The sequence below is a fragment of the Pseudonocardia lutea genome, assembly GCF_042658055.1.
Classification (GTDB): domain Bacteria; phylum Actinomycetota; class Actinomycetes; order Mycobacteriales; family Pseudonocardiaceae; genus Pseudonocardia; species Pseudonocardia lutea.
In genome coordinates this window covers 1-182,643 of sequence record NZ_JBHSQK010000010.1, presented here as the reverse complement: position 1 = coordinate 182,643, position 182,643 = coordinate 1, and the positions used below count along the sequence as shown (strand labels likewise).

General features: G+C 74.1%; 164 protein-coding genes, 2 tRNA genes, 1 other RNA gene and 1 pseudogene. 86 read left to right on the top strand and 82 right to left on the bottom strand.

Going from position 1 to position 182,643, the window contains the following annotated elements:
- The coding region (locus ACFQH9_RS06320) for a class F sortase (RefSeq protein ID WP_379564944.1) at nt 1-399 on the top strand (399 nt) is incomplete at its 5' end.
- Nucleotides 400-618: 219 nt separating this feature from the next.
- Nucleotides 619-1,869, top strand: coding sequence for an aldehyde dehydrogenase family protein (locus ACFQH9_RS06315; RefSeq protein WP_379564943.1), 1,251 nt, complete (start codon nt 619-621; stop codon nt 1,867-1,869).
- A gap of 262 nt (nt 1,870-2,131) precedes the next feature.
- Here ACFQH9_RS06315 and ACFQH9_RS06310 read toward each other — a convergent pair whose 3' ends face one another.
- Nucleotides 2,132-2,515 (bottom strand): hypothetical protein, encoded by a 384-nt coding sequence (locus ACFQH9_RS06310; protein ID WP_379564942.1) that lies wholly within the window; start codon nt 2,513-2,515, stop codon nt 2,132-2,134.
- 253 nt (nt 2,516-2,768) lie between these two features.
- Between ACFQH9_RS06310 and ACFQH9_RS06305 the strand changes: the two genes are divergently transcribed.
- From ACFQH9_RS06305 to nudC, 3 genes are read left to right on the top strand one after another with little or no spacing between them, the layout of a single operon-like run.
- Entirely contained in the window at nt 2,769-4,115 is a 1,347-nt protein-coding gene (locus ACFQH9_RS06305) for a M16 family metallopeptidase (protein WP_379564941.1), read from the top strand.
- Entirely contained in the window at nt 4,112-5,491 is a 1,380-nt protein-coding gene (locus tag ACFQH9_RS06300; protein WP_379564940.1) for a M16 family metallopeptidase, read from the top strand. Before ACFQH9_RS06305 ends, ACFQH9_RS06300 begins: the two co-directional genes overlap by 4 nt.
- Nucleotides 5,488-6,483: an NAD(+) diphosphatase gene (gene nudC, locus ACFQH9_RS06295; protein ID WP_379564939.1), complete on the top strand. Its 996-nt coding sequence runs from the start codon at nt 5,488-5,490 to the stop codon at nt 6,481-6,483. The genes ACFQH9_RS06300 and nudC overlap by 4 nt, the downstream gene beginning before the upstream one ends.
- Before the next feature lie 106 nt (nt 6,484-6,589).
- On the opposite strand, the gene ACFQH9_RS06290 is transcribed toward nudC, so the two are convergent.
- Nucleotides 6,590-6,832, bottom strand: coding sequence for a mycoredoxin (locus ACFQH9_RS06290; protein WP_379564938.1), 243 nt, complete (start codon nt 6,830-6,832; stop codon nt 6,590-6,592).
- A gap of 108 nt (nt 6,833-6,940) precedes the next feature.
- Here ACFQH9_RS06290 and ACFQH9_RS06285 point away from each other — a divergent pair, with 108 nt between their 5' ends.
- From ACFQH9_RS06285 to ACFQH9_RS06275, 3 genes are all read left to right on the top strand, one after another.
- Nucleotides 6,941-9,016, top strand: coding sequence for an ATP-dependent DNA helicase UvrD2 (locus ACFQH9_RS06285; RefSeq protein WP_379564937.1), 2,076 nt, complete (start codon nt 6,941-6,943; stop codon nt 9,014-9,016).
- 597 nt (nt 9,017-9,613) lie between these two features.
- Nucleotides 9,614-10,042 (top strand): WhiB family transcriptional regulator, encoded by a 429-nt coding sequence (locus ACFQH9_RS06280; RefSeq protein WP_379564936.1) that lies wholly within the window; start codon nt 9,614-9,616, stop codon nt 10,040-10,042.
- Nucleotides 10,043-10,125: 83 nt separating this feature from the next.
- Entirely contained in the window at nt 10,126-10,365 is a 240-nt protein-coding gene (locus ACFQH9_RS06275) for a hypothetical protein (protein WP_379564935.1), read from the top strand.
- A gap of 245 nt (nt 10,366-10,610) precedes the next feature.
- On the opposite strand, the gene ACFQH9_RS06270 is transcribed toward ACFQH9_RS06275, so the two are convergent.
- Both ACFQH9_RS06270 and ACFQH9_RS06265 read right to left on the bottom strand, forming a co-directional pair.
- Nucleotides 10,611-11,927 (bottom strand): ABC1 kinase family protein, encoded by a 1,317-nt coding sequence (locus ACFQH9_RS06270; protein WP_379564934.1) that lies wholly within the window; start codon nt 11,925-11,927, stop codon nt 10,611-10,613.
- Entirely contained in the window at nt 11,924-12,994 is a 1,071-nt protein-coding gene (locus tag ACFQH9_RS06265) for a ThiF family adenylyltransferase (RefSeq protein ID WP_379564933.1), read from the bottom strand. Before ACFQH9_RS06265 ends, ACFQH9_RS06270 begins: the two co-directional genes overlap by 4 nt.
- Before the next feature lie 128 nt (nt 12,995-13,122).
- Here ACFQH9_RS06265 and ACFQH9_RS06260 point away from each other — a divergent pair, with 128 nt between their 5' ends.
- Complete coding sequence (locus tag ACFQH9_RS06260) at nt 13,123-13,722, top strand: M48 metallopeptidase family protein (RefSeq protein ID WP_379564932.1); 600 nt, start codon at nt 13,123-13,125, stop codon at nt 13,720-13,722.
- A 68-nt stretch (nt 13,723-13,790) separates the two neighbouring features.
- Here ACFQH9_RS06260 and ACFQH9_RS06255 read toward each other — a convergent pair whose 3' ends face one another.
- Nucleotides 13,791-15,314 carry a zinc-dependent metalloprotease gene (locus tag ACFQH9_RS06255; RefSeq protein WP_379564931.1) on the bottom strand — a complete coding sequence of 508 codons (1,524 nt, stop codon included), beginning with the start codon at nt 15,312-15,314 and terminating at the stop codon, nt 13,791-13,793.
- Nucleotides 15,315-15,364: 50 nt separating this feature from the next.
- On the opposite strand from ACFQH9_RS06255, the gene ACFQH9_RS06250 reads away from it, so the two are divergent.
- The 3 genes from ACFQH9_RS06250 to ACFQH9_RS06240 all read left to right on the top strand — a co-directional run bounded on the left by ACFQH9_RS06250 (nt 15,365) and on the right by ACFQH9_RS06240 (nt 19,884).
- A complete protein-coding gene (locus ACFQH9_RS06250; RefSeq protein WP_379564930.1) occupies nt 15,365-16,387 on the top strand; it encodes a YlbL family protein in 1,023 nt (340 codons plus the stop codon).
- Nucleotides 16,388-16,590: 203 nt separating this feature from the next.
- The gene (locus ACFQH9_RS06245) at nt 16,591-19,527 is read left to right on the top strand and encodes a UPF0182 family protein (RefSeq protein WP_379564929.1); all 2,937 of its coding nucleotides are present in this window, start codon (nt 16,591-16,593) and stop codon (nt 19,525-19,527) included.
- 280 nt (nt 19,528-19,807) lie between these two features.
- Nucleotides 19,808-19,884: transfer RNA gene (locus ACFQH9_RS06240), tRNA-Met, on the top strand.
- A gap of 73 nt (nt 19,885-19,957) precedes the next feature.
- On the opposite strand, the gene ACFQH9_RS06235 is transcribed toward ACFQH9_RS06240, so the two are convergent.
- Nucleotides 19,958-21,028, bottom strand: a complete 1,071-nt coding sequence (locus ACFQH9_RS06235) for a helix-turn-helix transcriptional regulator (RefSeq protein ID WP_379564928.1) — start codon at nt 21,026-21,028, stop codon at nt 19,958-19,960.
- Nucleotides 21,029-21,441: 413 nt separating this feature from the next.
- On the opposite strand from ACFQH9_RS06235, the gene ACFQH9_RS06230 reads away from it, so the two are divergent.
- From ACFQH9_RS06230 to ACFQH9_RS06200, 7 genes are all read left to right on the top strand, one after another.
- Nucleotides 21,442-22,602, top strand: coding sequence for a glutathione-independent formaldehyde dehydrogenase (locus tag ACFQH9_RS06230; protein WP_379564927.1), 1,161 nt, complete (start codon nt 21,442-21,444; stop codon nt 22,600-22,602).
- A 1-nt stretch (nt 22,603) separates the two neighbouring features.
- Entirely contained in the window at nt 22,604-23,179 is a 576-nt protein-coding gene (locus ACFQH9_RS06225; protein ID WP_379564926.1) for a type 1 glutamine amidotransferase domain-containing protein, read from the top strand.
- A complete protein-coding gene (locus tag ACFQH9_RS06220; protein ID WP_379564925.1) occupies nt 23,176-23,661 on the top strand; it encodes a hypothetical protein in 486 nt (161 codons plus the stop codon). Before ACFQH9_RS06225 ends, ACFQH9_RS06220 begins: the two co-directional genes overlap by 4 nt.
- Entirely contained in the window at nt 23,658-24,833 is a 1,176-nt protein-coding gene (locus tag ACFQH9_RS06215) for a zinc-dependent alcohol dehydrogenase (RefSeq protein ID WP_379564924.1), read from the top strand. Before ACFQH9_RS06220 ends, ACFQH9_RS06215 begins: the two co-directional genes overlap by 4 nt.
- 125 nt (nt 24,834-24,958) lie before the next feature.
- Nucleotides 24,959-25,501 (top strand): SRPBCC family protein, encoded by a 543-nt coding sequence (locus ACFQH9_RS06210; RefSeq protein WP_379564923.1) that lies wholly within the window; start codon nt 24,959-24,961, stop codon nt 25,499-25,501.
- The gene (locus tag ACFQH9_RS06205; RefSeq protein WP_379564922.1) at nt 25,498-26,673 is read left to right on the top strand and encodes a zinc-dependent alcohol dehydrogenase; all 1,176 of its coding nucleotides are present in this window, start codon (nt 25,498-25,500) and stop codon (nt 26,671-26,673) included. The genes ACFQH9_RS06210 and ACFQH9_RS06205 overlap by 4 nt, the downstream gene beginning before the upstream one ends.
- Before the next feature lie 139 nt (nt 26,674-26,812).
- Nucleotides 26,813-27,970 carry a hypothetical protein gene (locus tag ACFQH9_RS06200; protein WP_379564921.1) on the top strand — a complete coding sequence of 386 codons (1,158 nt, stop codon included), beginning with the start codon at nt 26,813-26,815 and terminating at the stop codon, nt 27,968-27,970.
- A gap of 83 nt (nt 27,971-28,053) precedes the next feature.
- Here the strand turns inward: ACFQH9_RS06200 and ACFQH9_RS06195 are convergent, their stop codons facing one another.
- From ACFQH9_RS06195 to katG, 11 genes are all read right to left on the bottom strand, one after another.
- Entirely contained in the window at nt 28,054-28,446 is a 393-nt protein-coding gene (locus tag ACFQH9_RS06195) for a hypothetical protein (protein ID WP_379564920.1), read from the bottom strand.
- Entirely contained in the window at nt 28,443-29,528 is a 1,086-nt protein-coding gene (gene pqqE, locus ACFQH9_RS06190) for a pyrroloquinoline quinone biosynthesis protein PqqE (RefSeq protein ID WP_379564919.1), read from the bottom strand. The genes ACFQH9_RS06195 and pqqE overlap by 4 nt, the downstream gene beginning before the upstream one ends.
- Nucleotides 29,521-29,856, bottom strand: coding sequence for a pyrroloquinoline quinone biosynthesis peptide chaperone PqqD (gene pqqD / locus ACFQH9_RS06185; protein ID WP_379564918.1), 336 nt, complete (start codon nt 29,854-29,856; stop codon nt 29,521-29,523). Before pqqD ends, pqqE begins: the two co-directional genes overlap by 8 nt.
- 5 nt (nt 29,857-29,861) lie before the next feature.
- The gene (gene pqqC / locus ACFQH9_RS06180; protein ID WP_379564917.1) at nt 29,862-30,584 is read right to left on the bottom strand and encodes a pyrroloquinoline-quinone synthase PqqC; all 723 of its coding nucleotides are present in this window, start codon (nt 30,582-30,584) and stop codon (nt 29,862-29,864) included.
- Nucleotides 30,585-30,594: 10 nt separating this feature from the next.
- Nucleotides 30,595-31,485, bottom strand: a complete 891-nt coding sequence (gene pqqB / locus ACFQH9_RS06175) for a pyrroloquinoline quinone biosynthesis protein PqqB (RefSeq protein ID WP_379564916.1) — start codon at nt 31,483-31,485, stop codon at nt 30,595-30,597.
- 68 nt (nt 31,486-31,553) lie between these two features.
- On the bottom strand, nt 31,554-31,652 hold the full coding sequence (pqqA, locus tag ACFQH9_RS06170; protein ID WP_379564915.1) for a pyrroloquinoline quinone precursor peptide PqqA: 99 nt from the start codon (nt 31,650-31,652) through the stop codon (nt 31,554-31,556).
- Between the two features lie 76 nt (nt 31,653-31,728).
- On the bottom strand, nt 31,729-33,426 hold the full coding sequence (locus ACFQH9_RS06165) for a PQQ-dependent dehydrogenase, methanol/ethanol family (RefSeq protein ID WP_379564914.1): 1,698 nt from the start codon (nt 33,424-33,426) through the stop codon (nt 31,729-31,731).
- Nucleotides 33,427-33,439: 13 nt separating this feature from the next.
- Nucleotides 33,440-33,907, bottom strand: a complete 468-nt coding sequence (locus ACFQH9_RS06160) for an MSMEG_3727 family PQQ-associated protein (RefSeq protein WP_379564913.1) — start codon at nt 33,905-33,907, stop codon at nt 33,440-33,442.
- A gap of 376 nt (nt 33,908-34,283) precedes the next feature.
- The gene (locus tag ACFQH9_RS06155; RefSeq protein WP_379564912.1) at nt 34,284-35,678 is read right to left on the bottom strand and encodes a DNA-binding protein; all 1,395 of its coding nucleotides are present in this window, start codon (nt 35,676-35,678) and stop codon (nt 34,284-34,286) included.
- 64 nt (nt 35,679-35,742) lie between these two features.
- Nucleotides 35,743-36,219 carry a nuclear transport factor 2 family protein gene (locus tag ACFQH9_RS06150; RefSeq protein WP_379564911.1) on the bottom strand — a complete coding sequence of 159 codons (477 nt, stop codon included), beginning with the start codon at nt 36,217-36,219 and terminating at the stop codon, nt 35,743-35,745.
- Between the two features lie 169 nt (nt 36,220-36,388).
- Nucleotides 36,389-38,572, bottom strand: a complete 2,184-nt coding sequence (katG, locus tag ACFQH9_RS06145; protein WP_379564952.1) for a catalase/peroxidase HPI — start codon at nt 38,570-38,572, stop codon at nt 36,389-36,391.
- Between the two features lie 178 nt (nt 38,573-38,750).
- Between katG and ACFQH9_RS06140 the strand changes: the two genes are divergently transcribed.
- Nucleotides 38,751-39,230 (top strand): nuclear transport factor 2 family protein, encoded by a 480-nt coding sequence (locus tag ACFQH9_RS06140; RefSeq protein ID WP_379564910.1) that lies wholly within the window; start codon nt 38,751-38,753, stop codon nt 39,228-39,230.
- A 12-nt stretch (nt 39,231-39,242) separates the two neighbouring features.
- On the opposite strand, the gene ACFQH9_RS06135 is transcribed toward ACFQH9_RS06140, so the two are convergent.
- The 6 genes from ACFQH9_RS06135 to ACFQH9_RS06110 form a co-directional block, all read right to left on the bottom strand.
- The gene (locus ACFQH9_RS06135) at nt 39,243-40,478 is read right to left on the bottom strand and encodes an acyl-CoA dehydrogenase family protein (protein ID WP_379564909.1); all 1,236 of its coding nucleotides are present in this window, start codon (nt 40,476-40,478) and stop codon (nt 39,243-39,245) included.
- 76 nt (nt 40,479-40,554) lie between these two features.
- Entirely contained in the window at nt 40,555-41,496 is a 942-nt protein-coding gene (locus ACFQH9_RS06130) for a helix-turn-helix transcriptional regulator (RefSeq protein WP_379564908.1), read from the bottom strand.
- A gap of 88 nt (nt 41,497-41,584) precedes the next feature.
- Complete coding sequence (locus ACFQH9_RS06125; RefSeq protein WP_379564907.1) at nt 41,585-41,785, bottom strand: ferredoxin; 201 nt, start codon at nt 41,783-41,785, stop codon at nt 41,585-41,587.
- The gene (locus ACFQH9_RS06120; protein WP_379564906.1) at nt 41,782-42,444 is read right to left on the bottom strand and encodes a TetR/AcrR family transcriptional regulator; all 663 of its coding nucleotides are present in this window, start codon (nt 42,442-42,444) and stop codon (nt 41,782-41,784) included. Before ACFQH9_RS06120 ends, ACFQH9_RS06125 begins: the two co-directional genes overlap by 4 nt.
- A gap of 16 nt (nt 42,445-42,460) precedes the next feature.
- A complete protein-coding gene (locus ACFQH9_RS06115; RefSeq protein WP_379564905.1) occupies nt 42,461-43,669 on the bottom strand; it encodes a cytochrome P450 in 1,209 nt (402 codons plus the stop codon).
- A 146-nt stretch (nt 43,670-43,815) separates the two neighbouring features.
- Nucleotides 43,816-44,655: a class II aldolase/adducin family protein gene (locus ACFQH9_RS06110; RefSeq protein ID WP_379564904.1), complete on the bottom strand. Its 840-nt coding sequence runs from the start codon at nt 44,653-44,655 to the stop codon at nt 43,816-43,818.
- A 161-nt stretch (nt 44,656-44,816) separates the two neighbouring features.
- Between ACFQH9_RS06110 and ACFQH9_RS06105 the strand changes: the two genes are divergently transcribed.
- The 4 genes from ACFQH9_RS06105 (at nt 44,817) to ACFQH9_RS06090 (ending at nt 48,009) form a co-directional block, all read left to right on the top strand.
- On the top strand, nt 44,817-46,232 hold the full coding sequence (locus ACFQH9_RS06105; RefSeq protein ID WP_379564903.1) for a phytoene desaturase family protein: 1,416 nt from the start codon (nt 44,817-44,819) through the stop codon (nt 46,230-46,232).
- 131 nt (nt 46,233-46,363) lie between these two features.
- Nucleotides 46,364-46,687 carry a hypothetical protein gene (locus ACFQH9_RS06100; protein ID WP_379564902.1) on the top strand — a complete coding sequence of 108 codons (324 nt, stop codon included), beginning with the start codon at nt 46,364-46,366 and terminating at the stop codon, nt 46,685-46,687.
- Nucleotides 46,684-47,496, top strand: a complete 813-nt coding sequence (locus ACFQH9_RS06095; RefSeq protein WP_379564951.1) for an HTTM domain-containing protein — start codon at nt 46,684-46,686, stop codon at nt 47,494-47,496. The genes ACFQH9_RS06100 and ACFQH9_RS06095 overlap by 4 nt, the downstream gene beginning before the upstream one ends.
- 39 nt (nt 47,497-47,535) lie before the next feature.
- Nucleotides 47,536-48,009 (top strand): DUF3592 domain-containing protein, encoded by a 474-nt coding sequence (locus tag ACFQH9_RS06090; protein WP_379564901.1) that lies wholly within the window; start codon nt 47,536-47,538, stop codon nt 48,007-48,009.
- A gap of 13 nt (nt 48,010-48,022) precedes the next feature.
- Here the strand turns inward: ACFQH9_RS06090 and ACFQH9_RS06085 are convergent, their stop codons facing one another.
- On the bottom strand, nt 48,023-48,964 hold the full coding sequence (locus ACFQH9_RS06085; protein WP_379564900.1) for an NAD(P)H-dependent flavin oxidoreductase: 942 nt from the start codon (nt 48,962-48,964) through the stop codon (nt 48,023-48,025).
- A 74-nt stretch (nt 48,965-49,038) separates the two neighbouring features.
- Here ACFQH9_RS06085 and ACFQH9_RS06080 point away from each other — a divergent pair, with 74 nt between their 5' ends.
- The gene (locus ACFQH9_RS06080; protein WP_379564899.1) at nt 49,039-49,263 is read left to right on the top strand and encodes an RNA-binding S4 domain-containing protein; all 225 of its coding nucleotides are present in this window, start codon (nt 49,039-49,041) and stop codon (nt 49,261-49,263) included.
- Nucleotides 49,264-49,268: 5 nt separating this feature from the next.
- Here ACFQH9_RS06080 and ACFQH9_RS06075 read toward each other — a convergent pair whose 3' ends face one another.
- Together ACFQH9_RS06075 and ACFQH9_RS06070 are read right to left on the bottom strand one after the other, a co-directional pair.
- Nucleotides 49,269-51,365 (bottom strand): acyltransferase family protein, encoded by a 2,097-nt coding sequence (locus ACFQH9_RS06075; protein ID WP_379564898.1) that lies wholly within the window; start codon nt 51,363-51,365, stop codon nt 49,269-49,271.
- 230 nt (nt 51,366-51,595) lie between these two features.
- A complete protein-coding gene (locus tag ACFQH9_RS06070; protein ID WP_379564897.1) occupies nt 51,596-52,453 on the bottom strand; it encodes a transglycosylase SLT domain-containing protein in 858 nt (285 codons plus the stop codon).
- 322 nt (nt 52,454-52,775) lie between these two features.
- Here ACFQH9_RS06070 and soxR point away from each other — a divergent pair, with 322 nt between their 5' ends.
- Nucleotides 52,776-53,240, top strand: coding sequence for a redox-sensitive transcriptional activator SoxR (gene soxR, locus ACFQH9_RS06065; protein ID WP_379564896.1), 465 nt, complete (start codon nt 52,776-52,778; stop codon nt 53,238-53,240).
- A gap of 171 nt (nt 53,241-53,411) precedes the next feature.
- Here the strand turns inward: soxR and ACFQH9_RS06060 are convergent, their stop codons facing one another.
- Entirely contained in the window at nt 53,412-54,866 is a 1,455-nt protein-coding gene (locus tag ACFQH9_RS06060) for an AMP-binding protein (protein ID WP_379564895.1), read from the bottom strand.
- Between the two features lie 104 nt (nt 54,867-54,970).
- Between ACFQH9_RS06060 and ACFQH9_RS06055 the strand changes: the two genes are divergently transcribed.
- Complete coding sequence (locus ACFQH9_RS06055) at nt 54,971-55,726, top strand: hypothetical protein (protein WP_379564894.1); 756 nt, start codon at nt 54,971-54,973, stop codon at nt 55,724-55,726.
- Between the two features lie 47 nt (nt 55,727-55,773).
- Nucleotides 55,774-56,529: a tyrosine-protein phosphatase gene (locus ACFQH9_RS06050; protein WP_379564893.1), complete on the top strand. Its 756-nt coding sequence runs from the start codon at nt 55,774-55,776 to the stop codon at nt 56,527-56,529.
- Between the two features lie 195 nt (nt 56,530-56,724).
- Here the strand turns inward: ACFQH9_RS06050 and ACFQH9_RS06045 are convergent, their stop codons facing one another.
- Both ACFQH9_RS06045 and ACFQH9_RS06040 read right to left on the bottom strand, forming a co-directional pair.
- Nucleotides 56,725-57,117: a hypothetical protein gene (locus ACFQH9_RS06045; RefSeq protein WP_379564892.1), complete on the bottom strand. Its 393-nt coding sequence runs from the start codon at nt 57,115-57,117 to the stop codon at nt 56,725-56,727.
- A gap of 11 nt (nt 57,118-57,128) precedes the next feature.
- On the bottom strand, nt 57,129-57,371 hold the full coding sequence (locus tag ACFQH9_RS06040; protein ID WP_232871335.1) for a ribbon-helix-helix domain-containing protein: 243 nt from the start codon (nt 57,369-57,371) through the stop codon (nt 57,129-57,131).
- A 174-nt stretch (nt 57,372-57,545) separates the two neighbouring features.
- On the opposite strand from ACFQH9_RS06040, the gene ACFQH9_RS06035 reads away from it, so the two are divergent.
- The 11 genes from ACFQH9_RS06035 to ssrA all read left to right on the top strand — a co-directional run bounded on the left by ACFQH9_RS06035 (nt 57,546) and on the right by ssrA (nt 67,769).
- A complete protein-coding gene (locus ACFQH9_RS06035) occupies nt 57,546-58,715 on the top strand; it encodes an acyl-CoA dehydrogenase family protein (RefSeq protein WP_379564891.1) in 1,170 nt (389 codons plus the stop codon).
- A gap of 9 nt (nt 58,716-58,724) precedes the next feature.
- Nucleotides 58,725-59,741: an acyl-CoA dehydrogenase family protein gene (locus ACFQH9_RS06030; RefSeq protein WP_379564890.1), complete on the top strand. Its 1,017-nt coding sequence runs from the start codon at nt 58,725-58,727 to the stop codon at nt 59,739-59,741.
- Nucleotides 59,742-59,875: 134 nt separating this feature from the next.
- Nucleotides 59,876-60,112: a hypothetical protein gene (locus ACFQH9_RS06025; protein WP_379564889.1), complete on the top strand. Its 237-nt coding sequence runs from the start codon at nt 59,876-59,878 to the stop codon at nt 60,110-60,112.
- Nucleotides 60,113-60,170: 58 nt separating this feature from the next.
- Nucleotides 60,171-61,004, top strand: a complete 834-nt coding sequence (locus ACFQH9_RS06020; RefSeq protein ID WP_379564888.1) for a leishmanolysin-related zinc metalloendopeptidase — start codon at nt 60,171-60,173, stop codon at nt 61,002-61,004.
- 1,101 nt (nt 61,005-62,105) lie between these two features.
- Nucleotides 62,106-62,615 carry a PadR family transcriptional regulator gene (locus tag ACFQH9_RS06015; protein ID WP_379564887.1) on the top strand — a complete coding sequence of 170 codons (510 nt, stop codon included), beginning with the start codon at nt 62,106-62,108 and terminating at the stop codon, nt 62,613-62,615.
- An 84-nt stretch (nt 62,616-62,699) separates the two neighbouring features.
- Nucleotides 62,700-63,812: a peptide chain release factor 2 gene (prfB, locus tag ACFQH9_RS06010; protein WP_379564886.1), complete on the top strand. Its 1,113-nt coding sequence runs from the start codon at nt 62,700-62,702 to the stop codon at nt 63,810-63,812.
- Between the two features lie 129 nt (nt 63,813-63,941).
- Nucleotides 63,942-64,631, top strand: coding sequence for a cell division ATP-binding protein FtsE (ftsE, locus tag ACFQH9_RS06005; RefSeq protein ID WP_379564885.1), 690 nt, complete (start codon nt 63,942-63,944; stop codon nt 64,629-64,631).
- 37 nt (nt 64,632-64,668) lie between these two features.
- Nucleotides 64,669-65,583, top strand: coding sequence for a permease-like cell division protein FtsX (ftsX, locus tag ACFQH9_RS06000; protein ID WP_379564884.1), 915 nt, complete (start codon nt 64,669-64,671; stop codon nt 65,581-65,583).
- A gap of 28 nt (nt 65,584-65,611) precedes the next feature.
- Entirely contained in the window at nt 65,612-66,097 is a 486-nt protein-coding gene (gene smpB, locus ACFQH9_RS05995) for an SsrA-binding protein SmpB (protein WP_379564883.1), read from the top strand.
- Nucleotides 66,094-67,008 carry an amidohydrolase family protein gene (locus tag ACFQH9_RS05990; RefSeq protein WP_379564882.1) on the top strand — a complete coding sequence of 305 codons (915 nt, stop codon included), beginning with the start codon at nt 66,094-66,096 and terminating at the stop codon, nt 67,006-67,008. Before smpB ends, ACFQH9_RS05990 begins: the two co-directional genes overlap by 4 nt.
- Nucleotides 67,009-67,382: 374 nt before the next feature.
- Nucleotides 67,383-67,769: a transfer-messenger RNA gene (gene ssrA, locus ACFQH9_RS05985) on the top strand.
- Between the two features lie 56 nt (nt 67,770-67,825).
- Here ssrA and ACFQH9_RS05980 read toward each other — a convergent pair.
- Entirely contained in the window at nt 67,826-68,989 is a 1,164-nt protein-coding gene (locus ACFQH9_RS05980; RefSeq protein WP_379564881.1) for a class I SAM-dependent methyltransferase, read from the bottom strand.
- Nucleotides 68,990-69,114: 125 nt separating this feature from the next.
- Here ACFQH9_RS05980 and ACFQH9_RS05975 point away from each other — a divergent pair, with 125 nt between their 5' ends.
- Nucleotides 69,115-70,383 carry an MFS transporter gene (locus ACFQH9_RS05975; RefSeq protein WP_379564880.1) on the top strand — a complete coding sequence of 423 codons (1,269 nt, stop codon included), beginning with the start codon at nt 69,115-69,117 and terminating at the stop codon, nt 70,381-70,383.
- A 4-nt stretch (nt 70,384-70,387) separates the two neighbouring features.
- Here ACFQH9_RS05975 and ACFQH9_RS05970 read toward each other — a convergent pair whose 3' ends face one another.
- Nucleotides 70,388-71,116, bottom strand: coding sequence for a VIT1/CCC1 transporter family protein (locus tag ACFQH9_RS05970; RefSeq protein ID WP_379564879.1), 729 nt, complete (start codon nt 71,114-71,116; stop codon nt 70,388-70,390).
- 57 nt (nt 71,117-71,173) lie between these two features.
- Between ACFQH9_RS05970 and ACFQH9_RS05965 the strand changes: the two genes are divergently transcribed.
- The 5 genes from ACFQH9_RS05965 (at nt 71,174) to ACFQH9_RS05945 (ending at nt 74,910) form a co-directional block, all read left to right on the top strand.
- Nucleotides 71,174-72,655 (top strand): cryptochrome/photolyase family protein, encoded by a 1,482-nt coding sequence (locus ACFQH9_RS05965; RefSeq protein ID WP_379564878.1) that lies wholly within the window; start codon nt 71,174-71,176, stop codon nt 72,653-72,655.
- 45 nt (nt 72,656-72,700) lie between these two features.
- Nucleotides 72,701-73,201: a MauE/DoxX family redox-associated membrane protein gene (locus ACFQH9_RS05960; RefSeq protein WP_379564877.1), complete on the top strand. Its 501-nt coding sequence runs from the start codon at nt 72,701-72,703 to the stop codon at nt 73,199-73,201.
- 1 nt (nt 73,202) lies between these two features.
- Nucleotides 73,203-73,976, top strand: a complete 774-nt coding sequence (locus ACFQH9_RS05955; protein WP_379564876.1) for a DsbA family protein — start codon at nt 73,203-73,205, stop codon at nt 73,974-73,976.
- Nucleotides 73,977-74,046: 70 nt separating this feature from the next.
- Nucleotides 74,047-74,119 (top strand) — tRNA-Ala (locus ACFQH9_RS05950).
- Nucleotides 74,120-74,301: 182 nt separating this feature from the next.
- On the top strand, nt 74,302-74,910 hold the full coding sequence (locus ACFQH9_RS05945; protein WP_379564875.1) for a hypothetical protein: 609 nt from the start codon (nt 74,302-74,304) through the stop codon (nt 74,908-74,910).
- Nucleotides 74,911-75,340: 430 nt separating this feature from the next.
- On the opposite strand, the gene ACFQH9_RS05940 is transcribed toward ACFQH9_RS05945, so the two are convergent.
- From ACFQH9_RS05940 to ACFQH9_RS05925, 4 genes are all read right to left on the bottom strand, one after another.
- Nucleotides 75,341-76,234, bottom strand: a complete 894-nt coding sequence (locus ACFQH9_RS05940; RefSeq protein ID WP_379564874.1) for a Rossmann-like and DUF2520 domain-containing protein — start codon at nt 76,232-76,234, stop codon at nt 75,341-75,343.
- Nucleotide 76,235: 1 nt separating this feature from the next.
- A complete protein-coding gene (locus ACFQH9_RS05935) occupies nt 76,236-77,546 on the bottom strand; it encodes an MFS transporter (RefSeq protein WP_379564873.1) in 1,311 nt (436 codons plus the stop codon).
- A 178-nt stretch (nt 77,547-77,724) separates the two neighbouring features.
- The gene (locus ACFQH9_RS05930) at nt 77,725-78,495 is read right to left on the bottom strand and encodes an SDR family NAD(P)-dependent oxidoreductase (RefSeq protein WP_379564872.1); all 771 of its coding nucleotides are present in this window, start codon (nt 78,493-78,495) and stop codon (nt 77,725-77,727) included.
- Between the two features lie 11 nt (nt 78,496-78,506).
- Complete coding sequence (locus ACFQH9_RS05925) at nt 78,507-79,970, bottom strand: aldehyde dehydrogenase family protein (RefSeq protein WP_379564871.1); 1,464 nt, start codon at nt 79,968-79,970, stop codon at nt 78,507-78,509.
- 475 nt (nt 79,971-80,445) lie between these two features.
- Here ACFQH9_RS05925 and ACFQH9_RS05920 point away from each other — a divergent pair, with 475 nt between their 5' ends.
- A complete protein-coding gene (locus ACFQH9_RS05920; RefSeq protein WP_379564870.1) occupies nt 80,446-81,570 on the top strand; it encodes an alpha-hydroxy acid oxidase in 1,125 nt (374 codons plus the stop codon).
- A gap of 27 nt (nt 81,571-81,597) precedes the next feature.
- Here ACFQH9_RS05920 and ACFQH9_RS05915 read toward each other — a convergent pair whose 3' ends face one another.
- From ACFQH9_RS05915 to ACFQH9_RS05900, 4 genes are all read right to left on the bottom strand, one after another.
- Nucleotides 81,598-82,362, bottom strand: a complete 765-nt coding sequence (locus ACFQH9_RS05915; RefSeq protein WP_379564869.1) for a FadR/GntR family transcriptional regulator — start codon at nt 82,360-82,362, stop codon at nt 81,598-81,600.
- Nucleotides 82,363-82,481: 119 nt separating this feature from the next.
- On the bottom strand, nt 82,482-84,653 hold the full coding sequence (locus tag ACFQH9_RS05910) for a hydantoinase B/oxoprolinase family protein (protein WP_379564868.1): 2,172 nt from the start codon (nt 84,651-84,653) through the stop codon (nt 82,482-82,484).
- 16 nt (nt 84,654-84,669) lie between these two features.
- Nucleotides 84,670-86,769 carry a hydantoinase/oxoprolinase family protein gene (locus tag ACFQH9_RS05905; RefSeq protein WP_379564867.1) on the bottom strand — a complete coding sequence of 700 codons (2,100 nt, stop codon included), beginning with the start codon at nt 86,767-86,769 and terminating at the stop codon, nt 84,670-84,672.
- 49 nt (nt 86,770-86,818) lie between these two features.
- The gene (locus ACFQH9_RS05900; RefSeq protein WP_379564866.1) at nt 86,819-87,517 is read right to left on the bottom strand and encodes a GntR family transcriptional regulator; all 699 of its coding nucleotides are present in this window, start codon (nt 87,515-87,517) and stop codon (nt 86,819-86,821) included.
- A gap of 473 nt (nt 87,518-87,990) precedes the next feature.
- On the opposite strand from ACFQH9_RS05900, the gene ACFQH9_RS05895 reads away from it, so the two are divergent.
- The 10 genes from ACFQH9_RS05895 to ACFQH9_RS05850 all read left to right on the top strand — a co-directional run bounded on the left by ACFQH9_RS05895 (nt 87,991) and on the right by ACFQH9_RS05850 (nt 98,256).
- Nucleotides 87,991-88,599, top strand: coding sequence for a hypothetical protein (locus ACFQH9_RS05895; RefSeq protein WP_379564865.1), 609 nt, complete (start codon nt 87,991-87,993; stop codon nt 88,597-88,599).
- Nucleotides 88,600-89,119: 520 nt separating this feature from the next.
- Nucleotides 89,120-90,052 carry a ketopantoate reductase family protein gene (locus tag ACFQH9_RS05890; protein ID WP_379564864.1) on the top strand — a complete coding sequence of 311 codons (933 nt, stop codon included), beginning with the start codon at nt 89,120-89,122 and terminating at the stop codon, nt 90,050-90,052.
- A gap of 18 nt (nt 90,053-90,070) precedes the next feature.
- Entirely contained in the window at nt 90,071-91,279 is a 1,209-nt protein-coding gene (locus tag ACFQH9_RS05885; RefSeq protein WP_379564863.1) for a CaiB/BaiF CoA transferase family protein, read from the top strand.
- Nucleotide 91,280: 1 nt separating this feature from the next.
- The gene (locus ACFQH9_RS05880; RefSeq protein ID WP_379564862.1) at nt 91,281-92,282 is read left to right on the top strand and encodes an HpcH/HpaI aldolase/citrate lyase family protein; all 1,002 of its coding nucleotides are present in this window, start codon (nt 91,281-91,283) and stop codon (nt 92,280-92,282) included.
- A gap of 25 nt (nt 92,283-92,307) precedes the next feature.
- Nucleotides 92,308-93,159 (top strand): 3-hydroxybutyryl-CoA dehydrogenase, encoded by an 852-nt coding sequence (locus tag ACFQH9_RS05875; RefSeq protein ID WP_379564861.1) that lies wholly within the window; start codon nt 92,308-92,310, stop codon nt 93,157-93,159.
- A gap of 40 nt (nt 93,160-93,199) precedes the next feature.
- Nucleotides 93,200-94,387 (top strand): 3-isopropylmalate dehydrogenase, encoded by a 1,188-nt coding sequence (locus ACFQH9_RS05870; protein WP_379564860.1) that lies wholly within the window; start codon nt 93,200-93,202, stop codon nt 94,385-94,387.
- A gap of 426 nt (nt 94,388-94,813) precedes the next feature.
- A complete protein-coding gene (locus tag ACFQH9_RS05865) occupies nt 94,814-95,722 on the top strand; it encodes a methylenetetrahydrofolate reductase (protein WP_379564859.1) in 909 nt (302 codons plus the stop codon).
- Nucleotides 95,722-96,495: a class I SAM-dependent methyltransferase gene (locus ACFQH9_RS05860; protein ID WP_379564858.1), complete on the top strand. Its 774-nt coding sequence runs from the start codon at nt 95,722-95,724 to the stop codon at nt 96,493-96,495. The genes ACFQH9_RS05865 and ACFQH9_RS05860 overlap by 1 nt, the downstream gene beginning before the upstream one ends.
- Nucleotides 96,496-96,634: 139 nt before the next feature.
- On the top strand, nt 96,635-97,852 hold the full coding sequence (locus ACFQH9_RS05855; RefSeq protein ID WP_379564857.1) for a PP2C family protein-serine/threonine phosphatase: 1,218 nt from the start codon (nt 96,635-96,637) through the stop codon (nt 97,850-97,852).
- Nucleotides 97,843-98,256 carry an ATP-binding protein gene (locus tag ACFQH9_RS05850; protein WP_379564856.1) on the top strand — a complete coding sequence of 138 codons (414 nt, stop codon included), beginning with the start codon at nt 97,843-97,845 and terminating at the stop codon, nt 98,254-98,256. Before ACFQH9_RS05855 ends, ACFQH9_RS05850 begins: the two co-directional genes overlap by 10 nt.
- Before the next feature lie 22 nt (nt 98,257-98,278).
- Here the strand turns inward: ACFQH9_RS05850 and ACFQH9_RS05845 are convergent, their stop codons facing one another.
- Together ACFQH9_RS05845 and ACFQH9_RS05840 are read right to left on the bottom strand one after the other, a co-directional pair.
- Nucleotides 98,279-98,611, bottom strand: coding sequence for an STAS domain-containing protein (locus ACFQH9_RS05845; protein ID WP_379564855.1), 333 nt, complete (start codon nt 98,609-98,611; stop codon nt 98,279-98,281).
- Nucleotides 98,608-100,641 carry a glycosyltransferase family 2 protein gene (locus ACFQH9_RS05840; RefSeq protein WP_379564854.1) on the bottom strand — a complete coding sequence of 678 codons (2,034 nt, stop codon included), beginning with the start codon at nt 100,639-100,641 and terminating at the stop codon, nt 98,608-98,610. The genes ACFQH9_RS05845 and ACFQH9_RS05840 overlap by 4 nt, the downstream gene beginning before the upstream one ends.
- Before the next feature lie 63 nt (nt 100,642-100,704).
- Here ACFQH9_RS05840 and ACFQH9_RS05835 point away from each other — a divergent pair, with 63 nt between their 5' ends.
- The gene (locus ACFQH9_RS05835; protein WP_379564853.1) at nt 100,705-101,697 is read left to right on the top strand and encodes a glycoside hydrolase family 26 protein; all 993 of its coding nucleotides are present in this window, start codon (nt 100,705-100,707) and stop codon (nt 101,695-101,697) included.
- Nucleotides 101,698-101,727: 30 nt separating this feature from the next.
- Here the strand turns inward: ACFQH9_RS05835 and ACFQH9_RS05830 are convergent, their stop codons facing one another.
- From ACFQH9_RS05830 to ACFQH9_RS05820, 3 genes are read right to left on the bottom strand one after another with little or no spacing between them, the layout of a single operon-like run.
- Nucleotides 101,728-101,904, bottom strand: a complete 177-nt coding sequence (locus ACFQH9_RS05830) for a hypothetical protein (protein ID WP_379564852.1) — start codon at nt 101,902-101,904, stop codon at nt 101,728-101,730.
- 33 nt (nt 101,905-101,937) lie between these two features.
- Nucleotides 101,938-102,579 (bottom strand): maleylpyruvate isomerase family mycothiol-dependent enzyme, encoded by a 642-nt coding sequence (locus ACFQH9_RS05825; protein WP_379564851.1) that lies wholly within the window; start codon nt 102,577-102,579, stop codon nt 101,938-101,940.
- 14 nt (nt 102,580-102,593) lie between these two features.
- Nucleotides 102,594-103,409: an ArsR/SmtB family transcription factor gene (locus tag ACFQH9_RS05820; RefSeq protein WP_379564850.1), complete on the bottom strand. Its 816-nt coding sequence runs from the start codon at nt 103,407-103,409 to the stop codon at nt 102,594-102,596.
- A gap of 159 nt (nt 103,410-103,568) precedes the next feature.
- Between ACFQH9_RS05820 and ACFQH9_RS05815 the strand changes: the two genes are divergently transcribed.
- From ACFQH9_RS05815 to ACFQH9_RS05805, 3 genes are read left to right on the top strand one after another with little or no spacing between them, the layout of a single operon-like run.
- Nucleotides 103,569-104,486, top strand: a complete 918-nt coding sequence (locus tag ACFQH9_RS05815) for a hypothetical protein (RefSeq protein WP_379564849.1) — start codon at nt 103,569-103,571, stop codon at nt 104,484-104,486.
- 51 nt (nt 104,487-104,537) lie between these two features.
- Nucleotides 104,538-105,065 carry a GNAT family N-acetyltransferase gene (locus ACFQH9_RS05810; protein ID WP_379564848.1) on the top strand — a complete coding sequence of 176 codons (528 nt, stop codon included), beginning with the start codon at nt 104,538-104,540 and terminating at the stop codon, nt 105,063-105,065.
- 32 nt (nt 105,066-105,097) lie between these two features.
- Nucleotides 105,098-105,382, top strand: a complete 285-nt coding sequence (locus tag ACFQH9_RS05805) for a hypothetical protein (protein WP_379564847.1) — start codon at nt 105,098-105,100, stop codon at nt 105,380-105,382.
- 40 nt (nt 105,383-105,422) lie between these two features.
- Here ACFQH9_RS05805 and ligD read toward each other — a convergent pair whose 3' ends face one another.
- Entirely contained in the window at nt 105,423-108,041 is a 2,619-nt protein-coding gene (gene ligD / locus ACFQH9_RS05800; protein ID WP_379564846.1) for a non-homologous end-joining DNA ligase, read from the bottom strand.
- Between the two features lie 196 nt (nt 108,042-108,237).
- Here ligD and ACFQH9_RS05795 point away from each other — a divergent pair, with 196 nt between their 5' ends.
- Together ACFQH9_RS05795 and ACFQH9_RS05790 are read left to right on the top strand one after the other, a co-directional pair.
- The gene (locus ACFQH9_RS05795; RefSeq protein WP_379564845.1) at nt 108,238-109,260 is read left to right on the top strand and encodes a zinc-dependent alcohol dehydrogenase family protein; all 1,023 of its coding nucleotides are present in this window, start codon (nt 108,238-108,240) and stop codon (nt 109,258-109,260) included.
- Between the two features lie 329 nt (nt 109,261-109,589).
- Nucleotides 109,590-110,966 carry an MFS transporter gene (locus tag ACFQH9_RS05790; RefSeq protein ID WP_379564844.1) on the top strand — a complete coding sequence of 459 codons (1,377 nt, stop codon included), beginning with the start codon at nt 109,590-109,592 and terminating at the stop codon, nt 110,964-110,966.
- Between the two features lie 103 nt (nt 110,967-111,069).
- On the opposite strand, the gene ACFQH9_RS05785 is transcribed toward ACFQH9_RS05790, so the two are convergent.
- The gene (locus tag ACFQH9_RS05785) at nt 111,070-111,723 is read right to left on the bottom strand and encodes a TetR/AcrR family transcriptional regulator (protein ID WP_379564843.1); all 654 of its coding nucleotides are present in this window, start codon (nt 111,721-111,723) and stop codon (nt 111,070-111,072) included.
- Between the two features lie 140 nt (nt 111,724-111,863).
- On the opposite strand from ACFQH9_RS05785, the gene ACFQH9_RS05780 reads away from it, so the two are divergent.
- Nucleotides 111,864-112,280, top strand: a complete 417-nt coding sequence (locus ACFQH9_RS05780; RefSeq protein ID WP_379564842.1) for a cupin domain-containing protein — start codon at nt 111,864-111,866, stop codon at nt 112,278-112,280.
- Complete coding sequence (locus tag ACFQH9_RS05775) at nt 112,277-113,785, top strand: MFS transporter (protein ID WP_379564841.1); 1,509 nt, start codon at nt 112,277-112,279, stop codon at nt 113,783-113,785. The genes ACFQH9_RS05780 and ACFQH9_RS05775 overlap by 4 nt, the downstream gene beginning before the upstream one ends.
- A 401-nt stretch (nt 113,786-114,186) precedes the next feature.
- On the opposite strand, the gene ACFQH9_RS05770 is transcribed toward ACFQH9_RS05775, so the two are convergent.
- From ACFQH9_RS05770 to ACFQH9_RS05755, 4 genes are all read right to left on the bottom strand, one after another.
- Entirely contained in the window at nt 114,187-115,338 is a 1,152-nt protein-coding gene (locus tag ACFQH9_RS05770; RefSeq protein ID WP_379564840.1) for an acyl-CoA dehydrogenase family protein, read from the bottom strand.
- 25 nt (nt 115,339-115,363) lie between these two features.
- Entirely contained in the window at nt 115,364-116,566 is a 1,203-nt protein-coding gene (locus ACFQH9_RS05765) for an acyl-CoA dehydrogenase family protein (protein WP_379564839.1), read from the bottom strand.
- 4 nt (nt 116,567-116,570) lie between these two features.
- Nucleotides 116,571-117,314 (bottom strand): enoyl-CoA hydratase/isomerase family protein, encoded by a 744-nt coding sequence (locus ACFQH9_RS05760; protein WP_379564838.1) that lies wholly within the window; start codon nt 117,312-117,314, stop codon nt 116,571-116,573.
- 271 nt (nt 117,315-117,585) lie between these two features.
- Nucleotides 117,586-117,735, bottom strand: coding sequence for a hypothetical protein (locus ACFQH9_RS05755; RefSeq protein ID WP_379564837.1), 150 nt, complete (start codon nt 117,733-117,735; stop codon nt 117,586-117,588).
- A 6-nt stretch (nt 117,736-117,741) separates the two neighbouring features.
- Between ACFQH9_RS05755 and ACFQH9_RS05750 the strand changes: the two genes are divergently transcribed.
- The 3 genes from ACFQH9_RS05750 to ACFQH9_RS05740 all read left to right on the top strand — a co-directional run bounded on the left by ACFQH9_RS05750 (nt 117,742) and on the right by ACFQH9_RS05740 (nt 120,865).
- Entirely contained in the window at nt 117,742-118,278 is a 537-nt protein-coding gene (locus tag ACFQH9_RS05750) for an acyl-CoA dehydrogenase family protein (protein WP_379564836.1), read from the top strand.
- Nucleotides 118,279-118,288: 10 nt separating this feature from the next.
- Complete coding sequence (gene fabG / locus ACFQH9_RS05745) at nt 118,289-119,023, top strand: 3-oxoacyl-ACP reductase FabG (RefSeq protein WP_379564835.1); 735 nt, start codon at nt 118,289-118,291, stop codon at nt 119,021-119,023.
- Nucleotides 119,024-119,416: 393 nt separating this feature from the next.
- Nucleotides 119,417-120,865 (top strand): collagen-like domain-containing protein, encoded by a 1,449-nt coding sequence (locus ACFQH9_RS05740; protein ID WP_379564834.1) that lies wholly within the window; start codon nt 119,417-119,419, stop codon nt 120,863-120,865.
- 106 nt (nt 120,866-120,971) lie between these two features.
- Here ACFQH9_RS05740 and ACFQH9_RS05735 read toward each other — a convergent pair whose 3' ends face one another.
- On the bottom strand, nt 120,972-123,683 hold the full coding sequence (locus ACFQH9_RS05735; RefSeq protein ID WP_379564833.1) for an ATP-binding protein: 2,712 nt from the start codon (nt 123,681-123,683) through the stop codon (nt 120,972-120,974).
- A gap of 687 nt (nt 123,684-124,370) precedes the next feature.
- On the opposite strand from ACFQH9_RS05735, the gene sbnA reads away from it, so the two are divergent.
- On the top strand, nt 124,371-125,357 hold the full coding sequence (gene sbnA / locus ACFQH9_RS05730; protein WP_379564832.1) for a 2,3-diaminopropionate biosynthesis protein SbnA: 987 nt from the start codon (nt 124,371-124,373) through the stop codon (nt 125,355-125,357).
- Nucleotides 125,358-125,429: 72 nt separating this feature from the next.
- On the opposite strand, the gene ACFQH9_RS05725 is transcribed toward sbnA, so the two are convergent.
- Nucleotides 125,430-126,017 carry a TetR/AcrR family transcriptional regulator gene (locus ACFQH9_RS05725; RefSeq protein WP_379564831.1) on the bottom strand — a complete coding sequence of 196 codons (588 nt, stop codon included), beginning with the start codon at nt 126,015-126,017 and terminating at the stop codon, nt 125,430-125,432.
- 74 nt (nt 126,018-126,091) lie between these two features.
- Between ACFQH9_RS05725 and ACFQH9_RS05720 the strand changes: the two genes are divergently transcribed.
- The 3 genes from ACFQH9_RS05720 to couO all read left to right on the top strand — a co-directional run bounded on the left by ACFQH9_RS05720 (nt 126,092) and on the right by couO (nt 131,008).
- Complete coding sequence (locus ACFQH9_RS05720) at nt 126,092-126,832, top strand: SDR family oxidoreductase (RefSeq protein ID WP_379564830.1); 741 nt, start codon at nt 126,092-126,094, stop codon at nt 126,830-126,832.
- 206 nt (nt 126,833-127,038) lie between these two features.
- Nucleotides 127,039-129,639, top strand: a complete 2,601-nt coding sequence (locus ACFQH9_RS05715; protein WP_379564829.1) for an MFS transporter — start codon at nt 127,039-127,041, stop codon at nt 129,637-129,639.
- A gap of 505 nt (nt 129,640-130,144) precedes the next feature.
- On the top strand, nt 130,145-131,008 hold the full coding sequence (couO, locus tag ACFQH9_RS05710; protein WP_379564828.1) for a 4-hydroxyphenyl-beta-ketoacyl-CoA hydrolase: 864 nt from the start codon (nt 130,145-130,147) through the stop codon (nt 131,006-131,008).
- Nucleotides 131,009-131,206: 198 nt separating this feature from the next.
- Here couO and ACFQH9_RS05705 read toward each other — a convergent pair whose 3' ends face one another.
- A complete protein-coding gene (locus ACFQH9_RS05705) occupies nt 131,207-131,590 on the bottom strand; it encodes a cupin domain-containing protein (RefSeq protein WP_379564827.1) in 384 nt (127 codons plus the stop codon).
- 112 nt (nt 131,591-131,702) lie between these two features.
- Between ACFQH9_RS05705 and ACFQH9_RS05700 the strand changes: the two genes are divergently transcribed.
- Complete coding sequence (locus tag ACFQH9_RS05700; protein ID WP_379564826.1) at nt 131,703-132,416, top strand: winged helix-turn-helix transcriptional regulator; 714 nt, start codon at nt 131,703-131,705, stop codon at nt 132,414-132,416.
- A gap of 149 nt (nt 132,417-132,565) precedes the next feature.
- Here ACFQH9_RS05700 and ACFQH9_RS05695 read toward each other — a convergent pair whose 3' ends face one another.
- From ACFQH9_RS05695 to ACFQH9_RS05685, 3 genes are all read right to left on the bottom strand, one after another.
- Nucleotides 132,566-133,666, bottom strand: coding sequence for an amidohydrolase family protein (locus ACFQH9_RS05695; protein ID WP_379564825.1), 1,101 nt, complete (start codon nt 133,664-133,666; stop codon nt 132,566-132,568).
- Nucleotides 133,663-134,979 carry a type I glutamate--ammonia ligase gene (locus tag ACFQH9_RS05690; protein WP_379564950.1) on the bottom strand — a complete coding sequence of 439 codons (1,317 nt, stop codon included), beginning with the start codon at nt 134,977-134,979 and terminating at the stop codon, nt 133,663-133,665. Before ACFQH9_RS05690 ends, ACFQH9_RS05695 begins: the two co-directional genes overlap by 4 nt.
- A 306-nt stretch (nt 134,980-135,285) precedes the next feature.
- Entirely contained in the window at nt 135,286-136,332 is a 1,047-nt protein-coding gene (locus ACFQH9_RS05685; protein ID WP_379564824.1) for a methyltransferase domain-containing protein, read from the bottom strand.
- Nucleotides 136,333-136,483: 151 nt separating this feature from the next.
- Here ACFQH9_RS05685 and ACFQH9_RS05680 point away from each other — a divergent pair, with 151 nt between their 5' ends.
- A complete protein-coding gene (locus ACFQH9_RS05680) occupies nt 136,484-139,330 on the top strand; it encodes an AfsR/SARP family transcriptional regulator (protein ID WP_379564823.1) in 2,847 nt (948 codons plus the stop codon).
- On the opposite strand, the gene ACFQH9_RS05675 is transcribed toward ACFQH9_RS05680, so the two are convergent.
- The 7 genes and pseudogenes from ACFQH9_RS05675 to ACFQH9_RS05645 all read right to left on the bottom strand — a co-directional run bounded on the left by ACFQH9_RS05675 (nt 139,291) and on the right by ACFQH9_RS05645 (nt 145,255).
- Complete coding sequence (locus tag ACFQH9_RS05675; protein ID WP_379564822.1) at nt 139,291-140,034, bottom strand: PIG-L deacetylase family protein; 744 nt, start codon at nt 140,032-140,034, stop codon at nt 139,291-139,293. The two genes, ACFQH9_RS05680 and ACFQH9_RS05675, sit on opposite strands and share 40 nt — an antisense overlap.
- Nucleotides 140,031-140,492 (bottom strand): hypothetical protein, encoded by a 462-nt coding sequence (locus ACFQH9_RS05670; protein WP_379564821.1) that lies wholly within the window; start codon nt 140,490-140,492, stop codon nt 140,031-140,033. Before ACFQH9_RS05670 ends, ACFQH9_RS05675 begins: the two co-directional genes overlap by 4 nt.
- Complete coding sequence (locus tag ACFQH9_RS05665; protein WP_379564820.1) at nt 140,447-141,244, bottom strand: MFS transporter; 798 nt, start codon at nt 141,242-141,244, stop codon at nt 140,447-140,449. The genes ACFQH9_RS05670 and ACFQH9_RS05665 overlap by 46 nt, the downstream gene beginning before the upstream one ends.
- Nucleotides 141,245-141,425: 181 nt before the next feature.
- Entirely contained in the window at nt 141,426-141,812 is a 387-nt protein-coding gene (locus ACFQH9_RS05660; RefSeq protein ID WP_379564949.1) for an aminotransferase class IV, read from the bottom strand.
- A gap of 284 nt (nt 141,813-142,096) precedes the next feature.
- Nucleotides 142,097-143,047, bottom strand: a pseudogene (pabB, locus tag ACFQH9_RS05655) (aminodeoxychorismate synthase component I); the annotation flags it as partial.
- A gap of 237 nt (nt 143,048-143,284) precedes the next feature.
- Nucleotides 143,285-144,637 carry an FAD-dependent oxidoreductase gene (locus tag ACFQH9_RS05650; protein WP_379564819.1) on the bottom strand — a complete coding sequence of 451 codons (1,353 nt, stop codon included), beginning with the start codon at nt 144,635-144,637 and terminating at the stop codon, nt 143,285-143,287.
- 21 nt (nt 144,638-144,658) lie between these two features.
- The gene (locus tag ACFQH9_RS05645; protein ID WP_379564818.1) at nt 144,659-145,255 is read right to left on the bottom strand and encodes a PadR family transcriptional regulator; all 597 of its coding nucleotides are present in this window, start codon (nt 145,253-145,255) and stop codon (nt 144,659-144,661) included.
- A 95-nt stretch (nt 145,256-145,350) separates the two neighbouring features.
- On the opposite strand from ACFQH9_RS05645, the gene ACFQH9_RS05640 reads away from it, so the two are divergent.
- The gene (locus ACFQH9_RS05640) at nt 145,351-146,934 is read left to right on the top strand and encodes a phospholipase D family protein (protein ID WP_379564817.1); all 1,584 of its coding nucleotides are present in this window, start codon (nt 145,351-145,353) and stop codon (nt 146,932-146,934) included.
- A 128-nt stretch (nt 146,935-147,062) separates the two neighbouring features.
- Here the strand turns inward: ACFQH9_RS05640 and ACFQH9_RS05635 are convergent, their stop codons facing one another.
- The 4 genes from ACFQH9_RS05635 to ACFQH9_RS05620 form a co-directional block, all read right to left on the bottom strand.
- On the bottom strand, nt 147,063-148,607 hold the full coding sequence (locus ACFQH9_RS05635) for an amidase (protein WP_379564816.1): 1,545 nt from the start codon (nt 148,605-148,607) through the stop codon (nt 147,063-147,065).
- Nucleotides 148,608-148,696: 89 nt separating this feature from the next.
- Nucleotides 148,697-150,130 (bottom strand): substrate-binding protein, encoded by a 1,434-nt coding sequence (locus ACFQH9_RS05630; protein WP_379564815.1) that lies wholly within the window; start codon nt 150,128-150,130, stop codon nt 148,697-148,699.
- A gap of 25 nt (nt 150,131-150,155) precedes the next feature.
- Nucleotides 150,156-150,578: an ArsR/SmtB family transcription factor gene (locus ACFQH9_RS05625; protein ID WP_379564814.1), complete on the bottom strand. Its 423-nt coding sequence runs from the start codon at nt 150,576-150,578 to the stop codon at nt 150,156-150,158.
- An 839-nt stretch (nt 150,579-151,417) separates the two neighbouring features.
- Nucleotides 151,418-152,692 carry a bifunctional 3,4-dihydroxy-2-butanone-4-phosphate synthase/GTP cyclohydrolase II gene (locus ACFQH9_RS05620; RefSeq protein WP_379564813.1) on the bottom strand — a complete coding sequence of 425 codons (1,275 nt, stop codon included), beginning with the start codon at nt 152,690-152,692 and terminating at the stop codon, nt 151,418-151,420.
- Between the two features lie 219 nt (nt 152,693-152,911).
- Here ACFQH9_RS05620 and ACFQH9_RS05615 point away from each other — a divergent pair, with 219 nt between their 5' ends.
- Complete coding sequence (locus ACFQH9_RS05615; protein ID WP_379564812.1) at nt 152,912-153,415, top strand: flavin reductase family protein; 504 nt, start codon at nt 152,912-152,914, stop codon at nt 153,413-153,415.
- 54 nt (nt 153,416-153,469) lie between these two features.
- Here ACFQH9_RS05615 and ACFQH9_RS05610 read toward each other — a convergent pair whose 3' ends face one another.
- A complete protein-coding gene (locus ACFQH9_RS05610) occupies nt 153,470-154,708 on the bottom strand; it encodes a CaiB/BaiF CoA transferase family protein (protein ID WP_379564811.1) in 1,239 nt (412 codons plus the stop codon).
- 77 nt (nt 154,709-154,785) lie between these two features.
- Nucleotides 154,786-155,796 carry an AraC family transcriptional regulator gene (locus ACFQH9_RS05605; protein ID WP_379564810.1) on the bottom strand — a complete coding sequence of 337 codons (1,011 nt, stop codon included), beginning with the start codon at nt 155,794-155,796 and terminating at the stop codon, nt 154,786-154,788.
- A gap of 360 nt (nt 155,797-156,156) precedes the next feature.
- Between ACFQH9_RS05605 and ACFQH9_RS05600 the strand changes: the two genes are divergently transcribed.
- The 3 genes from ACFQH9_RS05600 (at nt 156,157) to ACFQH9_RS05590 (ending at nt 159,468) form a co-directional block, all read left to right on the top strand.
- Nucleotides 156,157-157,635 carry an aldehyde dehydrogenase gene (locus tag ACFQH9_RS05600; RefSeq protein ID WP_379564809.1) on the top strand — a complete coding sequence of 493 codons (1,479 nt, stop codon included), beginning with the start codon at nt 156,157-156,159 and terminating at the stop codon, nt 157,633-157,635.
- 104 nt (nt 157,636-157,739) lie between these two features.
- Nucleotides 157,740-158,918 (top strand): LLM class flavin-dependent oxidoreductase, encoded by a 1,179-nt coding sequence (locus ACFQH9_RS05595; RefSeq protein WP_379564808.1) that lies wholly within the window; start codon nt 157,740-157,742, stop codon nt 158,916-158,918.
- Between the two features lie 163 nt (nt 158,919-159,081).
- On the top strand, nt 159,082-159,468 hold the full coding sequence (locus ACFQH9_RS05590) for a DUF5313 family protein (RefSeq protein WP_379564807.1): 387 nt from the start codon (nt 159,082-159,084) through the stop codon (nt 159,466-159,468).
- 39 nt (nt 159,469-159,507) lie between these two features.
- Here ACFQH9_RS05590 and ACFQH9_RS05585 read toward each other — a convergent pair whose 3' ends face one another.
- From ACFQH9_RS05585 to ACFQH9_RS05565, 5 genes are all read right to left on the bottom strand, one after another.
- Nucleotides 159,508-159,789, bottom strand: a complete 282-nt coding sequence (locus ACFQH9_RS05585) for a hypothetical protein (protein ID WP_379564806.1) — start codon at nt 159,787-159,789, stop codon at nt 159,508-159,510.
- On the bottom strand, nt 159,789-161,201 hold the full coding sequence (locus ACFQH9_RS05580; RefSeq protein ID WP_379564805.1) for an O-antigen ligase family protein: 1,413 nt from the start codon (nt 161,199-161,201) through the stop codon (nt 159,789-159,791). The genes ACFQH9_RS05585 and ACFQH9_RS05580 overlap by 1 nt, the downstream gene beginning before the upstream one ends.
- Before the next feature lie 141 nt (nt 161,202-161,342).
- Nucleotides 161,343-161,546, bottom strand: coding sequence for a hypothetical protein (locus ACFQH9_RS05575; RefSeq protein WP_379564804.1), 204 nt, complete (start codon nt 161,544-161,546; stop codon nt 161,343-161,345).
- A gap of 29 nt (nt 161,547-161,575) precedes the next feature.
- Nucleotides 161,576-162,328, bottom strand: a complete 753-nt coding sequence (locus ACFQH9_RS05570) for a class I SAM-dependent methyltransferase (protein WP_379564803.1) — start codon at nt 162,326-162,328, stop codon at nt 161,576-161,578.
- A 59-nt stretch (nt 162,329-162,387) separates the two neighbouring features.
- Nucleotides 162,388-164,022, bottom strand: coding sequence for a glycoside hydrolase family 13 protein (locus ACFQH9_RS05565; protein WP_379564802.1), 1,635 nt, complete (start codon nt 164,020-164,022; stop codon nt 162,388-162,390).
- A 65-nt stretch (nt 164,023-164,087) separates the two neighbouring features.
- Here ACFQH9_RS05565 and ACFQH9_RS05560 point away from each other — a divergent pair, with 65 nt between their 5' ends.
- On the top strand, nt 164,088-165,095 hold the full coding sequence (locus ACFQH9_RS05560) for a LacI family DNA-binding transcriptional regulator (RefSeq protein WP_379564801.1): 1,008 nt from the start codon (nt 164,088-164,090) through the stop codon (nt 165,093-165,095).
- A gap of 264 nt (nt 165,096-165,359) precedes the next feature.
- On the opposite strand, the gene ACFQH9_RS05555 is transcribed toward ACFQH9_RS05560, so the two are convergent.
- Complete coding sequence (locus tag ACFQH9_RS05555) at nt 165,360-166,643, bottom strand: MFS transporter (protein WP_379564800.1); 1,284 nt, start codon at nt 166,641-166,643, stop codon at nt 165,360-165,362.
- 1,451 nt (nt 166,644-168,094) lie between these two features.
- Between ACFQH9_RS05555 and ACFQH9_RS05550 the strand changes: the two genes are divergently transcribed.
- Nucleotides 168,095-168,358, top strand: a complete 264-nt coding sequence (locus tag ACFQH9_RS05550; protein ID WP_379564799.1) for a hypothetical protein — start codon at nt 168,095-168,097, stop codon at nt 168,356-168,358.
- 478 nt (nt 168,359-168,836) lie between these two features.
- On the opposite strand, the gene ACFQH9_RS05545 is transcribed toward ACFQH9_RS05550, so the two are convergent.
- The gene (locus ACFQH9_RS05545; RefSeq protein WP_379564798.1) at nt 168,837-169,235 is read right to left on the bottom strand and encodes a DUF6401 family natural product biosynthesis protein; all 399 of its coding nucleotides are present in this window, start codon (nt 169,233-169,235) and stop codon (nt 168,837-168,839) included.
- A gap of 22 nt (nt 169,236-169,257) precedes the next feature.
- Complete coding sequence (locus tag ACFQH9_RS05540) at nt 169,258-170,187, bottom strand: helix-turn-helix transcriptional regulator (RefSeq protein WP_379564797.1); 930 nt, start codon at nt 170,185-170,187, stop codon at nt 169,258-169,260.
- Between the two features lie 100 nt (nt 170,188-170,287).
- On the opposite strand from ACFQH9_RS05540, the gene ACFQH9_RS05535 reads away from it, so the two are divergent.
- Together ACFQH9_RS05535 and ACFQH9_RS05530 are read left to right on the top strand one after the other, a co-directional pair.
- On the top strand, nt 170,288-170,998 hold the full coding sequence (locus ACFQH9_RS05535) for an SDR family oxidoreductase (protein WP_379564796.1): 711 nt from the start codon (nt 170,288-170,290) through the stop codon (nt 170,996-170,998).
- A 133-nt stretch (nt 170,999-171,131) separates the two neighbouring features.
- Nucleotides 171,132-172,292: a macrolide family glycosyltransferase gene (locus ACFQH9_RS05530; protein WP_379564795.1), complete on the top strand. Its 1,161-nt coding sequence runs from the start codon at nt 171,132-171,134 to the stop codon at nt 172,290-172,292.
- A 44-nt stretch (nt 172,293-172,336) separates the two neighbouring features.
- Here ACFQH9_RS05530 and ACFQH9_RS05525 read toward each other — a convergent pair whose 3' ends face one another.
- From ACFQH9_RS05525 to ACFQH9_RS05515, 3 genes are read right to left on the bottom strand one after another with little or no spacing between them, the layout of a single operon-like run.
- Entirely contained in the window at nt 172,337-172,894 is a 558-nt protein-coding gene (locus ACFQH9_RS05525; RefSeq protein ID WP_379564794.1) for a VOC family protein, read from the bottom strand.
- A complete protein-coding gene (locus ACFQH9_RS05520) occupies nt 172,891-173,454 on the bottom strand; it encodes an RNA polymerase sigma factor (protein WP_379564793.1) in 564 nt (187 codons plus the stop codon). The genes ACFQH9_RS05525 and ACFQH9_RS05520 overlap by 4 nt, the downstream gene beginning before the upstream one ends.
- 57 nt (nt 173,455-173,511) lie before the next feature.
- Nucleotides 173,512-174,561 carry an alpha/beta fold hydrolase gene (locus ACFQH9_RS05515; protein ID WP_379564792.1) on the bottom strand — a complete coding sequence of 350 codons (1,050 nt, stop codon included), beginning with the start codon at nt 174,559-174,561 and terminating at the stop codon, nt 173,512-173,514.
- A gap of 59 nt (nt 174,562-174,620) precedes the next feature.
- On the opposite strand from ACFQH9_RS05515, the gene ACFQH9_RS05510 reads away from it, so the two are divergent.
- A complete protein-coding gene (locus ACFQH9_RS05510) occupies nt 174,621-175,664 on the top strand; it encodes a D-2-hydroxyacid dehydrogenase (protein ID WP_379564791.1) in 1,044 nt (347 codons plus the stop codon).
- A 218-nt stretch (nt 175,665-175,882) separates the two neighbouring features.
- Here ACFQH9_RS05510 and ACFQH9_RS05505 read toward each other — a convergent pair whose 3' ends face one another.
- Nucleotides 175,883-177,451 carry a benzoate-CoA ligase family protein gene (locus tag ACFQH9_RS05505; protein ID WP_379564790.1) on the bottom strand — a complete coding sequence of 523 codons (1,569 nt, stop codon included), beginning with the start codon at nt 177,449-177,451 and terminating at the stop codon, nt 175,883-175,885.
- Between the two features lie 157 nt (nt 177,452-177,608).
- Between ACFQH9_RS05505 and ACFQH9_RS05500 the strand changes: the two genes are divergently transcribed.
- Nucleotides 177,609-179,450, top strand: coding sequence for an AAA family ATPase (locus tag ACFQH9_RS05500; RefSeq protein ID WP_379564789.1), 1,842 nt, complete (start codon nt 177,609-177,611; stop codon nt 179,448-179,450).
- A 138-nt stretch (nt 179,451-179,588) separates the two neighbouring features.
- On the top strand, nt 179,589-180,407 hold the full coding sequence (locus tag ACFQH9_RS05495) for a PIG-L family deacetylase (RefSeq protein WP_379564788.1): 819 nt from the start codon (nt 179,589-179,591) through the stop codon (nt 180,405-180,407).
- 785 nt (nt 180,408-181,192) lie between these two features.
- Here the strand turns inward: ACFQH9_RS05495 and ACFQH9_RS05490 are convergent.
- The gene (locus ACFQH9_RS05490; RefSeq protein WP_379564948.1) at nt 181,193-181,933 is read right to left on the bottom strand and encodes an ABC transporter permease; all 741 of its coding nucleotides are present in this window, start codon (nt 181,931-181,933) and stop codon (nt 181,193-181,195) included.
- A gap of 28 nt (nt 181,934-181,961) precedes the next feature.
- Here ACFQH9_RS05490 and ACFQH9_RS05485 point away from each other — a divergent pair, with 28 nt between their 5' ends.
- Complete coding sequence (locus tag ACFQH9_RS05485) at nt 181,962-182,273, top strand: DUF1905 domain-containing protein (RefSeq protein ID WP_379564787.1); 312 nt, start codon at nt 181,962-181,964, stop codon at nt 182,271-182,273.
- Nucleotides 182,274-182,643 lie beyond the last annotated feature (370 nt).

Below are 182,643 nucleotides of genomic sequence, written 5' to 3'. Positions count from 1 at the left end.
GCGCCGTTCGTCCCCGTCGGCACCGGGCCCGACGGCGCCCTCGTCGTCCCCGACCCGCCGCAGACGGTCGGCTGGTGGGCGCCCGGGGCGCTCGCCGGCTCCGGGACCGGAACCGTCGTCCTCGCGGGGCACGTGGATTCGCGAACCGCCGGGATCGGGGTCCTCGCCGTCCTGCCCGAGCTGGCCGTCGGCGAGCCGGTGGTCCTGACCGGTGACGACGGCCGCGCGGTCCGGTACCGCGTCGTCGCGCGGCGGGAGTTCGCCAAGACCGCCCTGCCCGCCGACACCTTCGCCCGCACCGGCCCGCCCCGGCTCGTGCTGGTGACCTGCGGCGGCCGGTTCGACCCGGGCACGCGCTCGTACGAGGACAACATCGTCGTCCACGCCGAGCCCGCCTGACGGCCGCGCCTCCCTCGTGCGCGAGCTCCTGATCACCGAACGCGGTGGATCGCGGCCGTGGGTGGCCGCCGGGTACCGCAGCCGGTGACCACCGGCGACCGCGTGGTGAGGCGTGGCTCCGCCGCCGGTCGTGGAGCCGGCTTCCGGAGCGCTCGGCCACGACCGGTCCCCGCCGGTGGAGCAGGAACATCCGGGGCGGGCGTGTCGTACGGTTGTCGCGTGAGCGCAGCCGCCGAAGCCCCCGAGTTCGCCGCCGTCCGGACCGCCGCCCAGCGTGCGGCCGCGGCCGCCCCGGGTGTGCGGGCGGCGGGTGGCGCCGCGGTCGACGCCGCGCTGCGCACGGCCGCCGGGCTGCTCCGCGAGGAGGCCTCCGAGCTGCTCGCGGCGAACGCGAAGGACGTCGAGGCGGCCACCGCCAACGGCATGGCCGGCGGCCTGCTCGACCGGCTCCGGCTCACTCCCGAGCGGCTCGCGGACATGGCGACCCAGCTCGAGGTGCTGGCGCAGACGCCCGAGCCGCCGGTGGAGCGGTTCGTCCGCACCCTGCCCTCGGGCGAGCGGGTCTTCGAGCGCAGCATCCCGGTCGGCGTGATCGGCGCGGTGTTCGAGGCCCGGCCGAACGTGACGATCGACGTCGCCACGCAGGTCCTCAAGGCCCGCAGCGCCGCCGTCCTGCGCACCGGCGCCGCCGCTCTCGGCAGCGCGACCGCGCTGCTCGAGCGGGTGATCGCGCCCGCGCTCGCCGCCCACGGCATCCCCGCGGACGCGGTGCAGCTGGTCCCGCTGCCCGGGCACGCCGGTGCCGAGGCGCTCGTCGGGCTGCCCGACCTCGTGCCGCTCGTCGTGGTGCGGGGCAGCGGCGAGGTCACCCGCAAGCTGTCGATGCTCGGTGCCGCCGCGGGCACCCGCGTGCTCGCCCACGCCGACGGCGGTGGGGTGCTGTACCTGGACTCCTCGGCCGAGGAGACCGTCGTCGAGCGGCTGGTGCACGACTCGACGGACCGGCTCGGCGTGTGCAACCGGCTGAACCTGCTGCTCATCGACCGGCCGGTGTACGAGACGCTGCTGCCGGTCGCGGAGAAGGTGCTGCGGGACCGCGGGATCACGCTGAGCCTCCCGCCGCACGCGCACGCCCTGGGTCACGAGTGGGCGCTCGACCCGGGCAACGAGGCGCACGTGACGGTCGCGCCCGTCGACGGCGCGGTCGAGGCCGCGCTCACCGCCGCCCGGGAGACCTCGGGCCTGGCCGCCTGCGTCTGCGCGGCGGACGAGGCGGTCGCGCACCGGTTCATCGACGCCTACACCGGCACCGGCGTGTTCTGGAACAGCCCGACCCGCCTGCTCGACGGGTACAAGCTGCTGGGCCTCCCCGAGACGGGCATCAACGTCGACCACACCCCGGGCCCCCGCGGCCCGGTCACCTACCCGGACCTCGCCCTCCGCCAGTTCGTGGTGCTCCCCCCGGCGTAACCACCCGCCACGCCACTTCTCCCGACTCACGGGCCCGGATCTCCCGACTCACACGCGCGGATCTCCCGACTCGCGAACAAGGCGCCGCGAGTCGGGATGTGCCGCACCGCGAGTCGGGACTTCCCGCACCGCGAGTCGCGCGATCCAGCGCCGCGAGTCGGGACGTGCTGCACCGCGAGACGGGGTCCGCGGCCCCGAGAACGCCGACCGCGCGGCACACCCCCCGAGGCGTGCCGCGCGGTGCGGGCCGGACGTGGCGGACTCAGTGCGCCCAGGCGTGCTCGTGCGAGCCGTGGTCGTTCCAGTCGTCGCACCCGTCGTGGTCCCGGTCGTGGTCCCCGTCGTGCTCCCAGTCGGTCTTGTCGTGGTCCCAGCCGCCGTCGTGGTTCCAGTCGCCGTCGTGGTTCCAGCCGCCGTCGTGGTGCTTGTCGTCCCAGTCGTGCTTGTCGTGGTCCCGGTCGTGATCCTTGTCGTGGTCCCGGTCCCAGTCCTTGTCGTGGTGCTTGTCGTCCCAGTCGTGCTTGTCGTGGTCCCGGTCGTGATCCTTGTCGTGGTCCCGGTCCCAGTCCTTGTCGTGGTGCTTGTCGTCCCAGTCCTTGTGGTGGTCGTTGTGGTGGTTGCCGTCGTGCTTGCTGTTCCAGCCCATCGGGAGCTCCTCGGGAAGTCGGGCGGCGGATCCGGGTGGTTCCTCCGATGCCGAGAACTCTGCCGGTCGACGGCCCGCGGAACGATCGTGTCGGCCCCCGCTCCGTCTGATCGCCACCCCCGTTCCCGCCGGGGGCCGACCCCACCCCGCGGCGGGGGTCGCTCCCCGCGTGCCGCGGCGGCCGCGTCCCGGGAGCGGGCCCACGCGGCGATCGTCCGGCGGACTGTCGGGGTGCGGGGATAGGGTCGATTTCGTGTCAGCTCCCGAACTCCACCGGGCCACGCTCCCCAACGGCCTGCGTGTGCTCCTCGCGCCCGACCCGGCCACCCCGGTCGTCGGTGTCGCGGTGCACGTCGACGTCGGCTTCCGGTCCGAGCCCGAGGGGCGCACCGGTTTCGCCCACCTGTTCGAGCACCTGATGTTCCAGGGCAGCGAGAGCCTGGCCAAGCTGGAGCACTTCCGGCTGGTCCAGGGCGCGGGCGGGGTGTTCAACGGCTCCACCCACCAGGACTACACGGACTACTTCGAGGTGCTGCCCGGCGCCGCCCTCGAGCGCGCGCTGTTCCTCGAGGCGGACCGGCTGCGGGCCCCGAAGCTCACCGAGGAGAACCTCCGCAACCAGGTGGACGTGGTCAAGGAGGAGATCCGGCTCAACGTCCTGAACCGGCCCTACGGCGGGTTCCCCTGGATCCTGTTGCCGCCGGTCCTCTACGACACCTTCCCCAACGCGCACAACGGCTACGGCGACTTCAGCGAGCTCGAGCAGGCCACGCTGGACGACGCCGCCTCCTTCTTCGACACCTACTACGCCCCGGGGAACGCGCAGGTCACCGTGCACGGCGACTTCGCCGCCGCCGGCGGGGTGGACGAGGTGCTGGCACTCGTCGAGAAGCACTTCGGTGACATCCCGGCCCGGCCCACGCCGCAGCGCCCGTCCTTCGGCGAGCCGATCCCGGGTTCCGAGCGGCGCGGCAGCGTGGCGGACGCGCACGCCCCCATGCCGGCCCTGGCCGTCGGCTACCGCGTGCCGGACCCGTCGACGGCGCTGGAGGAGTACCTGGGTCACGCGCTGCTCGCCTCGGTCCTGGGCGACGGCGAGGCGGCCCGGCTGCAGCGCCGCCTCGTCCACGCGGACGGCCTGGTCACGGACGTCGGCGCCAGCAACGGCCTGATGGGCGGCCCGCTCGACGCGCGGGACCCGGACACCTTCACGATCACCGCCGTGCACCCGGGCGCCGTGGACCCGGAGCGGGTGCTCGGGGCGATCGACGAGGAGCTGGACAAGCTGGCGGCCGAGGGCCCGAGCGCCGAGGAGCTGGCCCGGCAGTCCGCGCGCTGGGCCGCCTCCCTGCACCACGAGGACGACCGGGTGATGTACCGGATGCTCGGCCTCGGCGCCCGCGAGCTGCTCTACGGGCGCGCCGAGATCGCGCAGGAGCTGCCCGCGCGGATCGCCGCCGTCACGCCGGAGCAGGTGCGGTCCGCCGCCGAGTCCCTGCGCTCGGCCGGGCGGGCCGTGCTGCTGGTCGAGCCGACGAACGGCGGGGCGGGCAGCGAGGACCCCGCCGAGCCGGTCAACCGTGAGGAGGTCGGCGCATGAGCGCGCCCACCCTGCACCGCACCGCCGAGGAGATCGGCCGGACGCCGGCGGGCCCGCGGGCGCTGCCCGCGCTGGGCGCGACGCGCGAGGTCCCGCTGCCCGAGGTCGTCACCGAGACCTTGCCGTCCGGGCTGCGGGTGCTCGCCGTGCACCGGCCCGGCGTGCCGATGGTCGAGATGCGGCTGCGGGTGCCGTTCGCCGCACCCGGTGCGGTCGCGGACCCGGCCTACAGCGCGCGGGCCGAGCTGTTGTCGTCGGCCATGCTCACCGGCACCGCCACCCACGACCGGGTGGGGATCGACGACGAGCTGGCCGGCGTCGGCGCCGAGCTCGGCGTGGCCGTGGACCCGGAGCGGCTGCTGGTGCACGGCTCGGGCTTGGCCGACGGGCTGCCGACGGTCCTCGGCGTCCTCGCCGACGTGCTGACCGGCGCGACCTACCCGGAGGCGGAGCTGCTGCGCGAGCGCGAGCGGCTCGTCGAGCGGATCGCGGTGGCCCGCGCCCAGCCCCGGACGGTGGCGCGCGAGGCCCTGCAGCGCAAGCGCTTCGGCGACCACCCGATCGCGCTGGAGATGCCCTCGGGCGAGGCGGTCGCCGCCGTCGAGCCCGGCGAGGTGCGGGCGCTGCACGCGGAGGGCGTCGTGCCGCGCGGGTCCACGCTCGTGCTCGTCGGCGAGATCGACCCGGCCGAGGCGATCGCGTCGGTCGGTTCGGCGCTGGGCGGCTGGGAGGCCGCCGGCCGGGCCCGCGAGCTGGGCTCGCCGCCCGTCACCGGGGCCGGCCCGCTGGAGCTGGTGCACCGGCCGGGATCGGTGCAGTCGCAGCTGCGGCTCACCGCCCCTGCGCTGCGCCGGGACGAGGAGGGCTACGCGGCGTTCCAGCTCGCCAACCTCGTCTTCGGCGGCTACTTCTCCTCGCGCTGGATGGAGAACATCCGCGAGGACAAGGGCTACACGTACGGCGCCCACTCCGGGGCCGAGTTCGTGCCCGGCGCGGCGGTGCTGGGCGTGGAGACGGACGTCGCCAGCGAGGTCACCGCGGCCGCGCTGCTCGAGACCCGCTACGAGCTGGGCCGCATGGTCGCCGTCCCGCCCACCGCGGAGGAGATCGAGGCGGCCCGCCGCTACGCGATCGGCTCCCTGCTCATCTCGCTGGACAGCCAGGGCGGGCTCGCGTCCACCCTCGCCGCGCTCGACGCCGCGGGCCTGTCGATCGACTGGCTGCGGGAGCGCCCGGTGCGGCTCGAGGCGGTCACGCCCGAGCAGGTGGCCGAGACGGCGCTCGAGTACTTCGCCCCCGAGCGGTTCACCGGCGTCGTCGTGGGCGACGCCGAGGTGATCGGCCCGCGGCTGCACGCGCTGGGAGGCGTGGAATGACGTTCCGCCTGGTCACCCCGCCCGTCCTCTCCCGGGGGACCGTGCTGCGGGACGAGCCGCTGCGCCTCGATGCGGACCGGCAGAAGGCCACCTGGCCGACCGCCCGCGTGGTCGTCGTCGACGAGAAGGGGCGCACCCCGGTCTCCTGGGAGGCCGCGCCCGAGGCGCGGTTCCGGGAGGGCGACGCCGCGGCCTGGGACGCCGCCGCCGGCTCCGGTGCCGTGCTGCGCACCCGGCCGGCCGAGGAGGTCGCACCGGCCCCGCCGGGCGACGCCGTGCTGCTCGGCGAGGCGGAGGGCGTCGCCTACTGGGCCGTCCGCGGCCGGCCGGACCTCCTGGCGGGCGACGACCCGGCGGACTGGGCGGACCTGCGCGCCGTCGGGGCCGAGCTCGACGCCCTCGGCGCCGGCCTGTTCACCGGCGCCGTCGCCGCCCTGAACTGGCACGACACCGCCCGCTTCTGCTCCCGGGACGGGTCGCCGACCCACCCGCACAACGCCGGCTGGGCCCGGCGCTGCGAGGCGCACCAGCACGAGGAGTACCCGCGCACGGACCCGGCGGTGATCTGCCTGGTGCACGACGGGGCCGACCGCGTCCTGCTCGCCCGCCAGCCGGTCTGGCCGCCCGGGCGCTACTCGGTGCTCGCCGGCTTCGTCGAGGCGGGGGAGTCGCTCGAGGCCTGCGTGATGCGCGAGATCCACGAGGAGGTGGGCGTCGACGTCACGGAGGTCGGCTACCTCGGCAGCCAGTCGTGGCCCTTCCCGCGTTCCCTGATGATCGGGTTCCAGGCGCGGGCGGACCCCGACCAGCCGCTGCGGCCCGCCGACGGCGAGATCGAGGAGGCCATCTGGGTCACCCGCGCGGAGCTGCGGGCGGCGATGGAGAAGGGCGACTGGGGCGCCCGGGCGGACTCGGAGGGCAAGCTGGTGCTGCTGCCGGGGCGGGTGTCGATCGCCCGCTCGATGCTCGACTCGTGGGCGGCGCAGGGCTGAGCGCGCCGGCCGCAGCGGGCACGCCGGGCCGGCTCGGGAGCGGGCGCGGCGCCGAGAACGTCGCGACCCCGGCCGGAGGAGTCCGGTCGGGGCCGTGCGGCGCGGGTCAGGCCGCGGTGAGCCGCTTCTTCACCTCGGCGAAGCTCGGGTTCGTCGCGGTGGTCTCGTCCGGGAACAGCACCGTCGGCACCGTCTGGTTGCCGCCGTTGACGCCCTCGACGAACCGCGCGGCGTCCGGGTCCCGCTCGATGTCGATCTCGCGGTACTCGATGCCCGCCTCGTCGAGCTGGAGCTTGAGCCGGCGGCAGAAGCCGCACCACGTCGTCGAGTACATCGTCAGCTGCGCCATGCCGGGTTCAACACCGGCGGCGGCTGCGCCGTTCCGCACCGGTTCGTGTGCTGGGTCACGCCGGCAGGGCGCGCCGGAAGCGTCGGTGGGGTTTGTCAGGATGGGGCGGTGACGGCTTCCGTGACGGCTCCCGCCGACCCCGACCGGCTCGACGAGGAACAGCGGGCCGCCGTCACCGCACCGCGCGGGCCCGTCTGCGTGCTCGCCGGCGCCGGCACCGGGAAGACGCGCACGATCACGCACCGGATCGCGCACCTGGTCCGGCACGGGCACGTCGCGCCCGGGCAGGTCCTCGCCGTCACCTTCACGGCCCGGGCGGCGGGGGAGCTGCGCACCCGGCTCCGCGCGCTCGACGCGGGCGGCGTGCAGGCCCGCACCTTCCACGCGGCGGCGCTGCGTCAGCTGCGGTACTTCTGGCCGCGGGTGGTGGGCGACCGGCCGTGGCAGCTGCTCGAGGGCAAGCTCCGGCTGATCGGCCAGGCCGCGGCGCACGCCCGGGCGGGCACGGACTCGGACGCGCTGCGCGACCTCGCCACCGAGATCGAGTGGGCGAAGTCCAGCCTGATCACCCCGGAGGCCTACCCGGCCGAGGTCGCCCGGCTGCGGCGGGACGTCCCGGGGCCGGTCGAGCAGGTCGCGCAGGTCTACGCGGGGTACGAGGCGCTGAAGAACCGGGCCGAGGCGCTGGACTTCGACGACCTGCTGCTGCACGTCGCCGCCGCTCTCGAGGAGCACCGCGCGGTCGCCGAGGAGTTCCGCGACCGGTACCGGTGTTTCGTGGTGGACGAGTACCAGGACGTCACCCCGCTGCAGCAGCGGGTGCTCGACGCCTGGCTCGGCGAGCGGGACGACCTGACCGTCGTCGGCGACGCCAACCAGACGATCTACACCTTCGCCGGGGCCTCGCCCCGCTATCTACTGGACTTCCCGCGCCGCTTCCCCGACGCCACCGTCGTCCGGCTGACCCGCGACTACCGCTCCACCCCGCAGATCGTGGCCTGCGCGAACTCGGTCATCGGCGCCGCGCGCGGCCGGGTCGCCGGGAGCCGGCTGCGACTGGTCGGGCAGCTGCCGCCGGGCCCGGACCCGGACTTCGCCGAGTACGAGGACGAGCCGGCCGAGGCCGCCGCCGTCGCCGCGAAGATCCGCAGGCTGGTCGCCGACGGCACCCCGCCCGCCGAGATCGCCGTGCTGTTCCGGATCAACGCGCAGTCGGAGAGCTACGAGCAGGCGCTCACCGAGGCCGGCGTGCCGTACCAGGTGCGCGGCGGCGAGCGCTTCTTCACCCGCGCCGAGGTGCGCCGGGCGATGGTCGCGCTGCGCACCGCCCCGCCGCTGCCCGCGGGGATGGACCTGGTCACCGCGGTGCGCCGGGTGCTCGCGACGGTCGGGCTCACGGACGAGCCGCCCGCCGGTACCGCGATGCGCGCGCAGTGGGAGTCGCTGCTCGCGCTGGTGGGGCTGGCCGAGGAGCTGGCCGCGGTCGAGCCGCAGGCCGACCTGCGCCGGTTCTCCGCCGAGCTGGAGACGCGGGCGGACGCGTCGCACCCCCCGGTGGTCCAGGGCGTCACGCTGGCCTCGCTGCACGCCGCGAAGGGCCTGGAGTGGGACGTCGTGTTCCTCGTCGGGCTGGTCGACGGCACCCTGCCGATCCAGCACGCCGAGGGCGACGAGGCCGCGATCGAGGAGGAGCGGCGGCTGCTCTACGTCGGGGTGACCCGGGCCCGCCGGGTGCTGCGGATGTCGTGGGCGCTGGCCCGGGCCGCCGGCCGCGGGCGGCAGCGGCGCCGCAGCCGCTTCCTGTACGGGCTGATCCCCGAGGAGCACCCCGCCTCGCGGGTCGCGCAGGGCGGGCAGCGCCGCCACGGCGGGCCGAAGCCGCGCTGCCGGGTGTGCGGGGAGCCGCTGATCGGCACCACGGCACTGAAGCTGCAGCGGTGCGGCGCCTGCCCCTCCGACGTCGACACCGAGCTGCTCGAGCGGCTGCGGGACTGGCGCGGCGAGGTGGCCAGACGGCAGGGCGTGCCGTCCTATGTGATCTTCACGGACGCGACGCTGACCGCCATCGCCGAGCAGCGCCCGGCCGACGCCGCGGCCCTGGTCGGGATCCCGGGGATCGGGGCCCGCAAGCTCGACCGGTACGGCCCCGACGTCCTCGCACTGGTCAGCGACTCGGGAGCCTGAGCACACGCGGCGCGCGGGCTTGCGGGGGGAGCAGTCGCGCGGCGACCGTGAGGTGAACGACCGGCGGCGCCCGGGTGGACCGGAAACTGCTTCTCGAATCAACGGATTAATTCTGTTGTGCGCGTCCGGGGGCCCCTTCTAGTCTCACATGCACGGACGGAGCAACGCCCCGTCCTCCCGCACGGGACCGCGCCGAGCTGCCGGAGAGGAGGCGCCGCCATGGAGATCTACGCGATGACGACCGGGACGACCGGGACGCCGCGTGCGATCGCGCCCGCCGGTGCCTGCACCCGCCTCGGTGCCGCGCCGTCCCCGCGCCGCCCGCGCGGCGGGTGGCCGCTCTCCGCGCTCCGTGCCGTCCGCACCGAGAACCAGGTGCCGTTCGCGGTCGTCACCGATCACAACTGGACAGGTGTGTCCGTTCCGAGCGGGCTGTCCCGACGAAGGTCGTAACAGCCGGCTGGCCTCGATCGAGGGCCGCGGAACCCGCACCAGGGATCCGCGGCCCTTTTTCGTGTCCCCACCCGGGGGCACGTCCGTCCACCCATCCACCACCGGAGAGAACACAACACACCCACCACACCAGGAGGTAGTGCGGTGCTAGTCAGATCCACCCCGTGCGACGGCGGGGCGATCAGGCACGAGTACGGCGGCGGCGACACCGCTCCCGGCGTTGGCGGTCTGCTCGGTGACGTCCCGGAGTCCGGCCTGGACCTGCCCTGCCGGCAGGGCGAGGCGGACCTGTGGTTCGCCGAGTCGCCGGCCGAGCTGGAACGGGCCAAGGCGCTGTGCGAGGGCTGCCCGATCCGGATCGAGTGCCTCGCGGGCGCCCTGTCCCGGGAGGAGCCCTGGGGCGTGTGGGGCGGCGAGATCTTCGAACGAGGAGTCGTCATCCCGCGCAAGCGTCCGAGGGGCCGGCCCAGCAAGGCCGACCTCGCCCGTGACCGGGCCTGGGCCGAGGCCCACCAGAAGGCACAGGAACGGGCCCGGCAGCTGGCCGGCGCGAACGCCCGGCCCTGCGCCTGACCAGCGAGAACCCCAGCCCGACCAGGACCGACGCCCGATCCCCTTCCCCCGGGGCCGGCGTCCCGCTTCGAGGAGAGCTTCCGATGACCGATCTCGTGATCCGCACCGACCGACCGGCCCACGACGTGCGCACCCGCATCGACGCCCAGGGCACCGCGATGTTGGTGATGAACGAAGCCTTGGCCCGATCGCGACAGCAAGAGGCCGAGGAGGCCGCGCGCGACCACCGGCTCGCGCGTCGGCTCTCCGCGGGCCGGCGCTGGGACCGGCTGGCGGCCTACGCCGCCCGCCGCGCCGCGCGCGCCCGCGCCGCCTCCGGCTGAGTCGCGGGAGGGCACCGCGGTGCACGTCCGCCGGGAGCCGGGTCCGCCCACGCGGGACCCGGCCCCGGCGACGGGTGACGCCCCGCCGCCCTCGCTCGCCACGACGGCCGCCGCGCGTCCCACCGCGGTTCCTGACGCCCGCCCCGGGAGCTACCTGCGGGGCGGGCGTCGTGCCGTCCGGACCCGTGGGCTGGCTGCTCGGAACCCACGGGGGTGGAGCACGTCCCGCGTGCCGGTCCGCGGTGTCAGCTCGCCGCGAACAGCTCCGGCTGCCAGTGCCCGACGATGCCGCGCAGCGGGACCTCGGCCTCGAGCTGGCACAGCACCCCGAGCGTGCCCAGGGTGACCCGGTGCACCAGCAGGTACTGCGGCGGCAGGTTCAGCGCGCGCCCGGTGTCGAACTCCGGACGCCGCAGGTCGCCGACCCGCTCGGCCTGCCTCTGCAGCCAGGCCCGGGTGAACCGGAAGGTCTCGGTGTGCAGGGGCTCGGTGAACGGCGCCAGGTACGCGAGGGCCTCCTCCGCGGTGAGCTCGGTGCCGGGACGCACGAAGCCCTCGTCCCGCAGCAGCTGGAGCAGGTCCGCCGGCCGGTTCTCCAGGGCGTACTTCGTCATGACGGTGAGGGGCGGCGGCAGTCCCTCGGGGAGTCGGGCGACCGCCCCGAAGTCGACCACGAGCAGCCGGCCGTCGTCGAGGACCTGGAAGTTGCCCGGGTGCGGATCCGAGTGCAGCAGGTGCAGCCGGTACGGCGCCGAGTAGTGGAACCCCGCGAGCCGCGCGCCCGCGTGGTCGCGCTCCTCCTGGGTACCGGAGCGGATCACGTCGGAGAGCCGGCGCCCGGTGACCCACTCGCTCACCATCGCCCGCGGCGCCGAGGCGACGACCTTCGGCACCCGGATCTCCGGGTCGCCGTCGTACTCCGCGGCGAACGCGCGCTGGTTCTCGGCCTCGTCCCGGTAGTCGAGCTCCTCGACCATCCGCTCCTGCAGCTCGGTGATCAGCGGCTTGACGTCCATGCCGGGCGCCAGCGGCTGCAGCAGCCGGCTCATCCGGGCGAGCTGGCGCAGGTCGGAGCGCAGCGCCTCCTCCGCGCCCGGGTACTGGACCTTGACGGCCACCTCCCGGCCGTCCCGCCACACGGCGCGGTGCACCTGACCGATGCTCGCCGCGGCGGCGGGCTCCTCCTCGAAGTCGCGGAAGCGGGACCGCCAGTTGCGGCCGAACTGCTCGGCCAGCATCCGGTGCACGTCCGACGGGGGCATGGGCGGGGCCGCGCTCTGCAGCTTGGTCAACGCGTCCCGGTACGGGCCGGCCAGCTCCTCGGGCACGGCGGCCTCGAAGATGCTCAGCGCCTGGCCGAACTTCATCGCGCCGCCCTTGAGCTCGCCCAGGACCGCGAAGAGCTGCTCGGCGCTCTTCGCCATCATCTGCGCGGAGATCTGCTCCCGGTCGCCGCCCGCGAGGCGCCGGCCCCACCCTGCGGCCGCCCGCCCGGCGACACCGAGCGGCAGGCTGGCCAGCTTGGCCGTACGGGAGGCGGTCCGGCGGGGGATGTCGCTCACCTCATGATTGTCTCCCGCCGTGCGGCCGGCACGCACGTCGCGCCGACCTCTGCGGCGCGCGTGGGGGAGGGATGCGTCACATCCGCCGCGGCCGGGACCGTCCGCGCGTCCGCTCCGCAGTGACAGTCGGGGTGCGCCCGCCAGGGTCGCCGGCGCAGGCGCCCGCCGTGCACGTCGAGTTCGAGGGCGGCGCCGAGGGTGGGCGGCGGGCGCTCGCCGTCGAGCGCGAGGAGCGCCTGCGCCGCACCGAGGGCGGCGGTGGCGGCGATGGCCTCGGGCTCGGCCCCGCCGCTTCGCCCGGTCAACTGCGCCGCGACCACCGGCCACGCCGGGTCGAGGTCGCCCCGGCCCAGCTCGACGCACCGCAGGCACGGGGAGCGGCCGACCAGGACCAGCGGGCCCACCACCCCGAGGCCGTCCCGGACCAGCACCGGCAGGTGGTCGGTGCCGGCCGCGGTGAGCTCGGTGACGACCTCCGGCTCGGGGACCACCGCGTCCGTGAGCACCACGAGGTCGGGGGCACGCCCCGGCGGCAGGGCACCGGTGGCCGTGCCCGCGCGGGCCCGCAGCACCGCCTCGGCGGCGGCCTCCCCGCGGGGCCTCCCCACCGACTCCTCCCCGTACCCGCAGCCGAGGTCCGCGCTCTCGACGTGCCCGCGGGCGACGACCCGCACCGCGCCGATCCCCGCCCGCGCCAGCGCCGTCGCCACCCCGACGGCCAGCGGCCCGTCGCCCCGCACCTGGACCGCGCTCGCCGCGCGACGCTCCGTCCGCCGCTCGCCCACCGCCGGGTCGACCAGGGCGCCGCGCTCGACGAGCCCGCGCAGCAGCGCCTGCGCGAACCCGACGCCGACCCCGCGGGCCCCGGCCTCGGCCACCCAGTCGAGCGCGACGGCCGGTGCGCGCAACCGCTCGAGCAGGGGCAGCACCGCCGCGGGCAGGCCGGCGACCAGCACGCCGTCCCGCGGAGCCAGCCCGATCTGGCGGGCCCGGGTGCCCCGGGCCAGCAGCGGACGGTGCGGGGCCAGGACCAGCCGGCGCGGCACGGAGGCGAGGGTGCGAATCACGGCTCCGAGGATGGTCGGCGGCCCGCCACCGCGCGAACGGTTGTCCACAGGCGCGAAGATCTGTGGACAACCCGGCCGCCGGAGATCCTCCGCTCCCGCCCGCTCCGCACGGGGCCTAGGGTGGAGGAATGGCGAGCCCCGCGGTCGTCGAGGTGAGACGGAGTCAACGGCGGCGTCGGATGGTCAGCGCGCGGCGTGAGGGTGACACGGTGATCGTGTTCATCCCGGGCTGGATGAGCGAGGCCGAGGAACGGCGCTGGGTGGACGAGATGGTCAGCCGGCTCGAGAAGAGCGAGGCGAAGCGGCGCTCACCCGGCAGGCACGGCGACGGGGCGTTGCTCGACCGCTGCCTGGAGCTGTCGAAGCGGTACCTGGGCGGCCGGGCGACCCCGGCCTCGGTGCGGTGGGTCCCCCCGATGCGCACCCGCTGGGCCTCGTGCACCCCGCAGGACCGCACGATCCGGATCAGCGAGCGGCTGCGCGAGGCGCCCGGCTGGGTGGTCGACTACGTCCTGGTGCACGAGCTGGCGCACCTGCTCGCGCCGGGTCACGACGACTACTTCTGGTCGCTCGTGCACCACTACCCGCGCACCGAGCGGGCCATCGGCTACCTGGAGGGGCTGTCGGCGGCCGCGGGCCTGGGCCTGGTCGGGACGGACGGCGAGGACCTGCCCGACGCCGACGAGGAGCCCGAGGCCGAGGACGAGGCCGCCGCAGGCGTGGGCTGAACGCGGCACGGCGCCGGTCCCGCGGGACCGGCGCCGTACTCACGGGAACCGGGAGGGTCGAGCCCGGATCAGGCGCGGGGCGACCCGCCCTCGTCCTCGCCGTCCCGCTTCTCCGGGGTCTCACCGGCGGTGCCGGAACCCTCGGCCGACGCCGCGCCCGGCTCGTCGTCCGTCCCCGGGTCCTCGGGCTTCTCCTGCTCCGCCGCCTCGGCGGCCTCCGCGGCGAACTGCTTCTCCAGCTCGGCGATCGGGTCGTCCGTCTCGCGGCGGTGGACGAAGCCGGCCGGGTCGTCCAGGTCGTCCGAGTCCGGCAGCAGGTCCGGGTGGGCCCACACCGCGTCCCGCCCCTCGATCCCGCGCTCGTCGCCGAGGAGCTTCCACAGCTCGGCGGCGGCCCGCAGCTTCCGCGGCCGCAGCTCGAGCCCGACGATCGAGGCGAAGGCCTGCTCGGCGGGCCCGCCGGAGGCGCGGCGGCGGCGCAGCGTCTCGCGTAGCGCGCCCGCGCCCGGCAGCCGCTCGCCGACGGCCTCGGCCACCACGGTGTCCACCCAGCCCTCGATGAGGGCGAGCAGCGTCTCCAGCCGCGCCAGCGCCGCCTTCTGCTCCGGGGTGGTCTGCGGCTCGAACATGCCGGACTGCATGGCCTCCTGGATCGACGCCGGGTTCGACGGGTCGATCTGGCGGGCCATGTCCTCGATGCGCGAGGTGTCGACGGTGATGCCGCGGGCGTAGTCCTCGACCGCGCCGAGCAGCCGCTCCCGCAGCCATGCCACGTGCGCGAACAGCCGGTGGTGGGCCGCCTCGCGGGCGGCCAGGTAGATCATGACCTCGCTGGCCGGGCGGTCGAGGCCGCCGGTGAACTTCTCGATCGCCTCGGGCAGCAGCGCCGCCGTGCGCTCCGGCCCCACCGGGAACCCGACCTCCGCGCCGGTCAGCACCTCGGCCGCGAGCTGGCCGAGACCGCTGCCGAGCTGGCTGCCGAAGGCCAGCCCGCCCATCTGGCCGATCATCGCGAGCATCGGCCCGGCCGCGCTGCGGATCTCCTCGGGCAGGCCCTCCACCCAGGCGCCGGAGACGCGCTGGGCCACCGGGTCGCACAGCCGCTTCCAGGTGGGCATGCTCGCCTTCACCCAGTCCGTCGGCGTCCAGGCCACGGTCTCGGTGGCGCCGGCCGGGAACTCGGTGGCCGGGTCGAGCCACAGCTCCGCGAGCTTGAGGGCGTCGGCCACCGCGGTGCGCTGGGCGTCCGTGAGCGAGGAGGTCTTCTGCGCGAGCTGCTGGGTGGCCATCTGCGCGGCGAGGTCGTAGTTGACCGGGCCCCCGCCGCCGCCGGTCTGGCTCGCGCTCGACAGCATCTGCCCCAGCTGGCTGAGCATCTGGCCGAGCTGGCCGACGTCGAATCCGCCGGGACCGCCCGGCATCCCGGGGATCCCGGGCATCCCCGGGATGCCGGGGAACTGGCCGCCGCCGGGCAGGTTGCCGAAGCCGAAGGGGTCCTTGGGCCCCTCGTTGCCGCCCTCTCCCTCGTCCCGTCTGCGGTCGCGGTCCGGGTCGCGGTCGGAGGGGCCGAAGCCGAACGGGACGTCACTCATGCCGACCACCGTACGCGGACCGCGAGGGCTGCGGCGTAGGTTCGCTCCCCGTGAGCCGCCGGACGTCGACGCTGGTCGCCGCCGTGCTCCTGGTGATCGTGGTGGTGGGCGTCGGGACCGTCGTCCGCGTGCCCTTCGTCGCCCTGGGGCCCGGACCGACCTACGACACCCTGGGCGCCGTGGACGGGACGCAGGTCGTCGCCGTCGACGGGGCGCCGACCTACCCCACCTCGGGGCACCTCAACATGACCACCGTCTCGGTCAACGACGGCGTGACCGGCCTGCAGGCGCTCGGGTTCTGGCTGGCGCCGGAACGGCGCCTGGTGCCGCGGGACACGGTGTTCCCGCCCGGCCGGTCGACCGCGGAGGTCGACCGGGAGAACGCGGAGCAGTTCACGGCGTCGGAGACGAACGCCGAGCTCGCCGCGCTGTCCGAGCTGAAGGTGCCGACCCGCGCCACCGTGGCCGACGTCGTGCCCGGCTCGCCGGCCGAGGGCGTGCTGCAGCCCGGCGACACCCTCGTCTCGGTCCGCGGGATCCCGGTCGCGACCCCGCAGGCCGTGGCCGACGCGCTGAACGGCACGACGCCGGGCGAGCCCGTCGTCGTCACCTACCGGCGCGGCGACGCCCAGCAGGACGCGACGATCACGCTCGGCTCGAGCCCCGACCGGCAGCAGGGCATGCTCGGCGTGCGGCCGGGCGTGCAGCCGGCCGCCGGGGCCATCACCATCAGCCTGGGCGACATCGGCGGCCCCTCGGCGGGCCTGATGTTCGCGCTCGCCGTGGTGGACAAGCTCACGCCGGGCGAGCTCAACGGCGGGCAGTTCGTCGCGGGCACCGGCACCATCACCGCGGACGGGACGGTCGGGCCGATCGGCGGCATCCCGTTCAAGATGCGGGCGGCCCGGGACGCGGGCGCGGTCACCTTCCTCGTGCCGAGCGACAACTGCGCCGAGGCCGCGCAGAACGCACCCGACGGGCTGCGCCTGGTCCGGGTGACCACGCTCGCCTCCGCCGTCGACGCCCTGGAGACGCTCGACACGGGCGGCCAGGCCCCGGCCTGCACGCCCTGAGCGGCCGCCGGACGTCCCCGAGTGGTCCCTGAGCGGTCCCTGAGCTGGGCGGATCCGAACCGTCGGGAGAACGCGGTACGGTCGCCGGCGAGCGGATACGGAACGGACGAACCGTACGAACGGTGCGCGCACACCGGACACACGGGAACTCCACACGCCGTCCGTAGAGTTGACGCACCTGAACCGACCCTCGAGGAGTTGCCGTGGCCATGCGGCCCCCGGCGGGAGCACCGTCGTTGTCCCGCCGTACGCGGATACTGCTGATCGCGGCCGCTGTCCTGGTGGTGGTGCTGCTCGGCGGGTCCCGGCTGGTCGACTTCTACGTCGACTGGCTCTGGTACGGCGAGACGGGCTACCGGGGCGTGCTCGGCACCATGATCGGCACCCGGGTCGTCCAGTTCGTCATCGGCGGGCTGCTGCTCGGCGGCGCGGTCTGGCTCACGCTGTGGCTCGCCTACCGGTTCCGCCCGGTCTTCGTGCCGGTCAACGGGCCGGAGGACCCGATCGCCCGGTACCGAACGGTGATCATCTCCCGGCTGCGGGTGTTCGGGATCGGCATCCCGGTGATCGTCGGCATCATCGCCGGCCTGGCCGCCCAGGGCGACTGGCAGACCACGCAGATGTTCCTGAACGGCACGCCGTTCGGGCAGACCGATCCCGAGTTCGGCAACGACATCGGCTTCTACGCCTTCACGCTGCCGTTCATCCGGATGCTGCTGAACTGGCTGTTCGTCACCGTCGCGATCTGCTTCGTGGTCGCGCTGATCGCGCACTACGTCTTCGGCGGGATCCGGCTGACGGGCCGCTCGGGCCAGGTCTCGGCGGCCGCCCGGGCCCAGCTCGCGATCCTCGCCGGCGTGTTCGTGCTGCTGAAGGCGGTCGCGTACTACCTCGACCGGTACGAGCTGCTCTACTCCGACCGCAACCAGAACTTCTTCGGCGCCACCTACACGGACCTCAACGCCGTGATGCCGGCGAAGATCATCCTGCTGGTCATCTCGATCATCTGCGCCGCGGCCTTCTTCGCCGCGGTGTTCCGGCGGAACCTGCAGCTCCCGGCCATCGCGGTGGTGCTGCTGGTGCTGTCGAGCGTGCTGGTCGGCGCGGCGTGGCCCGCCGTGCTGCAGCAGTTCGTCGTGGCGCCCAACGCGAACGAGCGCGAGGCCCCGTCCATCGAGCGCAACATCGCCGCCACCCGGCAGGCCTTCGGGCTCACGGACGACAAGGTGACGATCGAGCCCTACTCGGGCACCTCGACCGCCACCTCGGCCCAGGTCCGGGCGGACACGAACACGATCCCGAACATCCGCCTGCTCGACCCCGGCAAGCTCACCAAGACCTTCACCCAGCTCCAGCAGCGGCGGAACTTCTACGGCTTCCCGGAGAAGCTCGACATCGACCGGTACACGGTCGACGGGCAGAAGCAGGACTACGTGGTCGCCGCGCGCGAGCTCGACTCGAACGCGCTCGTCGGCAACCAGCAGGACTGGATCAACCGGCACCTCGTCTACACGCACGGCAACGGCTTCGTCGCCGCCCCGGCCAACCAGGTCAACGCCGCGCTGGAGGACACCGGGGGCCAGGGCGGCCTGCCGAGGTTCACGGTCAGCGACACCACGACCGAGGGGCAGATCCCGGTCTCCGAGCCGCGGATCTACTACGGCGAGCTGATCACGGACTACTCGATCGTCGGCGCCGAGGAGGGCGCCGCGCCGCGCGAGTACGACACCGACACCGCGCAGTACACCTACACGGGCAGGGGCGGCGTCTCGCTCGGGAACCTGTTCAACCGGCTGGTCTTCTCGCTCTACTACGGCGAGCGGAACATCCTGTTCAACAGCTCGATCAACGACAACTCCCGGATCATGTACGACCGGGACCCGCGGGACCGCGTCGAGAAGGTCGCCCCGTGGCTGACCGTCGACAACGACCCGTACCCGGCGGTCGTCGACGGGCGGATCCAGTGGATCGTCGACGGCTACACGACGCTGCGGAACTACCCGTACGCGGAGCAGGTGCCCCTGGGCGACACCACCCAGGACAGCCAGCTCGGCCTGCAGGGCCAGCGCCTGCCCAACGAGACCATCAGCTACCTGCGGAACTCGGTGAAGGCGACGGTCGACGCGTACGACGGCACCGTCACCCTCTACGCCTTCGACGACAAGGACCCGGTCCTCCAGACCTGGATGAAGGCGTTCCCCGGCACGGTCAAGCCGGCCTCGGACATCAGCGACTCGCTGCGCGACCACTTCCGGTACCCGGAGGACCAGTTCAAGGTCCAGCGCGAGCTGCTGACCCGCTACCACGTCGACAACCCGGGCGAGTTCTTCTCCACGGTGTCGTTCTGGGACGTCCCGTCGGACCCGACGGTCCAGGGCAACACCGGCGCGTCGCAGGACGCGCAGCCGCCCTACTACCTGATGACCGGCCTGCCCGGGCAGGAGGGCGCGAGCTTCCAGCTCACCAGCGCCCTGGTGAGCCTGCGCCGGCAGTTCATGGCCTCGTACATGACGGCGAGCTCGGAGCCGGGCACCTACGGCAAGATCACGGTGCTGCAGCTGCCGGCGGACACGCAGACCCTCGGCCCGCAGCAGGTCCAGGCGCAGTTCCTCGGCTCGCCGAACGTGTCGTCGGAGCTGAACCTGCTCAGACAGAACCAGACCACCATCGACTACGGGAACCTGCTGACGCTGCCCGTGGCGGGTGGGCTGCTGTACGTCGAGCCGGTGTACATCGAGCGGGCGGGGCAGGACTCGTCGTATCCCCAGCTCGCCCGGGTGCTGGTGAGCTTCGGCGGGCGCGTCGGCTACGACGCCAACCTGGCCACGGCGCTGGACCAGGTGTTCGGGGCGGGCGCGGGAGCCGCGGCCGCGGCGACGACACCGACCCAGGGCTCGACACCGCAGGCCCCCGCGGCGGGGGCGCCGACGCCGAGTACGGGGGCCAGCCCCGAGCTGGCGTCCGCGGCGAACGAGATCTCCTCGGCCCTCGCGCAGCTGAAGGCCGCGCAGCAGTCGGGCGACTTCGCGGCCCAGGGCGACGCGCTCTCGGCGCTCGACGCCGCCGTGAAGAAGTTCCAGGCCGCACAGAGCGCCGCCCCGGCGACCCCGGCCACCCCGGCCCCGTCGCCGGGCGGCTGAGGCGCTGCTCGACCTGGCGGGCGGTCCCGGACCCCGGGGCCGCCCGTCGGCGTTCTCGGGGGCGGGGGCCGGCCGAGGATGTGAGCAGGCCCACCGGATCCGGCGCGCGGCGCGCTGACCGGCGAAAACGCCACGGCATCACCGATGCCGCGGCGTCGTCGCAGGTCAGGGCGCCGGGGCCGGAACCGACCCCCCGTGCACGCCCCGTTCGCGGGCGTGTAATGTTCTGGGCACAACAGCAAGACAGCAGTGCGAAGCCCGGAAGGGCCGACCACAGCGACGCGGGGTGGAGCAGCTCGGTAGCTCGCTGGGCTCATAACCCAGAGGTCGCAGGTTCGAATCCTGCCCCCGCTACCAGCCGGAAACGGCCCTCCGGAGATGATCCGGAGGGCCGTTTCCTCGTGTTGCGGCCAGATCTGTGACCAGGGGGTCATCCGGCGTCGTCCAGTCGGGGTCGCAGCTCTGTCCCGCCGGTGCTGTGCTGCGGCGCCGAGGCACGCATGGGCAGGGTGGGAACGTAGAGACCGTCCCGTTCGGCGCGGACCGCGGCGAGTGTCCTCGTCGGTGTCCCGAGCTTGCCGAGGATGTGTTCCAGGTGGGTGGCCACGGTCCGCGGGGCCACGACGAGCGTGCGGGCGATCTCCTGGTTGGAGCACCCCTCGACCAGGAGGCCCAGCACCTCCATCTCCCGCGGGGTCAGCCCGTGCAGGTCGGTCGCCGGTGACAGCAGGGCCAGAGCGGTCAGGCCCGGCGGCACGTCCTCGGGTGCCGCCAGGACGGTGACGCGCACGTGCCCGTCGGGAGCGTGAGGGCCGCCCATCGGCCAGAGGAAGGACGAGTACACGTGCCCCTCCCGGATCCGCTCACGGGCGACGGCCAGGGCGGGGGAGCGGGGGGCCAGCAGCGCGTCCGCCCGCAGGCCCGGCAGCGCCTGGCAGCCGCCGTCCGCGCGTAGCACCACGCCGGCGACGGCCGCCCGCACCAGGCGCGCGGCGGCGAGCAGTGAACGCATCGGATCGATGCCGTGCGCGAGCACCGGCGCGAGCCGCTCGAGTCGGCGGCGGATGGCCGGCGACGGTGGCTGCGGGCTGCCGGACAGCAGCGCGAGGAAGCCGACGTGCCGGCCTCCGGGCGCGAACAGGGCGAGCACCAACGCCCCGTGGATTCCGGCCGGGATCAGGCACTCGGCCCAGGTCGGGAGCTCCTCGGCGGGGTAGGGCAGGTCGGAGGGACTCAACGGCGGACGGGCCCGGTCGGTGCCGGTGACCTCGATGTCCCGTGCCGTCAGCCGACCGCGGAGGAAGTCCACGGTCGAGACATCGAGGTCGACGCTCGCCAGGGAGAGGTAGCCGTGGCCCAGCGGGTCGGCGAGCGCCAGCCATGCACCGTCGAACGAGACGACGCTGCGAAGGACCCCGAGCAGGGCCTGCGCGCGCGCGGACGCGGTGCCTGCCGAGGCCGCGGTCGCGGCCAACAGCAGCTCACCGTCCTCCTTGAGCACATGTCTCCCCTTCTGCAGCCGGGCGAAGCGGCGGATCCGGGCCTCGCCCGGGCCCGACTGCTCGACCGGCCGGGGCAGAACACGGCGCCCGGTACCAGTACCCCGGAGATCCGGCTTTCCACATCTGTGGGCGAGATAGATCCAGATGCCCGTGAGCCCTCGCTCGAACGGACGCGAGCGGGACCGTCGTGCGGCCGCTCGATCCGGGCGTTCCTCGATCCTCGTCGGTCCTGACGATGTCCTGACCGTGCGGCCTCGGCGCGGGGTGGCCGGAGGGAGACGGCCGCGTCGATCTCGTCCCCGCCGCGTCGGTATCGGCAGATCTGCCGATACCGGTTCCCTCGCAGCCCTGGGTGTAATCGAGGGCCCGGTTGAGCCGGAGCGGTGGGATTCAACGGCGACGAGGAGGCAGCATGAAGGCAGTGGTCTACGAAGGGCCGCGGCAGGTCAGTGTCAAGGACGTACCGGACGCCCGGATCGAGCGGCCGACGGACGTCCTGGTGCGGATCACGTCGGCGAACATCTGCGGCTCGGACCTGCACATGTACGAGGGTCGGACCGACTTCGAGCCCGGCCGTTGGTTCGGGCACGAGAACCTGGGCCAGGTGGTCGAGGTCGGCGACGGGGTCGACAAGGTCCAGGTGGGGGAATACGTCGTCCTGCCGTTCAACATCGCCTGCGGACACTGCAAGAACTGCGAGCGCCAGCTCACGAACTACTGTCTGACCGCGCAGCCGGAGCCGAACATGGCCGGCGCCGCATACGGCTTCGCCGACATGGGCCCGTACGCCGGGGGACAGGCCGAGCTGCTGCGCGTGCCCTGGGGTGACTTCAACTGCCTGCGGCTGGGGGAGGACGCCGAGCAGCGCCAGACCGACTACGTGATGCTCGCCGACATCTTCCCGACCGGCTACCACGCCACGGAGATGGCCGGCGTGCAGCCCGGCGACCAGACGGTCATCTACGGCGCCGGACCGGTCGGGCTGATGGCCGCCCTCTCGGCGACCATCCGAGGAGCCGGCAAGGTGATGGTCGTCGACCGGCACCCCGACCGGCTGCGGCTGGCCGAGTCGATCGGCGCGATCGCCATCGACGACTCGAAGGTCGATCCGGTGCAGGTTGTTCTCGACGAGACGATGGGGCTGGGTGCGGACAACGGCTGCGAGTGCGTCGGCTACCAGGCGCACGAGCCCGACGGGCAGGAGCAGGCCAACCTCACGATGAACCGATTGGTCGCCTCGGTGCGCTTCACCGGGAAGATCGGCAACGTCGGCGTCTTCGTGCCCAAGGACCCCGGGGGCAGCGACGAGCTGGCGAAGCAGGGCAGGATCGCCTTCGACTACGGCATGTTCTGGTTCAAGGGCCAGCACATCGGCAGTGGTCAGGCGCCGGTCAAGAAGTACAACCGGCAGCTGCGCGACCTGATCGCCGCGGGCAAGGCCGAGCCGTCGTTCATCGTCAGCCACGAGCTGCCCCTCGACCGCGCGCCGGAGGCCTACGAGCACTTCGACAAGCGGGACGACGGTTGGACGAAGGTCGTCCTGCGCCCGGGGATGGCGGGGACGGGTGCCTGACATGGCAGGAGTGCTGGACGGACGCCGGATCGCCATTCTCGCGGCTGACGGCGTGGAGCGGGTCGAGCTGGAGCGGCCGCGGCAGGCGCTGGAGGACGCCGGTGCCCACACAGACGTCGTCTCCATCACCGGCGGCGAGATCCGGGCCCGCGACCACGACCTCGAGGACGCCGGCACCTTCGCGGTCGACCAGCTGGTCGACGCGGTGTCGGTCGACGACTACGAGGCGCTGCTCCTGCCCGGTGGGACGGTGAACCCGGACAAGCTGCGGATGGAACCCGCGGCGGTGCGGTTCGTCCGGGACTTCGTCCGGTCGGGCAAGCCGGTCGCCTCGATCTGCCACGGCCCCTGGAACTTCGTCGAGGCCGACGTCGCGCGCGGCCGCCGGCTGACCTCGTGGCCGAGCGTGCGCACGGACCTGCGCAACGCCGGGGCGGAGGTGGTCGACGAGCAGGTCGTCACGGACGGCAACATCACGACGAGCCGATCGCCCGACGACCTGCCGGCCTTCTGCGAGCGCATCGTGCAGGAATTCGCCGGCGCCCCGCAGTCCGCAGGCGCGGGAGGCCGTGCATGATCTCCTCCCTCGGGAACGTGGCGTCCCTCGCCGCCCGCGCCGGTGGAAGCGTCGTCCGCCAGGTGCGGTCGGTCATCGACCCGTCCGCGGCCCGGCCGGCCGGCGCGACCCAGCCGGCGTCCGGGTGGCTCGTGCTGACCGTGTTCCGGGAGCCGTCCGAGATCGACACCGCCAAGCCGCCCGCACCCCTGGCGGAGTTCGGCGAACAGCTCGAGGTCCGTGTCCGCCCGGCCGCCGACGGCAAGGGCACCGAGCTCGGCGTCCGGCTGCGCACCCAGCCCTCCGGCGGCACCCTCGGTCGGCTGAGCGGCAGCGACCCGCACGCCGACCTGCGCTCCGCGCTCCGTCGGGCCAAGCAGCTCATCGAGGTGGGCGAGGTGCTGGCGGTGGACCCCGCACCGCACGGCAAGCGGACGCCGACCCCCGGCGGAGCGCTCCTCGAGGTGTGGACCAAGGTGGCGCCCAAGGCAGGTGTGCGGTGAAGGCGGTGACCTGGCGGGGGGTCAACGAGATCGGCGTCGAGGACGTCCCCGAGCCCACGATCCTCAACCACCACGACATCATCGTCGAGGTGGGGCTGAGCGCGACCTGCGGCTCGGACCTGCACCTGGTGGGCGGCTACATCCCTGCCATGCGCGCGGGGGACGTGCTCGGACACGAGTTCATGGGCACGGTCGCCGAGGTCGGGCCCGGGGTCACGAAGCATCAGGTGGGCGACCGCGTGGTGGTGGTCTCCTTCATCGGCTGCGGGCAGTGCTGGTACTGCCGACAGGGGCTGTGGTCCCTGTGCGACAACGGCAACCCCAACCCGGGGATCACCGAGGTGCTGTGGGGCCAGTCCATCGGCGGCTGCTTCGGGTACTCCCACGCGATGGGCGGCTGGGCGGGCAGCCACGCCCGCTACATCCGGGTGCCCTATGCCGACCAGGGGGCCTTCGCCATCCCTGACGGCGTGTCCGACGAGCGGGCGCTGTTCGCCTCCGATGCGGCGCCGACCGGCTGGACGGGGGCGCACCAGGCCCAGGTGCGGCCGGGTGACGTCGTCGCGGTGTGGGGGGCCGGCGGCGTGGGGCAGATGGCCGCGCGCGCGGCCACGATCATGGGCGCCGAGCGGGTCGTGGTCATCGACCGGTACGACAACCGGCTCGAGCAGGTCCGCACCCACATCGGGGCGGAGACCCTCGACTACGAGGAGGTGGACGTCCCCGCCGAGCTCCGCGAGATGACCGGTGGCCGGGGACCGGACGTCTGCATCGAGGCGGTGGGCATGGAGGCGCACCACCCGGGCCCGCAGTACCTCTACGACCAGGTCAAGCAGCAGATGCGGCTGCAGACCGACCGGCCCACGGCGGTGCGGGAGGCCATCTACGCCTGCCGCAAGGGCGGGACGGTGTTCACCCTCGGCGTCTTCGCCGGCGTCGTGGACAAGTTCCCCCTCGGCGCGGTGATGAACAAGGCACTGACTCTGCGTGGTGCCCAGCAGCACGGGCACCGCTACATCCCGGAGATCCTCGACCGCATGAGCCGGGACGAGGTGACGACAGAGCATCTCGCCACCCACGTGATGCCGCTCGACGACGGGCCGAAGGGCTACCGGATGTTCAAGGACAAGGAGGACGGCTGCGTCCGGGCGGTGTTCCGTCCGGATGGGTGAGGCGCCGACCGGCGGTCGCTCGCCGGCCGGTGCGGTGTGGGGGACCTGCGGACCGCCGCGCAGGCCGTCGGGGGCGGGGAGATCGGCTCCGTGTGGCGGTACGGGGCTCACGCAAAGGAGGATCGGTGGAGCTGACGGCGACGACGACCATTCGCAAACCCGCGCCGGAGGTCTATGCGTTCTGGCGCAACCTGGAGAACCTCCCGACGTTCATGGCGCATCTCGAGGAGGTCCGCGCCACCGGGGACCGTACGAGCCACTGGTCTGCCGGCGCCCCGTTCGGCGAGAACGTCGGGTGGGACGCGGAGATCGTCGACGAGGCGCCCGGCGAGCGGATCGCGTGGCGGTCGACGGGGAACGCGGACGTGCCGAACGCCGGAACGGTCCGGTTCGTGCCCGCCCCGGACGGTGTGAGCACCGAGGTGCACGTCGCCCTGGAGTACGACGTCCCGGGCGGCCCGGTCGGTAAGGCGGTCGCCAAGTACTTCGGCGAGGAACCGCACCAGCAGCTCGACGACGACCTGCGCCGGCTCAAGCAGGTGCTGGAGACCGGCGAAGTGGTCCGGTCCGAGGGCGCCCCGTGGGGCAAGCGGGCCCGCAAGGAGTTCCCGCAACGTCCGGCGCAACCGCTGTCGGACTCCGAACTCGCGAAGGGAGCGGACGCGTGAGGGCGAACACCTGGGCGGGCCGCAACAAGGTCGAGGTCCGTGACGTGCCGGACCCGAGGATCCTGAACAGGCGCGACGCCATCGTACGGATCACCTCCACCGCGATCTGCGGCTCGGACCTGCACCTGGTCGACGGGTACGTGCCCACGATGCAGGACGGCGACGTCATGGGTCACGAATTCATGGGTGAGGTCATCGAGGTCGGGCCGGGAGTCGATCCGGATCGGCTGCGCGTCGGGGACCGGGTCGTCGTGCCGTTCCCGATCGCGTGCGGCGCGTGCGGTGCCTGCACCGCCGAGCTGTACTCCTGCTGCGAGAACTCCAACCCCAACGCCGGGATCGCGGAGAAGATGTTCGGTCACCCGGTCGCCGGGCTCTTCGGCTACTCGCACCTGACCGGCGGCTTTGCCGGCGGTCAGGCGCAGTACGCGCGGGTGCCGTTCGCCGACGTCGGTCCGTTGAAGATCGAATCCGATCTGACCGACGAGCAGGTGCTGTTCCTCTCCGACATCCTGCCCACCGGCTACATGGGTGCTGAGATGTGCGACATCCAGTCCGGTGACGTGGTGGCGGTGTGGGGCGCCGGCCCGGTCGGCCAGTTCGCCATGGACAGCGCGCGGGTGCTCGGCGCCGCGGAGGTCATCGCCATCGACAAGGAGCCGTACCGGCTGCAGATGGCCGAACGGGCAGGCCACACGCCGGTGAACTTCGAGGAGGTCGACGTACGGTCCCGGCTGCTGGAACTGACCGGTGGGCGGGGACCGGACAAGTGCATCGACGCGGTCGGCCTCGAGTCCACCCACGGCAGCGCGCACATCTCCGCGTACGACCGGGTCAAGCAGGCCGTACGGTCCGAGACCGACCGCCCCCATGCCCTGCGTCAGGCGATCCTGTCCTGCCGCAGCGGCGGCGTGGTCTCGGTGATCGGCGTCTACGGAGGTCTGGTGGACAAGTTCCCCGCCGGCGCGTGGATGAACCGTGCGCTGACCCTGCGCACCGGGCAATGCCACGTGCAGCGCTACATGAGGCCGCTGCTGCAGCGCATCGAGCGCGGAGAGATCGACCCGACCCGGATCATCACCCACACCCTGCCGCTCGACCAGGCGGAGCGCGGCTTCGACATCTTCAAGAACAAGCAGGACGACTGCGAGAAGGTCGTCCTCAAACCCTGACGGCCACCCGACTCCTGTCCCAGCCGGTCGACGCAGATCTCGCGCATCGTCTTCTCGTGGACGCGGCGCGGCTGCCGGCCGGAGATCGCCGGTCCGCGGTTCAGCGGCCGTCGCCACCAACCTCCCCGGGGAGTTGCCGATGACCGACGAAGCACAGACGAGGGGGCAGGCGCCGGAGACGGGTCCGGAGCGCGGAGTCGTCACCGTCGGCCTCGTCGCGACGCCGCCCGACCACCCCGCACGGGTCTCCGAACGGCTCACGCGGGAGCTTCCCGGGCTGCTCGCCGCCCAGGTCGACCGGGACCTGCGCTGGGAGGTCCGCTCGGGGTGGGGTGCGGTCGCCCCTCGCCGCTACGGGGGTGCGGACGCGCTGCTCGACGACGTCGCCCGGCGCCGGGAGGGGTGCGGGTGGGACCTCGCTGTATGCCTGACCGACCTGCCCCTGCACGCCCAGCGGGTGCCGCTCGTCGCGCACTGCTCGGCGCGACGCCGGGTCGGTGTCGTCTCGCTGCCCGCGCTCGGACTCGGACAGCTGCGCGCGGGGCGTACCGCGGTCGCCGGCCTGGTCGAAGGCCTGCTCGCCGCCGACGAGCGGTCCGACCGACCGATGCCCGACCGGCAGGCGGCACGGATGGTGGAGGATGTCGCGCCCATCCACCGGTTCGTGGACGACGAGACCGACGACGGCGAGGTCGGGTTCGTCGCGTCCCGGGCGGCCGGGCGGCTGCGTCTGGCCGCCGGCATGGTCCGGGCGAACCGGCCCGGCCGGGCGCTGCTGGGGCTGTCCAAGCTCCTGGTGGGAGCGTTCGGGACGGCGGCCTTCTCGCTGGCCACCACCTCCATCTGGAAGATGGGCGACGCCCTCGACGGCCTGCGGCTGACGGTGATCATGCTGCTGTCCGTCACCGCCCTGGTCGGCTGGCTCGTGTTCACCCACCACCTTTGGGAGAAGCCGTCACCGGACACCCCTGCCGAGCTCGCCCGCCTGTTCAACCTGGGGACGGTGATCACGCTCGGCCTGGCGGCGGCGGTGTCGTACGCCGTGCTGTTCGTGGGGACCCTCGCCGCCGCGGCGATGCTGATCGACGCCTCCGTGCTCGAGCAGAACCTCGGGCACCCCGTCGGCCTGCCCGGCTACCTCACGCTGGCCTGGATCATCAGCTCCATGGCCACGGTCGGTGGCGCCATCGGGTCCGGGCTCGAGGACGAGGAGCACGTGCGTGCCGCGGCCTACGGCTACCACCCGACGCCGGGCGGGTGGCACGACGAGCAGCACGAGGAACCGGACGACCGCTGACCACCAGAGGTCGCAGGTCCGGATCCTGCCCCCGCTACCACCACGGAAGGCCCCGGGACGGTGTCCAGGGGCCTTCCGCATGCTCAGGGTCGTTCCTCCTGCAGGCGGGGCGGGCACGGCTCGCGGCCGTGCCGCAGCCGCCACCACACCGACGGGGTCGGACGGTCGAACGGGGCGACGACCCGGACCGCGGCCCAGTCCTCGTCGGCGAAGTAGGCCGCGCGGCATCTCCGCCACCGGTCGGCGACCTCGCGGAGCGCCTCGAGGGGCAGGGGAGGGCCGTGGAGGGACCGCTGGACGGCCGTCAGCCAGGGCAGCAGCTCGTGGCAGATCGGGTGGGGGACGTCGGCGTACGTGCACTCGTGGCGCAGCGCCGCGGCGTCGCACCCGATGCGGTAGGCCAGCTCCGCCTGGTCGGCGTCCGGGTGGCCGGGCCGCTGCTGGGCGCGGGTCGGCCTCGGGAACGGGGCCGTCACGACGACCCGGCCCGGTGCGGTCGGGGGACGAGGACGCCCGGTCGCGCCTCCTCGTCGGCGGCCCGCACGGCCTCGTCGACGAGCGCGTGGTCGGGGGAGAGGTGGCAGACCGGGTCGGTGCGGGCGGCGTCGCCGGTGAGCTGGAAGGCCTGGCAGCGGCAGCCCCCGAAGTCGATCTCCCGGCGGTCGCAGCTCCGGCAGGGATCCGGCATCCAGTCCGTCCCCCGGAACCGCTGGAACAGCGGCGAGTCCGTCCAGATGCGGACGAGGGAGTCCTCGCGCACGCTGGCGCGGGGGAGCGGCAGCGTCTGCGCGGCCGGGCAGGGCAGGGCGTCGCCGTTGGGCGCCACGGTGAGCTGGCGCGTGGCCCAGCCGCCCATGCAGGGCTTCGGGTAGCGCTCGTAGTAGTCGGGCAGGACGTAGACGACGTCCATCCGCCCCGCCAGGCGCCGGCTCGCGTCCCGGACGACCACCTCCGCGCGGTCGAGCTGGTCCCGCGTCGGCAGGAGCGCGGCCCGGTTGCGCCAGGCCCAGCCGTAGTACTGGGTGTTGGCCAGCTCGACGCGGTCGGCGCACAGGTCCTCGGCGAGCCCGACGATGTCGGCGAGCCCGTCGATGTTCTGCCGGTGCAGGACGACGTTGACCGTGAGCGGCCAGCCCAGCTCCTTCACCACCCGCGCCGCCTCGATCTTGCGGGCGTAGGAGGGCGTCCCGGCGATCCGGTCCGACACCGCCGGGTCCTCGGCCTGGATGCTGATCTGCACGTGGTCGAGGCCGGCCTCGCGCAGCTCCTCGGCGCGGCGCCGGGACAGCCCGACGGCGCTCGTCACCAGGTTCGTGTAGAGGCCCAGCTCGGTCGCCCGACGCACGAGGTCCACGAGGTCCCGCCGCAGGAGCGGCTCGCCCCCGGACAGGTGGCACTGCAGGACGCCCAGCTCACGGGCCTCCTCGAGCACCCGGAGCCACTCCGCCGTCGTCAGCTCGTCGCGGTAGCCGGCGAGGTCGATCGGGTTGGAGCAGTACGGGCAGGCGAGCGGGCAGCGGTAGGTGAGCTCGGCGAGCAGGCCGAAGGGCCTATCCATCGACGTCCTCCGGAGTCTCCGGGTCGATCACGGGGTCGATCACGACGCACCGGCGGTCGACGAGACCGGCGAGGAAGCGCTGCACGTCGCCCTCGGCCACCTGCGCGTAGCGCCGCCGCAGGTCCGCGACGATCTCCGCGACGGTCCGGTGGCCGTCGCACAGGCCGAGGATGTCCGCTCCGGTGCCGTTCAGCACGACCACGGCCTCGGGGCGCAGCAGGACGTGCCGCTCCCGCGCCCGGTCGTAGCTGAGCCGGACGTGCCGCGCGAGCCGGGGGCGTCCGTCGAGGGACACCACCCCGGCCACCGCGGATTCGGGTGAGGGCATCGCGTTCACTCCGGGTAGGCCCGGTCGACGGCGTCCATCAGGCTCCAGAGCACGTCGCACTTGAACGTCAGCGCGGCCACCGCGCGCTCCTGCTCCTCCGGGGTGCGGCAGTACTCGGTCACGACCTGCAGGGCGTGCTCGGAGTCCCGGGGCGCCTGGTGCAGCCGGTTCCGGAAGTAGGTCAGGCCCTCCCGGTCGATCCACGGGTAGTACCGCTCGAACGCGGCGAGGCGTTCGGCCATCAGGTCCGGCGCGAAGAGCTCGGTGAGCGACGACGCCACCGCGTCCACCCAGGGCTGTGTGCGGGCGAAGGTCACGTAGGCGTCGACGGCGAACCGCACCCCCGGGACCAGGTGCCGGTGGTCGAGCACCTCCTCGCGGGGCAGTCCGGCGGCCTCCGCCAGGCGCAGCCACGCCTCGATGCCGCCCTCGGTGCCCGTCGTGCCGTCGTGGTCGACGATGCGGCGGATCCACCGCCGCCGGACCTCCAGGACGGGGCAGTTGGCCAGGATCGCGGCGTCCTTGCGGGGGATGTTCTCCTGGTAGTAGAAGCGGTTCGCCACCCAGCCGCGGATCTGCCGGGGGCTCAGCAGGCCGGCGTTCATCCGGACGTGGAAGGGGTGCTGGTCGTGGTAGCGCTGCGACCGCGCACGCAGCGCGTCGACGAAGTCCTCCGTCGGCCCCGTCGGCCCCGTCGTCCCGGTCGTCCCGATCGTCTCGGCCGTCATGACACCCCTCTCAGACCTCGACCTCGAGGCCGTCCGTGGCGATCTCCATCCCGCGCTCCGCGACGGCCCTGCGCTCCGGCGAGTCGTCCAGGAGCACGGGGTTGCTGTTGTTGAGGTGGACGTAGAGCGTCCGTCCGACGGACAGCGCCGCGAGCTGCTCGAGGCTGCCGCCGGGGCCGTGCATCGGGACGTGCCCCATGTCGCGGGCGGTCTTCGTCGCGAGGCCCAGCCGGACCATCTCGTCGTCCGTCCAGCACGTGCCGTCGAGGAGCAGGCAGGCGCAGTCCTGCAGGTGCTCCCGCACCGCGCTCAGGTCCTGCACGCCCGGCAGGTACACCGCGGTCCGGCCGCTGCGGGTGTCGGTCAGCCGGTACCCGACGACGCGTCCCTCGGACCGCCCGGGACCGAAGCGGGCCGCCTTCCGGGTCGGGACGTCGAAGGCGCGGTAGGACAGCCCGTCCGCCAGGGCGACGTCGGCGCCCGGCACGACGGGACGCCAGTCGACGGGGCAGTAGCGCTCGAGTGTCCGCAGGATCGCGGATCCCTGGCACAGGGTCTCGCGCACCGCGGCCGTGGCGTGCAGCTCCAGCGCCCGTGCCTCGCGCAGCAGGAGCAGGCCGAGCGTGTGGTCGAGCTCGGCGTCGGTGAGCAGCACGGCCCGCAGCGGCGTCGCCCGGCCCGGGCGCGGGTGCAGGGCGGGGAAGGCCTCGATCTGCGCCCGGACGTCCGGCGAGGCGTTGAGCAGGAACCAGGACCGGCGGTCGGCGCTCACCGCGACCGACGACTGCGTGCGCGGCGTGCAGGGGCGCGTCCCGTCGCGCACGGCGCGGCACCCCGGGCAGTCGCAGTTCCATTGCGGGAACCCGCCACCGGCGGCCGCTCCGAGCACCCGCAGCCACATCCGCACACCTCGTCCCCGGACCGGGGAGGGCGCCGGACCCGCGGGCCCGGCGCCCTCCCCACCTCCTGTCAGTCGGTCTCCCACCGGGCGACGTACATCGTCACCTCGGGGGCGACCCCGATCTCGTCGAACTCCGGTGGCTCCCACACGGCGAGCTGGGACTCCATGGACTCACCTCCCCTCTGCGCGAACTGCGGGATCCGTGACGCCTCCTGCGATCAAGGGGCTACGGTCCGGGACGGCCTACTCCTCCGGGAGCGCGAAGGCGATCAGCGCGCTGCCGTGGCCGGCGCCGAGCATGCCGGGCAGGAAGCCCTCGGCCCAGCCGCCCCACCCGACCGGCACGACGACGTACTGCCGGCCGTCGACCATGTACGTGGACGGGCTGCTGTGGTGGCCGCTGCCGCACTGGAACTGCCAGAGCAGGTCGCCGGTGCGGGCGTCGAGCGCGTTGAACTCCCCGGTCGGTTCGCCGGCGAACACCAGGTCGCCGCCCGTGGCGAGCACCGACGCGCACATCGGGAGATCGTTGCGCCAACGCCACTTCTCCTCGCCGTTGGCGTCGAAGGCGCTGATCGAGCCCGCCATGTCCTCGATGTCCACCTGCACGCCCGCGCCCCAGTAGGGGATGCTCTCCTTGAACTCGCGGCGGCGGCGGGTGGCCGTCGCGCCGGTGTCCTGGACGGGCACGTAGAACAGCTCGGTCCGCGGGCTGTACGCCGCGTGCGTCCACTCCTTGGCGCCGGCCGGGCCGGGGTAGAAGTGGACCGGTTCACCCTCCTTGTCGGGGTACTTCGACGCCGTCACCTTGCCGTCGCGGGTGATGTTGCCCCAGTCGATCCGGTCGACGAACGGGGTGACCTGGACGAGCTGGCCGTTGGTGCGGTCGAGGACGAAGAAGTAGCCGTTCTTGTCGAAGTGCCCGAGCAGCTTGCGCCCCTCCGACTCGAACAGGATGCACTCCGCGATGCTGTCGTAGTCCCACACGTCGTGCGGGGTGCACTGGTAGTGCCAGCGAATCTGCCCGCTGTCCACGTCCACGGCGATGATGCTGTCCGTGTAGAGGTTGTCGCCCTCCCGGACCTCGCCGTCGAAGTCCGGCGCCGGGTTGCCCGTGCCCACGTACAGCAGGTTCGTCTCGGGGTCGAAGGTGCCGGTCAACCAGCAGTTGGCCCCGCCCCTCGCCCACGCCTGGCCGTCGGCGGGCCAGGTCTCGGAACCGGGCTCGCCCGGCTTGGGGATCGTGTAGCAGCGCCACACGTGGTCGCCGCTCTCGATGTCGAACGCGTCCAGGTGGCCGCGGACGCCGAACTCGCCGCCCGAGCTGCCCACGATGACCATGTTCTTGATCACCAGCGGCGCCACGGTCGCGCTCTCGCCGGCACGCACGTCGCCGTAGGTCCGGTCCCAGACCCGCTTGCCGTTCGTGGCGTCGAGCGCGAGCACGTGGGCGTTCGCCGTGACGAAGAAGACCTTGCCCTGGGCCACGGCGACCCCGCGGTTGACGTTCCCGCAGCACAGCGACACGTCGAACGGGACGGCGTGCTTGTAGCGCCAGATCTCCACGCCCGTCTTCGCGTCGAGGGCCCACATCCAGCCGTCCCAGCCGGACACGAACATGATCCCGTCGACGACGAGCGGGGTGGCCTCGAACGAGTAGGTGGACGCGCCCGCGATCAGGCCGGTGGTACCGGCCTGGAAGACCCACGCCGGGGTCAGCCGCTTGACGTTCTCGGTGTTGATCTGGTCCAGCGGGCTGTACCGCTGGCCGTCGTAGGCGCCGTAGTAGGTGAGCCAGTTCTGCGGCTCCGAGCGGGCCTCGAGGATGCGCTCGTAGGTGACGTCGGAGGTGACGTTCGGGGCGGTGTCCGCGCCCGGGGTCTTGTAGTTCAGAGTGCCCTGGTCGATGGCCTCGCCGGCGTCGACGTACTCGACGGTCATGGTCTGCTCCTTCCTACGGCCGCGGCTGGTCGGGTCGGTCGAGGCGCGCCTCGGGCGGGACGTCGCCCAGCACGACGATGGCGCCGGTCAGACCCCGGCCCTCGTCGTTCCCGGTCGGCGAGCTGAACCAGTAGTAGCCGGGCCCGTCGAGATTGAGCCTGGCCCGGCCGCGGGAATGGTTCACCAACCAGATGAACTTCCGGTCGCCATTGCTGGGGAACAGCGCACAATGCGTGTTGAGGTCGTCGTTGAAGATCTCGATCTCGAGGTCGCCGCCGTGCGGCATGACGATGACCGACGGATCCCAGGCGATCTCGTCGGGGTTGATCCGGAGCCGGGCGTGCATCGTGCCGTCCTCGCGCTCCGTGGCCTGCTCGACGTTGCCGGTCGCGAGCACGCGGCCGATGGGTCCCTTGTTCTGGGCGTCCAACCCCAGCTTGTGCAGCAGATCCGCCCTGTCGTGGGCGCTGGTCGTCGTCATCGGCTCCGCCTCCTGGTCCGCGACTCCACGTGTCATCCGGTCGCGCCCGATTGCCCGCCGGCCGGGGACCGCCGTGCGTGCGCCGGGTTCCGGGCACGACGGCGAGCCCGGTGCACGGGCTTCGGTCGCTGTAGGTCGTTCTCGAAAGCCGTCCGAGGAATTGCCCGACGAACGACGGGAACGGTGTCACCGACGGAGACGGGACCCCGCCCCAATTCGTTCGCCGGAGGAGGGGAACGTTACGCGCGTCACAACTTCAGCGGCAAGGTCAGGTACTGATTCGCGCGGACGGTCGCCGCTCGTCCGCCGGGAGCTACCGTTCCTTCCCGATCCGGTGCCGCCGGAAGATCGCTGCCGTGCACCGGTCCGAATCCGCTCAGATTCCCAGAGCCCGCCGCACGGCCGGGGCGTTCCGCCGGGACACCGGGACACGGTCTCGCGCCCTGTTGTCCAGGACCAGCGACAGCTCGCCCTTGCCCCCGCGGTCGACCTCCCGGACCCGGCCGAGGTTGACCACGAACCGGCGGTGCACCCGGAGGAACCCGGCGTCGGCCAGCTCGTCGTCGAGCCGCTCCAGGCCGGTGGAGGCGGCCCGCAGGCGTCCCTCGTCCGTCGAGAGCCAGACGTCGTTGCCGTCCGCCTCGGCGAGGTAGACCTCGGACGGGCGCAGCAGGACCAGCCGGTTCTCCCGCAGCGCGACGAGCCGCCGCGGCTGCATCCGCGGCCGGGCCGGCCCGTCGGCGTCGGCCAGCAGCTCCCCGTCGAGGGTGCCGAACGCGAGCAGGCTGCCGACCATTCGCCCGGACACGAACACGGGGCGCACGGTGACCGGCGTGGGCTCCTCCGCGAGGTGGGTGAAGACCTGGGTCGAGCCGACCCAGTCCCGGTTGTGGTCGGCCTGCCGGTAGGCGTACCGGGCGATCCCGATCAGGTCGGGCAGCCCGGGGTTCCAGCGCACCGTCGGGTCGATCGCGGGGGTCGAGGCCGGGACGCCCATCAGCACGCTCGCCCGCTCGTCGGCGATCACCACCTTGCCGGCCGTGTCGATCGCGGCGTGCCCGGCGCCGGGACGGGCCCGGGCCTGGGTGTAGGCCGCGACCAGCGCGGTTCCGCTGTCCCGGGCGCGGCTGCGCAGGGTCCGCCGGGTGGTGGCGACGGCCTGCGAGAGCCAGGCGCCCGTCGACTCGGGGAGCGCGGTGCGCCAGCAGGAGATGTTGACGACCGCGATCGGGTCCTGCGTCACGACGTCGCGCACGGCGATCCCCGCGCACACCCAGTTGTGGAAGGCCTGGCACCAGTGCTCGGCGCCCCGGACCAGGACCGGGCCGTGGGCCTCCAGCGCGGTGCCCATGCCGTTCGTGCCCGCGGCGCACTCCGACCAGCAGAACCAGGGCGCGAGGTTGGAGCCCGACGCCCGGTTCAGCGTGGCGTGGTTGCCCCACGCGGCGAGGATCCGGCCGGTGGCGTCGGTGACCGTCACGATGCCGCTGAGGTTGTCGACGTCCTGGGCCACGGACGCGGCGAGGCCGCCCAGCTCGGTGAACACGACGTCGTGCTCGAGCGTGTGGTCGATCTGCTCGACCGCGACCGGGGCGGCGCGCAGGTAGGGGTCGACGCGGTACCGCTCCCGGCAGCGGTGCCACGACACCACCACCTCGGGGCGCACCCCGGACACGCTGTCCTCGCCCTGCACGAACTTCTCCCACGCCGCGTACACGGTTTCCCGGTACGGGGTCGCCGTCGTGGGGCCGAGTCGGTGTACGTCGGTCATGGTGGAGAACCGCCTTTGGTCCGCCACGCCGGGACGGCGGTGACCCGGCCCGCGCAGGTCGACGTCAGGTGTGCCGGCAGCGGACCGGGCACTGCCGTGCGTGGTGCCTTCGTTGGCCACTCGTCGTCAGCAATGCCAGGACGTGGGCCCACTGTAGGGACCGGAGGCGGGCCGCGTCACCCGAGCGCGACGCAGATGCCTCCGGTGTCGTAGTCAGCCCGTGCGCTCGCCGGTGGGACTCGCCGGTGGGAGCGGTGCCGGGCAGCGTGAGCGCGCGCACGGCGACCGCCGAGTCGGCGCTGAGCGGGTCGCCGTGGCGGTGCACCACCTTCCAGTTGCCGTCCTCGCGCCGGAAGATCGTCGTGACGCGGAGTACGTACGGCCGGGGCTCGGCACCGCCGATCGACGCCGTGGTGTGCTCGAGGGCGACCGTGTAGGCGAGGTCGCCGCGGGCCTCGGCGGCGAGGATCTCGTTCTCGTAGGCCGGGCAGTGGGAGAACTGTCCGCCCAGGGCCTCGCCGTCACGGTGCCACCCCTCCACGGCAGCTCAGGGTCGTCAGGCCGGGCTGCGAGTATGGCCCTCGGTCCTGTCACCGTCGAGCGGCCGCCCCCTTGGACGAGCGCACGTCGGAGGGCCCGCCGGGAGACTGTCCCCGGCGGGTCTCCGAGGTCCGTGCGTCCGTGGCCCGCGGGCTGGGACCACGCGGGTATCAGGCGAGGTCGTAGCGGTCCGCGTCCATGACCTTGGTCCAGGCGGCGACGAAGTCCCGCACGAACTTCTCCTTCGCGTCGTCGCCGGCGTAGACCTCGGCGACGGCCCGCAGCTCGGAGTTCGAGCCGAAGACGAGGTCGGCGCGGGTGCCGGTCCACCTGACGTCGCCGCCCGAGCGCGGCCGGGCCTCGAAGAGGTTGTCGTCGCCGGCCACCGACGTCCACTCGACGTCCATGTCGAGCAGGTTCGTGAAGAAGTCGGTGGTCAGCGTGCCGACCCGGTCGGTGAACACGCCGGCCCTCGAGCCGCCGGTGTTCGCCCCGAGCACCCGCAGGCCGCCGACCAGCACCGTCATCTCGGGCGCGCTCAGGCCGAGCAGGTTGGCCCGGTCGACGAGCAGGTACTCGGCCGGCAGGCGGTGCCCCTTGCCGCGGTGGTTGCGGAAGCCGTCGTGCGTGGGCTCCAGGTGCGAGAAGGACTCGACGTCCGTCATCTCCTGGGTCGCGTCGGTCCGGCCCGGGGTGAAGGGGACCTCGACCGGGGTGCCGGCGTCCTCGGCGGCCTTCTCGACCGCGGCGACGCCGCCGAGCACCACGAGGTCGGCGAAGGACACCTGCCGGTCGAACGAGGCCTGCACACCCTCCAGCGCGCGGACGACCTGGGCGAGCCCGTCCGGGTCGTTGACCTCCCAGCCGCGCTGCGGCTCCAGGCGGATGCGACCGCCGTTGGCGCCGCCGCGCTTGTCGCTGATCCGGAACGAGGACGCGGCGGCCCAGGCGGCGGACACCAGCTGGGAGACCGACAGCCCCGTCGCGAGGATCCTCTCCTTGAGGGTGGCGACGTCGTCGGCGGACAGCGTGTAGTCGCCGCGGGCCGGGACCGGGTCCTGCCAGAGCAGCTCCTCCTGCGGCACCAGCGGGCCGAGGTAGCGCTGGATCGGGCCCATGTCGCGGTGGGTCAGCTTGTACCAGGCGCGGGCGAACGCGTCGGCGAACTCCTCGGGGTTCTCGTGGAACCGGCGGGAGATCGGCCCGTAGACCGGGTCGAACCGCAGCGCGAGGTCCGTGGTCAGCATGGTGACCGGGCGGTTGAGCTCCCCGGTCTCCGGGTCCGGGATCCTGCCGTCCCCGGACCCGTCCTTCGCCACCCACTGCCAGGCGCCGGCGGGGCTCTTCGTCAGCTCGTACTCGTAGCCGAACAGGTTGTCGAAGAAGCCGTTGTCCCACCGCGTCGGGCTGGAGGTCCAGGTGACCTCGAGGCCGGAGGTGATGGTGTCGCGGCCCTTGCCCGTGCCGAAGCCCTGCTTCCAGCCCAGGCCCTGCTCCTCGATGGGGGCGCCCTCGGGCTCCGCCCCGACGTACCTGTCCGGGTCGGCGGCGCCGTGCGTCTTGCCGAAGGTGTGTCCGCCGGCGATGAGGGCGACGGTCTCCTCGTCGTTCATCGCCATCCGGCCGAAGGTCTCGCGGATGTCGCGGGCCGCGGCCACCGGGTCCGGCTCGGCGTTCGGGCCCTCCGGGTTGACGTAGATCAGGCCCATCTGCACGGCGCCGAGCGGGCGCTCGAGCTCGCGGTCGCCGGTGTAGCGCTCGTCGCCGAGCCAGGTGCGCTCCGGGCCCCAGTAGACGTCCTCGTCCGGCTCCCAGACGTCCGCGCGGCCGCCGGCGAAGCCGAAGGTCCTCAGGCCCATGGTCTCCAGGGCCCGGTTCCCGGTGAAGATCATGAGGTCGGCCCAGGACACCTTCCTGCCCCACTTCTTCTTGACCGGCCAGAGCAGGCGGCGGGCCTTGTCCAGGTTGCCGTTGTCGGGCCAGCTGTTGAGCGGCGCGAAGCGCTGCATGCCCGCGCCCGCGCCGCCGCGGCCGTCCTCGACCCGGTACGTGCCGGCGCTGTGCCACGCCATGCGGATCATGAACGGCCCGTAGTTCCCGAAGTCCGCCGGCCACCAGTCCTTCGAGTCGGTGAGGACGGCGTCGACGTCGCGGGCCAGCTCGTCCAGGTCGACGGTCGCGAACTCCGCGGCGTAGTCGAAGTCCGGGTCCATCGGGTTGGCGGCGGGCGCGTGCTTGCGCAGGATCTTCAGGTTGAGCTGGTTCGGCCACCAGTCGGTGTTGGCGGCGCCCTCGGTCGGGTGCCCGAGGCGACCGGCGTGCACCGGGCAGCCGCCGGCCTCGTCCGTCTGCATCTGCTTCTCGACCGTGGTGTGGTCGTCGGACAGCGACACGTCGATCCTCCTGCGCTCGGGGGAGTGTGGTGGGCGGTGGTGGGCGCCGGGAGTCTGGCGCACTCCTCTGGAACGCATCAAGAACGTGTCGCAGTCTGAGACCACCCGCGGGTCTGGCTCGCGCGGGCGGTGCTCCGGCATGCTGCCGACGTCCCGGTACGGGCCGGGACCCGGAGGAGAGGGCAGTGCGGCGATGGGCGAGCGGCAACGGGCGGACAAGGACCTGATCCGCGCGGCGTTCGACGAGTGGGCGGCCGGGACGGGCGGGCCCTTCGCCCTGCTCGCCGACGACGCGACCTGGACGATCACCGGCAACAGCCCGGTCTCGCGCACCTACCGGAGCCGGCAGGAGTTCCTGGACGTGGTCATCGACCCGTTCAACGCCCGGATGTCCGAGCGGCTGGTGCCGAGCGTGCGCGGGCTGTTCGCCGACGGGGACTGGGTGATCGCCCTGTTCGACGCGCACGCCACCGCGCGCGACGGCACGCCCTACGACAACACCTACAGCTGGTACCTGCGGCTGGCGGGGGAGGGCGGGGACAGGCGGATCGTCGAGGCGATCGCCTTCTTCGACACGATCGAGTTCACCGACTTCTGGAAGCGGGTCGACCCGGCCTGACCCCGCCGGCCGTCACGCCATGCCCGACGCGGCGAGCGGGTCGTACCCCGGCGTGCGCAGGAGGGCCTGCAGCTGCCGGCGGCGGACGCCGGTGTTCGACCCCTCGATCACCGGGTAGGCAAGGGCCTCGTTCAGGTACCGGAGCAGCGGGAACGCGGTGTCGTACGCCGAGACGCCGACGACCTTGACCAGCTCGGTGATCACGTCGACGGCCGTCTCGGAGCCGAACACCTTCGCGTGCAACGCCCACTCCGGACCGTGCGGGTCCCCGCCGAGCGCGGCGTCGAGGGCCCGCCAGGACAGCAGCCGGACGGCCTCGATCCGCCCCTTGGCGTCGGCCAGCACGTCCGCGACGGACTGGTGCTCGACGATCGGCACGGCCCCGCCGCGCTTCTCGGTCGTGGCGAAGCGCAGGGCCACCTCGAACGCTCGGCGCATCGCCGCGACGGCGAAGGTGCCGATGGACGCCCCGCTGCCGACGAAGGCGTTGCGGCACAGCTCCACCCCCTGGCCCTCCCGCCCGAGCAGGTTCGCGCGGGGGACCCGGACGTCGACGAGCCGGACGGTCGCGGTGAGGCAGCCCCGCAGGGCGGGCAGGTCGTGGTACTCCTCCACCTCGAGGTGGCCGGCCAGGTGCTCCCGCTCGGCGACGACCAGGGAGACCCCGCCGGGCGCGCGGCAGACGATCGTCATGAGGTCGGGGCCGTCGCCGTCCCAGCCCGGCAGGTGCGACGCCCACGCCTTGTGCCCGTTGATCACGTAGTGGTCCCCGTCGGGGACGGCGGTGGTGCGCGTTCCCTCGGCGGGCGGCGGCGCGTCGAAGTTGGCGCTGCCGCCCGGCTCCGAGTAGGCCATCGCGGCCAGCGGCGCGCCCGCGTCCGCGAGGAACGGGGCCACGAAGCGCGCGATCTGCCCGGGGGTGCCGACCTCGTAGACGGGTACGAGCGCGATCAGCGGACCGGCCATCGAGATCACGAAGTCCGGGCTGTGGGCCGCCCACTCCTCGATCAGGATCGCCGCGTCGACGCCGCCGCCGGCGGCGCCGCCGAAGGGCACGGGGATCAGGCCCTTGAGGAAGCCGGCGGCGACGGCCTTCTCGAAGGCGGGGCGGGCCAGCGCGGCCCGGCGGACCGGGTCCGGTTCGGTGCGGACGGTCTCGGCCAGGTCGCGCAGGTTCGCCTCGGCGAACTCCCGCGCGGCGCGCTTGAGCCCGACCTGCTCGGGGGACAGGGAGAAGGAGACGGACACCGGGACCTCCGTCGTCGGTGCCGGACGACGCCCGGCGCGGAGCCCCAGGCTCCCGAAGCCCGGGCCGGTGGTCTCGTCAGTTCGTGCGCGGGAGCCGTGCAGTTCGTGCAGCCTCGCGCAGCTCCCTGGGCGCGCAGCCGTGGGCGCGGCGGAAGGCCCGGCTGAACGAGGCCGGGTCGACGAAGCCCACCGAGGCGCCGATCTCGGTGACGGTCCGGGTGTCGGCGGGGTCGCCGAGCAGCGCGGCGGCCCGCTCGAGGCGCAGCCGCCGGACGGTGGCGGCGAAGGTCCCGTCGGTGCCGGCGAAGGCGGCGTGCAGGGTGCGCGGGGAGACCGCGAACCTGCGGCAGACGGTGGTCACGGACAACGCGGGGTCGCCCAGCCGGGCGCGGACGTACCGGAGGACCGCGGCCCGCAGCAGCGCGGCGGGCGGGGCCCGGTGCTCGGGCGCAGCCGCGGCGGAGAGGGCCGCCGCGAGGGCGTGCTCCAGCTCGCCGGCGACCGGGCCGGCGTCGTCGACCTCCCAGAGTGCGCCGATCATGGCGCTCACGACCCCGCCCACGCCCCGGCCGTCCCACCGCCCGCCGAGCCGGGGCCGCAGCCGGCGACCGTCGAGCAGCTCGTGGGGGAGGCGGTAGGAGACCATCCGCCAGGGCGCGTCGAAGTCGAACCGGTAGGGCGCGGTGGTGTCGACCACGGTGAACTCACCGGGCCCGACGACCGCGTCCGCGAGGGCCTGCCGGACCCGGCACCGGCCCGCGACCTGCAGGTTCAGGAAGTAGTAGGCGCCGTCCGTGCGGGCGACCTCGGCCGGCCCGTGCAGGGTCGCCTGCGGCTGGGAGGCGATGTGCGCGCGCACGACCTGCCGCAGCGGCCGCGTCTCCACGCGGGCGGCGAAGCCCGGGCCGGCGTCGGCCTCCCGGCGCGGGGTCAGGGGCACGAAGGCCCGGCAGATGACCTCGTGCCAGTACCCGAACTGTTCGCGCTCGGGCCGGGCGGCGACGTCCCAGACCGGCATCCGCCGACCTCCCCGCGGCCGTGGGCAGCGGTGTCGCCGCCCACGGGGCATGGTCGCCGCGGCGTCGGCGCCGGTCAACCGCCCGGGATCAGGAGTCCTCGTGAACCGTGATCGCCGCGGCGGGGCAGACGTCGGCGGCCTCGCGGACCGCGGTGTGCAGGGCGGCCTCGGGCGCGGCCTCGAGCAGCACGACGATCCCGTCGTCCTCGCGCTGGTCGAACACGTCCGGCGCGAGCATCACGCACTGGCCGGCGCCGCAGCAGCGGTCCTCGTCGACGGTCACCTTCATGCTCGGTCTCCTTCCGTGCGGGCGGGTGCGGCCGGGGCGAGCCAGAGGCCGACGAGCGCGTCGACCAGGCCCGTGGCGGTCGCGTCCCAGGTGGTCCGGGGGGTGGGCGCGTCCTCGGCGAGGGCCCGCTCGCGTTCGGCGCACACGTGCACCATCAGCAGGCGGGTCATGTCGCCGCGCTCGAGGCGGACCTCGGCGGGCAGGTCGGGCAGGCAGCGGTTGAGCCCCTCGATCGTCGCGAGCAGCGCCGGCGAGCCCAGCGACTCCTGCGTGACGATCTCGCGGTAGGCGGGCTCGGTGGTGAGCTGGGCGTGGAACCGGGCGAACCAGGTGGGCGCGCCGAGGGCGTCGAGGTACCCGGTGAACGGACGGACCAGGCAGCCGACCCAGTCCCGCGCCTCGGACGACCCCTCGGTGGCGGCGAGGGCCTCGGCCCGCAGGCCCTCGATCCGTGAGGTGTGCCGGCGCACCACGGCCCGGACCAGGTCCTCCTTGGCGCCGAAGTGGTAGCCGACGACGGCGGTGTTGCCCTGCCCGGCCGCCTCGCCGATCTGCCGGTTCGACACCGCCAGCACCCCGCGCTCGGCGAAGAGCCGCTCGGCGGCGTCGAGGATGAGCGCCCGGGTGGCCTCGGCGCGGCTCGTCCGGGGCGAGGTCACGGCGTCACCGTCGCGGTCACCAGCGCACCGGCAGCTCGCGGAGCCCGCCCACGGCCAGGCCCTCGACCCGCTGCAGCTCCTCGACCGGGACGGCGAGCTCGAGCCCGGGCAGCCGGCGCAGCAGCACCTCGAGGGTGACCTGCAGCTCGGTCCGGGCGAGCGCCTGACCGAGGCAGGAGTGCGGGCCGGAGCCGAAGCTCAGGTGCGGGTTGGGGGAGCGGGTCAGGTCCATCTCCTCCGCGCCCTCGAACGCCCGCGCGTCGCGGTTCGCCGCGCCCATGCTGCACATGACGGTGGTGCCGGCCGGCAGCGCGGCGCTCGCCAGCTCGACGTCCTCGGCGATGTAGCGGGGCATGCCGATGCCGGGGTTGGCGTCGAAGCGCAGCGACTCCTCGACGGCGGTGCGCACCAGCGACGGGTCGGCGAGCAGCTGCTCCCAGCGGCTGCGGTCCGCGAGCAGCATCGCGACCATCTTGCTGATCATGTTGGCGGTGGTCTCGTGCCCGGCGACGAGCAGGCCCTGGCCGGTGCCGACGAGCTGCGCGTCCGTCAGCAGGGTGCCGTCCGCCATGGGCTCGGTGGTCAGCTCGCTGAGCAGGTCGTCGCCGGGCTGCGCGCGCTTGGCCCGGACGTGCGCCTGCATGTAGCCGAGGAACTCGGTCTGCGCCGCGACGATCTCCTCCCGGGTGTAGCGGGTGAGGTTGAGCAGCGTGTCCGACCAGTGGGAGAACTTGTCGCGGTCCGAGTCCGGCACGCCGAGCATGGTGCAGATGACCCAGACGGGCAGCGGGAAGCCGAGCGCCGCCTTGAGGTCCGCCGGCTGACCGTGGGCCTGCATGTCGTCGATCAGCGAGTCGGCCATGGCCTCGATCCGCGGCCGGAGCGCCGCCATCCGCCTGGCGGTGAACCAGCGCATGACCAGCCGCCGCCACTGCTGGTGGGCCGGGCCGGTCTGCGGGAGCACGCTCGCCATGTCGCTGTCGAACACGCCGCCGGAGTCCGAGATCCGCGCGCCCTGCCCGCCGCCGACGCGGGGGAAGCGAGGATCGGAGAGCACCTGCTTGACGTCGTCGTAGCGGGTGAGCAGCTGCGCGTGGTCACCGCTGGGCAGGGTCACCGTGGCGACGGGGCAGCGGTCGCGCAGCTCGGCCCACTCCTGCGGCGGGTCGAGCGGGTCGGGTGCGGGCAGCGGGTAGTGCAGCTCGCCGGAGTCGGGGAGGGTCACGGCGGTCCTTCCGGTGGTGGGCGGTCGGGCTCGGTCCTCCCCACTCTAAATCAACCGCTTGATTTGGTTCACCACGGCGAAGGTCACGCCCGGAGCGGGAACCCCGGCGCGCGGGGTTCCCTCGGTCGGTCGTCAGCCGTCCGGCGTCAGTCGAACAGGTCCGGGTCGGTCCGGACGATCTCGTCCCACAGCGGCTGGAAGGCGAACCAGCCCGCGTACGGGCTGCCGGTCTGCTCGCGGGTGAAGCGCGCGTTCGCGGGGTCGACCAGCGTCGGCGTGCCGGCGGCCTCGGCCAGCAGCTGGGCCTGGCAGTTGCGCTCGGTGCTGACGAACCACCACGCGGCCTCGGCGACGGTGTGCCCGACGGTGAAGATCCCGTGGTTGCGGTGGAAGCACATGGCGTTGTCGCCGAGGCCCGCGGCCAGCAGCCGGCCCGCCTCCTCGTCCACGACGACGGCGCCCGCCCCCTCGGTGACCACCGTGTGGTTCTCGTAGAGCGCGCAGGCGTCCTGCGTGATGGGGTCGAGCGGGCGGCCGAGCGAGGACCAGGCCTTGCCGTACACCGAGTGGGCGTGGCAGGCCGCGACCACGTCCGGCCTGGCCTTGTGCACCGCCGAGTGGATCACGAACCCGGCCCGGTTCACCGGCTTGTTCCCGTACCGCACGGTCCCGCCGTGGTCGACCAGGATCAGGTCGGAGACGCGGATGTGCCGGAAGGACATGCCGAAGGGGTTCACCCAGAACATGTCCTCGTGCTCCGGGTCGCGCACGGTGATGTGCCCGGCGACGCCCTCCCCGAAGCCGAACCGGCCGAAGATCCGGAACGCGCCGGCGAGCTGCTGCTTGCGGTGCAGCCGCTCCTCCTCGACGGTCGCGAACACGGGTGGGCGCGGCAGGGAGATGCCCTGCTGGGTGGGCTCGAAGGAGGGCATCCCGCCGTCGGAGGTGGACGGGGAGGTGGGTGCGGACGTCGTCGGTGCAGCCATCCTCCGACGGTGCGCTCCGCCGCCCCGGCCCGTCAACGGCTGCCCCGGCGGTTTCGACGGCGGTTCCGACGGCAGGTCGACGGCACCGCCGGGAGCGGGGCGCGGCGCTTCCGTCGGCTCCCGCGCCGGCCGTGCGGGACCGGACCGTTAGGGTCGCGGCCGTGAGCAGCGCGGTCGTGGTCGGCAGCGGGCCCAACGGGCTCACCGCGGCGGCGCTGCTGGCGCGCGCGGGCGTCGAGGTCACCGTCCTGGAGGCGGCCGCGGAGATCGGCGGCGGCACCCGCACGAGCGAGGCGATCCTGCCCGGCCTGCTGCACGACCACTGCTCGGCCGTGCACCCGATGGCCGTCGGCTCCCCGGCCCTGCAGGACCTGCAGCTGGAGAAGTACGGCCTCGAGTGGCGACGGCCGGAGATCGACTGCGTGCACCCGCTGGACGACGGCACGGCCGGCGTGCTGCACCGCTCGGTCGAGGAGACGGCCCGGGCCCTGGGCCGCGACGGCCGCAGGTGGGCAGCGCTGCTCGCCCGGCCCGCCACCCGCTACGACGCGCTCGCCGAGGACGTCCTCGGTCCGCTGCTGCGGCTCCCGGCGCACCCCCTCGACCTCGCCCGGTTCGGCCTGCCGACACTGCTGCCGGCGGCCGTCCTGGCCCGCGCCTTCGCCACGCCGCAGGCGCGGGCGCTGTTCGCCGGGGTCGCCGCGCACGCGTTCCACCCGCTGGAGCGGCCGCTGACCTCGGCGATCGGCCTGGGCATCCTCACCGCGGGGCACCGGCACGGCTGGGCCGTCGCGGCCGGCGGCTCCCGCGCGATCTCGGACGCGCTCGCCGCGGTGCTGGCCGAGCACGGCGGGCGGATCGAGACCGGGGTCCGGGTGAGCTCGGCGCGCGGCCTGCCGCCGGCCGACGTCGTGCTGTTCGACCTGGCTCCCGCCGCGGTCGCCGGGATCCTGGGCGACCGGCTGCCCGGCCGGGTCGCCCGGGCGTACCGGCGTTTCCGGCACGGGCCGGGCGCGTTCAAGGTCGACTTCGCGGTGGAGGGCGGGGTCCCCTGGCGGAACCCGGCGGCGGCGCGGGCGGGCACCGTGCACCTGGGCGGACCGCTCGAGGAGGTCGCGGCCGGCGAGCGCGAGATCCACGCCGGCCGGCTGCCGGAGCGCCCGTTCGTGCTGGTCGGGCAGCAGTACCTCGCCGACCCGGACCGGTCGGTGGGCAACGTCCACCCCGTGTGGGCGTACGCGCACGTCCCGCACGGGTTCGCGGGCGACGCGACGGAGGCGATCACGGCCCAGCTCGAGCGGTTCGCGCCCGGCTTCCGCGAGCGCGTCGTCGGCACGGCGGTGCGGACCACGACCGAGCTCGCCCGCTACAACCCGAACTTCGTCGGCGGTGACATCGTCACCGGGTCGACCCACGCCCGACGGCTGCTGCTCGGCCCGCGCGCCACGCTCACCCCCTACGACACCGGCGTGCCCGGTGTCTACCTCTGCTCCGCCGCGACCCCGCCGGGCGCCGGGGCCCACGGCATGTGCGGGGCGCACGCCGCGGAGCGGGCGCTGCGCCACCTGGGCCGGTAGCGGGATCGGACGGTCCGGACGGACGACGCCGATCGGGCGGGAAGGACGGATCACCGCGGAGCGTGCGCCGCCGACCGCAACGCCGGCCTCCGCTGTCGATCCGGCGCGGAGGCCGGAACTACGGTTTCCCGATGAACCGAGTTCTGGCGTCCCGGCTGCTCCTGGGGCTGCTGGCCGTCCAGGTCGTGGTGCCGGCCGTGTCGCTCGCGACCACCTCGACCCCGCGGCACTACGCCTGGAGCATGTTCGTCGAGTCCTCGACGGACTACCGCTACGTCGGCGAGACGGCGGACGGCACGCACGTCGAGCTCGACCCGGCCGAGGTCGGCCGCCCATGGTCGTCGGTGCACTACGGGCCGCAGACGCCGCAGCGGCTGTGCGCGCGGCACCCCGAGCTCAGCTCGGTGACCCGCTTCTACGACGCCGAGCAGGAGAGCGTGCAGCCGTGCGGATGATCCCCGAGACCGTGCCGGCCCGGCCGCTGGCCGCGTACCGGATCGTGCTGGGCCTGGTCGCCGTCGTGCGCGCCCTCGCCCTCACCGCCAACCCGTACCTGGGCAACCGCCCGCACCCGCTCTACCCGTTCCTGCCGGCGCTGCCGACGCCGGTCTGGACGGCCGTGGGGCTGGTGATGCTGGCCGCCGCCGTCTTCGTCGTGCTGGGGGTACGGGCGCGGCCGGCGGCGGCGACCGTCGGGATCTGCGTGCTCGTGCTGATGTGGGGCGCGGGGTACTACGGCAACGGGGCCTTCCTGCTGGCCACGATGTCGATCCTGATCTCCTTCACGCGCTGCGACGCCGACCTCGCCCTGCGCCCCCGCCGGTACGCCGACGGCGTGTGGGCCCCGCCCGTGTACCTGATGCGGGCGCAGATCACGATCGTCTACTTCTACGCCGCCCTCGGGAAGCTCAGCCTCGACTTCCTGTCCGGCAACGGGCTGGCGTCGTGGGGGGTCGACTCCTTCCTCGCGCCGCGGTTCCTGCTGGTCCTGCCGGTGCTGGCGACGATGGCGGTGGGCGCGGTCGCGACGGAGCTGTTCGTCGCGGTGGCGCTGTGGTTCCGGCGCACGCGGCCCGTCGCGATCGCGCTGGGGCTCCTGCTGCACCTGTGCATGATCGGGTGGATCAGCGACAGCCTGATCGCGGTCGTCGAGCTGACCTGCTTCGCGGCCACCACGACCGGGGCCTACCTGCTCTTCGTCGACCGCCTGCCCCACTTCGTGGAGCGGCGGATCCCGACGGACCGCGAGGCCGCCCGCGCGTGAGGCGTTAACGCCCGCACCCGCTCCCGACGAGGACCCGCCGTGGGCGCGGGGCGGGACGAGGTCGGCGGGGTGCGCTGGTACCTCGCCCTGCTCGTGCGCGTGACCGCCCTCGTGCTGACGGCGGTCGTCGTGCACCTCGCGGGCGTCGCCGCGTGGGACGACCACGTCCTCGGGCTGCGCGGCGAGCCCGACCGGGCCACCGTGGTCGCCGTCCGGCACACGCCGCCGGGCCGGGCGGACCGGGCCGAGGTCGACACCGAGAGGTTCGGCGGGACGGCCTGGGTCACCACCCCGCGGAAGGACCTGCGGACCGGCGAGACGGTGGACGTGATCGTCGACCCCCGGGACCCGGCGCGGGCGGAGCTGGCCGGCGACGGGTGGCCCTGGCGACAGATCGTGATCCCGCTGACGGGGCTGCCGCTGATCGCCGTGTTCCTGTGGCGCTGGGGCCGCTGGCGCGGTCCCGGGCCCGCCGCGGAGGACGACGAGCCGGTCCGGGGCGGCGCGACCTGACCGGCGACGACGCTCAGGCGCCCTCGAGGTACCGCTTCGCGAGGCCGCCCAGGGTCTCCTCGAACTCCGCCACGGTGCGCCGGATGATCTCCGCGACGGGCTCGACCCGGTCGATCCGGCCCGCCACCTGGCCCAGCTGGGCGAGGCTCGCGTTGAGGTCACCGTCCCGGTAGAGCCCGTGGATGGTGCCGAGCAGCGCCATCGGGTCGCCCTCGGTGGCGATCTCGAAGGGCGCGGTCGCCTCGGTGCGCAGCACCCGGACCTGCTTGCCGTTGTGCTTGTTGATCAGCATGGTGTCGGTCTCGGCGGCCCCCACCACGGCGTCCTTCATGTTCCGGTGCACCGGCGACTCCTCGGTGGCCACCATCCGCGTGCCCATCTGCACGCCCTCCGCGCCGAGGGCGAAGGCGGCGGCCATCGATCGGCCGTCGGCGATCCCGCCCGCGGCCACGATCGGCACCCCGACCTGGGCGGCCACCAGCGGGAGCAGCACCATCGACGACACCTCGCGCGGCGCCTTGAACCCGGCGCCCTCGCTGCCCTCGACGACCAGCCCGTCGACCCCGGCCTCGACCGCCTTCTGCGCCCCGCGCAGGGACGGGACGACGTGGAAGACGGTCAGGCCCGCCTCCTTCAGTCGCGGGGTGTGGGCGGTGGGGGAGCCCGCCGACGTCGTCACGAAGCGGACGCCCTCCTCCACGATCATGTCGACGATCGCCGGGTCCTTGACGAACGCCAGCGGGAGGTTGACGCCGAAGGGCCGGTCCGTGAGGTCGCGGGTGCGGCGGATGTCCTCGCGCACCTCGTCGACGCCGAGCGAGCCGGGGACGAGCCCCATCGCGCCGGCCTCGGACACCGCGGCGACGAGCCGCGGCTTGGCGATGTAGCCCATCGGGGCCTGCAGCAGGGGGACGTCGACACCCAGCAGCTCGGTGACGCGGTTGGCGAAGGTCATTCCCGCAGGCTAAACGAACGTTCACTCAGGGCCAAGGTCTCCGGGGGAACGTCCCCGGTGCGAGGATCGGCGCCATGGCAGCCACGCCGATCCAGGACGTCCCGATCGCGACCGAGCCGATCCGGCTCGGCCAGTTCCTCAAGCTCTCCGGCCTCGCCGAGGACGGCGTGCACGCCCGGGAGCTGGTCGAGGCGGGCGAGGTCATGGTCGACGGCCGGACGGAGACCCGCCGCGGCGCGCAGCTGCGCCGCGGGCAGGTGGTGGCGGTGCACGGCCGGCGGGCGCGGCCCGTCGCGTAGGCCCGCTACCAGCCCATGGCCTGGTGCAGCCGCTCCTCCATCACCGGCGCGAGCGAGGTCATGTACGTGGCCGAGACGTGGTTGAAGTCCATGTAGACCAGCACGTTCCCGATCTCGGCCGGGCACAGTGCCACATCGCACAGATGGTCGGAGAAGTCCAGGAAGGTCACGTTCGGCGGCACGTCCGGCGCCAGCTGGTACGGCGGGATCGGCCCGTACACGTCGGCGCGCGGCAGGCCGCACTCCGCCGCCCCGCGGCCGCGCTGCTGCAGACAGTCCGGCGGGCTGACGCCGGGGTCGAAGCGCGGATTGTCCCGGACGGCGATCACCGGGATGCCGAGCTCGTTCATCCGCTGCCAGGCGGCGACGAAGCCGGGCGGGGTGACCTCGGTGAGCCCGGCCCGGACGTCCCGGCTGGCGAGGGTGAACACGGCGTCGGGCCGCAGGTCGGCGATCTCGTCGAGCACCGCCGCGTTCCAGTTCAGGCAGTCGAGGTTGGCCGGGTCCACCTCGGACGCCGTCGAGAAGGGGCAGGCCCCCTTCAGCACGTCGACGAGCTCCCAGTTGTTCCGCTGCGCGACCGGGGCCAGCGCGGCGGTGTACTGCTGGGAGTGCGAGTCGCCGACCACCACGATCCGCTTGGCCGGCGGGACCGCCGCGTCCGGCCGGGGCGAGGTGCAGGCCTCGGCGGTGGGGTAGTGGGTCATCGGGCCGCAGGTCCACCCGGTGAACTGGTAGAAGTCGTCGGGCGCCGTGACCATGGGCGGGATCAGCTCGACGGACGGGTCGACGTCGGCGATCGAGCCGGAGTGCACCGCCATCGCGCCCGGGTGGTCCGGGTCGCCCGCGGCCGCGGTCTCGGTCGCCCGCTGCGCGGCCTCCACCTGCCAGACCCCGCCCGCCAGGAGGACGACCGCGAGCCCGGCGGCGGCCCCGCGCCAGCGGACGCGGTCGGTGAGCGGCGCGCGCCGGATCGGCTCCTCGACGAGGTGGTGGGTGAGCACCGCGAGCAGGACCGAGAGCGCCACGACCAGCAGCCCGCCGCCCAGCCCGACCTCCTCCTGGTCGCGGACGGCCAGGACGAGGATCAGCACCGGCCAGTGCCACAGGTACAGCGCGTAGCTGAGGTCGCCGAGGTACCGCGCCGGCCGGGAGGCGAGCAGCCGGTCCGCGCCGGCCCGGCTGCCCGTCGTCCCGGCGATCAGCACCAGACACGCCGCGCCGGTCGGCCACAGCGCCGCGATGCCCGGGAACACGGCGTCGACCCGCAGGAGGGCTCCGCAGGCGACGAGCCCGACGACGCCGGTCCAGCCGAGCACGACCCGCGACCGGCGGGACAGGGTGATCGCGTCGATCGTCAGGGCCAGCAGGCCGCCGAGCGCGAACTCCCAGACCCGGGTCAGCGAGTGGAAGTAGGCGAGTGGCTGGTCGGTGATCGTGAGCGCGACCGAGAAGGTCAGGGACGCGGCGAACAGCCCGCTCAGGGTCAGCAGCAGGTGCCCGCGCAGCCGCTCCCGGGCCTGCCCGGCGATCAGCGCCACGAGCGCGACCAGCAGCGGCCAGACGACGTAGAACTGCACCTGGATGGACAGTGACCAGAAGTGCTGGACGACGCTCTGGGTGTTGTGCTGGGCCGCGTAGTCCACCGAGTCCGCGGCGAGCCGCCAGTTCTCCAGGAACACCGCCGAGGCGAAGAGCTCGTGCAGCGTCTGCTGCCAGCGGGCCTCGGGTAGCAGCAGGGCGCCGGCGCCCGCGCAGACCACCAGCACGGCGAAGGCGGCCGGCAGCAGCCGCGCGGCCTGGCGCGCCCACATCGGACGGAAGCGCAGCCGACCCCGGGCGGCGGCCCGGAAGAGCTGCCCGGTGATGAGGAAGCCGGAGATGACGAAGAAGACGTCGACGCCGCCCGAGACGCGGCCGAACCAGACGTGGTAGGCGACGACGAGGAGGACCGCGAGCGCGCGCAGGCCCTGCAGCTCGGGCCGGAAGCGCCGGGCACGCTCGGCGGCCCGGCCGGTGTCCCACGGGCCGCCGGACGCGGAGGGAGGAGGTGGGACGGGGCCGGGGGCCGGATCGACGGGATCTGGCCGCGTACCTGCCATCCAATCCCTCCGCTGTCGCCTCCTCCGGCCCGTCCCGAACGCCCGTCCGGTCCCGGCGGACCGTCGGGCGGGCCGCGGCGGGACGGCGAGGGGAGCGTGGCCGGGTCGTCACCCCTCGTGACGATCCGGGTCTTCGTACTCTAGGTGGGGGGCCCGGGACCCGCCCGGCGGACCCCCGACCCCGGCCGGGTCGTCCCCGGTGTCGTGCGGTGTTCCGGGGACGGGTCGGCTCAGTAGCCCACGTAGCCGCCCGAGCCGTTGCTGCGGCCGCCGGCCTCCAGCGTGTCCATGCCGTAGTTGGCGATCATGTAGCGCACGCCGGCGGTGATGTTGGCGACCGGGTCGGTGATCGCCCGGCCCGCCAGGCTGGGGTGCACGTAGGCCCGGAAGGTCGAGGGGATGACCTGCATCAGGCCCTGCGAGGGACGGCCGGCGCGGGCGTTGGAGTCCCACAGGTTGACCGCGCGCGGGTTGCCGCCGGACTCGGCCATGATGACCTTCTTGACGCCCGGGGCGAGGTCCTGGGGGAGGTCGCAGATCTCGAGCGCCTGGGCGATCCAGCCGTCGAGGCCGCCGCGCGCGACCAGCGCGTCGAGCTCGGCCCGCGCGGCCGCCTCGGCGGCCTCCTTCGCCTGCTGCTCCGTGATCTCGTCGGCGATCCGGCCGGCCTTGTCCAGCGAGGCCAGCTCCGCGTCCGGCGCGACGTCGGCGGCGGCCTCGGTCGCGTCCGCCCTGTCGACGCCGGCCACCGAGTAGGCCACCGGGCTCAGGTGCGCACCGGTGATCGCGACGTCCGCAGGGTCGACCGACAGCGCCTCGGAGTTCGCCGCCAGCTGGGTGGCGACCGTGGAGGACTCGGCCGCGTCGGCGATCGCCGATCCGGCCCCGGTGGACGTGACGGCCGCGAACGCGCCCGTCGACAGGACGCCGAACGCGGCACCGACGGCCGCGGTGGTCGACGCGACGGTGCGCCGGGGGGCACCGCGACCGGGGGTGGTCGCGTGCCTGGCGGCGTGCCGCGTGGGGACCCGGTGGGGAGCCGGGTCTCCGGTGACACGCCGGCCGCCTGGGGAGCGGTGGCCAGCCAAGGTGTTGAGCCTTTCGCCTTCTCTTCCACGTCCACGGTCCGGCACGGGCGGGCCCGGGTCGGGGGTCCCGGGGAGCCGGTCGGGGACTCCGGCTCCGTCGTCCGCTCGTGATCGGACCGTGATGACTGGCGGCGACACTACGGATGGTGACCCCCCGGACACAACCCTTCGGGCTGCCTGTCACCGCTGCTCCGTGGCCGTTCGTCGCGCCGTTGAGTGGCAAGGTGTTCCGCGTCTCGTGCGACGAACGGTCACTGGGCGCGACCAGAGGCTACCGGCGCGTAGGGTGGACGTGGAGTGAGCTTCAGCTGAGGGGGGCGCCGTGCACGCGAAGGACCTGCTGACCATCGGGGAGGTCGTGGCGCGCAGCGGCTTCCCGCACTCGGCGCTGCGGTTCTACGAGCGGGAGGGGCTCGTCAGCGCCACGCGCACGGCAGGCGGTCAGCGGCGCTACGAGCGGGGGGTGCTGCGCCGGCTCGCGTTCATCCGGGCGGCCCGCTCGATCGGCATCGGGCTCGACGACGTCCGCGCCGCCCTTGACGAGCTCCCCGCCGACCACACCCCGACCAAGGCGGACTGGACCCGGCTGTCCAAGACCTGGCGGGGGCGGCTCGACGAGCAGATCGACGCGCTCGTCGCCCTGCGCGACGGGTTGGACTCCTGCATCGGCTGCGGCTGCCTCTCCCTGGCCCGGTGCCGGCTGATGAACCCGGAGGACCGCGCCGCCGCCGCGGGGGACGGCGCCCGGCTGCTCCCCGCCGCCCTCCGCCGCGGTCCCGCCGCCTGAGACACCCCGCGAGTCGGCACTTCCAGCACCGCGAGTCGGCAGTTTCAGGCGACCGAGTGTGCATTCCCGGGAGACGACGGAGATGTGTGGTTCGGTGACGTGAAAGTGCCGACTCGCGGGATCGGGGTTCCGCGAGTCGCGCCCCTGGCCCCCCGCGAGTCGCGCCGTGCCTCAGCCCGGCAGTCGCTCGGCCCGGAGGGCGGAGCGGCGCACCTTGCCCGTGTCCTCCCGCAGCGGCTGGTCCACCCGCTCGATCGTCGCGGGCACCTTCTGCCGGGCCAGCCGCCCCGCGACGTGCGCCCGCAGCTCCTCGTCGGTGACGGTCGAGCCCGGCTCGAGCTGGACGATCGCGTGCACCCGCGAGCCCAGGTCGTCGTCGGGCAGCCCGATCACGCACGAGGTCAGGACGGCCGGGTGCGCGTCGAGCGCCGCCTCGACCTCGGCGGGATACACGTTGGACCCCCCGACGAGGATCATGTCGCTGCGCCGGTCGGCGAGGTAGAGGTAGCCCTCCTCGTCCATGTGGCCCATGTCGCCGAGCGACTCCCAGCCGTCCCGGGCCCGGGCGGTGGCGCCGAGGTACCGGTATGGCGACTCCGGCACCTTCATCCACACCTCCCCGACCTCGCCGGCGGGCAGCGGCCGGCCCTCCTCGTCGCCGATGCGCATCTCGCCGGACACCACCCGGCCGACCGAGCCCGGGTGGGCCAGCCACTCCACGCCGTCGATCATGCAGCTGGCCTGCGACTCGGTGCCCGCGTACAGCTCGATCACGGTCTCGGGGCCGAACCACTCGAGGCAGCCGCGCTTGACGTGCTCCGGGCACGGCGCCCCGACGTGCAGCAGGGTGCGCACCGACGAGACGTCCGCGGCGGCGCGCACCTCCTCCGGCAGCCGCAGCAGCCGGCCCATCAGCGTGGGGACGGCGTACAGCCACGTCACCCGGTGCCGCTCGACGGCCGCGAGCACGGTGGCGCCGTCGAAGTGGTCGAGCACCACGACGGTGCCCCCGCGCAGCAGGCTGAGCAGCGAGAACATGAACGGCGCGTTGTGGTAGAGCGGCGCGGTCACGGCGAGGACCTCGTCGCCGCCCTCGATCCGCAGCCGCTCGGCGGCCTGGGTGACCGTGCCGTACTCCCCGGCGTTCCCGGCCAGGATGATCTTCGGTCGGCCGGTGCTCCCGCCCGAGGTCGGCGCCTTCCAGCTCGGCGGCACCGCGGGCGGCAGCGGGCCCGGGTCGAGGGCGGGATCGGGCGTCCAGTCCCCGGGCAGCGACGGTCGCCCGTCCGGCGCGCGCAGCCCGACGACGACGGCCGGGTCGGCGACCTCGATCAACGCCTCGAGCTCGGCGGGCGGCAGCTTCGCCGACACCGGCTGCGGGATCGCGCCGATCTTCCAGGCTCCGACGGCCGCCGCGTAGAAGGCCGCGCCGTTCGGCAGCCCGATGGTGACCAGCGATCCCTCGCGCGCCCCGAGCGCGGCGAACTCGCGCGCGGCCCGGCTCGAGGCGGCGGCGAGCTCGGCACGGGTGGTGGTGCCCGCGGGGTGGAGGAGGGCGGTCGCGCCGGGGTCCTGCTCCGCGAGGAGGTCCATCGCGCGGCCGAGCGGGGTCTCGTCGGGGATCACCCTGCGATCTTGCGCCTTCGCGCGGCCGATTGACATGGTCCCTCCGGCCGGGGGTGGTGCTGGCCTCCCCGACGCGGCCGCTGGCCCGGCGAAGACTCCCTGCCATGCGACTGCTGCCCGCCGCCCTCTCCGCCGCCGTGCTCGGTGTCGTGCTCGCGACCGGCGCATGCGGCGCCGCCTCGGCCGACGCGCGGACCGAGAGCCCGGTGGCCACGGCGGCTCCGGCCGCGCCGCAGCCGGTGGCCGCGCGGCACGCGGCCCCCCTGCCGACCCGGGCCGCGGTGGCCCCGCCGCGTCCGGTCTCGTCGGGCGGGACCGCGCAGGCGCCCGTCTCCGACCCCGGCCTGGACGCCGCCGCCGACGGCCTGCGCCCCTTCCTGCTCACACCCGCCGAGATCGGTCCCGGGTTCACGGCGGGGGAGGAGCCGCGACCGGACCCGGCGACGCCCGCGCTGTGCGGCGGCCCGGGCGTCGTCGCGCGGTTCCCGTACGCGGTGCGGGTCGGGGCCGCCGCGGAGAGCCCGGCAGGGCTGGTCCAGGAGGCCGTGAGCGTCTACGGCGACGAGGCGAGCGCGGCCGACGCCTACCGCGCGTCGGTCGCGGGGATGTCGTGCTCGGAGGGTCACGTCGACGGCCGGCCGGCGGTGATCGCGCCCTCAGAGGACCTGCGTGCGGATCTGGGCCACGACGAGGCGACCGGCTGGCGCGTCGGCGGCGAGGGCTTCGACGTCGTGCTGATCTCGGTGCGCGAGGCCGAGGTCGTCCTGACCTTCACCGTGCTGGCACCGGAGGACGGCCTGCCCGCGCTCCCGGACCCGCTGGCGATCGCGCAGGCGGGCACGCAGAAGCTGCTGGGGTGAGACGCCGGTCACCCGCGTCGCGGAGGAACCGCCGTTACCGTGGGAGCGTGACCGACGCCGCCGTGCCGACCACCTCCGCCGACCGCTGGCTGCGCTTCGAGGGACTGAGCAACATCCGTGACGTCGGCGGCCTGCCGCTCGTCGGCGGCGGGTACACCCGCACCGGAGTGCTGCTGCGCAGCGAGTCGCTCGACCACGTGACGCCGGCCGACGTCCGGCAGCTGGTCGACGGGCTCGGCCTGCGGCTCGTCCTCGACCTGCGGACGAACCGCGAGATCGCGGAGCGCGGCGAGACGGAGCTGGCCCGGGCGGGCGTCGAGACGGTGCAGTTCAGCTTCATCCCGGAGTCCGACCGCGAGCTGCCCGAGGTGGGCGACGACGTCCACCCCATGGTCGCGAACTACCTCGGCTACCTGCGCGACCGCGGGCCCAACGTCGTCGGCGCCGTCCGCCGGCTCGCCACCTCCGAGGGCGCCGCGCTGGTGCACTGCGCCGCGGGCAAGGACCGGACCGGGACGCTGGTGGCCATGGTGCTCGACGCCGTCGGGGTCGAGCGGGAGGCCGTCGTCGAGGACTACGCGCTGTCCGCGACGAAGATCGAGGCGATGTTCCGGCGCTGGACCTCGCTGTCCGGCGAGGAGATGCCCGGGCCGGAGGAGATCGACCGGCACAGCCCGCGCGCGATCGCGATGGAGCAGGTCCTGGCCACCCTCGACGAGCGCGACGGCGGCGCCGCGGCCTGGCTGCAGGCCAACGGCCTCACGGACGACGAGCTCGACGCCCTGCGCAACCGCCTGGTCTGAGAATTCTGGATCGCATCCTGGCTCCCTGACGCGCGCAACACGCCCTCGAGAAGCGCATTATGGTTTCCTGACGCGGCCCTTCGAAAGCGCGTTGTTGTTCCGTAACGCCTCAGGGTCGTCCTCGAAATCGCACCATGGTTCCGTGACGCGTTGACGCCGTCCTTGGGAACGCGTCATGGTTCCAGGACAAGTGCTCTAGGGAAGCTCCTCGATCGCCACGGCGCCGTCGAGCTTGCGGAGCGCGCCGGGGTCGCCGGTGACCGCGGGCCAGCCCCGGTGCCGAGCGGTGGTGACGACCTGCCCGGCCACGATGTCGTCCTGCCCCGCGGCGGCGAGCAGCAGCCCGGACTCCTGGGCCATCGCGGGCGAGAGGTCGTGGATCACGGTGTTGGGCAGGCCGAGCAGGACCTGCAGGGCGGCGTGGTGCTCGGGCTCGAGCTGCGACCAGGCGCGGCCGAGCGCGGCTGAGGGCACCGCGAGCACGAGGTTCTCCTCGACGGCCGCCCACACGAGGGCGCGCATGTAGACGGGCCGGCCGGTCGCGAAAGCCTGGAGCGCGCTGGCGTCCAGCACTCTTCCGCCGATCATGTGCGCGCCCTTCAGCCGACGGCCACGGGAGGAACGAGCCGCAGCGACCTCCGGGCCGCGTCGAGCTCGTCCGCCGGTGGGGGACCTCCGTACAGGTCGGCCAGAGTAGCGAGCGAGCGGTCACGGGTCTGCCGTGCCTGCACGGCCTCGGCCACGTACGCCGACAGGCTCGCCGCACTCCCGTTGCGGACCGCCTCCCGGGCCTCGGCGACCAGCTCGGCCGGCAGGGTGACGGTCACCCGCTCGCTGCGCATACCGTCAGGCTATATGGCGCATACCGCGGCCGTCGACCGGACGGTCCGCGGCTCGTCGGGTCCCTCGGCCGATGCAGGTTACCGGCCGGTATGCCAGGCTGGGCGCCGGCGCGGGCTCCTCGTCGAGGGCCTGGCCCCGCCGCACCCCGAACCGCACGCAGGAGGGTCTCGACGATGGACCTCACCTTCACCGCCGCCGAGGAGGAGTTCCGCAGCGAGCTGCGCTCCTGGCTCTCGGCGAACATCCCGGACGAGTGGCGCCGGCCGGGCTTCTGGGAGTCGCTGCCGGACGACGAGAGCTTCCGGCTGCGCCGCGACTGGGAGCGCGACAAGGCGCTCGCCGGCTTCGCGGGCATCCAGTGGCCGACGGAGTTCGGCGGCCGCGGCGGCACGCCCGGCATGAAGGCGATCTACGACGTCGAGATGGTGCTGGCCGACGCCCCCCGCACGGTCAACCCGCTCGGCCTCACCTTCCTCGCGCCCACCGTGATGGCGATCGGCACGGACGCGCAGAAGAAGGAGATCATCGGCCCGATGCTGCGCAACGAGGTGATCTGGTGCCAGGGCTTCTCCGAGCCCGGCGCCGGGTCGGACCTCGCCGCGCTGTCCACCCGCGGTGTCCGGGACGGCGACGACTTCGTCGTCAACGGGCAGAAGGTGTGGACCACCAACGCGGTGCACGGCGACAAGATCTTCACCCTGGTCCGCACCGAGCCGGGCAGCCAGAAGCACCGCGGCATCTCGATGCTGCTCATCGACATGCACCAGCCCGGCGTCGACGCCCGGCCGCTGAAGCAGATGTCCGGCGCCAGCGAGTTCGGCGAGGTCTTCTTCGACGACGCCCGGGTGCCGGCCACGGACGTCCTCGGCGAGATCGGCGAGGGCTGGCGGACCGCGATGCTGCTGCTGTCCTTCGAGCGCGGCGCCTCGGGCATCTCGCAGTACACCGAGTTCCGCCGGCAGTACGACGAGATCGCCGCCGTCGCCAAGAAGCTCGGCCGCGACACCGACCCGGTGATCCGCAACAAGCTCGCCCGGGTGCTCACCGAGCTGGAGTGCCTGCGGTTGCACTCGATGCACGTGCTCACCCAGACCGAGCGCGGCCGCGACCTCGGCTTCGAGGCGTCGATGACCAAGCTGCAGTGGTCGGAGACCTTCCAGGACCTGTGGGAGGTCTACGACGACGTCCTCGGCGAGGACGACACCCTCGAGCAGCTCGGCGACCTCGACCTGCGCCCGCTCAACGCGCAGGCGATGTGGTCCCGGTCCGTCACGATCTGGGGCGGCTCGTCCCAGGTGCAGCGCAACGTCACCGCCGAGCGCGTGCTCGGCCTGCCCCGGTAGGAGGCCGGCATGTTCTTCGCCCTCACCGAGGACCAGCAGGAGTTCGGCGCCGCGGTCACGACCTACCTCGCCGAGCGGTTCGACATGGAGGCCGTGCGGGGCGTCTTCGAGGACGCCGACGGCGACGGCAACCCCGAGTCGCTGTGGAAGGCCGCCGCCGAGCAGGGCTGGCTCGCCGTCACCGTGCCCGAGGAGCACGACGGGCTGGGCCTCGGCCTGGTCGAGGCCCAGGTGATCGCACGGGCGCTGGGCGCCGGCGTCGCGCCGGGCCCGTGGCGCGGGACGGTGCTCGCCGGCGAGGCGATCCGGCTCGCCGGGTCGGACGAGCAGAAGGCCGCCTGGCTGCCGCGCCTCGCCTCGGGCGACGCCGTCGGCGCCGTCGGGCTGCGGGGTGACGCCCCGGGCGTCGTCCCCGCGGTGGAGTACGGGGTGATCGCCGACGTCGTGGTGGTCCGGACCGTCGACGGGCTCGGCCTGGCCACCGGCGCGCAGGCCACCCCGGCCGGGTCCTACGACCGCACCACTCGGCTGGCCACGCTGAACGTCTCGGACGTCGAGGCGCTGCCCGGCTCCGTCGCCGAGGGGGCCGCCGACGAGCTGATCGCGCGGGCCACCGTGCTCGTCGCCGCCGACCTGGTCGGGATCGCCCGCGAGGCGCTGAGCCGGACGGTCGCCTACGACCGCGAGCGCCAGCAGTTCGGCGTGCCGGTCGGCTCCTTCCAGGCCCTCAAGCACGCGCTGGCGGACATCCACGTCGGCGTGACGATGGCCGAGCACGCGGCGCTCTACGCCGCCCACGCCGTCGACGCCGGGCTCGACGACGCCGCGCTGGCCGTGTCCGTCGCCAAGGCCAAGGCGAGCGAGGTCGCCCTGCAGTCGACGGCCGCGATGATCCAGTACCACGGCGGCATCGGCTACACCTGGGAGCACGAGGCACACTTCTTCTACAAGCGCGCCAAGCGGCTCGCCGGCCTGTACGGCGGGGTGGACCAGCACCGCGAGAAGATCGCCGCGTTGACGCTCTGACCTGCGTTGAGCTCGGTCCTCGGCGCCCTGTCGCCGGGGTCCTCGTCACGACGGTCGGCGCCGCCACCCGCGGCGCCGACCGGCCCGCTCCGCCAGTGTGGGGCGCACGCCAGGACCGACGAGGAGGACCCGCCATGACGAGGAAGATGCGACTGGTCGTGCACACCGCCCGCGAGCTCCACCGGGGGGAGTGGGCCGAGGTTCCCGCCGACGTCCCCGACGGGCAGGTGGAGGACGGCGCACTCGCCGGCGTGGTGCGCAGCGCGAGCGAGGGGGAGCAGATGTGGATCTTCACCATGGACAACGGCCGCCGGCGTGCGATCCCCTTCTCGGCCATGGAGTGGATCGAGGTGGAGATCCGCCACGCCTGACGATCGGGCAGCGGACCCCCGATCGGCGCCGCCCACGAGCACCCGGCACGATCTCCGGATGGAGAGTTACCGGGCGGTCGCCGACGCGGCCCGCGCCGCCGAGGCCGCCGTCGGCACGCTCGGTCCCGCAGGACTGTCGCCGTTCACGATCGACGTCCGTTTCACCGGCGGGCTGAGCCCACGCCAGCAGGAGGCCTTCGCGTCCGCCGCCGACCGGTGGACGCGGATGGTCGTCGGCGACCTGCCCGCGGTCGTCGTCGACGGGGAGACCGTCGACGACGTGCTGATCCTCGCCTCGGGCGTCGACATCGACGGGCCGGGGCAGGTCCTCGGCCAGGCCGGTCCGACCCAGCTGCGCCCGGTGTCGGCCGGGCTGCTCCCGGCCGTCGGACGGATGCAGTTCGACACCGCCGACCTCGCGCAGATGGAACGCGACGGCACGCTCGACGACGTCATCACGCACGAGATGGGGCACGTCCTCGGCATCGGCACCCTCTGGTCCCGCCTCGGCCTGCTGTCCGGGTCCGGCACGGACGACCCGGTCTTCACCGGCACCGGCGCCGTCGCGGAGTGGGCGGCGCTGGGCGGCAGCGGCGCCGTGCCCGTGGAGAACACCGGTGGGCCCGGCACCCGCGAGGGGCACTGGCGCGAGGCGGTGTTCGGCGACGAGCTGATGAGCGGCTTCATCGCCGAGGCCGACAACCCGCTCTCCCGTGTCAGCGTCGCCAGCCTCGGCGACCTCGGGTACGCCGTGGACCTCGACGCGGCCGAGCCCTACCGGCTGCCGGCGGCCGCCGAGGGCTCCGCCGCGATCGTCGCCGGGCCGGGGCGGCGGTGCCGGGTGGGCCGCCCGACCGCCCACGTCCTCCCCGAGAGCGCCCTCCGGCTCTGAGACGTCCCACCCGTCCGCTTCGAGGCCGCCGGGCGGCGGCGCGCCGACACCCGGTGCAGGACCGCCCGGCACAGTCCCTGCCCTCCGACACCCGGCCCGCTCGTCGCACCCCACTCCGGACCCTCGTCCGGCGGTCGCCGCACACCATCCCGGACCCGCTCCCACCCCCCGGCGGTCGTGGCACACCTTCTCGCACCCGCTCGCACACCCCGGCGGTCGTGGCACACCATCCCGGACCCGCTCCCACACCCGCAGGTTCTGCGCCACATCCGGTCGACGAGGTGTGCCGCGACCCGGCGGATGTGCGGCGCTCGAGTGGGTGTGCGGGCGAGGTACGGGGCGTCGGCGGTCGGGCGCAGGCCCCGGATCACGCTGTCGCCGCAGGTCGCCGCAGGTCGCCGCAGGTCGCCGCAGGTCGCCGCAGGTCGCCGCAGGTCGCCGCAGGTCGCCGCAGATCGCCGCAGATCGCCGCAGATCGCCGCAGATCGCCGCAGATCGCCGCAGGTCGCCGTAGGTCGCCGCAGGTCGGCGGTGGTGAGCGCGATCGGGGCTGGTCGGGGCACACGGGCGAGCCCGAGGACGAAGCAGCTGCCCGTCCCACACCCCGCCCGGCGTCCCACAACCCGGCGACGAGGTGTGCCGCCGAACTCCCGGGTGTGCGGCCGCACCCTCACGGGTGTGCCGGCTGTCGAGCCGCCGGACCGAGCGCTGTGACCTCCGCGCCCCGCCGGACCGAGCGCCGCCCCCACGCCGCCTCGGCGCCCGCGCCGGGCTCGCGAGCCGACGTCCGGAGCCCGCCTCGGCACTCGCGCCGGCCCCGCGCGCCGACGTCCGGCCCGCCACCGGCGGCCGCCGAACAACCCTGCCGAGCCGCGCTCCACAAGCTGACGTCCCGCGCTCCGACCCGCGTCTCGCCGGCCGCGCGAGCCGGCCCCGCACGACCCCTCGCGCACCCCCGCCGAACCACTCCGCACGGGCGAGGTGTGGAGCCCCGGAGGCCGGGTACGCACCTCGGTTGCCCTGCGCCCGAGACAGTCCGAACTCGCAGGTCGGGGGCCACTGTGGAATGCGGAACCCCCGCGCTCGTGGGACCGTTGGGGGATGCCGGCCCCACCCGCAGTCAACGCCACCGCCGCGGCCCTGCTCGGACTGCTCCACAGCGGTCCGATGACGGGCGGTCAGCTCGTCGCGGCCGCCGGCGAGCGTTTCGGCTCCTTCTTCACCGTGACCCGCAGCCAGGTGTACCGCGAGCTGCCGGTCATGGCGGAGGCCGGGCTGCTGCGGCTGGGCAAGCAGGGGCCCCGGGCGTCGCAGCAGTACGTGATCACGGCGGCCGGCAAGCGCGCCTTCAAGGCGTGGCTGCAGCACGGCAGCGGCGGCGACGCGCTGCGCAGTCCGCTGGTGCTGCGGCTGCTGCACGCGGGCCAGCTGACCGTGAAGCAGCGGGCCGAGCTGGTCGGCACCTCGCGGGAGGTCTACACGGCCCGCCTCTCCGAGGCCCGCACGGCCGCCAAGAGCGAGGAGGACCCGTACCGCAAGGCGGTCGCGGACTTCACCGTCGCGCACACCCGCGCGATGGTGAAGCTGCTCGACACGATCCCCCTGGACTGACACGTCCCTCCGGGGAAGCGCGGCGCGCAGCCGACCGCACCTCCGGCGGAACGCCGCACGCCCGCACGCGTAGCCTGGAGCGTTGTGAACCCCGACGTGGCAGCCGACCTGAAGGACCTCGCAACCACCCTGGAGGGCATCGAGGCGGTCACCGACGTCCCCGCGCTCAAGGCGGAGATCGCGGACCTGGAGGAGCAGGCCGGGGCACCGGACCTGTGGAACGACGCCGAGGCCGCGCAGAAGGTCACCAGCCGGCTCTCGCACGCGCAGGCCGAGCTGCGCCGGGTCGAGGACCTGCGCCGCCGGCTCGACGACCTGCCCGTGCTGTACGAGCTGGCCGAGGACGAGGGGGACGAGTCCGCGATCGCCGACGCGGACCGGGACCGCGCGAAGCTCCGCGAGGAGATCCAGAGCCTCGAGGTCCGCACCCTGCTCTCCGGCGAGTACGACGCCCGCGAGGCGCTGGTGACGATCCGCTCCGAGGCGGGCGGGGTCGACGCCGCGGACTTCGCCGAGATGCTCATGCGCATGTACCTGCGCTGGGCCGAGCGGCACGGCTACGGGGTGGACGTCTACGACACCTCCTACGCGGAGGAGGCGGGCATCAAGTCCGCGACGTTCCAGGTCCACGCCCCGTACGCGTACGGCACCCTCTCGGTGGAGCAGGGCACGCACCGGCTCGTCCGGATCTCGCCGTTCGACAACCAGGGCCGCCGCCAGACGTCGTTCGCCGGCGTCGAGGTCGCCCCGGTCGTGGAGTCCACCGACCACATCGACATCGACGAGAAGGACCTGCGGGTCGACGTCTACCGCTCCTCCGGGCCCGGCGGGCAGGGCGTCAACACCACGGACTCCGCGGTGCGGCTGACCCACATCCCCACCGGCATCGTGGTGTCCTGCCAGAACGAGCGCTCGCAGATCCAGAACAAGGCCACGGCGATGGCCGTGCTGCAGGCGAAGCTGCTCGAACGCAAGCGCCAGGAGGAGCAGGCGCTGATGGACTCGCTCAAGGACTCCGGCTCGTCCTGGGGCAACCAGATGCGCTCGTACGTGCTGCACCCGTACCAGATGGTGAAGGACCTGCGGACGGACCACGAGGTCGGCAACCCCGGCGCGGTGCTCGACGGCGACATCGACGGCTTCATCGAGGCCGGCATCCGCTGGCGGCGCAACCAGGCGCAGGAGGCCACGGCCTGACGGCCCGTGCGGGGGAAGCGGTGCCCGGGCACCACTCGCCCCGTACAACCAGGCGAGCGGTACCACCCCTGCGCCGAGGGGGCCTGTCGCGTAGCGGCCCGGCCGTGATCCAGCGGTAACGTCCCGGCCGTGATCCGGCTGGAGCGCGTCACCAAGATGTACAGGACGTCGACGCGGCCCGCGCTGGACCGCGTCTCGGTCGAGGTGGGCAAGGGCGAGTTCGTCTTCCTCATCGGGCCGTCCGGCTCGGGGAAGTCGACCTTCCTGCGGCTGCTGCTGCGTGAGGACGTCCCGACACGCGGCAGGATCTGGGTGACCGATCTCGACGTCGCGAAGCTCCCGCGCCGGAAGGTGCCCCGGCTGCGGCAGCGCATCGGCGTGGTGTTCCAGGACTTCCGGCTGCTCACGAACAAGACCGTGGGCGAGAACGTCGCCTTCGCGCTCGAGGTGATCGGCAAGTCGCCCTCGACGATCCGCAAGGTCGTGCCCGAGGTGCTCGAGCTCGTCGGGCTGGAGGGCAAGGCCGACAGGATGCCGCACGAGCTCTCCGGCGGCGAGCAGCAGCGCGTCGCGATCGCCCGCGCGTTCGTCAACCGCCCGCTGGTCCTGCTGGCCGACGAGCCCACCGGCAACCTCGACCCGGACACCAGCCAGGACATCATGCTGCTGCTGGAGCGCATCAACCGCACCGGGACGACCGTGATCATGGCGACCCACGACCACTCCATCGTCGACTCCATGCGACGGCGGGTGGTCGAGCTGGACATGGGCCGGGTCGTCCGGGACGAGGCCCACGCCGTCTACGGGGTCGGCCGCTAGTGCGCCCCGTCGACGTACTCCTCTCCGCGGAGGCGGGATGAGATCCGACTTCGTCGTCCGGGAGGTCGCGACCGGGCTGCGCCGGAACGTCACGATGACCGTGGCGATGGTGCTGACCACCGCGATCTCGCTGCTCATGGTCGGCACCGGGCTGCTCGCGGTGAAGACGATCGACGCCACCGAGGCGATCTACTCCGACCGCCTCGAGATCCGGGTCGCGCTCACCCAGGACGTGTCCACCGCGGACTCCGACTGCACCCAGCCGATCTGCGCGGGCCTGCGGTCCACGCTGGAGAACTCCCCGCTGGTGGCGGGGGTGACGTACGAGAACCAGCAGGAGGCGTACGAGCGCTTCCAGGAGCTGTTCGCCGGGCAGTCGGTCGCCGAGCTCGCCCGGCCGCAGTCGCTGCCGGCCACGCTGCGGGTCAAGCTCGTCGACCAGAACGGGTCGACCGAGGCCGGCGCCGCCGCCGTGAAGCAGGCGATGGAGAACCAGGTCGGCGTGCGCACGGTGATCGACCAGCGGGACGTCGTCGCGAAGCTGTTCGACTTCCTCGGCGGCGTGCGGGACGTGACCTTCGCGCTGGCGCTGGTCCAGGCGGTCGCGGCGCTGATGCTGATCTCCAACACCGTCCAGGTCTCCGCCTACACCCGGCGCACCGAGGTCGGCGTGATGCGGCTGGTCGGCGCGACCCGCTGGTACACGCAGCTGCCCTTCCTCATCGAGGCCGTGGTGACGGGCGTGGTCGGCGCGGTGCTCGCGGGCGTCGGCCTGGTCGTCGGCAAGCTCGCCTTCATCGACTCGCTGCTCGCCGGGATCGCGCAGAACGGCGTGATCCCGGCGGTCACGCTCGCCGACGTCCTGACGGTCTCCGCCTACTTGGTCCCGATCGGCGCCGTGATCGCGGGGATCACCGGGTACGTCACGCTCCGTCTCTACGTGAAGGTGTGACGCGACCACCCCCGCGTAGGCTGGAGGGGTGAAGGAGAAAGGCCGCAAGGTGATCGCGCAGAACCGGCGCGCGCGTCACGACTACGCGGTGCTCGAGGAGTTCGAGGCCGGTGTGGCGCTCATGGGCACCGAGGTGAAGAGCCTGCGGCTGGGCCGGGCCTCCCTGGTCGACGCGTACGCCACGGTCGACGACGGCGAGGTGTTCCTGCGGGGCCTGCACATCCCCGAGTACACGCACGGCAGCTGGACCAACCACGAGCCGCGGCGCACCCGCAAGCTGCTGCTGCACAAGTACGAGATCGAGCGGCTGATCGGCAAGATCCGCGAGGGCGGGCTGACGCTCGTGCCGATGTCGCTCTACTTCAGCGACGGCAAGGTCAAGTGCGAGCTCGCGCTGGCCCGCGGCAAGAAGACCTACGACAAGCGGCAGGACCTGGCGAAGAAGGACGCCGAGCGGGACATGGCCCGGGCCATCGGTCGCGCCGCGAAGGGCCGGGCGAGGTCGCTCTCGTGACCCCGGCCGCCCTGCCCGAGCCCCCGTCGTCGGACGACGACGTCCCCCGCTGGCTCGCCGACCTCGGCCTGCCCGGGTTGGTCGACGTGCACGTCCACTTCCTGCCCGAGCGGGTCCTGCGCAAGGTGTGGGCCTACTTCGACCAGGCCCGCTCGCACTACGGCATGGACTGGCCGATCCAGTACCGCACGCCCGAGGCCGAGCGGATCGCCACGCTGGAGAAGCTCGGCGTGCTGCGGTACGCGCCGCTGGTGTACCCGCACAAGCCCGGCATGGCGGCGTGGCTCACGGACTGGGCGGCGGAGTTCGCGGCCGCGAACCCGGCCGCCGTCCGCACCGCCACGCTCTACGCCGAGCCCGGGGTGGAGGAGTACCTCGGCGCGGCCGTCGAGGGCGGGGCGCGGGCGGTGAAGGTGCACGTCCAGGTCGGCGCCTTCGACCCGCGCGACCCCCTGCTCGACGGCGCCTGGGGCCTGCTGGCCGAGGCCGGCGTCCCGGTGATCGTGCACTGCGGCCACGGGCCCGTCCCCGGCGAGCACACCGGGCTCGACGTGTTCGAGGAGGTCCTGGCCCGCCATCCGCGGCTGACCGCGGTGCTCGCCCACGCCGGGATGCCGGACTTCCTCGCCGCGCTCGAGCTCGTGCACCGCTACCAGAACGTGCACCTGGACACCACGATGGTCGGCACCCCCTACGCGGAGGCGTTCGCCCCGCTGCCGCCGGACTGGCCCGCCCGGCTCGCCGAGATCCCCGGCCGGGTCGTGCTGGGCAGCGACTTCCCGAACATCCCGTACCCCTACGCGGAGCAGCTCCGCGCGATCGCGGGCTGGGCCGCCGCGGACGACCGCCTCGGCGAGCCCTTCCTCCGCTCGGTCCTGTACGACACGGGCACCCGCCTCCTGCGCCTCTGACGGCCCCGCCTGCCGCAGCGGGACACGAGCGAACGGCGCTCCCGCTCACCTGTCGAACGAGGGTGCCGCCCGCTCACAGGAGGGTCAGGGGAGCAGGACCAGGCTGCCGCCCGCGCCGCCGGCGGCGAGCCGCTCGTGGGCCGCGGTCACGCCGTCGAGCGGGTAGACGCCGGCCACGGGTGGACTACAGCTACCCCGCTCGAGCGGGTCGGCATGAGGCCCTGCTGCACGTCAAGGCGTGGGGGGAGGCGCACGTCGAGGAGGTCCTCGCGGCGCGTGACCGGTACGACTCCCGGTCCGAGACCGAATCGGGATGATCCGGCGGGGCGCCCGCGTTAGACTGGCACGACGGCCCGACAGGCGGGCCGTGACAAGGGGGTGAACGGTCTCGACTCCTGAGGCGGACCGAGGGGAAGCGTGCCGAGGAAGACGACGATGAGCTCGTTAACCATGCGTCGTAACAAAATAAGTGCCGACGAGAGTCGCACTGTCCCGGCCAAGGCCGAGTTCGCGCTCGCTGCCTGATCCAGTAAGGGACTGTCGGCCCGGGGGCGTTCCCGCCCCGGTGTCCGGCATCAGCTAGGGGACTCACCGTCCGGCCCGGTCGCCGGGGTCGGGCGGGACAACCAACAGCGACTGGGATCGTCACACCGGCTCGTCCGTGAGACCGGTGGATCCGAGTAGAGACACAGCGGACTGCGCACGGAGAAGCCCTCGTGAAGCGAAGGAGGACCCGGGTTCGATTCCCGGCACCTCCACCCCGAGGAGCGTGGCCCCGGCCGACCAGGCCGGGGCCACGACCGTTCTCGGGGCGGGTTCAAACGCAGACCAGGCCCCACGGCCGATCGCGCACCCGCGTCATCACCAGCGTCGCCCGGCGCGATCCGCGCAGCTTGAGCCGCTTGTGCAGGGCGTCGACGTCCCCGGCCAGACCCCGCCGGCGGATGTCCACCGCGCCGACGTCGAGCTCGCGCAGCCGTCGGGGCAGCCGCTTCTGGTCCCACGGGCCGGAGTCGATCACCTCGAGCGTGCGGGCGAACGGCGTCGCGACCGGCTCGTCCGCGGACAGGAAGGCGATCCGCTCGTCGATCTTCCACGTCCCGGTGCGCCGGGCGAGCTCCGCCACGGCCCCCGCCCGCGTGACGGCGGGATTCGGGTCGAGCAGGTAGCGGCCGGGGCCCCGCACCTCCACGGGCCCGCCCTCGGCCGCGACGAGCGTGTTCCCGCCGGGCAGGACGGTCGCCCGGGCGCGGGCGGTGGCCAGGGCCGGTGACCAGGCCACGGCCTCCTTGAGGTCCCGGTCGACGGCCACGAACTCCAGTTCCCACCCCGCCGGGACGGTGTCGTGGTCGAGGCCCGGGGCCGCCTTGATCCCGATCGCGGGGACGGGCAGGGCGAAGCACCACTCGAGCGGGGGTTCGCTGTCCCCGGTCCGCATCCGGCCCCGGGCGGAGCGGCGGGCCGGATCGACGAACACCGCGTCGACGCCGGTCAGGTCGACCTCCCGGACGTCGGCGAGCAGCGCCTCCGGGTGCCCGCCGTAGACCGCGGCGTTGTGCCGGGCCATCCACAGGTGCACCGGATCGCGGTCCACGGCGACGACGTCCCGGCCGGGCGCGAGGGTGAGCAGGTCGCCGCCGATGCCGCAGCAGAGGTCGGTGAGCCGGCGCGCGGAGGCGAACCGGGCCGCCCGGTGCCGGGCCACGATCTCCGGCGACGCCTGTTCCCAGCCCGCGCGCGTGAGGAACATCGAGCCGGCCCGGCCGAACTTGCCCGCGGCCCGTTCGCGCAGCTGGGCCTGGGTGAGGGCCTCCGCGACGAGCGGCCCCGGGTACGTCCGGCGCAGGGCGGTGCCCAGGCGCAGGGCGGCGTCGTCCGTGAGCGGGCGCCCGTCGAGCCCGGCGGCGATCGCCGCGAAGAGCTCCTCGCCCCTGGGGCCCGCCAGCTCCGCCAGCCGGGCCAGCACCTCGTCCGTTTCCACCGCCCGGGAAGGCTACCGGCGGCGGGTCCGGACCGGGCCGCCCGACCGGATCCGCCGAGAGGTGAGGAACCCGGCGCATCACCCGATCGCGTAGCGTTGCCAACTATCGGGACGGAAGGGGCGACGTGGCCACGACGGAGGACGCCGTGTCGGCGCGCACGACGGTGCGCATGCCGCGGGAGATCTGGGTGCTCGTGGTGGCGGCCTTCGTGGTCGCCATCGGGTTCGGCATCGTGGCGCCGGCGTTGCCGGCCTTCGCCCGGACGTTCGACGTCGGCGTCGCCGCCGCCTCCGCGGTGATCAGCCTGTTCGCCGGGTTCCGGCTCGCCTTCGCCCCCGTCAGCGGTCGGCTGGTCGGCCGGTTCGGCGAGCTGCGCGTCTACACCGTGGGGCTGGTGATCGCGGCCGCCTCGGTGGGCGCGACGGCGGGCGCACAGAGCTACTGGCAGCTGCTGCTGTTCCGGGGCGTCGGCGGCATCGGCTCGACCATGTTCACCGTCTCGGCGATCTCCCTGCTGGTCCGGCTGGCACCGCCCGAGGCGCGCGGGCGGGCGTCGGGCATGTGGGCGACCGGTTTCCTGCTGGGCAACATCGCCGGCCCGCTGGCCGGCGGCGGCCTGATCGCGGTGAGCCTGCGGGCGCCGTTCCTGGTCTACGCCGTGGCGCTGCTGTGCGCGATGCTGATCTCGGTCCCGCTGCTGCGCGGCCGGACCGGCGACCGGGCCGGCACCGACCCCGCCGAGCCCGCCGCCACCTTCCCGACGGCGATCCGGCACCCCACCTACCGTGCCGCGCTGGTGGCGAGCTTCGCCAACGGGTGGACCGTGTTCGGGGTCCGGGTTGCCCTGGTGCCGCTGTTCGTGGTCGAGGCGCTGCGGCAGAGCGAGACCTGGGCCGGGTTCGCGCTCGCCGTCTTCGCGGCCGGCAACGCCGCGACGCTCCTGGTGTCCGGCCGGCTCGCCGACCGCCGCGGCCGCAAGCCCCCGGTGCTGGCCGGGCTCGTGGTCTCCGCGGTGGCGACGGGCCTGCTCGGGCTCGCGCCGTCGTCGGGACTGTTCCTGGCACTGTCGCTGGTCGCGGGCGTCGGCAGCGGCCTGGTCAACCCGCCGATGACCGCGGCGGTCGCCGACGTGATCGGCAGCCGGGCCCGCGGCGGCACGGTGCTCGCGGGCTTCCAGATGGCCGCCGACGTGGGCGCCATCGTCGGGCCGCTGGCCGCCGGCGCGGTGGCCCAGGCCGTCGGGTTCGACCTGGCCTTCGCCCTCACCGGCGCGATCTCGGTGATCGCGCTGGGTTTCTGGCTGCGCGCGCCCGAGACGCTGCCGCGCCCGTGCGGCCACGACGACGCCACCACCGAGACGGTCGCGGGGGAGCGGGCCGTGGGCGCGGAGTGAGCGGTCAGGTGGCCGTCACGCCGATCAGCATGCCCACCAGGTAGGTCGCCACGGCGGCGATCGCACCGAACATCAGCTGCCGCAGCCCGCCGCCCCACCACGTGCGCACGGTGAAGCGGGAGGAGAGCGCGCCGGCGAGGAAGAGCCCGACCGCGCCGATCCCCAGCCCGAGCAGCAGCGACGGCGAGCCGAACAGGAAGGACAGCAGCGGGACGATCCCGCCGATCGCGAAGCAGAGGAACGACGACGCGGCCGCCACCCAGGGCGAGGGCTTGTCGTCGATGCTCACGCCGAGCTCCTGGCTGACGTGCACCCGCAGCGCGATCTCGGGGTTCGCGCTGATCTCGTCGGCGACGCGCCGGGCGGTCTCGTCGGACAGCCCGAGCTTGCGGTACTCCTCGACGAGCTCGGCCTGCTCGGCGTGCGGGTGCCGGGCCAGCTCGCGGCGCTCGACCTCCGCCTCGGCGTCGATCGCCTCGTTCTGCGTGCCCACCGAGGCGAACTCGCCGAGCGCCATCGAGAAGGCACCCGCGACCAGACCGGCGATGCCGGTCAGCACGATCACCTGCCGGTCCGCCCCGCCCCCGCCGACGCCCGCGATCAACGCGATGTTGGTGACGAGCCCGTCCATCGCGCCGAAGGTCGCCGCGCGCAACCACCCGCCGGACACGTCGCGGTGCCGGTGGTCCTGCCGGTGCTCGGCCAGCTCGGCCTCGAAAGCCGGATCGCTCACGTCGGCAGCGTAATCCGCCGACTCGCGGCCCCCGCGCGGCCGCCCGACACTGGTCCGATGGGACGGGAACCGCTCTGGCTCTTCGCCGACCAGCTCGGCCCGCACGTCCACGGCACGGACGGGATGCGCGATCGCGAGGTGGTGCTGGTCGAGTCCGACCGCGCGCTGCGGCGCAAGCGGTTCCACCGGCAGAAGCTGCACCTCGTGCTGTCCGGGATGCGGCACCTCGCCGCCGAGCTGGGCGACCGCGCCCGGTACGTGCGCGCCGACACCTACCGGGAGGCCCTCGAACAGGTGGGCGAGCCGGTGATCGTGCACGAACCGACGTCGTTCGCCGCGGCCGAGCTCGTCGAGCGGCTGCGGAAGGACGGCCTGGTCGCCGAGGTCCTGCCCACGCCGACCTTCGCCCTGCCCCGCGCCGACTTCGAGGACTGGGCCGGCGACCGCGCCCGGTTCCGGATGGAGGACTTCTACCGGTCCCAGCGGGAGCGGTTCGACGTGCTGATGGACGGCGACGAGCCGGTCGGCGGGCGGTGGAACTACGACGCGGAGAACCGGGAACCGCCGCCCAGGGGCAGGCGCACGCTCGGGGTGACGGGGCCGTGGCAGCCGACGGAGGACCGGATCGACGACGAGGTCCGCCGCGAGCTCGACGAGGCCGGCCACCCGACCGTCGGGCGGGACGGGCCGCGCTGGTTCGCGATCACCCACGACGAGGCCGTGCAGGCGCTCCGGCACTTCGTGCGGCACCGGCTCGGCACGTTCGGGCCCTACGAGGACGCGATCCTCGAGGACGACTGGGCCATGTCCCACTCCCTGCTCTCGGTGCCGCTGAACCACGGCGTGCTGCACCCGCTCGAGGCCGTGCACGCCGCCGAGCAGGCCTACCGCGACGGCGCGGTCGACCTGCCGAGCGCCGAGGGGTTCGTGCGGCAGATCCTCGGCTGGCGCGAGTACGTCTGGCATCTCTACTGGCACTTCGGCAAGGGCTACACCCGGCGCAACGCGCTGCGGGCCCGGACCCCGCTGCCGGACTGGTGGGCCGAGCTCGACGCCGACGCCGTCACCGCGGCCTGCCTACGCAGCGCGCTGCAGGGGGTGCGGGACCGCGGCTGGGTGCACCACATCCCGCGGCTGATGATCCTCGGCAACCACGCCCTGCAGCGCGCCTACCGGCCGGCCGAGCTCAACGAGTGGTTCCGCACCGCGTTCGTCGACGGCTTCGAGTGGGTCATGCCCGCCAACGTCATCGGGATGAGCCAGCACGCCGACGGCGGGAAGATGGCGACGAAGCCGTACTCGGCGGGCGGCGCCTACATCGACCGGATGAGCGACCACTGCCGCGGCTGCGCCTTCGACCCGAAGAAGCGCCTCGGCGACGACGCCTGCCCCTTCACTGCCGGCTACTGGCAGTGGGTGCACCGGCACCAGGGCCTGCTCGCCGACAACAACCGCACCGCCCGGGCGGTCGCCGGTATGAACCGGCTCGAGGACCTCGACGCCGTGCTCGAGCAGGAGTCCGCGCGCGAGCGGTTCTGAGAGTCGCTCACCTGTGTCTCAGGTGACGGCGCTACCGTGCGCGGCGTGACGAGGGGCCGCGTTCTGGACGGGATCGGCACGCTCGCGCGGCTGGGACTCGCGGCCGTCTGGCTCGCCTCGGGGCTGATCAAGGCCTTCGACCCGGCGCAGACGTACGTGGCCGTCCGGGCCTACGACGTGCTGCCCCGGGGGGCCGTCACGGTCGTCGCCGGGGTGCTGCCCTGGTTCGAGCTGGCGCTCGGCGTGCTGCTCCTGCTCGGCATCGGGACCCGGGCCGTCGCCTGGCTCTCGGCCGGGTTGCTGGTGGTGTTCGTCGCCGGCGTGAGCCAGGCCTGGGCGCGCGGGCTGACCATCGACTGCGGGTGCTTCGGCGGCGGCGGGGCCGTGGCGCCCGGGCAGACCCAGTACGTCCAGGAGATCCTGCGCGACGCCGGGTTCCTGCTGCTGGCGGCCTGGCTGATCGTGCGGCCGCGGACGCTGCTGGCCGTGGAGAACCGGCTGGCCGGCTCCCTCGTCACGTCGGGTTCGGGTGTGGAGAGGAACTGACGTGGGCGGAGCGGATCGCAGCGACCGGAAGCGGCGGCAGGCCGCGGCCGAGGCCCGGCTGCGTGCGGCGGGGATCACCCCGAAGCGGCGGGGGCCGGGCGGGCTGAGCGGCACGAGCCTGGTGCTGACGATCGTGGCCGTCGTCGTGATCGCGGCGATCGTGGTCGGGGTCGTCGTGACGATGAACAACAGGGCGTCCGACGCGGCGGCCCCGGCACCGGCCTACCCGGTCGCGCGCAACGGCGCGATGATCACGGCCGGGCAGGCCGCGGCGCCGGTCACGGTGGACATCTACGAGGACTACCTCTGCCCGTACTGCGAGCGCTTCGAGACCACCTACAAGGACGAGCTCACCACCGCGCTCAACGAGGGCAAGATCAAGGTCAACTACCACGCGATCTCGATCCTCGACCGGGCCAGCAACCCGGTGGGCTACTCGACCCGCGCCGCCAACGCCGCGATCTGCGCCGCCGACGCCGGCATCTTCCCGGCCTACCACGCCCAGCTGTACGCCGAACAGCCCGCGGAGGGCAGCGCCGGCTTCACCAACGACGAGCTGACGGCCAAGGGCACCGCCCTCGGCGCGGGTCCCGCCTTCGGCCAGTGCGTCGCCGCCCAGGCGAACACGGGCCTGATCGAGAACGCGACCAACACCGCGGCCGCCACCCCGGCGCTGCAGACCAACGGCCAGTTCGGCACCCCGACCATCGCCGTCAACGGCGCGAAGGTCGACGTCAACGACACGAGCTGGTTGCAGAAGGCCATCCAGGCCTGAGGCCCGGCACCCCGTGGGGACCCCCCTCGATCGGGCCCCCACGGGGTGTTGTAGTGTTTCCTCATCGCAAGGGGCTGTGGCGCAGCTGGTAGCGCACTTGACTGGCAGTCAAGGGGTCAGGGGTTCGAATCCCCTCAGCTCCACCCTTCTGACCAGGCGGTTTCCACCGCCTGACGTCATCGTCGCGAGTGTCGTGGTGCCGATCGTGGTGCGAATCGCCCTAGCGTTGTCGCGTGGCCAAGATCGGCGGCAAGCGCAGGACGCGTCCTCGGGGTGAGATCGAGGAGCTTCCCAGTGGAGCCTCAAGGCGAAGGTCTACGCAGGGATGGACCCGCTGACGAAGCGCCGCCACTACCTGCGCGAGTACATCCGGGCTGGACCCGACGCCCGGGCCGAGGCGGAGAAGGCGCTGAGGCGCCTCCTGGTCCAGGTCGACGAGAAGCGCAATCCGAGGACCACGGCCACCGTCGCTCAGCTGCTGGAGCGCCACTTCGCGCTGCTCGAGGTCGAACGCATGACGAAGTCGACGTACGAGAACCTGGCGAACACCCACATCCTGCCGCTGATCGGCAAGGTCAAGCTGGCCGCGCTGTCGTCGCAGGTCTTCGACTCGTTCTACGCGGAGCTCCGCCGTTGCCGGACCCACTGCAACCGCCGGAAGGCGATCGGGCACTGGAAGACGACCTCGCACGACTGCGACCATCGCTGCCGGCCGCACGTCTGCAAGCCTCTCGCCCAGTCGACGATTCGGCAGATCCACGTGATCCTCAGCGGAGCGCTGCGTCGTGCGGTGCGGTGGCAGTGGTTGGCGAGGAACCCCATCGAGCACGCGGAGCCGCCGAAGCAGCCGCCGGCCAAGCCGCAGCCGCCGACTCGGAGGAGGCTGCACGCATCCTCAATGCATCGTGGGACGACCCGGACTGGGCGGTGCTGATCCGGCTCACGATGGTCACCGGCTCACGTCGTGGTGAGCTGTGTGCGTTGCGGTGGCACGACGTGGACCTCGTCCGTGAGGTCCTGCGCGTGGAGCGCTCGGTGGCCCGGCTCGGCAGCGAGACGTGGGAAAAGGACACAAGACCCACCAGCATCGTCCCAGCATCGTCGGATCGTCCTGGATCCCGAGTCCGTGTCCCTGCTGACGGCGCACCGCGCGGTGCATGGAGCTGGCCGCGGCGCTCGGGACCGAGCTTGGGATCGACGCTTACGTCTTCTCGGGCTCGGGCGGCGGCTCGACGCACCTGAAGCTGCGCCGCGCCCCTCCTGCTCCACGGCCAGCGCTGTGGTCGGAGAAGGCTCCGGGGCCCGCCCAAACGCGGTTTCTGGGTCGCTGACCCCGGAACATGCAGCGCGGCGTTGGTATCGGCTCAGGACCGCTCGAGAAGGAGGTTCTTGAGCTTCTCGAATTGCTCGGTCGGGAGCTGTCCGGCCTCCCACGCGATGTCGGCGCCTGCCAGCGACATCGCACGGTAGGTGGGGAGCGCCGCTGGCAGGGCGTTCTCGAGCGCTCGCAGATGGGCGTCGACCGTCCCCAGATCGCCACGCACGACCGGCCCGGTGGCGCCGTCGGCGCCCCGGGAGAGGGCGTTCTCCAGGGCCGCGCGGAGCGGCGGCCCGAGCACCTCCGCCGGCGAGCCGACACCCGCTGCCTCGAGCATTCGCGTGGCCTGTACGACGAGGGTGACCAGGTGGTTGCTCCCGTGTGCGAGAGCAGCGTGGTAGAGCCCTCGATCGGCCTCCGCGACCTCGATCGGCTTCCCGCCCATGCGGCGCACCATCCGTCGGATCCGTGGGGAGTCCTCGGGGCCGGCGGTCACGGCGAAGCAGGCACCCGACAGCCGCTCGAGCTCGGTTGTGACGTCGCCTGCGAAGGCCATGGCCGGATGCATCGCCCCGGTGACCGCTCCCCGATCGGCGAGAGGCTGGAGCACCTGCGACCCGTATCGACCGCTGACGTGAACGACCGTCACGCCCTGCCACGGCTCGGGTCCGGCGGCGAGGTTCTCGATGACGTCCCCGAGCACGTCGTCAGGCACCGCGACGATGACGAGGCCGGCGTGGAGGGCCAGGTCCGATGCGATACCCACCCGCTGGATCGAGGGGAACGACTGCTCCGCACGGTCCTGCGCGGGCTCGTGGGAATCCCAGACCGCTGCGATGCGGTGACCGGCGCGCCGCAGTGCCCCGGCGAGGACGAGCCCCACCTTGCCGGCCCCTGCCAGGCCCACGGCGGGAAGGTCCGTTTCCGCGCCGGATCGCATCTCAGGTCTCCGTGGCCTGGATGACGGAGTGCTGCGGTTCAGCGGGCGTGGCGCCGCGACGGGCGATGCGGCGCCCCACACCGACCATCGAGGACGCGGCCAGCGCGAGGAAGACCGCGGCGGTGGTGATCGCCGCCGCACTGTTGCCCAGGCCCGGGCCCTCGCCCTTGATCAGCGCCACCATGTAGGGGGACACGAAGCCGGCGATGTTGCCGATCGCCGCGATCAGGGCGATGCCGCCTGCGGCCGCAGCCCCACGGAGCAGGTACGGCGCCTGGGCCCAGAACACGGCCAGGGGCGAGAGGCAGCCGATCGCGCCGAGGGTGAAGCCGACCAGGGCCAGGACGGGCGACGTGCTCAGGCTCGAGGCCGCGAGCACCAGCCCGACGACGCCGACGAGGGTCGTGATGACGTAGTGCCAGGTCCGCTCGCCAGTTCGATCGGAGTTGCGCGAGAGGAACCACATCACGAGGGCGGCGAACAGGTACGGGATCGCAGTCAGCAGACCGATCTGACCGGTCGTGAAGGTGCCGAGCTGCTTCACGATCGTGGGCAGGAAGAACGCCAGCGCATAGATCGGGATGATCATGCAGAAGAACGCGGCCGACATCCCGAGCACACCGAGATCCTTCGCCGCCGCCGCGAACGTGCCCGGTCGGTGGCCCGCGGCGTCATGAGCCGCCTCCTCGCGCTCCAGCTCGCCGAGCAGCCATGCACGCTGCTGGTCGGTCAACCAGGCCGCCTGCGACGGGCGATCGGTGAGGAAGCGGAAGACGACGAAGGCCATGACCAGGCACGGCGCACCCTCCACCAGGAACATGAACTGCCAGCCGGTCAGGCCCCACGGAGTGAAGCCCATGAGCCAGCTCGAGAGTGGGGCACCGATGACCGTGGAGATGGGGACGGCGAGGTAGAAGATGCCGATCAACCGCGCGCGGCGCTTGGCGGGAACCCATTGCGAGAGGTACAGGACGACCCCGGGAACGAGGCCCGCTTCGGCGACGCCGAGCAGGAAGCGCAGGACGTAGAAGCTCCACTCCCCCTGCACCAGGAACATCGCCATGGACACCAGACCCCAGGTGAACATGATGCGGGCGATCCAGAGTCGCGCACCGACCTTGTGCAGGATCATGTTGCTGGGCACCTCGAACAGCACGTAGCCGACGAAGAACAGCCCGGCACCGAGACCGAACGCGGCCTCGCTGAGGCCGAGGTCCGGCTGCATCTGCAGCTTGGCGATCGAGATGTTGGTGCGGTCGAGGTAGTTGAGGATGTAGACGAAGAACAGCAGGACCGCGAGGCGCAGGGTCACCGCGCGCAAGGTGCTGCGTTCGAGTCGTGCGGCAACAGCGGTGTTGTCCGACATGAACATCTCCCGAGTAGGTCTGCAGGATGGAGAGCTGCGGAGCGCAGCAGGGATCGGCGCGGCCCCGGTTCACGGGGCCACGCCGATCCACTGCCGGAGTGCGGAACGAGGCCGCCCGGCTCGGTCAGGTGGGAGGGGTGAAGCGCCCGTCGACCGCGGTCCAGCCGCCGTCGACCATCATGGTCGAGCCGGTGACGAAGCTGGCCGCGTCCGAGGCGAGGTAGACGACCGCGCCGGCAAGCTCCGACGGCTGGGACCAGCGGCCGAGGGCGCCCTTCGTCGCGTAGGCGTCGTACCAGCTCTTGTCCGCCTTGATCTGTGTGGTCAGTGGGGTCTCGACAACGCCGGGTGCGACGGCGTTGACCCGGACCCCCGCCTCGCCGAACTCGGCTGCCGCGGCCTTGACCAGCTGGATCGCGCCGGCCTTCGTGGCGGCGTAGACGGACTGTCCGGGCTCGACGACGAAGCCGCGCACCGAGGAGAAGACCACGATGCTGCCCGTGCCGCGGCGGACCATCTCCCGCCCGAAGGCCTGCAGGACGGTGAACGTGGCCTTCAGGTTGAGTCCGCTGACCCGGTCGAACTCCTCGACGCTGTAGTCGAGGATCCTTTTGCGCACGTTCATCGCGGCGGTGAGGACGAGGACGTCGATGTCACCGAGGTCGACCGCCGCGCGCTGCACGGCCTCGACGTCGGTGATGTCGAGGGTCACCGCCTCCCCGTCCACGGCGGACGCGGTGTCCTTCGCCGTGTCGGAGTCCTTGTCGACGGCGACGACGGAGGCGCCGTGAGCGGCGAGCGCGAGGGCGACCTCGCGGCCGATACCGCCGGCGCCGATGAGGACTGCGCGGCGCCCGTCCAGGCGGAACAGGTTCGCGTAGGGGTTGTCGGTCATCGCAGTCCTTCTCATTCCGGCCGGATGATGGCCATGCGGGTCACGGTCAGCTCCTCGATCGCGAACCGCGGGCCCTCGCGGCCGATCCCGGAGTCCTTCACCCCGCCGTAGGGCATGATGTCCGACCGGAAGCCGGGCACCTCGTTGATCACGACCCCGCCCACCTCGAGTTCCTCGATCGCGGCGAACGCGGTGGCCAGCGAGCGGGTGAACACGCTGGCGTGCAGGCCGTACCGCGAGCGGTTCACCGCCTCCAGGGCGCTCTCCAGGTCGGGCACCGAGCGGATCGCCACCACCGGCGCGAAGATCTCCTCGCACCAGGCGTTGGCGCTCTCGGGGACGTCCAGCAGGATCGTGGGCTCGATGGTGCGGTCCACGACCCGCCCGCCGTGCAGCACCTTCGCCCCGGCCTGCTCGGCCTCCTCGATCCATGTCAGGACGCGTCGGGTGGAGGCCTCGTTGATCAGCGGAGCGACCCTCGTACCGGGCTCGCGGGGGTCGCCTACCGTCAGCTCGCCGATGCGGGCGCTCAGCCGGGACACGAAGTCGTCGACGACGGGCGCGCAGACGATCACGCGCTGCACGGCGATGCAGGCCTGCCCGTTGAAGTAGAAGCCGCCCCGCAGTACCGCGTCCGCGGCCTTGTCCAGGTCGGCGTCCACATCCACGACGAGGGCCGCGTTGGAGCCCAGCTCCAGCAGGGTCTTGCGCGGGGCGGCGTCCCGGGCGATCTGGTGGCCGACCGCGGCGGAGCCGGTGAAGGACACCGCGCCGACCCGCGGGTCGGTGACGAGCGTGCGCCCCACCTCGGCGTCACCGGTGACGATCTGGACGATCTCGGGCGGCGCCCCGTGCGTGGCCGCCGCCCGCCGCACGATGTCGGCGAGCCACAGCGTGGCCAGCGGGGTAGCGGGGGCGGGTTTGCAGATGACCGGGCAGCCCGCCGCGATCGCCGGCGCGATCTTGTGGCTGGCGAGCAGGAGCGGGCCGTTGAACCCGGCGATCCCGATGACCAGCCCGATCGGCTTCCGCTGCCAGAAGCCGACCATGCCGGCGCCGGAGGCCTGCAGGTCGAGGGGCACCGTCTCACCGTGGAGGTGCGAGACCTCCTCGGCGGTCGCGGCCCACGTGAAGAGCGTGCGGGAGAACTCGACCGCACAGTCCGACCGGGTCTTGCCCGTCTCGGCGACGAGCAGGTCGACGAACTGCTCCTCGTTCGCGGCGAGCTCCCGCTCGACGTCGAGCAGGATCGCCCGCCGGACGGCCGAGCTGAGCTTCCCCACCGGACGGACCGCCGCCAGCCCCGCCTCGAGGGCGGCCTGCGCGTGGGCGACGGAGCCGACGGGCGCCTGGGCGACGACCGATCCGTCGTAGGGGAACACGATCGGCGCGGACTCCACGTCCGTCGCCCATCCGGAGCCGATCGGCAGTCCGGGTGGCACTTCGGGAAGTGCGAAGCTCGACGACGAGCTCATCAGCGAAATCTCCTCTGGACGACATCGTCCTCAGTCCTGGACGCGGCCGGGCGCCTCTGGTCCGAGCTGGTCCGACCAGCTGCCCGCGTTGAGGATGCCTGGTCGGTCGCGCAGGGTCAAGCCGTCGGACGCAGAATGGGCTCTCACCTGCGTGTAGAGGAGGGCGATGCCGCGGGAGCCACAAGATGCTCTTGACGCCACGCGTACCGCACGGGAATCGTCATCTCTGTATCCACAGCGGGCGGTGCTCGACCGGAGGACGCCTGCATCAGGAGCCGGCGCCAGGCGCGCTCGGTCGGAGAAGACGACGAGGAAGTCGATGACGACTGCTCCCAGCCCGGCCCCGGCCGGGTCGGCCACGGGCCCCGCTCGACAGCCGGTACGCCGGCGGGTCCCGCGGTGGTCCGAGGTCAGACCGCTGCTCGGGTTCGAGCCGCTGCAGCTGAGCGCACGACGCCGGCGACTCGCCCGAGCGGTGACCGTCGAGGACCTGCGGGCCGCCGCTCGGCACCGGGTGCCGCGGTCGGTCTTCGAGTTCGTCGACGGCGGCGCGGAGGACGAGCTCACGATGCAGCGCACGAGAGAGGCGTTCGCGCGTGTCGAGTTCCGCCCGCGGGTCCTGGGCGGCGCGGAGGCCGTCGACATCTCGACGACTCTGTTCGGGCGGCGGATGACTCAGCCGCTCGTGCTCGGACCGACCGGCTTCTGCCGACTGTCCCACCACGAGGGTGAGAGGGCGGTCGCCCGCGCCGCGGCGTCGGCGGGGATCCCGTTCGGGCTCACGACGATGGGCACGGTCTCCCTCGAGGACGTCGCCGCGGTGGGCGGCCCCGCTGCCGCGCGCTGGTTCCAGCTCTATGTCATGCGTGACCGTGGGCTGACCCTCGAGTTGATCGAGCGGGCGAAGGCGGCGGGGTACGAGGCTCTCCTCGTCACCGTGGACACACCCGTTACCGGTCAGCGGCGGCGCGACGTGCGCAACGGCTTCTCCGTGCCGCCGAAGCTGACTCCCCGCACGCTGCTCGACCTGTCCCGAAGGCCGGCGTGGTGGATGAACCTGCTCACCACCGAGCAGCTGACGTTCGCCAGCGTCCCGGCGGGTGAGCCGGAGGCGCATGCCGCCTTCATCGACGGCGTCTTCGATCCCGCGGTCTCCTTCGCCGACCTCGAGCACGTGCGCGAGGTGTGGGACGGCCCGCTGCTCCTCAAGGGCGTCCAGACGGTCGAGGACGCCCGCAGGGCCGCCGATCACGGCGCTGACGGGGTGGTGCTGTCCTCACACGGTGGGCGGCAGCTCGACCGGTCCCCGGTGGCCCTGGAGGTCCTGCCGGAGGTGGTGTCCGCAGTCGGCGACCGGCTGGAGGTCCTCCTCGACTCGGGCGTGCGGACCGGGGCCGACGTGGCCGCCGCGATCGGGCTCGGCGCAAAGGCATGTCTGGTCGGACGGCCCTATCTCTACGGCCTGATGGCGGGCGGGGAGGAGGGCGTCGAGACGATGATCGAGATCTTCGCCTCGGAGCTACGGCGCACGATGCACTTGCTGGGGGCCCCGACCGTCGACGACATCACGCCCTCGATGGTGCGGCTCCGGGAGGCCTGACATCCGGCAGTTCCAGGCGCCGCGCAGTCAGCCGCTCGGCACGCGTCCGCCGCACTCGCGGACCAGGTCGGCCATGACGGCGCGTTCCGCGTCGTCCACGTAACCGGCGTAGTACGCGTACAGAGTCTCCCGAGCCAGCCGGGACGCGAGCAGCCCGTCCCGGTCGGCAATGGCGTCGAAGACCGCCCGATGATGTCGGATCGACTGCAGCATGTGCTCGGTCTGGTCAGCTGCGTCGAGGATCGTCTGCGAGATGAGGGTCTGGATCGCTTCGCGTGTGACGTCGCCGTAGACCTGGACGAGCTGGTTGCCGCCCGCCGCGGCCACGAGCTCGTGGAACTCCGCGTCGGCCCTGCCGAACTCGCGGTAGCCGCTCCGCATCGACTGCCGCATTCGTGCCATGTTCCGTTCGAGGCCGACGAGCTGCGCCTCGGTGCGGCGGTTCGCCGCCAGCAGGTTCGCCGAGGCGTCTGCGATCATGCGGAACTGGACGAGCTCGCCGAGGGTGAAGACCTTCGCCGAGGTGAGCATGGCCACCGAGCGCCGGACCGGCCCGACCGAGACGGGCAGCACCAACGGCCCACGGGGATCACGCGGCTGGGAGCGGACGAGCTCCATGCTCTCGAGGACCCGCAGCGCCTCCCGGACGGAGGCCCGACCGATCGAGAACTTCTCCACGAGCTCCCGCTCGCTGGGAAGGCGGTCGCCGGGCCTGAGGTCGCCGGAGGCGATCGCGTTCTGGACGTAGTCGACCACGCGCTGGAAAACCCGTCCGTCCGCCTCGGTCGTCACCCACACACCTTCCGGGATTCTCATGGTCAGTGCCGACAGTTCGGCGCATCCCGAGGATACCGGGAGAACGACGTCCGGCCGGCCCGGCGTCAGCCGGGCCGGCTCGGGCGGCGCCCCGATCAGGCGGTCAGGACGAAGTCCTTCCAGGCCTTGCCTTCTGCGGGCTCCGTGTCCACCCATAGCGCGGTGACGCATTCCGGGCAGACGTAGGCGACGGTCGCCAGGTCGGCGTGGACCTCCACCCGGGACCCCAGGTCGTCCGGTCCGAGGATCACCCGGCCCGCGATGGCCTCCCAGCCGTCGCCGACCGGGCCGAGCACGGTGGAGCAGTGCCGGCAGGAGGCGATACCGCCCTCATGGGTGAGCAGCGAGGCACCCCAGATCCCGGTGGGCTCGCCCGCGGTCACGGTGCTGCGCTCGGGCGCGGTCATCCGCGCCCTGCGGGCCTCGCGGATCGACGCCCGCAGGGTGTCGGTGCCGTCCGGGTCCACCGCGCCGTCGGACAACGCGACGCCGTAGAGGCGCGCGGCCGCGTCGAGCGAGACCGCGCCCGCCTGCACGTCGGCCGCAACGCGGGCCGGGTCGCGCAGGAGCGGATCCCCGTAGCCGCCGCCGTTCTGGACCGTGCACTCGAAGACGTCCCCGTGCGCGATCCGCGCGGCGGGGGAGACTCCCGGCAGCACCTGGTGCTCGCCGGCCAGCTCGGTCAGCGCCCCGACCGGGCGGCCCTCGCCGAGGTGGTCCAGCACCCCGGAGCCGGTGACGCGCTCGAACCGCGCGCAGGAGCCTGGCAGCCCGCCGAACAGCCCGGTCCGGTTCGGCAGGGTGACGCCGTGCGTGCCGAGCACGCCCGTGACCTCGGTGGTGTCGATCGGGGTCAGGGCGAACTGGATGCCGTTGCCGCCGCGGAAGGTGCCGGCGCCGCCGGAGTCGGGGACCTGGCGTCGCCACAGGTAGAGCAGCGGGTGCCGCATCTCCTGCTGCTCGACGTCACCGGCCCCGCCGCCGAGGATGACCATGGAGCCGCCGGTGTCGACGCCGTCCCGGAAGGAGAACGCGGGCCCGCCCCACAGCAGCGAGTCCATGTACATCGACGCGAACGGCTCGCCGTGCTGGTCGATCCCGCCGAACTGGTTGAGCTGCCACGAGCCGTCCGACGGGCCGAAGGCGTGGTTCTCGTACTTCTCGCTGAACGACAGCATCTTCGCGATCGCGCCGCCCGCCGAGCAGGTGGCCGTCCAGTTCGCCCCGGCCGCGCCGCCGGACACCGGCATCGGCTCGACGGCGGTGACGCACAGCCCGTCCGGCGCCACGACCTCGACCGGCCGCATCAGCCCGTGGTTCCACGGGATGTCGGAGCCGAAGGTGCACAGCATGAGCGTGGCGACGGCGCCGAGCAGCCCGCCGCGCGTGGTCATCCCGTACGCCGGGGACTGCGGGCTGGAGCCGGAGAAGTCGAAGACGATCCGGTCGGCCGTCTTGGTCATCCGGCAGGGGACCTGCAGCAGCTCGATGTCCCCGTCGGACGAGCCGGCCGGCCGGTCCAGGTAGGACGTGTGCTCGTACACCCCGTCCGGCAGCTCGCGCAGCATCGCCCGCAGCTCGGCCTCGGAGTTGTCCAGCGTGCGCTCCATGGTCGCCTTGACCTGCGCGGCGCCGTAGCGGTCGCACAGCTCGTGGAAGCGCGCCTCGGCGACCCGCAGCCCGGCGAGGAAGGCGCGGAAGTCGTTGGCGACGGTGTCGTGCATGCGGGAGTTGAGGACGATCGTGTCCCAGAGCTCCTGGTTGAGCACGTCGCGGCGCACGATCCGGCCCGGCGGGATCCGGATGCCCTCCTGGAACACGTCCGTGGCCGTGGTGCACCAGCTGCCCGGGTCCATGCCGCCCAGGTCCACCTGGTGGGCCATGCAGCCCAACCAGGCCACGATCTCCCCGTCGCGGAACACCGGCTTGCAGAACTGCACGTCGTTCTGGTGCATGGCCGCGAGGTACGGGTCGTTGATGATGAAGACGTCGCCGGGCTCGATGTCGTCGTAGCGGTCGAGGAACACCTCGATCGCCATGGCGCCGGTGTAGATCGGCGTGAGCAGGTACGTGCCGATGATCGCCATCTCGCCGGCGGCGGTGTAGATGCCGAAGTTGTAGTCCGTGGCGTGCACGACCGGCGAGCCGGAGACGTGCTCGACCGTCGTGGCGCCCTCGGAGTTGATGGACCAGAGCTTGTGCCGGATGACCTCGAAGGTGACCGGGTCCACGGCGTGCGGAGTGTCGGTGGAGGTGGGGTTCGTCATCGCCGGTCCTCTTCGGTCAGCGGTTCTGGATGATGATGTCGCCGAAGCCGTCGACCTCGGCGTCCTGGTCCGGCCCGATGACGACCGTGGTGTCGCGCAGCTCCACGATCGCCAGGCCCTCGATCCGCAGCCCGTCGTGCAGGTGCTCGGCGCGGTAGACCTTCGCCTCGCACCACTCGCCGCCGGAGAAGACGCGGCGCAGCCCGGGCTCACCCGAGCCCGCCGCCTGTGCGCCGGTGTCGAACTCGGCGCGGGGGACCGGGCTGGTGGCGACGACCCGGAAGGTGGTGATCTCCACGCCGCCCTCCAGGAACGCGGCGCCCTTGCCGAACCGCCCCTCGTAGACCTCGACGAACCGCTCGACCACGGCGTTCACGTCCGCCGCCGTCAGCGTCTCGGCCTCGACCGGGACGGTCAGGACGTGGATCTGCGCGCGGAAGCGGATCTCGACCGACCGGGCGACGCTGATCGAGTCCTCGGCGGCGCCCGCGGCGACAAGGTCGCGGCGGGCGCGGGCGGCGAGCTCGTCGAACGTGGCGTTGAGCTCGGCGGGGGGCAGTGCGGAGGCGTGGTCGGTGGTGCCGGGCGGGGTCTGCATCGGCTTGGACAGCTCCTCGACCATGGTCAGGTCGGAGCAGCCGATGCCGAACGCCGAGTGCACCGACGCGGTGATCGGCACGACGATCTGCGGGCAGCCCAGCTCGGCGCCGTAGGAGAAGGCGTGCAGCGGACCCGCGCCGCCGTAGGCGAACACGGTGAAGTCGGTGGGGTCGTAGCCCTGCTCGACGGTCACCTGCCGCACCAGGTCGGCCATGCGGGCGTCGACGATGGTCTTGATGCCCTCCGCGGCCTGCTCGACGGTGAGCCCGGTGGGCTTCGCGACGTGCTCGTCGATCGCCGCGCGCGCCTTCTCCACGTCGAGGGTCAGCCTGCCGCCCAGGAAGTTGTCCGGGTTGAGGTAGCCGAGCACGAGGTCGGCGTCGGCGACCGTGGGCAGGGTGCCGCCGCGGCCGTAGCAGGCGGGGCCGGGGCGCGCGCCGGCCGACTCGGGGCCGACCTGCAGCACGCCGTTGCGCACCGAGGCGATCGAACCCGCGCCCGCACCGATGGCCCGCACCGCCACCGAGGGCAGGGCGAGCTGGTCGCGGCCGATCAGGGTGGTGTTGGACATGACCGGGCGCCCGTCGAGCACCAGCCCGACGTCGAAGCTGGTGCCGCCCATGTCCGTGGTCACCACGTTGCGGTGGCCGGACCGCGCGCCGAGGAACTGTGAGGCGACGACGCCGCCGACCGGCCCGGACATCACCGTCGCGGCCGCGCGCTTCTCCACCTCGGCGAAGGTCGCCAGGCCGCCGTTGGACTGCATGAGCAGCGGGTCCGCGCGCAAACCGGCCGTCGTCAGCGTCGACTCGAAGGAGTCGAGGGAGGTCTTGAGGACGGGACGCAGGCTGGCGTTCACCGCCGTGGTCAGCGTGCGCTCGTACTCGCCGATGCGCGGTAGGAACTCGCTCGACAGCGTCACCGAAGCGCCCGGCACCTCCTCGGCGATGATCTCCGCGACCCGGCGCTCGTGGACGTCGTTGGCGAAGGACCAGAGCAGCGAGACCGCGTAGACCTCGGCGCCTGCGGCGCGCAGGTCGGAGACCGCGCGGCGGACGTCCGCCTCGTCGAGCGGCGAAACCACGCGACCGGCATAGTCGACCCGCTCGGTGACCTCGGCGATGAGCCGCCGCGGCACCGCGGCGGGCTGCTTGACGAGCGTGCGGAAGCGCTTGACCTCCTCCTCGTCGAGCCCGATGCTCTTGAACCCGCGCATCACGCTCAGCGTGTCGCCGAACCCACGGGTCTGGATCAGGCCGACCTTGCGGTGCCTGCCCTCCAGCATCGCGTTCGTGGCGACGGTCGTGCCGTGGGCGAACACCTCGACGTCCGCCAACAGGTCCGCCAGCGCGACACCGCGCTCGTCGGCGGCGAGGACGAGGGTGTCGAGAACACCCTGGGCGGGGTTGTCCGGGACGGTGGACGACTTGTAGCGGCCGACGCCACCGGCGTCGTCGATCACCACCGTGTCGGTGAACGTGCCGCCGATGTCGGAGGCGACGTAATAGGTGGGCATCCGGCTGTCACTCCTCTGTGGCGCAGGTTGCGGGGGTGGAACGGGGAGGTCAGGAAGCGTCCCCGGTCCGGCGGGAGTCGTCGCCCCGGTTCGCCCGGAGCTGGGCGATCGTCGCCTCGATGTGGTCGCGGGCGAGGTGCTCGGCACCGGGGCCGTCACCGGCCTCGATCGCGTCCGCGATGGCACTGTGCTCACCGATCGCGCGGGACGCGGTATCCGGGCTCACGAGTGCCACGGGGGCGAAGACCTGAGCCGTCATACGGATGATGGAGCTCTGACCGAGGACGAAGTCGTTCCCCGACAGGTTCAGCACCTGCTCGTGGAAGTCGACGTTGGACTGGGTGTACTGCCGCGGCTCCCACGGCTCGATCGTCGCCTGCTGGATCTGGATCGCCTGCCTGAGCAGCCGGACCCCGGACCGGGTCGCCCGCTCGGCGGCCAGCCGAGCGGCGAGCCCGTCGACGACCGCCCTCAGCTGGTAGGCGTCGAGCAGGGTGTCCAGGTCCCCGGTCACGACCCGGGCGCCCTGGCCCGCCTTGACCTGTACGAGGCCCTCCTGCTCCAGGATGCGCAGAGCCTCACGGAGCGGCGTCCGGCTGACCCCGAGCTCCGCGGACAGGTGCTCCTGCCGGAGCCAGGACCCGGTCGGGTACCGGTGGGTGTAGATCCGCTCCCGGATGACGGACGCGATCTCGTCGACGAGGGGGATGACCGGTGCGGCGGGAGTCCGCTTCCGACTGCTCGGCATCACTGCCGTCCTCTCCGCTGAGCCAAACCTTGGATACAGCGACCCGAAGACTGGACCATCCAGCGGTGGCAGTCAAGGCGGAGACCGCTAGGGCGGGCCGGCTTGCACAGTTTGCGCTGGTAGAAGGCTCCTGACGACTCGTGCTCGGATGCACGACGGAGAGCGGCCCCCGTGCTCGACGACCCCGGGTGGTCGGACCAGATGATCCCCGGCCCGGGCGGCCGGGCGAGCCGGGCGAGCGCTCTCTCGTGTCGTGGACGCTTGCACGCAGATCGGTCTGACCAGCTCGGAGCGCGACGCACCGGGGTTGCGAGTGGCGTGAAGGCGTTCGCTGGTCTGGCCGGCTTCATCTCGAGCCTGAGCAGCCTGTTCTCGCTGGTCCGGCGCGGGCTGCTCGACCGCAGTGAGAGGCGCAGCGCTCCCGGGCGGTCGCGGGGGACACCGGGCTGCCCGAGGGCAAGCTGCACGCGGCGGTGTCCATGCTCAGCGGTGGCAACCCGCAGAAGATCGTCCTGGCCCGCGCGCTCTACCGGGAGCCGACCGTGCTGCTGCCCCACGACGGCACCCGCGGCGTGGACGTCGGCACCAAGGCCGACATCTTCGCCCTGGTCGCCGGGCTGGCGGCCAAGGGGACAAGCGTCGTCTTCTGCTCCAGCGACCTCAGCGCGCTCGCGCACTTCTGCGACCGGGTCTACGTGATGGCGGAGGGACGGGTCCGCGGCCGGCTCGACGCCGCCGGCGGCGAGCTCTCGGAGGAGAGCATCCTGCGGCTCGCGCTCACCCCCGGCGCAGACGATGGTCGTGCTCGTCCGCGGGCTCGACCTGTCCGTGGGCGGCATCCTCGCCGTCGCGACGGTGGTCACCGCCTCCGCGCAGGGCGGCGGACCCGGCTGGATCGCCCTCGCCCTGGCGTCGGGATCGGCCTCGGCCTGCTCAACGGCCTCCTGGTGGGCCCGGTCGGGATGCAGCCGTGCATCGTGACCCTGGCGGCCTGGACGATCTTCAACGGCATCGCGCTGACTCGCTGCTGCCGCTGTTCAACCTCGAACCGGCGTCGCTGTCGATCGCGTACGGCGTGGTGATCCTCGTCGGCGTCCGGGTCACGACGACGCGGGGGACCGGGCGCGGACGGGGGCGCCGCGCCCACCGTGCCGAGGAATTGGCAGCAGCCGGTTGAACAGCGCCCGGTGAGGCTTGGATACAACATGACTGTTGTGGTGTCCGTGCCCGTCCGCAGTGGGCGGACTTTGCTGAATCCCGCGTTTTCGCAGCTTCTCGCGGGCTGAGACGCGGCGTACGTCGCACTTGACGCGAGGTGGCGAGGGAAGGCATCCTCGCTGTCAGGGAGAGCTGGTCAGACCAGCTTGGCCACGGTGCGGCACGCCGGGTGCAAGCCGCGCGAGGAGCGCTGGTGGGCTCGAAGAGGAGCTGTGTGTGTCGCGGAGCGGGATCCGGGCCCGATGGGGCCGCAGCGGGCGGCGATCTCCTCGCCCCCGGCGTCGCCAGGTGGAGTCGGCGCGACCGCGGACCACGTGTCGTCTCCGACAGCCCTCGCCCGGTCCCCGATCCGATGTACGGAACTCGACGAGAGGAACCGACCACGTGAGCAAGATCGCCATTGTCGGCACGGGAGCGATGGGCTCGGTGTACGCCGGGCTCCTCGCCTCGGCCGGGAACGAGGTCTGGGCCGTCGACACCTGGGCCGAGCACATCGACGCCATCCGTCGCAACGGCTTGCGCGTCGAGGGAGCGAGCGGCGACCGCGTCGCGCACCCGCACGCGACCACGGACGCAGCGGAGGCCGGGCAGTGTGATCTCGTCGTCATCGCCACGAAGGCCCGCGACGTCGTCGAGGCCGCGACGGCGGCCAAGCCGCTCGTCGGTGCCGACACCGTCGTGCTGACGATCCAGAACGGGCTGGGCAGTGCGGAGCGGATCGCCGGGGCCCTCGGTGACGGCCGAGGCGTGGCGGTCGGCATCGTGGGCGGCTTCGGCGCGTCCATCCCCGAGCCGGGCCATGTGAGGCACGAGGGCTGGGAGATGCTTCACATGGGTCAGCTCGACGGCCCGGTGACCCCCGAACTCGAGACCGTCGCCTCGGTCTGGTCCGACGCCGGGTTCCGGGTGTCCACCTACGACGACATCGAGCTCATGGTGTGGGAGAAGTTCCTCTGCAACGTGTGCTACTCCGGAACATGCGCGGTCACCGGTCTGACGATCGGCGAGGTGATCGAGGATCCCCACGCCTGGCGCATCGCGTCCGGCTGCGCCACCGAGGCGTGGGAGGTCGGGCGGGCCCTGGGCGTCCCCCTCGCCATCGAGGACCCGGTCGACTACGTGCGGAGGTTCGGATCCACCATCCCGCACGCTCGTCCGTCGATGCTGCTCGACGTCCTCGCCGGGCGGCTCAGCGAGATCGACGTCATCAACGGGGCGGTCCCCGAGCAGGCCGCCCGCGCCGGTCTGCGGGCGCCCTTCAACGAGGTCGTGACCGCGCTCGTGCGCCAGCGCGAGTCCCGACTGCTGCCGGCCTGACCGAAGAGGAGAACGGACATGAGCACTGCTGCCACCCCCCGGTCCCTGGCCGGCCTCCGAGTCATCGACGCCGCCTCACTGGCCGCGGGCCCGCTGGTGGCCACCTGGCTCGGCGAGCTCGGCGCCGAGGTGATCAAGATCGAGCAGCCGGAGGGCGGGGACGCCGTCCGCCAGTGGGGCGCCCAGAAGGACGGCGTCGGTCTGATGTGGAAGAGCCTGGGCCGCAACAAGAAGTCGGTGACGCTCAACCTCCGGGAGGAGCGCGGCCGCGACATCCTGCGCGGGCTGGCCCGCGGGGCCGATGTCCTGATCATGAACCTGCGTCCCTCCACGATGACGCGGTGGGGCATCGACTACGAGGCGATGGCCGCGGAGAACCCGAGCCTGGTGATGGTGCACATCACCGGGTTCGGCGCAGGCGGCCCGAAGTCCGACTACCCGGGCTTCGGGACGCTGGGTGAGGCGATGAGCGGGTTCGCCCACATGACCGGACACCCCGACGGCCCGCCGACGCTCCCGTCGTTCATGCTCGGGGACGGTGTCGCCGCGCTCAACGCGACCTACGCCGTCCTCGCCGCCCTCTACCACCGGGACGTGCACGGCGGCGCCGGACAGCTGATCGACGTCAACCTCATCGAGCCCCTCGCCCGGCTCCTCGAACAGCCGGTGCTGACCTACGACCAGCTCGGCGTCGTCCCCACGCGCAGCGGCAACCGATGGGACATCTCGGCCCCCCGCAACACCTACCGCACCAAGGACGACCGCTGGCTGGCCATGTCCGGCAGCGCCCCGTCGATCGCCATGCGTGCGCTGCGCGCCGTCGGACGGGCCGACCTGACCACGGACCCGCGCTTCGCCGAGGCGCAGCAGCGGCTCAAGAACGCGGCCGAGGTCGACAAGGTGATCGCCGACTGGGTCGCCGAGCACACCCTCGACGAGGCGATGGCGGTGTTCGAGGAGGCGCAGGTCGCCGCTGCTCCCGTCTACGACGCCGAGCAACTGCTCGACGACCCGCAGCTCAAGGCCCGCAACGTGTACCGCCGCATCCCCGATCCCGAGCTCGGCCACATGACCGTGCAGGGGCCGGTGCCGATGCTCACCGCGACCCCCGGCCGGGTCGACCACCTCGGCCCCCCGCTCGGCGAGCACACCGACGAGGTCCTGGCCGACCTCCTCGAGCTCTCCGACACCGACCTGAAGTCCCTGCGCGAAGACGGAGTGATCTGACGTGGCACGACCTGCCCGGCTGGACCGATCAGCCCGCCCTGCCCGGCTGGACCGATCAGCCCGCCCTGCCCGCCCGCGCCGTTCCGAGCTGGCGACACCCGCCAGCAACGAGTGGATGTTCGCCAAGGCCGCCGCCTCCGACGCCGACCTCGTCTTCCTCGATCTGGAGGACGCCTGTGCCCCGGCGGAGCGGGAGGCCGCCCGCGGCAAGGCGGCCGAGGCCCTGCGTGAGCTCGACTGGGGCCGCACCCTGCGCGCGATCCGTATGAACGCGATCGACACCCGCTGGGCGTACGGCGACGTCATCGAGACCGTGACCGAGGCCCGCGAGGCCCTCGACGTGATCATCGTGCCCAAGGTGCGCCGGGCGCGCGACGTCTGGTGGGTCGACACCCTGCTCACGCAGCTGGAGGAGACCCTCGGCCTGACCAAGCGCATCGCCCTCGAGGTGCTGATCGAGGAGACCGAGGGTCTGGAGAACGTCGGCGAGATCGCCCGCGCCAGCGACCGGCTCGAGGCGATCATCTTCGGCGCCGGCGACTTCTCCGCGTCGCAGGGCGCTCGAGTCGACACCAACTTCGACCCGGTCGTCGACTACCCCGGGGACATGTGGCACTACGCCCGCGCCCGGGTCGTCGTCGCGGCCCGATCGGCCGGCGTCGACGCCATCGACGCGCCCTTCCCGAACTTCCGTGACCCGGAGGCCTACCGGATCGCCTCGGAGCGCGCCGCGGCGATGGGCTACGTCGGGAAGTGGGCGATCCACCCCAGCCAGGTCGAGCTCGCGAACACCGCCTTCGCCCCCACCCAGGACGAGATCGAGCACGCCCGCCGCGTCGTGGCCGCCTATCGCGAGGCGGAGGCGACCGGCCGGGGCGCGACGAGTGTCGACGGAATGCTCGTCGACGCCGCTCACCTGCGGCATGCCGAGACCGTCACCCGGACCGCCGAACTGGTGAACCGGACCGCCGAGCTGGTCAAAGGCAGCGCCGTCGCCGGCTGACCGACCCCGCCAGAGGAGACGATTCATGCACGATGTCGGAGTAGTCGGCTGCGGTCTCATGGGGGCCGGCATCGCCGAAGTCGCGGCCCGGGCCGAATGTCCGGTCACCGTCGTGGAGTCCGACGACGATCGCGCCCGCGCCGGGCTGGGACGCATCGAGTCCTCGCTCCGCCGAGCCGAGAAACGGGGAAGGATCGGCTCCGCCGACGAGGTGCTGGACCGGATCACCGTCAGCACCGACCTCGAGGCCCTCGCCGACCGCACCTTCGTCGTCGAGGCCATCGCGGAGTCGGAGAAGGCCAAGGTCCGCCTGTTCGGCGACCTGGACAGGATCGTGAAGAGCGACACGGCGGTGCTCGCGTCCAACACCTCGTCGATCCCCATCATGAAGCTCGCGGTGGCGACCCGACGACCGGAGCAGGTCCTCGGGGTGCACTTCTTCAACCCGGTCCCGGTCCTCTCGCTCGTCGAGCTCGTGCCCAGCCTGCTGACCTCTACCGACACGGTGGCGCTCGCCCGGGGCTTCGTCGAGGACACCCTCGGGAAGAAGGCGATCGACTGCCAGGACCGCGCGGGATTCGTGGTCAACGCCTTGATCGTCCCGTTCATCCTCTCGGCGATCCGCATGTTGGAGTCCGGTTTCGCCAGCGCAGAGGACATCGACGAGGGCCTCGTGCGCGGATGCGCGCATCCGCAGGGTCCGCTCCGGCTGGCGGATCTGATCGGGCTCGACACCACCGAGGCGATCGCCGACTCGCTCTATGCGGAGTTCAAGGAGCCGCTCTACGCCCCGCCGCCGCTGCTCGCCCGGATGGTCGAGGCCGGCCTCCTCGGTCGCAAGAGCGGACGTGGCTTCTACACCTACGAGCCCGCGTAGGCGATCGCGGCGCCGCAGAGAGAACCGAGGAAGGACGCTCATGCGTGTTCACAGTCTCGCCGTCGTCGGCGGCGACGGCATCGGACCCGATGTCGTCGCCGCAGCATTGGACGGTGTACGCGCCGCTGAGCGCCGCTTCGGGTTCTCCGTCAGCACCACGGAGTACGAACTGGGTGCCGAGAGATACCTCGAGACCGGCGTCGTGCTCGACGAGGAGACCATCGCCCGGCTCCGCCGGCACGATGCGATCCTGCTCGGGGCGGTCGGAGATCCGCGGGTGACTCCGGGCATCCTCGAGCACGGCCTCGTCGTGGCGCTGCGCGTCGCGTTCCGCCAGTCGGTCAACATCCGCCCGGTCCGGCTGTACCCCGGGGTGCAGAGTCCGGTGACCGGTGTGCGACCCGAGAACTGCGACATCGTGATCATCAGGGAGAACACCGAGGGCCCGTACACCGGCGGTGGCACGACGATGCACGCGGGCACCGCCGAGGCCGTCGCGACCCAGAACTCGGTCACGACCGCGGCCGCGACCACGGAGGCCGCGGAGTTCGCCTTCCGCCTCGCAGCGGCCCGCCGAGGGCGGCTCACGCTCTGCCACAAGAAGAACGTCCTCACCCACGCCGGGCGGCTCTGGAACGACATCGTGCAGGAGGTCGGCGTCCGCCACCCCAGCGTGGCCCACGACTACGTCCATGCCGACGCCATGTGTCAGCACCTCCTCCTGGACCCCGGACGTTTCGACGTCATCGTCACGGACAACCTCTTCGGCGACATCATCAGCGACCTCGGGGCCGTCCTCCAGGGTGGCCTCGGCGTCGCGGCGAGTGCCAACCACAACCCGTCCGGGAGCGCCCCGAGCATGTTCGAGCCGGTCCACGGTTCTGCACCGGACATCGCCGGTAGGGGATGGGCGAATCCGGCAGCGGCGGTCCTGTCGGCGGCGATGTGTCTGTCCACCCTGGGCGAGTCGGAGGCAGCACTCGCGCTCGAAGCAGCCGTCGCGTCGGTCCTCGCCGAGCTGCCGACCCTCGCGGGTCCAGGAATGGGAGTGAGCACCGCCGAGATCGGCAGGAGGATCGCCGACCGTGTCGGGACGGCCGACGTGGACGACGACGGCAAGCCCGGCGCCTCGGTGATGAGCGCGCTCGCCGGGCTCTCCCTCGACCCCGGAAGGACGGGGCGCGGGCTTGTCGGCCCTAGCCGACCACGACCTCAGGTTCGGGGGTGAAGGAGACGAGCACAGCCGGCCTCTGACCGGTGGAGCCACTCGTGGGGCGAAACCCCCGCGCGTGGTGCGAGTTGCGGAGGCTGGAGAGCGGGTACTGCGTCAGCGTTGTCGCTGGTGGGAGGCGCGTGAGGGTTCTCGTGGAATCCTGGCAGTCAAGGGGTCAGGGGTTCGAGTCCCCTCAGCTCCACCCTTCTGAGAAGCCCGGACATCCGTCCGGGCTCTTCTGCTCCGCCGGCCAGGAGATGCCGAGGCCCGAGTCTGCTCGGTTCGCGGGCGGGTAGGGGAGATCGTCCTCGGGTATCCGGCCGCCATGGCAGGCAGTGGGCGACGGCCGCGGTGACCGAGCCGTCCGCGCTGTGTCCGAAGCGCATGCACCATGGTCCGTGCGGCGGGGTTCGTGCCGACCTCTCGTGCGAGGTCCGGACGATGGTGTGCCCCTTCGCCGGGCTCGAGGAGCCGGTCGCCTGGGAGGGCACCCCCGCCCCGGAGCGGGACGCGCCCGCCCTGCTCGCCCGGCCACCGGTCGTCCTCACCGATCTGACCCTGCCGCCCTTCGACCGCGCGGGCCTGACCCGGATCGTGCGGGAGCTCGCCGGGAGCTGCGACGGGCTGCTCGTGGGCGAGCACCAGGCGAGGCCGGACTTCCCGCCGACGCAGATGACCGGCCTGGTCCGGGACGCGGGCGGGGCGCCGGTGATCACGCTGACCTGCCGGGACCGTAACCGGGTGGTGCTGGACCAGGAGCTGTGCGGCCTGGTCGAGGCGGGCGCCGAGGCGGTGTTCTGCGCGACCGGGGACGCCCGCGCCGTCGGCGTGCGCCCCGAGGTGACCCAGGTGTTCGATCTCGACGGGACCGAGCTCGCCGCGCACGCCGCCGCGGCCGGGCTCACGGTCGGCGTTCCCGAGTCGCCCGAGACGCCCCCGCTGCGGATCCGGCCGGGTCGGCTCGCCGAGAAGCAGCGGGCCGGTGCCCAGTTCGCGATCCTCAACCACGTCGGGTCGCCTGCCCGGTTGGCCGAGTTCAGTGCCCGGGCAAGGCAGGCCGGGTGCACGGTGCCGCTGATCGCGGGCGTCGCGGTGTACACCGACGAACGGTCGGCCGCGGTCCTGAGCGCGTTCCCCGGTCTGCACCTGGAGCCCGAGCGGGTCGCCGCGGTGGTCGGCGCGGCGGATCCGGTCGCGGCGGGGATCGCCGAGGCCGTGGCCGAGGCGCGTGCCCTGCTCGCCGTCGAAGGGGTCGTCGGAGTGAACCTGTCCGGCCTGGCGACCGGTCGCGGTCCCGTGGAAGGTGCCGCGATCAAGGCCGCGATCGGCCGTGAGCTGCAGGAGGCGTGATGGACACGGACACACCGATGGAGGCGGAGTTCGACGCGATGCCGGGCTGGACCGCGGACGCCGTGGCCTCGCTCGGCGCCGGGTACGCGGTACCGGCGGCGTGCCGGGGCAGCGCCAGCCCGGCGGCGTTGACGTGGCTCGCCTCCCGGTGCCGTCTCGAGGCGGGAACCCGGCTGGTGGACGTCGGCGGTGGGATGGGAGGCCCGGCCGCCCACGCCCGCGAGGAGCACGGCGTCCGCCCGCTCCTCGTGGATCCGATGCCCGGCGCCTGCCGGGCGGCCCGGCGCATGTTCGGGATTCCTGCGGTGGTCGGCACCGGTGCGCAGCTGCCCGTCGTCTCCGCCCGGGCGGACGCGGCCTGGTGCGTCGGTGTGCTGTGCACGACCGCGGAGAAGGCCGCTGTGCTCGACGAGATCCACCGGGTCCTGGTGCCCGGCGCCCGGCTGGGCCTGTTCGTGCTGGTCGCGGACGGCGGCGACGGGCACGGCGCGGACGTGGAAGGGGCGCCGGAGGGCAACGACTTCCCCACCCGCGACGAGCTGGCCCGCCTTCTCGACGATGCCCGTTTCCGGCTCGTCGAGTCGGTGGATCTCGCCGATCTCCCCGGACCGCCACGCAGTTGGCAGGACCGGATCGCACGGGTCGACGCCCTCGTCGAGGCGCGGCACGGCCACGAAGCGGCCTGGCAGTGCACGCGGGAACAGGAGGAGCGGCTCTCCCGCCTGCTCGGGACGGGCCGGCTCACGGGGGTCCTGCTCTGCGCCGAGACCTGACCCCGTTCGGCCGGGCCCCGACCCCTCGGCACCGCGAACCCCGGCGATGACGGTTCCAGGGGCGGAGGGCGTGCCCGGACTGGGCCGGACGGCTGCGGTAGGGTCCGCCGGACGGCTCGACCACGGAGGTACGACCGGCATGACCGCCGCGATCGTCGGACCCGGAGGCGCCGGGGGCGCCGGTGCCGGGACGGAGCGGGCCCGGGCGCTCGAGACCCTCGGGATCGAGGCGGGGGAGCGGGAGGAGCGCTTCGACCGGATCACCCGGCTCGCGCGCCGCCTGTTCGGGGTGGAGATCGCCGCCGTGACCCTGCTCGACGAGGACACCCAGTGGGTGAAGTCGGAGAGCGGCTACTCGGGAGCCGAACCGGTGCCGGTCGAGGACGCGATGTGCCGGGTCACGCTCGGCGAGCCGACCGCGCGGACGGTCGTGGAGGACACCCGGGTGGATCCGCGCTTCGCCCGCAACCGCTTCGTCGTCGGGGAGCCGAACGTCCGGTTCTACGCCGGGGAGGCGCTCACCACCGCGTCCGGCACACGGGTCGGCACGCTGTGTCTGTTCGACTCCCGCCCGCGCACCTTCACCGCGACGGACGTCGCGATACTGCACGAGCTCGCCGCCTGGGCCGAGACGGAGCTGCAGCGCTCGGCGGAGATGGACCGGGCCGCGGAGGTCCAGCGGGCGCTGCTGCCCGGCCGCGGCACCGTGGACCTGGACGGCTACGAGGTCACGGGATCCTGCGTCCCGGCCCGGGCGGTCGGCGGCGACCTCCTGGACTGGTACCGGCTGCCGCCGGACGACGGCGGGGAGGCCGACGTCGTGCTGACGCTCGGCGACGTCATGGGCAAGGGCATCGGCGCCGCGCTGCTGATGGCCACGGTCCGCTCGGCCCTCCGCACGGCGGGTCGGCGGGCGGGCCCGGCCGAGGCGGTGCGGCAGGCCGCGCTGGCTCTCGAGGCGGACCTGGAGGGCACCGGCACGCTGGTCACCCTGTGCCACGCCCGGCTGTCCCCGCAGAGCGGCGTGCTGCGGTGGGCGGATGCCGGGCACGGCCTCATGTTCCTCGTCCGCGCCGACGGCACCGTCCTGCGGCCCGGGCCGGGCGGGTTGCCGCTCGGCGTGCTGCCCGACGACCGGTGGCCGGAGGAGCGCGTCGCCCTCGGCCCCGGCGACCTCGTGGTGGCGTTCAGCGACGGCCTGCTGGACCTCTTCCCGACGGTCGAGGCCGCGTTCGCCGAGGTGGCCTCGCTGGTGACGGCCGACCCGGCGGGCTGTGTCGCGGAGCTGGAGCGTCGCGCGCGGGAGGCCGCCCTGCCCGACGACGTCACCTGCCTGGTCGTCCGACGATGCCGGTGATCAGCCGGGACCTCCGCTACCCGGGCACACCCCCGTGCCTGGAGGTGGTGCAGGACGCGCTCGCGGCCCTGTGGCGGGAGGCGCCCCAGGTCGACGGCGCGGACCGCATGTCGTTCGAGACCGCGCTGGTCGAGATCGTCGGCAACGTCGTCGAGCACGCCCGCCGATCCGACGGGCAGCCCGTCGACGTGCACATGCGCATCGCCGTGCACGACGACCGCCTGGAGGCCCGGATGGAGGACGACGGCGCCCCCTCCGGCGTCGACCCGGGAACGGCGGTCCTGCCCGCGGACGACCTGGCCGAGAGCGGCCGGGGCCTCGCACTCGCCGCCGCGGTCGCGGACCTGGAACACGTCCGGTGGGCGGGCCGCAACGTGTGGACGGTGGTCCGCCGCCGGACGTGATCCTCGGGCCGGGCCCTCCGCCTCAGCTGCCGAAGGCGCCCCGCACCGTCGCGGCCGGCCGCAGGACGCGGTCGAGGTTGGTCAGCTCCAGCACGGTGCGCACCTGCTCGCCCGGCCGGGCGATCCGCAGGTCGCCACCGGCCTGGCGGCAGGTCTTGAGCCCGGAGACGAGCGCACCGAGGCCGGAGGAGTCGATGAACTCGGTGGCCTCCAGGTCGACGACCACGTGGGTGCGGCCGCTCTCCACGGTCTCGGTGACCAGGTTGCGCAACGCCGCGGTGGAGGTCATCGTGAGCCGGCCCTCCGGCCGGATCACCGCGGTGCGGGGGTCGGGGTGCTCGGTGCCGAAGTTCATGGCGTCTGGGTCACTTTCTCCTCCTCGGACTCGGGGCCGGTGTAGGTGGCCGCCGAGATCACGACCGACAGGATCACCAGGTCGAACAGGACCCAGAAGAGGTTGACGACCAGGCTGAGCAGGTCGAAGTCCGCCGTGCCGAGCAGGAAGCGCACGGTGCCGACGACCGCCGACAGCGCGAGCAGGGCCATGGCGGTGAGCTGCGGCCACACGAGCCGCCACGGTGGACGGGCCCGCTCCTGCTTGGTCTTGGGCGTGACGACGAACCCGAGTGGCCGCTCGAACCACACGTTGGCGAAGGCCGTCCAGGTGGCGCGGATCCACAGCGGGAACAGGGCCAGACTGTACTGGGTGCCGCGCCACGTGCGCTTGCCGTAGCCGATGACCAGGAACAGCAGCTGGTTGAGCAGCAGGTAGGGGATCAGCCGGACCAGGAAGTCCGGGCCGTAGCTGACCACGGGCCGGATGTCGAAGCACAGGAAGACGACCGGAGCCGCCAGGTACACCACGGCGAAGAACCCGCTGAGGTAGCTCCACATCGTGGCGAAGTACATCAGCCGCTGGCCCCAGGCGAGTCCCTTCTGGACCAGGGGGTTCTCCTTGAGCATCACCTGCAGCGTGCCCTGGGCCCAGCGCAGCCGCTGGTGCAGCATCGTGCCGAGGTCCTCCGGCGCCAGGCCGTTGGCCAGGATCTCGTGGTGGTAGACGCTGCGCCAGCCCATGCCGTGCAGGCGCATCGCGGTGGCCATGTCCTCGGTGACGGACAACGTGGCCATCGGCATGATCGGCTGCGCCTCGTCCGACCGGCTGACGTCGACCGCGTCGACCAGGGCCCGTACCGAGGACAGGGCGTTGAGCGGTGACATCTCCCGCGACGCGAGCCGGGCCAGCGCCGCGTCGTCGAGCACGGCGGGGACGAGCCGGCCGTTCCCGTCGTGGTCCCCGCCCGGTGCCGGGCCGGCACCGAGCTCGCCGAGCTCCTCGAGGTCGCGGGCCAGCGCGGCGAGGTCGGCGTCGACCACGCCGCGCGAGGCCTCGTCGACGCGCTGCCGGAAGCGGTAGGTGACCTCGGAGTAGGACGATCGCGTGTTCCCCAGTTCCCGGCGCGCCTGCCCGACGGCCTCGGTGACCTTGTCCAGCGCGGCCCGCACCTCGGGTCCCTGGTCGGCGGCCTCCTTGCGCGCCTGCGACAACAACCGGTCCGCGGTCCGGAGAACCTGCCGGATGCCGGTCTCGACCTGCCGGACGTATTCCGCGAGGCCCAGCTGCATGAGCGCCTCGCGCCGCAGCACGGCGTTGGAGCCGCAGAAGAAGGCGGCGTTCCAGCCGTCCTTGCCCTTCTGGATGGGGCCGTAGAAGAGCGGGGCCTGGCTCCCGAGGGGGTCGGAGGCGGTGACGTTGGTGAAGAACTGCGGGGTCTGCACCAGGGCGACCTCGGGATCGCGGAACCAGCCGAGGGTGCGCTCCAGGATCTCCGGCTCCGGGATCTGGTCCGCGTCGAGGATCAGCAGGAACTCGCCGTCGGTCTGCATCAGGGCGTTGTTCAGGTTCCCCGCCTTGGCGTGCCGGGGCATGTTCTCCCAGCTCGGATCCCGGGTGAGGTACCCGATGCCCGCCTCCAGGGCGGCGGCGCGCATCTCGGGCCGGGCACCGTCGTCGAGCACCCAGGTGTTGTGCGGGAAGCGGATCGCCCGCGCCGCGCGCGCCGTGGTCATCACCATGTCGATCGGCTCGTTGTAGGTCGTGATGAACACGTCCACGGTGGCGACCGGGGACGGCGACGGCGGCTCGCCCCGTTCCTTCATCCGCCACATCGTGATGCCGAACAGGAACGCATCGACCAGGCTGTAGGTCTCCGCGAGCACGAGGGGCAGCGCGATCCACCAGACGGACCAGTTGACCGACTCGAGCCAGCGCCAGACCACGTAGTTCACGCCCAGCGACAGCGTGAGGACGACCAGGATCCGGACGAGCGCGCGGTTCGCGGGCTTCGGCCTGCGGTGCCGCGCGGAGGGCGGGGCAGCGGTCATTCGCACACCCTCGTGGTGGGCCGGGGGTGCCGGGGGGCGTTCATGACCGGGAAGGATAAGGAGATGAGCGGTTTCCGGCAGGTCGGCGTGCCGTTACGGGGCGCGAGGGGGTTCTTTCGGGGCGGTCTGGTGACGGTGGGTGCCGGCGTCCTCGGGCTGCTCCTGCTGGCGGCCGCGGCCCCCGCGCCGGCGCCGCCCGCCGTCGGCGTCGCGGCCGGCGACCTCGGCGCGGTCGCCGAGTTCGGCCGGGCCGCCGGGGTGCGACCGGCCCTGGAGGAGTGGTACGCGGGGTGGGCCGGCGCCCCGGCCTTCGACGTCGCCCGCGCCGACGCGGCGGTGGCAGAGGGAGCAGTGCCCGTGCTCACCTGGGAACCATGGGCGCCGGGTGGCGGGCTCGTGCAACCGGAGTACGCCCCGGCCCGGATCGCGGCCGGGGACCACGACGCGTACATCGCGGACTTCGCCCGGCAGGTCCGGCACTGGGGCGGGAGGCTCGCTCTGCGGTTCGCGCACGAGGCCGACGCGCCCCACTATCCGTGGAGCGTCGGCGTCGGCGGCAACACCGCCGCCGACGTGGTCGCCGCGTGGCGGCACGTGCGCGCGGTGTTCGAGGCCCAGGGCGCCGACGTGATCTGGGTGTGGTGCGTCAACGTCCACGCGCCGGGCACCGCGGAGTACGCGCCGCTCTACCCGGGCGACGACGCGGTCGACTGGATCGGGCTCGACGGCTACAACGGCGGGGACGCCGTGCCCTGGGGTGGGTGGCGGTCCCCCGCGGAGGTCTTCGGCGCGAGCCTCGCCGACCTGCGGGCCCTGTCGGACAAGCCCGTCCTGGTCACCGAGACCGCCAGCGCCGAGGAGGGCGGCGACAAGGCGGCATGGATCCGGGCCCTGTTCACGTTCGCGGCGCAGGAGCGGATCCGCGGCCTGGTCTGGTTCCAGGAGGACAAGGAGGCGGACTGGCGGATCACCAGCTCGGCGGCCGCGGCCGCGGCGTTCCGCGATCAGGCCGTCGTCTCCGCCCCGCCGCCGGTCCCATCGCGCCTCGGGCGGTGATCCCCCGGACCGGCGGCGCCGACCGCGGCATCAACGCACTCTGGACGGCGGCCGCGCGGCGCAGCTCGTCGGCCCGGTCCAGCTCCTGCTCGGCGGCCGCGGCGAGAACCACTGCTGGTTCTCGTCGATCGGCGACACCGTCGCCGTCGGCACGCCGGACAGCGCCTGCGCGAGCCGGGTGATGCGGTCGAAGCGCTCCTCCGGCACGTCGGGCCGCACCCCGGGCGCGGGCGACGGGGTTCAGGATGTCCGGGCGTGGCCGAGTCGTTCGTGGATCTCGGGTGCGCCGTCGCCGTCGAGCTCGGACAGCGCGGCCGTGCGGCCGGCGAAGGTCGTGATCAGCGCGGACGCGGTCGCCCGCACCTCCGGACCGGCGCCGAGGGACCAGTCGGCGTCGGTGGTGGTGAAGGTCAGGCCCGCCAGCAGGCCCGAGGGCACCAGGCCGCGGGCACGGGGACCGGTCAGCTGGTCCAGGACCGTGGCGGCGGCCGCCGGGCTCGGGCCGTGGGGCAGGCCCAGGGGCCGGTAGACGTCCTCCGCGTGGATCACCAGATGGGACAGCGGAGCTTCGGGCGGCGCGCCGGGGACGCGGAAGGGTCGCCGCGGCGTCGCCCCCAGCGCGGCCGTCACCTCGGCGTGGGGTCGCGCGTCGCCGGTGGCCCACCGGTCGGCGAGCCGGTCGAAGTCGAAGCGGGCCGCGGCCATGCGCACCAGGAAGCCCGGAACGGAGAGCTCGTAGGGCATGAGCAGGTGGACCGCCACGTCGCGGACCCGCCAGCCCGCGCACAGGCTCGGTGCGCTCCACTGCGCGTCGTCGAGGGCGTCGAGCGCGGTCACCAGCCGGGCGGTCTCGGCCTCGAGGAGCGCCCTGATGTCGGTCATCGGTTCTCCCGTGGTCAGAAGGCGGACGGCAGCGGGCTGCCGGTCTCCAGGACGGACTTGAGGTCGGAGAGCACGAACGGCCAGCCGCCGCCGGACCGCACGTCGTCGCCGGCGACGAGATGCGCGTGCACGGGGGCGTCGTCGAGCTGGTGGACGACGGTCAGCCGGGTCACGTCGGCGCCGATCGGCTCGAGCTCCCAGGTGACCCGGGTGGGCGGCTCCGCCGCAGCGGCCGGGTCGAACAACAGCCGGTAGGTCTGCACCAGCCGGCGCGGCGGGTCGGCCTCGAGCACCTCGCCGTCGACGACCACCTCGGCCACGCCCATCCGGCGCAACCGCTCGTTGGTCCGGCCCCGGAACGCGCCGCCGGGGCGCAGGTCGAACTCCATCGGCCCGTAGCCGTAGCGGGCGGACCACTCCGGGGAGGTGATCGCCTCCCAGACGGCTTCGGGGGTGGCCTTGATGTGCACGCGGAACACCTGGGTGACCGCTGCGGGGGCGGGTGAGGACACGTCGCCGCCTTCCAGTCGGGTCTTGAGCTCGGCGAGCAGCGACACCCGCCGCTCGGTGTACTTGTCGATCCACCGGTCGTGGATCAGCCGGACCGGCACGGGGTTGAGGAAGTGCAGCTTCTCCCGCCCGGAGCGGCGGGTGACGACCAGATCGGCTTCCTCCAGCACGCGCAGGTGCTTCATGACGCCGAAGCGGGTCATCTCCAGGTGCGCCTCCAGCTCGCTCAGGGTCTGGCCGTCGCGAGCCAGCAGCCGGTCGAGCAGCAGTCGCCGGGACGGGTCGGCCAACGCCTTGAACACGCGGTCGTCCGTACCCATGCGGTGAAGATAGGTGACCATATGGTCACGTGTCCAGCCCTCCTCGTTCCCGGCGCCCGATCTCAGTTCGTAAGAGAAGAAAACCTATACTCGCAAACGTAGGTCCAGCGTGTCAGGCGGACCGATGCCCCCACCGGAAGGAGGTCGACGACTCGCGCGATGACCACGCCGCTGCCGCACCGAACCCGCTCCCGCGCGGGGATGCACCACCGCGCCCCGGACCTCTCCGCCGAGTCCGCCCGTCGGTCGCGGCCGAGGACGCCCTGCCCGCCACCGCACCGGCGCCCCGTCCCGACGGCCCGGTCCTCCCGCCGACGGGTCGCGCCGGAGCTGGCGCCGGGGAAGCTGCTGGCCGGTGCCGGTGCCGCCGCCACCAGTGCCGTGATCGGGTCGAGCTTCGGCGCCGACGGCACCGTGCTGGGGGCCGCGCTCGGTTCGGCGATCAGCACGATCGCCGCCGTGCTGTACCAACGCTGGCTCGAGCACGCGGGGAGGACCGTGCGGGCCCGGCTGGTCGTCGGCCGGAAGCAGGTCGATCCCCTGGCCGGCCCCGGCGTCTCGGCGGCGACCCTCGGGCCGGAGAGAGCCGCGCCGCACCGGCGCACGCGCCGGGGAGGTCGCGTCGGACCCACCCTCGCGGCGGCGGTCGGCGGGTTCGTCCTGGCCATGGCGGGGGTCACGGGAGCGGAGCTCGTGCACGGCACCCCGCTCGGCGGCGGATCGTCCGGGACCTCGATCGGGACCGTGGTCTCCGATGGTGAGCGCGCCGGTGGTCCGCCGCCGACCACGGCTCCCGGCAGGGGGTCCGTGCGGTCGCCGGGCGGGACCGTCGCGCCGACGCCCGTGCCGGCCGCCGGACCGGCGCCGGGTGCCGCCGCCGATGACGAGGGCCGGACCGAGGCCGGGCCGACCGCGACCCCGGACCGTGCCCCGCGGACCACGACGTCGCCGACCCCGTCGTCGACCACGCCGACCTCGGCCACGGACGGCGGGGGTGGGATCGTCGGGACGTGGACGTCACGGGGGACGACCGGTCCCTCGACAGGTGCCGCGAAGACGGACAGCGTCCCTTCCTGACGACGTCCGCGCCTCGAACCCGTACCTCCTCCGGAGGGAGTGCTCCGCACCGTGTCCGACGACCACCGCACCACCCCCGCAGCCGCCCCGCGCCGGCCGCGGACCCAGGTCCACCCGTTGACCCTCGAGCAGGTCACGCTGCTGATCGAGGCCCCGCACCGCTTCCCGGAGCGGTACGGCCTCCGCCTGGCCGACGGCTACCTCGCCTTCCCCGAGGCCCTTCCGGCCACCCGGGAGGCGCTCCTCGGCGGGACCCCGCCCGAGTGGTTCAGTCACCTGATCGTCGATCCGGACGCCGAGGAGGTCGTGGGCCTCGGCGGCTACAGCGGGCCGCCGGTCGACGGCGCCGTGGAGATCGGCTACGGCGTCGCGCCCGCCCGCCGGGGGCGCGGCCACGCCACCGCCGCCGCGCGGGCCTGGGTCGACTCGGCCCGCGCACGCGGGGCGACCCGCGTTGTCGCGCACACCCTGGCCGAGGACGGTCCGTCCACCGTGGTGCTGCGCCGCTGCGGCTTCACGCGGGTCGCCGAGCTGCAGGACCCGGAGGACGGCCCGCTCTGGCGGTGGGAGGCGCGTTGACGCCCTCGGACGCGGCGGCGAACACTCCGAGGATGGAGAACGAGGAGCGGGCGAGGCACCACGCCGGGCTGGCCGAGGAGCACGTGGCCGAGGACGACGCCGCCGCGCACGCGTCCCTGGCCGCCTACTACGCCGCGCTCGAGACCAACGCGCTCCTGCGGCAGGTGCTGGAGCGTCCGATGCCGTCGATCGTCGCGCCGGCCCGTCCCGGGCGGGCCGATCCGCCGTCACCACCCGAGCACCCTGGTCCCGACCGGCCACTGCCGCTGCGCCCTCCGCAGCCGCCGCCCATCTACATGTCCGGGAGGCCGTCGTAGGTCGGCTCCGGGGGAGTGCCCCTGGCGACGGCGCGCGGGATCAGAGGGGCGGCAGGGTCTGGGCCTGGCCGACGAGCGGGCGCAGCGGATCCCCGGCCTCGTGCAGCCGGTCGAGGGCGGTACGCACGGTCCACCGGTCCGGGGTCAGCGCGGGGTCGTCGAGCTCGGCCCAGGTGAGCGTCATCGAGACGGGGGCGTCGGGCCCCGGCCGCGGGCTGAACGGCGCGACCAGGGTCTTGTTGATGGCGTTCTGGGTGTAGTCCAGCCGCGCCAGGCCGCGGCGGCGGTCGGTGTGCCATTCCCAGGAGACCAGCTCGGGCACCATCCGGCCGACGGCGCGCGAGAGCTTCTCGACCCAGGCACGCGTGTCGTCGAAGGAGTAGCCGGGCGCGATCGGCACCCAGATCTGCACACCCCGCTTCCCGGTGACCTTGGGCGCGGCCTCGACCTCCAGGTGCTCCAACGCCGTGCGGTAGAGCCGGGCGAGGACGAGCACGTCGTCGAAGCCCAGGGCGGGACCCGGGTCGATGTCGATCAACGCCCAGGTCGGCTGGTGCACGTCGGGCAGGGCCGAGGTCCACGGGTGCAGCTCGATCGCGCCGTAGTTGGCCAGCCACACCAGCGCCGGGGTGCTGTCGACGACGAAGTAGACCTGCGTCTCGTCCGGATCGGCCTCGGGGTTGTGCCAGCGGCGCAGCCAGTCCGGGGCGTGGCCGGGCACCTCCTTCTGCCAGAAGCCGGGGCGGGCGGTGCCGTCCGGGTAGCGGTGCAGGTTCACCGGCCGCCCGGCGAGGTAGGGGAGCAGGTAGGGCGCGATCCGCGCGTGATAGCGGATCAGGTCGCGCTTGGTCACGGGCGGCCCGGCCCGCCCCGGGAACAGGACCTTGTCGAGGTTGGTCAGGGCGAGCTCGCGCCCGCCGACCGCCCACCGGCCCCGCTTCCCGAGGGCGTCGAGGGCGGCCAGCTCCTCCTCGGTCGCCGCGGCCTGCTGCGCCGGGTCGGCCGCGGCGAGCGGCACCGCGGCGTGCTCGGCGGGGGCGCCGCTCTGCCACATCGCCGCCGGCGCCGCGGCGACCTCGTCGTTGGTGCGGCCGCTGAGCACCGAGCGCGGGTGCTCCTCCGGGTCCCAGCCCTCCCGGGCGTGCTCGTCGTGCTTGTGCACGAGCACCCACTGCTCCTTGCCGGAGCCGGAGCCGGAGCCGGAGCCCGACCCGGTGCGGTCGTGCCGCCGGACGAGCACGAACCGTCCGCCCAGCTTCTCGCCGTGCAGGTCGAAGTGCAGCTCGCCGCGCGCGACCGCGGTCGCGGGGTCCTCCGTGCCGGCGGGCTCCCACGTCCCGCGGTCCCACACGATGACGTCGCCGCCCCCGTACTGCCCCTTGGGAATGACCCCCTCGAAGTCCGCGTAGTCCAGCGGGTGGTCCTCGACGTGCACCGCCATGTGCCGCACCGACGGGTCGAGGGTGGGGCCCCGCGGCACCGCCCAGCTGGCGAGCGCGCCGTCGATCTCCAGCCGGAAGTCGTAGTGCAGCCGCCGGGCCCGGTGCCGTTGCACCACGAAGATCGGCGCCTCCGCGCTCGGCGTGCCCCCGGTGGGCTCGGGGGTCACCGCGAAGTCGCGCATCGCCGCGTAGGTCGCCAACCGGTCGTCGGCCGACGACGACGGCGCCACCGCGACCGGCGGCCCCAGGGTGATCTCCTCCGGGTCCCGGTCCGGGCGCAGCCCGCGCCAGGAGGCGTGCCGCAGCCGGCCCTCGCGGGTGATCGTGCGGTACTCCACCTCCCCGACCCACCGCGGCTCGACCCAGCGGGCGTGCCGGGCGTGGTCGCGCGGGACCGGCTCGTCGAACGGGCTCGACGCGCGCCGCAACGGGGTGAGCCGCTCCAGCAGCGCCCGCAGCGCCTCCTCGGTGAACCCCGTGCCGACGTGTCCGAGGTAACGCAGCCGGCCGTCGGCGTCGTGGGCACCGAGGAGCAGCGAGCCGAGCGTGGAGCCGCGCCGCCCTTGACCGGGCGTCCAGCCGCCGATCACCACCTCCTGGGTCTTCAGCAACGCGGTCTTCACCCAGGCCGGCGAGCGGTGGCCCGGCTCGTAGCGGGAGTCGAGGCGCTTGGCGACGATCCCCTCCAGCCCGTGCTCGCGCGCCACGTCGAGCACGCGGGCGGGCTCCACGTCGACGAACGCGGGCGGCACCGTCACCCGGGGCCACGCCTGCGCCCCCAGGCCCTCGAGCCGCTCGCGCCGCTGGTCGTAGGGGAGGTCGAGCAGTTCCTCCCCGTCGACGCACAGCACGTCGAACAGGTAGAGCGAGACCGGCACCTCGTCGAGCAGCCGGGCACCCGGGGACCGCACGTGCATCCGCTGCTGCATCAGCCCGAAGTCCGGCCGCCCCTGCGGGTCGAGCGCGACGATCTCGCCGTCGAGCAGCAGCTCCCGCCCGTCGCCGATCCCGCTCAGCTCCGGATAGCCGGCCGTGACGTCGTTGCCGTTGCGGCTGACGATCCGGACCCCGTCGCCGTCGACGGCGAGCACGGCCCGCACCCCGTCCCACTTGAACTCCACCGCCCAGTCCGGGCCGGACGGTGGGTCCCCCGCGACGGCGAGCATCGGCCGGGGCAGCGGCGGCGGTTCCCCCGCGGCTGTGCGGCGGTCCGTCATCGGCGGCACCCGCCCGCGTCGCGCTCGGTCCCCACCACGCACCTCCCCGCTATCGCACCTACCCGGAACGCGCGGCCCGCACACGGCGGCCGACGTCAGCGGCCCGCCCATCCGGGTTCGTGCCCGTACCGGGGACTGGATCCGGCTCCACCGGGAAGGGACACGGACCTGTGGCCGCAACCCGGGAGAGGGACCCATGCGAGGAGCAGTGCTGTACGCCCCCGGCGAGATCCACGTCGAGGACCGCCCGGACCCGACGATCGAGCACCCCACGGATGTGATCATCCGGCTGGCCGCCACGTGTGTGTGCGGCTCGGACCTGTGGCCCTACCGCGGCATCGCCGCCGTCGACGGACCGGCGCCGATGGGCCACGAGTACGTCGGCGTCGTCGAGGAGATCGGCGACGACGTGCGCACCGTGCGGCCGGGCCAGTTCGTCGTCGGCTCGTTCTTCGCCTCGGACAACACGTGCGAGATCTGCCGGGCCGGCTACCAGTCGCGCTGTGTGCGGGCCGAGTCCGTCGGCGCCATCGGCACCCAGGCCCAGTACGCGCGCATCCCGTTGGCCGACGGCACACTGGTCGCCACGCCGGAGCCGCCGCCCGACGACCTGGTTCCCGGCCTGCTCGCCGCCTCCGACGTGCTGGGCACGGGCTGGTTCGGTGCCGTGGCCGCCGAGGTCGGGCCGGGCAGGACCGTGGCCGTGGTCGGCGACGGCGCGGTCGGGCTGCTGGCCGTGCTGGCCGCCAGGCAGCTCGGCGCGGAACGGGTCGTCGCCATGAGCCGCCACGAGCCCCGGCAGAAGCTGGCGCGCGAGTTCGGGGCCACCGACATCGTCACCGAGCGCGGCGACGAGGGCGTGGCCCGGATCAAGGAGCTCACCCGCGGGCTGGGCGCGCACTCGGTGATCGAGGCCGTCGGCACCCAGGAGTCGATGATGCAGGCCGTCCGCTCCACCCGGCCCGGTGGGCACGTCGGTTACGTCGGGGTCTCCCACGGTGTGGCGCTGCCCGGGCAGGAGCTGTTCTTCGCCGAGGTCCACCTGCACGGCGGCCCGGCTCCGGTGCGGCGCTTCCTGCCCGAGCTGATCGAGCTGGTCTGCACCCGCACGATCGACCCGGGGAAGGTCTTCGATCTCGAACTGCCGCTCGACGAGGCCGCCGAGGGGTACCGGGCGATGGACGAGCGCCGCGCCGTCAAGACCCTGCTCCGACCCTGACCCTTCGTCGCCGGTCCCTCGGCACGGACTCCGTGCTCCGCGCCGGGGCCCGGGCGCGGTGGGCGGAGGCGTTGCAGGGCCGACCGTGCCGTGCGGGCCCTGCGATGGGCCGGTTGCGGTCGTCGGGTTGGAGCCGCGTTGGAGTCACACGCGCGAGGATGGGCGCGTCGCCGCCCGGCGGGGCCGGAACTCCGGGAGGACCCGGACGAGCAGCACCCAGGAGGACCCGTGACCGCGCCGGGTGACCTGGTCGAGATCGACGGGACCGTCCTCGTGCCCGCCCGGGACCTCGAGCAGATGCGCGATCCCGGCCGGGACGAGGACGGCCGGTGAACCCGCGGCGGTGGCTCGTCCTGGTCGCCATGACCGGGTCGCTGTCGATGATCATGCTCGACCAGACGGTCGTGTCGGTGGCACTGCCGTCGATGGCCCGCGAGCTGCCGCTGACGCCCCACGGCCAGCAGTGGGTGGTCAACGCCTACGTGCTCGCCATCGCCGCGCTCGTCGCGCTCGGCGGCAAGGCGGCGGACCTGCTCGGGCGGCCCCGCGCCTTCCAGATCGGCGTCACGCTGTTCTTCCTCGCCTCGGCCGGGTGCGCGGGCGCCTGGGACACCGCGTCGATCATCGCGTTCCGCGCGCTGCAGGGCGCCGGGGCGGCCCTGATGATGCCGGTGTCCGCGACGATCGTGCTGGCGGTCTTCCCCGAGGCCGAACGCGGCCGCGTGATGGCCCTCTACGCCGGGATCAGCCAGGTCTTCCTGGCGCTCGGTCCGCTGGTCGGCGGGCTGCTCACCGAGTACGTGACCTGGCGGGCGGTGTTCCTGCTCAACGTGCCGGTGGGGCTGGCCACGCTGGCACTCGTCGCCGTCGCCACGGTGCCGAACCTGCCGGTCCCGGGCTCGCGCATCGGGGTGGGCGACGCCGCCCTGGTCGTCCCGGGGCTGGCCCTGGTCACCCTCGGGATCCAGCAGCTCGCGGGCTGGGGTGCGCCCTCGGTCGCGCTGCTCGTGGCCGGTGCCGGGCTCGTCGCGTGGTTCACGGTGCGGCAGCTGCGGGCGGCCGATCCGCTGATCCACCTGCGGCTGTTCGCCGACCGCGGCTTCACCGGCGACGCCGTGGTGATGGGGCTGGTGCAGTTCGGCCTGCTCGGGATCGTCCTCTACAGCTCGATCTACCTGCAGGAGCTGCTCGGCTTCGGCCCGATGGCGGCGGGCCTGGCGGCGCTGCCCCTGATCCTGCCGTTGACCCTGGCCGCACAGGTGGGCGGCCGCTGGTTCGACCGGGCCGGCGTGCGGGCGCCCGTGCTGGTCGGCATGGCGGTGTGCACGGTGGGGATCGTCGCCTGGCTGCTCGCGCTGCCGGGGCTGACCTACACCTGGCAGGTCCCCGGCATGGTGCTGGTCGGCGTGGGGCTGGGACTCACCCTGTCCCCGACGAACACGGACGCCCTGGGCCGGGTCCCCGACGCCGAACGCAGCCAGGCCTCCGGCGTGGTGCAGACCGTCCGGCAGCTCGGCGGCACGCTCGGCGTCGCGGTCATCGGCAGCGTCGTGCTCGGCCTGGGTCCCGCGCTGCCCGGCCGGACCGGCACGGCCGACGCCATCGCCGCCGGCTTCGGCGTCGCCGCCGGCGCCTTCGCCCTCGCCGTCCTCGCCGGCTTCCTGCTGCTCGGCGCCGCCCGCACGGCGCCCGCCCCCGCCCCCTGACCGGGCGGTCAGGCGGACCCGACCCGGCCCCCACCGGCCATCCTCACGCCGCCCACAACCACCACGCACGACACCGCCTCGACAGCCGATCTCCCACAGGGACTCAGCGCACGGGGTCGGCGTCGGTGGTCGACGCGGCCTGGGCGAGCAGCCCGTCGACGAGGACCCGCAGCGCCCGGGGGTAGGTGTCCCGGGCCGCCAGCGCCGGCCACCGGTCGCCGATGGCGGCGAGGCGGGGCAGTCGGGTCGCGTCGAGCCCGGCGAAGAACTCCGTGGGGCGCTCGACCTCGGCCGGCCGGCGGGTGGCGGAGTGGGACCGGACGAGGGTCTCGCCGACCGTGAAGTACCAGATGTTGCGGAAGACGTCGACGGCCTGGTCGGGCGTGCAGCCGTGGTCCTGGGCCCCGGCCACGATCGCCTCGACTATCCACAGGGCCGGTTCGCCGAGCAGGCCGACGAGGCCGTCGACGGTGAGGACCTCCGCGGCCCAGGGCCACGCCACGAGCGCGTCGTGCATCGCGGTCGCGGCGGCGACGATGCGGTCCCTCGGCTCGTCGGGCAGGTCGGGGCGCTCGATCCGGGCGGTGTGGTCGTCGAGCAGCTGGACCAACAGGTCCTGCTTGTCCCGGACGTGGTGGTACAGCGTGGTCGCCCCGACGCCGACCTCCGCGGCGAGCCGGCGGATGGTCAGCTTCTCCCAGCCCTCCTGATCGATGATCCGGCGGGCCGCCGCCAGGATCTGCGCACGGGAGGTCACCGGTGGTCGGCCGGTGCGGCCGTTCGCCGATCTCCCGCGGGGCACCGTCCCATCATGCTGTCTCCCCGTCCTGCTCCGCGAAGCCGGACCCACTCGCAAACCCGCTCGACGGGCGAGCGGTGCCGCGGTACTTTTCGAACATGTTCCGAAACTCTGTGCGCGTCCTCGATCTGTTCGACACCTCGATCCAGCTCCGGGCCGGCGGCCACGCCGAGCCCGGCGGCGGGCGCGACGGCGCCGGTCCGGGCCTGTGGACGGTGGCGGCGCACCGGGCCGCCGACGACCGCTCGCTGCACTCCGACGTGTGGGAGCGCCACCCCGCCGGGCAGGAGGTCCTCTGCGTGCTGTCCGGCGCGATCACCGCCTACCTGCGCGACCACGACGACGGCGGACGGCCCGTCGCCACGCTCGGCCCCGGCCGGGCCCTGGTCGTCCCGGCCGGGTGCTGGCACCGGCTGACCGTCGCCGAGCCCGGCGACCTGCTGGTCGTCACGCCGCGCGCCGGCACCGAGCACGAGCGGGTGCACCGCGACGGGAGCGCGGGGGAGCGATCGTGACCGCCACCGACCTGGCGCCCGGACATCCCGTCGCCGATCCCGTCGCCCGCCCGGGGCGCACCCTCGCCGCGGTGGCCCTCGTGCAGTTCCTGGTGTCGCTGGACCTGTCGGTGGTGAACGTCGGCCTCCCGCAGATCGCCGCCGGCCTCGGGTTCGGCCCGGTGGGCCTGACCTGGGTGATCCACGCCTACGCCCTCACCTTCGGCGGGCTGCTCCTGCTCGGGGGCAAGGCCGCGGACCGGCACGGCCGCAGGCGGGTCCTGCTGCTCGGGCTCGGCCTGTTCGGCCTCGCCTCGCTCCTGGGCGGCTTCGCGCAGGACCCCGCCCAGCTGGTCGCCGCCCGTGCCGCACAGGGCGTCGGCGCCGCCGCGCTGGCCCCGGCCGCGCTGGCGCTGCTGACCGCGACCTTTCCCACCGGCAGGGCCCGCGTCCGCGCCTTCGGCGTCTGGAGCGCGACGAACGCCGCCGGCGGCGCCCTCGGCGTCCTGGCGGGCGGCCTGCTGACCGAGTACGCCGGCTGGCGCGCGGTGATGTTCGTGAACGTCCCGATCGTCGCGGGCGCCCTCGCCCTCGCCGCGCGGGTCGACGCCGGTCCGCCGCCGGTGCGCGGCGGCCGTCCGGACGTCCTCGGGGCGGTCCTGGCCACGGCGGGCGTGGCGCTGCTGGTGCTCGGCGTCGTCCGCACCGACCGCCATCCGTGGTCCTCACCGGTCACGGTCGCCACCCTGGTCCTCGCCGCCGCGCTGCTGGCCGGGTTCGTCCTCGTCGAACGGACCGGCACGCGCGAACCGCTGCTCCGGCCCGGGCTGGTGGCCGGGCGCGCGGTCGCCGGGGCGAACGCCTACAACCTGCTGGTCGGCGCGGCCATGGCCGCGGCGTTCTACTTCGTGTCCCTCTACCTGCAACGGGTCCTCGGCATCGGCCCGGCACTGACCGGGGTCATGTTCCTGCCGTTCGCGCTCGGTGTCGTCGTCGGCTCCGTGCTCGCCGTGCGGCTGGGCCGGCGGCTCGCGCCCCGGACCCTGCTGGTCACCGGCGGCGGTCTCACCGCGGCCGGGTTCGCCTGGTTCGGCCTGGTCAGCGCGGACGGGTCGTTCCTCACGGACGTGCTGGGGCCCTCGATCGTCGCGAGCGTCGGCTTCGGCCTCTGCCTCGGACCGGTGGTCTCCACCGCCACCGCGGGCGTCGCCGCTCACGAGACCGGCACCGCCTCGGCCCTGCTCACCAGCTCCCGGCAGATCGGCGCCTCGCTCGGGCTGGCCGCCCTCGGCACCGTCGCGCACGAGCGCACCGGGCCGGTCGCCACGCCCGAGGCGCTCGCCGACGGCTACGCGTTCGGCCTGACCCTCGCCGCCGCGCTCCTGGCCGTCGCCGTCCTGATCGCGCTCACGGTCCTGCGGGGGACCGGGGCGACCCGATCCGAACCGGCGGCCGCCGACGACGTACCCGCAAGGCCGACGCCACCCCCGAGCACCGATGAGACCGGGGCGGCGCGGGAGTCCTAGTCGGCGAGGACACGGACCAGGAGGCACACGATGTTCACCACGACGCTCTGCCCGATCTGCACCGCCATCGTCACCGTTCCCGCGGCCACGGGGCTGACCACCCGGCACTGTCGCTGCCGGGGCTGCGGCAGTGTCGTCAGCGCCGTCGGGGCCGGCACGCACGAGCCGTGGGATCCCGGACCGACGGCGCAGGTGATCCCCTTCCCGACCGGAGCGCGGCTCGGGCAGGCTGCATGACCCCCACGACCCGGGCGCCGCCGCGCGCCTTCGCCCTGCGCCACCGCTTCACACCCGCCGGCGCGCCCGAGCCGCGGGGACGGGCCCGAGGGGCCGGACGCCGACGGCCCGCCTGACCGGACGCGCCCGCCGGACGCACCCCTGACGCCCGCCCGCGGTACCCGTCAGCCGGCCCGGGACGCGAGCTGCGGCGCCGGCCGGCCGGCCCCGACCGTCCTGAGGTGGTGGTCGGCGGTGCCGAACATCGCGTCGATCGCGAGGATGCGCTTGTGCAGGTGGCCGATCGGCAGCTCGTCGGTCATGCCGACCCCGCCGTGCGTCTGGATCGCGGACTCGCCGATCACCCGGCCGAGCCGGCCGACCTGGGCCTTCAGCACGGCGATGTCGTGCGGCTCGGCCCGCCCGGCCTCGGCCAGCGCCGTCGTGTAGAGCAGCGTCGACCGCGCCTTGACGTAGGCGATCTTCATGTCGGCGAGCCGGTGGGCCACCGCCTGGAAGGTGCCGATGGGGACGCCGAACTGCTCGCGGGTGGAGGCGTACTCGGCGGTCCGGCGCAGCAGCTCGCCCATCGCGCCCACCGCCTCGGCCGCGAGCGCCACCACCGCCCGGTCGAGGACCTTCCGGATCACGTCGTGGGCGTCGGCCGCGAGGAGCGCGCCCGGACCCAGCGCGACCCCGTCGAACCGCAGGTGGGCCGCGCGCCGCCCGTCCACGGTGACGAACGGCGTGACCGCGATCCCGGCGGCGGCCGGATCGACGACGAACAACGCGAGACCGTCCGGGTCGCCCGGTTCGCCGGACAGGCGCGCCGAGACGACCAGCACGTCGGCGTCGGCGCCGTGCAGCACCAGCTTCTTCTCGCCGGTCAGCACGTGGCCGTCGGAGGTGCGCTCCGCACGGGTGGCGATCGACGCCGGGTCGGGCGTGCCCGGCCCCTCCTCGTGGGCGAACGCCCCGATCGCCTCGCCGGCCACGATCCGCCGGAGCGGGCGGGCCGCGTCGGCGTGCTCCGGCACCGCGGCGAGCGCCGCCCCGGCCAGCACCACCGACGCGACGTAGGGCTCCACCAGCAGGTGGGCGCCGAACAGCTCGCCGACCGCGACGACGTCGACGATCGAGCCGCCGAGCCCGCCGACCTCCTCGGGGAAGGGCAGGGCGTGCAGCCCGAGCTCGCCCAGGCCGCGCCACACCTCCGGCGACCAGCCCGCCGCCGAGCGCACGACGGCCTGGCGGGTCTCGAAGGCGTAGTGGCGCTGCAGGTACTGCGACACGCTGCCGCGCAGCAGGGTCTGTTCCTCGGTGAAGCTGAAGTCCATCCCGGTCTCCGTTCGGTGGCGCGGGTCAGCGGCGCAGCGTGCGGGCGATCAGGTCGCGCTGCACCTCGTTCGTGCCGGCATAGATCGTGGTCGCGCGGCTGTTCAGGTAGTAGGGCATCGCGACGAGCGCGAGATCGTCGCCGAGCGGGTCGACCTCCGCACCGACGTGGAGGGCCGCGCGCTGGTCCGGCAGCGCGTCCAGCCCGACCACCCGGGTCATCAGCACCGAGATGCGCTGGGTGAGCTCGGAGCTCATCACCTTGTTCAGCGAGGGGTAGGCCGGGTCCCGGGCGACCTCGTGCCCGCTGATGGCCAGCTTCTCGAAGTGCTCGTACGACGCGACCTCGACCTCCAGCTCACCGAGGTCGCGCCGGAACACCGGGTCCTCGGCGAGCGTGCCGCCGAACCCGGACGGCGTCCCCGCGGCCACCGCGCGGATCACCTCGAGCCTGCGGCGCAGCATCGGGCTGTGCGCGGAGCCGCCCCGCTCGTGCGTGAGCAGCTGCTTGGCCACCGACCAGCCGTCGTTCTCGGCGCCGACCCGCCCGGCCTGCGGCACCCGGACGTCGGTGAAGAACACCTCGCACTGCTCGGGCGCGCCGTCGAGCCCGATGATCGGGCGGACCTCCAGGCCGGGGTAGTCCATGCGGTCGAGCAGCAGGAACGTGATGCCCTGCTGCTTCTTCCCCTCCCGGCTGGTCCGGACGAGCAGGAACATCCGGTTCGCCTTGTGGGCGTAGGTCGTCCAGATCTTGCTGCCGTTGAGGACGTAGTCGTCGCCGTCGGCCACCGCCGAGCACTGCAGCGAGGCGAGATCGGAGCCGGAGCCGGGCTCGGAGTAGCCCTGGGTCCAGTAGTCCTCACCGGCCAGGATCCCGGGGAGGTAGCGGGCCTGCTGCTCGGGTGTGCCGAGCTCCATCAGCAGCGGGCCGATCATGCGCAGCCCGTTGGGCAGCAGGGGCGGCAGCCCGCGCTTCTGGTACTCGTCGGCGAAGACGTACCGCTGCTCCACCGACCAGCCCGGCCCGCCGTGCTCGACCGGCCAGTCCGGGGCCGCCCAGCCGCGGGCGTGCAGGATGCGGTGCCAGGCCATCACCTGCTCGAACGGGGCGAAGACGCTGGTGGTCTTGCGGCCGGCCTCCCGGATCTCCGGGGTCGGCGCGGTGTCGAGGAACTCCGCCACCTCCTCGCGGAACTTCTCGAGATCGGCGTTCGGCGCGATGTCCACCGGCTCAGCCCTTCCTGTTCGTGAAGGCGGCGATGCGCTCCTGCACGTCCGGCCCCCGGCCCTCGCCCTCCATGACCTCCCACTGCAGCCCGGCGTCGAGCGGACGGCCGTCCGTCGCGTCGAGCAGGCGCTTGTTGGCGGCGTGCGAGAAGGGGGAGTTGGCGGCGATGCGGGTCGCGAGCGCCTCGATCTCCGCATCGAAGGACGCGAGCGGGACGACGTACTCGGCCAGCCCGATCCGGACGGCCTCCGCGGCGTCGATCGTGTCCGCCGTGAACATCAGCCGCTTGGCGGTGGCCGCGCCGACGCGGCGGGGGAGGCGTTGGCTCATGCCCCAGACCGGGGTGAGGGCGAACCGCGCGTGCGTGTCGCCGAAGCGGGCGTCGTCGGCCGCGACGAGGAAGTCGGCGGCCAGCGCCACCTCGAGCGCGCCCGTGTAGCAGTGGCCGTGCACGGCCGCGATCACCGGCTGCGGCAGCTTCTCCAGCAGCCGCAGGGTCTCGCCGTGCCACCCGCGCGAGGGCACGGCCTCGCCGGTGGCGATGTCGGACAGGTCGTGCCCCGCGGAGAAGCACCGCCCGGCCCCCCGCAGGACGACGCAGCGGACCCGGTCGTCCTCCTGCAGCGCCAGGACGTGCTCGCGGAGCTCGGCGAACATCGCCACCGTCAGCGCGTTGAGCTTGTCCGGGCGGTTCAACGTGAGGACCGTCCACCCGTCGTGGTCGGTCCGGACGACGAGTTCGCCCACCGTTTCCCTCCCTGGCCGCAGGTTCTGAACGAACGAACGTTAACCGGTGGGCGGCGGGAGGAGAAGGGTGACCCGGGCCCCCGTCAGGAGCGGTGCGCGGCCTGGGCGTGGTCGGTCAAGGACCCCCAGGCCGTCATCACGCTGCGCGCCGCGCTGCACGGCTGAGTCGCGACGTTTCCCGGAATTCCCTGACCGGATCCCGGCGCGCTGTCCCCGGAAAGGTGCGGGGGCATTCACAGCGGACGACCGGCCGGCCGGTCCGCGCGATTTCCTAACCGACGGCGGCGCTGCCCAGGCTGCGGAAGAACACGACCAGGGCCTGGAAGGCGTTGCCGACCGCCGTGCCCGCCGCCGTCGGATTGGGCACGACCCAGATCAGGAGGATCAGGACGACGATCACTCCCCACACCCACCGCGGCATGGGGCAATGGTGCGCGCTCCACTTCCCGGACACCAGGGCCGTAGAAGGGGAAATCGGGAGAACGGGCATTCGGGCGGCGTGCGTGGGAATCCGCTGCGCCTGACGGCGGGTGATTGCCGCCCGCCGTCCGGCAGACCCGAGCCGGGGCCGGGGAGGGCGATGGTCTCCGCGGCCCCGGCCGGCCCGCTCAGGACCCCGCCTCCCTCGCCGCCGCCGCGATCCGGTGCGCCGTCGCGCGGGCCGAGGGACGTGAGGCGCCGGCGGGGGAGTACGTCACGCCGCCGCGGTCGACACGCCAAGGAGCTCGGGCCCGGCACCCGCGTCAGAGGAACCTCCTCCCGGTTCCTGAGCCGCTTTCTCTTCGACCCGGATCACTCCCCGATCGTTCACCGGGCGGGCCGCACGGCGGGACGGGGCTACAGCCGCTCGGTCCCGGTGGAGCGGTTCTCCCGCGAGGCGTGGCTGTTCCGGATCCACGAGGGCACGAGCGAGATCCGTAAACTGACCGTCGTCCGGCGGCTGCTGGCCGACGTGGCGGGCTGAGGAGGACCTCATGGAGCTGCTGGCAGGGCGGGCCGCCGTGATCACCGGAGGCGCGGCCGGGATCGGGCTGGCGATCGCGCGCACCTTCGCCGCGCACGGCGCCTCGGTCGTGATCGGCGACCGGGACGGCGAGGCCGCCGAGGCCGCCGCGAAGGAGCTGGGGGAGCGGGTCACCGGTGTGGCGTGCGACGTCCTGGTGCCCGAGGAGGTCGACGCACTCGTGCGGGCCTGCGTGGACCGGCACGGGACGCTCGACGTGATGGTCAACAACGCCGGCATCCTCCGGGACGCCACCCTGCGCCGCATGACGCTCGACGACTTCGAGGCCGTCGTCGACGTGCACCTGCGGGGCTGCTGGCTCGGCGTCCGGGCGGCCTCGCTGGTCATGCGCGAGCAGCGCCGGGGCGCGATGATCAACATGTCCTCGATCTCGGGCAAGGTCGGCATGATGGGCCAGACCAACTACAGCGCCGCGAAGGCCGGGATCGTCGGGCTGACCAAGGCCGCCGCCAAGGAGCTGGGCCACCTCGGCATCCGGGTCAACGCGATCCAGCCGGGCATCATCGCCACCGCGATGACCGCGGACCTGCGCGAGGACATCCTGGAGGCGAAACGGGCCGAGGTGCCGCTGGGCCGGATCGGCGAGCCGGCGGAGGTCGCGAACGTCGCCCTCTTCCTGGCCTCCGACCTGTCCAGCTACATGACCGGCACCGTGCTGGAGGTCACGGGCGGCCGGCACATCTGAGGGCGCCGCCTCGCCGCGCCGCCTCGCCGGGCCGGCTCGGTGGGGCTGCGGCAGGCCCGGTGCTTCGGTCGCGCAAGGTAGAGGGCCTGGGCCGTCCGGGTGACCCCGCCGGGCTCGACGACGCCCAGGAAGTACTCGGCCGCCCGCTGTTCCACCACCCGACAGTGACGGGCCGGACCCCGATCACCGGGAAGTGTGACCGAGGTCGGTCGTGATCGGGAGTGTGGGCGCCGAGCGGCACGGGTAGCTCCCGAACCGTCCCCGCCTCGTCCCCGAGAGGCCGGGGCCCGGGGGACCGCGCCGGCCGAGCCGTCGAGCGGGTCGGCGCGTCCCGGGAACCCGCGGGTGGGTCGCCACCCGTGCTGCCGCCACAGTCGAGAGGGAAAACCCAGGATGGCTCAGGACCCGACGACCGCCCGGTCGACGCCCACCACGAAGCCGACGGCCGACAGGCCCACCACCCCCACCACGGCCAAGCCCGCCGCCGCCCGGGGGGACGAGCCGGTGACGCCGGTGGGCGTCCCCGTCGCGGAGGCCGATCGCACCGGCAGGGCCGCGCGCCCCGACCGGGAGCGGGGCGACCGCGGACCGAAGGGCACGACCGGCCCGACCGGTGCCACCGGTGAGCGCGGCGACAAGGGCCCGCAGGGCCCGGCCGGCTCGTCCGGCCAGCGCGGCGACCACGGGCCGAAGGGCGCGACCGGCCCGGTCGGGCCCGTCGGTGAGCGTGGGGACAAGGGCCCGCAGGGTCCGGCCGGTCCTCCCGGTGAGCAGGGCGACCGCGGGCCGAAGGGCCCGGTCGGTCCTGTCGGCCCCGAGGGCGAGCGCGGGGAGAAGGGCCCGCAGGGCCCGGCCGGCCCTCCCGGTGAGCAGGGCGACCGCGGGCCGAAGGGCCCGGTCGGTCCTGTCGGCCCCGAGGGCGAGCGCGGGGAGAAGGGCCCGATCGGTCCCGTCGGCCCCGAGGGCGAGCGCGGGGAGAAGGGCCCGCAGGGCCCCGTGGGTCCGCGCGGCCCGGAGGGCGAGACCGGCCCGCAGGGCGAGCGCGGCATCCCCGGCTCCACCGGCCTGCCCGGTGAGCAGGGCGAGCAGGGCCCGCGCGGTCCGCAGGGCGAGCAGGGCCCGTCCGGGCTCATCGGGCTGCCCGGTGAGCAGGGTGAGCAGGGCCCGCGCGGTCCGCAGGGCGAGCAGGGCCCGTCCGGGCTCATCGGGCTGCCCGGTGAGCAGGGTGAGCAGGGCCCGCGCGGTCCGCAGGGCGAGCAGGGCCCGTCCGGGCTCATCGGGCTGCCCGGTGAGCAGGGTGAGCAGGGCCCGCGCGGTCCGCAGGGCGAGCAGGGCCCGTCCGGGCCCGCCGGGCTGCCCGGCGAGCGGGGTGAACGGGGCCCGCAGGGCGAGCAGGGCCTGCCCGGCGCCCAGGGTCCGCGCGGCGTGATCGGCGAGACCGGCGAGAAGGGGCCGCGCGGGCTGCAGGGCGCCCAGGGCGAACCCGGGGAGAAGGGCGCCCCGGGGATCCGCGGCCCGCAGGGCCCGCAGGGCGTGCAGGGTCCGCCCGGCCCGGCCGGGGTGCCCGGGGTGCAGGGCCCGCAGGGCCCGGCTGGACCGGCCTGGCTCCACCAGCCCAGTCCGCTCGAGCTCGTGACCAAGGTCAAGGACGCGGCGCTGGACATTCGTCCGCGCACGGTGCTCGACCCGCGTGAGGGCGTGCGCTACCTCGCGCGGCTGACCTCGCGGGTGATGAAGCTGCAGGGCGGCCTCGTCCTGCGCGCGATCGTCGACACCGACTCCCTGGCCGGCACCGACGACCCCGCGGCCGACCGGTCGAACGTCCACTCGATCGCCCGGTAGCGCTCCGAGGAGCGGTGGTGCTCCGAGGCCCCGTCCCGCTGCGGCGGGACGGGGCCTCGCGCGCGGGAGGCGGGACGGACGGAGCGCAGCGCGGCGGTGAGGCAGGTCAGGCGTCGAGCTCGTGCAGCCGGGCGGCGAGCTCGCGGCGCGAGGAGAGGCCGAGCTTCGCGTAGATGTTGCTCAGGTGGAACGCCACCGTGCGGCCGGTGATGAACAGCGCCGCGCCGGTCTCGCGGTTGGTCCGGCCCGCGGCGACGGACCGGGCCACCGCCAGCTCCTGGGTGGTGAGGCCGAGCGCGTCGCCGGGCGAGGGCGGGTGCAGCCCGGCGGCGCGGAGCAGCTCGTCGCACTCGGTGAGGAAGGGGGCGGCGCCGAGCCGGGCGAGCCGGTCGTGGGCGGTGCGCAGCAGGTCCAGCGCGGGCCGTCGCTCGGGGCCGGCCAGGAGGAGCCGGCCGAGCGCGACCTCCAGGCGGGCCCGGCTCAGCGCGGCGCCGACGCCGTCGGCCGAGGCGAGACCCTCGCGGTACGCGCGCTCGGCCGCCGCACGGTCCGGGCGCAGCTCCTCCCGGCAGCCGCGCAGCCGGGCGGTCTCGAGCACCGGCCAGCCCGGGCCGCGGGTCGCGACCCGCCCCTCCAGCTCCGCCAGCGCGGCGTCCGCCTCCTCGGCGCGGCCCAGCCCGAGCAGCGCCTCCGTCCGCAGGATCCGCCATCCCAGCGCCCCGACGTTGTCGAGCAGGCGGGACAGGGCCGGGTCGGCGCAGGGCCGCAGCGCCTCCAGCATCGCGCCGTGGTCCTGGTCGGCCTGGGCGAGCGTCGCGGCCGCGAGCGCGGCGTAGGCCCGGCCGCCCCACCACGGCAGCGCCTGCGCGGTCGCGGCCGCCGCGTCCGCGTGGGCGCGCGCGGCCTCCCGGTCGCCGCGCCCGGCCGCGACGTAGGCCGCGATGGCGCGCACGACCCCGCTACCCATCACCACGCCGGCGTCCCGGGCCAGCGAGATCGCCAGCTCCGCCTCGACGGTCGCCTCCTGCCAGGCGCCCGTCCGGTAGTGCGCCTCGGCGAGGTAGCCCAGCGCGAGCAGGCGGCCCTGCATCGGCAGGCGCAGCGCCCCGTCGTCCACCGCCGCGGACAGGAGCCGGGCGGCCATGTCCGCGTCCCCGGCCCACAGGACGAGGATCCCGCGCACGGCGGTCGCCTCCACGGGTTCCGCCGCACCGGACCGGCCGGTGTCCAGGAGGGCGCGCGCCCGGTCCTGCCGGCCCTGCGCCGCGAGCGCGACGACCAGCACGAACCGCGCCGTCGAGAGGACGTCCGGTGCCCCGTGGCCGGCCAGCGCCTCCTCGGCGGAGGCGACCGCCCCGTCCGCGTCGCCCTCGATCAGCGAGACCAGGGCCAGGTGCGCCGCGGCGGCCGAGCGGCCCGGGTCACGCGGGTCGCCGCGCTCGACGGCGGCCAGGAACTCCTCGCGCGCCAGCGCGATCCGGCCGGTGAGCGCGGCGACCCGGCCGAGGACGCGGCTGCGGCCGGGGCTCGGCCCGGCCGCGCGCACCTCCGGTTCCAGGCGCAGTGCGGCCGCGAGGTCGCCGCCGGCGAGCGTCGACTCCAGGGCGCCGACCAGCCTGGCCGACCGGTCCCGAGGGCCGGGGCTGAGGTCGGCCGCGGCGAGCAGGTGCGCCGCGGAGTCCCGCCACCGCCGGCCGGCGCGCTCCGCCTCGCCCAGCTCCCGCAGCTCGGCGGCCAGGGCCGGATCGGGCCCGACCGCGGCGGCGATCCGGTGCTCGAACGCAGCCGCACCGCCCAGGATCCGGGCCGCGGCGCCGTGCAGGGTGTGCCGGCGCTCGGGGGAGAGGTCGGCGTAGACGGCGGCGCGGATCAGCGGGTGCCGGAACACGACGTCGGGCCGCACACCCGTGGGCACCTCCTGCAGCATCCCGGCCGCGGCGGCCTCGTCGAGCGCGGCGAGCGGATCCGGGACGCGGGCCAGGGCGGTGACGTCGGACAGCGCGGCCCGCACCCCCAGCACGGCCGCGGCCAGCACGACCTCCTGCGCGGGCCGGGACAGCCCGGCCACCCGGACCAGGACCAACGCACCGAACGAGCGCGGCGCGGGGAGGGTGACGGAGAGATCGAGCAGGTCGGCCGGCGGGAGCTCCTCCACAAGGGCCCGGACGTGCATCGGGTGCCCCTCGGTGTGTTCCCGCAGCCGCAGCGCCGCGGCGGGCGAGAGGTCGGGGCCGCCCAGGGCCAGCGAGAGCGCCGCGATCTCCTCCGGGTCCAGCCCGGTGAGCGTCAGCCGGCGCAGGAGCGGCTCCTGGGCCAGGACCCGCCCCCAGGCCGGCGAGGGCGTGTCCTCCGCACGGACCCCGGCCACGAGCAGCACCTGGTCCCGTCGCAGCCGGCGCACCACGAACACCAGTGCGCGCACGGACAGCTCGTCGGCCCACTGCGCGTCGTCGACCACGATCAGCACCGGCCCCGCGGCCTGGAGCGCCCCGAGGACCTGCAGCAGCTCCGCCCCGACGTCCACGGGGTCCGCGTCGGCGGCCGGCGCCCGCGGCCGACCGGCCCCCGCCGGCAGGTCGGCCAGGAGCTGGTGCAGCAGGCCGTACGGCAGGCCCGCCTCGGCCTCGTCGCCGGCGACCCACAGCACCGTCCCCGCACCGGCCCGGTCACGGAAGCGGTGCAGCACGGAGGTCTTCCCGATACCGGCCTCGCCGGTCAGCCACACGATCCGGGCCCGTCCCGAGCGGGCCCGGTCGAACTCCTCGGTGAGCACGCGCAGTTCGTCGCGCCGCCCGACGAACTCGTCCGGCGCGGCCATGCCAGCAGTGTGCGCGCGATCAGGGCGGAAGTCGACGAGGGCGGCGCCGGTCCACCGTGGTCGGTGGGCGGCCGTGATCGGGTGTCCGTGCTGATCACCGCAGGTGATCGGGGCCCCGGCCGCGGACCGTGATCGTCGCGGTCGCGGGTCGGACACGGAACGCTGCTGCCGCGCAACCCCTTATACGACTTCCGAGTGAATTCCCGACCCGTGTGAAACAGACGGGTGGTCCCGAGGGATCTACGTGCACAACTCGCCGCAAGGTGGCGGCGGGGCACTGATCGGCGGGGCATGGGGGTGCCGTCGCCGGTCGGGAAGGGGGGAACCTTGACCGCTCGCGACGACATCCGGAGAGCCGCGTCCCGGCGCCGGCGAACGCGCCGGCCCTCGGGGCTGGCGGTCGCCGCACCCGTGCGGCTGCCGCCCGGTCCGCACTGACGGCTGCAGCCACCGGCGTACCGGCCGGCGCTCCGCCGGCCGCACGCTCATCGACCACCCGGGCCGGGCCGATCCCTGCTGCGCCCACCCGGTACCCCGGCCGCCTCGCGCCCCGCGCGACGACCGGCACTCCACCCCGGCACGAGCGCGCCCGAGCGCGTGCCGGAGCTCCGAACCTCCGTCGTTCTCCACCATGGTCTCGCCGGCCCGGCCGAGCGCCTGGCGAGCAGTCAGACGAGGAGGGCCACCGTGCCCGTCATCACCGAGCCCCACCAGTACAACGAGGACGCGCTCTACGTCGACCTGGGAGCGATCGTCGACCAGCCGCTGCACCTCAAGTGCGAGGGGTTCAACTTCGCCGGTTCGATCAAGCTTAAAGCCGCCACCGAGATGGTGGAGGCCGCCGAACGGCGCGGCGTCATCCGCCCCTGGTCGGTGCTGGTCGAGTCGTCCTCCGGCAACCTCGGCGTCGCGCTGAGCCTGCTGGCCGCCAGCAAGGGCCTGCGGTTCGTGTGCGTCACCGACTCCCGGTGCAACCTCGCCACCCGTCGCATGATGGAGGCGTTGGGCGCCGAGGTGCACGTCATGACCGACCCCGACCCGCAGGAGGGCCTGCTCGGGGCCCGGCTGCGGCACGTCCGCGAGCTCCTCGCCTCCGACGAGAAGTACGTGTGGCTCAACCAGTACGGCAACGCGGACAACTGGCGCGCCCACTACCGCCGGACCGCGCCGGAGATCCACCGCGAGTTCCCGCACCTCGACGTGCTCTTCGTCGGGGCGGGCACGACCGGCACCCTGATGGGCTGCGCGCGCTGGTTCCGCGAGTTCGCCCCCGAGGTCCGGATCGTGGCCGTCGACGCGGCGGGCTCGGTGACCTTCGGCGACGCGCCCGGCCGGCGGATGATCCCCGGGCTGGGCAGCAGCGTGCCGTCGCAGTTCCTCGAGCCCGCGCTGATCGACGACGTGGTGCGCGTCGAGGAGGCCGACACCGTGCGGATGTGCCACCGGCTCGCCCGCCGCGGCTTCCTGTTCGGGGGCTCCACCGGCACGGTCGTCAGTGGAGCGACGCGCTGGCTCGCCGAGCACGGCACCTCCGCGACCACCGCCGTGGCGCTGGCCCCGGACCTGGGGGAGCGGTACCTCGACACCGTGTACCAGAGCAACTGGGTCGAGGGCCTCTACGGCGACGACGTCCTGTGCGGCGAGGAGGAGGCGGTCGCGGCCGGCTGGGTCTGACGCGCCGACGCGGGGCCGGCGGGACGTCCCGCCGGCCCGCACCCGTCCTTCTCGCGTCGCCCACGAGCGAGGTCACTCGTCGGTGCCCCGGGCGCCGATGCCCCGGAACAGGTTGTCGACGAGTGCGTCGGCCGTCGCGTGGTCGAGGGGCGGGTCGGGCAGGAGGAGCCGGTGGTAGCAGGCGCCCCACAACTGGTCGACGACCGTCTCCGGGTCCAGGTCTGCCCGGAGCTGCCCGGCGGCCCGCCCCCGCTCCAGCCGCTCCACCGCCAGCCGGCGCCGAGGTGAGGAGTAGGTGCGCAGGTAGGCCTCGCGCAGCTCGGGGTCGGTCTGCGCGTGCCCGATGAGCTCGGCGACCGTGCGCCCGGCCGCGGTCGTGGTGAGCAGGTCGACGAACGCGTGCAGCTGCGTGCGCAGGTCGGCCCGGACGTCCCCGGTGTCGGGGAACTCGAGCGCGGCCTCGACCGTGGTGAAGTAGCCCTCGAGCGCGAGCGTGCCCTTGGACGGCCACATCTTGTAGATCGTCACCTTGCTCGCGCCCGAGCGTCGGGCGACCTCGTCGACGGTGAACCCGGCCATGCCCTCGGCGAGCAGCAGCTCACCGGCCGCGGCCAGCACTTCGCGGCGCACCTGCGCGGTCGGACGACGTCCCCGGCCCATGGGATCCCCCTCTATCTGAACCGAGCGTACACTTGTGCTCATATGAACTTCACGTACACATCGAGGAGGACGACATGAGCACGGTGGACGGCACCCGGGTCGCACTCGTGACGGGTGGCTCGGGCGGAATCGGGCGGGCGGTGGCGGAGCGGCTCGGCGCGGACGGGTTTGCCGTGGCCGTGCATTATGCGGGTAACGCGACGCGCGCCGAGGAGGCGGCCGCCGCGGTCGGATCGGCGGGAGGCCGGAGTCTCGTCGTGGGCGCCGACGTGGCGGACGAGCAGGCCGTGGCGGCGATGTTCGACGAGGTCGAGGCGGCCTTCGGCGGTGTCGACGTCGTGGTGCACACCGCCGGGATCATGCTGCTCGCGCCGCTGGCCGAGCTCGACCTCGACGACTTCGACCGCATGCACCGCACCAACGTGCGCGGCACCATCGTGGTGGCCCGGGAGGCGGCCCGGCGGGTGCGCGCCGGCGGCGCGATCGTGACCTTCTCCAGCTCCGTGGTGAAGCTGGCCCTGCCCACCTACACGGGCTACGCCGCCAGCAAGGGCGCGGTCGACGCGATCACGATGATCCTGGCCAAGGAGCTGCGCGGCCGGGACGTCACCGTGAACGCCGTGGCGCCCGGACCGACGGCCACGCCGCTGTTCCTCGAGGGCAAGCCGCAGGGGGTGGTCGACCACCTGGCGTCGATGTCGCCGCTGGAGCGCCTGGGGGAGCCCGTGGACGTCGCCGAGGCGGTCGCCTTCCTCGCCGGTCCCGCCCGCTGGGTCAACGGCCAGGTCCTCTACGTCAACGGCGGCGTCGCCTGAGCGCGGCGGCGCACCCACGGCCGCGGGGTGCGCCGGCCGCCTGCCGGTGAGCACGATCACCCTCCAACAACTTGCATGGTGCACACATCAGGTTATCGTTGCGTGTAGCAACCAACTGCGAGGACGAGGAAGACACCGTGTCCATCACCCACGCCGAGGCGGCGCCCCGGGCCCGGTCGGGGAGTGCCCCCGACGGAGCCGCCGGCATGACCCAGCGCCAGATCGTGCAGGCCCTGACCGGGATGCTGCTGGCGCTGTTCACGGCGCTGCTGTCGTCGACGATCGTGTCCAACGCGCTGCCGACGATCATCACGGACCTGCACGGCTCGCAGAGCCAGTACACCTGGGTCGTCACCGCGACGCTGCTCTCGTCGACCGCCAGCACCCCGATCTGGGGCAAGCTCTCGGACCTGTTCTCCAAGAAGCTGCTGGTCCAGATCGCGATCGTGCTCTACATCGGCGGCTCGATCCTCGCCGGTTTCTCGCACTCCGTCGGCATCCTGATCGTCTGGCGCGCGGTGCAGGGCCTGGGCCTGGGCGCGCTGCAGTCCCTGGTCATGATCGTGATCGCGGCGATGATCAGTCCTCGCGAGCGCGGCCGCTACACCGGCCCGATCGCCGCGGTGATGTCGCTGGCCACCGTGGCCGGTCCGCTGATCGGCGGCGTGATCGTGGACAGCTCGCTGGGCTGGCGCTGGTGCTTCTGGGTCGGCGCGCCGGTGGCGATCGTCGCCCTGGTCGTCGTGCAGCGCACGCTGAACCTGCCCGTGGTCAAGCGCGCCGTGAAGATCGACTACCTGGGTGCGGCGCTCATCGCCGCCGGCGTGTGCGACCTGCTCATCTGGGTCACCCTGGCCGGCGACGACTTCGCCTGGACCTCCGGCACCTCCTGGTCGCTGCTCGCGGTCGGCGTCGTGCTGCTGGCGCTGGCGGTGTTCGTGGAGTCGCGCGCCGCGGAGCCGATCGTGCCGCTGCGCCTGTTCGCGGACCGCACCACGACCCTCGCGACCGTCGCCAGCGTCGCGGTCGGCGTGGCGATGTTCGGCAGCGCGGTCTTCCTCGGCCAGTACTTCCAGATCGCCCGCGGCTACTCGCCCACGGCCTCCGGGTTGCTGACCCTGCCGATGATCATCGGCTCGACGGTCTCGGCCACGCTGTCCGGGCAGCTCATCGCCCGCCTCGGCAAGTGGAAGGGCTTCCTGGTCGGCGGCGCCGTGCTGATGATCGCCGGGTTCGGCCTGCTCGCCACGATCGACCACGCCACGAACATGGTCCTGGTCGGCGCCTTCCTGGCCGTCCTCGGCCTCGGCATGGGCATGACCATGCAGAACCTGGTCCTCGCCGTGCAGAACACCGTACGGCCGACCGACCTCGGCGCGGCCTCCTCGACGGTGACCTTCTTCCGCTCGCTGGGCGGCACGATCGGCGTCTCGGTCCTCGGCTCGATCCTCGCCAGCCGGGTCTCCACGCTCACCACCGAGGGCCTGGCCGACGCCGGGGTGTCGGTGCCGGCCGGCGGGACCGGTGAGGTCGGGATCGGCTCGCTGAACCAGCTGCCGGCTTTCGTCGCCGACATCGTCCGCGCCGCCTACGGCGACGGCACCGCCACGATCTTCCTGGTCTCCGCGTGCCTGGCCGTGGTCTCGCTGCTCGCGATCGTGTTCGTCAAGGAGGTGCCGCTGCGGACCCAGAGCGGTCTCGAGCAGCAGCGGAGCGAGTCCGGCGGGAGCGCCGCGACCCCGACGGCTCCGGCTGCTCCGGAGGCCTCCGCGATCTCCGCGACCTCCGCGGCTCCGGCGGCGCCGGTCGGCGCGGCGCCCGCTCCGGCGGCCGGCGAGCCCGCCACCCTGCCGATCCCGGTGGTCCGGTCCGCGGGGCCGACGCCGGTCGACCCGGGGTGGATGCACGGGCGCCACGCCCGTCCCCGGGCCGCCCTGCGGCCCTCGCCGCACCCGCGGCCGCGTCCCGCCGCGGACCCGGACGCTGTCGGGCCCGCCGTGTACGGCTTCGTGACCGGCGTCGGCGGGAGCGGCATCGGCGACGCCGCCGTGACCCTCACCGGGGCCGACGGCGAGCAGGTCGCCCGCACCACCACTGCGCCCGACGGCGGCTACGAGTTCCCCCTGCGCACCGGCGGCACCTACCTGCTGGTCGTGTCCTCGGGGGCGCTGCGGCCCTCGGCGTCGATGGTGGCCGTGGCCGACCGTCCGGCCCGGCACGACGTCACCCTCGCGGGCGGCGGCCGGATCACCGGCACGGTGCGCCGGGGCGAGGTCGAGGCGGCCGCGGGCGCGGCCGTCACGCTGATCGACGCCCGGGGCGACGTCACCGGTGCCGCCCGCGCGGGCGAAGCCGGGGGTTACGACATCGAGGGCGTCCCGGCCGGGACCTACACCCTCACCGCCGCGCTGGCCGGTCACCAGCCCGTGGTCACCACGGTCCGGCTCGCGGACGGCGAGGCGGCCGCCGTGGACCTGCAGGTTCCGGTCCGGGCCGAGCTGCGGGGCACGGTCACCGCCGCGCGGACCGGTCGCACGGTGGCCGAGGCCGTCGCCACGCTGATCTCGCCGGCGGGCGAGGTGGTCGGCACGGCCACCACGGGCGCCGACGGCGGGTTCGCCTTCGCCGACCTGCCCGCCGGCACCTACACGCTCACGGCCGCCGGCTACGCGCCGGACGTCCGCAGCGTGCGGGTCGAGCCCGGCACCACCACCGAGGTGCGGGTCGTGCTCGGTGCGCCCGCCCCGTGGGACGGCGCTCCGGTCCCGTCCGACGTGCGGAGGTTCGACCCCGTCGCCGGGGACTGACCCCGGCACACAGACNCCGGCCGCCGGATCACCCCGGCGCCCGGCGATCGTCCTGTGGGGCTGAGGCTCGGGACCCGGCTCATGATCATCGATCGGGATGCTTCGAGGCCTGGCGTGGCCGCCAGTGGTCCCGCTCGGCGATCATGAATCGGCTCCGCGTCACCACCGGCTCGGCCGTGGTCAACGCGGCGCTGCGGGCGGCGACGGACGACCTGGCCGTCGGACGACCGGCGAGGTGCGCCGCCCGCCCAGCGAACCGGCCCTTCCGCACCCGCGCGGACGATGATCGTCGCCTGCGACCGCAGAGCCGCCGGATTCGACGGGGTTCGGTCGCAACCGGTGATCACCCTGCGGGGCGCCGGCCTTCCGGCGCATCCGCGCAGCGGCCTCACCGCTCTCCCGGGCGCCTGCCGTACCCGTGTGCACCGCGCCGAGGCCTGGTCTCGATCTCAGGAAGCTTGATACTGTGCTGTCGACGCACCGACGCGGAACCCCCGGAGGACCCGTGAACATCGACCGGCTGGTCGCGATCGACGTGCACACCCACGTCGAGCAGGACGGCCACGGCTGCTTCTCGCTCGGCCAGGAGCTGATGGACGCCTCGGCGCAGTACTTCCGCGCCGACCAGGACCGCACCCCGACCGTGGCCGCGATCGCGGAGCACTACCGCGAGCGGGACATGGCGGCCGTGGTGTTCACGGTCGACGCGGCCTCCGGCACCGGGCACCCGGCGCTGTCGAGCGAGGAGATCCTCGACGCCGCGGCCGGGTTCCCGGACGTGCTGATCCCGTTCGGGTCGGTGGACCCGCACCGCGGGAAGGCGGCCGTCGCACGGATCCGTGCGCTGGTCGAGCGGGGTGCGCGGGGGTTCAAGTTCCACCCGTCGCTGCAGGCCTTCGAGCCGAACGACCCGCGGTACTACCCGCTCTACGAGGCGATCGCCGAGGCCGGCGTGCCCGCGCTGTTCCACACCGGACAGACCGGGATCGGCGCGGGCCTGCCGGGCGGGCACGGGATCAAGCTGCGTTACTCCGCCCCGATGCTGCTCGACGACGTCGCCGCGGACTTCCCCGAGCTCACGATCGTCATGGCCCACCCGTCGGTGCCGTGGCAGGACGAGGCCATCTCGATCGCCACGCACAAGGCCAACGTGTTCATCGACCTGTCCGGGTGGCGCCCGAAGTACTTCCCGCCGCAGCTGGTGCGGGCGGCGAACACGATGCTGCGCGAGAAGGTGCTGTTCGGGTCCGACTTCCCGGTCATCACCCCGGACCGCTGGCTGGCCGACTTCGCGGACCTCGAGATCAAGGACGACGTGCGGCCGCTGATCCTCAAGGACAACGCCGTGCGCGTCCTCGGGCTGGGCTGACCAATCCGTGAGGTCGGAGTCACGTCCGGGGTGGGCGAGAGCGTAGGAGGTCGGCGCGACGGCCCGGTGCCGCCGGGTTGAGCGTGTCGGGGGGTCGCGCCCGCACTGCGACGCTCGTCCAGGAGCAGCCCGCCGACCCTTCTCGTCCGGCGCGGCGGCACCCAGGCCGTTCGCTCGGCCGTCGGAGACCGGATCTGGCTACGACGCCGGGTCCGGGCCATCGACGTTGTGGACCGTCGTGCCCTCACCTCCGGTACGGACCACGAAACCGGCACCGCCCGTGTCGGCCACGGTTTCACGGTGCACGAGGTGGCCCGGGACGTAGACGGCGTCGCCGGCCCTCGCCACGACCTTGTCGGCCCCTGCCGGACCGAACTCGATGAGCATCTCGCCCTCGGTGATGTGGGCGTAGGTCGCGTAGTCACCGTGGTGATGCCATCCGGTCGTGGCCCCGCCGGGGAACACCGAGTACCCGCACCACACCCCTTCGTGGGCGAACGCCTGTCCTCGCTGCATCCCCGGGCTCTGCTCGGCGGCGGTGCCCACCAGCTGGTCACGCGTCACGATCTCGGGAGTCGTCATCGTCGACCGCCTTTCGTCGGCTGGACGCGGATCAGGGTCGGCCCGTGCCGTGCCTGCGGCAATCCCAGAAACTGAACTGGTTCGCACCCAGCCGGGGGCGGACACTCCCCAGGTGCGCACCTATGGCCAGTACTGTCCGGTCGCGCGAGCCGCCGAGCTGCTCGCGGAACGCTGGACGTTGATCATCGTGCGGAACCTGCTCGCCGGCTGCCGCACCTACGGTGAGCTGCTCGACGGTGCGCCGGGCATCAGCCGGGCGCTGCTCACCCAACGCCTCGAGCTGCTGCAACAGCAGCAGATCGTCGACAGGGAGGTCGCGCCCCGAGGCAGGGTCCGGTGTCGCTACACGCTCACGGACAGGGGGCGCGAGTTGCGCGCGGTCGTCCACGCCATGGGCGAGTGGGGCGCCCGGTGGCTGGAACTCGAGCCGCACCACTCCGACCCCGCCTACGTCCTGTTCGCCACCAGTCGCCTCATCGACGTCGACCACGCCCCGCTGCACGGCCTGGTCGTGCGCGTCGAGCTGGCCGAACGCCCGGGCAACCGCTACTGGCTGCTGGTCCGCCCGCCACGCGCGGAGGTCTGCACCTCCTACCCCGGCCGCGCCGAGGATCTGGTTCTGCGCACCTCGAGCGAGGTCCTGGCCCGCTGCCACCTCCGTCATCTCACCTTCGCCCAGGCGGAGAAGCGCCGACTTCTGGAGATCGACGGGCCCCGTCCCACGGTGCGCGCCCTCCTCGACTGCGTGCGACCGAGCCCGTACGCACACATCGAGCCGATGGTCGTCGGCACCGGACCGCCACGGACGACGAGCCAGGCGCAGTGACGATGCCGTCGAGCCGCTCGCGGACAGCACCTTCCGCGTGAGGTCGTGCGAGTCGGACGGCGTCCGGGGGCTCGGCGCGCACACGAGACTCCCGGACACGCTGCCCGCGCGCCCAGGGAGGTGCGCACCGCGGACCCAGCCCTGACCGGTCAGGACACCCCGTAGAGCGAGCGGGCGTTGCCGCCCGCGATCATCGCGGCGATCCGGCGGACGTCGTCGCCGTCGGCCTCGCCCTCGGCGACCCAGCCACCCAGCACCCGGTCGACCGCCCGGCGAAAGGCGCGCGCGGCGACCAGGTACAGCTCGGGCAGCGCGAAGGCGTCGGAGGAGTAGAGGAGCTTGCCGAACGGGGCGAGCTCCAGCGCCTCGGCGAGCACCTCCGCCGCCCGGTGCCCGACGTAGGTGGAGGCCAGCCCGACGTCGAACCAGACGTGCGGGAACACCTGGGCCAGCCACGCCGCCTCGCGGTGGTACGGGTAGCAGTGCAGCAGCACGACCGGCGTGCCGGTCGCCGCGGTGGCCCGGCAGAAGGCGGTGAGCAGCACCGGGTTCGCCCGGTGCAGGTCCTCGTCCGGGTCGCCGAACCCGGTGTGCAGCTGCAGGGGCAGGCCGCGGTCGATGCCGCACCACAGCGCGTGCCGCAGCAGGACCGGGTCGCGGAGCCGGCCGCCCTCGCGCCTCCAGCACCGCGCCGCCGCCGCGACCGCGGCCGGCGCGGGCCGCTGCGGCGGGACGTCGAAGCCGTACCGGTAGGCGAGGATCGACTTGCAGGCGACCGCGGTCCGGGTGCGCCGGGCGAGCTCCTCGACGAAGGTCACTGCGTAGTGGTCGGGACGGACGCCCGACGCCGCCACGTCCTCCGCCACGGCCTCCAGTCGGACCACCTCGGCGACCGGCGCGCCCGCGGCCTCGGCCAGTTCCGCGAGCCCGAGCAGCTCGCCGGCATGCAGGCCGTGGTCGACCAGCAGGGCGTCCGTGCCGGTGGCGGCGAGCAGTCGCCGGGTCGCCTCCGCCGTCCCCAGCTCCGCCCGTCGGGCCAGGTAGTCCGCGGGCGGCGCGTGCCGCGGGAGGTCCAGCACCGGGGCGCACACGCGGCGCACCGCCAGCCCGAGCATCGAGTCCCACGGGTCGCCCGCGGGAACCGGGGCCTCGGTGAGCAGCGCGCCGAAGCCGGCCGCGTCGAGCGCGTGGCCCACCACGCTGTGGCAGTGGTGGTCGACCAGCCGCAACCCGTCGGCCCAGGAGGTCACCACCGCCACCGGGTCGCGGCGATGATCTCCGCCGGGGTCCTCCCGGCGCTCGCCTCGGCCTCGGCGCGCCGCACCGCCAGCAGCGTCTCGGTGAGCGACGGGCCGAAGGCGGCCGTCAGGGCCGGCTCGGCCTCGAACGCCGCGGCGGCCGTGGCGAGGTCGGTGGGCAGGCGTTCCACCCCGAGCCGGGCCCGCTCGTCGTCGGACAGGCCGGCGGGATCCGCGTGCACCGGCTCCGGCAGCGTGCCGCCCTCCTCCAGACCCGCGAGCCCGGCCGCGAGCACGCCCGCGACCAGCAGGTACGGGTTCGCGGCCTGGTCCATGCACTTGATCTCGACGTTCGCCGCGCTCGTCTCCTCGCCGTGCGAGCCCGTGACGAGCCGGACGGCGGCCTCTCGGTTCTCCCGGCCCCAGCAGGCGTAGGCCCCGGCCCAGTGCGAGGGCAGCAGCCGCAGGTAGCTGGCGGGGCTCGGGGCACCCACGGCCAGCAGCGCCGGCAGCCGGCGCAGGATCCCGGCGGTGAACGCCTCGGCCTCCGCGGTGAGCCCGAACGGGCCGTCGCCGCCGGAGAAGACGTTGCGCCCCTCGCGGTGGAGCGAGAGGTGCAGGTGGCCGCCGTTGCCGACGCCCGGGTCCGCGACGCTGGGTGCGAAGGACACCACGAGGCCGTGTCGGGCGGCCACGCCGCGGATCGTGGTTCGCACCAGGACCGCCGTGTCGGCGGCCGCGACGGGCGACTCCGGGGCGACAGACAGCTCGAACTGGCTCGGCGTGTACTCGGGATGGAACTGCCGGACGTCGACGCCCTCGGCGGCGAGCGCGCGCAGCAGGTCGAAGCCGTAGTCCGACAGCTCGACCAGCCGGGTCATGCCGTAGGCCGGACCGGTCGCCGCGGGTTCCGGTTCACCGGGCCCGGCCCGGTACACCACCCACTCGACCTCGAAGGCGGCCTTCGCCGTGAGCCCGGCCACGGCGAGGCGGTCGACCGTGCGGGCGGCGAGCAGCCGCGCACAGCCGGGGTGCGGCTCGCCCACCTGGGTCCACCGGTCCGCCGGGGCCCACGCCCACCCCGGCTGGGCGGCGAGAGCGACGAGCCGGTCCAGGTCGGGGAGGAGCCGCAGGTCCCCGGTCGGGTTCGCGACGGTCGTCGGGGCGATCGAGTCGTCGGCGCCGAAGGCGTCGAACACCGGGGTGGCCCCGACGCCCCAGGCCGCCGCGTGCTCGAACGCACCGACGGGCACACCCTTCACGCGGGTGATGCCGGCGGTGTCGACGAAGGTCAGCGCGACGGCGGCGATCTGCTCGCCGGCCATCCGCTCGACCAGGCCGTGCGCCCGCGCGGCCCGCTCGTCGCGCTGCCCGAGGTCCAGCGGCGCGGTGTGCAGTTGCCCGGTGTGCAGTTGCCCGGTGTCCAGTTGCCCGGTGCCCCGTTGCGCAGTGTCCCGCTGCGGGGTGTCCCGCTGCGGGGTGTCCGGCTGTGCGGTGTCCACGGTCGACGATCGTGCCAGCCCCGGGGCGGCGGACGGGAGGTCCGACCGCCGCCCGGTCGACGAGCTCGGGGCGGGATGTCCGGTCCGGATGTCAGGACCGGATCTAGGGCAGGATCTCAGGGTGGGATCTCAGGGTCGGATCTCGTAGACCGCGTTGAACGCCGACTGCGAGGCCCTGCGGAACCGGGTGAACCCCGCCTCCGCCGCGATCTGCCGGATCGGGAACTCGCCCGCCTGCGCGCCGAGGGCGTAGCCGCCGGGCTGCGAGAGCGCGGTGGGCACGCAGAGGAACGTCGAGCCGCTGTAGTACAGCCGGCCGACCGGGTGGAGGTTGTCGGCGACCGTGTCGCCCGCCGCGGGCTCGACCACCATCCACGTCCCGTCCGGCGCCAACGCCTCGCGGACGTGCCGGGCCGCCCCGACGGGATCCCCCATGTCGTGCAGGCAGTCGAACATCGCGATCAGGTCGTAGCCGGTGCCGGTGAACCCCTGGGCCGAGGCGACCTCGAAACTCACCCGGTCGCCGACGCCCGCGTCCGCGGCCCGCTTGCGCGCCTGGTCGACCGAGGCCGAGTGGTAGTCCGACCCGACGAACGTGCTGTTCGGGAAGGCCTTCGCCAGCAGCACCGAGGACTCGCCGAGCCCGCACCCGACGTCGGCGACGCGCGCCCCCGTCTCGAGCTTGGCCTGCACGCCCTCGAGCGCCGGGATCCAGGTCGGCACCAGGTCGACGACGTACCCGGACCGGTAGAAGGCCGCGCAGCCGGTGAACACGTCCTCGTGGTGCGCGTGCCAGGGCAGCCCGGTCCCGGTGCGGAAGCTCTCGGCGATCAGCTCCTCGGCCCGCAGGTAGCCCAGCACCAGCCGGTAGGCCTCGGACACGTTCGGCCCGTCGGGGTCGACGAGGCAGAAGGCCTGCTCCTCGGTCAGGGAGAACTCGCCGGTCGTGGTGTCGTAGGTGACGTACCCGCCCGCCGCCTGCCCGCGCAGCCACTCGGTGAGCGGACGCTCGGCGCAGCCGCTCCGCTCGGCGAGGACCGCGGGCGTCGCGGGGCCGCGGGCGAGGGCGGTGTAGAGGCCGAGGCGGTTCCCGACCACCACCGAGCCCGCCGCGCCCGTCGCGCCGATGTCGGCGACGAAACGCCCGAGGAACTCGCCGACCTTGTCCTGATCCATCTCCCGCTCCTTCCGTGCGTCCGGCCCGCTGCCGGTCGGGGCCCACCGTCGTCCTACGGGCTTGCACGGGCCTGGCTCCGGCTGTCCCGGCGCTGACAGGGCCTCCCGCCCGGGGCGTTCACCCGGGCATGCTGTCGGCCGGGAGGTGGGGATGGGCGGGGTGGACGGCACGGTGCGCGTCGAGGTGCTGGGGCCGCTGCGCCTGCTTGTCGACGGCGCGCCGGTCGAGGTCCCGGGCCCCAAGCGCCGGGCCGCGCTCGCGCTCCTCGCGCTCGCGGAGGGCCGGACCGTGCCCGTCGACCGGTTGGTCGACGCGCTGTGGTCCGGCGGCGTCCCCGACTCCGGGCGGCAGGCGCTGCACACGCACGTGTCGCGGCTGCGCACGCTGCTGGGGCCGGCCGCCGAGCGGCTGCGGACCCGGCAGGACGGGTACCGGCTCGAGCTGGCGACCGACGAGCTCGACCTGGCCGAGGCCCGGGCGCTGCTGGCGCGGGCGCGGGTCACCGCCGACCCGGCGGCCACCCTGCCCCTGCTGCGACGGGCGCACGCGCTGTGGCGCGGTCCGGTCCTCGCCGACCTCACCGAGGTGCCGCCGATCGCCGTCGCCGTCGCCGACCAGGAGCGGCTGCGCCAGGAGGTCACGGACGCGCTGGTCGCCCGGGCCGTCGAGGCGGGCGACGGCGCCGACGTCGTCGGGCTGGCCGCGGCGGCGCACGCGGCCGATCCGCTGCGGGAGCCGGCCGCGGTGCTGCTCATGCGCGCCCTCGCGGCGAGCGGGCGGCCCGCGGAGGCGCTGCGGGTGGGTCGCGAGTTCCGGCGGGTGCTGGCCGACGAGACGGGCCTCGACCCCTCGCCCGCGCTCGGCGAGGTCGAGCGGGCCGTGGCGGGCGGAGCAGCCGGGGCCGTCGGACCGGACCCGCCCGCCCGTCCGGCGCCGGCGACGCGGCTCATCGGGCGGGAGGAGCAGGTCGGCGCCCTGCACCGGCTGCTCGCGCAGGAGCGGCTGGTCACCGTCGTGGGCCCGGGCGGGGTGGGCAAGACCCGGGTGGCGCTGGAGATCGCCGGGCGCGACGAGGCACCGGTCGTGCTGCTCGCGCCGGTGACCGATCCCGGCACTCTCCCGCACGCCCTCGCGGCCGCCCTCGACCTCGAGGTGTCGCGCGGCGACGTCCTGGCCGCGTGCCTGGCCCTCCTCGGCGACCGGCCCGGCGTGCTCGTCGTCGACAACTGCGAGCACCTGCTCGCCGGTGCGCGCGACCTCGTCGAGGGCCTCCTCGCCGCCTGCCCGCGGCTCGCCGTGCTGGCCACCAGCCGCGAGCCGCTGGGGCTCGCCGCCGAGTACACCTACCGGCTGGCCCCGCTGCCGCTCCCGGAACCCGGCGGCGACGCGGCCGCGGCGGCGTCGGTCGCGGTGTTCCTGGAGCGGGCCCGGCGGGCGCGGCCCGGCCCGGCGCCCGGGCCCGACGAGCTGCGGCTGGTCGCGGACATCGTGCGCCGGTTGGACGGGCTGCCGCTGGCGATCGAGCTCGCCGCGGGCCGGTTGTCCGGCCTCTCGCTGGCCGACCTGCACGCCCGGCTGGACCGCGCGCTCGACCTGCTCGGTGGCCCCCGCACCGGCGACGCGCGACACCGCACCCTGCGCGCGACCGTCGAGTGGTCCTACCAGCTGCTCACGGAGGACGAGCAGCGCCTGTTCCGCCATCTCGCCCTGTTCCCCGACGGGGCGGACCTCGCCACGGCCGAGCAGCTGGCCGCGGATCTCGGCCTCGGCGGCGACCCCGGCGGGGTCCTGGCGCGGCTCGTCGACGCCTCGCTGCTCGACGCCGACTTCACCGGCGCCACGCGCTACCGGATGCTGGAGACCCTGCGCGCCTTCGGGGCCGACCGGCTCGCGGCCGCGGGGGAGGAGCCCGCCGCCGAGGCGCTCCTGGTCCGGTGGGCCGTCGGGCTGACCGGGCGGATCCGGGTGGGGCTCGACGGCGCGGACGAGGCCGCCGCGGACGCGGCCCTGCGCCGCGAGATCGCGAACCTGCGGGCGGCGTGGCGGTTGGCCCGCCGGCGCGGGGACCTCGACGCCGCCGCGTCGATGGTGGTCGCGCTGTACGAGGCGATCGCCTACCGCGACCTGGTCGAGCTGCGGGGGTGGGCCGAGGAGCTCGCCGCCGACCCCGCCCTCGCCGCGCACCCCCGCGCGGTCGCCGTGCTCGGCGCCGCCGCGGAGGCCGCCTACCACCGTGGCGACACCACGGCGGCGGAGCGGCTCGTCCGCGCCGGGCTGGCGCGGGACCCCGCCTCCGCCGACGCCTGGTACTGCCGCATGGTCCTGGCCGTCGTCGCCCTCGCCCGGGGCGAGTTCGCGCTGACGGTGGAGCAGTCGCTCGTCGGCGCCGCGCTCGGCGGCGAGCACCGGGAGTGCCTCGGGATCGCGGCGCTCGCGGCCGCCTACGGCGGTGACCTCGACCGGGCCCGCGCGCTCGACGAGCGGGGTACGGCGGCCGCGGTGTCGCCGTCGATGCGGTCCTGGGCGGCCTACGTCGCCGGGGAGATCGAGGGTCTCGCCGGCGACCTCACCGCCGCGGAGGCCCACTACCGCACGGCGCTGCGCCTGGCCCGGGGGGCGGGCGCCACGTTCCTGGTCGGCGTGGCCAGCGTCGGGCTGCTGGCCGTGCTCGCCCGGGCGGGCCGGGTGCACGAGGCCCTGCGCGGCTACACCCGGGTGGTCGACGGCTTCGCGCGCACCGGCAACTGGACCCACCTCTGGACCACCCTGCGCAACCTCGCCGACCTGCTGCGCACCCTGGGCGACGACCGGACGGCGAACCTGATCGACGCCGCCGCGGACCGGGCCCCGGACGCGCCCGCGGTGGCCGGCGTCCGGCCCGTCCCCCCGCCCGACGGCCCGGTGCCGGACCGGACGGAGATCCTCCGGCTGGCCCGGGAGGCCGTCGGGCGGGCGGTTCAGCCGGGGACGAGCGGCGAGCGCTCGGCCTCGAGGTAGCACTCGTCGCGCACCCAGGCCGTGTAGCGCTCCCGGCCGAGCGCTTCGATCAGACCGGCGGTCTGGGTCGCCTGCGCGGCCAGCGCACGGACCTTGCGTGCGGCGACCGCGGGCGGCAGCGCCAGGTCGACGCTCAGCCGGTCCTGTTCGACGGCCAGCGGGTAGCCCGGCTCGTAGACGCCCAGCTCGGCGTCGAGCCCGGCCCACTCCCGGGCGTGCCGCACGGGCACGGCGGCGTGCAGCAGCCGGGTGTGCGGCGGCGCGGCCAGCTCGACGGCGGCGTCGACCCAGCCCGAGACGGTCCGGTGGTCCGAGTGGCCGGTGATGCCGTCCGGGCCGAAGGTCAGCACGGTGTCCGGACGGACCTCGTCGACGATCTCGGCGAGCCGGGCGATCGCGAGGACCGAGTCGGCGGCGGCGCACTCGCCGTCGCGGTAGTTCAGGAACCGGTGCTCGCGCACGCCGAGGATCCCCAGGCAGTGCGCCAGCTCGTCGGTGCGTTCCTCGGCCAGCCGGTCCGGCGGCCACGTCCCGGGATCCGCCGTCCCGCGCTCCCCGCGGGAGGCGGTCACGCACACCACCCGCTGGCCGTTGTCGCGGGCCAGCGCCATGAGGCCGCCGGACAGGTACGCCTCGTCGTCGGGATGGGCCCAGATCCCCAGGACGGTGCCCAGCTCGGCCACGCGGTCGGACGTCGTGATCATGATCGTTCCCTTCGGATGAGCACCAGGTGCAGGAGCAGCCCGGCGCCGCAGCACGCCGCGGCGACGAGCCGGAGCGCGCCCACGCCCCCGCCGGGGGCGCCGAGCGCGAGGCCGCCGAGCAGGGCGCCGGCGGCGAAGCCGAGATGGACGGCCGTGCCGTTGAGTGCGAACACGACCGGGGCGGGGCCCACGGCGAGCGCGGCGAGCCGGTGCTGCTGGGCGGGGATGCAGGCCCAGCCGGCGGCGCCCCACGCGACGGCGGCGGCGACCAGGCCCGCGGCGCCCAGGTCGACGGTGACGGCGACGAGAGCCGCGGCCAGCGCCAGTGCGACGCCGGGCACGACCTGCCGCCCACCCCAGCGGTCGGCCGCGATCCCGCCGCACCACGTGCCGAGCACCCCGCCGATCCCCATCAGCGCGAGGACCATGCCCGCCGCCCCCGGCAGCAGCAGGTCCACGTGGGCGTGCACCGCCTGCGACGCGGCCATGAGCAGGGCGGACACACCCAGGACGCCGACGAGCACCGGGGACCGGAGCGGGTCGAGCCGCTCGCGGGCCGTGGTGCCGGCCGGGTCCGCGGAGCCGGCANGCGGGCCGTGGTGGGGGCCAGGTCCGCGGAGCCGGCACCGGCCCGCCACAGGCCGAGCGCGGCGGCCGCGGCGAGCAGCGCGACCAGGGCGAAGGCGGCGCGCCAGGAGGACGGACCGGCGAGGACGACGCCCAGCGGCGCGCCCACGACCATGGCCAGCGACGACCCGGTCGGGACCACCGCCGCCGCCCGGCCCCGTCGTTCGGCGGGGACCGCGGCCGGGGCCGCCGCCGCTGCCGCCGGGACGTGGACGCACGCCGCGAGCGCGGCGAGCGCCCGGGCCGCCAGCAGCGCGGCGAGGGTGGGGGCCAGCGCGGTCGCCACCGCGGCGACGCCGACGACCGCGATCGAGCCGAGCAGCAGCGGCCGGAGCCGCCGCCCCCCGAGCAGCGTGCCGAGCACCGGTGCGCCGAGCGCGTAGGTGCCGGCGTAGACGGCCAGCGCGGCGCCGGCGTCGGCGGGCGCGACCGCGAGGTCGGCGGCCGTCCGGGTGAGCAGCCCCGCGAGGACGAACATGTCCGTCCCGATCGCGAAGGAGCCCAGTCCCAGGACGGCGACCGTCGCCGGCGGGAGCGCGGCCGTGCCCCGCGGTCGTCTCGCTCCGATCACCCGGGTGGACATCCCGTTCCCCTCCCTCCGCTTCCGGTTCCGCTTCCGGTTCCGGGAAGGAGGTTGGGGGCACGGCCTTGCAGCACGCTGTCACCGCCCCGCACGCCGCTGTCAGATCGCTGCCGCGGGCGGTCGAACGATCGTCAGGTCAGGGCTCGCCGGAGCACCCCGGCGAGGCTTCGGCTCTCAATGATCAGGTGAGCCGCGCGGAGGGGGCGGGCCGTGCCGACGGGACGAGCGTGGCGGCCCGCCACCCGCGCAAGGAGCTGACCAGCGCGAGCTCCTCGGCGCGGAGCAGGTCGCCCGGGCGCAGGGCGCGCTCCCGCAACCGCCCCGCGGCGACCAGCAGGCCCCGCTCGACCCCGGGCAGGCAGCCGCTGCCGAGCGGCGGCGTCCACCAGGTTCCCCCGATCCGGACCGCGAGGTTGGCCGTGCAGGACTCGGTGACCTCGCCGCGCTCGTTGACGAGCAGGACGTCGTCGGCGCCGGGGTGGCGCGCCAGGCGGCCCGAGTAGGGCGCGCGACGGCTGGTCTTGTGGTGCGGCCAGCAGAGCGTCGAGTCGACCGGCTGGGGGTCCACGACCAGGCGGACCGGGCCGTCGGCGGGCGGGGGAAGGTCCTCGACGTCGACGCCGAGCGCGCCGTCGCGGTGGCAGCGCAGCCGCACGCGGACGTCCCCGGTGCCGGCGAGGCGCTCGCCAGGGCGGCGCGGACGGCGCCCCCGTCGAACCGGAAGCCGAAGTACGCGGCGGAGTCGGCGACGCGGGCGAGGTGCGCGTCGAGCGAGCGCAGCCCGCGGCCGGCCTCGTGGCGCATGGTCTCGACGAGGTGGAAGTCCTCCGGCCGCGCGTCGAGCACCCGGGCCTTGGCCCGCAGCTCGGCGTACTCGGCGGCCGGCGCGGAGCTCCACGTGACGCCGCCGCCGGTGCCGTAGGTCGCCGTGCCCCGCTCGCGATCGACGACGACGGTCCGGATCGAGACCGAGAACCGGGCGCCGACGGGGTGTCCGGCGGGGGCCACGACGCCGATCGCCCCACAGTAGATGCCGCGGGGTCCGGCCTCGACCTCGCGGATCAGCCGCATGGTGCGGGCCTTGGGTGCGCCGGTGACCGAGCCGCACGGGAACAGCGCGCCGAAGATCCCGGTCAGCCCGACGCCGGGGCGCAGCCGCGCGGTGACGTCCGAGGTCAGCTGGTGCACGGTCGGGTAGCGCTCGACGTCGAGCAGGCGCGGCACCGTCACGGTGCCCGTCCGGGCGAGGCGCGCCAGGTCGTTGCGCACCAGGTCGACGATCATGACGTTCTCGGCGCGCTCCTTGGCGCTGCCGCGCAGCCGGGCCACCGCCTCGGCGTCCTCCGCGGTCGTGCGGCCGCGCGGGGCGGTGCCCTTCATCGGGCGCATGAGGATCCGGTCCCCGCGGAGCTCGAAGAACAGCTCCGGGCTGGCGCTCGCGACAGCGAACCGGCCCAGGTCGAGGAACGCGTGGTGGGCGCCGCGCTGGCCCAGTGCGAGATCGCGGTACAGCTGCGTGAGATCGCCGGACACCGGTGCGGTGAGCCGGGTGGTGAGGTTGCACTGGTAGGTCTCGCCGGCCGCGATCCGCTCCCGCACCGTCGCGACGGCCGCCCCGTGCCGGCCGGCGTCCCACTCCAGGAGCCAGGGCCCCGCGGCGGCGGAGGACCGCTCGCCCGGCGCCACGACCGGCACCTGCTCCGCCGTGCGGGTCAGTCCGAACCAGGCCAGTGGCAGCCCTTCGACCGGCTCGTGGGTCACGAGCGTCGGATCGAGCCCGGCGGCCGCCTCGTAGGCCACCATCCCGAAGGCCCACCAGCCCGCGGCGCTGCGCCGCTCGACCTCGTCGAGCACGGCCGGGACCTCGTCCGGTCGCCACGCGACCAGCTCGGCCTCGGCCCGCGGGAAGAGCCGGGCGGTGCCCGCGACGAGGTCGTCGACGCGGGCCCAGGCGGGTCCGGACATGGAGCGGCTCCTGACGAGAGGGACGGGCGGCACCGCATGATGCCGGGTCCGCCCCCCTCCGCGCACCGATCCGCGTCACACCAGCTCGGAGTCCCGGACCTTCTGGAAGCCTCGGGCCATGCGACGCTTCGCCGCTGGCAGGTGGTTGACCACCCGCAGTGCGGTGCGCCGGGCGAGCACGCTGAGCGGGCCGACGACCGGGCGGCGGGCGGTGCCGTCGTCGTTCATGAACTCCAGGGACTCCCGGACCGCCAGCGCGGAGTACCGGCGCATCAGCTCCTCGTAGCCGCCGACCGCCTCGTCGCGGGTCAGCTCGCCGTCGCGGACCCGGACGAGCCTGTCCCGCAGCTCCCGCGCGTCCCGCAGCGCGGTGTTGGCGCCGGCGCCGCGTCCGGGCGTCATCGTGTGGACGGCGTCGCCGACCAGGGTCACGCTGCTCGGGCGCCAGGCCGGCACCGGCTCCGAGGTCCGGATGCTCAACGCCAGCGCCGCGGTGGGGTCCGAGGTCGCCACCAGCTCCCGCCACCGCGGATCCCAGTCCCCGGTGAGGGACAGCGTCAGCTCGTGCAGGTCCTCGCCGCGCCGGTCCAGGACGTCGGCGGGAGCGAGGCTGCGCGAGGTCGACAGGCCCCAGGACAGGTAGTCCGTGGTGTTGTCGTAGCGCAGGCCCGGCCAGGCCTCGATCAGCGCGGCGTCGCTCGCACCGATCCCCTCGCGCGGGGCCCCGTCCCGCCAGGGCAGGCGCATCGCGTGGATGATCCCGAACTGCCCGCGCCGGTCGAACAGCATCGACATGCCGTCGCTCGCCCGCTCGGGCAGCAGGTCCGCGTTCTCCCCGGTGAGCGCGACCTTGCCGCCGATCGCGACCAGCCCGGTCTCGGTGTGCCGGGCGTGCGGCAGGTACTGCGTGCGCACGCGCGAGTTCGCGCCGTCCGCGCCGACGAGGAGGTCCCCGGTGGCGGAGTCGCCGTCGGCGAAGTGGGCGGTGACGGTGCCGTCGGGGTGCTGCTCGTAGTGCGTGAAGGTCTTGTCGAAGGTGATGACGTCCTCCATGCCGGTGAACAGCACCTGGCGCAGCGTCATCCGGCTGACGTTGTGGTCGCGGTCCTCGGGGCGGTCCCCGCTCTGCGGCCGGTCGTCGAACCGCATGCCGAGCAGCTCGCGGAACCGCTCGGTGTACATCGTGAGGTACGTGTACGGCAGGCCCGTCGTGGCGACGAAGGTGTCGAACAGGTCGGGTGGCAGGCAGGCCTTCAGCGCCCGGGCACCGTTGGGCGAGATGCCCACCCGGTAGCCGTTGAGGCCGCCCGTGCGGGTGCGGTCCCGCTCGTAGACGGCGACCTCCATGCCCGCTCGTCGCAGGCCGTGGGCCAGGCACATCCCCCCGGTGCCCGCCCCGACGACGATGGTCCTCGGTGCTCTCGACATGGCTCCCCCCGGAGTCGTCGGTCAGGTGTCCTCGAACTTCTCGGCGAGTTCGAGCAGGTCCTCCCGGTTCCAGGCCAGCGCCCCGTTGCGCAGGTCGTCGACGAGGGAGGTGACCCAGCGGACGTCCGTCTCGAGCAGCGCGACGGCGTACTCGCCCTCGATCAGCACCAGCCGGGGCAGGTGGCCGGCCCCGGCCAGGTCCGCCCGCAGCCGCTCGAGCTCGGCCCGGCGGCTCGCGAGCCGGGCCTCCAGCGCCTCGAGCGCCGTCTCCGGGGTGATCAACGGCAGGTAGGCCAGCGCCGCGGTGAACTCGGGGAAGTCGCGGCGCGGGGCCGTGAGCATCTCCACCGTCCACGCGACCGCCGTGCGCACCCCGGCCTCGGTCGCGGCGTACACGGTCCGCTCCGGCCGGGCCCGCTCCCGCTCGGTCGCCTGCTCGACCAGCAGACCGTCGCGCACCAGCCGGTCGATCGTCTTGTACAGCTGCGACCGCTGCCCGACGTTGACCACCTGGTCCTTGCCGCGCTCCCGGATCAGCTGCTGCATCCGGTACGGGTGCATCGGCCGCTCCGCCGCCAGGGCGAGCACGGCGAGGGCGAGGCCGGACCGCTGGGTCATAGTGTCGACTGTACTAGTGTCAGCGACACTACACAACCCGGCCCGAGTTGTCGGATCCGTGCGGAGCCGCGAGAGTCCGACGCGGAGGTGGCGACATGCGGCACGAGGACTGGTTCCTGACCGACGCAGAACGCGGCAATCCCGCCTGCCGGCTGCCCGCGTGGTGCACCGGAAACGAGGTCGTCCCGCTCGTCGACGGGGCGCGGTACTTCCCGCGGCTGGTCGAGGAGGTGTCCGCGCTGCGCTCCGGCGACCACCTCTTCTTCACCGACTGGCGCGGGGACGCCGACGAGTGCCTGCGCGAGCCCGGCCCGACGGTCGGCGAGCTGTTCGCCGCGGCCGCGCGCCGCGGCGTCGTCGTCAAGGGGCTGATGTGGCGCTCGCACTCCGACGAGCTGGCCTACAGCGAGCAGGAGAACCGGCAGCTGGGGGACGAGGTGCGCGAGGCGGGCGGAGAGGTGCTGCTCGACCAGCGCGTGCGGCGGGCGGGATCGCACCACCAGAAGCTCGTGGTGCTGCGCCGGCCCGGCGATCCCGCCCGCGACGTCGCCTTCGTCGGCGGGATCGACCTGTGCCACTCCCGCCGCGACGACGCCGACCACGCCGGCGACCGGCAGGCGCTCCCGATCAACCCCGCCTACGGCGACACCCCGCCCTGGCACGACGCCCAGCTCCAGGTGCGCGGCCCGGCCGTCGGGCTGCTCGACCGGGTGTTCCGCGAGCGGTGGGAGGACCCGCACTCGCTCGACACGCACAACCCGCTCGCCCGGATCCGCGACGCGCTCACCCGCGCCGACCTGCGCGCCGACCCGTTGCCGGAGCAGCCGGCCGACCCCGCGCCGGTCGGCACGGCCGCGGTCCAGGTGCTGCGCACCTACCCGTCGATCCGGCCCGGCTACCCCTTCGCGCCGCGGGGCGAGCGCTCGGTGGCGCGCGGGTACGCGAAGGCGCTCCGCCGGGCCCGCCGGCTGGTGTTCCTGCAGGACCAGTACATGTGGTCACCGCACATCGCCCGGCTGCTCGCCGCCGCGCTGCGCCGCAGCCCGGACCTGCACCTGCTGGTGGTCGTGCCGCGGCACCCGGACGTCGACGGCCGCCTCGCGCTGCCCCCGAACCAGGTCGGCCGGCTGCAGGCGCTGCAGGTGTGCCGCCGGGCGGCGGCGGACCGGGTGCACGTGTTCGACCTGGAGAACGAGGCGGGCACGCCGGTGTACGTGCACGCGAAGGTCGCCGTGCTCGACGACGTCTGGGCCGCCGTCGGCAGTGCCAACCTCAACCGCCGCTCGTGGAGCCACGACAGCGAGCTCACCGCCGCCGTGCTCGACGAGGCCCGGGACGAGCGCGAGCCCGCCGACCCGGGCGGGCTCGGCGACGGCGCCCGGAGCTTCGCCCGGTCGCTGCGCCTGCGGCTGCTCCGGGAGCACCTGGACCGGGCCGACGGCGACGACGCCGACCTCGTCGACCCCGAGGGCGCGGTCCGGGCGGTGGAGGAGGCCGCGACGGCGCTCGACGAGTGGCACCGCGGCGGCCGGCGCGGCCCGCGCCCGCCGGGGCAGCTGCGCCACCACGAGCCGGAGCGGCTCTCGCGCCCGACGCGGCTGTGGGCCGTGCCCGCCTACCGGGTGCTCTACGACCCCGACGGTCGTCCGTGGCGGTACCGGGTGCGGCACCGCTGGTGAGGGGCGCCCGGCCCGCCGCGGAGGGGGGCGACGGGCCGGGCGCGGCTTCTAGGGCCGCACGGGAGGGACCGGGTCCGGCCCGTCCGTGCCGCCGAGGTCGCCGAGGTCGCCGAGGTGGACGAGGCCGCTCACATCCGGTCGCCCGCCGTCGTCAGCGTGGGCGGGGCGGGGAAGCCGCCGACCGCCTGCTCGTAGGCGTGGGCGACGCGCAGGACGGTGGCGTCGTCGAACCGCTTCCCGACGATCATCAGTCCGGCCGGGAGCCCGTCGACCAGGCCCGCGGGCACGCTGATGGCGGGGTGACCGGTGACGTCGAACGGCGCTGTGTTGCCGATCATCGACAGCGCGGTGGGCAGGTAGGTCTCCAGCGGGGCGTCGAGCGGCACCAGCTCGCGGGCGGTGTAGGGCAGGGTCGGCATGACCAGCACGTCGTGGGCCGACAGCGCGTCGTCGTAGGCCCGGCGCAGCTCGAGGGCGAGGTTGCGGGCCATCGCGTAGTACTTCCCGCCGGCCAGCTCGAAGGTGTAGCGGCCGGACAGCCCGACGAGCTTGACCGTCTTGGACAGGTGCGCGCCCTTCGCGATCCGATTGGCCGCGTAGTGCGCGATCAGCTCCGGGTCGTAGAGGCCCTGGGAGTTCATGCCGTAGCCGTTGCCGTCGAGCATCTGGAAGGCCGCGCCCTCGGTGGCGATCACGTTCCACACGGCCATCGCGTCGACGTGCCAGGGGATCGACACCTCCTCGGCGACCAGCCCGGCCCCGCGCAGGGTCTCCACCGCGGCGCGCACCGCCTCGTCGACGCCCGGGTCGCTGACCGGGGTGCCGAAGCCCTGCCCGACCACCCCGATCCGCAGTCCCTCGGCCGACCCGGCGAGCGCCGCGGTGTAGTCGACGGCCTCGAGCGTGGTGGGCTGGCGCGGGTCGAGCCCGTCGACCCCGGCCAGCACGGTGAGCATCGCGGCCGCGTCGGCGACGGTGCGGGTCATCGGTCCGAGGTGGTCGATGGTCTGCTCGATCGGGAACGCGCCGGTGTAGGGCACCAGGCCGTGGGTGGGCTTGTGCCCGACCCCGCCGGAGAACGCGGCCGGGATGCGCACCGAGCCGCCCTGGTCCCCGCCGACGGCCAGGTCCACCGCACCGGTGACGACCAGCGCGACGCTGCCCGACGACGAGCCACCGGCGTTGCGGGAGGGGTCCCACGGGTTGCGCACCGGGCCCGGGTGGGAGGTGAAGCTGGCCCCGGAGAAGCACAGGTCCTCGCACACCGACTTGCCCGCGACCGTGGCGCCTGCCTCGAGCAGCCGGGTGACGACGGTGGCGTCGCGGGTGGGGACGAAGCCCTCCACGGTGCGCGAGCCGTTCATCATCGGCACCCCGGCCACGGCGATGTTGTCCTTGATCGCGACGGTCTTCCCCGCCAGCGGGCCCTCGGGCGCCCCCGGGATCGACGTGGTCACGTACCAGGCGCCGAGCGCGTTGTCCTCCGGCTCGGACCAGGCCCGGTCCGGGGCGGCCGGCGCGGTCGCGGCGTAGAGCTCCTCGACGCGCTCCGACGCGGCCAGCGTCGCGGCCACCGCCGGCGCGTACTCGGCCAGCTCGGCCTCGGACAGCCCGAACCCGTGGTGCTCGTTCAGCGCCGCCAGCCGGGTCGCGTCGGGGGGCGGGATCGCCACGTGCACTCCTCGGGTCGGTGGATCCGAGCGAGGACGCTAGGGACATCCGCGGACTCGTGTCAACGCTTCTTGACGCGTTGACACGCCGTTCATCCGGCGACGTCCGCGGGGAACAGCGGGGTGAAAACCGCGCCGCGGGCCTCGGCCAGGTAGAGCCGCTGGTGCACGCCGTCCGTGCCGTCGAGCGTGACCGTGCCGCGGGGGAACTCGTAGCGCCCCACGCGCATCTCGTCGGCGACCCGGTCGGGATTCGTGGTGCGGGCGCGGCGGGCGGCGGCCGCCCACATGTGCATCGCCTCGAACACGGACTCGGTGAGGGTGGACAGCGGCGGGGCCCACGGGCCGAAGGCCGCGCGGTAGCGCTGCAGGAGCGTGCCGTTGCCGTCGGTGTCGAGCTGCTGGAAGTAGCCGGACACCCCGTGGATGCCGCGGGCGGCCGAGGCGCCGACCCGCTCCAGGGTCACCTCGTCCATCGCCGGGCCGAGGCTGAGCGTGCGGTCCCGCAACCCCATCGCGTGGCACTGCCGCTCGAACGCCGCGGCGTCGGCCCCGACGAAGCCGTTGAGCACGACGTCGGCCCCCGACGCGGCGATCGCCTCGACGACCGGGGTGAAGTCCTCGGTGCCCAGCGGGGCGTACCGCTCGCCGACGAGCCGGGCGCCGACGGCCGGGAGGATCACCCGGGCGGCCGCGTTGACCTCGCGGGGCCAGACGTAGTCGTTGCCGGCGAGGAACCAGCGGCGTCCGCCGGCCGCGCGCATCAGCGGGGCGGCCGCGGCGGCCAGCTGCGCGGCCGGGCGCTCGCCGAGCCGGATCCGCAGCCGGCTCTCCCCGCCGCCCTCGTTCATGGGCGACTGCACGACGAGCACCCCGGTGTCCGCGAGGGCGGCCGACACCGCGTCGTAGGTGGCCGAGGTGGTCATCAGGAACACCGTCGCGCAGCCGGCGCGGACGAGCCGGAGCGCCTCGAGCGCCCCGGTGGCCGGGTCGGTGGCGTCGTCGGCCACGAGCAGCTCGACGGGCTTCCCGCCCACCCCGCCGTCGCCGTTGATCTCCTCCAGCGCGAGGGTCGCCACGTTCTCGGTCGCCGCGGCGAAGAGGCTGGCGGGCCCGGACTTGCTGGTCAACAGGCCGATCCGGGGACCCGCCGCCGTACCGCGCGGCACCGGCAGGCCCTGCCGGCGCATGAGCCACTCCAGCCCGCGCTCGTCGATCTCGGCGTGCAGCCGGATGCGGGTACCGCCGGGGGCCGGGGCGAGGCGGAGCCGGATCCGCCCGCGCCAGGGCTGGTCGTGGCTCACGGTGAGGGAGGTCGGGCGGCGCAGCGCGCTGATCCGGCCGAGGACGTCGACCGGTCCGGGCCCGCCGAGCGGGACCCGCAGCGTGACGACGGCCCCGACGGCGATGCGGTCGCAGGCGGCGTCGAACAGCCAGCCCGACCCGGTGCCGCCGCCGAAGCGGTCGAACACCACCTCGGGCGGGACGGCGGCGAACTCCTCGGCCGAGACCGCGACGGTCCCCACCGCTACCGCGCCCTCGCCCCGTTGCTCATCCCGCCTCCGCGGCCGTGTCGGGGCCGGTCCCGTCCGGTCCGCCGGTGCGGCCGGTGTCCACCGGCCCGGTCTCCGGCGGCCGATTCTCCACGGCGGCGCGCACACCGTGAAGGGACTGCTGGAACAGGCCCTGCAGCAGGGTCAGGACCTCGGCGGCCGAGCCGCTCGGGTCCACCGAGTAGTACCGGTAGCGGCCGGCGCGGCGCTCGGTGACCAGGCCGGCCACGCGCAGCACGCGCAGGTGCGTCGACACGGCGGTCCGCCCGACGCTGGTGATGCGCCCGGCCAGGGCGCCGGCGCTGCACTCGTCCTCCTCCGCCAGCACGGCGAGGATCTCCCGGCGGACCGGGTCGGCGAGGGCGTCGAACGCCAGGTCGCGGCGGGCCGCGCGCCCCGACGTGTCGTCACCCGCTGACATGAGCGCCACGATAGCCGAGCGGTGATCGCCGCGACGGCGCCGCGACCGATGCCCCGGGTCGTCGTCGCCGTGGCCTGGCGAATGCGTGGAGACCGGAATACTCGAGGGTTACGCAAAGAATGTCCGTCGGCCGAGCAGCGTGCAGGTCTCGGCCTGCGACCGGTGGTTCGAAAGAATCACTTGTTCGCACGCAAAAGGTGATTCCCAGCCAAGAGTTCGCGGGCGCGATCACGCGTGGTGGTGTTCCATTTCGGTCGCAGGCGCGCGTCATTCTGTGCGATAGTCGAGAGGTGTCCTGCCGGCACGGAGCGGTGGGCAGGTGAGGGCTCCCGCGTGGACGTCCGCCGACGACCCGCGCGGGAGCCCATCCGCCCGGCCCCCGAAGGCGCCGGGCCCTGGATCAGCTCTGCGGGTAGCTCAGATGCTCTGCGGGTAGCTCGATGTGCTCCACCGCAGACAGATCTGACGAGCGCTCGATCCTCACTTGCAGCGAGCGTCACCCGACGTCTGGCCGGGCGGGTGGCACTTCGCGTTGGCGTCGTGCGGGCCCGCCGAGCTGCTCCCCGCGCCGAAATCAGGGTCTGCGAATGCGATCCCTGCCCCGCCGACCGTGAGACCTGCGGCGATCAACGCCGCAGCGATGAGCCTTCGAATCATTCCGCCTCCCGTCCGACCGCGATTCCCCTGTCGCCACCGGTGGCGGAAAGGAACGGTAGCGCCGTGCTCTTGCGGCGACAAGGGGTGGCGTACGGGAAAGCGTGATCGAAAGACGAAGAATCGGCGGGAACCTGATTTCCTCGCGTTCGGGCGACGGCGTCGCGACGCCGCGGTGCCTCAGCTCAGCCCGCGGCGCCGTCGATCCCGTCGTCCACGCCGCCCTCGAGGGTGAGGACGTGGCCCATGCGCTCCTGCTTGGTGCGCAGGTAGCGCAGGTTGTGCGGGGAGGGGGCCGCGGGCAGGCCGACCCGCCCGACGATCTCGAGCCCGTAGCCGTCGAGCCCGCCGTACTTGGCGGGGTTGTTGGTGATCAGCCGCAGTCGGGTGATGCCGAGGTCGGCGAGGATCTGGGCGCCCACGCCGTAGGAGCGCGAGTCGACCGGCAGGCCCTGGGCGGTGTTGGCGTCGACGGTGTCGAGCCCGCTCTCCTGCAGCGCGTAGGCGCGGATCTTGTGCCCCAGGCCGATCCCGCGGCCCTCGTGCCCGCGCAGGTAGACCACCGCGCCGGCGCCCTCGGCGGCGATCGCGCGCAGGGCCTGCTCGAGCTGGGCGCCGCAGTCGCAGCGCAGCGAGCCGATGATGTCGCCGGTCAGGCACTCGCTGTGCACCCGCACCAGGGCGCCGTGGGCGGTGCGGCTGGCCGCGACGGCGTCGCCGTACACGAGGGCGAGGTGCTCGGTGCCGTCGAGGGTGGAGCGGTAGGCGACGGCGCGGAACTCGCCGAACACCGTGGGCATGGCGGAGGTGGCCACGTGCTCGACGAGCTGCTCGGTGGCCCGGCGGTGCCGGACGAGGTCGGCGATCGCGAGGACCGGCAGGTCGTGCTCGGCGGCGAAGGCGCGCAGCCGTTCGCCGCGGGCCATCGAGCCGTCGGTGTCGACGATCTCGCCGATCACCCCGACCGGCTCCTGCCCGGCCAGGCGCAGCAGGTCCACGGCGGCCTCGGTGTGTCCGGCGCGGACCAGGACGCCGCCCTCGCGGGCGCGCAGCGGGAAGACGTGCCCGGGCCGGCGGAGATCGGCGGGGCGGGTCGCGGGGTCGGCGAGCGCGCGCAGGGTCCGGGTGCGGTCGGCGGCGGAGACCCCGGTGCCGGCGTCGAGGTGGTCGACGGTCACGGTGAAGGCCGTGCCGTGGGCGTCGGTGTTGTCGGTGACCATCGGCGGCAGGCCCAGGGCGTCGGCCCGCTCGGCGGGCATCGGCGCGCAGACGATCCCGGTGGTGTGCCGGACCACGAAGGCGAGCTGCTCGGCCGTGGCGGTGGCGGCGGGCAGGACGAGGTCGCCCTCGTCCTCGCGGTCGGCGTCGTCGGTCACGATCACCATCCGGCCGGCGGCCAGCGCGGCCACGGCCTGCTGCACGGCGCGCGTGCCGGGCAGGGCGGGGGTAGGAGACGTCATCGTCGGTTCCTCACGGTCGGATGCCCACCCGGACGGGCGGACCGTCGAGCACGGGTCGACGGTAGGAGAGCGCGGGCCGCCGCGACTATCCGTTGTGAGCCGAGTCCTATCCGTGGAGCGCGGTCCGATCGGGGGTGACGCCGGACACTTCGCCCCGCGGCTCCCCGGCCGCGGTCCGCGGATATCGGCGCCCGCGCGGGCGGCCTACCGTCGCCCGGCATGGACGAGACGACGCACGTCGAGGTGCCCGGGGCGGTCGCGCCCGCCCGGATGCGGGAGGTGCTGGGGCACTTCGCCTCCGGCATCGTAGTGGTCACCGCGATCACCCCCGGCGGGCCCGCCGGTTTCACCTGCCAGTCCTTCAGCTCGCTGTCGCTCGATCCGCCGCTGGTCTCCTTCAGTCCCGCCCGCACGTCGTCGACCTGGCCGCGGATCCGGGAGGCGGGCGCCTTCTGCGTCAACGTCCTCGCCGACGGGCACGAGGAGCTCAGCTCCGCCTTCGCCCGCTCGGGCACCGACAAGTACGCCGGGGTCGCGTGGACGCCCGCCCCGTCCGGCGCGCCGAGGCTCGACGGCGTCGCGGCGTGGATCGACTGCACCCTCGCCGACGAGTTCCCGGGCGGGGACCACACGATCGTCGTCGGGCGGGTGCAGGACCTGGGAGCCGACCCGTCCCGGGCACCCCTGCTGTTCCACCGCGGGGCCTACGGCATCACCGGGTGAGGGGCGTGCGGCCGGTTCGGGCCGGGGACCGGCCGCAGGGCGGGTACCTCCGGTTCAGATCACGCCGGCGCCGCGCAGGGCGTCGAGCTCGGTCGCGTCGAGACCGAGCAGTCCGGTGTAGACCTCGTCGTTGTGCGTCCCGGGCCGTGGGGGCCCGGCCCACCGGACCGCGCCGGGGGTGCCGGTGAGCACCGGCATCACCCCGGGTCCGAGGACCTCCTTGCCGATCGCCTCGTCGAAGTGCGGCACCAGCATGTCCCGGGCCCGGAACTGCGGGTTCGCCACCACCTCGGCCACCGTGTCCACCGGGCCGACGACCACGCCGGCCTCCTCGAGCACCCGGGTCAGCTCGTCGGCGTCGTGCCGCCCGGCCCACTCGGCCACGACGGCGTCGATCTCGTCCTGGTGCTCGCCGCGGGGCACGTGCGTGGCGAAGCGCGGATCCGTCACCAGGTCCTCGCGGCCCATCGCGGTGCAGAGCCGGGCGAAGACGGTGTCCTGGTTGGCCGCGATGATCAGCCACCGGCCGTCCCGGCTGCGGTAGAGGTTCGACGGGGCGAGCTTGTCCAGCCGGGTGCCCGACGGCTGCCGGACCAGCCCCGTCGCGTCGTAGTCCGGGATCACCGACTCCAGCATCGCCAGGCAGGCCTCGGCCAGCGCGACGTCGACGACCTGGCCCTTCCCCTGCCGGGGACCCCGCCGGCCACGGGCCAGGAGCGCGGCGAGCACGCCCTGCATCGCGAACATCCCGCCCAGCGAGTCGCCCAGGGACAGCGCCGCGCGCGGCGGTGGCCCGCCGGGGAAGCCGTTGAGATAGCGCATGCCACCCGCCGCCTCGGCCACCGACGCATAGCCGGGACGCCGGCTGAGCGGCCCGGTCTGCCCGTATCCCGAGACGCGGGCGAGGACCAGCCCCGGGTTGCGCGCGGAGAGCACGTCGTAGCCCAGGCCCCAGCGCTCCAGCGTCCCGGGCCGGAAGCTCTCCACCACCACGTCGGCGGTGTCGACCAGGCGCAGGAAGAGCGCGCGGCCCTCGTCGCGGCGCAGGTCGAGGGTCACGCAGCGCTTGTTGCGGGCGTGCACGGTCCAGAAGAAGTGATGGCCGTCCTGCTCGGCCTGGCCCCACACGCGCAGCGGGTCCGGCCGGTCCGGCGCCTCGATCTTGATGACGTCCGCGCCGTGGTCGGCGAGCAGCCGACCGCAGAAGGGACCGGCGATGAGGGTGCCGAGCTCCAGCACCCGGATGCCGTCGAGGGCGGCGGGGGGACCGGCGGGGGAGTCGTCGTCGAGCACGCCGCCGACCGTAGGAGCCCGGCGGCCCCGCGGCCATCCGGTGACGGCCGCGGGACAGCCGCCGAGTGCCGGGGACCCTAGCCGGCCCGCTCCCGCAGGGTCTCGCGCGGCAGCTCGCCGAAGCGCTCCCGGTACTGCTGGGCGAAGCGGCTCTGGTGGAAGAAGCCCCAGCGCAGCGCCACCTCTGTGACCCGGGTCGACGCCGGGTCGCAGCGCAGCAGCTCGGCGCGGACGTGGTCGAGCCGGATGCGGCGCAGGTGGGTCATCGGCGACTCGCCGAGCTCCTGCTGGAAGGTCGCGTGCAGGGTGCGGACGCTCATGCAGCCCACCCGGGCCAGCTCCTGAGGGGTGAGCGGCTCGTCGGCGTGCTGCTCCATGTAGTCGAGGACGGGGCGCAGCCGGCCGGAGCGCACGGGGTCGGCGGGCGCGAGCAGCGCGTCCGTGTACTGGTGGCGGCCCGCGTGCAGCAGCTGTGTCATCACGAACGCCTCGTACTGCTCGCGCGCGATCGGCATGTCGGCCAGCCCGCCCGGGCGGTCGAGCTCGCGCACGAAGAACTCGACCGAGGCCAGCAGGGTGCGCCCCGCCGGCGTGGTGAGGTCGATCCCGTAGTCGAAGTCGAGCACGTCGTGCACCGGGCGGTTGAGCTGCTCGCTCAGGTGGTCCTCCAGGCTGCGGCGCGGGATCTTCAGGATCAGCTGCTCGGCGTCGGGGGACCAGCGGACGGTGTTCTCCTGGTCCGGGAGCAGCACGATCCCGCTGGTCCGCGCGGCGGTCGAGGCGCGCCCACCGTCCGTGCGGCTGGCCGCGGTGCGGCCCGCCGTCGTCAGGTTGACGTGGTAGTTGTCCTCGGTGGGCGGCATCACGAGCTTCGCCGCGGACTTGTAGGTCAGGTAGCCGACCGTGAACAGCCGGTCCGAGGTCGCGTTGAGCGTCATCTCGAGCCGGTCGTCCGGCGCGGACAGGTCGTGGTCGAGGTACACCCGCGTCACGGCCTCGCGGGCCTGCTCGAGGCTGCGGGTGTCGAGGACGGGATAGCGCGTCAGTCGGGCGGGAGGGACCTGCACGGGCTCGGCAGCGGCCTCCATCCGGACACCTCCTCGTGTCGGGTCGCGGCGCGCTCCCTCACCGCGGGTCGGCCGGTCCGGTCGGGGCCGTCCGATCAAGGTGCGTCCGACAGTAGGGCCCGTCCGGCGCTCCTACTAGCCCGAGAGCGCGAGGCGCTATCCGTTGAGCGCACGGCTGCCACCAGGCCGTGTGCCGCTGGTCTCGCACGGAACGGATCCGCGGCTGCGGTCCGCGGATATCGGCGCCCCCCGGCGGGTCCCTAGCGTCCTTCGTCGTCCGATGCCGGAGCCCGGTCCCGGTGCGTGGCCGGCTCCGCTCCGGTCGCGCGCTCCGGCCCTGCGAGGTCCCCCCGGACCCCGACCCGACGACAGGAGAGGTCGATGACGACATCCCTCGAGGACGTGAAGCTCTTCATCGGCGGCAGGTCCGTCGACGCCCGCTCGGGCCGCACGTTCGAGTCGCTCAACCCGTACACCGGCGAGCCGTGGGCCCGCCTCGCCGACGGCGGCCCGGAGGACGTCGACGAGGCCGTCGCCGCGGCCCGCGCCGCCTTCGAGGGCGAGTGGGGCGCCATGACCGGCTTCCAGCGCGCCGCGATCATGCGCCGGTGCGGCGACGCGATCGCCGCGCACGCCGAGCGGCTGGCCCGGCTGGAGGTCAACGACTCCGGGAAGCTGCTGCGCGAGATGCTCGGCCAGCTGAAGTCGCTGCCGCAGTGGTACTACTACTTCTCCGGGCTGGCCGACAAGATCGAGGGCCGCACCGTCCCGCCGGTCAACCCGAACTACTTCGGCTACACCCGCCGCGAGCCGGTCGGCGTCGTCGGGGCGATCACGCCGTGGAACTCGCCGCTCCTGCTGCTGACGTTCAAGCTGGCGCCGGCGCTGGCCGCCGGGTGCACGATGGTCGTCAAGCCGTCGGAGCACGCACCGGCATCGACCGTCGCCTTCGCCGAGATCCTGTACGAGGCCGGGTTGCCCGCCGGGGTGCTCAACGTCGTGACGGGCTGGGACCGGTCCACCGGCGAGGCCCTGTCCACGCACCCGGGCGTCGACAAGATCGCCTTCACCGGCTCCTCCGCGACCGGGGCCAAGGTCGCGCAGGCCGCGGTGGCCAACTTCAACCGGGTCACCCTGGAGCTGGGCGGCAAGTCCCCGCAGATCGTGTTCCCCGACGCCGACCTCGACGCCGCGGCCAACGGCCTGGTCGCGGGCGTGTTCGCGGCGACCGGGCAGACCTGCATGGCCGGCTCTCGGCTGATCGTGCACGCCGACGTGCACGACGAGCTGGTCTCCAAGGTGGTCGAACGGGCCGATTCGATCGTGCTCGGCGACCCCACCGAGGCGGACACCGAGATGGGTCCGGTCGCGAACCGGCCGCAGTACGAGAAGGTCCTCGGCTACCTGCAGGGCGCGGCCGCGGAAGGCGCCACCTTCGCCTGCGGCGGCGAGCCCGACGCCGAGCGGGGCGGTCTGTTCGTCAAGCCCACCGTGGTCACGAACGTGACACCGGAGAACACCATCGTGCGCGAGGAGGTGTTCGGGCCGGTGCTGGCCGCCTACACCTTCACCGACGAGGACGAGGCCCTGAAACTGGCCAACGACACCCCGTACGGGCTGGCCGGCGCGGTGTGGACCAAGGACGTGCACCGCGCGCACCGGGTCGCGGCGAAGCTGCGCGCCGGCACGGTGTGGATCAACGCCTACCGGGTGATCGCCCCCAACATGCCCTTCGGCGGCTTCGGCGCCAGCGGGTTGGGCCGGGAGAACGGCGTCGACGCGATCAACGAGTACACCGAGAACAAGTCGGTGTTCGTCGAGCTCACGGGCGGGACCCGGGACCCCTTCCAGCTCGGCTGACCGGCACGAACGGCGCTTCCCCTCGCACCCGGCGCACCACCGGCACTTCCGCTCACCTTGCGCACGAACGGCACCTTCGTGCGAACCCGTCCCAGGAGACGACCATGACCGTGACCGCCAACGAACGCCTCGGCCTCGCCCCCACCGACCCCCGCCCGGCGTCGGAGACCACGCCGGCCGCCGACCGCACCGAGACCAACCCGCTGTTCGGCGACCAGAAGATGAAGCTCGGCCTGTTCGGCACGAACTGCTCGTACGGGCTGATCATGAGCCACGCGCCGTCGACCTACGAGATCACCTGGGCGCACACCAAGGAGATCGCGCAGCGCGCCGACCGGCTCGGCTTCGACGTGCTCGTGCCGGTGGCCCGCTGGAAGGGTTTCGGCGGGTCGACCAACTTCAACGGCAACTGCTTCGAGACCTACACCTGGGCGGCCGGGATCGCCGAGGCCACCGAGCGGATCGCGGTCGCGGCGACCTCGCACCTGCCCACGATGCACCCGATCGTCGCGGCCAAGCAGGCGACCACGGTCGACCGGATCTCCGGCGGGCGGTTCGCGCTGAACATGGTGATGGGCTGGGTGCCGCCGGAGATGGAGATGTTCGGCTCCGAGCAGCGCGAGCACGACGAGCGCTACGCCTACGGCCAGGAGTGGCTGGATTTCGTCACCAAGCTCTGGACCGAGGAGGGCACCTTCGCGATCCACTCCAGGTACTTCGACGCCGAGCTGCTCGAGGCCTACCCCAAGCCCCACCAGGGCCCGCGTCCGGCGCTGCTCAACGCCGGCAACTCGCCGTCGGGCATCGAGTTCTCCGCCCGCAACGTCGACTTCAACTTCGCCTCGCTCGACACCCTGGAGAACATCAAGGCCTACACCGACAAGGTCAAGAGCAAGGCGCGCGACGACTACCAGCGCGACATCCACGTCATGACCTACGGCCTCGTCGTCTGCCGGGACACCGAGGAGGAGGCGAAGCGGGCGTTCCAGCAGGTCGTCGACCTGGGCGACTGGGGCGCGGCCGGCAACGTCATCAAGATCGCCGGTTCCGGGGCCAGCCAGTCCTTCGACCACGCCGTCAAGGAGATGCAGGAGCGCTTCATCGCCGGCTGGGGCGGCTACCCGATCGTCGGGACGCCCGAGCAGGTCACCGAGGAGCTCGGCAAGCTCAACGACGCGGGCATGGAGGGCATGATCTTCGGACTCATCGACTACAACGAGGAGCTGAAGTACTTCGGCGAGAGGGTCATGCCGCTACTCGAGGAGGCGGGGCTGCGACACTGATCGCGACCGCACACGGCGCACCGCCCCGAGCCGCCGGTCGCCGGGGCGGTCCGGCCGGTCCCCGATCGCTGCGAGGGTGACGCGGTGGCCGTTCCGGCAGCACTGGCGGCACTTCCGCGGCGATCTTGGTGCCTGGGGCCCCCTCACGACTAGCCTCGGACGCGTGGCGGTGCGGCGGCCGGGGCCGGTCCGGTGGGTCCGGTACGCGCTGGGCGGGCGGCTGCCGGCGCGGTACCGCGAGTGGGTGCTGTACGACGCGACCTGCCGCACCTGGGTGGCCCGGCACCTGGTGCGCACGGCGGTCCCGCTCACGCTGGTCTCGGTGCCGATCGTGCTGTTCGTTCCCGGCCCGCTGTGGGTACGGCTCTGCGGGCTGCTGCTGGGCTGGCTGGTCTCCGCCCAGTTCGCGATCTTCCTGCTGCACGACTCGGTGGACCACCGCGTGCGCAAGGCCGGCTACCCGCCGGGCCACGCGCAGGCCGTGCGCGACGCCGCGGCCCGCGCGATCCGGGAGCGGGGGCGGGCCCGCTACGACTCGAAGTACCGGTAGGGGCGGGCGGCCGGCACGGGTGCCGGCCGCCCGCGCCGGTCAGAACGGGCTGCCGGGCACCCCCGGCAGCGCGGGCTGCACCGCCGGCGCGCTGAACCCGCCGACCGGGCCGCAGAGCCCGGCCGGCACGGGGGCGCTGTCCTGCCCCACGGCCACGCCGGTGCCGAGGCCGGGCAGGTTCGTGCAGGTCACGTAGCTGGGCGGGCTGAACTGAGCGAGGGCCGGGGCGGCTCCGCCGGCCCAGACCAGCACCCCGCTGGCGGCGAGGACCAGACCGGCACGCAGCGCGGTGCGGGCGCGGCCGGAGGACGGGCGACTCATCAGGCGGGCTCCTTCGTCGTTCGGGTGTCGGTGCGGGCGGGGGCGGGCAGGAGGGTGGCCACGGCGAGGCACACCAGCAGCGGCAACGCGGGGACGTGCCAGAGGAAGTCGAGCGCGCTCTGCGTGGCGAACGCGGCGAGGACGGCGAGGGCGCCGGCGGCGCGGAGCGGGAGGCGGCGGGCCGTCCGGCGATGCAGTGCACCGACGACCAGCGCGAGGGCCCCGGCCAGCACGAGCGCCAGGCCGACGAGCCCGGTCTCCGCCGCGACCTGCAGGTACTCGAGGTGCGTGAACCAGGCGTGCACCAGCCGTCCGGAATGGTCGACGTAGGTGAGGTCCAACAGCCCGGGGCCGACGCCGGTGACCGGTGCGGACGCGAAGTGCTCCAGCGTCTCCCGAGCCAGGTCGACCCGGTCCGCGGACGCGCCGGTCAACCGGCTGTCGGCGATCGCGTCCACCGCGACCGCCGGGCCGGGCCCCCACACAGGGCCGGTCACGAGGTCGGCGAGGCCGAGGAGCAGCGCGCCCAGCCCGGACGCGGTCGCGGCCCGTCGTCGCCGGCTCGCCGCGAGCAGCACGGCAGCCCCCGCCACCACCCCGGAGAGGCCGAGCAGCGGACGCGGCGCGGCTCCCTCGGGCAGGGCGGGCAGCAGGGCGGCGCACGGCAGCGCCACGGCCGGCACCACGGGCAGCAGCCCGCGGAGGCTGCGGCGGCCGGCGGCGGTGGCGACCAGCACGGCGAGCCCCACCGCCAGCGCCAGCACGGCGCCGCGACTCATGGTGACCGCGAGCCCGAGCAGGAGCGCGGCGACCACGGCCCGGCGGAGCAGCGGGCGGGACGCCGGCAGCGTGACCAGCGCGAGCAGCAGGCCGGTGACCAGGGCGGCGCCCGCCGCATTGGCGTAGGTGATCACGGAAGCGGCCCGCCACAGGCCGGCGGAGGGCATCGACAACGGGGACAGGTGCAGGGCCGTCCCGATCCAGGCCGTCGCGGCGGCGACCACGGCGAGGGCGAGTGCGACGGCCTGCAGCAGGCGGCGTCCCTCGCCGCCGAGCCCGGCCGCGACCGGCAGGGCGACCGCGAGCAGCAGCGCGACGGCCGAGGAGGGCACCGCGTAGGCCACCGTCCCGTCGAGCAGGCCCCGGACCAGGACCCACAGCGCGAAGCCGGCCCAGCAGGCCGCAGCGACGGACGCCGGGCGTGTGGTCGACGTGCGGCCGAGCAGGGCCAGCAGGCCGGCGCCGGCGACGAGTGCGGCCACCACGGTGAACGGGCCGGCGTAGAACGCGCCCTGAGCCAGGACGGCGACGCCGAGGGCCGTGCCCAGCAGGGTGGCGCGCCCGTCCCACCCCGCGGTGCGGCGGGCGTCCGGGACGACCGCGGCGGCGGTCCGTGGGGCGGTGACGGTCATGGTGTGTGCTCCCTCCCGAGCCGGGAGCGTGCACCCTGCGCAGCCGCGTTGCGCTGCGCGCGCACCGCTTCCACTCGACCGTGTGGCACCCGGAGGCGTGGCCGGGAACGCTTCGTGAGCGCCGCGCCGGGGACCCGTCGCTCAGCGTGAAGGGGCGTGGATCAGCCGACGGCCTTCCGGAATGCGGATCCGGAAGATCGTGTCGCGGCGCAGCGGCGGGCGCCCGGGGCCGGTCCCGCCGAGCACGACGACCTCCGGTTCGCCACCACGCTCGACGGCGGCGACGAGCCCGGGGACGGACCCGTCCTCGACGTACGGGGCCGCGCTGTCCGTGAGGCGGCTCATGCGGGGGAGACCGCCGAGGCGCCCGGGCCTCATCGGGTGGCGTGCACGGTGAGCAGGAGGTCGTCCGGCGCCGGCGGCGCGTCGGAGTGCCCCGAGCGCACCACGACCTCGGCGAACCCGGCGTCGCGGACGGCCCCGGCGATGGCGTCGGCCGACCAGAAGCGGCGCACCCACTGGTTGAGCTCGGTGTGCACGAGCACGCCGTCGACGAACAGCTCGTAGATCCCCACGCCCCGCTCGAGGCCGGTGGCCGGGTCCGTCCGGTGCCCGCCGCGCGCGGTGATGACCGCGCCGTCCGGCCTGACCCACCAGTCCGTCCCGTTCGGCGCGCCGGGCGGCCCCGGACCGGTCTCGACCTCGAAGTGGAAGGTGCCGCCGTGCAGCAGGTGCGCCCGGACCGCGGCGAGGGCCCGGGCGACCTCGTCGTCGCCGGCGATGAGCCCCCACGCCCCGGCGGCGCAGAACGCGGCGCGGTACCGGCGGCGCAACGACAGGTCCTCGGCGCGCTGCTCGTGCAGCCGCCCGGAGACGTCCAGGCCCTGCTCCCGCGCGTGGTCGAGACAGGCGTCCAGCATGGACGGCGAGGCGTCCACACCGTCCACGTCGACGCCGGCCGCGAGCAGCGGCAGCAGGAAGCGCCCGCTGCCGCACATCAGCTCCAGCACGGGCTCGGCCGCGCCGATCACACCACGGTGGAACGCGAGCTCGTCGGGCGGCGCCGTCGGCTTGTCCAGGTCGTACGCCTGGGTCAGCAGGTCCCGGTACTCGGCGCGCGGCTCCACCCCGGAATCGTCCGGGCCGGGCTGCGTCCGCGTCACTCCTGCATCCGGAGCAGCGGCTCTCAGGTCCGCAGCCAGACCGCCGTGTCCTGCGGGAGCTCCCCGTCGTCCGTCAGCGGCCCGCTGGCCAGGAGCACCTCGGCGCCCTCGGGGAGGGCGAACGGGGCGGCGTCGACGTTGAGCAGCAACGCGAAGCCGGGGTCGCGGGCGAACCCGAGGGCTCCCGGGGGGACCTCCGACCAGGTCAGCGGTCCGTCGCCCAGCGCGGGCGTGTCGTGGCGGATCCGCAGCGCCCGCCGGTACAGGGCGAGCACGGACTCGGGGTCCTTGTCCTCGCGCTCCACGGTGAACCGGGAGAACCACTCGGGCTGCGGCAGCCACGGCTGGTCTTCGCCCGGGCCGAAGCCGAAGGGCGGCCCGTCGCCGGACCAGGGGATCGGGACGCGGCAGCCGTCGCGGCCGCGCTGGGTGTGCCCCGACCGGCGCCAGGTCGGGTCGTCCAGCGACGCCTCCGGCAGGTCCTCGACCTCGGGCAGGCCCAGCTCGTCGCCCTGGTAGACGTACGCCCCGCCGGGCAGGGCGAAGATCAGCAGCGCGGCCGCCCGGGTCCGGCGCAGACCCAGCTCGAGGTCCGCTGGCAGGTCGATCATCGAGTCCAGCGAGGTCCCGATGCCGGCGGCGGGGTCGCGGGCCAGGCGCGAGGTGTGCCGGGCGACGTCGTGGTTGGACAGCACCCAGGTCGGCGGGGCCCCGACCGCGGCGTGCTCGCGCAGGGTCCGTTCGACGGACCCGCGCAGCGCCGGGGCGAGCCAGGGTGCCTTGAGGAAGTCGAAGTTGAACGCGGTGTGCAGCTCGTCGGGCCGCAGGTAGCGCGCGAACCGGTCCGCCTCGGGCACCCACGCCTCGGCCACGAACACCTTCGGCGGGTCGTAGGTGTCGGCGAGGGCGCGCCACTCGCGGTAGACGTCGTGCACCTCGTCGCGGTCCCAGTGCGGGTGCGGACCGGGGTCGTGGTGCTGCTTGTCGCCGACGTCGGGCAGGCCCTGCTCCTTGATCAGCGAGTTGGCGACGTCGATCCGGAACCCGTCCACGCCGCGGTCGAACCAGAATCGCAACGTCTTCTCGAAGTCGGCGCGGACCTCGGGGTTCTCCCAGTTCAGGTCGGGCTGCTCGACGTCGAACAGGTGCAGGTACCACTCGCCGGGCGTGCCGTCGGGCTCGGTGACGCGGGTCCACGCGCCGCCGCCGAACATGGCGCGCCAGTCGTTGGGCGGCTCGTCGCCGCTCGGGCCGCGGCCGGGCCGGAAGAGGTAGCGGTCGCGCTCGGGGGAACCGGGCCCGGCCCGCAGCGCCGCGCGGAACCACTCGTGCTCGCTCGAGGTGTGGTTCGGGACGATGTCGAGGATGATCCGCAGGTCTCGCTCGTGCGCCTCGCGGATCAGGGCCTCGGCGTCGGCGAGGGTGCCGAAGCGCGGGTCGACGTCCCGGTAGTCGGACACGTCGTAGCCGGCGTCGGCGAGCGGCGACGGGTACCACGGGTTGATCCAGATCGCGTCGACGCCGAGGTCGGCGATGTGGTCCAGGCGCTGCCGCAGGCCGGCGACGTCGCCGATGCCGTCGCCGTCGGCGTCGGCGAAACTGCGGATGTACACCTGGTAGATCACGGCGCTCCGCCACCACGCGGCCGTGTCGGTCATGGAACCTCCCCGTCGGCGTTGCCTGCTTGTTCCATACTGTTCCACACGTGCGGCAGGGAGGCGGGATGGACAGGCGCAGGGCGAGCATCCGGGACGTCGCGCGCCTCGCCGGGGTGGCGCCGTCGACCGTCTCCCGTTCGCTGACGGGTACGTCCTACGTCGCAGCCGAAACGCAGGAACGCATCCGACGCGCGGTCGACGAGCTGGCCTACCTGCCGCCCGGGCGCCCGGTCCGCCGGGCCGCACCCCCCGCCGTCGCCGCGCTGGCCCGGTTCCCCTCGGCCTGGTTCTTCGCCGAGGCCGTCGGCGGGGTGGAGAAGGTCCTGCGGACGGGCGGGCACCAGCTGCTGCTGCACAACGTCGGTGACCCGGAGGGGCGCGCCCACGTGTTCGCCACGCTCGAGCGCTGGGCCGTCGCCGGGGTGATCGTCGTGGCGTCGTCGTTCACCGACGAGGAGCGGGAGGTGCTGGAGCGGCTCGCGGTGCCGATCGCGGTGGTCGGCGGGACGTTCCCGGGCCGGCCGCGGGTCGGGATCGACGACCGGGCGGGCGCCGCGACCGCCGTGCGGCACCTGGTCGGGCTGGGACACACCGACATCGGGCTGCTGTCCTTCGACCCGGACGACACGGTCGGGCGGGACACCACCGACGCCCGGCGCGCCGGGTTCGCCGCGGCCCTCGGCGAGGCCGGGCTGCCGCTGCGACCGGAGTGGGTGATCCCCGCGGGACACGACGCCGTGGCGGGCGCCCGGGCCGTGGAACGCCTGCTCAGCGGGCCCCGGCTGCCCAGCGCGCTGCTGGCGATGTCCGACGAGATGGCCCTCGGGGCGCTGCGCACCCTGCGGCGGGCCGGGCTCGACGTGCCCGGGCAGATGTCCGTCGTCGGGTTCGACGACCAGGCGGTCGCCGAGTTCGCCGACCTCACCACGATCGCCCAACCGGCCCGTGAGCAGGGCGAACGGGCCGCGACGCTGCTGCTCGACGCGCTCGCCGGCGGGCTGGAGGGCACCCCGGACGTCGACCTGCCCACGCGGTTGGTGGTGCGGGGGACGACCGGGCCGCCGCGTTCCTGACCGGTTCCTGTCGGTGGCATGTGCTGCACTGCACGTGACCGCGGGAAGGGAGGGCCGGGATGTTCGTGCACGGTCACCCGCGTGCCCTCGGATGGGTCAAGGGGCACTACCGCCCGCCGAACTCGCCCACGGAGGAGCAGCTGGGGCTCGAGCTGGAGCTGGTGCCCGCCGTGCCCGGAGTGCCGGAGGTCCCGCGGGTGCCGCAGGTCCCGGAGATCCCGCGGCCGCGGGAGGAGACGAGCCCGGCCGACGCGGCCCCGGGGATCAGCCGGCCAGGTCGCGGTCGCGCGTCTCGGTCAGCGCCAGCACGGACAGGAGGCTGATCACGGCCATCAGCGAGAGGTAGAGCCCGATCGCGATGCCGCCGAAACCGCCCTCCAGCGAGGTCGCCACGAGCGGCGGCACCGCACCGCCGAGCACCCCGCCGAGGCTGTAGGCGATCGAGGCCCCGGAGTAGCGGGTGCGGGTGGCGAACAGCTCGGGCAGGAAGGCGGCCATCGGACCGAACGACAGCCCCATGATCGCGAGCGCGCCGCCCAGCGCGAGCACGACCAGCACGGGCTCGGCGGTGTCGAGCAGCGCGAACATCGCCGGGCCCCACACGATCCCGGCCGCGCACCCGGACAGCACCACCCGCTTGCGGCCGAAGCGGTCCGAGGCCCGCGCCGACAACGCCGTGGCGACGCCGAGGAACACCACCGCGATCATGGTGAGCAGCAGCATCTCGGTGCGGGCGATCCCCAGGACCCGGGTGCCGTAGGAGAGGCAGTAGGTCGTCGCGGTGTAGAAGAGCGCGTACTGGACGATCATGGCGCCGGCGCCGAGGAGGAGCTCGCGCGGCTGGCTGCGCAGCAGCTCGACCAGCGGCACGCGGGTCTTCTCGGCGCGCGCGAACACCGGCGACTCGGCCACCCCCAGCCGCACCCAGAGCCCCACCGCGACGAGCAGTGCGCTGGCGAGGAACGGCACGCGCCAGCCCCAGGCGGCGAAGGACGCGTCGTCCACGAGGGCGGCGAGCAGCAGGAAGACGCCGTTGGCCGCGATGAACCCGATCGCCGGACCGAGTTGCGGGAACATCGTGTAGAGCCCGCGCTTGCCGGGCGGGGCGTGCTCGGCGGCCAGCAGCGCCGCCCCGCCCCACTCGCCGCCGAGCCCGATGCCCTGCACGAACCGCAGCACCACCAGCAGGACCGGGGCCGCGACCCCGATCGTGGCGTAGCCGGGCAGCAGGCCGACCGCCGCCGTCGCCAGACCCATCGTGAGCAGCGAGGCGATCAGCATCGACTTGCGGCCGAGCCGGTCGCCCCAGTGCCCGAACAGCGCCGACCCCAGCGGGCGGGACACGAACGCGACGGCGTTGGTCGAGAAGGCGGCCAGGGTGCCGGCAACCGGGTCGAGCGTCGGGAAGAAGGCGGCGTTCAGGACGAGCGCGGCCGCGATCCCGTACGCGTAGAAGTCGAAGAACTCGATCGTCGTCCCGATGAAGCCGGCCACGGCGATGCGCCCCATCGACACCGTGGACGCCTCGTCCGTCCCACGCCCTGCCATCGTGCTGGTCCCCTTCTGTTGAACGGCGGAACGGTACCTGTCGGGTTCGCGGCCGTCGGCGGGCCGTCGGAGCGGGGACCGGTTCCTCCCGGTCCGTGCGCCGGTGCCCCGTTCCCGGCGGCTCGCGGAGGGCGCGGCCTGGCCGTCAGGTTTCGCGGATTCCGCGCTCACCGCGGCTCGTGCTCCCCGACCGGCGATCGGGTCGGCGCGGCTGGGGTCGTGTCCGCGCGGCTGGGGTCGTGGCGGCGTCGGCACGCTCGGTGCCTCCCCGCGGGAGTTGCGGCACCCTCACTGCGGCCTCACGACTGGCCCGCCAGCGGTCATGATCACCGGCAGTGGACGGCAAGGGCCGGATTTCGATCGCCGCGGTCCACACCTGGTGATCTTGTGCTCCGAGGAGGCCGAGTGTGGGGCACCCGCGTTCGAGGCGGCGGGTGCGCCGCAGTCGAGGAGCGAGCCCTTGAGCGCCTGTCGGGGGCCGGGTTCCGCGCTGATCGCGGTTCTGCTCCGCAATCGGCGATCTCGGCGGTGCGGCGACGGGGGCTCCGCGGCCGGTCAGCCGCAGCTCCGGGGCAGCTCCGGTCCGCCGCAGCTCCGGGGCGGCTTCGGTCCGCCGCAGCTCCGGGGCGGCTTCGGTCCGCCGCAGCTCCGGGGCGGCTTCGGTCCGCCGCAGCTCCGGGGCGGCTTCGGTCCGCCGCAGCTCCGGGGCGGCTTCGGTCCGCCGCAGCTCCGGGGCGGCTTCGGTCCGCCGCAGCTCCGGGGCGGCTTCGGTCCGCCGCAGCTCCGGGGCGGCTTCGGTCCGCCGCAGCTCCGGGGCGGCTTCGGTCCGCCGCAGCTCCGGGGCGGCTTCGGTCCGCCGCAGCTCCGGGGCGGCTTCGGTCCGCCGCAGCTCCGGGGCGGCTTCGGTCCGCCGCAGCTCCGGGGCGGCTTCGGTCCGCCGCAGCTCCGGGGCGGCTTCGGTCCGCCGCAGCTCCGGGGCGGCTTCGGTCCGCCGCAGCTCCGGGGCGGCTTCGGTCCGCCGCAGCTCCGGGGCGGCTTCGGTCAGCCGCAGCTCGGGGCGGCTTCGGTCCGCCGCAGCTCCGGGGGGTTCCCGGTCAGCGCAGCTCCGGGGGTTCCCGGTCAGCCGCAGCTCCGGGCCGGTCCCGTCCGCCTCGGGTGGGTCGGATCGCGGTGCCGGCGCCGTCCTGCGCGGTCTCCTCACCCTCACCGCTCGTGCAGCGTCGTGATCGTCGGTTGTGGACCGGGGAGGTCGCTTTCCGGCCGTTTCCGTCCACATCCGATGATCACGGACCCGGAGCGGGGTCCTGGTGCCCGAACCACTCCCGGTCGGCGGCACACTGCGCGTCCGGAGGGGCGTCGAGGTCAGTTTCACCGACCACGCGAAGGGCCACGCGCCCGGACCCACGCCGCCGACTCCCTGCTCTCCCTGCCGGCGTGGAGGCTGCTCGTCCGTGATCTGCGTGCCGGGCCACAACGTGCCGGGCGACGAGGTGCCGGGCGACGAGGTGCCGGGCGACGAGGTGCCGGGCGACGACGTGATGCTCCACTACCAGCCGCCTGCGTTCCGTGATGCGCTGTACGCACGACAGGCGCCGGGCCTCGCCCCGGCGTCAGGTAGTCACAGGCTGGAGAGGGAGCGCATGACCGGGGACGGACAACTCGGTGAGCGGGGCGCGGACCCGACCCTGCTGCGCGCCCACGCGGGTGTGCGGTGAGCGGCCGGGCAGCCGCCTGGCGGCGCCGGGCCGAGGGAGCGACGGGCTCGCGACCGGTCGGGGCGCGGAAGGCTCCCGGGGGCGGGGTGCTCGACGACATCGACGCGCTCCTGGCGGAGCACGTCGACCCGACCGAAGGGCCAGGTGTGGACCCACCGACGGGTGAGGACGACCGGGAACCCCTGCTGTGACGGCCCGACCGACGGCCACCGGGTACGAGGCCGCGGCGACCACCGCGCCCTCCTCCTCGTCGAGCGGCGGGTTCTCCGCCGCGGCACGACATGGAGGTGCGGACCCGGTGCCGGCGAGCCCGGGGGACGAGAGGGCGACTGGTGAATCCTCCGCGGCGATCGCGGGCGCCCGAGCGCTCCCTGGCGGGGTTGTCGCCGGATCCGAAGTCACCCGGGATGACGACCGGCTCCGCCTCGCCAGGAGCCGCCCGGATCACCGAGCTCACCGCCGGCGATCCACCAGACCCTCAGACCGCGCCGCGCGAGGCGAGCTGGCACACGGCGATGAGGCGCAGCGTCGCCCAGTCCCGCGGGCGCCAGATCCCGTTCTGCGGCAACGCGATCGTCGCCCCGCTGCGGCGCTGCTCGTCCAGCACGGAGCGGGCGTAGGCCGCCAGCCGCACGGCACCGCCCGTGGTGGTCCGGGCCGGCGCGAGGGTCGCGACGGCGCCGCCTCCGCTGCGGCGCATCCCGTCCCGCACGATGTCCCGCACGGCCGCCGCGTGCTGGTCGACGACGGCGGCGAGCCCCGGTTCGGCCGCGACCGCCCGGAGCCCGGGACGGCCGACCGTCTCCATCAGGCGGCGGAGGAAGCGGTGGGCTTTCCACTCGACGACGGCGGCGCGCAGATCCCGCAGCAAGCTCACGCGCAAATCGTAGCCAGCGATTTCACCGGATCGGGCGATCGGTGAGCTGATCGGTCGGCGTGACGCGCCGGTCGGACTCCCGGTCCGGCTGCCCGTCCGACGGCCCGTTCGTCCCGCCGTCCGGCTCGATCCCGAGGACGCGCAGCAGGGCGAGCGCCTCGGCCTCCGGCGTGCCCGGGGCGGCCGAGTACACGAGCAGCATCTGGTCGTCGAAGGCGTCGTGCAGGGTGTCGCAGTCCAGGGTGAGCACCCCGAGCTGCGGGTGCACGATCCGCTTGCGGTCGCCGTGCCGCACCCGCACCGACCGCTCCGCCCACATCCGGGCGAACCGCTCGCTGCCCTGCTCCAGGGTCGCGATCAGCCGCTTCAGCCCCGGGTCGTCGGGGTAGCGGCCGAAGGAGCCCCGCAGGTCCGAGACGAGGGCCCGGTCGAGCCGATCGCGCTCGGCGGGGTCGTCCGCCGCCAGCCGGTTGCCGGGTCCGACGAACGCCTGCAGGGCGACGTTGCGCTGCGCGAGGGGCAGCGCCGACATGTCGCCGAGCAGGGCGGCCGCCATGGCGTTCCAGGCCAGGACGTCCGTGCGGGCGTTGAGCAGCAGCGCCGGCAGGTCGGTGAGCCGGTCCATCAGCCGCAGCAGGCTCGGCCGGGGTTCGGCCGAGATGGTGCCCGGCGCCGGCGGGCGTACCCCGCCGAGTGTGAAGAGGTGGTCCCGCTCGTCCGTGGACAGCCGCAGCGCCCGGCCCAGCGCGCCCAGCACGGCGTCGGACGGGTGCGGGCCGCGACCCTGCTCCAGCCGCGTCAGGTAGTCGACGGAGATGCCGGCGACCTGGGCGACCTCCTCGCGGCGCAGCCCGGGTGTGCGGCGGCGGGTGCCGGCGGGCAGGCCGAGGTCGGCGGGGCGCAGCCGCTCACGCCAGGCGCGCAGGGTCCTGCCCAGTTCGGTCCGGTCCACGCGCCCAGCATGCCGCTCGGGGGTCCGCGCAGCCTGGTACCGCGGGTCCCACGATCCGCCGGACCTGGTCGCGCCCGGACCCGCGGCGCACGCTGGGGTGATGAGCGAGAACACGATCGCCCTGGTCACCGGGGCGAACAAGGGGCTGGGTCGCGAGACGGTGCGCCGGCTCGCCGCACTGGGCTGGACCGTGCTGCTGGGCGCGCGGGACCCCGGGCGCGGGGCCGCGGCCGCGGCCGAGCTCGGGGGCCGCGTGGAGGTGCTGCCGATCGACGTCACCTCCGACGAGTCGGTGGCGGCGGCCGCGAAGGAGGTCGAGGAGCGCCACGGCCGGCTCGACGTCCTGGTGAACAACGCCGGCATCACCGGCCCGCGGGTGGCGCCGCGGGAGACCGGCGCCGACGCCATGCGGGAGGTCTTCGAGACCAACGTCTTCGGGCCGGTCCGGGTGACCCGCGCCTTCCTTCCGCTGCTCGACCGTTCGGCGGCGCCGCGGATCGTGATGGTGTCCAGCGGGGTGGGCTCGCTGACCCTCACCGCGGACCCGGCGCGGGTCGAGTCGCGGATCGTCGCGCTGACCTACCCGTCCTCGAAGTCCGCGCTGAACATGATCACGACGCAGTACGCCCGGGCGCTGCCGCGGTTCCGGGTCAACGCCGCCGACCCCGGCTACACCGCCACGGACCTCAACGGGCACAGCGGGTACCAGACCGTGACCGAGGGGACGGACGCGATCGTGGAGCTGGCCCAGGTCGGGCCGGACGGGCCGACGGGCTCCTACCGGGACCGCAGCGGCGTAATCCCGTGGTGAGCCGGCGGCGTCGCCGCTAGCGTCCCCCGCGTGATCCAGCAGCTCTACGGCTGACCGGCCCGGCGACGACCCCGCCTCCCGCGCGGGGTCGTCGGCATGCCCGTCGATCCCGTCGAGAGCTCCTGGAGTCCCCGTGTCCCACCTCCTCATGGCCGGCGTCGGTGCGCACGGCCACACCAACCCGCACCTGGGCGTCGTCGCCGAGCTGGCCGAGCGCGGCCACCGCGTGTCCTGGGCCATCCCCGGGTCGTTCGCCGCGACCGTCGCGGCGGCCGGCGCGGTCCCGCTCGTCGTCGACTCACGGGTGCCCGACGAGTCGCGGGGCGAGGCCTGGCCGGAGGATCCGGTCGCCGGCATGTCGCTCTTCCTCGACGAGGCGGAGCACGTGTACCCGCAGCTCGAGAAGGCCCTGGCGGGCGACCCGCCCGAGCTGGTGCTCTACGACATCGGCGGCTGGCCGGGCCGCGCGCTCGCCGCCCGGTGGTGCCTGCCGCTGGTCCAGCTCTCCCCGTCCATGGTGGCGTGGGAGGGGTTCGAGGAGGACATGGCCGAGGCGCTCACCTTCCGCGACACCGCGCAACACGCCGCCTACCAGCGGCGGTTCCAGGCCTGGCTCGACGGGCTCGGCATCGCGCTCACCCCGGACGAGTTCGCCGGACGGCCGCCGCGCTGCCTGGTGGAGATCCCGCGCGTCATGCAGCCGCACGCGGACCGGGTCGACGAGCGCGTGTACAGCTTCGTCGGCCCGGCGCTGGACCGGCGGCGCGAGGAGTGGCCGGCGAGCGAGGAGCCGATGGTGCTGGTCTCGCTGGGCTCGAACTACACCCGGCGGCCGGACTTCTACCGGGCCTGCGTCGAGGCCTTCGCGCCGCTCGGCTGGCGGGTGGTGGTCGCCGTGGGGGCGCACGTGTCGCCCGAGGAGATCGGCCCGGTGCCCCCGGGCGTCGAGATCCACCGCTGGGTGCCGCAGTTCGGCGCGCTGGGCCGGGCGCGCGCGTTCGTGACGCACGCCGGCTCCGGCGGCTGCTCGGAGGGGCTCTACCAGGGCGTCCCGATGATCGCGGTGCCCCAGGCCGTGGACCAGTTCGGCAACGCGGCGCTGCTGGAGGCCCTCGGGGTCGGCCGGCACGTCCCGCGGGAGGAGGCCACGCCCGAGCGGCTGCGGCAGGCGTTGCTCGAGCTCACCGGCTCGCCGGAGGTGGCGGCCCGTTGCGCCGCCCTGCGCGCCGAGGTCCGGGCGGAGGGTGGCGCCCGGGCCGCCGCCGACGTGGTGGAGTCCCTGCTGCCGGGGTGAGTTCTCCCGAGCGTTGTGGATCCATACTGCACCCGGTCGGGCTCTCACCCTCGGGAGACCATCCAGCGGTGCCCGGCGGGGTCGACGACGACGCCGCCGCGCCCGTAGGGCGAGTCGGTCACCGGGCGCTCGATGCGGGCCCCCCGGGCGACCGCCCGCGCCACCACGGCGTCGGGATCGGCGACCTCGAGCCGTAGGGACACCGACACCGCGCCCGGCTCCGGGGCCCGCAGGCCCAGCTCGGGGAACTCCTCGGCCAGCATCACGACCGAGTCGCCGAGGGCGATCTCGGCGTGCCCGATCCGCCCGTCCGGCATGACGATCGGCTCCCCGCGCCGGAGCGCGCCGAACACCTCGACATAGAAGTCGACCGCGGCCGCGGCGTCGGGCACCGCGAGGTACGGGGTCAGGGTGGGCAACGGCACCGCGGCGGCCTCGGTCGTCGTCGCGGGCGCGTCGGTGGTGGTCATGGTGGGCTCCTCGCTCTCGGGACCGGTCCCGAGCACCAGCCGTTCGAGGTGCTCGCGCAGCCGCGCGGCGAACCCCGGGTCGGGAGGCACGGGCCGGATCGGCTCGCGGAGGACGTCCAGCGGATCGGTCATGCCGGGCCTCCTCCCGCGCGCCGGTCCGGACTCTCGGGACTGTCGGTGTGAGCGGCGTAGCTGCGGCGGAACGCCGCCCGGGCCCGGGCGAGCAGGGCCTCGGTGGCGTGCACGGTCCGGCCCAGCACCCGGGCGACCTCGGGGACCGGGAGCCCGTCGAGGTAGCGCAGGGTCAGGGCGGCCCGGTGCTGCGGCGCCTGCGCGTCGAGGACCTCGCGGGCGAGCAGCGCGTCGAGCTCGGCCTCCCAGGGGTCCTCGACCTCGGGTGCGTCCAGCACCCGCAGCGCGCGGTCCCGGATCTCCAACGACCGCCAGTGGTCGACGAGCTTGTGCCGCGCGATCCCGACCAGCCACGCCGTGCTGACCCGCGGGGTGCCGGAGCGGCACGCGGCGACGGCGGCCAGGAACACCTCCGCCGTGAGGTCCTCGGCGAGCGCCCGGCGGCCGCAGCGGGCCAGCAGGTAGCCGTAGACCTCGGGCAGCGCGGCGTCGTACAGGGCGAGCAGGTCGAGCCCGGGATCGGGCTCGACCCGGCTCGTGGGTCCCTGCGGTCCGCTCACGCCCCTCCATCGGGCGGGCCGACCGGACTCCGACGGTGGTTCACCCGATCGTCGTACTCAGACGTCGGCGAGGAAGGCGAGCAGCACCTCGGTCCACCGGTCCGCGGCGTCGACGTGCGGGCCGTGCCCGCTGCCCTCGAAGACCTCGACGGTCACCCGGCCGCCCGCGGCGGCGTACGCGTCGAGCACCTCCCGGATCTGCGCGACCATCGGCTGCGCCGGGAACGCCTCCTCGCCGGGCCATCCCGGCACCGCACCGCTCGCGCCGAGCACGCCGAAGTCCAGCGGCGACGCGTCGGCGACCACGAGGTCCGCGCTGCCGTGCGTCCACAGCACCGGCGGCTTGGGGTCGAGGTCGACGAGGTCCGCCCACCGGCAGTACTTGGGCGAGAGCGCGTTGAGGATCCCGCGCGTGCCGGGCGCGACCCCCGGCCAGTTCGGGGAGGGCACCTGGTCGCCGGGGTAGCCGTCGTCGCCGACGAGGGTCTTGAGCACCTCCGCGACCAGCACGTCCTCGCGGTCCGACGGGAGCTGGAAGGTCGGCGACCAGTACAGCGCCCGTATGACGTTGCGGATGGAGAAGGGGCTCTCGTCCGAGGCGTCCTTCGCCGCGAGCCGCGCGACGACCTCGGGGTTGGCCGAGCCGCCGCCGGAGCCGGCGACGTCCGGGGTGACGGGGCTGCCGTCGGCGCGGGCGCCGCCGTAGCCGTAGGGGGACACCGGGTCCAGGAAGGTCAGCGAGGCGACGGGGCGGTCCTTCGCGAACGCCGCGATCGCCGCCCCGGCCGTCGACCAGCCGACGAGGTGCGGCGGCCGCTCGATCCCGAGCGCGCGCAGCAGGGCGGCGGTGTCGTCGGCCCAGTCGCCGAGTCCGCGGGTGGCGTCGAGCGCCTTCGGCTCGGTGTCGCCGAACCCGCGCATGTCCGGCGCGAGCACCCGGTACCGCTCGCCGAGTCGCGGCATGAGGTGCTCGTAGAAGCGCCCGGTGGAGAGGTTGCCGTGCAGCAGGACCAGCGGCTCGCCGTCCTCGGGCCCCGCCTCCAGCAGGTGCATGCGGAGGCGGTCGGTGTCGACGGTGGCGGACCGCACCCCGGGCAGCAGCGTCATGGCGTGATCGTCGGGGGCCGATGTCGCCGGGTCAAGCCGCCGTCCGGCAGGGTCGGTGCGTGCGCGTCGTCCTGGCCACCCCGCTCGACGAGGAGCTGTGCCGGCTCGTCGAGGAACGGGAACCCCGCCTGACCCTCGTCCGCGACCACGGGCTGCTGCCGCCGATGCGCTGGCCCTCGGACCACAGCGGTGACCCGGCGTGGCACCGCACGCCGGAGCAGCAGCGCCGGTTCGAGGAGCTGCTCGACTCCGCCGACGCGCTCTACGGCATCCCCGGCGAGCACGACGCCGCCGCGCTCGCCCGGACCGTCGCCGCCAACCCGCGGCTGCGCTGGGTGCAGACGATGGCGGCCGGGGGAGGGGCGACCGTCCGTGCGGCCGGGCTGACCGCGGCGCAGCTGGGCCGGGTCGTCTTCACGACGACGGCGGGCGTCCACGGTGGACCGCTCGCCGAGTTCGCGCTGTTCGGGCTGCTCGCGGGGGCGAAGACCCTGCCGCGCCTGCAGGCCGGGCAGCGTGCGCACGAGTGGGGCCCACGCTGGTTCATGGGTCACCTCGCCGACCACACGGTCCTGGTGCTGGGCCTCGGCGGGATCGGGCGCGAGGTGGTGCGCCGGTTGGGCCCCTTCGGGTGCCGGGTGATCGGGACCGCGCGCCGGCCGGGGCCGCCCCCCGAGGGCGTCGACGAGCTGGTGCACCCCGCGGACCTCGCCGCCGTGGTGGGGCGGGTGGACGGGATCGTCGTGACGCTGCCCGCCACGGCCGCCACCGAGCGGATGGTCGACGCGGAGGTCCTCGCCGCGGTGAAGCCCGGCTGCACGCTGGTCAACGTGGGTCGCGGGTCGGTGATCGACGAACCCGCCCTGGTCGAGGCGCTGCGCGACGGGCGGATCGGCTACGCCGCGCTCGACGTCGTCGCGGAGGAGCCGCTCGACCCCGCGAGTCCGCTGTGGGACCTGGAGAACGTGCTGCTCAGCCCGCACACCGCCACGCTCGATCGGCAGGAGGACCGCCGGATCGCGGAGCTGTTCGCGGACAACGCCTCCCGCCTGCTCGACGGCCGGCCGCTGCGCAACGTCGTCGACACCGTGGAGTTCTACTGAGGATTCTGGGAGCAGCGCTCTTGACCATGAGCGGGCTCCGCTCCCTCTCCCGTTCGCCGCGGCGACGGTGCTGTTCCTGCCTCAGTTCCTCCTGCCGCCGGCGCTGCGGATCGCGCACGGCGTGCTGCTCCGCGTCGGCTGCGTGCTGCTCGCGGTCCTCGTGCGCCGCCGCTGACCCGAGGGCCCCGCACCGTCGGCGTGCGGGGCGCCGTGCAGCGCTACGCCGTGACGGGGTGGCCCGCGGAGTGGCGCTGCCGCAGCCGGTAGCGCTGCACCTTCCCGGTCGCGGTCTTGGGCAGCTCGTCGACCACGATCACCGCCCGCGGCCGCTTGAACGAGGCCAGGCCCGCCTTGCAGAAGGCCACCACCTCGTCCGGGTCGACCACCGCACCCGCCCGCGGCACGACGTAGGCCACGGGCTTGTCCAGGCCGTCGGCGTCCGGGATCCCGACGACGACGGCCTCGGCCAGCGCGGGGTGCTCCAGCAACCGGGACTCGACCTCGGCCGGCGCGACCCAGATCCCGCCGACCTTGAGCACGTCGTCCGTGCGGCCGAGGCAGGTGAGGCTGCCGTCGTCGTTGCGCACGTACTGGTCCCCGGTCCGCATCCACTCACCCTGGAAGACCTGCCGGTTCACCGCGGTGCGGCACCAGTAGCCGGTGCAGATCGAGTCCCCGGAGATCCACAGCATCCCGGACTCGCCGGTCCCGCTGATCACCGAGCCGTCCGTGCGGCGCAGCTCGATCTCGTAGCCCGGCACGGGGAAGCCCGAGCTGCCCGGGACGACGGCGCCGGGCCGGTTGGAGATGAAGATGTGCAGCGCCTCGGTGGAGCCGATGCCGTCGAGGATCTCCACGCCGAAGCGGTCCCGGATGCCGGTGAACATCCGGGCCGGCAGGGTCTCGCCGGCCGACACGCCCTGCCGGACGCCGGCGAGGGCGTCGTCGGGCACGTCGCTCGCGAGCAGCGGACCCCAGAAGCTGGGCACGCCGAACAGCAGGGTCGCGCCGTACTTCCGCGCGTCGCCCGCGATGAGGTCCGGGGTCGGGCGCGCGGGCTCGAGGACGGCGGAGGCGCCGACCGAGAGCGGGAAGAACATCGAGTTGCCGATGCCGTAGGCGAAGAACAGCTTGGCCACGGACAGGCACACGTCGTCCGGCCGGATCCCGAGGACCTGCCGCGCGTAGGTCTCGGCGACGTACCGGATGTCGGCGTGCCGGTGCATCGCCCCCTTGGGCCTGCCGGTGGTGCCGGAGGTGTAGAGCCACAGCGCGGGCGACTCGTCCCAGGTCGCGGCCACGGACTCCAGGGGCGCGCCGGCGGCGAGCATCTGCTCCCAGGTGAGTGCGGTGATCCCGGGCGCGGGGGCCACCGGGTCGGCGCCGGCCAGGACGAGATGCCGCAGGTCGGGGGCGTTCGCCGCGGCACTGTGCACGGCCTCGGTGAACTGGTGGCTGCCGATCAGCACACGGGCCCGGGAGTCGACGACGAGCGTGCTGAGCTCGGCCCCGGTGAGCATCGTGGAGCACGGCACGGCGACCGCGCCGAGGTACATCGTGGCGAGGATCCCGGTGAACAGCTCGACGTCGTCCGCCATGCAGAGCACGACCCGCTCCTCGGGCCGCACGCCGATCCCGGCCAGCCCGCCGGCGACCCGGCGGACCTCGGCGGCGAGCTCGGCGTAGGTGAGGGTGCCCCGCGGGTGGTGGACCGCGGTGCGGGCGCCGTCGCCCGCCGACACCCGGCTTTCGGTCAGGTACTCCGCAGCGTTGAAGAGTTCGCTCATGAACCGGGCTCCTGTGCCTGTTCGGGTGGTCGAACTCTACAGCGAGATCACACGCCGTCAACGACGCGTAGAAGATCACCCTCTCCCGTGTGTCACGGCGATTTGCTACCAATGAGTCGGGGTAGGCGCCGGTGCCGCCCCTTCGTAGGAGGTATTCGTGACGACCGCCCCTCCGACGCCCGTCGTCGGACTCCGTCGTGAGCGCGAGGTGCTCACGGTCGCCCTGGCGACCGGCCGGCACGTCGTGCTCGAAGGGCCGCCCGGCACGGGCAAGTCCACCCTGTTGCGGTCGATCGCGCGCGAGGCCGGGCAGCACGTCGTGTTCGTGGAGGGCAACGCCGAGCTCACCCCGGCCCGGCTGGTCGGCGCGTTCGACCCGGCCCAGGTGCTGAACGAGGGCTACCTGCCCGCGAGCTTCGTCGACGGCCCGCTGCTCACCGCCATGCGCGAGGGCGGGCTGCTCTACCTCGAGGAGCTCAACCGGGTCCCCGAGGAGACGCTCAACGTCCTGATCACCGTGCTCACCGAGGGCGAGATCGCGGTGCCGCGGCTCGGGACCGTGACCGCCGGGCCGGGCTTCCGGCTGATCGCGGCGATGAACCCGTTCGACGCGATCGGGACCGCCCGGGTCAGCCAGGCCATCGCCGACCGGATGTGCCGGGTCGTGCTCGGCTACCAGTCGGAGGACGCGGAGCGGGCGATCACGAGCTCGGTCAGCGGCGTGGACGGCTGGGTGAACGAGCTCGCCGTCGGCCTCACCCGGGCGACCCGTGAACACCGGGACCTGCGGATGGGCTCCTCGGTGCGCGGCGCGATCGACCTCGCGCACGTGCTCACCGGGCTCGCGCAGCTGCGCGGGGAGGACAAGCCCGCCCGCGAGACCGCGCGGGACGCGGCGCACGCCGCCCTGTCCGGCCGCATCAAGGTCGCCGACGGGCTGGACCGGACCCCGGAGGCCGTGATCGACGAGCTGCTGGAGCGGCTCTGGCCCGAGGACGCTCCCGAGCCGGCGGACCGTGAGGAGTCCGACCCGGGAAAAGCTGACGGCCCCCCTCCTCCGGGATCGGGGGGCCAGTCCGGCCGGGACAAGCCCTCGCCCAGCCGTGGGCAGCGGACGATGGGCCGCGGCGAGCTGGGCTCGCGGCACGAGCAGTTCGAGGAGATCTCCCCGGAGGTCGGGCAGCTCGACGAGGCGGCGTTCGACGCCGCCCTCGCCGAGAACCCCGAGCAGGCCGCGGCGCTGCTCGCCGACCTCGCCGTGGCCACGGACGCGACGCTGCGGGCCCAGGCGCGCAAGCTCGCGGGCCGGGTGTTCATCCAGCTCGGCAAGGTCGGGCCGGCCAAGGCGCGCGGCACCCGGAAGATCGCCCCGGCCAAGGGTGGCGACGGCGACCTCGACCTGGACCGCACGCTCGACAACTGGCAGCCGACGGCGAGCCGGCGGCCGCGGCCGGACGAGATCGTCACCCGGGGCTGGACGGCGCACCGCCGGGCGGTGTCGCTCGTCGTCGACATCTCGGGGTCGATGCAGGGGCTGGCCGTGGCGCTCGCGGCGGTGTCCGCGGCGGGCGGGGTGCTGGCGTCGGAGTCGGGCTCGGGCAAGCTCGAGCCCGGCGTGCTGGCCTTCGGCTCTCAGGTGCGCACCCTGCAGCGGCAGGGCGTGCGCCGCCCGCCGGACGAGCTGATCGGCGAGCTGGTCGCGCTGCGTGGGCACGGCACCACGGACGTCGCGGCGGCGCTGCGCGAGGCGTCGGTGCAGCTGGCGGGCGCGGTGGCCGACGAGCGGATGGTCGTGCTGCTGTCGGACTGCCTGCACACCTCGGGCGACGACCCGCTCACCGCCCTCGGCGGCATCGACCGGCTGCACGTGCTCTGCCCGTTGCCGGACGAGGACGCGGAGAAGGCGGCGCGGGCCCTCGCCGCGAAGGGGGGCGGCAGCTACCAGCCGGTGCACCGGCTGGCCGACATCGCCCCCGCCCTGACCGCCGTCCTCTGCTGACGCATTACGGAACCATAATGCGCACGTCTGCGCCCATTTCCCGCGTTGAGGAACCATAATGCGCTGAAAGGGTCGGGGAATGCGCATTGTGGTTCCACCGTGCGGCGCGCGTCGGCCCGCGCGGTAGGGTCGCCCGTCGTGGGGACCATCGTCAGTTTTCACGCCCATCCCGACGACGAGTCGATCACCACCGCCGGGACGCTCGCCAAGGCCGCGAAGGCCGGGCACCGCGTGGTGCTGGTCTTCGCGACCCGTGGTGAGCTGGGCGAACCCGTTCCCGGCGTGCTGGCCGAGGGCGAGCAGCTCGCCGTGCGGCGCTCCGCGGAGTGCTTCGAGTCGGCCAAGGTCCTCGGCGCCGCGCGCGTGGAGTTCCTGGGCTACGTCGACTCCGGGATGATGGGCGAGCCGACGAACGACGCCCCCTACTGCTTCTGGCAGGCCGGCGTCGAGCACGCCGCGCGGCGGCTGGCGGTGATCCTCGACGAGGAGGAGCCGGACGTCCTCACCACCTACGACGACAACGGCAGCTACGGCCACCCCGACCACATCCAGGTGCACCGGGTGGGGAAGCGGGCGGCGGAGCTGGCCGGGGTCCCCGTCGTCGCGCAGAACACGATCAACCGGGACTGGCTGCTGCGCGGCATGCGCGGGCTGCAGGCAGCCGGGGAGATCCCCGAGGGCTGGGACGCCCCGGACGACACGATCCCGCCGCCGACCTTCGGCAAGCCCGAGGCGGAGATCACGCACCGGGTCGAGGCCGTGGACTTCGCGGAGCAGAAGCGGGCCTCGATGCGGGTGCACGCCAGCCAGATGAGCCCCGAGCACTTCATGCTCGCGATGCCGGACCCGATCTTCGCGATGGGCTTCGGCACGGAGTTCTACATCGTCACCGACCCGCCGAGCCCCGCCGCGGCCCCCGAGATCTTCGCGGACCTCTTCCTCCCGATGCACCCCTGACAGTGAGGATGTCGGCGAGCCCCGCCCCGCCTGCCCGTGCGTGAGGGGCCGCTCGCGGAGGGGTAGCTCGAGTGCAGGGGAGTAGCTCGGCGCAGGGGAGTAGCTCGGCGCAGGGGAGTAGCTCGGCGCAGGGGAGTAGCTCGGCGCAGGGGTGGCTCCGTCGCAAAGGGTGTCGGCGCAGGGGTGGCTGCTGCGCACGGTGGTGGCTCCGGGGCAAAAGGTGGTCGGCGCAGGAGGTGGCGGCGGCGCACGGTGGTGGCTCCGGCGCGGTGGTGGCTCCGGCGCGGTGGTGGCTTCGGCGGTAGCGGGTGGCTCCGGGCCGCGCGCACACCCTTCCGGGCTCGGCACATCCGGTCGGACCTCCCACACCTGTTCTGGCCGCCTCGCACACCTGCCAGGTCGCTCGCACACGTCGTCGACGAGGTGTAGTACGCCCGGCCGGGTGTGCGGCATTCGAGGCCTGCCCGCAGCCGGGCGACGGCCGCGGCGCCCGCACGACGCAGGGCCGAGCTCCACGGAGCTCCGGCCAGAAGTGCGCCACACCCGTCGGGGCGCGGTGCAGGCCGTCGACGGGGTGTCCGGCTGACCTCGCGGGTGTGCGACGCGTCCCCGCGGGGTCTGGCGCGCGCGGGCGCGGTGTGCCGGGCGCGGGCGGATGTGCGACGGGTCTCGCGAGGGTGCCGGGCTCCGGCGCGTGGGCCGGGCCTCGGTGGGTGTGCCGCGGCGCGGGCGTGTCCCGGCCCGGGCGGATGTGCCGGGCGAGGGTGGGTGTGGCGCGGGCGGCCTCAGGTCCGTACCAGGCCCCGGCAGACCAGCTCGACGGTCAGGGCGACGGCCACCGTCTCCACGGCCAGCAGCAGTACCAGTACGAGCAACTGCACCGCACCGGCCTGGATCGGGGAGGCGCCCCCGAGCAGCATCCCGACGTAGGCACCCGGCAGCGTGACGAGCCCGACGGTCCGGGTCTGGTCGAGCGCGGGGACCAGCGCCTGCGCGGCGCTCGGCCGCGCGATCTCGACGTTGGCGTCGCGGGGGAGCAGGCCCAGGGACAGGGCGGCCTCCACCTCGCCCCGCCGCGCGGTCAGCTCGTCGCGCATCCGCCTGCCCGCCAGGGAGGTCGCCGTCATGGCGCCGCCGATGAGGATCCCCGCCGTCGGGATCACGGCGAGCCCGGTGGCGGGCACCACACCGCCCACCACGAGCAGCGCGACGACGGGCAGCGGGCCGGCCGCGATCGGCACCCCCACCCACCAGCCGCTCGGGTGCCGGGTGAGGCGGCGCGCGGAGGTGAAGGTCGCCACGGCGACCATCAGCAGCACGAACAGCGCGCTGGTCCCCAGCGACCGCACCACGACGCCGATCAGCAGCGACACCGCACCGAGCTGGACCACCGCGCGCACCGACGCCAGCGCGGCCGCCCGGGCCGTCCCCAGCCGGGCCAGCAGGGCGATCGCGGCGGCGAGCAGGACCGCGAGGGCGGCGGCCACGGCGAGCCCGGGCCCGGCGTTCAACGTCACGCCCGGAATTGTCGGGGGCCCGGGGCATGCTGCCGCCGTGACCGCCCCGAGGAGCTACGCCTTCCGCACCCAGCTGTGGCTGTGGGAGGCCCGCCGGCAGGACAGCTGGACCTTCGTGAGCCTGCCGCCGGAGATCGCCGAGGAGATCCGCGAGCAGGCGCCGCCCGCGGCCGGCTTCGGCTCGGTCCCGGTCGCGGTGCGCCTCGGCGCCACGAGCTGGCGGACGTCGATCTTCCCCGACTCCGCCCGCGGCACGTACGTCCTGCCGGTCAAGAAGGCCGTGCGCCGCGCCGAGGGGCTGGCGGAGGGGACGGTCGCCGCGGTGGAGCTCGAGGTGCGGGACCCGTGACCCCACCGTCGGGGGAGGTGCCGCTCCCCACGTGGACCCCCGCGGTTGGTCGTTCTACCCTCCGTAGAGCACAATGCCCGTGCGAACCGTGCCCGCTCCCCCCTCGGCGCAGCCCGAGGACGTGCGGTCCGGTTGGCGGGAGATAGAGTCCGGACCTGGCCCACCACCTTTGAGCCAGCGAGGTTCAGCGAGGTCCAGTGCAGGAGGCACAGTGACAGCCGTCGCGCCCAAGCCGATCACGACGCGCCCTTACCCGGCGCGTCGGACGGGTAAGGGTTCCACGTTCCTGAAGATGCTCCGGACGACGGACCCCAAGGACATCTCGATCCTGTACATGGTCACGTCGTTCGCCTTCTTCATGGTCGGCGGG

Coding starts and splice junctions, on each gene's coding strand:
- ACFQH9_RS06040 (WP_232871335.1), bottom strand. CDS start 57,371: ATGCGCAGCGAGCGGGTGACCGTCACCCTGCCGGCCGAGCTGGTCGCC.
- ACFQH9_RS05805 (WP_379564847.1), top strand. CDS start 105,098: ATGGAGAACGAGGAGCGGGCGAGGCACCACGCCGGGCTGGCCGAGGAG.
- ACFQH9_RS06230 (WP_379564927.1), top strand. CDS start 21,442: ATGAAGGCAGTGGTCTACGAAGGGCCGCGGCAGGTCAGTGTCAAGGAC.
- nudC (WP_379564939.1), top strand. CDS start 5,488: ATGACGTTCCGCCTGGTCACCCCGCCCGTCCTCTCCCGGGGGACCGTG.
- ACFQH9_RS05705 (WP_379564827.1), bottom strand. CDS start 131,590: ATGACGACTCCCGAGATCGTGACGCGTGACCAGCTGGTGGGCACCGCC.
- ACFQH9_RS06290 (WP_379564938.1), bottom strand. CDS start 6,832: ATGGCGCAGCTGACGATGTACTCGACGACGTGGTGCGGCTTCTGCCGC.
- ACFQH9_RS05625 (WP_379564814.1), bottom strand. CDS start 150,578: ATGTCAGCGGGTGACGACACGTCGGGGCGCGCGGCCCGCCGCGACCTG.
- ACFQH9_RS05600 (WP_379564809.1), top strand. CDS start 156,157: ATGACGACATCCCTCGAGGACGTGAAGCTCTTCATCGGCGGCAGGTCC.
- ACFQH9_RS05755 (WP_379564837.1), bottom strand. CDS start 117,735: ATGCCGCGGTGGGTGTGGGGAGTGATCGTCGTCCTGATCCTCCTGATC.
- ACFQH9_RS05675 (WP_379564822.1), bottom strand. CDS start 140,034: ATGATCACGACGTCCGACCGCGTGGCCGAGCTGGGCACCGTCCTGGGG.
- katG (WP_379564952.1), bottom strand. CDS start 38,572: ATGCAGACGGACGAGGCCGGCGGCTGCCCGGTGCACGCCGGTCGCCTC.
- ACFQH9_RS06160 (WP_379564913.1), bottom strand. CDS start 33,907: ATGACGACGACCAGCGCCCACGACAGGGCGGATCTGCTGCACAAGCTG.
- ACFQH9_RS05825 (WP_379564851.1), bottom strand. CDS start 102,579: ATGACCGACATCAGGGCGCTCCTCGAGGCCGAGACCGCCCGGCTGGTG.
- ACFQH9_RS06130 (WP_379564908.1), bottom strand. CDS start 41,496: ATGCCGGTCTGGGACGTCGCCGCCCGGCCCGAGCGCGAACAGTTCGGG.
- ACFQH9_RS05925 (WP_379564871.1), bottom strand. CDS start 79,970: ATGAGCTCGTCGTCGAGCTTCGCACTTCCCGAAGTGCCACCCGGACTG.
- ACFQH9_RS05780 (WP_379564842.1), top strand. CDS start 111,864: ATGTTCCGAAACTCTGTGCGCGTCCTCGATCTGTTCGACACCTCGATC.
- ACFQH9_RS05565 (WP_379564802.1), bottom strand. CDS start 164,022: ATGACCGACACGGCCGCGTGGTGGCGGAGCGCCGTGATCTACCAGGTG.
- ACFQH9_RS05615 (WP_379564812.1), top strand. CDS start 152,912: ATGGACGAGACGACGCACGTCGAGGTGCCCGGGGCGGTCGCGCCCGCC.
- ACFQH9_RS06035 (WP_379564891.1), top strand. CDS start 57,546: ATGGACCTCACCTTCACCGCCGCCGAGGAGGAGTTCCGCAGCGAGCTG.
- ACFQH9_RS05620 (WP_379564813.1), bottom strand. CDS start 152,692: ATGACGTCTCCTACCCCCGCCCTGCCCGGCACGCGCGCCGTGCAGCAG.
- pqqD (WP_379564918.1), bottom strand. CDS start 29,856: ATGCCCTCACCCGAATCCGCGGTGGCCGGGGTGGTGTCCCTCGACGGA.
- ACFQH9_RS06080 (WP_379564899.1), top strand. CDS start 49,039: ATGGCAGCCACGCCGATCCAGGACGTCCCGATCGCGACCGAGCCGATC.
- ACFQH9_RS05820 (WP_379564850.1), bottom strand. CDS start 103,409: ATGGGTACGGACGACCGCGTGTTCAAGGCGTTGGCCGACCCGTCCCGG.
- ACFQH9_RS06155 (WP_379564912.1), bottom strand. CDS start 35,678: ATGACCGACGTACACCGACTCGGCCCCACGACGGCGACCCCGTACCGG.
- ACFQH9_RS05575 (WP_379564804.1), bottom strand. CDS start 161,546: ATGAGCCGCCTCACGGACAGCGCGGCCCCGTACGTCGAGGACGGGTCC.
- ACFQH9_RS06055 (WP_379564894.1), top strand. CDS start 54,971: ATGCGACTGCTGCCCGCCGCCCTCTCCGCCGCCGTGCTCGGTGTCGTG.
- ACFQH9_RS06225 (WP_379564926.1), top strand. CDS start 22,604: ATGGCAGGAGTGCTGGACGGACGCCGGATCGCCATTCTCGCGGCTGAC.
- ACFQH9_RS05525 (WP_379564794.1), bottom strand. CDS start 172,894: ATGACCGATCCGCTGGACGTCCTCCGCGAGCCGATCCGGCCCGTGCCT.
- ACFQH9_RS05750 (WP_379564836.1), top strand. CDS start 117,742: ATGGTGCGCGCTCCACTTCCCGGACACCAGGGCCGTAGAAGGGGAAAT.
- ACFQH9_RS05840 (WP_379564854.1), bottom strand. CDS start 100,641: ATGACCGCTGCCCCGCCCTCCGCGCGGCACCGCAGGCCGAAGCCCGCG.
- ACFQH9_RS06220 (WP_379564925.1), top strand. CDS start 23,176: ATGATCTCCTCCCTCGGGAACGTGGCGTCCCTCGCCGCCCGCGCCGGT.
- ACFQH9_RS05845 (WP_379564855.1), bottom strand. CDS start 98,611: ATGAACTTCGGCACCGAGCACCCCGACCCCCGCACCGCGGTGATCCGG.
- pqqB (WP_379564916.1), bottom strand. CDS start 31,485: ATGTGGCTGCGGGTGCTCGGAGCGGCCGCCGGTGGCGGGTTCCCGCAA.
- ACFQH9_RS05685 (WP_379564824.1), bottom strand. CDS start 136,332: ATGGATCAGGACAAGGTCGGCGAGTTCCTCGGGCGTTTCGTCGCCGAC.
- ACFQH9_RS05720 (WP_379564830.1), top strand. CDS start 126,092: ATGAGCACGGTGGACGGCACCCGGGTCGCACTCGTGACGGGTGGCTCG.
- ACFQH9_RS06045 (WP_379564892.1), bottom strand. CDS start 57,117: ATGATCGGCGGAAGAGTGCTGGACGCCAGCGCGCTCCAGGCTTTCGCG.
- ACFQH9_RS06075 (WP_379564898.1), bottom strand. CDS start 51,365: ATGGCAGGTACGCGGCCAGATCCCGTCGATCCGGCCCCCGGCCCCGTC.
- ACFQH9_RS05585 (WP_379564806.1), bottom strand. CDS start 159,789: ATGAGTCGCCCGTCCTCCGGCCGCGCCCGCACCGCGCTGCGTGCCGGT.
- ACFQH9_RS05735 (WP_379564833.1), bottom strand. CDS start 123,683: ATGGCCGCGCCGGACGAGTTCGTCGGGCGGCGCGACGAACTGCGCGTG.
- ACFQH9_RS05505 (WP_379564790.1), bottom strand. CDS start 177,451: ATGAGCGAACTCTTCAACGCTGCGGAGTACCTGACCGAAAGCCGGGTG.
- ACFQH9_RS05940 (WP_379564874.1), bottom strand. CDS start 76,234: ATGCGATCCGGCGCGGAAACGGACCTTCCCGCCGTGGGCCTGGCAGGG.
- ACFQH9_RS06165 (WP_379564914.1), bottom strand. CDS start 33,426: ATGACCGTCGAGTACGTCGACGCCGGCGAGGCCATCGACCAGGGCACT.
- ACFQH9_RS05535 (WP_379564796.1), top strand. CDS start 170,288: ATGAGCGAGAACACGATCGCCCTGGTCACCGGGGCGAACAAGGGGCTG.
- ftsX (WP_379564884.1), top strand. CDS start 64,669: ATGAGATCCGACTTCGTCGTCCGGGAGGTCGCGACCGGGCTGCGCCGG.
- ACFQH9_RS06255 (WP_379564931.1), bottom strand. CDS start 15,314: ATGAGTGACGTCCCGTTCGGCTTCGGCCCCTCCGACCGCGACCCGGAC.
- ACFQH9_RS05860 (WP_379564858.1), top strand. CDS start 95,722: ATGGACACGGACACACCGATGGAGGCGGAGTTCGACGCGATGCCGGGC.
- ACFQH9_RS06015 (WP_379564887.1), top strand. CDS start 62,106: ATGCCGGCCCCACCCGCAGTCAACGCCACCGCCGCGGCCCTGCTCGGA.
- ACFQH9_RS06260 (WP_379564932.1), top strand. CDS start 13,123: ATGGCGAGCCCCGCGGTCGTCGAGGTGAGACGGAGTCAACGGCGGCGT.
- ACFQH9_RS05555 (WP_379564800.1), bottom strand. CDS start 166,643: ATGGCAGGGCGTGGGACGGACGAGGCGTCCACGGTGTCGATGGGGCGC.
- ACFQH9_RS05580 (WP_379564805.1), bottom strand. CDS start 161,201: ATGACCGTCACCGCCCCACGGACCGCCGCCGCGGTCGTCCCGGACGCC.
- ACFQH9_RS05815 (WP_379564849.1), top strand. CDS start 103,569: ATGACCACGCCGCTGCCGCACCGAACCCGCTCCCGCGCGGGGATGCAC.
- ACFQH9_RS05645 (WP_379564818.1), bottom strand. CDS start 145,255: ATGACCCAGCGGTCCGGCCTCGCCCTCGCCGTGCTCGCCCTGGCGGCG.
- ACFQH9_RS06110 (WP_379564904.1), bottom strand. CDS start 44,655: ATGGCTGCACCGACGACGTCCGCACCCACCTCCCCGTCCACCTCCGAC.
- ACFQH9_RS05715 (WP_379564829.1), top strand. CDS start 127,039: ATGACCCAGCGCCAGATCGTGCAGGCCCTGACCGGGATGCTGCTGGCG.
- ACFQH9_RS05855 (WP_379564857.1), top strand. CDS start 96,635: ATGACCGCCGCGATCGTCGGACCCGGAGGCGCCGGGGGCGCCGGTGCC.
- ACFQH9_RS06095 (WP_379564951.1), top strand. CDS start 46,684: ATGATCCCCGAGACCGTGCCGGCCCGGCCGCTGGCCGCGTACCGGATC.
- ACFQH9_RS06100 (WP_379564902.1), top strand. CDS start 46,364: ATGAACCGAGTTCTGGCGTCCCGGCTGCTCCTGGGGCTGCTGGCCGTC.
- ACFQH9_RS06275 (WP_379564935.1), top strand. CDS start 10,126: ATGACCGATCTCGTGATCCGCACCGACCGACCGGCCCACGACGTGCGC.
- ACFQH9_RS06025 (WP_379564889.1), top strand. CDS start 59,876: ATGACGAGGAAGATGCGACTGGTCGTGCACACCGCCCGCGAGCTCCAC.
- ACFQH9_RS05870 (WP_379564860.1), top strand. CDS start 93,200: ATGCGTGTTCACAGTCTCGCCGTCGTCGGCGGCGACGGCATCGGACCC.
- ACFQH9_RS05795 (WP_379564845.1), top strand. CDS start 108,238: ATGCGAGGAGCAGTGCTGTACGCCCCCGGCGAGATCCACGTCGAGGAC.
- ACFQH9_RS05640 (WP_379564817.1), top strand. CDS start 145,351: ATGCGGCACGAGGACTGGTTCCTGACCGACGCAGAACGCGGCAATCCC.
- ACFQH9_RS06200 (WP_379564921.1), top strand. CDS start 26,813: ATGACCGACGAAGCACAGACGAGGGGGCAGGCGCCGGAGACGGGTCCG.
- ACFQH9_RS05680 (WP_379564823.1), top strand. CDS start 136,484: ATGGGCGGGGTGGACGGCACGGTGCGCGTCGAGGTGCTGGGGCCGCTG.
- ACFQH9_RS06140 (WP_379564910.1), top strand. CDS start 38,751: ATGCTGCCGACGTCCCGGTACGGGCCGGGACCCGGAGGAGAGGGCAGT.
- ACFQH9_RS05900 (WP_379564866.1), bottom strand. CDS start 87,517: ATGCCGAGCAGTCGGAAGCGGACTCCCGCCGCACCGGTCATCCCCCTC.
- ACFQH9_RS05605 (WP_379564810.1), bottom strand. CDS start 155,796: ATGGAGGCCGCTGCCGAGCCCGTGCAGGTCCCTCCCGCCCGACTGACG.
- ACFQH9_RS05835 (WP_379564853.1), top strand. CDS start 100,705: ATGAGCGGTTTCCGGCAGGTCGGCGTGCCGTTACGGGGCGCGAGGGGG.
- ACFQH9_RS05850 (WP_379564856.1), top strand. CDS start 97,843: ATGCCGGTGATCAGCCGGGACCTCCGCTACCCGGGCACACCCCCGTGC.
- pqqC (WP_379564917.1), bottom strand. CDS start 30,584: ATGACGGCCGAGACGATCGGGACGACCGGGACGACGGGGCCGACGGGG.
- ACFQH9_RS05515 (WP_379564792.1), bottom strand. CDS start 174,561: ATGACGCTGCTGCCCGGGGTGCGGTCCGCCACCGTCGACACCGACCGC.
- ACFQH9_RS06085 (WP_379564900.1), bottom strand. CDS start 48,964: ATGACCTTCGCCAACCGCGTCACCGAGCTGCTGGGTGTCGACGTCCCC.
- ACFQH9_RS05875 (WP_379564861.1), top strand. CDS start 92,308: ATGCACGATGTCGGAGTAGTCGGCTGCGGTCTCATGGGGGCCGGCATC.
- ACFQH9_RS05650 (WP_379564819.1), bottom strand. CDS start 144,637: ATGTCGAGAGCACCGAGGACCATCGTCGTCGGGGCGGGCACCGGGGGG.
- ACFQH9_RS05930 (WP_379564872.1), bottom strand. CDS start 78,495: ATGACCGACAACCCCTACGCGAACCTGTTCCGCCTGGACGGGCGCCGC.
- ACFQH9_RS05885 (WP_379564863.1), top strand. CDS start 90,071: ATGAGCACTGCTGCCACCCCCCGGTCCCTGGCCGGCCTCCGAGTCATC.
- ACFQH9_RS06310 (WP_379564942.1), bottom strand. CDS start 2,515: ATGGGCTGGAACAGCAAGCACGACGGCAACCACCACAACGACCACCAC.
- ACFQH9_RS05910 (WP_379564868.1), bottom strand. CDS start 84,653: ATGACGAACCCCACCTCCACCGACACTCCGCACGCCGTGGACCCGGTC.
- ACFQH9_RS05770 (WP_379564840.1), bottom strand. CDS start 115,338: ATGGACTTCAGCTTCACCGAGGAACAGACCCTGCTGCGCGGCAGCGTG.
- ACFQH9_RS05725 (WP_379564831.1), bottom strand. CDS start 126,017: ATGGGCCGGGGACGTCGTCCGACCGCGCAGGTGCGCCGCGAAGTGCTG.
- ACFQH9_RS05560 (WP_379564801.1), top strand. CDS start 164,088: ATGGACAGGCGCAGGGCGAGCATCCGGGACGTCGCGCGCCTCGCCGGG.
- ACFQH9_RS05740 (WP_379564834.1), top strand. CDS start 119,417: ATGGCTCAGGACCCGACGACCGCCCGGTCGACGCCCACCACGAAGCCG.
- ACFQH9_RS05905 (WP_379564867.1), bottom strand. CDS start 86,769: ATGCCCACCTATTACGTCGCCTCCGACATCGGCGGCACGTTCACCGAC.
- ACFQH9_RS06020 (WP_379564888.1), top strand. CDS start 60,171: ATGGAGAGTTACCGGGCGGTCGCCGACGCGGCCCGCGCCGCCGAGGCC.
- pqqE (WP_379564919.1), bottom strand. CDS start 29,528: ATGGATAGGCCCTTCGGCCTGCTCGCCGAGCTCACCTACCGCTGCCCG.
- ACFQH9_RS06125 (WP_379564907.1), bottom strand. CDS start 41,785: ATGAAGGTGACCGTCGACGAGGACCGCTGCTGCGGCGCCGGCCAGTGC.
- ACFQH9_RS06030 (WP_379564890.1), top strand. CDS start 58,725: ATGTTCTTCGCCCTCACCGAGGACCAGCAGGAGTTCGGCGCCGCGGTC.
- ACFQH9_RS05965 (WP_379564878.1), top strand. CDS start 71,174: ATGGGACGGGAACCGCTCTGGCTCTTCGCCGACCAGCTCGGCCCGCAC.
- ACFQH9_RS06300 (WP_379564940.1), top strand. CDS start 4,112: ATGAGCGCGCCCACCCTGCACCGCACCGCCGAGGAGATCGGCCGGACG.
- ACFQH9_RS05595 (WP_379564808.1), top strand. CDS start 157,740: ATGACCGTGACCGCCAACGAACGCCTCGGCCTCGCCCCCACCGACCCC.
- ACFQH9_RS05865 (WP_379564859.1), top strand. CDS start 94,814: ATGGTGTGCCCCTTCGCCGGGCTCGAGGAGCCGGTCGCCTGGGAGGGC.
- ligD (WP_379564846.1), bottom strand. CDS start 108,041: ATGACGGACCGCCGCACAGCCGCGGGGGAACCGCCGCCGCTGCCCCGG.
- ACFQH9_RS05690 (WP_379564950.1), bottom strand. CDS start 134,979: ATGGCCGGCGAGCAGATCGCCGCCGTCGCGCTGACCTTCGTCGACACC.
- pqqA (WP_379564915.1), bottom strand. CDS start 31,652: ATGGAGTCCCAGCTCGCCGTGTGGGAGCCACCGGAGTTCGACGAGATC.
- fabG (WP_379564835.1), top strand. CDS start 118,289: ATGGAGCTGCTGGCAGGGCGGGCCGCCGTGATCACCGGAGGCGCGGCC.
- ACFQH9_RS05945 (WP_379564875.1), top strand. CDS start 74,302: ATGGACCCGCTGACGAAGCGCCGCCACTACCTGCGCGAGTACATCCGG.